We start from the raw sequence: 227,855 nt of genomic DNA on the forward strand, positions 1-227,855 counted from the left end.
TTTCCTGGCGCCGCGCCCGCGCGCCCGCGAGGCTGAAAAAGGCATCGTTGCGATCTTCGACGCCGGCCCGCTGCAGCTTGGTGCGCCGCGCCTCGGGCAACTCGCACTCTGGATCCTGCTGGCGCGCCGCGCCGCGCAGACCGGCGGTGCGCTCCAGTGGGGCCTGCTGCAGGTACCCGGCAAGCTGCACGATGCGCACGAGGTTCGCCAGCTCAAGCTCCTGATGAAGAGCCGCAGCTATGTGGTTGGTGACCTAGAGCACGCCGGTGCATGGCAAGCGGCCCTTGCCGAATTGCCGCACCCGCCCGGCGAAAGCTGGCTGATCAGCGCCGCACCGGCGCAGCAGCCCCTGGCCGAGCGCTGGACTAGCCATCGCATCCGCCTGTGCCGAGCCGTGCAGGGCGATGTGCTCGAAGTGGCTCTGAGCGGGCGCGCCGGACTGCGTCATGCCGCGCTGCCGCTGCCGTCGGTGAAGACGGCGGTGCCGCTGCTCAAGGGTGAGTTCACCTCGGTGGCGCCGGCCGCAGTGCACCAACGTCACCGTGGCCGCATTTCGTTGCAGCGGCCGCCCTTGATTTCCCCGCACGGTTCACACGTCGCGGTGCAGTTGCTCGACGAGCCGGGCGTAGTGGTATTTCCCGTCGCCAGCCTTGCGCAACGCAAACCCGGCAAGCCCAGGTACCAGCGGTGGGGCGACCGGCTGGAGCCCCTGACGGCCATGTTCGCAGGCAAGCGTTTGGGTGCTTTGCTGGGCTTCGAGCGCTCGATGTATTTCTGGCAGGTCCAGGGGTTGGGCAGCTTCGTCGCGCCCGAGGTGGATGTGTTCCGCGCACCGCCCGGGCTTGGCGTGTGGCTGGCCTCGGCCTGGCTGCACAACGCGCAGAAGCAGTGCGTATGCGTGCTCGACAGGGACAAACGGCTCGTGGCCTGGGAGGCGTCGAGAATCGACGCGCCGTCCCTGGAGCCCAAGCCGCCAAAGCTGATCGACAGGCAAGTGATGGGCATGCTCCAGTGGTCTGACACCGCGCTGGTCTATGCAGTGATCCGCTCGAACCTCCTGGTGCTGTGCCGGTTGGGCCTGGAAGTCTCGCCTTCGACCGTGCTCACGGTATGCGCGCGGGCGGAGGATACCGTCGTGTTCTTTGGCGGAGGTACGCAGTGGAAGCGCGGGATCGGCGGCTGCGCGGTTCGCATCGCCACCGTTACCAGCGGGAACGAAACCTGGCGCATCTACGAGCCGATGCCACAGGCTGCCAGTGCCGGCATGCGGCACATCGAGCCCTCGAAGGTGTGGACGACTTTCGAACTCAGCATTCACCGGGGCATCGCCCTGGTTCATGACGCGAAGAACACCCGCTTTGCGATGCTGAGCCTGTCGCCCGACCGGACCGCGCTGGTGCTGCACGCGAAGGACGAGCGACCCGAAGTGGTCTATACCGCGCCCGAGCGCATCGAGAAGATCAGCGTCTCCCCGAACAGCGGGTTGGCCGTGATGCTTACCGTCCACAAGAAAGTCATCTTCTATATGGTGCCCGAGCGTGCATTGCGCGCCGTGCTGCATGGCGAAGGAGCGGACGATGCAATTGCCTGAACGCAAACGCATGCGCATGCCCGCGGCCGAGGTTCGCCACCCGGTGCTGAAGGGGCGGCAGCTCGTGGCCGGGCTGTGGTTTTCTTCCGAATGGCTGGCCGAGCCTCATCGCGCGCGGCGCATCGTCGAAGCCTGGCGCGCGGGCGCGCGGCTGTTCCGATTCGCCCAGGGTGACCTGCTGCGGTTCACTGCGCCGGTCTCGCTCGATTGCGACCGGCTTGCCGGCTGGCCGCTTCGGCGCGAAGGGGGCGCGCTGTGCTCGGCCGAGCTTGCGCTGTCCGAGCGCGGCGCACTGCCGATGGCCGACGTGTGGCTGGTGCAGGGCGGCGAGGTTCTCTCGCTGCAGCTCTCGCAGGCCGAACCCTTTGACGTTTCGATGTGGCTTGACACCGGTCCAGCCCTGCTTGACACCTTCGATTGCCGCGAGACCCTGCCCGAACCGGTGGTGCTCGACACGGATGGGCGCTCGGTGCGCGACGTTCTGGGCGACGCAATTGCGCCGGCCAGCGACGAGCAGTTGGAATTCCTCAAGGCCGTGGCCGAGCGCGCACGCACCATGGAGGCCCGCCGCAGCATCATGGCACCCAAGGCGCCGGGGGGGCGTCGAGGCGGGAGTCCGGGCAGCGGCTACAAGTGGTGGGGCTGGGCGCTGGGCGCGCTAGTTCTGCTGTGGCTCGTTCTTTCCGGCGAAAACCGGGCGCCGTCCCCGCTGGACCCGGCGAAGCCGAGCGCCCCGGGTCACGAACCTCCCACGCAACTCGACGCATCGTCGATCCGCATCGCGATCATCACGCTGCTGATCGTGGCCTTGGTGATCTGGGCAATGACCCGCGTGCAAGCGCACCGAGCGCGTCAAGGAACGGGCCGCCGCCCTGTGCGTGCGGCCAAGCCTGCGCCGGCGCGTACCGATCCAACGCCATCGCCGCCGGCGTCTTCGCTGAAGCCGCGCGGCAATGCAAGGCCGCTGCGTTCGCGCTGGCGCGATTGGCTCGCGCGCATGGCCATCGCGTCACAAGTCTCGAAGCTACTGGGCCGCCAGCAGGCCGCTTACATGCGGCGCATGCTCAAGATGTTCGACGACGGTGATCTCATGGAGGCCTTGCGCCACGCGATTCCTCTGGGCGGCGATGCCCACGATGCAGGCCAGGCCTTCGGTACGCCCGGCCGACGCGAGAGCCTGTCGCTCAACGGATCGACTGGGTCGCGTTCGAGCATCTACCTCGACGACAACTTCCAGGACCATCTGCGACAGCTCTACCGCAAGAGCTTCGAGAAGCTGGACCGGGATGGCCGCATCGACGAGGCGGTGTTTGTGCTGGCTGAGTTGCTTCAGTCGCATCAGGAGGCGCTTGACTACCTGGAGAAGCACCAGCGCTTCGCGCAGGCCGCCGAACTCGCGCTCGGCTGGGACCGCCCCCCCGAAGTCATCGTGCGCCTCCTGTGCCTAGCCGGCGACTGGCGGCGCGCCATCGCAGTCGCGCGCCGCGACAACGCCTTTGCCAGCACGGTGATGCAACTGCAAGCCAAGTGGCCCGAGATGGCGAACCGCATGCGCGAGGAATGGGGCCAGTCGCTGGCACAGCGCGGCGAGTGGCTGCAGGCGGTGGATGCCGTCTGGCCCGTGGCCGCGGCGCGTGAACAGGCGATGACGTGGCTCCTGGCGGCCGAGGCCGCTGATGGCCGGCTTGCGGCGCGCGCGCTGGTGCAGCGCGCACTGTTGCTGCCTGACACGCTGGATGCCTGCGCAGAGCGCCTGCGGGACCTTCGCGATGCCCCGCTCCTGCACCGCGAACGCGCCGCGCTCGCCAGCGAACTGCTGGCCGTGGCCGACCACAACGCTACCTCGCGCGGTTTGGTGGCCGTGCTGGCGCCCGCGCTGATTTCCGATCACGCAGGCGGCCACGGGCGCATGGACAAGCGCTCTTTCCAGTCGCTGTTGCGCATCCATGGCGACCAGATGCTGCGCGCCGACATGCCCGGCGGCGAGATGCCCGGTTTCGAGCCCCGATTGCTCACCGCGCGTTCCAACGTGTTGTCACTGGACGCGCCTTCAGCCGGCGCGCATGTCGTGCACGACGCGGCGTTGCTCGACGACGACCGCTATCTGCTGGCACTCGGCGAGGCCGGTGCGGTCATGACCGACGGCACAGGCCGTGTGCTGGCCCGCTTCGCGGTGCCGGCATATCGGCTGGTACCAGCCCATAGCGGACAGGTCGCACTGGCGCTGGCACAACGCGACGGCCTTTGGCGCGTGAGCCGGCTCGACCTGGTGCAGCGCCAGGTCCATGACCTGGGTCTGTCCGCCATCGCGCATTTCGCGAGCGAATTCGACGGGATCGGCTGGACCGTGGCGCGCGGCAATCGAATTCAGGTGCTGGACACGGGCCGCTCGCTGCGGGATGTACTCTGGCAGGTGGCCGACCTGCCGGGGGAGGTGGTCGAACTCACGGCCACGCGTCAACTGGAGCAGTTTGTGGTGCATGACCATGTGCTGGGCCCTAGCCTCTGGCGCTATCAGCGTCAGCCACGCCGTCTGCAGAGCCGCGAGGCGATGGACTTCTCTGCAGTTCCGATTTCCAGGCACATGCTTCACCCGCAGTTGGGCGCGTTCCGCCTCCTAGGCGAGCTCAGTGGCGACGGCGCCCTTTGTTTTAGATGGCGGGTGATGCACGGCACGGAAGGTGAAATTCGTCTGGCCGACTACCAGGACGCGCCGAAGGGCGCGGCGCTGGTCTTCTGGTGCGATCGCGACTGGCTGGTGATGGTGCGCGTCTTGTCCGGGAACACCACCGTGCAATGGTTCAACATGCGTGGAGGCCGCATGGCCGCATCGATGACATGGCCCGCCGGTACCGAGCCAAGCATGCGCGCCGTTGGCGACGGCTGGCTGCTGTTCGACGCCCAGGGGCGGGTGCTGCACCTGAATACTGAGCGCAGCGTGACGACCGGTTTTTCTATCCGCTGAGTAGCAGTTACTCCCAAGGCGTAGGCGGCGGAATTTCGCAAACCGGCTCGACGTCGACGCTCTTGAAGTCCGCCGGCGAGACGATCTCCAGGTATTCCATGTCGGGCGAGTAGTCGAACAGAAAGTGCCGGATGCCGGGCCGCTGGTGCACCACGTCGCCGGCTTCGACAAGGGTTTCCTTGTCCTCGTACATGAAGCGGGCCCAGCCCTTCACCATGATCACGATCTGGAAGTCCGCCTCGTGGCGGTGCCAGCCGGTGCCCGCTTCCGGTGCCATGTTGGCCTTGACGAGGTGCGCGATGACCTTGCCGTTGGTGGCCTCCGCAATGCCCAGGTCGCGGTAAAGAAAGAAATCGCGCAGGCCGCCCGAGACAAACTCCGTATCGCCGGGCTTGACGTGGGAGAACTGGGTAGCGGTTCGGTCCAGCATGGGGCGCTCCTTTGCAGGTAATGCAGTGGTGGTTGTGCCGTCTGCAGCACGCATAAAGCGTTCCAAAAGGCATCTGCCGCGAGGGGCTGATATGGCCTTGGGTTGACGGGGCGCGAGTGCAACCCGATACTCAACCATATGGTTCACTCAGATCCCGTTTCGCTGGACGCCGTCTTTGCTGCTCTTTCCGACCCGACGCGCCGCGCCGTGCTCGAAACCCTGGGCGAGCGCAGCCTCAGCGTGACCGAGCTTGCAGAGCCGCACGGCATGTCTCTTACCGGCTTCATGAAGCACCTGCGGGTGCTCGAGGACGCCGGCCTTATCTCGCGCACGAAGGAGGGCCGGGTCGTGCAGTGCGAACTCTCGCCGCGGCCCATGCAGGAGGCTGCCGTGTGGCTATCCCGTTATGAGAAATTCTGGACCGGGCGCCTCGATGCACTGGCGCGCTATCTCTACCATCAAGAGGAGACCGAATGGCAAAACCTGCCGCACCCGCCAAAGAGCGACCCTCGCTCACCCTCCGCAGGCACTACCCCGTTGCCGCCGAAAAAGTCTGGCGCGCGTGGACCGACCCGCAAGCGCTGAAAGCCTGGTTTGGCCCTGAAGAAATCGTTTCCGTTCCGCTGGCCGAAGTCGACCTGCGCGTGGGCGGCCGATTTCGCGTGACCATGCTTGCCGCCGACGGAGAGACGCACGACGTGAGCGGTGTCTACCAGGAGCTAGTGCCCAACCGCAAGCTGGTTTTCAGCTGGGCCTGGCGCAGCACGCCGGAGCGCGAATCGCGCGTCACGGTGCGCATAGAGCCCGACGGCAACGGGTGTGAGCTGGTGCTGATGCATGAGCAGTTCTTCGACGAGGCGGCGCGCGACGGACACAGCCACGGCTGGACCGGCGCCATGGTCAAGCTCGAGCAATGGCTGGTGCAGCCGGCCGCATGAGAGGCTTTCACGCATTGCCTGGCCGTTGGCGAAGACCCATACTGGGGCTTCCACGACCGGACGATGAACGGAGCCTTCCATGAGCAACGAACTTCGCAAGAAGCTGCATGACCTGGCAGAACTGGCCGACAACACCACCGATCCACAAACCAGGGCCATCGTCGAGGCCATACGGCTGCAGACGGCTGTGCTGAACGAGCGGCTCTTTTCCATCGAGCTGCAGCTGGGCACGCTCACCAAGCGCATGGAAAACACGACGGACTGAGTGGCCGCCGCTTTGTGGGGATAATCCCGTCATGAGCGGCAACACCTTCGGAACTCTCTTCGCGGTCACCAATTTCGGCGAGTCGCACGGCCCGGCCATCGGCTGCGTGATCGACGGCTGCCCGCCGGGCATGGAACTGAGCGAAGCCGACATCCAGGGCGACCTCGACCGCCGGCGCCCCGGCACCAGCCGTCACGTTACTCAGCGCAATGAGCCCGATGCGGTGCAGATTCTTTCGGGCGTGTACGAGGGCAAGACCACCGGCACCCCCATTGCATTGCTGATCCAGAACACCGACCAGCGCAGCAAGGACTACGGCCAGATTGCCCGGCAGTTCCGCCCGGGCCATGCCGACTTCACCTACTGGAAGAAATACGGCATCCGCGATCCGCGAGGCGGTGGGCGTTCTTCGGCACGGCTCACGGCACCCATGGTGGCTGCCGGCGCGGTTGCCAAGAAGTGGCTGGCCGAAAAGCACGGCATGGTGTTTCGCGGCTGCATGACGCAAATCGGCGAGATTGCCATTCCTTTCGAAAACTGGGACCACGTGCCCAACAACCCGTTCTTCGCGCCGATTGCCGACGTGAGCGGGCTCGAAGCGTATATGGACCGCCTGCGCAAGGCCGGCGATTCGTGCGGGGCGCGCATTCGGGTTACGGCCACCAACGTGCCCGTTGGCCTGGGCGAGCCGCTCTTCGACAAGCTGGACGCTGAAATTGCCTACGCAATGATGGGCATCAATGCGGTGAAGGCGGTTGAAATTGGCGCCGGTTTCGACAGCATCACGCAGCGCGGCACCACGCATGGCGACTCGATTACGCCCACGGGCTTCGTTACCAACAATGCGGGCGGCATTCTCGGCGGCATCAGCTCCGGGCAAGACCTGGAAGTGAGTATCGCGATCAAGCCCACCAGCTCGATCATCAGCCCGCGCCAGTCCATCGACATCAACAACAACCCGGTCGAGGTGGTCACCAAGGGCCGCCATGACCCCTGCGTTGGCATTCGTGCAACGCCCATTGCCGAAGCCATGCTCGCGCTGGTGGTCATGGAGCACGTGCTGCGCAACCGTGCCCAGTGCGGCGACGTGCAGCACGAGCAAAAAGTGCAGGCCGACAAGACCGAAGCTGCCTCGCCGCAGGCGTCTTTTCTCTAGTGTCCGCCCCGCCACCAGTGGCCGCCGGACGCGGCCACCTGTTGGCATTTGCTGGTCTGTCGGCCAGCTATTTTGCGCACATCGGCTTCTTCAACCCCTACCTGCCGCTGTGGCTCAAGGACCTGGGGCTGCCGATCTTCACGATCAGCCTGCTGGCCTCCGTGCAGTCGATCACCCGGGTGTTCGCCCCTTATGCCTGGGGCGCGCTCAGCGACCACACAGGCCACCGCGTGATGCTGCTGCGCTTCAGCGCCGCGGTGGCGTTGGCCAGCTCGTTCGGGCTGTGGTGGCATGGCGGTGCGTGGTGGCTGGCGCTGGTGCTGCTTGTAATGTTCACCCACACCAGCTCGATGATGTCGCTCACCGAGGCCGCCATGGCGCAGCTTGTGGCCGGCGACTGGGGGCGCTACGGGCGCATTCGCCTTTGCGGCTCTGCCGGCTTTCTTGTGACGGTGTTCTTCGCGGGCGAGTGGTTCGAGCGCTTCGGCATGAAGCACTTTCCGGCCTGGGCCGCCGGCACGCTGGCCGTTGTGCTGATTGCGACCATGAAGCTTCCCGACATTCGCGAGCCCGTCGCCGCGCATGACGCGGTAAAGGAGCCCATTGGCCCCGTGCTGCGCATTCCGGCCGTGCGGTGGTTTTTTGCGGCGCTGTTCTTCCAGGTGATGTCGCACTTCTCGGTCTATGCCTTCTTCTCGCTGTACCTCGATTCGCTGGGCTACGGCAAGAGCGTTATCGGCCTGCTGTGGGCGCTGTCCGTGGTGGCCGAAATCGTGTGGTTCTTTCTGCAAGGGCGGCTCATCGGCCTCTTGCCCATGCCGCGCTGGATGCTGGTGTGCGGCATCGCGGCCGTGGCGCGGCTGGGCCTGACCGCCGGGCTGGGCGGCTCCATTGCGGCGCTTGTCATCGCGCAGTGGCTGCACGCATTGAGTTTTGCGGCGCATCACACCACCTGCATCGCCGTGGTGTCGCGCCGCTTTCCGGGGCGGCTGCGCGGGCGGGGGCAAGCGCTGTTCACCGTGATCGGCTACGGCTTTGGCGGTGTGCTGGGCGTGTTGCTCGGCGGGGCCGCGGCGCAGGAGTTCGGGTACCGCACCATGTTCGCGCTTGCGGCCCTCCTGGCCGTGGCAGGCAGCCTCTGCGCCTGGCAGGTGGCAAGGCTCGAACGGCCGGCGCAGGCGCGCGCGGCCTGAGACGCAGCCCCCGTTCTTCTTCTGCTTCTTCGTCTTGTCGGCGGGCCTTCCGCCGATTTGCTGCGCGAATTGATTTGCCCAATTGCGCGGCAGCCCCGCGCCTGTGAACTTTATGTTGAACCGCTAAACCGTGAAATTTGGCATTGGCTTTTACGATAAATCAACATTTAAAATAATTGTGAAAACATGCAATGGGGAGGTGAGCATGAAGCTCGTTTTGAAAACAATATTGTTATTGGATGAATTGCGGTTAAGTGATTTGTCTTATAAGCGGTTCGCGGTGCAGCAATGAACCGTCGTGTCACTATTCAGACGCCGCTCGGCGAAGCGTTGCAATTTCGCCAGCTGGTGGGCCGCGAGGCGCTGAGCCAGCTCTACACCTTCGACATCGACCTCTTGGGCAGCAGCAATGCCATTGAGTCGAAGGCCTTACTGGGCAAGGCGTCGACCGTGGCGGTCGAAACCGAGAGCGGTGGCGTGCGCTACCTGGGTGGAATTGCGACGCGCTTTGGCCTGCAACAGGAAGACGCGCGCCATTCGTTCTACCGCCTGCAATTGCGCCCGTGGCTGTGGCTTGCTACGCGCCGCAGCGATTTCCGCATTTTTCAGGGCAAGAGCGTGCCCGACATATTGACGGAGGTATTGGGCAGCTACGGCTACCCGATCGAAAAGAAGCTCAGCCGCGGCGACTATCGCCGCTGGGACTACTGCGTGCAGTACCACGAGAGCGACTTCAACTTCGTATCGCGGCTGTGCGAGCTCGAAGGCATCTACTACTACTTCCGGCACGAGGCCTCGCAGCACGTGCTGGTGTTTGCGGACGACATTGCCAGCTCGCACGCTCCGCTGCCCGGCGGAGAGTCGGTGCGCTTTCATCCGCTCGAAAAATCCGGCATGGGCCAGCGCGAGCGCATCTATGCCTGGGAAACCGCGGAAGAGGTGCGCGCGGGCCACCACTACAACAACGACTACGACTTCGAGAAGCCCAAGGCCGACCTCTCGCACCTGCGGCAAATGCCGCCTGGGCATGACCACGACAGCTACGAAAACTACGAGTGGCCCGGCGGCTTTGTGCAGCACGCAGACGGCGAGACCTACGCGCGCATCCGCAATGAAGAGCAACTGAGCCAGCGCAACCGTGCAACGGGGCGCTCCAACCTGCGCGAGTTGGCAACCGGCCACACGCTTCGGCTCACCGGCCATCCGCGGGCCGACCAGAACCGCCAATACCTGCTGCTGAGCGTGAGCTACCACCTGCAGGAAAACCTGCAGGCGAGCGAGGGCGCCGAGGCTACAGAAGGCTCGGTGCAGCGCTTTGCATTCGATGCCCAGCCCACCAGCCTCGCATGGCGCCCCTTGCGCACCACGCCCAAGCCGCGCACCCGCGGTCCGCAAACGGCCATGGTGGTGGGGCCGACCGGCGAAGAAATCTGGACCGACCAATACGGCCGCATCAAGGTGCAGTTTCACTGGGACCGCCTTGGCAAGGACGACGAAAACTCCAGCTGCTGGGTCCGTGTGTCCACCGCATGGGCGGGTGCCACATTCGGCGCAGTGTCGGTGCCGCGCATCGGCATGGAGGTGATCGTCGACTTTCTCAACGGCGACCCTGACTACCCGATCGTGACGGGCTGCGTCTACAACGCCGACACCATGGCCGCCTGGCAGTTGCCGGAGCAAAAGCACTTGTCGGGCATTCGCAGCCGCGAACTCGGCGGCGGGCGCGGCAACCATCTGGTGCTGGACGACACCCACGGAAAAATCCAGGCGCAGCTGCGCAGCGACCATCAGGCGAGCCAGCTGAGCGTGGGGCACATCGGCCGCATCGAAGACACCGCAGGGCGCAAGGAGCCGCGCGGGCAGGGCTTTGAACTGCGCACCGACGGGCATGGTGTGGCACGCGCGGCCAAGGGGCTGCTGGTGACCACGGAGCCGCGCCCCAACGCGCAGGCGCATACCACCGACATGGGTGAAACCGTCGGCCGGCTCACGCAGGCGCGCGACCTGCACGAGGGCCTGAGCGAAGCAGCGCAGGCCGCGCAGGCGCACGATGCCGGAGACCAGGACGAAGTTGCCACCGGCCTCAAGGAGCAGAACGACGCCATCAAGGGCCAAGGTGGCAACCGCGAGCAAGGCGAATTCCCCGAGTTCCAGGAGCCGCACCTCACGCTTGCCAGCGCCAAGGGCCTGCAAACCGTGGCGCAGGGCTCCACGCATGTGGTGAGCAACGAGCACACCGCGCTCACCAGCGGCGGCCACACCAGCGTGAGCGCGGGCAAAAGCTTTCTTGTGAGCGTGCAAAGCGCCATCCGCATGTTCGCCTCAAAGGCCGGCATGCGGCTGGTGGCGGCCAGTGCGGACATCGACATCAAGGCGCTGAAGGACAGCGTCAACGTGCTCGCCAAGCTCAACATCACGCAAACCGCCAACAAGATCACCATCCACGCGAAGGAAGAGGTGGTGATCAACGGCGGCTCCAGCTACAGCCGCTGGAGCTCGGGCGGCATCGAGCACGGCACTTCGGGCACCTGGCGCGAGCATGCGGCGGTGCACAGCCTCGTGGGGCCAGCCAGCCAGGGCAAGCCCGCGCTGCCCAACCCGCCGCAATTGCCCAAGGGCCAGCTCGACCTGTATCACCAATACATCAAGCCCACCGGCGAAAAGCACCAGGGCGTTGCGCAGGGCGACTTCACCGTGGTCGATTCGGAAGGCGGCACGCACGCCGGCACCTTCGACCGCAACGGCTTTGCAAGCGTCTCGGGCTTGCCGATCGGCACTGCCAAAGTCACCTTCGGCAAGGACCCGCGCGACCCGTGGGACGAGGGCAGCTACTTCGGCACGCCCAAGGACTGGAAGGTGAAAGAGCCTGCCGGTGGTGCCGCCGGCGCCAGTGCCGGGGGCAGCACGTCGTCGGGCCTTTCGGGTGTTCTGGGTGGTGCCGGCAATCTTGCCGGCCTGGCCGGATCGGCTGGCGGCGCCGCGGGCGCGCTTGCAGGTGTCGCGGGCATGAACAGCAAGGCCGCAGGCATGCTGGGCCAGGTCACCCAGGCGGCAGGCATGGCGCAACAGGCCGTGGGTGCCGCTCAGGCGATCCAGCAAGGGGGCGCCAAGGCGCTGCTGGGCCAGGCGAGCCAGGCCGCAACAGGCATGGCAATGCAGGCCGCCGGTGCGCGGCTCGGACCGATGGGCGCGCCCGTCGCCGGCATTGCCAATGTGGCAAGCAGCGCGATGAGCGGCGGCATGTCGGCCGGCATCAAGACGGGCATGGCCACGGCTGGCACCAATCCCGCGCTTGCGGGTCGCACGCCCGGCTTCATGGGCTGAAGCGGCACCGCGTGTATTTCAAATAACAAGACGACTCAGGCAACAGGGAAAACAGGGCAATGGCGGAAGGATCGCAACAACAACCATCTCAAAGAGAACCCCAGACCGCGGTCGCTCCTTTGAACACCATCGCCCGCGAAGACGTTGCCGCCGCCAGCAAGGCGGTGGACGATTGGCTGCGCTCGTTCAGCGGCGGCTACGTCACGCTGGAGCGGCTCACGATGGTGCTGGGCAGCATTCCGATCGTCGGCAACATCATGGCGCTGGTGGATGTGTTCCTGGACATCATCAACATCGTCGAGAAAAAAGCCAAGGATGGCGTCGAGGCGTTTCTGACGTGGGTGAGCCTGGGCATCAACCTGATCGGGCTGATTCCATTGCCGCCCACCATGGCGGCTGCGCGCATGAGCCTGCGGCCCACGCTGCACCTGGTGAGGCAGCAACTCAAGACGGCGGCGTCCAACCTGGGCGAGACGATCGTCGTGGTGCTGGTCGGACATTTGAACGCCACGATCATGGGCGAGCTCGACAAGTTCATCGATGGCGCTATCTCGCTGCTCGAAGACATGCTGAAGCGCTGCGCGAACCTGGCCGACCAGATCGTGGACAACCTCGTGGACATTCTTCGGCGCGTCGTGGGCCAGAAGGACCTGTTCACGGTGGCCAAGCCTGTAGCTTCCGAAACCAGGGTGCACGACCCGAAAACGCAGAGCACCTGGAGCCGCATGTGGGGCACTGCCGTGCGCTACACCAAGGAGTCGGCCAACTACGTGGCCAAGGCGGCGGCAAGCCAGCTGCCCGCAGGCGTGGCGAGCCGGATCAACGGCGTCATCACGCAGATGCTCGACTTCAAGCGACTGCTGCGCGGGCAGTTGTCGAAGCTGGCCGACCGCGAGGCGCAGGCCAGCATCATGTGGTTGCTGCACAAGCTCAAGGCTGCGCTGCTGCGCAAGCGGGGACAGCGCGCGGCAATCGTGCCGCCGGCAAAAGGTGCGCAGGCAGACAAGGACAAACCCGGCGCCGCGCTCGGCCACATCAGCAAGCAGGCCCCCGCTCGCAACGACCCGGGCTGCCGCAACCGGCCGGCGCGCGCGGCGGTCGGTGGCTCCATCAGCCTTGCGACCGGCAGCGAGAGCTTCGTACATACCGATTTCGTCTTGAGCGCGCCACTATCGATCTCGTGGTCGCGCGTCTATCGCAGCCAGATGGATGCCTATGACCGCGGCATGTTGGGTGCGCGGTGGATTACGCCGTACACGACACGCATCGACATTGCGCCGAACGGCGGGCTGGTCTACCACGGCGTCGACGGACGCAGCCACTCGTACCCGATGCTGGAAGTGGGACAGGTGCATCGCGATGCCGTCGAAGACCTGACGCTGAGCAAGCTCAGCGACACGCTGTTGACGCTGGATTTCGGCAAGCGCGGCGACTGGCAAGAGATATACGAACGCGTAGAAGGCCAACCCCGCTACCGTCTCGTGGCGCAACAGGCCAAAGACGGCATGTCCATCGGCCTGCGCTACGACCACGTGATTGCTTCCACGGGCGAGCAGGTGCTCAGCGACATCATCAGCAAGCAGGGCGATGCGGTCATGGCCCATGTGGGCACCCAGCCCGATGCGAAGACCGGCCTCATCCAGTCGCTGTGGGAGCTGAAGGACGGCCAGGTCGTGCGCCAGCTGGCCGCCTACACGCACGACGCCGAACATGACCTGGTTGCCGCGCAGGACGAGAACGGTGCCAGCTGGAGCTACACCTACAGCCATCACCTGGTCACCCGCTACACCGACCGCACCGGCCGCGGCATGAACCTCGAGTACGACGGCACCGGCGCCGACGCCAAGGCCGTGCGCGAATGGTCCGACGACGGCAGCTTTGCGCTGCAGCTGGAGTGGGACGCCAACATCCGCCTGACCTACGTCACCGATGCATTGGGCGGCGAGACCTGGCACTACTACGACATCGAGGGCTACACCTACCGCGTCATCCACCCCGACAAGCTGGAGGAATGGTTCTTTCGCGACGACGCAAAGAACGTCACGCGCCATGTGCATACCGATGGCACCACCGACGACTACACCTACGACGAAGACGGCAACCTGCAAAGGCATACCCGGGCCGACGGCAGCCAGGTGCACTTCGAGTACGACAACCAGCACCGCCTCACCGGCATTCGCGACGCCGAGGGCGGCGTGTGGAAGCGCGACTACGACGCACAGGGCCACCTGACGGAAGAGATCGACCCGCTGGGCCACAAGACCGAGTACGCCTACGACAAGGCCGGGCGGCCCGTGCGCGTGACCGATGCAAAGGGCGGGACGAAGCTGCTGAGCTATACGCCCCGAGGCCTCCTCGCGAGCTTCACCGATTGTTCGGGCAAGACCCGGCGCTGGGAGTACGACAGCCGCGGCCGGACGATCAAGACCATCGACGCTGCGGGCCAGACCACCCGCTACCGCTACAGCCCGTCGGGTGAAGGCTTCGTGCAACGTGGCGAAGGCAACTCTCCTGGTCAGCTCGAAGAAATTACCGCGCCCGACGCCACGCGGGAGCACTTCGTGCACGATCCTGAAGGCCGGTTGCTCGCGCACATCGACCCGCTCGGACGCAGAAGGCGCTACAGCTACACGCGCTCGGGCCTCGTGTCCGGCCGCATCGATGCCGCAGGCCACTCACTCAGCTACCAGTGGGATCTGCTCGGCCGGCTCACCGAACTGCAGAACGAGAACGGCAGCCGTTACAGCTTCAGCTACGACCCCGTGGGCCGGCTGCTCCAGGAAACCGGCTTCGACCGCAAGACCACCCGCTACCTTCACGACGAAAGCACGGGCCGGCTTGTGGCGGTGGAAGAGGGCGCACGCGTGATGCAGCTGCAATCCGATGCGATGGGGCGCCTGGTCGAACGCACTGCCGGCGAGGACACCGAGCGCTTTGCATTCGACGGCAATGGCCGAATGATCGAAGCCGCCAACCGCAATGCGCGGCTGCAGTGGTTCTACGACCCGGCCGGCAATCTCACGCGTGAGCATCACCACTACATCGCCAACGCGCGCACGGCCATCTGGCAGCACCGCTACGACGAACTCAACCAGCGGGTCGCAACGATTCGCCCCGACGGCCACACCACCCAGTGGCTGACCTACGGCTCCGGGCATGTGCACGGCCTCCTGCTCGACGGCGAAGACATTCTCGGATTCGAGCGCGACGATCTTCACCGCGAAGTCCTGCGCGAGCAGCACAACGGCCTCAGCCAACGGCTGCGCTACGACAATGTCGGCCGGTTGCTGCAGCAGGACATTGCGCAAACACGGCCGGGCGCAATCGAGGCGCTGCAACTGCGCCGTAGCTACAGCTACGACAAGGTTGGCCACCTGATCGCCATCAGCGACAGCCGACACGGCAACTTCAGCTACCGCTACGACCCCGTCGATCGTCTCGTGGAGGCCAGCAGCCGCCTCGGCCGCGAGGTTTTTGCCTTCGACCCGGCCGGCAACATTGCAAGTCCGGCGAGCACCGGGCCCCTGGCCGAGCAGGCCACGGCGCACAAGCTGCTCGACAACCTGCTGAAGGAATATGCCGGCACCCGTTATCGCTACGACGAGCAGGGCAACCTCGTGGAGCGCACGCGCAATGGCCGCAAGACCGCCTTTGCGTGGGACGGCTTCGGCCGCATGACCACCGCCACCAGCGAAGACGGCACCGCAACCACCTTCAGCTACGACCCGATGGGCCGCCGCATATCCAAGCATGCCCACGATGCCGTGACGCTGTTCGGTTGGGACGGCGACACACTGGCTTTCGAAAGCACCCAGACCATCGCGGGTGCGCAAGAGCAGCAAGGCCGGGGCTGGAGCGTGCACTACATCCATGAGCGAAACTCCTTCGTGCCGCTGGTGCAGGTGCGCCAGGCGCAAGCCATCGCCCTGAGCAAGACGCCCGACGTGAAGGCGTTGATGGCTGCCAACGGCGGTGCCTACGACATCGAGCAAGACCCGCTCTGGAACGGCGAAGAGCAACCCGCGCCCGAAGGCTTCATCCGAAGCGAGATCGCCTTCTACCAATGCGACCATCTCGGCACACCGCACGAACTCACCGACAGCGAGGGACGCGTGGCATGGTCCGCGCAGTACAAGGCCTGGGGTGAGGCGCGCGAGGCCATCAGCGAGGCCGGGCGGCGTGCGGGCTTTGCGAATCCCATTCGTTTCCAGGGCCAGTACTTCGACGCGGAAACCGGGCTGCACTACAACCGCCACCGCTACTACGACCCGGCGAGCGGTCGCTATGTCTCGCGCGATCCGCTGGGGCTGGCGGGCGGACGCAACCTGCATGTGTACGTGGGCAATAACCCGGTGCGCGGCATCGATCCGCTGGGGCTGGTGGATATCAATATGTTCCCGCATGACGAGGCGATCCGAGCGTCGGGAGACAACATTCCGAATCCGCCGGGCACCTTCACGGTCGGCGGCCACGGGAACAAGTCGATTATGCAGAACGCGTCGCGCCAGGAAGTGAAGCCTGTCGAGCTTGCCGAGCAGATCCGGTCGCATCCCTCGTACACAAAGGGGCAGCACGTGGTGCTGATGTCGTGCGAAACCGGCAAGGGTGAGGCACCCTTTGCGCAGCAGCTTGCGACGGAGCTCAACGCACCGGTGAGCGCACCCGACAAATTCCTCTGGATCTGGCCTAACGGAAAAACCCAGCCAGCCGGTATGACGGCGGATGGAAAGATGGACACCTCCGACCTCGGTAAATGGCGCACATTCAGGCCACCACCATGAAGCAGGCCCGCAACCCGTCATTGCATGCGGTGCCGGCCGTGCTTGCACTGGCCATTTCTCTTTCGCATCTCACGGAGTGCCTTGGCATGGACAACAGCAACACCCCCGCGGCCCCGATTTCCGGCGCATCGAGCTACTTCCTCACGCCCGAACAACAGGCCGCGCTGGCCCCGAACGCCGAAGCTGGTGATGCCGAGGCCGCGTTCCGCCTTTCGAACTACCACGGCTTCGTGCGCCGCGACCAGGAGCAGCAAATGCGATGGCTGCAACTGGCGGCCAAGAGCGGCCATGCAGTGGCGCAATACAACCTTGCCTCCGACCTGAGCACGCGCGGCAAGAACCTTGCGGAGGCGGCGCACTGGGCCGACGAGGCGCGCAAGAACGGCAATGCGGATGCGCAGCGCCTTCTGGCCGCGATCAGGGCGGCACAGTCCGCAATGCTCACCCCCGAAGAGCAGGCCGCGGCGGCGGCGAAGGCAGAGGCCGGCGATGCAGGGGCGGCCTTCCGGCTTTCGAGGTACTACAACTTCGTGAATCAAGACCGCGTGCAGACGCGGAAATGGCGCAAGCTGGCGGCGGAGGGCGGCCATGCGTCGGCCCAATACGATCTCGCGGTTGCGCTGTATATGGACGGCGAGCAGCTCGCTCAAGCTACGCATTGGGCCGCCGAGGCACGCAAGAACGGCGATATGGATGCGGGGCGGCTCCTGCACGAAATCGAGGCACTCCAGTCAGCCGCGCTTGGCGCGCAAGAACAGGCTGTGCTGGTCGCAAAGGCCGAATCTGGCGATTCCGAGGCCGCATTTCGCCTTTCGAAGTACCACCACTTCGTGCACCAGGACGGCAGGGGCCAGGGACGACGCTGGCTCAGGCGGGCGGCAGAGGGAGGCCATCCGGTGGCGCAATACAACCTCGCCGTCGTTCTGCAGATGGACGGTGCCTTCCTTGCGGAAGCCGCGCGCTGGGCCCGAGAGGCACTCAAGAACGGCGATGCGGATGCGGGCAGGCTCCTGCAGAAAATTCCCGGCCAATGATGAATTGCGCAAAACATGGATGGCAGGGTGCCGAACTCGCGACCGCCGCGGTGAAGGAGCAGGCCGCCACGCCGCTCGCCATTGCCCTGGGCCACGCCTATGAGCGTTTTGCGCAGACAGGGCAAGACCTGAAGAACTTCGACATCCAAATCAGCGAGCGCACGCGTGAAAACGGCGAGGACGAGAACGGTGAAAACACCATCGGAATCGCCTTTGTCGCAAAGCTCGAACCGGGCAAGAAGGGCCTCGGCAATGCAAACCGCCTCGGCCGTTCGGTGCTGTACATCGCCTCTAGAACATCGGGCGAAATCTTGCGCGAAGCGGGGAGCCGCTAAGTGCCTAACGCAACGGAGAACAGCTCATGGAAAACGATGCTTCCGCTTCGGCCTCTTCCCTCTCTCCCATTTCTGGCGCGCAGAGCTATGCGCTCACTGATGAGCAACGCCTTGCACTAGCGGCAAAGGCGGAAGCCGGCAATGCCGACTCCGCCTTTCGGCTCTCGCTGTACTACACCTTCACGTTCTCCGATCCCGATCAATCGATGCACTGGCTTTCGATGGCAGCCAAGGGCGGCCACAGCATTGCGCAGCACAACCTTGCCTACGACCTGTACATGAGCGGCACCGACCTTGCAAAAGCTGCCTATTGGGCGGCGGAGTCGCAGAAGAACGGCAACGCTGAAGCCGGCTGGCTGTTGAGCGAAATCGAAACCGAAAAGGTTGTTTCGGGCTGGAGCCCGCTCACGTGAGCTCGCAGCTGATCATCCTGGCCCACGACATGTGGCGCAAGGGCGCGGGCGGGGCGCCGGCGGGCCTTGTGGGGCAAGCCGACAGCTTTGCCTACGCGGCGCTCGACCTGGGGCTGGCGCAGTTTGCGGGTTCGACTTTCGCGGGCACCAGCTTCACCGCCACCAGCTTCAAGCAAGCGGGCTGGAGTGCCTGCCAGTTCACCGGCTGCAACTTCACCCAATGCGACTTCAGCGGCATAGCGATCAACGGCTGCACCTTCGTCAACTGCAGCTTCACGCGCGCCAACTTCGATGGCGGCAGCATCGGCACCAGCACCTTCACGCAATGCCACTGGGACGACATCAGCTTTGCGGGCGGCCGCTGGAATGACGTGGGCGTGCTGAACTGCGGCGGCACCGTGGTGCATGCGCAAGGCCTGCAGGGCCGCAGCGTGGACTTCACGGGCAGCACGTTCGAGCAATTGGAGTTCCAGGGCGCGAACATCAACTGAGAGGAAGAATAAAAAGATGGCAGGGACGGAAGGAACCAAGGCGCCAACGCAGCGCGAACCCCAGACGGCCGTTGCGCCGCTGAACACCATCACCCGCGAAGACGTTGCCGCCGCCAGCAAGGCGGTGGACGATTGGCTGCGCTCGTTCAGCGGCGGCTACGTCACGCTGGAGCGGCTCACGATGGTGCTGGGCAGCATTCCGATCGTCGGCAACATCATGGCGCTGGTGGATGTGTTCCTGGACATCATCAACATCGTCGAGAAGAAAGCCAAGGACGGGGTCGAAGCGTTTCTGACGTGGGTGAGCCTAGGCATCAACCTCATTGGCTTGATTCCGCTACCGCCCACCATGGCGGCTGCACGCATGAGCCTGCGGCCCACGCTGCACCTGGTGAAGCAGCAGCTGAAGAGCGCTGCGTCGAACCTGGGCGCTGCCATCGTCACCACGCTGGTGGGGCACCTCAACGCCACGATCGTGGGCGAGCTCGACAAGTTCATCGACGGCGCCATAGACAAGCTCGACGGCATCCTGAAGAGCTGCGCGGACCTGGCCGACAAGATCATCGACAACCTCGTGGACATTCTTCGGCGTGTGCTGGGCCAGAAAGACCTGTTCACCGTCGCCAGGCCCGGCGCGGCGGAAACCAGGGTGCACGACCCGAAAACGCAGAGCACCTGGAGCCGCATGTGGGGCACTGCGGTGCGCTACACCAAGGAGTCGGCCAACTACGTGGCCAAGGCGGCGGCAAGCCAGCTGCCGGCAGGCGTGGCCAGCCGGGTGAACGGCGTCATCACGCAGATGCTCGACTTCAAGCGGCTGCTGCGCGGGCAGTTGTCCAAGCTCGCCGACCGCGAGGCGCAGGCCAGCATCATGTGGCTGCTGCACAAGCTGCGTGATGCATTGCTGCGCAAGAAGGGCAAGCGTTCGGCCATCGTGTCGCCGCAGAACGGGACCAAGGCCGAGAGGGCCAAGCCGGGTACGGCGCTGGGGCACATCAGCAAGCAGGCGGGTGCACGAGGACCGAGTGCGGGTTGTAAAAACTGCCCCGCGAAGGCGCGCGTAGGTGCTTCGATCAGCCTCGCGATCGGCAATGAGAGCTTTACGCACGCCGACTTCGTGCTTGGCGCACCGCTGCCCATCGAATGGGCGCGCACCTACGCCAGCGACCTCGATGCCTTCGACCGAGGCAGCCTGGGTGCACGATGGATCACGCCGTACAGCATGCGCGTGGACATCGCGACGCCCGCGCGCGGCGTCCGCAAGGGGCGCGCGAGCCTGGTCTATCACGCGGCCGATGGGCGCAGCCACTCGTATCCGGTGCTGGCGGTTGGCCAGTCTTATCGCGATGCCATCGAAGAAATAACCGTCTCGCGCCTCAGCGAAACCTTGCTGGCACTCGACTTCGGCAAGCCGCTGCCGGCGGGAGCCCAAGGCGATTGGCGCGAACTCTACGAACTGGTCGACAGCAAGCAGCCGTACTTTCGCCTGGTGGCGCAACAGGCAAAAGACGGCATGTCCATCGGTCTGCGCTACGACCACGTGATTGCTTCCACCGGCGAGCAGGTGCTCAGCGACATCATCAGCAAGCAGGGCGATGCGGTCATGGCCCATGTGGGCACCCAGCCCGATGCGAAGACCGGCCTCATCCAGTCGCTGTGGGAGCTGAAGGACGGCCAGGTCGTGCGCCAGCTGGCCGCCTACACGCACGATGCCGAGCGCGACCTGGTTGCCGCGCAGGACGAGAACGGTGCCAGCTGGAGCTACACCTACAGCCATCACCTGGTCACCCGCTACACCGACCGCACCGGCCGCGGCATGAACCTCGAGTACGACGGCACCGGCGCCGACGCCAAGGCCGTGCGCGAATGGTCCGACGACGGCAGCTTTGCGCTGCAGCTGGAGTGGGACGCCAACATCCGCCTGACCTACGTCACCGATGCATTGGGCGGAGAGACCTGGAACTACTACGACATCGAGGGCTACACCTACCGCGTCATCCACCCCGACAAGCTGGAGGAATGGTTCTTTCGCGACGACGCAAAGAACGTCACGCGCCATGTGCATACCGATGGCACCACCGACGACTACATCTACGACGAAGACGGCAACCTGCAAAGGCACACCCGGGCCGACGGCAGCCAGGTGCACTTCGAGTACGACAACCAGCACCGCCTCACCGGTATCCGCGACGCTGAGGGAGGCGTGTGGAAGCGCGACTACGACGCACAGGGCCACCTGACGGAAGAGATCGACCCGCTGGGCCACAAGACCGAGTACGCCTACGACAAGGCCGGGCGCCCTGTGCGCATTACCGATGCAAAGGGCGGCGTGAAGGCGCTCGTTTATTCCCCGTCGGGGCAACTGCTCAGCTACACCGATTGCTCCGCCAAGACCAGCCAGTGGGAGTACGACCAACGCGGCCGCGTGACCAAGGCCGTGGATGCAGCAGGCAACACCACCAGCTATCGCTACGCCGCAGGCCAGCTCGAAGAAATTGTGCTGCCCGACGAAACCAGCGAGCACTTCACGCACGATGCCGAAGGGCGCCTGCTCGCGCACGCCGACGCGCTCGGCCGCCGCACCCGCTACAGCTACACGCGTGCAGGCCTCATCGCAAGCCGTACCGACGCTGCAGGCCGCTCGCTCAAATACCACTGGGACTTGCTGGGCCGGCTGACCGAGCTGCAGAACGAAAACGGCAGCCACTACAACTTTCGCTATGACCCGGTGGGCCGCCTGCTGGAAGAAACCGGCTTCGACCGCAAGACCACGCACTACCGCCACGAGGCAACCACCGGTACGCTCGCCGAAGTGGTCGAGGCCGGCCACGCGACCCAACTGCAGTTCGATGCGCTCGGCCGCCTTGTGGAGCGGAATGCGGGCGAAGGCCAGCTTGAGCACTTCGCGTACGACCTCAATGGCCGCCTGGTGGAGGCCGCCAACCGCGATGCGCGCCTGCAGTGGTTCTATGACCCGGCCGGCAACCTGACGCGCGAGCATCACCACTATCTTGCAAATGCGCGCACGGCGGTGTGGCAACACCGCTACGACGAGCTCAACGAGCGCATTGCCACCACTCGCCCTGACGGCCACGTGACCCAATGGCTCACCTATGGTTCTGGCCACGTGCACGGACTTCTTGTCGATGGGCAAGACATTCTCGGCTTCGAACGCGATGATCTGCACCGCGAGGTGGCCAGGGAGCAAGGCAACGGCTTGAGCCAGCGCCAGAAGTACGACCCCGCCGGCCGGCTGCTGGAGCAGCGCATTTCACAAACCGGCCGCGGCCCCGCCGATGCGCTGGAACTCAGCCGCCGCTACACCTACGACAAGGCCGGCCAGCTCGCCTCGATCGGCGACAGCCGCCGTGGTCGGCTGGACTACCGCTACGACCCCGTCGGCCGCCTGCTCGAAGCCAACAGCCGGCTCGGCCGCGAGGTGTTCGCCTTCGATCCCGCGGGCAACATCGTCGACCCTGCCCAGGCTGAAGGTCCGGTACAGCGCACGGCCAACAAGCTGCTCGACAACCTCCTGAAGGAATACGCAGGCACCAGCTACCGCTATGACGCGCGCGGCAATCTCATCGAGCGGGTGAAGAACGGGCGCAAGACCGTCTTTGCCTGGGACGGCTTCAACCGCATGGCAGCGGCTACCGACCACGACGGCATTACCACCACCTTCAGCTACGACCCCTTGGGGCGCCGCATCGCCAAGCGATCAGGCGACGCGACCACCTCGTTCGGTTGGGACGGCGACGTGCTCGCGTTCGAAAGCACCCAAAGCACCGCTGCGCTGAATGAACAGCAAGGGCAGGGCTGGAGCGTGCACTACATCCACGAGCGCGATTCCTTCGTGCCGCTGATGCAGATCAGGCAGCCGCGCGCCATGGCGCTGAGCGAAACGCCGGACGTGAAGGCGCTGATGGAGGCGAACGGCGGCGCGTACGACATCGAGCAGGATCCCCTGTGGAATGGCGAACAGCGCAGCGTGCCGAGCGCGTTCGACAGGAAGGAGATGGCGTTTTATCAATGCGACCACCTGGGCACTCCGCAGGAACTGACCGACCATGAAGGAAGCATTGCGTGGTCGGCGCAGCACAAGGCCTGGGGCGAGGCGCGCGAGACGATCAGCGAGGCGGGGAGAAGGGCGGGGTTCAGGAATCCGATCCGGTTCCAGGGGCAGTATTTCGATGAGGAAACGGGGCTGCATTACAACCGGTATCGGTACTTTGACCCTCATTCAGGCAGATTCCTCTCGACGGACCCCATCCGATTAAAGGGAGGCGTCAATCTTCAACTTTTTGCCCCAAATCCAATAGAGTGGGTGGACCCGCTTGGGTTGGTGAGGCAGTCCAAAGCCAATAGATATCACGGTCCAAAACCCAAATATGACGACCCAGGTCATCACGATTCAAGGTCGCCTAATTTCAGAGGCGGAGGCTCCGGGAAAACATCCTTGATTCCATGCAATGCATCCGAATTGTTCAGGGGAGCCATACCGGACAGAGAGGGTAAGCATTGGTACGCGCTGGATGAACAAGGTGTGGTCCATCGGTTTGGAAACAGCAATGATGGGAAGGCTCATTGGAATGGTGATAGCTCGCAAGGTCGAGGAATCGTCATGCCTCCAGAGGTTCAAAAACGAATCGATTCAATGCAAAAGGACGGGGTTCATAGCCTAAGGAGGTGTGAAATTGGAAAATAGAGTTCAACCATTTAGAATAGAGATTAAAAAAACTATCCTGTCGGATGGTCGAAGGTTTGCTCAGTGCTGTTTTTTTGTATCTGATGCAATTATTGGGGATTTCGATCAATACATGGCGCTCGGTAGCTTGGAGTTGGCGATTGGGGATTTGATTGGGCGCATGAAAAAACTCCCGGAATGCGATTTCGGATTCGCGGGAGGCATCGAAGCTGTGTTTGAAGGATTGAGTAAGGCCTTTTTGCATGGGGATTTCTGGTTTTTCCAAGCGATCGAGGAATGTGCGCAATTAAGCGATGCTGACTTCAATAGATTTTCCGCAATTCCTTTGGCTGTTGAGGCTTTTGATGGAGAAGAGGCTTACCTGATAAAGTTTGATGGGCGATGGCGATTTGTTTGGAGGCAGTGGGACACAAAGATGATAAATTCCGCTCTATTGGATCGGCAATTTTTTGTTGACGAATTGAATTCGTCATTGAATAAGATTGGTAATCTGTCAGATTCATGATGGCGCAAATATTTCCCCGCTACATTCATAAGATGCATTGCTACCTATTCGCATGAGCGATGACGAGCTTGATGGGTTTCACATCAACGAAGAGCCTTGTCGCGCCAAGCTGTTCCATGCAATGAAGGTGGACTTCGATACTTCGGTCCGGTGAGCAAGCAAAGAGTTCTGAAAGCCTTGGAGTACATCTGGTCGTCTGGTCAGGTCGAGAAGCTCTGGGGTTGAGTAGTGCCGCAAGCAGTGGACCTCGACGAAGTTGAAGACAAGCCTGCCTACTTGTGCGCCCTGTACAAAAAGCTTTCTAGCCACGAGCCACCGCATAGAGACTTCGGCGCGGATGTGGAGGTGGTAAAGAGTGCAGGACCGCAAGGCGTTGACGTGCGCGAATAGTTCTTCAGTTTCTGCCCCAGAAAAAAGCCGCCTGTCATTCAACGTGAAGGCGCTGATGGAGGCGAACGGCGGCGCGTACGACATCGAGCAGGATCCCCTGTGGAATGGCGAACAGCGCAGCCGTGCCGAGCGCCTTCGACAGGAAGGAGATGGCGTTTTATCAATGCGACCACCTGGGCACTCCGCAGGAACTGACCGACCATGAAGGAAGCACTGCGTGGTCGGCGCAGCACAAGGCCTGGGGCGAGGCGCGCGAGACGATCAGCGAGGCGGGGAGAAGGGCGGGGTTCAGGAATCCGATCCGGTTCCAGGGGCAGTATTTTGATGAGGAAACGGGGCTGCATTACAACCGGTATCGGTACTACGATCCGGTGGCGGGTCGGTTCATCAGCGAAGATCCGATGGGCCTTAAGGGAGGCCTCAACTTACACAGCTACGTTTCTAATCCAACAGTTTGGATTGACCCGCTCGGACTGGCTTCGACGGGACATAAAACTTCCGGTGCGGGACGCAAACCGAAGACGGGTAAACCGAATATTGATAACCGCGGAACGAAAGATTGTCCCTGTCGAAAATGGGGCATCAATCGATTCGACCGAATTTGTGAAGGACATGTCCCGGGTGTAGGTGTTGCTAAATTCTATAGAGATCCGAAGGATGGAAGCTGGTATTCGGTTGATCAAACCGGACATGGTGGAAGTGCCTTCAAACACTTCGACCAAAAAGGTGATACGACGCTGGTTCACGCATTTGATCTCGACGAGTACGGTGATCGCATGGGTAAACACAAAGGTGAAGCAGGAAAAACAGTGGACCTCAAAGGTCTCAAATGCAGGAATGCGAAGTCATGATTGAATCCGCAGAGCGTTTTAGGGCTTTATGTTCCAGTCAAGATCAGATGGATGTAGACAGATCTCTATCTGATCCGGCTTCTCTTGATGTCTGGGTAGAAATTATTAATACCGATGCTGCGAGACATCTGGATGTGGCGCAAAACCGTACCATTCCTGACGAAATCAAAAGACTGCTTGTCGAAAAGGGAAATCCCACTGTGCGCTCAATGATTGCCGAGAAGCGAAAATTGCCGCCCGATCTGTTTTTTGTTCTATCTAGGGATTCGGACTCTCTTGTTCGGCGGAAAATTGCAGCTAACGCAAAGACCCCGCCGGAGATACTTCGGCATCTGCTTAAGGATGTTGACGAGAATGTTGCACGTGTTGCGCGATATAGCGTTGAGAACAGATAGCAAGTATGGGATCAGCAGATGTCCCGAACACACCTCATGTGCATTTGAATCAAATAGAAGCAGCCTTGGTTCCGATGTTCGATCGTCACCCCCCACACTTCGCGCCGTGGGGGTTCACGCTACCCGCAGCCTGTTACCACTCCTCACCGTTACCCCGGGTTTCCGATAACTAAATCCACTTGATTTAGTCGCTTCGCTGTTCGATAGTCTCCCTGCGCCCGGACGCTCACGCCTTCTACGGCCAGCATCCGGATCCCAAGACCGCAGGCGCATCGCCGCCTGATCACGGAGACACACACATGCTCAGTTCCCGCTCCATCCTGGCCCTGGCGGCCATGTCCCTGGCTGCTTCGTCCGCCGCCTTTGCCGCCGACCAGCCGGTCATCGGCCTGGTCACCAAGACAGAAACCAACCCCTTCTTCGTCAAGATGAAAGAGGGCGCGCAGGAAGAGGCCAAGAAGCTCGGCGCCAAGCTGCTTTCAGGGGCGGGCAAGGCCGACGGCGACAACGCGGGGCAGATCACGGCCATGGAAAACATGATTGCCGCGGGCGCCAAGACCATCCTCATCACGCCGAGCGACGCCAAGGCCATCGTGCCGGCGATCAAGAAGGCGCGCGACAAGGGCGTGATGGTGATTGCGCTCGACAGCCCGGCCGATCCGCCGGACGCCACCGACGCGCTCTTTGCCACCAACAACTACACGGCCGGCGTGCTGATCGGCGAATACGCCAAGGCCGCCATGGCGGGCAAGCCGGCGAAGATCGTCGCGCTCGACCTGCTGCCGGGCCACCCGGTGGGCGCGCAGCGGCACAACGGTTTCATGAAGGGCTTCGGCCTGCAGGCGAACGACGCCAAGTCGAACGAGCTCTCGAAGGCGCCTGAAATCGTGTGCATGGCCGACAGCTTCGGCGATCAGGCGAAGGCACAGACGGCGATGGAAAACTGCCTGCAGCGTGCGCCCGACGTGAACCTGGTCTACACCATCAACGAGCCCGCCGCGGCCGGTGCCTACAACGCGCTGAAGCGCGCGGGCAAAGAGAAGGGCGTGATGATCGTCTCGGTGGACGGCGGCTGCCAGGGCATCAAGGACACCAACGCCGGTGTCATCGCGGCCACCTCGCAGCAGTACCCGCTCAAGATGGCGGCCATGGGCGTGGCGGCGGGCGTGGAGTTTGCCAAGACGGGCAAGAAGGCCTCGGGCTACGTAGACACGGGCGTGACCCTCATTGCCGGCAAGAGCGTGCCGGGCGTCGACAGCAAGGACACCAAGACCGGCGCCGAGCTGTGCTGGGGCAAGAAGTAACCAAGGCCCGGAGCACCTGATGGCGAAATCTCCGACGCACCACATTCCGTGGGGCGCCCTGGGGCCGTGGCTGGCCCTGCTTGGCGCATGCATCTTCTTTGCGACGCAGTCCGACCGCTTCCTGACGGGCGGAAATCTCTCGCTGATCATGCAGCAGGTGATGGTGGTCGGCGTGATCGCCATCGGCCAGACGCTGATCATTCTCACGGCGGGTATCGACCTGTCGTGCGGCATGGTGATGGCGCTGGGCAGCATCATCATGAGCAAGTTCGCCACCGAGCTCGGCTTGCCGGTGCCGGTGGCCATCTTGTGCGGCATTGGCGTGACCACGCTGTTCGGCCTGCTGAACGGCCTGCTGGTCACTCGCATCAAGCTGCCGCCTTTCATCGTGACGCTGGGCACGCTGAACATCGCGTTTGCCATCACGCAGCTGTATTCGTCGTCGCAAACCATCACCGATTTGCCCTCCGGCCTCACCGGGCTGGGCACCACCTTCACCATCGGCAGTGCCGAGGTGGCGTGGGGCGCGGTGCTGATGCTGGTGCTGTATGCGCTTGCTTGGTTTGTGCTGCGCGAAACGGCCGCAGGCCGGCACATCTATGCGGTGGGCAACAACGCCGAGGCCACGCGCCTGGTGGGCATTCCCACGCAACGCGTGCTGCTGGGCGTGTATGTGGCCGCGGGCGTGCTCTATGGCGTTGCCTCGCTGCTGTCGGTGGCGCGCACCGGCGTGGGCGACCCGAATGCGGGGCAAACCGAAAACCTCGACGCCATCACGGCCGTGGTGCTCGGCGGCACCAGCCTGTTCGGCGGGCGCGGCATTGTGCTGGGTTCGCTCATCGGCGTGCTGATCGTGGGCGTGTTTCGCAACGGGCTCACGCTCATGGGTGTGTCGTCGATCTACCAGGTGCTGGTAACGGGCGTGCTGGTAATTCTTGCGGTGGCGGCCGATCAACTCTCGCGCCGGGGAGCACGCTGATGAACGCCGTTGCCAACCTCAAATCCCCCAAGATCGTGATGCAGGCCAAGGGCCTGGTAAAGCGCTACGGCCAGGTAACGGCGCTCGACGGTGTCGACTTCGAGCTGCGCGAAGGAGAAATTCTCGCGGTGATCGGCGACAACGGCGCCGGCAAGTCGTCGCTCATCAAGGCGCTTTCGGGTGCGGTGGTGCCCGACGAAGGCGAGATCCTGCTCGACGGCGCGCCGGTGCATTTTCGGAACCCGCTCGATGCGCGCCGAGCGGGCATCGAAACGGTCTACCAAGACCTGGCCGTGGCCCCCGCCATGACCATCTACGAGAACCTCTTTCTCGGCCGCGAGCTGCGGCGCCCGGGCTTCATGGGCAACGTGCTGCGCATGCTCGACAAAAAGAAGATGCTGCAGGAAAGCGCCGCGCGCATGGCAGACCTGAAGGTCGGCATCCAGTCGATGACGCAGGCGGTCGAAACGCTTTCCGGCGGGCAGCGGCAATGCGTGGCCGTTGCGCGCAGCGCGGCCTTTGCGCGGCATGTGGTCATCATGGACGAGCCGACCGCAGCGCTCGGCGTGAAAGAGGGCAACATGGTGCTCGAGCTGATTCGCCGCGTGCGCGATCGCGGGCTGCCGGTGGTGCTCATCAGCCACAACATGCCGCACGTGTTCGAAGTGGCCGACCGCATTCACGTGGCGCGGCTCGGCAAGCGCGCGGCGGTGCTCAATCCGAAGAACATCAGCATGAGCGACACGGTGGCCGTGATGACCGGCGCCATGACAGCAGACCAACTGCCGGCGGAGGCGCATGCCTGATGCACAAGCTTCCGCTGGTTTGCGCCCGCCCGACCTGTTGCGACCGCGCGGCTCCAACCAGGTGGGAATGCGCCAGTTCAATGAACGCGTGGTGCTGCAGGCCCTGCGCGTTCACACCAGCCTGCCAAAGGCCGATCTTGCGCGGCTCACGGGGCTGAGCGCGCAGACCATCGGGCTTATTACCGCACGGCTCGAGGAAGACCAGCTCATCGTCAAGCAGGGCCGCGTGCGCGGCCGCATCGGGCAGCCTTCGGTGCCGCTGGCGCTGAACCCCGACGGTGCCTTTGCCATAGGCATCAAGGTGGGGCGGCGCGGCGCCGAATGGTTGCTGATCGACTTTGCAGCGCAGGTGCGCGAGCGCCACGCCATGAGCTACGACTTTCCGGATGCGCAGGCATTGCTGCCCGCCATTGCCGAGCATATTCATCGCCTGCGCGACGGGCTCGGGCCGCTGGCCGCGCGCAACGTGGGCGTGGGCCTGGCCGCACCATTCCTGCTTGGCGGCTGGCACCGCACGCTGGGCTTGTCGAAGGCGCAGTCGGACGAGTGGAACCAGATGGACTTGCTGGCCGAGGTGAGGGCGCGCACCGACGTGCCTGTGAGCTTTGCGCGCGACACGGTGGCCGCCTGCGTGGCGGAGCTGGTCGGTGGGCGCGGGCACGACCTGAAGAGCTTTCTGTACATCTTCGTCGACACCTTCGTGGGCGGCGGGCTGGTCATCGATTCGCACCTGCACACGGGTGCGCACGGCAACGCGGGCGCACTGGCTTCGTTGCCAATGCAGTCGGTGCGGGCCGGCGGGGCACTGCCGCCGCAGGTGATGGCCGAGGCTTCGCTGTGGGAGCTGGAGCAGCGGCTGCAGGCCCAAGGGCTCGACACCACCGCGGCCTACGACGACCGCGCGCTGCAGGCGCCGTATGCTCCTGTGACGCAAGCCTGGCTCGGCTCGGCATCGCTGGCCCTGGCGCATGCGATCGTCAGCAGCACGGCTGTGCTCGACCTGGCCGACGTGGTGATGGATGGTTCGATGTCGCGCTCGCTATTGCAGGCGCTGCTCGAGCAAACGCGCGCGGCGCTGGCGCAGTGCAATTGGGAAGGGCTCTGGCCGCCTCAATTGCACGGTGGAAGGCTGGGCGCGCAGGCTTGCGCGCTAGGCGGGGCCATGTTGCCGCTGCATGCCAATTTCGCGCCCGACCACGATGTGTTCCTGAAGGCGGCCTGAGCGGACTTCCGCTCTCGAAGCTCGAAGATCACGCACTCACAATTCAGAGGCTTGCCGACGCATGCAGGTTGCGGGGCAGCCGCAAGGTGCTCGCAAGCGCGCCTTCGGGGCAAGGCCCATCGGAATAGCTCGCTTCGCCCTCGGGCATTACGCACTTGTGCACTTCGACGACGGCCGGCGCGGCCTTGGCTTTCGGCTCTTCGGGAGCGGCGTCCATGCGCCCGAAGTTTGCGCTGGCCAATGGCGCGTAAGCGGGCGCATAAGGCGACATGGGCATGACAGGTTCGGGGGACGAGCGGGCCACTTCGTCCGTCGACGCGCGCTTGCCGCTGCCAGGTATGGCGGGCTCGACGTGCGCCGGCATGACCGCGGGAGCCAGGGCCGGTGCGCGTGCCGCGCTTTCTTGAACCAGGTCTTTCAGCGTCACATAGAAAAGCGATACCGCCACGAGCGCAACACCCAGGCAAGGTGCCCAGTACCGGGTGGACCCTTGCGCAATATCCGCTTGTTCGGTCTTGCCGATTGTGTGTTCGAGGCCCATGGCTGAAGCTCCTTGTTGGTGTTCAGCCGTTCTACTTACCGGACCCGGCGGCACTTGTAGGCCTGCGCCATGCTCCATGACGGAATACGCCTCGAAAACGCCGCGGAGAAGTTCGCTTGGGCCGTGCGGCAACTTCGCGAAGACAAGAAGTTCGAAAGGGCGCACGCGCGGGAGTTTCGATAATGCAGTCCGTCTTGTAGAAAACCGCAAAGAATGAGTGCCGCAGATTTCCTTTTCGCCCCCGAAGTACAAAAGATACTGATGGTTGCCTACGCGGCCCCCGAGCAGCCGCTGTCTTCCAGCGAGCTGGCCAAGCGCTCGAAGCTCGAGCCGGACGATGCGGCACGCACGCTGGAGCATCTTGTCAAAAGCGGAATCCTGAAGCGAAGCAAGCCGAAGTCAGACGAGCCCGAAACCATTTCGGTCGATCGCGCGTTCATCTTTCACAACGAGTTGCGAAGCATCGCGCTCAAGTCCTTTGCCGCAGCCGAGCCGGTCCGCTCCATGCTGCGCTCCAAGTTCAAGGACTCGGTCATGCGCGCCCTCATCCTGGAAGAAGACAAGGACGGCACCCTGGAGCTGCTCGTCGTGCACGGCCAGCTGATGCCGGACGAATCCGCCATGAAGGCCGCTTGCCAGAAGCTTTCGAAAAACATTCACCGCCACCTGAAGGTGCATGTGATTTCGAACACCAGGATCAACAACCTTCCGCCGCGCGACCCGCTCGCATTGAAGCTGGCGGCATCCGGTGTCGTCGAGGTCATTGCGCTTGGGGACACGAAGGCTCAACCCCCAGTCGAGAAGGTCGGCCTCTTGCAAAGCGCGAAGAAAAAGCTGGCAACGCTGGCGCGCCCCTTAGCGTGAGCGCGCATCGGAAGGCGGCTGCGCCGAGCGCACGACTTGCTGCCCCGCAGGTTGAAGCGCGGTGCGCGATCAGGGCTTCCAGCGGCGCAGGCCGAGCTCGTCCGCCAGTTGCCTGTAGGCGCCGATGCGGGCTTGCACATACTCGCTGAGCGCAGCGCCGGTAAGTGCAAACGGATAGAGCCCGTGCTGTTCGCGCAGCGCGGCGTAGCCCGGTGCGGCTACGGCCTCGGTGAATGCAGCGGTCCACGCGCGCACGGCCGCATCGGGCACGTTGGCGCTCAGGTAGAGGCCGCGCACGGTGGGCCAGACGATATCCACGCCTTGCTCGCGAGCGGTCGGCACGCCGGTCAGTGCGCCGCCGAGCCGCATTTCCGATAGCACTGCCAACAGGCGCACCGCCGCGCCGCCGCCAATGGCTTGCAACGCCTCGGCCGCATCGCCGGGAAACGCATCGACGTGCTTGCCTTGCAGTGCACGCAGGGCGTCGCCGCCGCCCTCGAACGAGACAAAGCGCATGGCCTTGTGGTCGCGGGCCGCAGCGCGCACCAGCAGTGCGGCTTTCACCCAGTCTTGGCTGCCTACCGTGCCGCCGGCGCCGAAGGCCACGCGCGAGGGGTCTTGCCTGAGTGCGGCCACCAGGTCTTGAAGGCGCTTGTAGGGTGAGTCGCGGTGCACGGCGATCACGCCGTAGTCGGTGCCGAGCGTTGCGATCCAGCGCACGGCCGAGGGCGCATGCGGGCCGAAGCGGCCTTGTGCAAGGTTGAGCAGCGATCCGCTGGAGAACGCGACCAGTGTGCCCGTGCCGCCGAGTTGTCCGGTGGCGATGCGGTCGAATGCGACCGCCCCGATACCGCCCGGCAGGTAGCGCTGGGCGAGCAGCGGGCGTGTGGGGCGCACGGCCTGCAGCGCGTCGCGCGCAAGCGCGCAGGTGAGATCGAAGCCGCCGCCGGCCTTGGCGGGAATCACGCAGTCGGCCGCGGCAAGGGAGGGATCGCCCGGCTGCTGCGCACCGGCCATGCGAACGGCGCCGGGCGCGAGCAGCGCGGACAACGCGCGCAGCGCATGGCGGCGGGTGGGGAAGTGCGGCTGCATGTGAATCTGCCCGCTGCTAGGTGGCCGCAGGCCGGGGCCACCAGATGATCGCATGCAGCCCCGTGCCGGCCTCGCGTGCCTCGAGCCGCAGCTCGCCGCGATGACGCTGCGCGATGGATCGCGCAATCGCCAGCCCAAGGCCGAAGCCGCCCTTGCCCGCCCGCGCGCCGCGTCGAAAGCGCTGGCCCAGGGCGGCGCGCTCTTCATCGCCGAGGCCAGGGCCATTGTCTTCGACGTTGAGGCTCCAGCCCGCTGCGTCGCCGGCCGCGAAGAGAGTGATTGTTCCCTCGGCGGGCGTGTAGGCAATGGCGTTTGCGACGAGGTTGCTCAGCGCCTCGCGCAGCAATCCGCGGTCGGCCACCGCAAGAAACTCCGGTGCAGGCGAATGAATGCCCAGGTCGATGCGCTTGGCGCGCGCAAGCGGCAGGAGGTCGACAGCCACTTCGCGCAGCAGCGCCGCAAGGTCGCACTCGGCCGGCTCCACTGCCACCGTGTCGCTGCGGCCCAGCGCAAGCAGCTGCTGTGCGCTGCGCGTTGCGCGGCCTATTTCGGTGCCGAGCGCGTCCAGTGCCACCCGCACCTGCGCCGGGTCCTGCTCGCGCCGTGCATAGTCGGCTTGCATCTGCAGTGTGGTGAGGTGGGTGCGCAGCTGGTGCGACGCATCGTCCAGAAACTGGCGCTGCTGTGCCACCAGGTCTTGCGTGCGCGTCATCTGCTGGTTGACTGCCACCACCAGCGGACGCACTTCCGCGGGCAGATCGGCTTCGGCGATGCGGGTCAGGTCGTCAGGCCTGCGGGCCTGCACCTCGCGCGCGAGGCGCGACATAGGGCGCAGCGCCGCCGCCAGCGCAATGGCGGTGCCCAGGATAAGCATTGTCAGCACCAGCCCGTCGCGCAATGCCGCGCTGCGCACGAAGCGGGCGGTGAACTCCTGTCGCGAGCGCGTGCTCTCGCCCACCTGAATGAGCACGCTGCGGCCGGTGCTGCCCGCCGGTGCACGGTCAAGGTCGCGCCGGTAGGCCGCAAGCCGCACGGCTTCATCGAAATAAACGGCGTCGTAGAAAGCCGGAACGCCCATGGCGAGTTCGGCGGGCGGCGCGGGCAGGTCGGCGCTGCCCAGTTCCACGAGGCCGTCGGAGCTTGCCACCCGAAAGAACACCTGGCCGCTGGCAGTGAGCTCGAAAAATTCGAACATCGTGTACGGCAGCTCGACAGAAAGCCCGCCCGACGCGGTCGAGATGTTCGCATCGATCGATTTCAGCGCACCCAGCAGAGAGCGGTCATAGGCGGCGTTGGCGGCGGCCAGCGCGTCGTGCCGCGTCATCCATAGCTCGATGCCCGTCACGGCGAGCAGGGCAGGAAACAGCAGCAGCGCAAGCCGCTGCCACAGGCTTGCGCGCCGCAGCCGGGCTGCCAGGCCTGCAAGAAGCCGCGGCGTGCTCACTCAGTCCGCTTCCAGCGCATAGCCCAGGCCGCGGAGCGTGGCAATGCGAACGCCGCTGCCGTCGAGCCGCTTGCGCAGCCGATAGACCAGCACTTCAACCGCTTCGGGGTGCACTTCTTCTTCATCGGAAAACACACGCTCCAGAATCTGCTGCTTCGACAGCGGTTCGCCGCTGCGCTGCACCAGTACGCGCAGCACGGCCAATTCGCGTGGCGAAAGCGTCAGGATATCGCCCGCCAGCACAAACTGCCGGCGCGCGCTGTCGTACACCAGCGGCCCGCAGGCCAGGCGCGGATGCTCCACCCCGCGCGCGCGGCGCACCAGCGCATGAAGGCGCGCCTCGAGCTCGGCCAGTGCAAAGGGCTTGGCCAAAAAATCGTCTGCACCGGCGTTCAGCGATGCGACCCGCTCGCCCAGCGAATCGCGCGCCGTGAGTATCAGTGCCGGCAGCCGCTGGTCGCGTTCGCGCAGGCGCTGGAGCACCGTGTGGCCGTCCATGCCCGGCAGGCCCAGGTCGAGCACCAGCGCATCGTGGTCGCGCTGCTGCAGGGCGCGGTCGGCCAGCCGGCCGTCATCTACCCACTCGACCTGGATGCCCGCATGCTCCAGCGCCTTGCACAGCCAGGTGCCCAGGGTGTGTTCGTCTTCCGCCAGCAGGATGCGCATGGCGCGATGCTAGGCCCTGGAGGGCTCAGTCCGGCTTGATGTTTGCCCTTGCGATCACTTTTTGCCAGCGAGCTTGCTCGGCCGCAATGAACTGCGCGAACTGCTCGGGCGTGCCGCCGACCGCCTCGGCCGCGTCGGCGGTCAACCGCTGCATGGAGTCGGGCGACTTCACTGCCTTCATCGTCTCGGCCGAGAGCTTGGCCAGCTGTGCGGGCTCGATGCTGGCCGGCGCAAGCATGCCGTACCACTGCGTCATTTCGAAACCCGGAAAGCCCTGCTCCGCTACCGTGGCCACGTCCGGCAGTTGCGGCAAGCGCTTGGCCGAACCGGTGGCAATGCAACGCACCTTGCCGGCCTTGATGAAGGGAATGATTGCCGCCGCGCCGATGGCCGAGGCATCGAGCCGGCCCGAGAGCAGGTCGGTCACCATGGGGCCGGTGCCGCGGTAGGGCACATGCAGCATGAAGACGTTTGCCGTCATCTTCAGGTACTCGAAGGCGAGATGGCCAGCGCTGCCGTTGCCCGCGGAGCCGTAGCTCAGCTTGCCCGGCTTCGACTTGGCATAGGCAATGAACTCCTTCAGGTTCTGGGCCGGTACATCGGGGTGCACCACGTAGAGGCTGGGCACCTTGGCCAGAAGGCTCACGGGCTTGAAGTCCTTGTTCGCGTCGTAGGGCAGCTTGGCAAAGATGTACGGGTTGACCGCCAGCGTGCCGATGTGCCCGAGGATCAAGGTGTGCTGATCGGTGGAGCGCGCAACCTCGCTCATGGCAATGTTGCCGGCCGCGCCGGGCTTGTTGTCGACAAACACGCTTTGCCCGAGCGTGCGCGAAAGCTCGGCGGCCGTGGAGCGCGCCACGATCTCCGAACTGCCGCCCGGCGCAAAAGGCACGACGAAGCGGATCGACTTGCTCGGCCAGGCGGCCTGGGCAGAGGCCAGCGAAGGCAGCAGCCCGCCAAGGGCCAGTGCGCCGCCGCCTTGCAGCCATTGCCGCCGTGTGGACTGTTGATCGTTCAGGAAAGGGTGGTCGGGCATGAATTTGTCTCCATCGCTTGGGTGTGAGCATGCATCCTGCCCGACGGATGCTGTCGGAATGCTGTCAGTCAGATCAGGTTGCGCATGGCTTGCGCCGTTTCGCGCAGCACCGGCAGCACGCGCGCCACTGCATCCTCGGAGCTTTCGTGGCCCATGGGCATGGTGATGTTGAGCGCACCCAGCAGCATGCCGTGCCGGTCGCGCAGCGGCACCGCAATGCCGCGCGAGTTCAGGTCGAGCTGCTGCTCCGACAAGGCCCAGCCCTGTGCCCGGATGCGCGCCAGCTCCAGCTTCATGCGCTCCTTGCTTGCGATGGTGTGCGATGTGAACACCTGCAGCTGGCGCGTGGCAAGCCACTCTGCCAGCTCGGCGTCGCCACGCAGCGCCAGCATGAGCATGCCCGCGGCGGTAACCTGCGCCGGCACGCGCGCACCGAGCACATAGCCGGTGCTCATGCTGCGGTTGGGGCCGTTGCGCGCAATGTAGACGACCTCGTCGCCATCCATCACGCTCAGGTAGGCGATCTCGTTGGTGCCCGCCGCCACGCGCTGCAGAAACGGCTGCACGATGCGCGGCAGCCGTGCCGAGTCGAGGTAAGACTGGCCCAGCCGCAGCACGCGCGGCGTCAGCCAGAAGAGCTTGCCGTCGCTTGCCACGTAGCCCATGTGCTGCAGCGTCAGCAGATAGCGGCGAGCGGCCGTGCGCGTCATGCCCGTGCGCTCGCCGGCCTGGCTGGCGGTCAGGCGCGGGTGCGCGTCGTCGAAGGCCTCGATGATGCTCACGCCGCGCTCCAGGCCGGCGATCCAGTCGCGCTTGTCCAGGCCCGGTGGGGCGGGGGAGGGATCGGTCGGATCGGTGCTCATGGGGCGGGAGTTTGCCGTGCGGGCGGCGCTACTGCGTTCGGCGTTTATAAGGACTAACCCTGTTTTTGTGCGATCAGCGAACGCATGAAGACGATAGTCGTGCATTTTGGGTGCATGTGAGGGTGAGGCCGATGGCCAAGGTAGATAAAGTCCGCCCTGGCGATGGCTTTGGAGCGATTGCCGCACAAAGAGGCAAGACATGACCACCTCCATCAACGGCAGCACCCTCGCGTACCTGATTCCCGGCGACCCCGTGCGCAACGTGCGCCTGCCGCGCATGTTCAACGCCGTGTTCGAGCGCTTCGGCATCGACGCGGTGCTGGTGCCCATGCAGGTGCCACTGCGCGACTTTGCGGTGTTCCTCAAGTCGGCCTTCCTGGCCCGCAACGTGCGCGGCATGGTCATTGCGCCGCCGCACAAGCCGCTGGCGGTCGACCTGCTCGACGGCTGTGGCCTGTTCGGCCGCGTGGCCGGGTCGGTCAACGTGGTGCGTCGCATCGATAACAACGAACTCGAAGGCGACCTCTTCGACGGCGAGGGCCTCCTGGGCGCGCTGGACCACTTCAACATTCCGTTCCGCGGCAAGCGGGTGCTCATTCTTGGCGCCGGCGTGAGCGCGGCGGCCATCGGCGTGGCGCTGGCCGAAGGCGGCACGGTCGATGGTGCGGAGCACATCGCGTTGTACGACACCTCGGCCGGCAAGGCGGCCGGCGTGGCTGCCAAGCTCGACGCGTTCTTCGATGCCAACGTGGTGGCTGTCGACAGCAATGCACCCGAGGGCTACGACCTGGTCATCAATGCCACCTCGCAGGGGCTCGAAGAGTCCGACGCGCTGCCGGTCGACGTTGCGCGCATGGAGCCTCATGCCGCGCTGTTCGATATTTTGCTGCGCAACCAGCCGACGCCGCTGGTGCGCGCCGCGCGTGCCCGCGGCCTCAACGCGCAGGCCGGCTTCGAAATGCTGATTCAGCAGATGCCGCACTACTTTGCGTACTTCGGCCATGCCGAGGCCGCGCAGGGCCTGCGCAAGGACGCGGATTTTCTGCGCGAGATCATCTATCCGCCCGCGATGCAGGCGGAAATTCGCAAGCCTTTGCGCTACCAGTCGCCGAGCGTGGCCTAAGCGGCGGCCGGTGCCGGGCAAGTTGCCGGGCGTGTCCGACCCATATGAGAACTTGTTCAGGAGGAGAGGCAATGGAAAAGATATTCGACGGCTACTGCAAGGTGCTCGACGCGCTGATCGCGTTGGCGCTTGCGGTCATGGTGGTGCTGGTGTTCGGCAACGTGGTGCTTCGCTATGCTTTCAATTCGGGCATCACCGTGTCCGAGGAAGTGTCGCGCTGGCTCTTTGTGTGGGTCACATTTCTAGGCGCGGTGGTGGCGGTGCGCGAACGCGCGCACCTGGGCACCGACTTTCTTGTGGCCCGCCTGCCGGTAATGGGCAAGAAGATCTGCCTTGTGGCTGGCCATGTGCTCATGCTGTATGCAACGTGGCTGCTGTTCAGCGGCAGTCTTGCGCAGGCAAAAATCAACTGGGACGTGCAGGCGCCGGTAACCGGCGCATCCACCGCGATCTTCTATGCATCGGGCGTTGTGTTCGCAGTTTCGGCCGCGCTGTTTCTGCTGAGCGACCTGGTGCGCGCGCTGACCGGCAAGCTGGGCGAAGACGAACTCGTGATGGTGCAGGAGTCGGAAGACCTTGCGCAGCTCGGGCGCGACGACGCAACTGAAAACAACACCCGCGACAAGCGCTGAGAGCCGAGCTGCCCATGACCGTATTCATCTTTCTCGGCTCGTTGCTCGCAGCAATGGCGCTGGGTATTCCGATTGCCTACTCGCTGCTGCTTTCGGGCGTGGCGCTGATGTATCACCTCGATCTGTTCGACGCGCAGATCCTTGCGCAGAACGTGGTGAACGGCGCCGACAGCTTTCCGCTGCTTGCGGTGCCGTTCTTCATGCTCGCCGGCGAGATCATGAACGTGGGCGGTCTCTCCAAGCGCATCGTCAACCTGGCGCTGACGCTCGTCGGGCACCGCCGCGGCGGCCTTGGCTTTGTGGCTATCGTGGCGGCCTGCCTGCTGGCCGCCTTGTCGGGTTCGGCTGTTGCCGACACCGCGGCACTGGCTGCCCTGCTGCTGCCGATGATGGTGCGCGCGGGGCACGACAAGGCGCGCGCGGCAGGCCTTATTGCCTCGGCCGGCATCATCGCGCCGGTGATTCCGCCTTCGATCGGTTTCGTGATCTTCGGCGTTGCAGCCAACGTGTCGATCAGCAAGCTCTTTCTTGCGGGTATCGTGCCCGGCGCCATGATGGGCGTGGGCATTGCCGTTGCATGGTGGTGGGTTGCCAAGCGCGAAAACGTCCAGCCACCGCCCAAGGCCACCGGCGCCCAGCGCGCGAAGGCTTTCAGGGAATCGCTTTGGGCGCTGTTCCTTCCGGTGATCGTCCTGGTCGGTCTCAAGATGGGCGTGTTCACTCCGACTGAAGCGGCAGTGGTTGCGGCGGTGTATGCGCTGTTCGTCGCAATGGTGGTCTACCGCGAGATGAACTTCGCGCAGCTCTACCAGGTTTTCGTGAGTGCGGCCAAGACCACGGCCGTGATCATGTTCCTTGTGGCGGCGGCCATGGTGTCCGCATGGCTCATTACGGTGGCCGATCTGCCGAGCAAGCTCATCGCGTTGCTGGAACCCTTCATGGGCAACCAGACCTTGCTGCTGATTGCAATCATGCTGCTGGTGATGGCCGTCGGCACGGCCATGGACATGACGCCAACCATTCTGATTCTCACGCCGGTGCTGATGCCGGTGGTCAAGGCTGCGGGCATCGATCCGGTTTACTTCGGTGTGCTGTTCATCATCAACAACGCCATCGGGCTCATCACGCCGCCGGTGGGCACCGTGCTCAACGTTGTGGCGGGCGTCGGCAAGATGAAGATGGACGAAGTCACGCGTGGCGTGCTGCCCTTCATGACGGCGCAATTCATCGTGATGTTCCTGCTCGTGTTTTTCCCGTCGCTCGTGCTGGTGCCCATGCGCTGGTTCACAGGCTGAGCCGACCTCGTTTTTCCCGCTTTTTTAATTCGAACCTCAAGGAGACATTGCATGAAGAAGACCTTTACCCGTGCCCTTTGCCTCGGCTTTGCGCTGCTGCTTCCCGTGGCTGCGGCCGTTGCGCAAGACATCAAGGAGCGCTCGATCAAGTTCGCGTTTCAGAACCAGGGCGATCATCCGCAAGCCCTGGGCGCAAAGAAGTTCGGCGAGCTCGTTGCGCAGAAGTCCGGCAACAAGATGCAGGTCAAGCTGTTTCCGGGCGGCACGCTCGGCGGTGACGTGCAGACCGTTTCTGCCATTCAGGGCGGAACCATTGAAATGACGGTGCTCAACGCCGGCATTCTCTCCAACCAGATCAAGGCATTCGCGGTCTTCGACTTTCCTTTTCTGTTTGCCAATCCCCAGGAAGCCGATGCCGTGACCGACGGACCCTTCGGCAAGAAGCTGTTTGCGGAACTCCCGGCCAAGAACCTGGTTGGTCTTGGCTACTGGGACCTGGGCTTTCGCAACGTGACCAACAGCAAGCGCCCGATCAACAAGGTCGAAGACCTGGCCGGCCTGAAGATCCGCGTGATCCAGTCGCCGATCTATATCGACCTGTTTACCGCGCTGGGCGCCAATGCCACCCCCATGCCTTTCCCCGAGCTCTACCCGGCGCTCGAGCAGAAGGCGGTCGACGGCCAGGAGAATCCCAACACGGTGATCCGCACCTCCAAGTTCGCCGAAGTGCAAAAGCACCTGGCGCTCACGCAGCACGTCTACAACCCGCAGGCGCTGATCGTCGGCAAGAAGCTCTGGGATTCGCTCAGCGATGCTGAAAAGAAAATCATGACCGAAGCAGCCGACGAAGCCACCAAATACGAGCGTGAAGTCTCGCGCGGACAGGCCCAGGCCGCGCTGGCGGACCTCAAGAAGGCCGGCATGCAGGTAACCGAATTCAGCCCCGCCGAAATGCAGCGCCTTCGCGACAAGGTCAAGCCTGTGGTCGAGAAGCACAGTGCACTGGTGGGCGAAGCCGTGGTGAAAGACCTGTACGCCGAAATCGCAAAGGTCCGCAAGTAAGTTCAACGACAGGCCAACGAAGGACAGCATGATCACCGGCAAGACCACCATCGTCGCGCACCTGGGCTTTCCCACCGAGAGCTTCAAGGCGCCGATGATCTACAACCCCTGGTTCGAAAAGCAGGGCATCGACGCGGTCGTGGTGCCGATGGGGGTAAAACCCGACGACTACCCCGCAGCGTTTGCCGCGCTGTTCCGGCTTACCAACATCAGGGGTGCGCTGGTGACCATGCCGCACAAGATAACGACCATGGGCCTGGTCGACGAGGTCACGCCTACCGCGCGAATAGCCGGTGCCTGCAACGCGGTGCTCAAGCGCGCCGACGGCACGCTGGTGGGCGACCAGTTCGACGGCGCGGGTTTTGTGCGCGGCGTCTTGCGCAAGGGCCGTGCGCTCGAGGGTGCCCGCGTGCTGGTTTCCGGCAGCGGCGGTGTCGGCTCTGCCATAGCGGCCTCCCTGGCGGCGGCGGGGGTTGCGCAGATTGCGCTCTTCGACGCCTATGCACCGTCTGCCGATGCGCTTGCCGGGCGGCTGCGCACGCACTATCCCGCCTTGGCCGTTTCCACGGGCTCGAACGATCCGGCGGGCTTCGACGTGGTCGTCAATGCCACGCCGCTGGGCATGAAAGAGGGCGATGCGCTGCCTTTCGACGTGGACCGCATCGCGCCTTCGACCTTCGTCGGCGAGGTGGTCATGAAGTCCGAATACACGCCGCTGCTGCGTGCCGCACTCGACAAAGGCTGTGCGGTGCAGGTAGGCACCGACATGCTGTTTGAAATGATTCCCGCGTATCTCGAATTCTTCGGCTTTGGCACCGCCACGGCCGACGAATTGCGCGCCGAGGCGAAGATCAGCTACTGAGTTGCCACGGACGCAAACGCCTACGTCCCGCGGGCGTGTTGCGAACGCGGTGTAATGCCGTTTCGCCGCCCGATTTTTTTGATGCAAGAGGCGTTCACCATGAGTATTTTTGAAGGCTTTCTTTCCACCTCCGAAACGCTTTCAGCCTTCAGCGACCGCAACTTCGTCGACGCCATGCTGCGCTTCGAGGCGGCGCTCACGCGGGCCCAGGCGGCGGTCGGGCTGGTGCCTGAATCGGCAGCGCATTCGATTGTCGGCAGCTGCAAGGTCGAACTGTTCGACGTGGCGAAGATCGTGCGCGACAGCGGCCGGGCGGGCAGCGTTGCAATTCCGCTGGTCAAGGCGCTGAAGGAGGCCGTGGGCCTGTTCAATGCGGAGGCCGTGCCCTTCGTGCACTTCGGCAGCACCAGCCAGGACGTGATCGACACGGCCATGGCACTGGTCACGCGCGAGGGAATGGCGCTCATCGAGACAGACCTCGATCGTGCGATCGACGCGCTTCTGCAGCATGCCGCGCAACACGCTGCCACGCCTATTCTTGCGCGCACGCTGATGCAGCCGGCCTCCGTTACCAGCTTCGGCCTCAAGTGCGCGGGCTGGGCCGCGCCGCTGGTGCGCAGCCGCGTGCGCTTGCGCACGGCCTCGCGCCATGCCCTCAACGTGCAGCTCGGCGGTGCAGTCGGAACGCTGTCGCAAATGAAGGGCCAGGGCCCTGCAGTGGTGCAGCGCGTGGCGGACGAACTTGGCCTTGGCAACGCCGGTGCCACGTGGCACACGCAGCGCGACGAATGGGTAGCGCTTGGCTGCGAGCTGGGGCTGCTCGCCGGCAGCCTGGGCAAGATCGCGCGCGACATTTCGCTCATGGGCCAGTACGAAGTCGGCGAGGTGGCCGAACCCACCGAGCCGGGCCGTGGCGGTTCTTCGGCCATGCCGCACAAGCGCAACCCCGTCGCCTCGATGGTGGCGCTGGCCGCGGCGCAGCGTGCGCCGCAGCGCGTGGCCGCGTTGCTGGCCGCCATGCCGCAGGAACACGAGCGCGCACTGGGCGGCTGGCAAGCCGAGTTGGCCGAATGGCCTCAACTGCTGATGTCCGCGCACGGCAGCGCGCGTGCGCTGGCCGGTGCACTGCCGGGCCTGCAGATCGACGCGGCGCGCATGCGCGCCAATATCGACACACTGCGCGCCGAGCTGCCGCGCGAGGCAGCTGACGAATGGTTCAACCCGGCCCTGGCAGAGCCCGCTGGCGACACCGCACTGCACCAGGTGGCAGCCCTGCGCGAACAACTGACTGCGAAAGACACTTCCTGATGACCGATCAAACAAACACACCTGCCGCTGGCGACTACGAAGCGGGCCTCGTCAACCGCCGTCGCGTGCTCGGCGATGCCTGGGTCGACAAGTCGCTCGCCAACCGCAACGGGTTCAACGCCGAATTCCAGGAACTCATTACCCGCCATGCGTGGAATGACATCTGGGGCCGGCCCGCGCTGGGCGACAAGACGCGCCGCTACATGGTGCTGTCGATGATGCTGGGCATTCATGCGTACGAAGAATTCGCCATGCATGTGCGCGCGGCGCTCGACGGCCCGCCCGAGTCGCGCCTGACGCCCGACGACATCAAGGAAGTGATCATGATGGCCGCCATCTATTGCGGCGTGCCGGTGGCCAACCACGCCTTCGGCATTGCAACCGGCATCTTGCGGGAGAAGGGCCTGCTGGCAGCAGCCCCGCAGTGACCGGACCAACGGATATTCGCAAGGGCCGCTTCGACGTCGGTTTTACCTTGTTGCTGCCGCTGCTCCTGGCAGCCCAGCCGGTTGCCACCGACAGCTACCTGCCAGCGCTCCCCGCCATTGCAAAGGAGCTGGGTTCCGCCAGCACCAGCCTCACGCTGTTTGTGCTGGCCTTCGGTTTTGCGCAATTGCTGTGCGGGCCGCTGGCCGATCGCTTCGGGCGCCGGCCGGTGCTGCTGGCGGGGCTCGGCTGCTATGTGATTGCGGCGCTTGGCGGTGCCCTTGCGGGCAGCGTGTCGGTGCTTGCGGGCTGGCGAACGCTGCAGGGTTTTTCGATGGCGGCCATTCTGGTTTGCGCGCGTGCCGCCGTGCGCGACCTGTACCCCGCGCACGAAGGGCCGCACGTCATGGCGCGCGGCCTCACCGGGCTGGGCGTGGTGGGGCTGCTTGCGCCGCTGCTCGGCGCCTGGCTGGTGCAGAGGGCCGGCTGGCGCTGGGTCATGGGGTCGATGGCGCTGTATGCGCTGGTGCTCTTTGCGCTCTGCTGGCGTTCGTTCGGCGAAACGCGGCGGCCGTTGGCGGGCGATGTTTCGGCGCCGCGCGGCAGTGCGCGCGCCGTGTTTGCCAGCCGCAGCTTTCGCGCCTGGGCTTCGGTGGCCGCAACCACCTACGGCGGCCTGTTCTGCTTTTTGCTGCTGTCGCCGATGGTCTACATCGGCTACCTGGGCTGGTCGCCCGCCATGTACGGCTGGATTCCGGCCGGCGGTTCGCTGGTCTACATTTTCAGCACCACGATGTGCCGGCGCCTGCTGCGCAAATACGGGCCCGTGCACACAGTTCAGCTTGGCGCTACGCTGAGCATTGCCGGCGCAATCATCCAGGCGCTGGGCTGCTGGCTGGCGCCGCACAGCGCGGTGCCGCTGCTGGCGGGCCACGCGGTCTATTGCCTTGGGCACGGCATACACCAGCCTTGCGGCCAGGCCGGCGCGGTGGGCGACTTGCCGCACCTGGCGGGGCGCGCCGTGTCGTGGTCGGGCTTCGGCATGATGATGGTCGCATTCAGCGTCGGGCAAATTGCGGCACAGTTTGTCGACGCCGGTTATTCGAACGGCGCCTGGCCGATGGTCGTGCCCATGCTGCTCGCGGGCTGCGTGCTGCTGGCCATTGCGTTCTACTGGCTGCCGCGTCTTCAACATCCGATAAGGAAGGAATCAACATGACCCGCTTGAACGTTGTCCGCGAAGGCAGCGGCCCCTTCGTCGTACTGAGCCATGCGCTGGGTTGCGACCTGCACATGTGGGACGGCGTGGCCGAGCAGCTGGCGCGCGGCCACACCGTGATCCGCTACGACCACCGCAACCATGGCGCCTCCGACGTAGTGCCGGGCGCGCTGCGCATCGAGACACTGGCGCAAGACGTGGCCGAACTCATCCAGCGTGAGACGGGCGGAGAGCCGGTGCACTTTGTCGGCCTTTCAATGGGCGGCATGACCGCGCAGGCGCTGGCGGTGCGGCACCCCGAGCTGCTGCGCAGCGTGGTCATCGCGAATTCGTCGGCCCACTATCCCGACCAGTCGCCCTGGCGGGCGCGCGTCGAAACGGTGGCTGCCAAGGGTGTGTCGGCCATTGCATCGGGTGCCGTCTCGCGCTGGCTCACGCTCGGCTATGTCACCACGCAAGAGGGCAAGGCGGCATCGCAGGCACTGAACGAGGTGCTGGTGCGCACCGACCCGCAGGGCTATATCGAGAGCTGCAACGCGGTGGCCGCCATCGATTTTCGGGAGAGCAACCGCCGCATCGCGGCGCCCACGCTGGTCATTGCGGGCCTGCAGGACGAAGCCACGCCCCTGGCCATGTCCGAAGCCATGGTGGCCGCCATTCCCGGCGCCCGGCTGGCGACCATCGACGCGGCGCACCTGAGCGCGGTAGAGCGGCCGGTTGAGTTTGCCCAGTTGCTGATCGATTACTGGCGCAGTTTCTGAAACTGCGACCCGCGCAGGGCAGGGGTTAGCCTAGGTCTAACCCCTATTTCGTGCGAAGAGTGCACGTGAGCGTTCGATTATCGAACTGCAGGTGAGCGTGGAGCATTGTGGGCAGGGCGCCGTGTTTCTACAGTCGGCTCCCATGCATCGCTCCATTGCCACCGTTTCTCTCAGCGGCACGCTTCGCCAGAAGCTCGAAGCCGTATCGGCCGCAGGCTTCAACGGCATCGAGCTGTTCGAGAGCGACTTCGTCAACTTCAAGGGCAGCGCTGCTGAACTCGGCCGCATCGCGGCGGACCTTGGCCTTTCGATCGACCTGTACCAGCCGTTCCGCGATTTCGAGGGCATGCCCGAGGCGCAGTTCCGGCGCAGCCTGGAGCGCGCCGAGCGCAAGTTCGACCTGATGGAGGCGATGGGCGCGCCGATGATGCTGTGCTGCTCGAACACATCGCCGCTTGCCATCGACGACCCGGCACTGGCCGCAGCCCAGATGCACGAGCTGGCCGAGCGCGCCGCACGACGCAACCTGCGCGTGGGTTTCGAGGCGCTGGCCTGGGGCCGATTCACGTCGCTCTACGGCGAGGCATGGAACATCGTGCGCGAGGCCGATCATCCGAACCTCGGGTTGATCCTGGACAGCTTTCACACGCTGTCGCTCAAGGACGATCCCGCGGGCATTGCCCGCATTCCGGGCGACAAGATCTTCTTTCTGCAGATGGCCGATGCGCCGCTGCTTTCGATGGACGTGCTGCAGTGGGCCCGCCATCACCGGTCGTTTCCGGGACAGGGCGATCTTGGCGTGATCGGGTTCTTCGAGCAGGTGCTGCGCGCGGGCTACACGGGGCCGCTTTCACTCGAAATCTTCAACGACATCTTTCGCGAGACGCCCAACCGGCGCACTGCGGTGGATGCGATGCGCTCGCTGCTGTACCTTGAAAGCGAAGCACAGCGGCGCCTTGCAGCGGCTGCCGGCACCGCGGATGCGCCCCTGCAGCCGCTGCGCGTGGAGCTCTTCAATCCGCCGCCCGTGCCGGCACTGTCGGGCGTGTCGTTCATCGAGTTCGCAGCCGACGAAAGCTCGGCCGGCACGCTCGGCACGCTGCTCGGGCAACTCGGCTTCCGACGCGTGGGCCGGCATCGCTCCAAGGCTGTGGTGCTGTACCGGCAGGGCGAGATCAACATGATCGTCAATGCGCAGCCGGATTCGTTTGCGCGCAGCCGCTTCGAAGCACACGGCACCTCGGTGTGCGCCCTGGGCGTGCGCTGCGCCGACCCTCTGGCAGCGGTTGAACGTGCTACCGCCATGCGCTCGCTGCGGCACGACAGCCCTGTCGGCCCCAACGAGCTGCGCGTGCCGGCCATCGTGGCGCCAGGCGGCAACCTCATTCACTTCGTGTCGGAGGCACTGGGGGCCAACGGCCTGTACGAGGCCGATTTCATCCTTGAAGAAGATGCAGCCGCGGCCGAAGGCGCAGGCCTGACGCAGATCGACCACGTGGCGCTTGGCCTGGCGGTGGACCAGCTCGACACCTGGGTGCTGTTCACACGCGCCGTGCTGGGGCTGGAGCCGGGCGAAAGCCTGGAGCTGGCCGATCCGTTCGGGCTGATCCGCAGCCGGGGCGTGGCCGATGCGGCGCGCAGCGTGCGGCTGGTGCTCAACGTGTCCCTGAGCCAGCGCACCCGCACCGCGCGCACGCTGAGCGTAACGGGCGGCGGCGCGGTGCATCACATTGCCTTGCGCTGCGACGACATCTTCGAGAGCGTGGAGCGGCTGCGCGCCAACGGCACGCGCTTCGTGCCCATTTCGGGCAACTACTACGACGACCTGGCGACCCGCATCGACCTCGACCCGGCACTGCTGGCGCGCATGCGGGCAGCGGGCGTGCTGTTCGACCGCTCGCCGGCAGGCGACTACCTGCACATCTACACCGAGAGCATCGAAGGCGGGCTCTTCTTCGAACTGGCACAGCGCGCCGGCGGCTACGACGCCTACGGCGCACTCAATGCACCCGCGCGCATGGCATCGCAGGCGCAGGAATAGATTTTTTCGTCAACCTGGAGACAAACCATGGCAACCATCACGGCCCACGAGCCGAAGGGCAAGCACCAGTCGAAGAAGGCCACAGCCAGCGGCTGGATCGGCTCGGCGCTGGAGTACTACGACTTCTTCATCTATGCCACAGCCGCTGCGCTGATCTTTCCGCAGATCTTCTTTCCGAAGGGCGACCCGCAGATCGCAATCATCGCGTCGCTCGCAACGTACGGCGTGGGCTACGTTGCACGACCGATCGGCGCGTTGCTGCTGGGCCATTGGGGCGATACGCACGGCCGCAAGACCGTGCTGATTCTCTGCATGTTCCTGATGGGCTTCTCGACCATTGCCGTCGGCCTGTTGCCCACGTACGACCAGGTCGGCCTGTGGGCGCCCGCCATGCTGGTGGTGCTACGCCTGATCCAGGGCTTTGCGGTAGCCGGCGAAATCTCGGGTGCGAGCTCGATGATTCTGGAGCACGCGCCGTTCGGACGCCGCGGCTTCTTTGCGAGCTTCACGCTGCAGGGCGTGCAGGCCGGCCAGATCATGGCGGCAGCCGTGTTCCTGCCGCTCGCGCACTACATGGACAAGGACGCCTTCAACTCCTGGGGCTGGCGCATTCCGTTCCTGCTGAGCTTCGTCGTTATCGTTGCCGGCTACATCATCCGCAAGGAAGTGGAAGAGACACCCGCCTTTGCCGAGGTCGAGAAGAGCGCAACAGTGCCGAAGGCGCCGGTGATCCAGGCTGTGACCGAGAGCTGGGGCAACATGCTGCGCGTGCTGCTGTGCTCGCTGATGAACGTGATTCCGGTGGTTGCCACCATCTTCGGTGCTGCCTATGCGGTGCAGCCGGGCTATGGCATCAACTTCGAGAAAGACATCTACCTGTGGATTCCGGTCATGGGCAACATCCTGGCCGTGATCGTGATTCCGTTCGTGGGCAACCTGTCGGACAAGGTCGGCCGCCGCCTGCCGATCGTCGTGGGTGCACTCGGCTCCGGCCTGCTGTCGTTCGGCTACCTGTACGCCATCAGCATCCACAACGTGCCGTTGGCCATCGTGATGTCGCTCCTGATGTGGGGCGTGGTCTACCAGGGCTACAACGCCGTGTTTCCGAGCTTCTATCCGGAGATGTTTCCCACGCGCACCCGTGTCTCGGGCATGGCCATTTCGCAGAACATCGGCACCGCGATCACCGCGCTGCTGCCGGCGTTGTTCGTGGCCGTTGCGCCCCCCGGTGCTGCCAACATTCCACTGACCGTGGGCGCGATCACGCTTGCAATCTGTGCCATTGCCGCTGTATCGGCCTGGTCCGCGCGTGAAACCTACCGCGTGCACATGAACGACCTGGGCAAGCCCGACGCGGTGCCGGTAGACAAGCCCGAATACGACAGGCTGCGCGAAGAGACGCTGGTGAACGCACGCCTGGCCAAGGCCGCCGCTTGAACTGCCAACCCGCCTGAAGACCTTGCGCGCACCAAGGGAGTCGGCGGCCATGAAGAATGGCGGCCATGACCTCCCACCTGAAAATCGATTTTGTCTCCGACGTTTCTTGCCCCTGGTGCGCCGTCGGCCTCGGTTCGCTCGAGGCGGCGCTCCGGCGCGTGGCGCCGGACGTCACGGCGGAGCTGCACTTTCAGCCGTTCGAGCTGAATCCGCAAATGCCGCCCGAAGGACAGGACACCTTCGAGCACCTGAACCAGAAGTACGGCTCCACCCTTGAGCAGCAGGCGCAGGCGCGCGAGATGATTCGCCGGCGCGGGGCCGAAGTGGGCTTCGAGTTCAGCCCTGAAGGGCGCCCTCGTGTCTACAACACCTTCAATGCCCACAGGCTGCTGCACTGGGCCGAGCTCGAGAGCCCGGCAAAGCAGGCTGCGCTCAAGAAGGCGCTGCTGAAGGCCTACTTCACCGACAGGCAAAACCCGTCGGACACCGAGGTGCTGGTGCAGGCGGCTGCGGAGGCGGGGCTCGATGCGGCGCGTGCACGCCAAATCCTGGCAAGCGACGAGTATGCAAACGAGACCCGCGAACGCGAGCGCATGTACACCGACGCCGGCATTCACTCGGTGCCCGCGATCATCATCAACGACCAGCACCTGATCTCGGGTGGGCAGCCGGTCGAGGTGTTCGAACGGGCGCTGCGGCAGATTGCAGGCGCGCAGCCTGGCAGCGTCGTTACGGCGTGAGCTGGCCCCGGGTGGCGACGGGCGCATGTTGCGCCATCAGCTCGGCCACCCAGTCGATGAACACGCGCAGCTTGGCGCTCACGTGCCGGTTCGGCGGAAACGCTACATACAGCGGCATCGAGTCGAGCTGCCAGCCATCGAAGAGCCGCACCAGTCTGCCGCGGGCCAGGTGCGGCTTGGCCATGTAGTCCGGCAGCCAGAGAATTCCCAATCCGGCAAGCCCGGCCGCGAGATAGGCATTGCCATCGTCCACCGATAGCGCGTAGCGGCCTTGCACTTCGATGCGCTCGTCGCCCAGGCGCATGACGTACCGAAAGATCTTGCCAGTGCGCGCCCACAGAAAGCCCACGGTGCGGTGGTGCGTGTCGTCGAGTTCGCGCGGGTGCGTGGGCGTGCCGGCCAGTTCCAGGTAGGGCGGGGCGGCGTATACGCCCAGCTGCAGGTCGCCCACCCGCCGAGCCATGAGGGAGCGGTCGGTGATTTCGCCGCCGCGCACCACGCAGTCCACGTTGTCGCCAATCACGTCAACCATGCGGTCGCTCACGCCCATGTGCAGCTGGATGTCGGGGTAGCGCGCATAAAACGCCGGCAAGGCCGGCACCAGGATCATGCGCGCCAGCGGGCTCGGAACATCCACCCGCAGGTGGCCGCGCGGCAACGCCGACGCACTCGAAAGGCTGGTCTCGGCGTCGTCCATGTCGGCCAGCAGGCGCACTACGCGCTCGTAGTAGGCCGCCCCATCTGCCGTGACGCTGAGCTTGCGCGTGGTGCGGTTCAGCAGCTTGACGCGCAGCCTCGCCTCCAGCTGCTGCACCAGCTGCGTCACACTGGTCTTGCTCATGTGCAGCGTCTCGGCGGCCCGGGTAAAGCTGCCAGCTTCCACCACGCGAGCGAACGCCTGCATTGCGTCGAAACGGTCCATGTGTGTTCCTGCGGGTTCGAAGATTGTTTGGGTTTGCCAAACAATGATTGTTGTCTTTGCCTGTTTATCCGATGGGCGCCGGTCCCTAAAGTCCCTTCATCGTGATGACGGGCCGGCGACGGCTCATTCGAGAAAAAAGGAAGCAATCCATGGCTCAACGTGACGTCGTTTTTCCGCCCGGGCGCCAGGCGCTGTACGAAAAGAACCGCTATTCCCCGGCCATCCGCTCCAACGGTTTCCTGTTCGTATCGGGCCAGGTCGGAAGCCGCCCGGACGGCTCGCCCGAACCCGACCTGGAGGCGCAGGTAAGGCTCGCATTCGAAAACCTCAACGCGGTCCTCGCGGCTGCGGGTTGCACGTTCGACGATGTGGTCGATGTGACCGTCTTCATCGTCGACCCTGAAACGACCTTCGAAAAAATCTGGAAGATCGTGCCGGAGTATTGGGGCAACGCGCCGCACCCGACGCTCACCGGCATTGGCGTGACGTGGCTCTATGGCTTCAAGTTCGAGATCAAGGTGATTGCGAAGCTGCCGGAAACCAGCCAGGCACGCGGGTAGGATCGCCCGTCTTTCTGAACCACGACTGGAGCAGCCATGCCGCTGAAGCCTCTCTTGCAATGTGCCGATCTCGAAGCGACAAAAGCCCACTACCGCGACGTACTCGGATTTGCGATGGTCGACTCCGATCGCGACACCCTGACCGTCGTGAAGGACGACTGCAGCCTGATCTTCACGCAGCAGGACTTGTGGAAGGTGCCCATGGCTTGCAGCGGCACCTTCTACTTTGCAATAGCCGATGTGGATGGCTACTACGAAGCCGTGAAGGAAAAGGCTTCGATCGCGTGGCCGCTGCAAGACATGCCGTATGGCTCGCGCGAGTTTGGCCTGCGCGATTGCAACGGCTACTACCTGGCTTTCAGGTCAAGCGGTAACGACTGAGAAAAGCGCGCGGCCCAGATCGCGTGCAGCATCCAGCTGAGCCGCGCGATCCTGCTGGCCCGATTCCAGCAGAAACTCGGACGTCACCACGCGCGCACCGCAGTAGTCGAAGATTCCGTGGTCGATCTGCGTTTTCATCACATCGAAGTAGCCATGCCGGTCGTAGGTTTCAGCGGTGGCACCGCCAATTGCGACCAGGTGCACCGGCAAATGGCCGAGGCGTTTGGTGAGCTTGCCCTCGGCGCTCTCCTCATACGCCCATCCGTTTGCAAATACGCGGTCGATCCATCCCTTGAGCAACCCCGGGAAGGACCACCAGTACACCGGGTACACCAGCACAAGTGCATCGGAGCGGTCGATCCGTTGCTGTTCACGCTTCACGTCGGCACCAGGTAGTGCCTGCTTGTTGTGGGCGGCATGATCGACAGCGGAAAAGCGCGGGTCGAAACCTTCCGCCGCAAGATCGGCCACCTCCGCCGTGTGATCGCCTTCGGCAAGGGTGACCCCTTCTGCGAGCTTGTGGGCAACGCGGTGGGTGAACGATTGCGCGTCGGGGTGCGCGACAACGATGAGTGCATGCATGCTTGATGCTCCTTTCATGTGTACTGAGTAGAAGAGGGCTGCTAAAGTAGAAACCTACAATTAGTATATTGATTAACCTACCTTTGGTACATAACCATGCCCAAGCACGGGGTTAAACACGGCGTCGAAGAGATGCACGGCAGCGCGGATGCCGGTGGGCCCAAGCGCCGGCGCCTCTCGCGGCAAGACCGCTATCGCCAGCTCATCGAAGTGGCGTGGCGAATCGTGCGCGAATCGGGAACCGACGCCTTGACGCTCGGCTCGCTTGCCGAGCAGGCCGGCATTGCCAAGCCGGTGGTCTATGACCATTTCGCAACGCGCAACGGATTGCTTGCCGCGCTCTACGGTGAGTTCGACATGCAGGAGAACGCATTGATTGACGCCGCAATCGAGAACAGCGAGCCCACGCTGAACGGCCGTGCGTCCGTGATTGCCGGCTCATACGTCGATTGCGTTCTTGCGCTTGGACGCGAGTTGCCTGGCGTGAGCGCGGCGCTGGCCGGTTCGCCCGAACTCGAAAGCCTCAAACGTGAATCCGAAGCGGTGTTTCTGCAGAAGTGCCGCGCGCTGCTGGCGCCGTTTGCTCCGGGCAAGGATGTGGGTGTTGCCGGGCTCCGTGCCATGCTGGGCGCGGCCGAAGCCTTGTCCTACGCGGCAGCCATGGACGAGATCTCCGCGCTTCAGGCAAAGCAGGAGCTGCTCGAGACGATCATTGCAATGGTGTCGCGGCAGAAGCGAGCGACATCCCGGCGCTCCGCGGCTGCTTGAGAACGCGCGCGTTCTGCGCCAGCCACTCCTCGCCAATCTTCGCTCAAATGGAAAACATCACCATCACCGCTGCCACCCCCGAAGAACTCCGCTCCGGGGAACTCGGTCGCAAGCTGCGCCACTTCAACTACGGTTTCGTCGGGGAGTATCCGGAGCAGCAGTACATCCGGTTCAACGCCAGGGACGAAAACGCCCGCTTGCTTGGTGGCCTGCGGGGCTCTGTATTTTTGTACTGGCTCAACATCGATGTGCTGTTTGTCGAAGCCGACATGCGCGGCTTGGGCCTGGGCAGCCGCCTCCTGGTGGAGGCCGAGCGGCAAGCCATCGAGTTGGGCGCGACGAATGCCAAGCTCGAGACCTTCGAATGGCAGGCGGCGCCGTTCTACCAGAAGCATGGCTATGAGGAGTACGCCCGCATCGAAGACTATGCGAGCGGCTTCTACCTGGTGTCCATGAAAAAGTCGCTGGCGCGCTGAGTAGCATTGCAGCGTTGCTCGGCGGCAGGCCTGAACCGAACACCCGGAACAGATACCAAAATCATGTACTTCAGAAAACTTGCGATCACTGCGCTTCTCTTTGGCGCGATAGGCATAGGAGGGTGCGTAGCGACCAGCGAGACTGGCGTGTGGCCCGACAAGATCGTGTCGTCCGATCAGCTTCGACTGGCCGAGCCACTGAAACTGAGAATTCCCCGGCAAAGCGCGAATGACCCGATGCCCAATGGAACCGCCGTGTTGCGTGTGCACGTAGACGAGCGCGGCACTGTCCGCAAAACGTCATTGGTCAGCGGGAGCGGCAGCGCCGCGCTCGATAGCGCGGCAGCACGGGCGCTGGTCAGTGCCAAGTTCATTCCCTATCGCGAGGCAGGAGCGGCAATGCCGGTTACCACGTTGATGCCGATCAATGTGAAGGCTTCCGCGCAGTGCCGCGGCTTGAGTCCCTTGGACTGTTGACAAGGCGGCGCTGCGGTTTGGAGGGCAGGGCGGATCAATTCCTGGAAACGCATGTGAACCAACTCGACGAACAAAGAGTTGATCCCGGCGGTCGGTCCAACCGGTTTCAGCCGACCATATACGGCGTTTCAGGCACCTGCATGTGGAAGCTTGCATTGAGCATGTTCCACGAGCGGATCGCGCAGACCGCAAACGAAAGGTCTGCAATCTGCGCGTCGCTGAAGTGCCGCCTCATGGCCTCGAAGTCTGCGTCGCTGGGTGTGCGATGGGGCACGGCGTTGACGGCCTCCGCCCAGTTGAATGCGGCGCGTTCGGCTTCGTTGAAGAAGCGCCCGGCCTCTCGCCAGCCGGCCACGGCGTTGACGTGGCGGGGGTCCATGCCCTGCTTTAGCAGGTCGGCCCAGTGCATGTCGATGCAGAAAGCACAGCCGTTGATCTGGCTGATGCGCAGGTTCACCAGTTCTCGCAGGCGCTTGTCCAGCGTGCTGCCGGCGGCGTGCGAAAACTGCGCGCCGGCGCGTGCTGCCGCGGGGGCGAGGGCGTGATAGTCGAGACGGGCTGAAGACATCGGAAGCTCCTTGTAGGTTGAGGGTTGGGGAAAACACCTCTTAGACGTCCCGGCACATTGTTTTGTGACAGGCGAGCCGGACGGAATTTCGCAAGCTCCGTTTGCCGGGCCCCTGGCGGGGCATTCAGACCGCCGCCCGGCGCGTCTTGCCAGGAACCTCCAGCACCATGGCCCAGATCCACCACAGGATGAAAAGCTGCAAGGGTGCCCGCACGAGGAGGTAAACGGGGCCCCAGGAGTGACCGCCCATGGGTACCTGCTGGAAGGCCGCATAGACGTTCGCCGGAAAGAAGGCGATCAGGACTGCCGCGGCGGCCCACGCTCCCGCCACACGTGAACGCCGAAAGAAGAGAGACACGGCAATCGCGATCTCGAGCACGCCGGTCAGGTACACCAGCGCCGTCCTTTCCGGAACCCAGGACGGCAGCATTTGCGCCATGGGCTCGGTCTGCAGGAAATGACCGCTCGCGGTAAAAAGAAAGACCAGGCCCAGGCCAGCCGCCGCCGCGGTACGCAGGTCTTGCGACGGCCCGCGCCGCCACACAAGGCGATAGGCAAGGTAAGGCAGGACCGTGATCAAGATCATCAGCACGGGTGTCAGCATGTTCGTCGCTCCTTTCTGTTGGTGCGCGAATTCTGCGAATGCCTGCGGCCCGCGGCGAGCTCTATGCGACGAAGCGACGGAAATGCGGCGTGAAATGCATAGGGGCCGGCCGAAGCACCTTGCCTGGCCAACCCTCGTGCGAACTAAGCTGGCGCGCCTTGCCGCGCCAGCACGGCCAAGAGGTTCTTCGCGGCCGCCACGCCCATGTTCACGTAGGCATCGCTGGTGACGCCGCCGATGTGCGGGCTGAGCAGCAGGTTCTTTTCTCCCTGAAAGGGATGACCGGGTGTCATGGGCTCCACCGCGAAGCTGTCGAGACCGGCCTTGGCGACGTGGCCGGACCGGATTGCAGCCAATAGCGCAGCCTCGTCGATCAGCCCGCCGCGCGCGGTGTTCACCACGATGACGCCTGGCTTGCACTGCGCCAGCGTGTCGGCGTTGAGCAGGGCGCGGTTCTCTTCTGTCAGCGGACAGTGGAGCGAAATGACATCGGACTCGCTCCAGATCTGCGGCAACTCCACGCGGTCGACGTAGTCCGGCAGGGTCTTGGCAAAGGGATCGAAGCCGATCACCTTCATGCCCATGGAGTCGGCCATGCGCGCAAATCGCAGGCCGATGGCGCCGAGCCCGATCAGTCCGATGGTTCGACCGCCCAGTTCAAGGCTCTTGTGCGTTGCCTTGTCCCAGTGGCCATCGTGCATGCGCGCATTCAACTGCACAACCGACTTGGCACAGGCCAGCAGCAGCGCCAGCGCCTGTTCGGCGACCGCCGCGGCGTTGGCACCCGCCGCTGCGACCACTTCGATGCCGCGTGCCTTGGCCGCGGCCTTGTCGATGGTGTCGGTGCCGCTGCCGTGCTTGGAGATGACCTTGAGCGAGGGCGCCGCGTCCATCACCGCAACGCCGACCTTGCCGTAGCGAACGATGATGGCCACCGGGTCGTGCGTACGGCACAGGGCCACCAGGTCCGCTTCGGTGGGCGCCTTGCCCGCGTACACCACGTCGTAGCCTTCGAGCAGGCCCAGCGCCTCCGGCGCCAGGTCGGCACCGGTGACGAGGACTGCGCTCACAGCGTCTCTCCTTCTTTCAGCACACCGGCGGCGCGCAAGGCGGCGTCGAGCCACGTGGCGGTCGTCTCGCCTTGCCTGATGGCTGCAATGCGGGCCGCTTCGTCCTTGATCTTCCTGGCCGCGAGGGGAAGCAGCGCCTCGATCTTCTCGCGCTCGACGACCACCACGCCATCGCCATCGCCAATGATGAAGTCGCCTGGGCGAACGGTCACGTCGCCGACCGACACAGGGTGCCCGATGCGGCCGCCGATGTTCTTGGTGGGGCCGTTCGGATTGGTGCCGACCGAGAACACCGGATAGTCCATTTCGTCGATCTCGAGGCTGTCGCGGCAGGCGCCGTCCATGACCACGCCCGCAATGCCGAGCTTCTGGCACGCGGTCATCATGATGGTGCCCATGAGTGCGGCGTTCTGGTCGGCCTTGCCGTCGATGACCAGCACATCGCCGGGCTTGGCCATGGCGATTGCGGCGTGAATCATCAGGTTGTCGCCGGGACGCACCTCGACCGTGAATGCGGTGCCGGCCAGCTTCATGCGTGGGCGCAGCGCCTTGATGCGGCCGTTCATGGCACCGCGGCGGCCCGCCACGTCGGCCAGGATGGCGGGCTGGAGTTGTGCGGCCTGCGCAACGATGGCGGCGGGCACGCGTGGAAAGTCGCGAATGATTTCGGGAAGCTGGTCGCTCATGATGGTCTTCGGGTAGATGGATGAGAGAAGGTGGCGCAGGGCGACGGCGGGTCAGTCGACCTTGGCGCCCGATTCCCTGACGGCCTTGCCCCAGCGGCCGATGTCGTCCAGGATGAGCTTGCCGAACTGCTCGGGCGTGCCGCCGAGCACGTCGACGCCCTGGCCTTCGAGCTTCTTCTTGACCTCGGGGTCTTGCAGTGCCTTGTTGAAGGCTCCGTTGAGCTTGGCGACCGCATCCTTGGGCATGGCCGCAGGGCCGGCCAGGCCGAACCATGTCACGGCCTCGAACCCCTTGTAGCCGGACTCACCTACCGTGGGCACGCTGGGCAAGTCGTTGACGCGCTTGTCCGAGGTGACCGCGAGCGCGCGCATCTTGCCGTTGCGGATATGGCCGATCAGCGTCGGGATGGAGGACATGTAGAGCTGGATCTGCCCGCCGATCAAGTCGGTGGCACCCTGCGCAGCGCCCTTGTACGGTACGTGGGTGAGCTTGATGCCGGCCAGCTTCTGGAACTGCTCCACCGCAAGATGGGCGACGGTTCCGCTGCCCGAACTCGCGTAGTTGATGGCGTCCGGCTTGGCCTTGGCCGCCGCGATCAGGTCGGCCAGCGTCTTGTAGGGCGAATCGCTTGCCACCACCAGCGCCAGGGGCGAGCTTGCGATGAGGCCGATCGGCGCGAGGTCCTTGACGGGGTTGTACGGCAGCTTCGAGTAGAGCGTCGGATTGATCGCCAGGTTGCTCGTCTGGCCGAGCACGATGGTGTAGCCGTCGGGCGCTGCCTTGGCCGCCGCATCGACGCCAAGGTTGCCGCCCGAGCCTGGCCTGTTGTCGATGATCACCGTCCAGCCTTGCTGCGTGGCCACCTTGTTGGCCACCTCGCGTGCCACCGCGTCTGTACCGCCGCCTGCCGGGAACGGCACGATCAGCTTGATCGGACGAGAGGGGTAGCCTTGCGCGAGGGCGGTGCAAGAGGCGAACGCCATGGCCGCCAGCAGGGCGGCGCGGCGAGAGGAGCCTAGTTTCGAAATCTTCACGGTTGTCTCCGGTTCGTAATTGACAGTCGAGGCCCTTTGCGGGCTTGGCCGAACTGTAGGTTTGCGTTCCGGTACGTACAATGGGGGTCCACTGTGTGAACCACGAACCATGGCGCGAACCAAGGCAAGCAACAAGCCGGCGGCCCCCGCCGCGGCAGAACCCGAAGCTTCCGGCCCCGATCCATCGGGCGGCGTCATTGCCGTCACAAGGGCGCTCCAGCTCCTTGAATCGTTCGGCATGCAAGACCAGCGGCTGACGCTGGCAGAGCTCACGCGCCGCAGCGGCATGCACAAGACCACCGCGTTGCGCCTGCTGCGCACCCTTGCCCAGAGCGGCTATGTGGTGCAACGCGAAGATGGCGAATGGCGCCTGGGGCCGGCGGCAGGCTGGCTCGGCGCGCGCTACCAGGCTGCGTTCGACGTCAACAACGTCGTCGAGCCGATGCTGCTCGAACTGACGCAGGCCACCGGCGAAAGCGCAGCCTTCTATGTGCGCGAAGGAAACATCCGGACCTGCATCGCGCGTGTCGAAGGCCCGCAGCCAATTCGGCATCACGCGCGAATGGGCTCGGCGCTGCCGTTGGACAAGGGCTCGCCGGGCCGCGTGATCCTGGCCTTCTCGGGCGAGCCGGGCGCCATCTACGAGGAAATTCGGCAGCACGGCTACCACTTCTCGATCGGCGAACGCGAGACGGGCGTGGCCACGGTCTCGGCGCCTGTGTTCGGCCTCAACTGGCGGCTGCTCGGATCGGTCTGCATCTCGGGGCCGGCGGAACGCCTGCCGAAGAACAAGCTCATTCGCTACGCCAAGACGATCATGAAGGCCGCAAACGAGCTGTCGTATGCACTTGCCGGCAGTTCGACCCCGCAGACGCCGAGGGTGGTGTCTTCGTGGCACCCGCATTGACGGGGGCGCTGCGTAGTGCGGACCTGCCCCGCTTCCACAGTTGTTAATGCGCATCGGAAGATGTAAACAAACTGTTCGTCACCCCCCTTGAGGATTACATTCTTGTGACTCTCGAGGATGCGACATGAAAGTAGAAAGCCGGAAGGCGCAGCGCTCGGCGATTTACCTGTCGGTTTCAGCTAAATTCCTGATCGCATTGATCGGCGCCTGCGCGTGGATGGGCTTTTCGATATGGGCTGCCGGCCCTTGGCTGGCCGAACTCAAAAGCCATGTAGGAATAGTTTTCGCTGTCTTCCTGGTGTATGGCATTGCCATAGTTCCAGGATTCATGAACGCGTTCATGGCAATCAGCCTTGTTCTGGACAAGCGGCCGCCGCACCGGCCCTTGGCTGTTTATCCGCCGCTCTCCATCCTGATTGCGGCATATAACGAAGCAGCCTCGATCGAAGAGACGCTGGTCAGCATCGATCAGCAAAAATATCCGGGTGAATTGCAGGTCATCGTCATCAATGACGGATCTGCGGACAGCACTGCGCAGGTGGTTCAACGCGCCCTGGAGCGGTACAAATGGCTCACCTTTGTCGACCTGAAGAAGAATGGCGGCAAGGCTCGCGCGCTGAATATCGGGTTCAAGGAAGTTCTGCACGACCTGGTGGTGACCGTCGATGCCGATTCGTATTTGTACCGTGGGGCGCTCACCAGCATTGTCGAGCGCTATGAAGCCGACCCGCCCAATACGCGGGCTGTTGCCGGAAAAATCCTGGTTCGAAACTCACGGCAAAACTGGATTACCCGCTGCCAGGAGTGGGATTACTTTCACGGCATTTCCGCAATCAAGCGGGTTCAGTCGCTGTTCCAGGGCACCCTTGTTGCGCAAGGTGCATTTTCTGTTTATGACCGGGATGCGCTGGCCGAGGTTGGCGGATGGCCGGAGTGCGTGGGTGAAGACATCGTGCTCACATGGGCGCTGCTGAAGGCCGGCTATCGGGTAGGGCATTGCGAAGACGCATGCCTGTTCACGAATGTGCCGGCCACCCTGAAGCAGTTGGTCAAGCAGCGCCAGCGGTGGGCGCGCGGCATGACCGAGGCTTTTGTCAAACACCCGGGCATTCTGCTGAAGATGCGGCTCTCGACTTTCTTTATTCACTGGAATCTGTTGTTCCCGTGGCTCGATCTGGCGTTCACCATTGGCTTCATACCCGGGATAATCTTTGCCTTGTTCGGCTATTACTGGATTGTTGGGCCAATGACTCTTGCGCTGATACCGGCTGCATTTGCGCTGAGTTTCCTGATGTTTTCAATTGAGCGCCGCATGTTCAGGAACACCGGCCTGGTGGTGCGCAAGAATGTCCAGGGGTTTTTTGTCTACGTGCTGCTGTACAGCCTTCTTTTGCAGCCGGCCAGCGTGCTCGGCTATCTGGACGAACTGTTCAGAAAGCCCAAGGCATGGGGAACCAAATGACCAGGACGCCGGCATACGTGGCAGCCGCCATTTCAGGCCTGATGGCATTGAGTGCCTCTTGCCACGCGCAGGACGAAGCAGCCGACAAGAAAACAGCCGGCATGGCTTTCGGGGCGGAAACCCTTCTGACCAGCGACAGCGACAACTTCGAATCCCGCCGGGTGTCGGTCGAATTTTTTCCCGCTTTCGAAAACGCCGACCGCTACCTGGGTTTCCGGCTTGGCGACTACAAATACCAGCAAGACAGCTGGCGAAGGGCGGGAAAGAAGGTTTCGTTTCTCGCGCGGTCAATAGAAACCCGAACTGCCAATGGCGGACAGATGGAAGCCGGCGTGTTCGAGCAGGGCGGCCATACGCTGCTCACGCTCGACGGCAGCTACCGCATCGCGCCGACAAAAAGCACGGCGGTGGAGTTTCTCGTTACGCGCGACTGGGTCGAAACGCCCAAGTCGCTCGACCGCGGAATCGATTTTTCTTTTCTCGGCGTTGCGGTCGACCAGGGCCTGGGAAGCCATTTCACTCTGGTGGGGCTGCTGGCGCAGCAGTACTTCTCGGACGGCAACCGGCGGGACCATGGCCGCATTCGGCTCATTTACCAACCCTCGCTCGACCTGGGCCTGACCTTGCAAGCGCGGTACCGAACGTACCGCAGCACCCATGAGGATGTGGACAGGGCCTATTTCAACCCGAAGAGCTACAGCGAATCGATGCTGGCGGTTGCCTGGCGGCAGCGCTTCCAGGGCTGGACCGCTGCCATTACCGCGGGGCTCGGCAACGAGGATATCAATCACGAGCTGAGCCAGCCCACGAGGCTGCTGGACGTGAGCCTGCAGAGCCCTGTAAGGGGATCGCAGGTGTTTCGCTTGAATGCGGGCTACAGCCGCAGCACGACTTTTTCGGGCCCCAGCTACCAGTACCGCTATATCCGCGGCGAGTGGATCATCCTTTTCTAGGGTAACTGCGAGCGGCTTCTTCGGCGCGCCTACTCGCGCCGGCGATCGATCATGCTTTCGCGGTAGTAGCGGGCTTTCTCCTCGTACATGGCGCGGTCCGCACGCTGCAGGGCCGCGTCGAGCTGGTCGCCGGCCTCGCAGGTTGCCACGCCCATTGCAAGGTTGAGCATCCGACCGCTCTGTCCGGCATAGAACTGGTTGTTCAGGTCGACCATGGAGGCAATGCGGTCGCGCATTGCTTCCGCGCCGCGTTCATCCGTCTTGGGCAGCACGACGGCAAACTCGTCGCCGCCGATTCGCGCAGGCCACCCGGGTTCGTCGACGGCCTTGCTCAACACCTCGCCCACGCGCCTGAGGAGTGCGTCGCCGGCGGCGTGGCCTTCCTCGTCGTTGACGGGTTTCAGGCCATTCATGTCGATGACCAGCACCGACACCGGCCACGGGCCCTTGCGCGTCAGCCGGTTGACCTCTTCCGAGAAGAAGGCGCGGTTGCGCAATTGCGTGAGCACGTCGTGCTTGCCAAGGTACTCCAGGTAGGCTTCTGCCTTCTTGCGGGCGGTGATGTCGATCAGCGAGACCAGCACCAGGTCCCAGGTGGCGAGCCGGTCTTCGAGCACGGCAAACTGCATGTGGATGTTCAGCAGGTCGCCTGTCAGCCCGTAGTTGATTACCTCGCGCTGCTGCAGCATCTTGCCGTTCCAAAGGTCCAGCAGCTGCTCGGCGAAGGAGTCCTGCATCTCGTCGCGAAAGATTTCCGAGAGGTTGTCCAGGAGCTCGCCCTTGTCGGTAGCGCCGAACATGCGCAAGGTTTCCCGGTTCACGTCGATCACGCGAATCTCGCGCATGCAGCGCGTAACGAATTCCGGGTGCACCTTGATGAAGGTCGTGAAGTCGCTGATGCCCCGCTTGCGTATGTCGTCCAGCAGGACCTTGACCGCGCTGAAGTCTTCCACCCACAACGAAACCGGCGAGCGTTCGAAGAGTTCGCGCGCATAGCGTTCGCTTTCCAGGCGCAGCTGTTCAGCCCGCACGCGCGCCGTAATGTCGTCCAGGGACACCAGCACGCGCTCCCACGACGCCTCGTAACCGGGCAGCACCCGCACGCGCACGTGCACATCCAGCCTTCGGCCGTCCAGCGCATAGTTGACCGTCTGGTTGTCGAAGCACAGCTTGCCTTGCCACAGCTGGTCGAGCTCGTAGATGACCGGCGCCGTCATGTCGTCGCGAAAGACGTTGCCGAGTTGCGAAAGAAGCTCTGCCTGGCTTTGTGCGCCGAAGAGGTTGAGCGTGCTCTGGTTGACGCTCACCACCCTCAATTGCGCCATGCATTCGCGCACCCGGCCGGGTTCGGCATTGAGGTGGGCCACCAGGTCCACCACGCCTGCGCTGCGCCACGATTCGAACAGCTGGCGCAGCCCGCTGTAGTCCTCGATCCACAGAGACATGGGTGCAAATTCGAACATCGACTCGTAGTCGGTGGAAGACGGCATGTACGGCTCCTGGGCGCGTGGAATCTTGCCCGCATGATGCACCATCCGGCAGCCGGAGTTTTCCAGTCGTTGGACAATGCTGGCGTACCACTCACGAGGAATTCCGCATGACCGCGCTGCAGCAACTTCTAGGTATTGAACTTCCGCTGATTCAGGCCCCTATGGCGGGCATCCAGGGCAGCGCAATGGCTGTGGCCGTCAGCAACTCGGGCGGGCTCGGATCGCTGCCGTGCGCCATGCTGGGCAACGACGCCATTCGCAGCGAAATCGCCGCGATTCGTGCGGGCACCGACAAGCCGTACAACGTCAATTTCTTCTGCCACGTTTCGCCGCAGCCAAGCGGCGAACGCGAGGAAACATGGCGCAACGCGCTGGCGCCGTACTACCGCGAGTACGGCATCGATGCCGCGTCCATTCCCACCGGCCCGGGCCGCAATCCGTTCAGCGAAGCGGTGGCCGAGGTGCTGGCAGAGTTTCGTCCGCCGGTCGTGAGTTTTCATTTTGGGCTGCCGCCCGAGCCGCTGCTGGCGCAGGTGCGCGGGTGGGGTTCGAAGATCCTGGCCTCGGCCACCACGGTCGACGAGGCGCTGTGGCTCGAGGCGCAGGGCGTCGACGCAGTCATTGCCCAGGGCCTGGAGGCCGGCGGCCATCGCGGGCACTTTCTCTCTTTCGACCTGACGGCGCAGCTCGGCACCTTTGCGTTGCTGCCGCAGGTGGCGCGCGCAGTGCGGCTGCCTGTCATTGCGGCGGGCGGTATCGCCGATGCAAAGGGCGTGGCCGCGGCCATGGCGCTGGGCGCCGCCGGAGTGCAGCTGGGCACTGCCTACATGCTGGCACCCGAAGCGACCACCAGCGCCCTGCATCGCGCGGCGCTCAAGAGCGATGCAGCGCGCCACACCGCATTGACCAATCTTTTCACCGGCCGGCCGGCGCGCGGCATCATGAACCGGTTGATGCGCGACCTGGGGCCCATTGCCGCCGTGGCACCGGAGTTTCCGCTCGCTACGTCGGGCATTGCACCGCTGCGCGCCAAGGCCGAAGCGCAGGGCCGGGGAGATTTTTCTCCCTTGTGGTCGGGGCAGAACGCGACAGGTTGCAGCGAACTGCCGGCCGCCGAGATCACCCGCGCGCTGGCGCAGGGCTTTCATCTCACCGCTTGAACCTGCCTGAACCCGCTTCAATCCATCACACACATGCCCCAACTCCACCTGCCCTTCAAGTTTCTCGAGCAGCCTTGCAACGCCAACGTGCGCGAGCCGTGGCTTCTGGTGCTGATGCACGGCGTCGGCAGCAACGAGCAAGACCTGTTCGGCCTTGCGCCGCTCATGCCGCCGCAGTTCCATGTGCTGAGCTTGCGCGCGCCGTATGTGCTGTCGCCCGATGCGTACGCGTGGTTCGAGTTTCAGGTGCTGCCCGGCGGTGAGAGGCACATCGATGAACAGCAGGAGCGAGAGAGCCGCTTCCTCGTCGGCGAGATGATCGCCTCGGCATCGCAGCAGCTCGGCGTGCCGCCGGAGCGCGTGGTGGTCGGCGGCTTCAGCCAGGGCGGCATCATGGCGCTTTCGCTGTTGCTGACGCAGCCTGCGAAGGTGCGCGCCGCCATGGTGTGGCACAGCCGGCTGCTGCCGCAGGTGGTGCCGCACATTGCCGCGCCGGAAGCCTTTGAAGGCAAGGCACTCTGGGTGAGCCATGGCAGTGCCGACAACGTGATTGCGCCAGGCGCTGCACAGGCCACCCGCGAACTGGCGCGGGGCTTGCCGCTGGCGTTGTCGGGTGCGGACTTTCCGGGCGGGCACGAGATTCGCCCCGCCGAGCTGCAGGGCACGCTGGCGTGGCTCCAGGCGCTCAGTGCGGCGCCGGCGGCGCCCCAGGCGCGGCAATAGCCCTTTTTGGGCGGAGGGCGCGTCGCAAGGCGTCACGTTGCGTTACGGGATGACGAGGGATGACACCGCAGAGGGCCGCTGAACTGGTGCACCATAGCCGTTCGCCTCCCACTGCAATCCTCGCAAAAGGAATATCGCCGACATGTCCGACAGCGACACCTCCGAATTCAGGCCGCGCCGCGAAAGCTCGGCCGGCACCTTCATCGTCATCGGCCTGCTAGCGCTCGCGGCCGCCTTTCTGGGCTGGCGCTGGTATCAGCAGCAGCAACCCCAGGCAGTCGAACCCTCGCCCATGGCCAGGGCGCCAAACGACGGCCCCGCGCCCGCACCGCCGCCCGCACCCCAGCCCGAATCGCTGGAGCCGAAGAACCCCATCGATGCCATTGCGCTGCCCGATTCCGGCCTGCCCACGGTCGCGGATTCCGACACGCGCGTGATGTCGGCGCTGGTCGACTTGCTCGGCAGCAAGAACGTGGCGGAGTTTGTGCAGTTCGACGGCGTGGTGCGCCGCTTCGTGGCCACCGTCGACAACCTGGCGCGCGAGCAGGCGCCCGCGAGCTCATGGCCCGTGCAGCCTACCAAGCAGCGCTTCGTTACCGAAGGAAAGGGCGACGCGCAGACCATCGCGGCCAACAATGCCGCGCGATACAACCCCATCGTGCTGCTTGCGGAGTCGGTCGATCCGGCAAAGGCCGCCAAGGTGTATGCACGGCTGTACCCGCTTTTTCAGAAATCGTATGAAGAGCTCGGCTACCCGGGCCGCTATTTCAACGACCGGCTCATTGCCGTCATCGACCATCTGCTGCAGGCACCCGAACCAGCCGGTCCGTTGCAGGTGCGCCTCGTCGAGGTGAAAGGCAATGTGTCCTCGCAGCGGCCGTGGGTGCGCTACGAATACGCCGATCCGCAGCTCGAATCGCTTTCATCCGGCCAGAAGATCATGGTGCGGGTGGGGCTGGAGAACGAGCGCAAGCTCAAGGCCAGCCTGCGAGGCTTTCGCGAGCAGATTGCCACCGGCGACATGGCAAAGAAGAAGCAGCGCTGAACCATCGGCGCCGTGTAGGCGCGTGCCGATTGCGCGCCTTGTAGATGCCGTGGATGATTTGTCCTCAAGATTTTCGAGGACAACCGTATGAACCTGATGAGCGTCGACCTCTACCAGAGTGCTACCGATCCCGAGAAGTTTCTCGCGCTCCCTACCGGCACCGACCCCGCCGACCTCATGGGTCCGATGACTTTCGACCGGGACTACGCGCACATCAAGCGTTACCAGGAGGCCTTCGAATTCGACCCCTCCGTCGCCTACGCGGGCGTGAACGCCGCAAAGATTGCGGCGGACATCCTCACCGTGAAGTGGGCGATGTACCGGCGCGAAGGCCAGTAGAAAGGGCCTTGATCAGGCCTCTTCGGTTTCCTGGTATTCGCCCACGGGCACGCAGCTGCAGAACAGGTTGCGGTCACCGTACACGTTGTCGACCCGCCCGATGGGCGGCCAGTACTTGGCCTGCTTGAGTTCGGCCAGCGGAAACGCGCCGAGCTCGCGCGAGTAGGGGTGCGCCCATTCCGTGCCCAGCAGGCTGGCGGCGGTGTGCGGGGCGTGCTTCAGCGGGTTGTCGTCCTTCGGCCAGACGCCTTCTTCCACCCGGCGGATCTCTCCGCGAATTGCGATCATCGCGTCGATGAAGCGTTCGAGTTCGGCCAGCGGCTCGCTCTCGGTCGGCTCGACCATCAACGTGCCCGGCACCGGAAAGCTCAGTGTTGGCGCATGAAAGCCGTAGTCGATCAGGCGCTTGGCCACGTCTTCCGCGGTGACGCCGCTGGTGTCCTTGAGCGGACGCAGGTCCAGGATGCATTCGTGCGCCACGTGCCCGTTGGGGCTGGCGTACAACGTGGGATAGTGGTCCTTCAGGCGCGCGCTGATGTAGTTGGCGCTCAGGATGGCGGTTTCGGTTGCGGCCTGGAGGCCCTTGGCGCCCATCATGCGGCAATACATCCAGCTGATCGGCAGCACGGCCGCATTGCCCAGCGGTGCAGCGGAAACGGCGCCGACGCCGTTCGAGGCAATGCCTGCCGTTGCGTGGCCGGGCAGATACGGCACGAGGTCTTCGACCACGCACACCGGGCCCACGCCCGGCCCGCCGCCGCCGTGCGGAATGCAGAAGGTCTTGTGCAGGTTCAGGTGGCTCACGTCGCCGCCAAATTCGCCCGGCGCCGCCACGCCGACCAGCGCGTTCATGTTGGCCCCATCGACATACACGCGGCCGCCGTGCTCATGCACCAGTTCGCAGAGCTCCTTCACGCGGGTTTCGAACACGCCGTGCGTGCTGGGGTAGGTGATCATCACAGCGGCGAGCTTGTCGCTGTGCTTTTCGCAGGCGCGTTTCAGGTCGTCCATGTCGACGTTGCCCTGTGCATCGCACGCTGTCACAACCACCTGCAGGCCGACCATTTGCGCGCTCGCCGGGTTGGTGCCATGCGCCGACGAGGGAATCAGGCAGATGTTGCGGTGGCCCTGGCCCTTGGCTTCATGAAAAGACTTGATGGCCAGCAGCCCTGCGTACTCGCCCTGCGAGCCGGCATTGGGCTGCAGGCTGATGCCCGCGTAGCCGGTGGCTTCGCAGAGCCATGCGCGCAGTTGCGCGTCGAGCTGTGCATAGCCTTGCTGCTGCTCGGCGGGTGCGAAGGGGTGGATGTTCGCAAACTCGGGCCAGGTGATGGGGATCATCTCGCTGGTTGCGTTGAGCTTCATCGTGCAGCTGCCAAGCGGAATCATGCTGCGGTCGAGCGCCAGGTCTTTGTCGGACAGGCTGCGGATGTAGCGCAGCATGGCCGTTTCGCTCTTGTGCGTGTTGAACACCGGGTGCGTGAGAAAGGCGCTGGTGCGGCGCAGGTCTTCGGGCAGGCGGGGCGCGGTGTTGGCCAGGTCGTCGAAGCGCGGCATGGGCGTGCCGGTGGGAACGAACAGGGCCCAGAGCGTTTCGATGTCTGCACGCGTCGTGGTTTCGTCGAGCGAAATGCCCAGGTGCTGCTGCAGCCGCTGGCGCAGGTTGACACCGGCCGCGTTGGCGCGCTCGATGATCTTCGGCGTGTCGTCGCCGGTGCGGATGGTCAGCGAATCGAAAGCCGTGGTGTTGACCGGCTCGCGCCCCATTTGCGCGAGGCCCTGCGCAAGAATGGCGGTGAGCGCCGCCACGCGCTGGGCAATGCGCGTCAGGCCATCGGGCCCGTGGTACACGGCGTACATGCTGGCCACAACGGCCGGCAGTACCTGCGCGGTGCAGATGTTGGACGTGGCCTTCTCGCGGCGGATGTGCTGCTCGCGCGTTTGCAACGCAAGGCGGTAGGCGGGCTGGCCGTGCGTGTCGACGCTCACGCCGACCAGCCGGCCCGGCAGCGAGCGCTTGAACTCGTCGCGGCAGGCCAGGTAGGCGGCGTGCGGGCCGCCGTTGCACAGCGGCATGCCAAAGCGCTGGGTGGTGCCGCAGACGATGTCGGCGTCCCATTCGCCCGGAGGCGCGAGCAGGGTAAGCGCAAGCAGGTCTGCGGCCACGCAGAAAGCGGCGTCGCACTGGTGCGCATGGCCTGCGAGCGGGCGCAGGTCGTGCACATGGCCGGTGGTGGCGGGGTACTGCGCGAGCACGCCGAAGAACTCGCAACTCGCCATCAGCTGCGGCAGCGTCTCGGAAACGGTGCTCACCTTGACCTCGATGCCCAGCGGCGCGGCGCGCGTCTTGATGACCTCGATGGTCTGCGGATGGCAGTCTCCGGACACCAGGAATACGTTGCTCTTGCTTTTCACACTGCGCTTGGCGAGCGTCATGGCCTCGGCAGCGGCCGTGGCTTCGTCGAGCATCGATGCGTTGGCAATGGCCATGCCCGTCAGGTCGCACACCATCGTCTGGAAGTTGAGCAGGGCTTCCATGCGGCCCTGCGAAATTTCGGCCTGGTAAGGGGTGTAGGCGGTGTACCAGGCGGGGTTCTCGAGCACATTGCGCAAGATCACGCCCGGCGTGTGCGTGCCGTAGTAGCCCTGGCCGATGAAGCTCTTGAACACCTTGTTCTTCGCCGCTATCGCCTTCATCTCGGCCAATGCGTCCGCCTCTGTAACGGGCGCTGGCAGCCGCATCGGCTTGGCCCGGCGGATGGCCGCGGGCACGATGCCGTCGATGAGCTCTGCCCGCGTTTCCGAGCCGATCACCGGCAGCATGCGCGCCTCGTCCGCTGCATCGATGCCGATGTGGCGCGCGAGAAATTCTTCGGCGTTCTCTAGTTGTTGCAGTGAAGGCTGGGCGGGAATCGACATGGCGGTAAAGGCTCGGAGATGGGGAAAGGCGGCTGAAGAACCCGGCAGATCAGGATTCGGCGGCGAACTTGTCGTAGGTGGCGGCGTCGAGCAGCGCGTCGAGTTGCGCCGGCTCGCTGAGCTTGACCTTGAAGAACCAGCCGGTGGCCAGCGGGTCGGAGTTGGCAAGCGAGGGGTCGGCGCGCAGGGCTTCGTTCACTTCGGTGATTTCGCCCGACACGGGCATGAACACGTCGGCCGCGGCCTTGACCGACTCGACCACGCCGGCCACTTCACCTTGCGCAAAGGTCTTGCCCACTTCAGGCAAATCGACAAAGACCACGTCGCCCAGCGCGTCCTGCGCGTGAACGGTAATGCCGACAGTGGCTGCGTCGCCTTCGGCCGAAACCCATTCATGGTCCTTGGTGTACTTGATGCTCATGGTGAAAACTCCTCGTGGATAAAAATGTTGATCGGTTACGCAGCCAGGCGGCGTCAGCCCCGGTGTCAGCCCCGGTAATAGCGGGCCGGCACAAAGGGCAGCGTCGAGACTTCCATCGGCACCGGCTTGCCGCGCACGACGGCCTGCACGCGCGTGCCGGGTTCTGAAAACGCGGTGGCCACGTAGCCCATCGCAATGGGTCGGTCGGCCGTCGGGCCGAGCAGGCCGCTGGTCACAATGCCGATGTCCTGGCCTTCGAAAGATTGCAGCACCGTGCCGTCGCGCACCGGAATGCGCTCCAGCGCCACAAGCCCGACGCGTTTGCGCTTCAGGGTGTCGTGGTCGGTGTGGCCCGCGGCACCGGCCGTGGCGGCGGCCAGTTGCGCCAGCACCTTGGTCGCACCCGGAAAACCGCCTTCGCGCGCGCCGCCCGTGCGGCGCACCTTCTGGATCGCCCAGTTGAGCGAGGCCTCGACGGGCGTGGTGGTGGTGTCGATGTCGTTGCCGTAAAGGCAGAGGCCGGCTTCAAGCCGCAGTGAATTGCGCGCGCCCAGGCCAATGGGCTTGACCTCTGGCTGGGCCAGCAGCAGGCGGGCGAGGGCGTCTGCATCCTTGCCGGCCACCGAAATCTCGAAGCCGTCTTCGCCCGTGTAGCCGCTGCGCGTGACAAAGGCCGGAATGCCGCCGATCTGCACGGCGCCGCCTGTCATGAACACAAAGCGCTCGACGCCGGGCGACAGGCGTGCCAGGGCCGTGGCGGCCTGCGGGCCCTGCAGCGCGAGCAGCGCGTGGTCGGGCATGGGCTGCACGTCGCAGCGCGCACCGATTTTCTGCTGGATGTGGGCAAGGTCGGCCACCTTGCAGGCGCCGTTCACGATCACGAAGATCGAGCCGTGCCCTTCGTTGAAGAACATCAGGTCGTCAAGGATGCCGCCTTCATCGTTCAGCAGCAGGCCGTAGCGCTGCTTGCCGGGTGCGAGGTCGATCACGTCGACGGGCATCAGGGTTTCGAATGCGGCTGCAGCGTCCGGGCCCACGAGGCGCAACTGGCCCATATGGGAAATATCGAACAGGCCGGCCGCGTCGCGCGTGTGCTTGTGCTCGGCCATGAGGCCGGCGGGGTACTGCACGGGCATGGAGTAGCCGGCAAAAGGCACCATGCGGGCGCCCAGTTCCACATGCAGGTCGTGCAGCGGCGTCTTGAGCAATGAGGCGTCGGATGATGATGAAGCGGAAGCGGCCACGGGGCACTCCAAAGGGGCAGTCGAATTCCATGGCGCAAACCATGGGCCACCCCTGCTGTCCGCTTTACCTGAGAGATTCGCCCCACGATCGGGGTTTGCTCCTTCGGTGGGCCGCCGCATCGGCAAGATGCAAGGGCCTCTCTCCAGCAAGGAAACGCCGGCATGCGCCAGCGCCTTGTCAGTCCTTTTGCCTGAGCGTTCGGGAACCCCCTGCGCCTTCGGCGGCCTCGCGTGGCGAAGCTCTCTCCTGACCCCGCCGAGTGTAGTGGATCGCGCAAAGCCTCAGTGCACGGTTTCCGAAGCGGGGGGTAGCAACCTTTCGATACGCTCGCGCAGCGATTCGGCCCGTTCGGCGCCCGCGGCTTTTTCGACTTCCGTCAGCATCAGCGCGGCAATCGTCAGCATGGCGTCGCGGTCGCGGGCTTCGCGCAGCGCATCGCGCATCTGCTGTGCAAACTTGGGGTCGCGGCGCACGAACATGCGCTCGCAGATGTCGAAAAGGAACATGCGCGTGGTGGCCAGAGAGCGCTTGCCGTCGAAGTTGTCGCTCGATGTCGCCGCCACGCGAATGGGCTCCGGCGCGCCTGGTGTCGCGGGTATGGGCTCGGCGGCCCCGGCGTCGTGCAGGTAGCCGCGGTTCATCAGCGCCCGCAGCGTCTGTTCAGCTTCGTCGCGGCTCGCGAACAGCGGGCTGAAGTCGGTCAGCGAACGCCGGCCATCGGCCATCAGCAGCAATGCGCGTTCGCGCTGGCTCAGCGTGCGTTGCCCGCCTTGCAGCTCGTCGCGTGCCTTGTCGGTCTTGGTGGGAAGCATGGCGCCACAGCTTTCGAAATCGAAGGCTGCAGCATCGTTGCGGCTGGTGACATCTTTATGAACGTTTGCCTTACAGGGGCATTTGCCGCACAAAAAAAAGGCGGCCCGAGAAGGCCGCCCTTTTTGTCTTTGATCGCCGCGCCCGGCCTACTTGGCGTACACCAGGTCGCGCAGTGCCAGCGATATCCACGGCACGTAGGTAATCACCATCAGGCAGGCCAGGATCACCAGCACGAAGGGAATCAGGTACTTCACGATCCGGTCCAGCGATATGCGCGCCACGGTACACGCGGCAAACAGGTTCACGCCGAAGGGCGGCGTGATCATGCCGAGCGCAAGGTTCACCACCATGATCAGTCCGAAGTGAACCGGATCGACACCGAAGTGCACTGCCACAGGCGCCAGAATGGGCGCGAGCACGATGATGGCCGCGCTGGTCTCGATGAACATGCCAATGATGAACAGCGCAGCGTTCACGCCCAAGAGGAACATGGTGGGCGACTTCAGCACCTCCTGCAGCCAATGGCCGATGGCGTCGGGCACGCCCGCGCGCGTGATCAGGAACGCGAACAGGCCCGCATTGGCAATGATGAACATGATCACCGCCGACGACAGCACCGACTTGCGCAGGATGACGTAAAGATCCTGGGGCTTGATTTCGCGGTAGATCACCACGCCGACCACCAGCGCATAGAACACCGCCACCGCCGAGGCCTCCGTCGGCGTGAAGATGCCGCCGTAGATGCCGCCGAGGATGATCACCGGCATCAGCAGTGCCCAGCCGGCCTGCCACGTTGCCTTGCCAAAAGGCATGCGGCCGTCGCCGTCGTTCTTGCCCCAGCCCTTCCATTTGCAAAACGCCCAGACGAACAGCATCAGCGCCAAGCTGATGAGAATGCCGGGGCCGAAGCCCGCAATGAACAGCTCGCCGATGGACACCTCGGCGCTCACGCCGTAGAGAATCATCGGGATCGAAGGCGGAATGATCACGCCAAGCTCGGCGCTGGTGGCCTGCAACGCCGCCGCATAGGCGGTGGGGTAGCCGTGCTTGATGAGTGCCGGAATCAGGATGGCGCCAATGGCAAAGGTGGTTGCCACCGACGAACCCGACACCGCCGCGAAAATCATGCAGGTGAGCACGCAGGTCATGGGCAGGCCGCCCTGCACGCCGCCCACGATGCTCTTGGCAAATTCGACCAGCCGGCGCGAGATGCCGCCGGTTTCCATCAGGTTGCCCGCCAGGATGAAGAACGGAATGGCCGCCAGCGGAAACTTGTTGATCGAATTGAACATCTCCTTCACGGAGATGAGCATGTTCACGTTGGCCACCTGGATGCCCAGAATCGACGCGAGCCCGATGGACACCGCCACAGAAACCGACAGTGCAAAGCACAGCACCATCGTTGCAACCATCACGGGGGTCATTGCGCGGTCTCCAGTTCGAGCCGCTTGGGATCGAGAAAATTACCAACGATGCCGAACAGGCAAAAAACGGAACCGACCGGCAGCGCCAGGTACGACCACATCATCGACACGCTCTCGAGCCCGGCCATCGATTGCACGCGGCCACGCATGGCGTAGTCCCAGCCCCACCACAGAATGACCAGCATCAGCGCCAGTGCCGCAAGGCTCACCACCGCGTCGAGCACGCGCTTGACGCGCGGCGGGCTCCAGCGATAGAGCACGTCCACGCTCACCATCGCCCCTTGCCGGAAAGCCATCGGAATGCCGAGGAACACCATCCAGATCAGGCTCATGCGGATCAGGATTTCGCTCCATTCGGCAGGTTGCTCGAGCACGAAGCGCGTGATGATCTGGAACACGCCCAAGCCGGAGGCGATGACCAGCATCACGCAGGCGGCAATCATCGAGAAGCCGGTCGTCCAGCGCTCGATGCCAAGAAATCGTTCTTTCATCTGCAGTCGTGATGTTGAAAACAAAAAAGCCCGCCAGATCGAACTGAGCGGGCACCGATGCTATCGAAGAGATAGCATCACCGGGTTCACTTGAACTCGCGGATCTTGTCGAGGTTGGCCTTGCCGAAGTCCTTTTCGAACTGGGCATTCACCGGCCCCAGGGCGGTGACGAACTTGGTCTTGTCGATGTTGTCGATCACCGTCATGCCCTTGGCGCGCAGGTCGGCGACGCCCTTGGCATCGTCTTCGTCCACGCGTGCGCGGTTGGCCTTGGTGCCTTCCTTCGCGGCCTCCAGGAAGGCCTGCTTGTCGGCCGCGCTGAGCTTGTCGAACGCTGCCTTGTTCATCAGGAAGATGCACGGCGAGTAGACGTGGCCGGTGAGCGAAAGGTGCTTTTGCACCTGGTCGAACTTGGCCGAGATGATGACCGACAGCGGGTTTTCCTGCCCATCGACAGTGCCTTGCTGCAGGGCGGTAAACACTTCGGGGAAGGCCATGGGCGTGGTGACGATGCCGAAGGTCTTGTAGGCCGCAATGTGCACCGGGTTTTCCATGGTGCGCATCTTCAGGCCCTTGAGGTCTTCAGGCGCCTTCACGTCGCGCTTGCTGTTGGTCATGTGGCGGAAGCCGTTTTCGGCCCAGGCCAGCGCCTTGAAACCCTTGGCGTCGAACTTGGTCAGCAGATCCTGGCCGATCGGGCCGTCGAGCACGGCGCGCGCATGGGCCTTGTCGCGGAACAGGAACGGCACGTCGAGGATTTTTGTTTCCGGCACAAAGTTGGGCACCGGACCGGTCGAGGAGAAGGCCAGCTCCTGGGTGCCGAGCTGCACCGCTTCGATCGACTCGCGCTCTCCGCCCAACGAGCCGTTGTAGAAGGTCTGGACCTTGTAGCGGCCACCGGTGCGCTTTTCGACTTCCTTGGCAAAGACGTCGATCGCAACGCCCTGGTGCGAGTTTTGCGCGGTCGAAATGCTGATCTTCATGGTGGTTTGCGCGAAGGCGGCGCACGCCATGCCCATGCCCAGAACCAGGCCGGCGGCCAGTCGGGTCAATTTCATTGTGTTGTCTCCAGAGAAAAGAAGGCGCGAAGAAAAAAAGCGAAAAAAGCAAACTCCGCGGGCAGCCGCCGACTATGCCGCAACGGGGAGCTTCACCGCGTCGGGATTTTCACGGACGTAATCACGAATAACTACTTCGAAGTCTGCATCAGCCGAAAGCCCCAGCCGTTTGGCGCGAGCGGTTTCGATGCGCCCGGGCCAGGTTTTCACGATGCGCTGGATGGCCGGGTCGGGTGTGCGGTCGAGCAGGGCGGTGGCGGCCTTGCCGGCCACGCGTTCAAGCGCGGCGGCCATTTCGCCCACGGTGGTGGAAAGCGACGGCAGGTTCAGCGCCGTGCGCGGACCCCAATCGGAATCGCTCGCCTCGGCAGCGCGGATGATGCCTTCGACCGTGCGGGCGGGCGATGCGATGGCCACGGGCGTTTCGTCAGGCACCGGGCAGGCTGCGCGAATGCCTGCGAGCGGCTCGCGGATCATGCCGCTGAAAAACCCGGATGCCGCGCCGTTCGGTTTGCCAGGGCGCACGCTCACGGTCATCAGGCGCACGCTGCGCCCTCGAATGAAGCCCTTGCGCGTGTAGTCGGCGACCAACTGCTCCCCGATGAACTTCTGGATGCCGTAGCTGGTCTGCGGCGTCGGCAGCGTGTGGTCTTCGATCACCGGCGGCAGCGGATGCTCTGGCGAGTCGCCGAACACCGCGAGCGAACTGGCAAACACCACCAGGGGGCGAGTGCCCACGGCGCGCGCCTTCTCGAGCAGCGCGTGCGTGGCGGCAAAGTTGCTGCGCATGCCCAGGTCGAAATCGGCCTCGCATTCGCCGCTGACTGCGGCGGCCAGGTGAAAGATGGCATCGGCTTCGCGCCAGAGCGCCGTGTCGGGCGAAGCCAGTTGCTCGTTCAGGTCACCCAGGGCGGCCGCGATGCGGGCATCGGCCGAAAGATCGGCCGGCGGCGCAACGCGGTCGACCAGGGTGATGCGCGAAATGTCGCGCGCCGGCGCACCGGCAAGCGAAAGCTGCCCCTGCTTCAGCAGCGTACGGGCAAGGCGTGCGCCAACGAAACCGGCACCGCCGGTAATGACGATCTGCATGGTTGTCTTGTCTCCTTCGCAACGAGCATAGCGCAGCGGAACGGTCCGCTCAGGCGACACTCGCGGCTCGCGCAATCAAGGAACCGGGCGACCGGAAAACGATGAACCTGCGATTCGTTGAAGCCTTTCACTGGGCCGTGGCGCTCAAGAGCGTCACCCGTGCGGCCGAGAAGCTGCACCTCACCCAATCGGCGCTCTCCAGCCGCATTGCCGCGCTCGAGCGCGAACTGGGTGTGCTGCTGCTCGACCGGCGCGACAAGCAGTTTCGCCTCACGGTTGCCGGGCAACGCTTTCATGCCTTTGCGCAGAAGCTCCTCGAGATGCAGATGCACATCAAGGCCGAGATGGGATCGGGCGCCGTGCGCGAGGCCGTGCTGCGCGTGGGTGCCATCGAATCGGTGGTGCACAGCTGGCTTACCGGCTGGCTCAAGCACATGCAGGCGACGCATCCGGATTTCGAACTGGAACTCACCGTTGAAACCACGCCGGTGCTGGTCGACCAGCTGCAGCGCGGCAAGCAGGATCTGGTGTTTGCCGCCTTGCCCGCCGCTGGCGACGGCGTGCGCACCCGCGCCGTGCCGCCCATGCCGATGTGCTTCGTCGGCCACCGCGAGCTGCACCTGAAGCGGCGCTACCGCTTGCCAGACCTGCTCTCGCTCGACCTCTTGACCTTTCAGCGCGGCTCGCAGCCGCATGTGGCGCTGCTAGAGCTGTTTCGCGATGCCGGCAGCCCGCCGCCACGGGTGCACGCCATCTCGTCGATCTCGGCGATGGCGCAGTTGGTGGAGGCCGGCTTCGGCGTGGCCACGCTGCCCCGCGCGGTGGTGGAGCCGCTCGCCCGGCGCCTGCCGCTGCGCGTGCTGCCCTGCGACGACACGCTGGAGCCGCTGCCCATCTACGCAAGCTACCGGGACGACCCGTCTTCCCCGTTGCCCGAGGCTGCGCTCGGCTCCGCCGTGGTGCATGCTTCGCACCGCATGGGGTCATCGAAAAAATCGATGAGCTGAGCGAGAAACTTTGCGTTGGCGTTCGTGAGCGCGGATTCCCACAATCCGTCGAATCACACCACAGCGATGCATCGGGCATCGAAAACGCCAAATGTCGAACCGCCAATCCTTCGTAGAACAACCCGGCGCAGCGAGCAGCGCGCTGGGTGTGCGCCAGGCCTGCCGCAGCGGCGCACTGGCCGCCCACACCAGCGGCCTGGCCAGTGCCCATGTGCAGGGCAACCTCGTGATCCTGCCGAAAGCGCATGCCGCCGACTTCCTGCGCTTTTGCCAGGCCAACCCCAAGCCGTGCCCGCTGCTCGGCGTGTCGGAAGCGGGTGAACCGGCGCTGCCGGCGCTCGGGGAGGACATTGACATTCGCACCGACCTGCCGCGCTACCGCGTGTGGCGCAATGGTGTGCTGGTCGATGAGCCTACCGACGTGCGCGACCTGTGGAGCGACGACATGGTGAGCTTCGTCATCGGCTGCTCCTTCACCTTCGAGCATGCGCTGATGGCCGAGGGCATTGTGCTGCGCCACGTGGAGCAAGGCCGCAATGTGGCGATGTTCCGCACTTCGGTCGCCACTGCGCCAGCGGGCCCTTTCCATGGACCGATGGTGGTGTCGATGCGTCCGCTGCGGGCGGCCGATGCGATTCGCGCGGTGCAGATCACCTCGCGCTTTCCGGCGGTGCACGGCGCACCGGTGCACATAGGCGATCCGGCATTGATTGGCATCCGCTCTATTGCCGATCCCGACTACGGCGACGCGGTCGAGGTCATGCCCGACGAACTGCCCGTGTTCTGGGCTTGCGGCGTGACGCCCCAGGCCGCATTGGCCGCCGCCAAGCTGCCGTTTGCCATTACTCACGCGCCGGGCTCGATGCTGGTGACCGACCTGCTGCACCGCCGCCTGGCCGCGTTCTAGGCAGCTGTTCTTCTTTCCCAAATTTCATACCTGGAGACAAACCATGAAGACCACCCTCGACGCCACGCAGGCGGGCGACGGCGCACAGGCCGAAGGCAGCTGGCTGCGCACGCTCAACCCGAACGAGAAACGCACGCTCACCGCATCGTTCAGCGGCTATGCGGTCGATGCGTTCGACTACTACACGCTGCCGCTGGTCACGCCCATCCTGCTGTCGCTGTGGGGCATGAGCAAGACCGAGGTGGGACTGATCGGCACGGCCACGCTGGTGGCCTCGGCCATCGGTGGCTGGGGAGCCGGCATTCTGGCCGACAGGTACGGCCGCGTGCGCATCCTGCAGCTCACCATCCTGGTGTTCGCGATCTTCACATTTGCCTGCGGCCTGGCGCAAACACCGGAGCAGCTGCTGATTGCGCGCACGCTGCAGGGCCTCGGCTTTGGCGGCGAATGGGCCGTGGGCTCGGTGCTCATTGCCGAGATGATCCGGCCGGCCTACCGGGGCAAGGCGGTGGGGCTGGTGCAGAGCAGTTGGGCCGTGGGGTGGGGCGCGGCGGTGCTGGTGTCGATGGCGCTGTTCTCGTTTTTGCCGCCGGAGTATTCGTGGCGCGCGATGTTCATGCTGGGCCTGCTGCCGGCCGTGCTGATCGTTTTCATCCGCCGTTCGATCCGCGACCCTGAAATCTATGTGCAAAGCCGCGCAGCCGTCGAACGCGGCGAGCGCAGCGGCAACTTTCTCGCCATCTTCAAGCCCGGCATGCTGCGTACCACGGTGCTCGCGAGCCTGCTGTTCACCGGCATGCAGGGGGGCTACTACGCGATCGGCGTGTGGCTGCCCACGTTTTTGAAGAACGAGCGGCATCTCACGGTGCTGGGTTCGGGCGGCTACCAGTTCATGTTCATCGTCGGTGCGTTCGTCGGCTACCTGTGCGGCGCGTACCTCTCAGACCGGCTCGGGCGCCGCCGCGCGTTCATCCTGTTTGCCATTGGCGCGGGGTCGCTGGTGTATGCCTACACGCTGCTGCCGATTACCGATGGCCTGATGCTGCTGCTCGGCTTTCCGCTCGGCTTTTTCATGTCGGGCATTTTCAGTGGCGCGGGGGCTTTTCTGTCGGAGCTTTTTCCCAATGAATTGCGTGGTTCCGGGCAGGGTTTTTGCTACAACTTCGGGCGCGGCATCGGCGCCACTTTTCCGGCCCTGGTCGGCGTGTTGAGCGACCGCATGCATCTTCCGCTGGGCACGGCCATCGGCGTGTGCGCCGCGGTGGCCTACGCCATGGTTGTCGTGGTGGCGCTGTGCCTGCCGGAGACGCGCGGACGCGACCTGCGCCAGAACTGATCCGAACTTCTTTTTCCCCGTGAAGACTCTCACTTTCTTCTCATGACTACGCATTCCCTTCTCCCGTCCCGCTGGCAGTTCTGGATCGACCGCGGAGGCACATTCACCGACCTGGTCGGCCGCGACCCCGAGGGCGGCCTGCACACGCTCAAGCTGCTGTCCGAGAACCCCGAGCAGTACAAGGACGCCGCTGTCGAAGGCATTCGCCGCCTGCTGAAGCTGAAGCCCGGCGAACCCGTGACGCCCGAGCGCGTCGAGTGCGTGAAGATGGGCACCACGGTGGCCACCAACGCACTGCTGGAGCGCAAGGGCGAGCCCACGGTGCTGGTTGCCACGGCAGGCTTTCGCGACGCGCTGCGCATTGCCACGCAGGCGCGGCCCCGCCTGTTCGACCGCCGCATCGTGCTGCCCGAGCTGCTGTACGAGCGAGTGATCGAGGCGGATGAGCGAATGGATGCGCAAGGCGGCGTCGTGCAGCCGCTCGACGAAGGCGCGCTACGCTCGGCGCTGCAAGATGCTTTCGATGCCGGGCTGCGCGCCTGCGCCATCGTCTTCATGCACGGCTGGCGCTACACCGCGCATGAGCTTGCGGCCGAACACATCGCAAGGGCTATCGGCTATGCGCAGGTATCCGTCTCGCACAAGACCAGTCCGCTCATGAAGCTGGTGCCGCGCGGCGACACCACCGTGGTCGACGCCTACCTTAGCCCCATCTTGCGGCGCTATGTGGAGCAGGTGTCCCGGCAGATGCCGGGCGTGCCGTTGTTCTTCATGCAGAGTTCGGGCGGGCTCACGCAGGCCGATCGCTTCCAGGGCAAGGACGCGATCCTTTCGGGCCCGGCAGGCGGCATCGTCGGCATGGTGCGCACCGCGCTCGATGCGGGCCATGCGAGGGTCATCGGCTTCGACATGGGCGGCACCTCCACCGACGTGTCGCACTATGCCGGCGAGTTCGAGCGCTCGTTCGAAACCCAGGTGGCCGGCGTGCGCATGCGCGCGCCGATGATGAGCATTCACACGGTGGCGGCGGGCGGAGGTTCGGTCATTGCCTTCGACGGCGCGCGGCTGCGCGTGGGCCCCGAATCAGCCGGCGCCAACCCCGGGCCGGCGAGCTACCGGCGCGGTGGGCCGCTCACCACCACCGACGCGAACGTGCTGCTCGGCAAGATCCAGCCCGATCACTTTCCGCGTGTGTTCGGCCCCAACGCCGACGAACCGCTCGACCTGGCCGCGGCGCGGAGGGGCTTCGACGCCATGGCGCGCCGCATGTCGGAGGCGACCAGCCGCGCCGTGAGCGCCGAAGAGGTTGCAAGCGGCGCGCTGCGCATCGCCGTGGCCAGCATGGCCAACGCCATCAAGCGCATTTCGGTGGCTCGCGGCTACGACGTCACGCAGTACACGCTGCAGTGCTTCGGCGGAGCCGGCGGGCAGCACGCCTGCCTGGTGGCCGACGCGCTGGGCATGCGCAGCGTCTACCTGCATCCGCTGGCGGGCGTGCTCTCGGCTTTCGGCATGGGGCTGGCCGACCAGCTGGCAATGCGCGAGCTGGCGCTGGAGCGCCGTCTCGATGAGCAGGGCCTGGTAGCGGCACGCGATGCGGCCGGCGCCCTTGCCCAGCAGGCGAAAGGAGAGCTGCGCGCGCAAGGCGTGGCAGATGCCGCCATTGCCGCGGTGCACCGCGTGCAGCTTCGCTATGAAGGCACCGACACCGCCCTGGCCTGCGCCTTGCCCATGGCCGGTTCGCCGGACAAAGCCATTGCCGCGATGCGCGCGGAGTTCGAGGCCGGCTATCGCAGGCGCTTCGCCTTTCTGATGGCGGAACGCGCACTCGTGATCGAGGCGGTGACGGTCGAAGCAGTCGGCGCCGGCGAGCGCGGCGCACCACCGCGGGCCCAGGCAGATGCTGCTTCATACGCCCCCCAGCCGCTGGCCGCAGTGCGCATGTATTGCGAGGCCGACGAGCAGGCCGCCGGCTGGCGCGATGCCGCGCTGTTCGACGAGGCTGCGCTTCGGCCCGGCGCATCCATCGAAGGCCCCGCCATTCTTGCGGGCCGCAACGCCACCACGGTGATCGAGCCCGGCTGGCAGGCACGTGCCACCACCGCCGGTATCGAGCTGCATCGCGTGCGGCCACGCGTGGCCACCCAGGCCATGGGCACCAGTGCCGACCCGGTGATGCTCGAGGTATTCAACAACCTCTTCATGAACATTGCCGAGCAGATGGGCCTGCGGCTGCAGAACACGGCCTACTCGGTCAACATCAAGGAGCGGCTCGACTTTTCCTGCGCGCTGTTCGACGTGCAAGGCAACCTGATCGCCAATGCGCCGCACATGCCCGTGCACCTGGGCTCGATGAGCGAATCGATCAAGACCGTGATCGACGGCAACCCCGGCATGAAGCCCGGCGACGTCTTCGTGCTGAACGACCCGTATCACGGTGGCACGCATCTGCCCGACATCACGGTGGTCACGCCCGTGTACCTGCAGGCGGGCGACGAGCGGCCTTCGTTCTACGTCGCTTCGCGCGGCCACCACGCCGACGTGGGCGGCATCACGCCCGGCTCGATGCCGCCGTTCTCGGCCACCATCGGCGACGAGGGCGTGCTGATCGACAACTTCAAGCTGGTGGAGGGCGGCCGCCTGCGCGAGGCCGAGCTGCGCGCACTGCTTGGCGGCGGTGCGCATCCGTCGCGCAACATCGAGCAGAACCTGGCCGACCTGCGGGCGCAGATTGCCGCCAACGAAAAGGGCGTGCAAGAGTTGCAGGCCATGGTGGCGCAGTTCGGCCGCGAAACCGTGGCCGCCTACATGGGCCATGTGCAGGACAACGCCGAAGAGTCGGTGCGCCGCGTGATCACCGCGCTGAAGAATGGCGAGTTCACGCTGCCGCTGGACAATGGTGCGCAGATTTGCGTTCGCGTCACGGTAGATGCGGTCAAGCGATCGGCCATCGTCGATTTCACCGGCACCAGCGCGCAGTTGCCGAACAACTTCAACGCGCCGCGCGCGATCACCATGGCGGCGGTGCTGTACGTGTTTCGAACCCTGGTGGACGACGACATTCCGCTCAATGCCGGTTGCCTCAAGCCTATCGAAGTGATCGTGCCGAACGGCTGCATGCTCAACCCGCTGCCACCGGCCGGGTGGTGGCGGGCAATGTCGAAACGTCGAGCTGCGTAACCAACGCGCTCTACGGTGCGCTTGGCGTGATGGCCGCCAGCCAGTGCACCATGAACAACTTCACCTTCGGCGACGGCGAGCACCAGTACTACGAAACCATATCGGGCGGCTCTGGCGCTGGCCCCGGTTTCGACGGCACGAGCGTGGTGCAGACCCACATGACCAACTCGCGCTTGACGGACCCCGAGGTGCTGGAGTTTCGCTACCCGGTGCGGCTCGACAGCTACCGCCTGCGCGCCGGCTCAGGCGGGGCAGGGCGCTGGCGGGGCGGCGACGGTGGCGTGCGGCGCGTGCGCTTCCTGGCGCCGATGACGGCATCGATCCTCAGCAATGGCCGGCTCTATGGAGCTTTCGGCGGAGCGGGAGGCGAAGCCGGCGCGGTGGGTATCAACCGGGTTGAGCGGACCAATGGCACGGTCGAGAAGCTGGAGCACATCGGGCAGGTGCAGATGGCACCTGGGGACGTGTTCGTGATCGAGACGCCTGGCGGGGGCGGGTGGGGCGAAAGGCTGGGTTGAACCTTGGGCTCTTTTCAGGGCGCGCTCCCGCCGACGGGGAGGAACCGAAGGCGGGGGACATTCGCGGAGGGGAGTATCCGGTGGCCTTTGCACTCGCCCTGAACAAGAGCGCCTGAAACAACAACCCGGAGGAGTTACATCCCCACGTAGTTAGGCCCGCCGCCCCCCTCAGGCGTAACCCACACGATGTTCTGCGTCGGGTCCTTGATGTCGCAAGTCTTGCAGTGCACGCAGTTCTGCGCGTTGATCTGCAGGCGCTGCTTGCCGTCATCCGTGCCCACGAACTCGTAGACACCAGCCGGGCAATAGCGCCCTTCAGGACCCGCGAACTTCGAGAGGTTGATGTTCACGGGAACCGACGCGTCCTTCAGCGTCAGGTGGGCCGGCTGCTGCTCTTCGTGGTTGGTGTTGCTGATGAACACGCTCGACAGCCGGTCGAACGTGAGCTTGCCGTCCGGCTTGGGATAGACGATGGGCTTGCATTCCGCCGCCGGCTTGAGATACAGGTGGTCGGGCTTGTTGCGGTGCAGGGTCCAGGGAATGTTGCCTTTCAGCAGCCATTGTTCGATGCCGTTCATGAACGTGGCGATGCCCAGTCCCTTCTTGAACCACGCCTTGAAGTTGCGCGCCTTCTTCAGCTCCGTGTAGAGCCAGCTCTTTTCGAACGCCGCCGGGTACGCCGTGAGCTCGTCGTGCTGCCGGCCGGCCTGCACCGCATCGAACGCGGCTTCGGCGGCCAGCATGCCCGTCTTGATTGCGGCGTGGCTGCCCTTGATGCGGCTCACGTTCAGGTAGCCCGCCTCGCAGCCGACCAGCGCGCCACCCGGGAACACCGTCTTTGGCAGCGACAGCAGGCCACCGGCCGTGATGGCGCGCGCGCCATAGCCGATGCGCTTGGCCGGCTTGATGCCCTTGGCCTCGTCGCCTTCGAGGTACCAGCGGATGTTGGGGTGCAGCTTCCAGCGCTGCATTTCCTCGAACGGGCTCAGGTACGGGTTGCTGTAGTCCAGGCCCGTGATGAAGCCCATGGAGATCTTGTTGTCCTCCATGTGATAGAGGAACGCGCCGCCGTAGGTGTCGCTCTTCATGGGCCAGCCGGCGGTGTGCAGCACAAAGCCCGGCTGGTGGCGCTTGGGGTCGATCTCCCACACTTCCTTCACGCCCAGGCCGTAGGTCTGCGGGTCGCGGCCTTCGTCGAGCTTGAACCTGGCGATGAGCTGGCGCCCGAGGTGGCCGCGCGCACCTTCGGCAAACACCGTGTACTTGCCCAGCAGTTCCATGCCCAGCTGGAAGTTTTCGGTCGGCTCGCCGTCCTTGCCCACGCCCATGTTGCCGGTGGCCACGCCGCGCACCGAGCCGTTCTCGTTGTAGAGCACCTCGGCCGCCGGAAAGCCCGGGAAGATCTCGACACCCAGGTTTTCGGCCTGCTGCGCCAGCCACTTGGTGAAGGCACCCAGGCTGATGATGTAGTTGCCGTGGTTCTGGAAGCACGCCGGCAGAAAGGCATTGGGGGTGCGCAGGCCCGATTTTTCGCCCAGGAACACCATCGCGTCGTCGGTGACGGGCTGGTTCAGCGGGGCGCCTTGCTCCTTCCAGTCGGGCAGCAGCTCGTTCAGCGCGCGGGGGTCCATGATGGCGCCCGAGAGAATGTGCGCGCCTGGCTCGGAGCCCTTCTCGAGCACAACGACCGAAATCTCTTTTTCGTGCTGGGCGGCCAACTGCTTGAGCCGGATGGCGGTCGATAGGCCGGCCGGGCCGCCACCGACGACCACCACGTCATATTCCATGGATTCGCGGGGGCCGAACTGGGCGAGGATTTCGTCGTGGGTCATGTGGGTCTCGTCGATAATGATTTGAGGCTCGGACGCTTCGAGGGCGCGAAACATTTTATGTGGAGTGCAGGGCGTCACCTCGGCGACTCGGCAACGACTCAACAGGACCGCTTTTCATGGCTTACAGCATCGATCTTTCGGGCCGCGTGGCTTTCGTTACCGGCGCTTCCAGCGGGTTGGGCGCGCAGTTTGCAAAAACGCTGGCGCGCGCCGGGGCCGCGGTGGTGCTTGCGAGCCGCAGGATCGAAAAGCTCAAGGAACTGCGCGCCCGCATCGAGGGCGAGGGCGGCGACGCGCACGTGGTCGAGCTCGACGTGACCGACATCGGCAGCATCAAGGCCGCCGTGGCGCGCGCCGAAACCGAAGTGGGGCCCATCGACGTGCTGGTCAACAACTCGGGCGTGAGCACCACCCAGCGCCTCTCCGACGTCACGCCCGACGACTACGACTACATCTTCGACACCAATGTGAAGGGTTCCTTCTTCGTTGCGCAAGAGGTGGGCAAGCGCATGCTGGCGCGCGCCAAGGGCTCGGCGCCGGGCACCTACATCGGCGGGCGCATCATCAACATTGCCTCGGTGGCGGCGCTCAAGGTCATGCCCCAGATCGGCACCTACTGCATGAGCAAGGCGGCAGTGGTGCAGATGACCAAGGCCATGGCGCTCGAGTGGGGCCGCTTCGGCATCAACGTGAACGCGCTGTGCCCCGGCTACATCACGACAGAGCTCAACGAAGACCATTGGGCCTCCGAAGGCGGCGCCAAGCTCGTGAGCATGCTGCCGCGCAAGCGCGTGGGCAAGCCCGAAGACCTGGACGGCCTCATCGTGCTGCTGGCCAGCGGGCAGAGCCATTTCGTGAACGGCGCGGTCATTGCCGCCGACGACGGGTTCGCGCTCTGACTCCGCGCGCCTGGGTCGGCATTGCCGCCGGGCTGGGCGCGGGTGCGCTCTGGGGCCTGGTGTTCGTGGCGCCGCGCATGGTCGGCCACTTCGGCATGGTCGACATCACGGCCGCGCGCTTTGCGGTTTTCGGCGCCATCTCCGCGCTTGCGGTGTTCACGCGGCCTGCGTCGCTGCGCTGGCCTAACAGGCAGCAGGCCCTCGCGGCGCTGGGCCTCAGCGTGCTGGGGTTCAGCGGCTACTACCTGCTGCTGGCCTTTGGCATCGAGGCTGCGGGCACCGAGGTGCCCAGCCTCGTCATCGGCACCATTCCGGTCTGGATGATGCTGCTCGGCCGGCCCGCTGGGCTGCGCATGAGGGCGCTGCTGCCGGGCCTGGTGCTCACTGGCGCGGGCATTGCGCTGATGGTCTACGGCGCCTGGTCGGCGCGGCACGGCATTGCGGGAGACGGCACCCGCTTTGGCTGGGGCATTGCGCTGGCGCTCTGTGCCATGGCAAGCTGGACGGTGTATGGCCTTCTCAATGCCGCATGGCTGCAGCGCCATGCCGAACTCAATGCCACCGACTGGGCCAACTGGCTCGGCATTGCGACCGGCGTGGGCGCACTGCTGCTGTGGCTGGCAGCCGGCAGCGACGTGGCCACGCTGCGGGCGCAGCCCCAGGGCATTCTCTTCGTCTGGATTGCACTGGCAGGCGGCTTCGGTTCTTCGTGGCTCGCTACCATTCTCTGGAACATTGCGAGCCAGCGCCTGTCGGCCAGCCTCTGCGGCCAGCTCATCGTGAGCGAGACGCTGTTCGCCTTGCTCTATTCCTTTCTTTGGGACGGCCGCTGGCCGCAGGCCACCGAGCTGGTGGCTGCGCTCCTGTTCGTTCTTGGCATCCTCGCATCCATCAAGGCTCACCGATGAGAATCGAAATTCCCGAAAAGAAAAAGTTCGTGTTCGAAATGTCGATCCCGATCCGCTGGGGCGACATGGACGCCATGGGGCACCTGAACAACGGCACCTACTTTCGCTATCTCGAAACCGCGCGAATCGACTGGATACGCTCGCTCGGCATCGAGCCCACCCCCGGCGGCGAAGGCATGGTGATCGTCAATGCCTTCTGCAATTTCTACCGCCAGATCGAGTACCCCGGCGACGTGCTCATCAAGATGTACGTGAACGACCCGGCGCGCACCACGTTCGAGAGCTGGGCCACCATGGCGCGGGCCGAAGCGCCCGAAGTGATCTGCGCCGCGGGCGGGGCAACGACGATATGGGTCGACTTTCCGAAGCAGAAGGCGTTGCCCTTGCCCGACTGGTTGCGCGCGGTCGTGAGCGAGTAGGGCGCCACCGGCGCTCAGGCCTGCGGCAGAACGATGCGCGCTTCGAAGCCGCTGGTGGCACCCGCCGGTGGCGATGCCAGCTCGAGCTTCCCGTTGTGCTTTTCGACGATGGTGCCCACTATCGACAGCCCAAGCCCGTAGCCGGCCCGGTCGGAACTGTGGCGCACATGGCGCTGCTGCAGCGTGGCAAGCTGCACCGGGCTCACGCCGGGCCCAAAGTCGCGCACTGCGAGCGTGCAGGGCGCCATTACCTCCACCACCACGCGGCCGCCGCCGCTGTAGCGCAGGGCGTTCTCCACCAGGTTGCGCAGTGCAATTGCGAGCGCGTCGACATCGCCCACCGCAACGGGGGCGGGGCTGTCTGGCAGCTTGAGCGCCAGGCGCTCGTTCAGTTGCGGATCGTTCCAGAACTCTTGCACCACCGCACCGGCAAGCTGGACCAGGTCGACCCGCGAACGCGCAAGCGACGCGCCCGATTCGGCCCGCGACAGTTGCAGCAGCTTTTCGGTGCGATGGCTGAGCATTTGCAACGCATCGAGCGCAGCCTGTACATCGTTGCGCTGCAGATCGTGTTCGAGCGCGGTCTGCAGGCGCAGCCGCGCCGCGGCCAACGGCGTTCGCAGCTCGTGCGCCGCGTTGGCGGCCAAGGCGCGCTCAACGTCGAGCGAATGCGACAGCCGCTCCAGCAGGCTGTTGACGTGGTCGCCCACGGAGCGCAGTTCGCGCGGCAGGCCGGGCAGGGCAATGGGCCGCAGGTCGGCGCCGCTGCGCTTTTCAATTTCGCCCGCAAGCTGCTGCAGCACGCGCAATTCGGTGCGTGCCACGTTGCGCAGCACCAGCGCCAGCAGCGGCAGCACGGCGCCAAGCGGAATGATCAGGCCGAAGAGCGTGCGGTTCAGTGCCGAGCGCCGCTCGTCGAGCGGATCGGCCACCTGAAAGTAGAGCCCGCGCGTGGGATGCCGCACGGTGTAGATGCGCCACGTCTGGTTGTTGGCAAAGCCCGCGGCAAGCGGAACGTCGAAGGCGTTGGTGGGCGCTTCGGCCGACCGCAGCAGCACGTGTTCGTGGATGTCGACGACCTGGTACTTCACCGCGTCTTCCGAAAACAGCTGCTTCGGCGCGATCATCGGCGTTTCGGCGGGGGTGCCCGCCTGCTGCAGCTTGTCGAGCTCTTGCACCGCCATGTCCAGCATGCGGTGCGACACCTCGACCAGTTCGTTGTCGAAGTTGTGGTTGATCTCGCGGTCCACATACCAGACCACCGCCAGCACGCAGAGCATCCACACGCCGCCCACCCAGACAATCAGGGTGCGAGTCAGTCGGCCGGCCAGCGTGTCGCGGCCGTTGCTTGAAGGTGCGGTGCTCATTCGTCGTCGTCTGCCGATGTCGACAGGCGATAGCCGAGGCCGCGCAGCGTCTGGATGTGGCTCTTGCCCAGCTTGCGCCGCAGCCGGCTGATGAACACTTCGAGCGTGTTGCTGTCTGCCTCGTCGCCAAAGCCGTAGAGCGCATCGGCAAGGTTCTCGCGGGTGTGGATGCGCTCGGGGCGCGTGGCCATTACCCGCAGCAGCGCCCATTCCTTCTGGGTCAGCACCACCGGATTGCCGTCCTTGCGGACCCGGTCTTGCGCCAGGTCGATCTCCAGCGTACCCAGGTGCAGCACCGGCGAACTGCTGGCGCTGCGCCTTCGTTCCACTGCGCGCAACCGCGCCAGAAGCTCTGCCGGGTCGTAGGGCTTTATGAGGTAGTCGTCGGCACCGGCATCGAGCCCGCGGATGCGGTCGGTTACCTGGTCGCGCGCGGTCAGCACGATGACGATGGGCGGCTCGCGCAGCGCACGCACCTGCGGCAGCAGCGAAAGGCCGTCGCCGTCGCCCAGGTGCAGGTCGAGCAGCACGGCGGCGTATTGCACCGAAAGCAGGGCGCCGCGCGCTTCGGCAAGGCCGGGCGCAACGTCGACCACGAAGGCCTTTGCGACGAGGTAGCTGCACACGGCGTCTGCCAACGCACTGTCATCTTCGACGAGCAATATGCGCACGCGAGGTCATCTTTCAAAAGAACGAAGTCTAGCGCCGACAGCGGCGCGGCCGGGGCGGTGTCAGTTCCCGTTCAGGCCGCTTCAGGATCGGTTCAGGCCACGAACGTAGGCTGGAAGGGTTTTCAGGCTTGCTGGTTTCTCTGCTCATGACGCGTGTTCCGAATCTTCCGAATCCCTCGAATCTTTCCTCGAATGTTCGCGTGGGAGGGGTGACCCTCCTCCTGCTGGGCCTGCTGCTCGCGTGGGACGCGACCCAGGGCGATCTTGCGCTGGCACGGCTCGCGGGCACGCCCATGGGGTTTCCGTGGCGCGACAACGCTTTTCTTGTACGCGTGATGCATGAAAGCGCCAAGAACCTGAGCTGGGTGTTCGTCATTGCGCTGTTCGCAGGCATCCGCTGGCCGCTGGGCATTCTGCGGCGGCTGCCGGTTCGCGCGCGGGCACAGCTGGCTTTTACGGTGCTGCTCTCGGTGGTTTCAATCAGCCTGCTCAAGCATGCAAGCCACACAAGCTGCCCGTGGGACCTGAAGGAGTTTGGCGGCACGGCAAGCCACGTGTCGCACTGGGCCTGGAAGGTTTATGACGGTGGCCCGGGCGGTTGCTTTCCGGCCGGCCATGCTTCGGCTGCATTCGCCTACCTGGGGGGCTATTTCGTGCTGCGCCGGGTGTCGCCGCGTTCCGCAATCATCTGGCTGGGCGCCTCGCTGGTGGCCGGGCTCGTGCTGGGCATGTCGCAGCAGCTGCGCGGCGCGCACTACATGAGCCACACGCTATGGACCGCCTGGATCTGCTGGGTGGTCGGATTCGCGATCGAGCTGATTGCCGCGCCTCGCATCTCCCGGCCCTCGGCCGTTGAACCGGCCGTGCTGAATGCAGGCTCTTGATGTCGCGCTGTTCGAACTGATGAACGCCGGCGCCGCGGCGCCGGCGTGGAGCATTCATTTCGCGCGCTTTGCCTCCGATGTGCTGCCCACCCTGCTGGCTCTGGCCATCATCGGCGGCGCGGCACTGGACCGGCGCCTGCGATATGCCTTCTTCACCGCAGTGGTCAGCGTGCTGGCGGTGTGGCTTTTCGTGAACGTGTTCCGCTCGGTCATGCCTTTTCAGCGGCCCGCGTTCTACGGGCTTGGAATCCAGTGGGCGCCGCAGGGCGCCAGGCCCGGCTTTCCAAGCCTGCATGCCGCCGGCACCTTTGCCGCGGCGTTTTCCCTGTGGTGCCTGCCGTGGCGTGCGCCCATGGCCGCAGCGCTGCTGGTGGCCGCCGTGGTCGGGTGGAGCCGCGTGTTCTTGGGGCTGCACTTTCCGCTCGACGTGCTCGTTGGCGCCATGCTTGCAGCGCTGGTATCGATCCTGGTGGAGCGCCGCGTGAGCCGGCCGCTCAACCTGGCGCTCAGGGCGTACATGCGGCCCAGGTTGAGGGCGAGGCGAGCCAGGGCCTGAGCCCGATTCTGAACACCGGCTGAACGCGCAATTCAGACTTCCTTCAGTTGCGCTTCCTACAGTCGGTGCATGTCTTTCACGCGAATCGAACCCGCACCAGCGCCCGTGCGGGGCATGGAGTTGCCCACAGCCAACGCGTCGTACCTGGCGTTTGCACGAACGCTGTGGGCGCGCGTCGATGCCCGGCTTGCACAGCCGCGCACCGCGCAGCGTGTGGTGCTCTGGCTTGCCATCTACCTTGCCGCCGCTGCCAACTGGCCGCTGTGGGACGAGCTCGCCCGCATCGGCGGCGCGCCCAGCACCTACCTGCCCACCAGCGCGGCCATGGCCGTGCTCATGGTGTGCGCAACAGTCGCGCTGCTGTCTTTCACCGCATGGTCTCGCTGGATGAAGCCGCTGTGGTTTGCGGTAGTGCTTCTGGCCGCGTTCGTGCAGCACTACATGCTCGAGTACCGCGTGGTCATGGACCCGACCATGATCGCCAACGTGCTCCAGACCGACCCGAACGAAGCGCGCGACCTCATGAGCTGGCGCATGGCCTTTCATGTGCTGCTGGTGGTGCTGCTGCCGGCGCTGGCGCTCTGGCGCGCACGTATCGTGCCGATGCGCTTTGTTTCCAAGCTCTGGCGCAACGCCGCGCTGCTGGTGCTGGCGCTGGCGCTGGCTTTGGTGGCGGCCGTGTCGATGAACCGTCAACTCGCCCCGCTGATGCGCAACAACGTTCACCTGCGCTACATGATGAACCCCGTGGCAAGCCTCTACTCGGCCGGCTCGGTGCTCATCAAGCCGATGTTCAAGCGCAGCCGAAAGCTGGTTCCCATCACTGCCGGCACGGCCCTGGGTGCGAGCTATGCGGGCCAGGCTCGGCCGCCGATGTTCGTGCTGGTGGTGGGCGAAACAGCCCGCGCCGACCACTTCGGCCTGAACGGCTATGCACGCGACACCACGCCCGAGTTGGCCGCGCGTGGCGTGCTGAGCTACCGCGACGTGCATTCGTGCGGCACCAACACCCTGGCTTCGGTGCCTTGCATGTTCTCGCCCCTTGGCAAGCAAGGCTACGAATCGCGCAAGGACGACTACGAAAACCTGGTCGACGTGCTGCAGGCCGCGGGCCTGGCCGTGCTGTGGCTCGACAACCAGGCCGGCTGCAAGGATGTCTGCACGCGCATTCCGAATGCCTCGGCGTTCGACAGCCTCACACCCGCCCAGAAGAACGCGCTGTGCGACGGCGAGGAGTGCCTGGACGACGTCTTGCTCAAGGGCCTCGACGCCCGCATTGCCGCGTTGCCGGCCGAGCGCCGCGCCAAGGGCGTAGTGCTGGTCATGCACCAGATGGGAAGCCACGGGCCCGCCTACTACAAGCGCTCTGCGCCAGAGGTAAAACGCTTTCTGCCCGAATGCAAGACCAACGCGCTGGCCGAGTGCGGCCATGCGGAGCTGCAGAACGTGTACGACAACTCGATTGCCCAGACCGACCACTTCCTGGGCCAGACCATCGACTGGCTCAAGGCGCAATCGGGGCAATACGATCCGTCGCTGCTCTACGTGAGCGACCACGGCGAATCGCTGGGGGAATACGGCCTCTTTTTGCATGGCGTGCCGTACAGCTTTGCGCCCGAGGCGCAGAAGCACGTGCCCATGGTCACCTGGTTCAGCCAGGGCATGACCGAGCGCCGCAAGCTGTCTCGGCCGTGCATGGAAGCCGGCCTCGACACGCCGCTCACGCACGACAACCTCTATCACACGGTGCTCGGGCTGATGGACGTGGCCAACTCCACCTACAAGCCCGCCCTCGACGCACTCGCTTCGTGCAGAAACAGGGCCTGAGGGCCCTTCCTGCCTTACTTCTTTTCGCGGGGCAGGCGCCCCATCAGGAAGAACTCGGGGTTGGGCTGCATGCCGCTGAAGCTGGCAAGGCGGTTGCTCAGGCCGAAGAAGGCGGTAATCGAAGCGATGTCCCAGATGTCTTCATCGTCGAAGCCGTGGGCATGCAAGGCGCTGAAGTCCGCCTCGTCGACTTGGTGCGAGCGTTCGCACACCTTCATTGCAAAGTCGAGCATCGCACGCTGGCGCGGCGTGATGTCGGCCTTGCGGTAGTTCACCGCCACCTGGTCGGCCACCAGCGGCTTCTTTTCGTAGATGCGCAGCAGCGCACCATGCGCCACCACGCAGTAGAGGCACTGGTTGGCCGCACTGGTGGTGGTGACGATCATCTCGCGGTCGCCCTTGGTGAGCGAACCCTCTTCCTTCAGCATCAACGCGTCGTGGTACGCGAAGAAGGCGCGCCACTCGGCAGGGCGGCGCGCCAGTGCAAGGAAGACGTTGGGCACAAAGCCGGCTTTTTCTTGCACCGCGAGGATGGCGGTGCGAATGTCTTCAGGCAGGTCTTTCAGCTCGGCAAGGGGATAGCGGTCGGCCATTTTTTGTCTCCTGGGGCAATGCCAGGATCATAGGCAACTCCCTCATGGGCAGCTACCGCCCGCCGCGTCCACGCGCTTATTTCAGCGCCTTGCCCTGCGTGGCGCCGAGCGGTGTGTGCAACTGCGAAGGCACCCACCGGCCCGTGTTGTCGTCGCGGCCCTGCAGCAGGTAGCGCGTGTCGGGCTTGCCGTAGTTCTGCACGGCCATGGCCGAGAACTTGCCGATGTCGGTCTTAGGGTCGCGCAGGCGGTTCACGATCAGCACCTTCTTCGTGTCGGCAAAGTCGGCCATCATGTTCTGGTCGCCCTCGCTGTCGCCCGCGATGAAGCAGGGGCCATAGCCGTATTTGCTGACCAGAAAGCGCTGGATGTTCCTGGTCTTGCCTGGGCCCTGCGTCTGGTCGTACCCACGGCGAAACTCCGGCTGAATAACGCCGTTGGCATCGCGCTCCAGCTCCATGGCCAGCACGCGTTCGGGCGGGTTGTTGTAGCCGAAGGCGGGGTTGGACGAGATCTCCTTGATCACGTCGACGAAGGACGCGGAGCACACCCATACATCGAAGCCCGCATTGCGGAAGGCGGCATACAGCTCCTGCATTTCGGGTTGCAGCCGCAGCCCGTTTTTCCAGCTGACTGAAACCACGCCCGCCTGGCCGGGCAGGGCCGTGGGCGATGTCCACTTCACCTTGGCGACCGGCTCCTTCAGCTGCCACGCCACCGTTTCCGCCGTGAGCTTGCGCACCTGTGCCTCTGTCATGCCCACGAAGAGGTAGGTCACCCACGGGTAGGCCGTGTCGTGGTCGAAGGTGTCGCCAATGGCTTCGTAGAGGTAGCGGACCTTGGTGGTGAACGCAATGTAGTGCGGGCTCAGCTTGACTGCCGCCAGCGGCTGGCTGCCCTTGAATCCACTGTAGTTCTGGTAGAGCCAGGTGTAGCTCGCCACGATGTCGGGCACCAGCAGGTCGATGTTGACCGGCTTGCCCGCTGCGTTGTTGTGCGCCGGAAGAAAATCTTTCTTCGGAATGTTCTTGCGCAGCGCCACTTCGAGTTGCGCGGGTGTGGCGCCGAACACAAGGTTTTCGAGCTGGTAGATCAGCGAGGCTTCCTCGATGTCGAGAAACACGCTGGTGTTGTCCCAGTCGAAAACCACATAGGGCGGCCTGGCTGCGGTGTAGCCCGGGCTTCCCTTGCCGAGGCTGGCGATCAGGCCTTCGATCTGTGCGCGGTTGAAGGCGTCCCAATGGCCGGGTGAAAGACCCTGGGCAGTCGAAAGACTGGCGCAGCCGGCGGCAACCAGCGCAGTGGCAAGCGGGGTAAGGAGGACGAGGCGGCGTTGCATGCGGTTCCTGTTGTTGTACGTTTGTCGATGAGAAGCGCCGAGCGTATGCAACGCTCGTGACACTTCCGCATCGACCTACGCATCAGCCGTGCCAGCTACGCGTGGATGCGTGCGTGCTGCTGCTCGATGAAACCCGCCACCCGGCGCACGAGCGCACGGTTTGCGCCTGCTGCCTCGACGCTCGCAGCGGCATGCAAGGCCACGGTTTCTTCGGTCGTGCGAATGACGGCGTCGGCCTGGGCTGCCGACAGCCCGAAATGCGAAGCTGCGGCGCGGGCCAGTTCGATGCTGGAGGCGTGCTGCCCCGGAAGAATGGCCAGTTCCTGATAGCCCGTATGGCCGCCCAGCTGCATGACGAGATCGAATGCCGGCGCGAGGCGCCAGAAGCCGTCTTCGCTTCGCAACGCGCCGTGATTCTTGACGTGGTCGTCGCTGTTGCCCACTGCAAGGTTGAACACCAGCCGGCGAAAGAGCTCGGCCAGGTCTGCCTGCGGACGAGCCGAAATGCGCCGCAGCAGTTGCGCCAGCTCGACGTAGCTGCCCCTGCTCGATTCGTAAGGAACATCGAGCAGCGCGGAGGCCGAGAGGTAGTGAAAACGCCGCTCTTCGCCCACCGGACCCACCCGGTCGAAACGCTCGACCAGCAGGGCATGCCCCGCTGCGAGCGGCTGCAGCACAAAGGGCGGAACTTCGATGCCGCATGCATCCGCCAGCCAGAGCGTTGCCGCCTCGATCACTTCCACATCATGGTCGTCGCCGCGCGATGCGAACTTGGCGATGCAACGCCTGCCCTGGTGCACGAAGGCCGCCTTTGGCCGGGCGCCGCCCAAGCTGCCCCCGCGCAGGAGCCGGTGCATGTCGGGGCCGATCTCGATGCCGGCTTCGATGCGGCGGGACGCCTCGGCGAGTTGCTCCAGCGAAAGCAGCGTCGATGGCGGTTCTTCACTCTCGATAGGCAGCGATTCGGCGAACACCATCGCACCGATGCGGTCCTCGTTGGTCAGCAGCAATGCATCGATGTCCGACAGCGGCTTGCCCTGGCGTGTTTCGAGCACCTTGCGCCCCCAGCTGTCGGGCAAGGCGTCGCGCAGCGTGAGCGGCATGGCGCCGCCTTCGCGGATGCGGCGCTCGGGCAGCACAAAGGCCGCGTCGCGCAGCGGTAGATGCTCTGGGTTCAGCGGTGCAGCCCCGGGGGCTTCAAGATAGCGCCGCCCGTAGGCAAACTCGCCGGACTCGACCACGCCCCTGCGTACCACCTTCATCAGCCCGGCCGGTTGCACCCGTTCACCCGCGCGGCGCGCAAGCCCGACGTAGATGCTTCGCTCGTCGACGGCGCTTTCAGAAGTCACGTTCGTCTTCCGCGATCTTGCCTGCCTGGCCTTGCGCGGCCGACCTGCGTACGCGGCGTTTTGCGGCCAGCGCCGCAGGAGCGGGGGCCACGTCTTCCATCGAATCGATTTCGCCGAAGAGCCACAACGCGTGGGCGAGCAGGCCGATGCTGGTGCCCGGTTTGCCGGACTCGAGTGCGCGCAAGGTGTTTGGCGAGCACATCAGCCGCTCGGCCATTTCGGCAATCGTCCATTCGCGGTGAACCCTGTGCGCGCGCAGGCGCAGACCGAGCCTCTCAAGGGGTTCGATGGTTTGCGAGGGCAGGGCAGACAGGCTGTGGCTGCTTTTTGACATCAATAAAATGACTATTAAACGGCTTAAAAGTCATTTTAATGCGTTTTCCTACGGTTTGAAAATGCTTGCTATCCGGGCAGTTCGGGCCTGTGCGCGTCTTGCTGAAGCACGGCCAGGTCGCTCTCGTCTTTCAGGCCGACACCGGTCAACCCGCGTCGCAGCGACTCCCGCATCAGCCATGCCAGCTTGAATGCGGCCGCTTCGCAAGGCAGGCCTTCGGGGCGCACGTTCGAGATGCAGTTGCGCTCGGCGTCGTGCCGTCCGCGCTTGGGTGAATGGGTCAGGTAGATGCCCAGGCTGTCTGGCGAGCTGAGCCCCGGGCGTTCACCGATCAGCATGACCGACAGCGCAGCGCCGAACAGCTCGCCCACCTCGTCGGCCAGGGCCACGCGCGCCTGCGTGGCGATGACCACCGGCGAGAAGCGTGTTTCGGCCGGCAAATGCGAGCGCAGTGCAGCCAGCAGCGGCGCCGCGTGGCGCGCCACGGCGAGCGAGGAGAGTCCGTCGCCGATGACCAGGCAGATGTCGCATCCAGGTTTTGCCGCGGCACGCACCCGTTCTGCATCGGCGGGGTCGAGTTGCCGGCCCAAGTCGGGCCGGCGCAGGTAGGTGGTGCGGTCTTCCGCGCGGCTGCGGGCGCGCAGCGTTTGCCAGCTCTGCTGGTGCAGCGTGGCTTCGAGTGCATCGACATCGAGTGCCGCATGAATGGCGTCGCGTGCCATGGCATGCGCCCATCCGAAGCGCAGCGTCTCGTCGGTGGGCATGCCGGCGCCGGCACGGCCCAGCGCCAGGCGTGCCGGCGTGGCCGAGCGCCATTGGGCCCAGGGGTTTGGAGTAACGGGTTCGCCGCTCATGGCGCCAGTGCGGCCAGCCCGCTCATGTCGGCCAGCAAGCGGTTGGCCGAGGGTGGCGCGAGCTGCCCCGCGGCATCGGTGATCTGCATTCGTTGCAGCCAGGCCTCGAATTCGGGCGCACGCTTCAGGCCCAGCGTCTGCCGCAGAAACAGCGCGTCGTGGAACGAGGTGCTCTGGTAGTTGAGCATCACGTCGTCGGCGCCCGGAATGCCCATGATGAAGTTGATGCCCGCAGTGCCGAGCAGCACCAGCAGGTTGTCCATGTCGTCCTGGTCGGCCTCGGCATGGTTGGTGTAGCAGATGTCGCAGCCGATGGGCAGGCCCAGCAGTTTGCCGCAGCAATGGTCTTCGAGCCCGGCGCGGATGATCTGCTTGCCGTCGTACAGGTATTCGGGCCCGATGAAGCCGACCACCGTGTTGATGAGAAGCGGCTTGTAGCGACGCGCCAGTGCATAGGCCCGCACTTCGCAGGTCTGCTGGTCGACACCGAAGTTGGCGTTGGCCGAAAGCGCGCTGCCCTGGCCGGTTTCGAAGTACATCACGTTGTTGCCTACCGTGCCCCTGTTGAGCGCCAGCGCGGCGGCGTAGGCTTCGTCGAGCAGCTCGGGCGTGATGCCGAAAGAGAGGTTCGCCTTTTCGGTGCCGGCAATCGACTGGAACACCAGGTCCACCGGTGCACCGGCTTCTGCCAGCTTGAGCGTGTTGGTCACGTGCGTGAGCACACAGCTTTGCGTAGGGATCTCGAAGCGCTGGATCACTTCGTCCAGCATGTGCAGCAAGCGCCCCAGCACCTGCATGCTGTCGGACACCGGGTTGAGCCCGATCACTGCGTCTCCCGCGCCATACAGCAGGCCGTCGAGCGTGGAGGCCGCCACGCCGCGCAGGTCGTCGGTCGGGTGGTTGGGTTGCAGGCGCACGGCCAGGTGGCCGGGCAGGCCGATGGTGTCTCGAAACCGCGTGACCACACTGCACTTCCTGGCGACAGAAACCAGGTCCTGGTTGCGCATGAGCTTGGACACGGCGGCCACCATTTCGGGCGTGAGGCCGGGTGCCAGCGCAGCCAGTGCTTCGGTGGTGGCCTGTTCCGAAAGCAGCCAGTTGCGGAAGTCGCCCACCGTGAGATGCGACACCGGTGCAAAAGCCTGCGCGTCGTGGCTGTCGACGATGAGGCGCGTGATGTTGTCGCTTTCGTAGGGAATCAGCGCTTCGTTCAAGAACTGCTTGAGCGGTGTTTCGGCCAGCACGTGTCGCGCCGCCATGCGCTGCTGCGCGGTGGCCGCGCCGATGCCCGCAAGATAGTCGCCCGAGCGCGCCGGGCTTGCAGCGGCCATGACCTGCTTGAGGTCGTCGAAAGCGAAGACCTGGCCGGCGATGGTGGTGCGGTAGCGCATTTTTCCGTCAAAGGATGGGCGGCGCGGCAAGCATCTCGTCGGGCGCCGCCGCCTTGCGCTGCGCCGAGGTCAGGAGAAAGTAGCCGTAGGCCGCGGCCATCAGCACCAGGAACAGCAGCGTGAGCATGGCGTTGAACCACACCATGGCGCCGAGGCACACCACGCCGAGCCCGAGCGCGATGGCCGGAAACACGGGGTAGAAAGGCGCGCGGTAGGTGCGCAGCAGGTCGGGCTCGCTCTTGCGCAGCTTGAAGAGCGCGGCCATCGAGATCAGGTACATCACGATGGCCCCGAGCACTGCCATGGTCACGATGTTGGCGGTGAGCGTCTGCCCGCCGAACTGCACCCATTCGTCGCTGAAGATGGCCACCACCCCGATCACGCCGCCGGCCAGCAAGGCGCGGTGCGGCGTGTCGAAACGGGGGCTCAGTCCGGCAAAGTAGCGCGGCAGGTAGCCCGCGCGCGCCAGCGCGAAGATCTGGCGCGAATAGCCCATGATGATTCCGTGGAACGAGGCAATCAGCCCGAAGAGGCCGATCCACACAAGCATGTGCAGCCAGCCGCTGTTGTCGCCCACCACGGCCTTCATGGCCTGCGGCAGCGGGTCGTTGATATTGGCAAGCTTGCGCCAGTCGCCCACGCCGCCCGCAAAGATCATCACGCCGAAGGCCAGCACCACCAGCGTGACGATGCCCGTGGTGTAGGCGATGGGAATGGTGCGGTGCGGGTCGCGCGCTTCTTCGGCCGCCATGGCCGCGCCTTCGATCGCAAGGAAGAACCAGATTGCGAACGGTATCGACGCAAAGATGCCCGAGATGGCTGCGCCGTTGAGCACGTTGCCGCCGGCCCAGCCGTTGGCAACAAAATTGGCCATCGACCAGCCGGGCGTCACCACGCCCATGAACACCAGCAGCTCGAAAATTGCAAGCACGGTCACGAAGAGCTCGAAGGCCGCCGCAATGCCGACGCCGATCCAGTTCAGCGCGATGAAGATCACATAGGCACCCAGCGCAAACCACTTCGGGTTGACGCCCGGAAACTGCACGTTGAGGTAGGCGCCGATGGCCAAAGCGATGGCCGGCGGCGCAAAGACGAATTCGACGAGTGTGGCAAACCCCGCCACAAAGCCGCCGGTCGGCCCGAAGGCCCGCCGCGCATAGGCAAAGGGGCCGCCCGCATGCGGAATGGCCGTCGAGAGCTCGGTAAAGCTGAAGATGAAGGTGGTGTACATCGTGGCCACCAGCACCGTGGCAACCAGAAAGCCGAGCGTGCCGGCCGTGTTCCAGCCGTAGCTCCAACCAAAGTATTCACCCGAGATAACGAGGCCCACCGCAATGCCCCAGAGCTGGATGGGGCCGAGCACCTTCTTCAGGTGGCCGGTGCCGGCCGGAACAGCAACGGCGGCCGGAGTGGCTTCGATGGACTGCATGGAGCTTTCCTCTCTTTTTGCGGATGTTGACAGTGCACATGCAGCAAAGCAAGGGCCGTTCCACCGCTCGCCATAATCATGCTTTTCCATCCTTCCGAGGTATTCCGTGAAGTCCTTTTCTTCTTCGTCGCTCGTCTGTGCTGCAGTTCTTTCCGTATGTGCCGTGTCCGGTGCCTGGGCGCAGTCGGCCCCCGTCACCACGCCGAGCGGGCTGGTCTATCAATCGCTGAAGGAAGGCACTGGCGCTTCGCCGGCCGCAACCGACGTGGTCAAGGTGCACTACCGCGGCACCTTTCCCGATACCGGCAAGGAGTTCGACAGCTCCTACAGCCGCGGCGAGCCCACCGAGTTTCCGCTCAACGGCGTGATCCCTTGCTGGACCGAAGGCGTGCAAAAGATGAAGCCCGGCGGCAAGGCCAAGCTGACCTGCCCGCCGGCCATTGCCTACGGCTCGCGCGGTGCAGGCGGCGTGATTCCGCCGAACGCCACGCTCAACTTCGAAGTCGAGCTGGTGTCGGTGAAGAAGCGCTGACCAAGCCTAGATCTGCGCCATGCCGCCGTCGACGAAGAGCTCGGCGCCGTGCACGAAGCTGCTGTCGTCCGAGGCCAGGAACACCACGGCCTTGGCGATCTCGTCGGGCGCGCCCACCCGGCCAAGCGGAATGTTCTGTGCCTGTGAGTCGATGAAGCCCTTCACCTGCTCCGGCGTGAGGCCCAGCAGTTCATAGGCCGGGGTAGGCACCACGCCGGGACTCACGGCGTTGACGCGGATGCCGGCATCCTTCAGGTCCACCGCCCAGCTGCGCGCAAAGCTGCGCACTGCCGCCTTCGTGGCGCTGTAGACGCTGAAGGCGGGCGTGCCCTTGATGCTGGTGATCGATGCATTGAGGACGATCGATGCGCCCTTCGGCATCAGCGGCAGCGCCTTCTGCACGGTGAAGAGCAGCCCGCGCACATTGGTGCCGAAGATCTTGTCGAAGTGCTCCTCGGTGATCTGGCCCAGCGGCAGCAGGCTGCCGCCGCCTGCGTTCGCGAAGAGCACATCGAGCCGGCCCTTTTGTTCCTTGATGGCCGCATAGAGACGGTCGAGATCGGCGAGATTCGACACGTCGCCGAGCACGCCGGTCACGTTGCGGCCAATGGTTTTTACGGCCGCATCGAGTTCGGCCTGGCGGCGGCCCGTGATGAATACGTAGGCGCCTTCGGCCGCGAAGCGTTGGGCGGTGGCCAGGCCGATGCCGCTGGTACCGCCGGTGACGAGAGCGATCTTGTCGTTGAGCTTGAGTTGGGACATGGGAATTCTTCCTTTGGATTGCCGCGAGGCGGCGTTGAACAGAGAAAGGAAGTTTGGGCGCCATCCCCCTGCGGACCAAGACGCTGCGCCGGATTTGTTTATTCATGAATCACTAATAATCCGGCAATGGACCAGATTGCCGCCATGCGTGTCTTCGCCCGGGTGGTCGAGGCAGGCACCTTCACCCGCGCAGCCGATTCGCTGCAGATGCCCAAGCCGTCGGTGACCAAGCTGGTGCAGCAGCTCGAGACGCATCTGCGCGTGAAGCTGCTGCAGCGTACGACGCGGCGTGTGACGGTCACGCCGGAGGGGGCCGCTTACTACGAGCGAACGGCACGCGTGCTGGCCGAGCTGGAAGAGATCGAATCGGATCTCAGCAACGCGCAGGCGAATCCGCGCGGTCGGCTGAGGGTGGATGTCGGCTCGTCGTTTGCCAACATGATCCTGATTCCGCAACTGCCGGCATTTCACGCGCGGTACCCGGAGATCGAACTGGAGATCGGCGTGGGCGACCGGCCGGTGAACCTGATCGGCGATGCGGTCGACTGCGTGATCCGCGCCGGCGAACTGAGCGACCAGTCGCTGGTGGCGCGACGCATCGCGACCTTGCCCTTCGTGACCTGCGCCACGCCGGGCTACCTCGAGCGCCATGGCATGCCCAAGACACCGGCGGACCTCGGCGGCGGCGCGCATCAGGTGGTGGGCTACTTCTCATCTCTGAGCAACCGCGCGATTCCGCTGCGCTATGCGCGTGGTGAAGAGCGCATCGAGATTCACGGCCGCACCGTGGTGGGCGTGAACGAAAGCACCGCGCAGATCACTGCCGTGCTTACCGGCATGGGCGTGTCGCAGGTCTTTTACCCGATGGCCGCGCCGTACCTCGCAAGCGGCGCGCTGGTAGAGGTGCTGCAAGAGTGGGCACCGCCGCCATACCCGCTCCACGTGGTGTACCCCGCCAACCGGCACCTGAGCGCCAAGCTGCGCGTGTTCGTCGACTGGGCCGTGGAACTCTTCGCACCCTACAACCCACGCGCAGGGCGCTGATGGCGATCAACTCGGCTGGAATTGATACAGCCAGGTTTCCGTGAGCGTCTTGTCACCGGTCTTCAGGTAGAGCCGCATGTCGACGGGCTCGTTGCCTTCAGGCGTGAAGTCGAACTGCGCGCGCCAGTGGCCAGGCACGCCGTTGGGTACGGCCTCGGCAAACACGTAAGAGAACTTGCCGCGCGGCGCGGTCAGCACCAGTTCGGGTTTCACGCCGAAGGGCACAGTGGTGAGCGGCTCGCCGACAAACTCGACCATGAACTTGCGCACGCCCGGGGGCCGCGGCTGGCCCGGTTGTCCGCCGCGGCCGATGCGCGTTGCCACGCAGCGCGCGAGCGGGGAGGGAAAGGGCTCCTGGTCGGTCCAGTGCAGCCGGTACTGCAGGCTGTAGCTTGCGCCTGCCTTGGCGTCGGCCTTGGGCACCCAGAAGGCGACGATGTTGTCGTGGATCTCGTCGTCGGTGGGAATCTCGATGAGTTGCACCGAACCCTCGCCCCAATCACCCTGCGGCTCGATCCACAGGCTCGGGCGCTTTTCGTAGTTGACGCCGTCCTGGTAGTTGTCGAACACGCGGTCGCGCTGCAGCAGGCCGAAGCCGCGCGGCTTTGTGTCGGCAAAGGCCGAGGCGCGGGTTTGCGTCGGGTTGTTGAGCGGGCGCCAGATGCGCTCGCCCGCGCCGTTCCAGATGGCAAGGCCGTCGGAGTCGTGCACCTCGGGGCGCCAGTCGATGGCGGTGGGCTTGATGGTCTCCGAGTACCAATACATCGAGGTGAGCGGCACCAGCCCGAGGCGCGAGATGTCGCGGCGCAGGAAGAGGCGCGAATCGATGTCCATGATCACGGCCTTGCCGCGCTGCATGACGAACTTGAACACCCCGGTGACGCTCGGCCCCTCGAGCAGCGCGTAGACCGTCATCGAGGTGGTGTTGTTGGCCGCAGGGGTTTCGAAGTAGTAGCGCGTGAAGGTCGGAAACTCTTCAGGCTTGTCGGGCACGGCCACGTCGAGTGCGAGGCCGCGTGCCGACAGGCCGTATTGGTACAGCTCGCCGATGGCGCGGAAGTAGGAGGCGCCCAGAAACGCGACCCAGTCGTTCTTCTGCCAGTCGAGCTTGCCCTGGTCGCCCAGGCGGCTTTCCTGCAGGCGGAAGCCTGCAAAGCCCGCCCCGGCCGGCAGCGCGCGCGCCGGGCTGTCGGAAGGCATCGAGAAGTAGGTGGGGCTGTAGAGCACCTCGCGCGCAAACACATCGCCGCCGGCGTTTTCGAGCACATGCATGCGCACCGGCGTCTGGAAGAAGCGGCCCAGGTGAAAGAAGGTGACCGGAAAGGCGCCGGGCCCGTCGCGGAAGAGGGCGTTGGCGGGATCGAACTTGATCTTGCCGTGCGCGTCGTAGTCGATCTTCTCGAGCACATCGGGTGCGAGCGGAGTGGCTGCTGCGTAAGGTTGTGCTGCAAGGCGCTTGGCTTGCGCGACAAGGCGATCGAACGAAAAAGGGGCGGGCTGGCTCAGTTTGAGGCCGTTGGCGGCCATTGCCTCTTCGGGCAGTCCAAGGGCGGCGAGTGCGGCGGCGGCACCACCAGCGGCAAGGAAGGATCGGCGATCAAGCATGTGTTTCTTGAGGGTTGCGAGTCTTGGAGGTACGGAAACGATTCACTGGAGCGAGAGACGCGGCCATCGAATGTGACGGCCGGGCTGCGGAAGAAACCATCCTAATGCAGCACGCGCCAGGATTTTCTCCGCGACAGGAGGAACGGCGAGCATGCCTTGGCCGGGCCGCTCCGTGCGTCAGCCAAGCCGCGCAAACGAGGCCAGACAAGGCCGGAGATTGCAGAAAATTGTGCGTTTATGTATCGGCGCCGTCTGCCGCGGTCAACGCATACACGGCATAGAGCGGCACACCAAGCATCATCAGGACCAGCGGCGCAAACAAGGTGTACATGAGGCCGAAGCCTTCCAGCGCGCGGTAGACGGAATCGAGCCGCAAGCGCGGATGGGCTTCAGCCGGTTCGGAGGTGCGGCGCAGCCCCCACCGAAACTCCGCTCCGGTGGCGCGCACCGAGGGGTGCTGCGCGGCGCGCCCAACGCCAAGCCAGCACATGGCGTCGAACGCCAGCACCGAGCCTGCGGGCGCGCGCTCGCCGAAGGTCGCGAACACGGCCTGCACCTGTTGCGGCTCGAGGTACATCAGCACGCCTTCGGTGAAGAGAAACACGGGCCGTTCGTTGCGGGTGCGCGGCAATGCCAGCTGATCCCACCAGCCCTTCGATGTCAGGTCGAGCGGGCACACGTCGTGGCGCGGGTTGGTCTCGGGAATCAACTCCCGGCGCAGTTCGAGCACCTCGGGCAGGTCGGCGTCGGTCAGGCGGCACTCGCCGTCGTCCAGCCACTGGAAGTAATGGCTCAGCCCGCAGCCCATGTTGACCACGCGGCCGCCCGGGTGCTGCTTGAGAAAATCTTGCGCAAGGCTGCGAAAGCGGCGCGTGCGGTTCAGGATGCCGTAGATGGTGGCCCTGTCTTCCGGCAGGGCATGCCAGTCGTCGCGTATCTGCTCCAGCACCGATGCGGCGTAGGCGTCCCGCACGCCCAGCTGCGGAAACATCGCATCGCCCGAGGCCCGTGCCGCAAGCGAGATGCGCAGGGTGGAGGGCACGGCCGACAGGCTGCGCGCGGCTTTGTCTGTTGTCATGGGCGCCGGACCAGGGGTCATGCCCAAAGTCTGGCTGCTACCGCACAGCGGGGCAAGTCAGCCTTTGGTTAGCCCCGGCCATGCGTCGCCGCGCGGGCGGCTATTACTTATTGCTTCGAATCAATTCACTAACCCGGCTCGCCTGGCTCACTTTGCAGTGGGCATCACGAACTCGGCGCCCTTGCCGATGCTCTCCGGCCAGCGCTGCATGATCGACTTCTGCTTGGTATAGAACCGAACGCCTTCTTCGCCGTAAGCGTGCATGTCGCCGAAGAGCGAGCGCTTCCAGCCGCCGAAGCCGTGCCACGCCATCGGCACCGGAATCGGCACGTTGATGCCGACCATGCCCACCTGGATGCGGCGGCTGAACTCGCGCGCCACATTGCCGTCGCGCGTGAAGCAGCTCACGCCGTTGCCAAACTCGTGGTCGTTGACCAGGTCGACCGCGTCCTTGAAGTTGGCAACCCGCACGCACGAGAGCACGGGGCCGAAGATCTCTTCCTTGTAGATGCGCATCTCGGGCGTGACGTGGTCGAACAGCGTGCCGCCCATCCAGAAGCCGTCGCCGCAGTTTTCGCCAGCCTTGCTGCCGTCGAACTGGCGGCCATCGACCAGCAGCTTTGCGCCTTCTTTTTCGCCCTGGGCAATGTAGCCGGTGATGCGTTCGTGCGCCGCGCGGGTGACGATCGGGCCCATTTCGGCCGCGAGGTTCTCGCCGTCGAGCACCTTGAGCGTCTTCGTGCGTTCGACCAGCTTGGGAATGATCTTGTCCGCCACGTCGCCCACCAGCACCGCCACGCTGATGGCCATGCAGCGTTCGCCGGCCGAGCCGTAGCCGGCGCCGATGAGTGCATCTACCGTCTGGTCGATGTCCGCGTCGGGCATTACCACCATGTGGTTCTTTGCACCGCCCAGCGCCTGCACGCGCTTGCCGTTGCGTGCACCGGTTTCGTAGATGTAGTTGGCAATGGGGGTAGAGCCCACAAAGCTCACGGCCTTGACGTCGGGGTGTTCGAGCAGCGCATCGACTGCGGCCTTGTCGCCCTGCACCACATTGAACACGCCGTCGGGCAGGCCGGCTTCCTTCAGCAGCTCGGCCATGCGCAGCGAAGGCGTCGGGTCGGTCGGGCTGGGCTTCAGAATGAAGGTGTTGCCCGCGGCAATGGCCACCGGGAACATCCACATCGGCACCATCACCGGAAAGTTGAAGGGCGTAATGCCCGCCACCACGCCCAGGGGCTGGCGCAGCGTCCAGTTGTCGATGCCGGTGCTCACCTGGTCGGTGAAGTCGCCCTTGAGCAGCTGCGGAATGCCGCAGGCGAATTCGACGATGTCGATGCCGCGCGAAACCTCGCCCTGCGCGTCGGTGAACACCTTGCCATGCTCGGCGGTGATCATGTGCGCGAGCTCGTCCTTGTGCAGGTTGAGCAGCTCCAGAAACTTGAACATCACGCGGGCACGGCGAATGGGCGGCGTGTCGGCCCACTTGGGAAAGGCGGCCTGGGCGGCTGCCACGGCCGCGTCGACGTCGGCCGCAGCCGCAAGAACCACCTTGCCAGTGACCTTGCCGGAGGCCGGATTGGTGACGTCCTGCGTGCGGTTGGAGCCGCCGGCCGTGTGCTGGCCGCCGATGAAATGCGCGATCTGTGTGGTCATGGAGAGTCCCAGGGTCAAGTGATTGCGCCAGTCTAGAAAAGGGAAGGGCTGCTGCCTAGGCGCTAAAGTTGAACTGTTTGTTCGCCATGGTGAACAATGCAGCCATGGATACGCAAAAAGCCGAATCTTTGTGGACGCACCTGCACTGGCTGATAGTGCTGGGCCAGCAGGGCAGCTACACCGCCGCTGCGGCGCGCCTGGGCGTGAGCAAGGCCGCCATGAGCCAACGCATCGCCGAGCTGGAGCGTGCTGCGGGCGTTCCGCTGGTGCGGCGTACCACGCGCAGCATGCGGCTCACCGAGGCCGGCCAGCAGCTTGTGGACCAGACCCGGGAGCCCTTCGAGCAGATTGCCCACAGTTTTCTGAAGGCGCAGGACCATGCCGGCGAACCGCGCGGGCTGGTGCGCGTTACTGCGCCAGTTGCGCTGGGGCGGCAGCAGCTTTTGCCAAGGCTGGCCGACTTTCTGCTCGCGCATCCGTCGATCCGCATCGAGATGGAGCTTTCAGACCGGCTCAGCTCGCTTGCGACGGAGGGCTTCGACCTGGCGGTGCGGCATGCCGCTTCGCCGCCCGATACGCACGTGGCCTGGCGGCTGTGCGACACCCGGTCGGTGCTGGTGGCCAGCCGGGCCTACTTGCGCCGCAAGGGAACGCCGCTGGCACCGGCCATGCTCGCCGAGCACGATTGCCTGCACTATCCGCGCGGGCAGGAGACCAATGTGTGGTCGTTCGAGCGGCGGAATGCCCGGGCACGCCAGGCCGAGCGCATGACCGTGCCCATTGCCGGACCGCTCGCGGCCAACAACAGCGAAGCACTGCGCGATGCCGCACAGGCGGGGCTGGGCATTGCACTGCTGCCCGACTTCAGCGCGCAGTCGGCCCTGCAAGCAGGCAAGCTGGTCGAGGTGCTCCCCGACTGGCAGCCCACCGGCGCGTTCGCGGACCATATCTACGCCATACGGCCTTACTCGCTGCATATACCGCGCGCGGTCAACCTGTTTGTGAGCCACCTCAGGGAGACATTGAAGGCCGGGTTCCAGGTGCCGCAAGCCTGAGGGCGCGGCGGCGAGTCCTGTCCGTCCTCAAGTGGAGGAGGCAAGCAGCTGCCCAACCAGCAGCTGCGCAGCCGGCGACAGGGTCTCTCCAGTCTTCGTCGCCATCAGCAGCCGGCGAACGGCCCAGGTGTCTTTCAGCCGCACCACCTTGAGATCGAGTGCGCTCACCTGCGCCTTGCAGGCCGCGAGCGGCACCACGCCGATGCCCAGGTTGGCGGCAATCATGTGGCACATCGCGTCGAAGCTGCGCACCTGCACGCGCAAGCGCATCGGAATGCCGGCTTGCTCGGCGGCGCGCGACGTCAACTCGAGCAGCGAGCTGCTGCGGTTGAGCCCGACGAACTCATGCGCGAGGCAGGTCTTGAAGTCGGTTCTTCGCGTGCGCGCAAGCGGATGCTGCCTGGCGCAGAGCACCACCAGTTCGTCGGTCTGGAACTGCGCCACGTCGAGCCCGTAGGCGGGCGTGTTCTCCGCGAACACGCCCACGTCGGCCAGGCCGTCGACCAGGGCGCGAACGATGTCGCCGCTCAGTTGTTCTTCCACCTCGACGCGAATGTCCGGATGCTGGCCGAGAAACGCCGCCAGCGTGGCCGGCAGGAACTCTGTAAGCGCCGACATGTTGGCCCATAACCGCACGTGCCCGCGCACGCCGCTGGAGTAGTCGCCAAGCTCGTTGCTGAATTGCTCGAAGCCCTGGAAGAGCCTCATCGCGTGCTGCATGGCCACATGGCCCGCGGGGGTGAGCGCGATGCCTTGCGAGCTGCGCTCCAGCAGCTTCGACCCGGTGGCGGCCTCGAAATCCGAAAGCCGCCGGCTGGCCGCCGAGAGGGCAAGGTGGCAGGCCTCAGCGCCCTTGGTGATGCTGCCCGACTGCGCCACTGCGCAGAAAAGGCGCAGCGTCACGAAATCGACACGCGCGGGATTGATGAGGCTGGCCATCGCTGGATTCTAGGGACGGCACCGACGAGAGACATTCGCGGAAGGGGGTAACCGGTGGCCTTTGCACAAGCCCTGAACAACAGCCCCTGAATAGACGCGACACTATGGAGATCCACTGACATGTCCGCACTTGCCGAACTACTGGCCTAGTCTGGAGGCCATCTTGAGCAACCACCCATGCGGCCTGGAGTTGCTGCTGGCCGACACCCGCATGTAGCCCGACCACCCGCGGCGGCCAAAAGAAAGTAAGACTCGAAGCGCCTTCGCATTTTGCGAAGGCGTGCTGCCGTCACAGCAATTCCGGCGGCTGCGATCTGTTCTTAGAGTTGGGGCATTCCCAAAGGAGACAGACGCAGATGAACGCACTCGAAGGCCTCAAGGTGCTGGAGCTCGGCCAGCTCATCGCCGGGCCGTTCGCCGGCAAGACGCTGGCCGAATTCGGTGCCGACGTGATCAAGGTCGAGCCCGCGGGCGTCGGCGATCCGCTGCGCAAGTGGCGCATGCTGCGCGAAGGCACTTCGGTGTGGTGGGAGGTGCAGTCGCGCAACAAGCGCTCTGTGTGCCTCGACCTTCGCAGCGCCGAAGGCCAGGAGGCGGTGCGCGCACTGGCGCTAGAGGCCGACGTGCTCATCGAGAACTTCAAGCCGGGCACGCTCGAGGGCTGGGGCCTGGGCTGGGAACAGCTGCATGCGCTCAACCCCCGGCTCATCATGCTGCGCATCTCTGGTTACGGCCAGACGGGCCCCTACCGCGACAAGCCGGGCTTTGGCGTGCTCGGCGAATCGATGGGCGGGCTGCGCTACCTGAGCGGCGAACCGGGACGGGTGCCTGTGCGCGTGGGCGTTTCGCTCGGCGACACGCTGGCTGCGCTGCACGGCGTGATCGGCGTGCTCACCGCGCTGCACCACCGCACAGCCCATGGCGGCAACGGACAATTCATCGACGTGGCGCTCTATGAGTCGGTCTTCAACGTCATGGAAAGCCTGCTGCCCGAATACGACGCGTTCGGCGCGGTGCGCGAGCGCTCTGGCAGCGCCTTGCCGGGCATTGCGCCGACCAACGCCTACAAGTGCAGCGACGGCCGCTATGTACTGGTGGCGGGCAATGGCGACAGCATCTTTCGCCGGCTGATGCGTGCAATCGGACGCGCAGACCTGGAGAACGACCCCCAACTGGTGCACAACGACGGCCGTGTGCAGCGCGTGGAAGAAATCGATGTCGCTATCGAGGCGTGGACGCTCCAGCGTGGCCGCGACGAAGTTCTGGCGGTGCTCGATGCGGCTGGCGTGCCTGTAGGGCGCATCTACTCGGTGGCCGACATTGCCGCCGATCCGCAATACAAGGCGCGGCAGATGATCGTGGAGGCGACCACGTCCGATGGCGGCACGCTCAAGGTGCCCGGCGTGGTGCCCAAGCTCAGCGCCACGCCGGGGCGCATTGCGCACCCGGCACCGCGGCTCGGCGAACACACCGGCGACCTGCGCGGCTCGGGCTGGCCCGCGCGCCGCACCGAGAAAAGCGAGGCGGTATGAAAGGGGGCAACGGCAAGCGGCTCTTCGTCAACGAAGTGGCCACCCGCGACGGATTCCAGATGGAAAGCCGCTTCATTCCGACCGACGACAAGATCGCGCTGATCGACCGCCTGAGCGCGCTCGGCTACGCCAAGATCGAGGTCACCTCGTTCACTTCCGCCAAGGCGATACCGGCACTGCGCGACGGCGAAGAGGTCATGCAGCGCATCGCGCGCCGCCCCGGCGTGGTCTACACCGCGCTGGTGCCAAACCTGCGCGGGGCCGAGCGAGCACTGGAAAGCCGCATCGACGAGTTCAACATCGTCATGTCGGTGAGCGAGACGCACAACCTCAGCAACCTGCGCATGACGCGCGAGCAGTCTTTTGCCGAACTTGCCCAGGTTATCGCGCTGGCAAGGCAGGTCGGCGTGCCTGTGAACGTTTCGCTCTCATGCGTGTTCGGCTGCCCGATGGAAGGCGAAGTGCCGCTGGCCGCGGTGCTCGAATGGATCGACCGCTTCGCGGCATTGCAGGTGCAGGGCGTCACGCTGTGCGACACCGCGGGCATGGCATTTCCCACGCAGGTGGAGGCTATCTGCAAGGCGGTGCTGGCCAGGCGCCCTGCAACGCAATGGACGGCCCACTTTCACAACACGCGCGGGATGGGGCTTGCAAACACAGTGGCCGCGGTCGAAGCGGGGGTCGAACGGCTCGACATGTCGCTGGGCGGCATCGGCGGTTGCCCCTACGCCCCCGGCGCTACCGGCAATGTGGCCACGGAAGACGTGGTGCACATGCTGCAATGCATGGGCTACGACACGGGCATGAATCTCGAGGGCCTTCTCGAAGCGGCTTCGGTGCTCGAGAACCTGGTGCAGCACGATTTGCCGAGCCAGGTTTTCCGCGCTGGCCACCGGCTCACGCGTCATGCGCCGCCGCCCGGTTTCAACGACATAGCGGCGCGCGCGCATGCGCGCCGCGGCAAGGAGCTGCACCCATGATCGACCATCTGGACCACCTGGTGCTCACCACCGCCAATGAGGAGGCCTGCACCCGCTTCTACATCGACGTAATGGGCATGACGCTGGAAACCTTCGGCCCGGGCCGCAAGGCCTTTTGCTTCGGCGACCAGAAGATCAACCTGCACGTGAAGGGCCACGAATTCGAGCCCAAGGCGCAGGCGCCGACGCCAGGAGCGCTGGACCTGTGCTTCATCGCAAGCGTGCCGCTGGACGAAGTGATTGCAAGGCTGCAGGACAAGGGCGTGCCGATCATCGAAGGCCCCGTGATGCGGACGGGCGCCACGTCGCGCATCCGCTCGGTCTATGTGCGCGACCCCGACATGAACCTCATCGAAATCTCGGAGCTGGCGCCCTGACGAAGGACCCTGCTTCAGACGCAAATTCAAAAATATCCGGAGACAAACCATGAAACCCCCATTTCGCTCTGTCGCGGCCGGCCTTGGCCTCGGCCTCGGCCTTGCGCTTGCAACCGCAGCCGCCAGCGCCGACACCTGGCCTTCGAAGCCGATCACCTTCATCGTGCCTACCGCGCCCGCGGGGTCCACGGACATCATGGCGCGCATGGTCGGCGATCCGCTGCAACGCGCATTGGGCCAGCCTGTCGTCGTCGACAACCGGCCCGGCGCCAGCGGCAACATCGGCGCCGAGGCCGTGGCGCGTGCCGCGCCCGACGGCTACACGCTGCTGATGCAGTACTCGGGCTATCACGTGGGCAACCCCTCGCTCTACCCGCAGCTCAAGTGGAGCCCCACCAAAGACTTCGTGCCCGTGGCCATGGTGATGCGTGCGCCGCACGTGGTGGCCGTCAGCGGCAAGCTGCCGGTCAACTCGATGAAGGAACTCATCGAGCACGGCAAGAAGAAAGAAGGCGGCTTGTTCTACGCCTCGTCGGGTAACGGGTCGATCCAGCACATTGCGGGAGAGCTGCTGTCGCGCCAGGCCAAACAGCCGATGACGCATGTGCCCTACAAAGGCTCGGGCCCGGCCATCAACGACCTGATTGCGGGCAACGTGGACATGTTCATCACCACGCCGCCCTCGGTCATCGGGCACATTGCGAGCGGGCGGATGAAGGCGCTGGCCTATACCGGCAGCAAGCGGCATCCGTCGATGCCCACCGTGCCGACGTCGGCCGAGGCAGGCTTGCCGGGCTACGAAGTGGAGTCGTGGTTTGCGGTGTTCGCGCCGGCCAGGACGCCGCCCGAGGTGGTGGCAAAGCTCAGCGCCGAGATCAAGAAGATCGTCGAGAGCGAATCGTTCCGCAAGAAGGTGGACGAGCAGGGCGCCTTTGCCACCTACATGGATTCCGCGGCGCTGGGCAAGTTTGTCGACCAGGAACTTGTGGCCTGGTCGAAGGTGATCAAGGCGGCGGACATCAAGCCCGAGTGACCGGGCCGGCGCCGTAGCCCACTACGGCACTACGGCTTGACGCCGAGCACCGAGAGAATGATGGCTGCCAGGGTCAGCGTCACGGGCAGCCGGTGCGCGGCCAGGGCTTGCGCCCGCGCAACCGACAGCTTCGACGAGAGAAGCAGGTTCTTTTCAGAATGAAGAGGCGTGGTCATATCGGTACTCCTGTGTGGCTGTGGGCGACTTGCCCGCATGCCTCAAAGATAGTCATCGCAAGGCACCGTGGCACGGGCCTTTGCGCGACACCGCGTTTCCGTTTTTGCAACGATCGGCGCGGAACCGGGTCAGGGTAGCTGCGAAGAATTAGCCGGCAATGAGCTTCTGCACCAGCTCCGCCGTGGTGGCCGCCGCGTACTTGCGCATGAGCCGCGCTCGGTGCAGTTCGACCGTGCGGTGGCTGATGCCCAGCGCCTTGCCGATCTCCTTGGACGTGAGCCCGCGCATCACCTGCGCCGCCACCTCGCGCTCGCGTGGCGTGAGCTCGGCCTTCACTGCGCGGCGAGAGCCCAGGTCTTCGAAGGTCCAGATGCCGGCTTCGTGCGGCGCGGCGCGGTTCATGGCGTGGCCGGTGACATGGCACCAGAAGGTTTCGCCCGCCATGGCGCCGTGCAGGCCGCCCAGGCGCTTCATCATGCGGTTGTCTGCATAGCGGCCGCTGGCGTTCAAAAACGGCTCCATGCGCTTGCCGATGCGCTCGAACTCGGCCACGCTCGGGTACAGAATGCTGAATGAATGCCCGACCAGCGCAGAGGGCGTTGCACCAAAAATCTCGCAAACCCGCTCGTTGCAGGCCACGATGGTGCGGTTGCGCGAAACCACCATGCCCACGGGGGCATGCTCGAAGGCCAGGCGGTAGTCGATCTCCTGCATCGGGGGTCACCATTACGAAATACTACGTATGCGACTACGTAGTATCGTTCAAGGCTCTTCAAAAGCTTTCGCCAACTCTCCACCCATCCATCAAGGAGCCCGAGTGAACAAGATTTATCCCTCCGCAGACGCGGCACTCAAGGGGGTCGTGGCCGACGGGCAGATGCTCGCGGTCGGCGGCTTCGGCCTGTGCGGCATTCCCGAGGCGCTGATCGATGCGCTCAAGGACACCGGCGTGCAGAACCTCACCGTCATTTCGAACAACGCGGGCGTCGACGGCTTCGGCCTTGGCAAGCTGCTCGAAACGCGCCAGATCAAGAAAATGATTGCGTCGTACGTGGGCGAGAACAAGGAGTTCGAGCGCCAATACCTGGCCGGCGAGCTCGCGCTGGAGTTCACGCCCCAGGGCACGCTGGCCGAAAAGCTGCGCGCGGGCGGCGCGGGCATTCCGGCCTTCTTCACCAAGACCGGCGTGGGCACGCAAGTGGCCGAGGGCAAGGAGCTGCGCGAGTTCGACGGCGAAACCTACGTGATGGAACGCTCGCTGGTGCCCGACGTGGCGCTGGTCAAGGCAGACGTGGCCGACAAGTCGGGCAACCTGCGCTTTCGCCTCACGGCACGCAACTTCAACCCCGCCGCAGCCATGGCCGGCAAGATCTGCATCGTCGAGGTCGAGAAGATCGTCGAAGTGGGTGAGCTCGCGCCAGACGACATTCACCTGCCGGGCATCTACGTGCACCGCATCGTGCTGAATGCCAACCCCGAGAAGCGCATTGAAAAGCGCACGGTGACGGCAGCCGCTCCGGCAGATGCCGCGGCCGCCAAGGTCGAGGCCCAGGCCGCCATTGCCCAGGCCGCCGCCGGCAGCGAAGTGCCCGCCCCCGTCAAGAACAACAAAGGAGCCTGAGATGCCCTGGACCCAAGACCAAATGGCCGCGCGCGCGGCGCAAGAACTCGAAGACGGCTTCTACGTCAACCTGGGCATCGGCATTCCCACGCTGGTGGCCAACTTTGTCGGCGACAAGGAAGTTTGGCTTCAAAGCGAGAACGGCATGCTCGGCATTGGCCCGTTCCCGACCGAAGAGCAGGTGGATGCCGACCTGATCAACGCCGGCAAGCAGACCGTTACCACGCTGCCGGGTTCGGCCATCTTCGGCAGCCACGACAGCTTCGCGATGATCCGCGGCGGCAAGATCAACCTGTCGATCCTCGGCGCCATGCAGGTGAGCGTGAAGGGCGACCTTGCCAACTGGATGATCCCCGGCAAGATGGTGAAAGGCATGGGCGGCGCCATGGACCTGGTGGCTGGCGTGAAGCGCGTCATTGTGCTGATGGAGCACGTTGCCAGGAAGAAGGACGGCACCGAGGACTTCAAGATTCTCGAGCAGTGCACCTTGCCGCTGACCGGCGTGGGTGTGGTCGACCGCATCATTACCGACCTGGCCGTGATGGATGTGCTGCCCGAGGGCCTCAAGGTGGTCGAGCTCGCACCGGGCGTGAGCTTCGATTCTCTGCAGGCCAGGACCGGGGCCAAGCTGATCCAGTAGGCAGTAGCGCAGCATCGACAAGGGCCGCATTTGCGGCCCTTCGTCATGGAGGAATGAGAAACTGTACGCATGGCCTATCTCGACCTCGACAACCTCCAGACCATTTTTCTAGACGACGAGGCGCTGCGCGCACGGCGATTGCAGCGGCAGCCCTGCGGGGTGCTCAACATCACAAGCGGCCGCATCGTGGCGTGCGATCCGCTGGTGCAGCCCGAGCGCGAGCCTTTCGTTCGCGGGGTGAGCGGGCGCGGCACATTCCCGGCAGAGGTACTGCAGCACAGACGTCGCAATGCGCTGGCGGTGCTCTGGCTGCGCGACCGAGGCGGTTTGCAGCTTACCGATCTGCACTGGGAACCGGCGTTGCTCGAAGGGCAATCGCAGGACGAACTCGGCGACGACGAGTTCTACGGCTACCCCGTCGATGCCGGCGTCGGCTGCTTCATGGATGCCGACGGCGCCGCGGCCATTGCCGAGCGCGAGGCGCGCGAATCTTCGGCCAACCCCGACTACGTCAGCTACTACGACGACGTGCTCGACACCGAGTTGGGCGGCAGTGACATGGCCGACCACTATCCGCTGGGCGAGGGCAGCGCGAACAACGTGCTGATCTTCAGCTCAGGCTGGGGCGACGGCAACTATCCAAGCTTCTGGGCGATCGATGCGTCCGGCGAACCCGTGGCGCTTGTCACCGACTTCATGACGATGGAAGGTGGCGATGCGCGCAGCGAGGACGAGAAACGCGACGACGCCTACCTGGCCAGTCTTTCCCCAGAGAGGCTGGCGGCGCTCGAAGCGCTGGGAGCCGCCGCGGTCAACGGCAACGCGGCCGCCGTCCGGCCTTTGCTCGATGGCGGGCTTGCAGGTGTCAACGACATCGTTCCGTCGCTCGGCGAAACCGCACTCATGAGCGCGATCCGCATGAACCAGTCCGAAGTCCTGGGTGCGCTGCTGGGCGCCGCACCTTGTCCCACCATGCCGGAGCATCTGCGTATCGAGGGCGAGGCGGAGACCTACCTGGCCTATGCGCGTTGGCTCGAAAGCGTGCCGGCGATTATCGAGTTGCTTGAGGCGGCCGACACTGCCGCCGCTGCACCAGTGCCTGCCAAAGGCTCGGGCCTCTGAAAGCGCCTGTTCTCCTGAGCTTTGAGTCGAAGCGCGCCGGTGTGCCGCAGTTCAGCCCGGCATCAGCATGTGCTTCTGCGAATGGGCGATGGTGAGCAAAAACTCCCACACCGCGCGCATCCGCACAAGGTGCTTGGTTTCCGCCGGCATCGACATCCAGAAGGTGCGAGTGAAGTTGGCCTGGTCGCCGAGCACGGGGCGCAATGCGGCGTCCTGCTCGGCAATGAAGGCCGGCAGCACTGCAATGCCGGCTCCGGCGGCCACCGCCCGGTGCTGGGCCAGCACGCTGGTGCTGCGCAGCGCAAAGGCATCGGGCCGATGCAGTTCGTCCAGGTACTGCAGCTCCTTGCTGAAGAGCAGGTCGTCCACGTAGCTGATGAAGGTGTGGCCGCGCAGGTCTTCGCGCGTTTTTATCGGCTTGTGCGCGGCCAGGTACTGCTTCGACGCGTAGAGCCGCAGCGTGTAGTCGGTGAGCTTGGTCACGACCACGGGCCCGCGCGCCGGCCGCTCGAGCGAAATCACGATGTCCGCCTCGCGCCGCGAAAGGTGCACCAGGCGCGGCATTGCCAGCAGGTCGATGGTGAGCTTGGGATGCTGCTGCGCAAAAAGCGCGAGCTGCGGCGCCAGCACCACGGTGCCAAAGCCTTCGGTAGCGCCGATGCGCACCAGGCCCGACAGGCCTTCTTGCGATGCCGGCGCGGTGCTTTCCACCGCCTGGAAGGCGCTCTCCATGGCTTCGACTTGCGGCTGCAGCTTGCGGCCCGCCTCTGTCAGCCTGTGCCCGCCCGCTTCGCGCGAGAAAAGCGGCGCACCCACTTCCTTTTCAAGCGCCTGGATGCGCCGGGCCACTGTGGTGTGGTCCACCTCGAGGCGCCGCGCCGCGCTCATCAGCGTGCCCGAGCGGGCCAGTTCCAGAAAGTAGCGAAGGTTGTCCCAGTCCATGTGCTCGCATGCCTCGTGTCGGGCTTTGCATTTTTGCAAAGCGATGGCGCATATTTGTCTATTGTCATGGCAAATCTGCAAAGCTAGGATGCGGCTTGAACCTGCCACGCAGGCCCCGTATTCACAGGAGACAAAACCCCATGGACGCCACCACCACCCCGAAGACCCAGGTCGCCACCGTCAAGCTGCTGATCGGCGGCAAGTTCGTCGAGTCGAAGACCAGCGAATGGCGCGACATCGTCAACCCGGCCACGCAAGAGGTGCTGGCCCGCGTGCCCTTTGCCACGCAGGCCGAGCTCGATGCCGCAGTGGCCTCCGCCAAGGACGCCTTCAAGACCTGGCGCAAGACGCCTATTGGCGCCCGCGCCCGCATCTTCCTGAAGTACCAGCAGCTCATTCGCGAGAACATGAGCGAGCTGGCCGCGATTCTCACGGCCGAGCAAGGCAAGACGCTGCCCGACGCAGAGGGCGACGTGTTCCGCGGCCTTGAAGTGGTGGAGCACGCGTCGAACATCGGCAACCTGCAGTTGGGTGAGCTGGCCAACAACGTGGCCAATGGCGTCGACACCTACACGCTGCTGCAGCCGCTGGGCGTGTGCGCCGGCATCACGCCGTTCAACTTTCCGGCCATGATTCCGCTGTGGATGTTCCCGATGGCCATCGTTACCGGCAACACCTTTGTGCTGAAGCCCTCGGAGCAAGACCCGATGGTGACCATGCGCTTGTGCGAACTGGCGCTCGAAGCCGGCATTCCGCCCGGCGTGCTGAACGTGATTCACGGCGGCGAGGCGGTGGTCAACGGCATCTGCGACCACAAGGACATCAAGGCGATCAGCTTCGTCGGCTCGACCAAGGTGGGCACGCACGTCTACAACCGCGCCACGCTGGCCGGCAAGCGCGTGCAATGCATGATGGGCGCGAAGAACCACGCCATCGTGATGCCCGACGCCAACAAGGAGCAAACGCTCAACGCGCTGGCAGGTGCGAGCTTTGGCGCCGCGGGCCAGCGCTGCATGGCGGTGTCGGTGGCGGTGCTGGTGGGCGAGGCGCGCAACTGGGTGCCCGAGCTCATTGCAAAGGCCAAGACGCTGAAGATCGGTGCCGGCACCGAGAAGGGCGTGGACGTGGGGCCGCTGGTTTCTTGCGCAGCCTACGACCGCGTCAGCAACCTCATCGAACGCGGCCTGGCCGACGGCGCCAAGCTGGAGCTCGATGGCCGCAAGCCCACTGTGCCCGGCTACGAGAAGGGCAACTTCGTCGGCCCGACGATCTTCTCGGGCGTGAAGCCCGGCATGACCATCTATGACCAGGAAATCTTCGGCCCGGTGCTGTGCGTGGCAGACGCCGAGAACATCGACGAAGCCATCGAGCTGATCAACAGCAACCCCAACGGCAACGGCACCGCCATCTTCACGCAGTCGGGCGCCGCGGCGCGCCGCTTCCAGGAAGACATCGACGTGGGACAGGTCGGCATCAACGTGCCGATTCCGGTGCCTGTGCCGATGTTCTCTTTTACCGGTTCGCGCGCATCCAAGCTCGGCGACCTGGGCCCCTACGGCAAGCAGGTCATCATGTTCTACACGCAGACCAAGACGGTGACGGCGCGCTGGTTCGACGACAGTACCGTGAGCCACGGCGTCAACACCACGATCAGCCTCAAATGAGGCGCAGGCTTCGCGTCGTGGCCTGTGGCGCGATGGCGGCGCTGGCTTTGCTGGCGGGCGGGGTGCAGGCGGCCGCGGACGCCGGTCCGGACGACTGCAATCCCGACGGCAACCAGCAGCAGCTGAACGCCTGCGCCGCGCGCGATTTTCGTGCGGCCGATGCCGCACTCAACATCCGCTACGGCGAGGTGATGAAGACCCTCTCGCCGCAGATGCGCGTCGCGTTGCGCACCGAGCAGCGCGCCTGGCTCAAGGGCCGCGACCCCGCATGCAAGCGCGCCTCGAAAGCGAACGAAGGCGGCTCCATCTGGCCGCTGGTGTTCAACTCATGTCTGGAGAAATCGACCCTGAAACGGACCGCCGAACTGGATCGCTGGAAGGGCCGCGAACAATGAACTTCGAATTGTCCGAAGAGCAGAACGCCTTTGCGCAGAGTGCGCGCGACTTTGCGCGGGCCGAGTTCGCGCCTTTTGCGGCGCAGTGGGACGCCGAGGCCATCTTTCCGAAAGAAGCCATCGCCAAGGCGGGCGAACTGGGCTTCTGCGGGCTGTATGCGCCCGAGCGCATCGGCGGCCTCGGCCTGCCGCGGCTCGACTCTGCGCTGGTGTTCGAGGAAATGGCCGCGGTCGATCCGTCGACCACGGCCTTCATCACCATTCACAACATGGCGACGTGGATGCTCGGCACCTGGGCGACCGATGCCGTGGCAGAACGGTGGGGCGAAGACCTGACGAGCGGGCGCAAGCTGGCTTCGTATTGCCTTACCGAGCCTGGCGCCGGCTCCGATGCCGGGTCTTTGAAGACCCGCGCAGAACTGCAAGGGGCGGAATACGTCATCAACGGCGGCAAGGCCTTCATCTCCGGCGCGGGCTCGACCGACGTGCTGGTGCTCATGGCGCGCACCGGCGGCGGCGGCGCGGGCGGCATCTCCGCCTTTGCGGTGCCGGCCGATGCGCCCGGCGTGAGCTACGGCAAGAAGGAACACAAGATGGGCTGGAACAGCCAGCCCACACGCACCATCAGCTTCGACAACGTGCGGGTGCCAGCCGAAAACCTGCTGGGCAAAGAGGGCGAGGGCTTTCGCATTGCCATGAAGGGGCTCGACGGCGGGCGCATCAACATCGCGACCTGTTCGGTAGGTGCGGCGCAGGGCGCGCTGGATGCGGCGCGCCGCTACCTGCACGAGCGACAGCAGTTCGGCAAGCCTATATCGAGTTTTCAGGCGCTGCAGTTCAAGCTGGCCGACATGGCCACGGAGCTTGTCGCGGCGCGGCAGATGGTGCGGCTTGCCGCAAGCAAGCTCGATGCGGGTCATGCCGATGCCAGCACCTATTGCGCCATGGCCAAGCGCTTTGCGACCGATGCGGGCTTCAACGTCTGCAACAACGCGCTGCAACTGCACGGCGGCTACGGCTATTTGAGCGAGTTTCCGCTCGAACGGCTGGTGCGCGATACCCGCGTGCACCAGATCCTCGAAGGCACCAACGAAATCATGCGCGTGATCGTTGCGCGAAAATTGCTGGAAGGGGACAGCGATATCCGCTGACGCCCCGCATCCGGAACCCTCTCAAGACAATGACCGACTCCGTAGTTCTTTTTGAAGAAATCAAGACCGCCGGCGGCCAGCGCTTCGGCGTTGCAACGCTCAACGCACCGGCCTCTCTCAACGCGCTTTCCGTGGACATGGTGCGCCTGCTCACGCCCAAGCTGCGCGAATGGGCAAAGGACGAGGGCATCGTCGGCGTGCTGATGCAGGCGGCCGGCGAAAAAGCCTTTTGCGCCGGCGGCGACCTGCGCCAGCTGTATCAAACGCTGCTCGAATGCGGCCCCGAGCGCAATACCTACGCCGAAGACTTCTTCCGCGAAGAGTACGAACTCGACTACCTCATTCATACCTTTCCAAAGCCGTTTCTCTGCTGGGGCCACGGCATCGTGATGGGTGGCGGCGTGGGCTTGATGTCGGGCTGCTCGCACCGCGTGGTTACCCCGCAGAGCCGCATTGCCATGCCCGAGATCAGCATCGGCCTCTACCCCGATGTGGGCGGCAGCTGGTTCCTGCGCCGCACGCCGGGCCGCACGGGCCTGTTCCTGGCGCTTACCGCCGCCAACCTGAATGCGGCCGACGCCATCTTCTGCGGGCTGGCCGACGTGCTGGTGCCGCAGGAACACAAGGGCCAGGTGCTCGAGGCAATTGCCGCAACGCGCTGGCACGGCGAGCAGAAGGCCGACCGTGCAGAGCTTTCGCGCATCCTCGCGCGGGCAGGTGAGGGCGCGCAGATGCCGCCATCCAAGGTGCGCGAGCACTACGACACCATCAACGCCCTGATGGCCGGCGACGACCTGCTCGACATTGCGAAGCGCCTGCGCAACCTGCAAAGCGAAGATGCGTGGCTGCAGTCTGCGTCCAAGACCTTCATGAAGGGCGCGCCGAGTTCGGCCGCGCTGAGCTTCGAGCTGTGGCAGCGCGTGCACCGCATGTCGTTGGCGGAGGTGTTCAGGCTCGAATACTGGGCTTCGCTCGGCTTCTGTGCGCACAAGGATTTTGCCGAGGGCATCCGCGCGGTGCTGATCGACAAGGACCGCAACCCGCGCTGGAACCCGGCCACCATCGAAGAGATCATGCCCGCATTCATCGAAGACCACCTGCGTCCGCGCGGCGAAATGCCGGCCGAGCTGGCTGCGCTGGCCTGACTCTCTTCCACAAATACAACGGAGACAAAAAATGAAGATCACATTCATCGGCCTCGGCAACATGGGCGGCCCGATGGCCATGAACCTGAAGAAGGCCGGCCACGAGGTCAGGGCCTTCGACCTGTCGGCCGAGGCCTGCAAGAAATACGCGGCCGAAGGCTTGGGCATTGCCGCTTCGGCGGCAGATTCGGTTGCCGGCGCAGAGGTGGTGATCAGCATGCTGCCGGCCAGTGCGCATGTGGAAGGCCTGTTTCTCGGGGGCGCCGGCAAGCCCGGCCTGCTCGAGAGCATTGCGGCCGGTACGCTCGTCATCGACAGCAGCACCATCGCTGCTGCAACGTCGCGCAAGGTGGCCGAAGCGGCCGCTGCCAAGGGCATTGCCATGATCGATGCGCCGGTTTCCGGCGGCACCGGCGGCGCCATTGCCGGCACGCTCACCTTCATGGTCGGCGGCGAATCGAAAGACCTGGAGCGCGCGCGTCCGGTGCTCGAGAAGATGGGCGCCAACATCTTCCACGCTGGCGCGGCAGGCGCGGGCCAGACCGCGAAGATCTGCAACAACATGCTGCTCGGCATCTTGATGATCGGCACCTCCGAGGCGCTGGCGCTGGGCGTTGCCAACGGGCTCGACCCGAAGGTGCTGTCCGAAATCATGCGGCGCAGCTCCGGCGGTAATTGGGCGCTCGAAAAATACAACCCCATGCCGGGCGTGATGGATGCAGCCCCCGCATCGAAGAACTACGCAGGCGGCTTCGGCACCGACCTGATGCTGAAGGACCTGGGCCTGGCGCAAGAAAACGCCACCGCCGTTCGCGCTGCCACGCCGCTCGGCGGGCTGGCGCGCAGCCTGTATGCGGCGCACAGCCTCGCGGGCCATGGTGCGCTCGATTTTTCGAGCGTGCTGAAGCTGGTGCAGAAGGCGTCGTAGCCTTTCCTTCAAACAGCGTGCGCGGCCGCAGCAACGCGGCTCATGCCCGTGCTCAAAGCAGCTCGATTCCGGGCAGGCTCTTGAAGCAGCTTTCGCGTGTAATGCGCACAAAGTCAGCCAGCCATGGCTGGCCGGAAGTGCCCTGCGTGCATGCCATGTACAGCCGCCCGGTGAGGCCCCTGGCACCGACGCGGCGCGCTGTGACATAGCCGCGGTCGAGATAGTTCTGCACCGCCCATAGCGGCAAAGTTGCAATGCCACGGCCGCTTGCCACCAGCTGCAGCATCGCCACCGTGAGTTCGGTGGTGCGCCGGTGCGCGGGTTCCACGCCGGCCGGGGCCAGCACCTGCCGCACGATGTCGAGCATTTCGTCCGGCACGGGATATGTGATGAGCGTCTGGTCGGCAAAGTGGCGCGCGGTGAGATGCGGCTTGGCCGTGAGCGCGTGGTCGTTAGCCAGCAGCGCAACGATCTCGAAGCGGAACAGCGCGTGGTAGTCCACGGTTTCGTCCGGGTCCTGCTCGGAGACGATTGCCACTTCGGCGCGGTTCTGCATGACCAGGGCAATCGGGTCAGGGTGAAAGCCCGAGACGATGTCGAGCTCGATCTCGGGCCAGCGCTGGCGAAATGCGTCCATCGCGGGCATCAGCCAGTCGAAGCAGGTGTGGCACTCGACCACGATGCGCAGCTGCCCGCTGCGCCCCAGCGCAAGCCGCGCCACATCGCGCTCCGCTTCTTCGACAAGCGGCAGCGCGGTGTCGGCCAGCTGCAGCAGCCGCAGCCCGGTGGTGCTGAACTGCGGCGGCACCGACTTGCGCTCGAACAGCTGCGCGCCGTAGCGGTCTTCGAGCAGCTTGATCTGGTGCGACAGCGCCGACTGCGTGAGATTGAGCAACTGCGCCGCGCGCACCAGGCTGCCGGTGTCGCGCAGCGCAACCAGCGTGCGCAGGTGCCGTATCTCGAGGATGGACTGCAACATGAATGAATTTCAAGTGAAAGGGCAAAAGGTTTCGTTTGAATCATATGCCCCAAACCCCGACCATTGCGGATTCTCAAGATCCAGCGACCGGAAGACCTGCAAATGACCACCCGTACCCACACCCTCGGCTTTCCGCGCATGGGCGCCAACCGGGAACTGAAGTTCGCACTCGAAAAGCACTGGCGCGGCGAAATCGACCGCGCCTCGCTCGAAGCAGTCGGCGAACAGCTGCGTGCACGCCATTGGCAGGCCCAGGCCGACGCGGGGCTCGACTACGTGACCGTCGGCGACTTTGCCTATTACGACCACGTGGCCAACCACATCCAGTTGCTCGGCTGCGAGCCGGCGCGCTTCGGCTTCAAGGGCGACGAGCCCGAACTCTCACGGTATTTCAAGATGGCCCGCGGCGTCGAAGACGAGGCCGGCCATGTGCACGATGCAGCTTGCGGCCACGGCTGCGAAGGCACCGCGGGCACCTTCGCCCTGGAGATGACCAAGTGGTTCGACACCAACTACCACTACCTCGTGCCCGAGTTCACCGCGGCCACGCAGTTCAGGCTGGCCTCGGCCCGGCTGTTCGACGAAGTGGCGCAGGCGCAGCAGGCCGGGCATGCGGTCAAGGCCGTGCTGCTCGGTCCGCTGAGCTTTCTGTACCTCGGCAAGGAGAAGGAGTCGGGCTTCGACCGCTTCTCGCTGCTCGATGCATTGCTGCCTGTTTACGAGCAGGTGCTCAATCGCCTGAAGCAGCAGGGCGTGGAGTGGGTGCAGATCGACGAGCCCATCCTGGGCCTGGACCTGCCCGATGCCTGGCGCAACGCCTTCGAGCGTGCCTACTGGCAACTGGCCCGCAGTGCACCCAAGCTGCTGCTGGCCACCTACTTCTCACCGCTTTCGGACAACCTGCGCCTGGCCTGCCAGCTGCCGGTGGCCGGCCTGCACGTGGATGCCGTGCGTTCGCCGCAAGAGTTGACGGGCGTGGCCGATTGGCTTCCGGCGCACAAGGTGCTGTCGGTGGGCATCGTCGACGGCCGCAACATCTGGCGCACCGACCCCGATGCCGCGCTTGCCACGCTGCGCCCGGCGGTCGACAAGAGCCGGGGCGAACTGTGGATTGCGCCTTCGTGCTCTCTGCTGCATGTGCCGTTCAGCCTGGCTGCCGAAGGCAAGCTCGATGCAGAGCTCAAGTCGTGGCTCGCGTTCGCGGTCGAAAAGCTCGATGAACTGCGGGTGCTGCGCACCGTGCTCGAAGCTGGCGAAGACTCCGTGGCTGAAGAACTGAACGCCGCGCGTACCGCCGTGGCCGCACGGCGCAGCAGCCCCCGCGTGCACCGTGTAGATGTGGCGCTGCGGCTTGCGCGCAGCGTGGCGGGCGACGACCAGCGCGCGTCCGCCTTCACCCAGCGCCAATCGGTGCAGCGCGCGCGCTTCGCGTTGCCCGCGTTGCCGACGACCACCATCGGCTCGTTCCCTCAAACCTCGGAGATTCGGGCGGCGCGCGCTGCCTTCAAGCGTGGCGAGCTCGATGCGGCGGGCTACCGCGAAAAGATGCGCGCCGAAATCGCGCTGGCCGTGCGCAAGCAGGAGGCATTGGGCATCGACGTGCTGGTGCATGGCGAAGCCGAGCGCAACGACATGGTCGAGTACTTCGGCGAACAGCTCGACGGCTTTGCGTTTACGGCCAACGGATGGGTGCAGTCTTACGGCTCGCGCTGCGTGAAGCCGCCGGTCATCTTCGGCGACGTGGCGCGTCCGGCGCCCATGACGGTCGAGTGGACCGCCTATGCACAGAGCCTCACCGAGTTGCCGATGAAGGGCATGCTGACCGGCCCCGTCACCATCCTGCAATGGTCGTTCGTGCGCGACGACCAGCCGCGCGCCACCACTTGCGAGCAGATTGCCTGGGCGATCCGCGACGAGGTGGTCGATCTTGAAGGCGCCGGCATCGGCATCATCCAGATCGACGAGCCCGCAATCCGCGAAGGCTTGCCGCTGCGCCGTGCGGGCTGGCCGGCTTACCTGAAGTCGGCCACGCGCGCGTTCCGCATCAGCGCTTCGGGTGTGCGCGACGAGACGCAGATCCACACCCACATGTGCTATTCGGAGTTCAACGACATCCTGCCGGAAATCGCCGCAATGGATGCCGATGTGATCACCATCGAGACCAGCCGTTCCGACATGGAGCTGCTGCGGGGGTTCGGTGGCGAGAACAGTGCGGGCGGCTTCCGCTACCCGAACGAGATCGGCCCTGGCGTGTACGACATCCATTCGCCACGTGTGCCTTCGGTGGACGAAATCGTGCGCCTCATGCGCAAGGCCGCGGGCGTGGTGCCGCTGGAGAACCTCTGGATCAACCCCGACTGCGGCCTGAAGACCCGCGGCTGGCCCGAGACGGAGGCCGCGCTGTCGAACATGGTGACGGCTGCGAAGCTGCTGCGTGAGGAACTGGCCATCGCCTGAAGCGGAGTGCGGTCGTGGCAAGCGCCAATAATGGCGCCATGACCGCTTTCCCAATCGTTGCCAGACGTTCCCTCTTCGCGCCCTTTCTTCTGCTCCTGCCGTTGCTGCTGGCCCCGGCAATGGCCCGTGCGCAAGACCGCGCCCAAGCGCTGCTGCAGTTCGAAGGCGTGCAGGCGCGCTACCAGGCCGCCTATGCGCCGGGCGCGGTGGCGCGCGATGCACGCGAGTTGCTGGAGCCTGCCGACCAGGCCATTGCCGACAACGCACTCAAGGCGCTGGATGGGGCCGCTGCCCGGTCTTTCGATGTAGCGGCATCCGTTGCCGCCATCCGGCAGGAAGTAGCCGCGGCAGGCAAGGGTGCAACCGCGCCGGGCCCGCAGGTGTTGGCGGCGGTGGCCCGCTTCGCGCAACTGCGTGCCGACTACGCCGCGAAAGACCAGGCGGCAAAGTTTGAGTTCTTCAACCGCGAACGCGCGAAGCCGGCCGATCCTGCACGCACCGAGCTTCTCGAGCGCATGGCCGTGGCCGACCTGCGGGAAGTCGACTTCTCAAGCCAGCTGCTGCTGAGCTCCGTCGTCAAGCAATTGGCCCGAGGCAATGCCGGCCAGTTCACATCGTTGCCTGACAGAACGCTCGACATGGCGGTTGACACACTGTGGTCGCGCGGCGTTACGTCGCCGCGTCCGCGCAACCTGTTGACCGTGGCGCGCGAACTCGAAAAGCAGGTGACGCAGGCATTGCTCGCGGCACTGCCCGATGCAGACGTGGCTGCCTTGCTTGCCTGGCGCAACGACTCGCATGCCGCGGCCGAGCGCGAAGCGTTGGTGGGCGCCTACCGGGCAGAGGTCAAGGCAAGCGGCGCCGTGGCAATCCGGACGCTGGTGCGCGGCTGGCCCCGCTCTTGAGCGCGGAGCGCGCCGTGCCGTATTTATCGGGCGCTGCGGCATATGGCATGAAGCGGCTCTGGTTTTCGTCCACCTCGAGCGGACGGCCGACGAACGGAAAGGCGCGTTGCGGGCAGGCTTCGCGCTCGCACACCTTGCAGCCGGCTCCAATGGGGGTCGGCACATCGGGGTCGCGCAGGTCCAGGCCCTTGGAGTAGACGAGCCGCGTTGCGTGGCTGATGTCGCAGCCCAGGCCGATGGAAAAGGTCTTGTTGGGCGAGCCGTAGCCGCGGAACCCGTGCGACACCGTGCGCGCAATCCAGAGATAGGCACGGCCGTCGGGCATGCGCGCGAGTTGGGTGAGCACGCGGCCGGGCTGCGCAAAGGCTTCGTACACGTTCCATAGCGGACAGGTGCCGCCGGTCTTCGAAAAGTGAAAGTGCGTGGCCGATTGCCGCTTCGATATATTGCCCGCCCGGTCGACGCGAATCAGGAAGAAAGGCACGCCGCGCGCTTCGGGCCGCTGCAGCGAGCTGAGCCGGTGGCAGATGGTCTCGAAGCCCACGCCAAAGCGCCTCGCCAGCTGGTCGATGTCGTAGCGCAGCTGCTCGGCTGCTTCGAGAAATATCCCGTAGGGCAAGAGCAGGGCGGCGGCAAAGTAGTTGGCCAGGCCTATGCGCGCGAGGGAGCGAGCGGTATCGCTCGAGAGCGGCGCCTCGGCCACGAGCTGGTCGATGAGGCCGCCCACTTCAAGGAACGCGAGCTGCGTTGCAAGCTGAAAAGCGTGCTGGCCCGGCTCCAGGTAGCGGGAAAGCCGCAGCACACGTGTGGCCGGGTCGTAGCGGCGTTGCGCACCGCCTTCGTCGTCTTCGGCAGGAACCACCTGCACGCCGTGGGCCTCCAGCAGCCGCTGCGCGAGCCGGTCGCCGGGGCTGCTTTCGCGCAGCCGCCATTGCGCGGAGAAGGCCTCGGCCGCGGCATCGAGCGGCGCAATGTGGTTCTGGTGTGCAAAGAAAAAGTCGCGCACCTCTTCGAAGGGCATGGGCCGAGCCTGCGGCATGCGTGCAAGGTCGCCGCGGCCGTCGCCCAGTTCGGCAGCCAGTGCTTCGAGCCGTTCGGTCGCGTCGCGGTGCCGCTGGTGCAGCGCCACCAGTGCGCGGCCCACGGCCGGCATTTGCGTGGCCACCTCGCGCAGTTCGGCAAGCGCGACCGCGTCGCCGCCTGGGTTGTCCGCAAGCGCTTCGCGCAGGCTTGCAACAAGGCGCGCCTCTTCGTCTTCAGAGAACGCCTGGATGTCGACACCCAACGTGGCATGGAGCCGCAGCAGCACCGGCACGGTGAGCGGACGCTGGTTCTGCTCGATCTGGTTCAGGTAGCTCGGCGACAGGCCCAGCTGCTGCGCCAGCGCGAACTGGCTCAGGCCGCGCTCTTCGCGCAGGCTTCTGAGGCGCACGCCCATGAAGGTCTTCTTCATCTTCAATCCGTTCTTCGCAAGATTCGCAAAATCGCGGGTGCGGTCTTCGCAATCATTCGCCAATTCAGTCCTTCATTATGGGCACGATCTTGCGTAAATTGCGAATATGCAAAACGCACGCGGCACAGTCCGATCGATCGAGGTGGTGTTCCCTGAACACACCAATCACTACGGCACCCTGTTCGGTGGGCAGGCGCTGCAGCTGCTGTCCAAGGTGGCGTTTCTCTCCGGCCGCAGCTTTGCGCGCGGCGACGTGGTGATGGCGCGCTGCGGCGAGGTGCTGTTCCATGCGCCGGTGCGGCTGGGCAGCACCCTGGTGCTCGATACGCATGTTTCGCGTGTGGGCCGCAGTTCGCTCACGGTGCGCGTTGCCGGCAGCGTGCAAGACGTGGTCACCGATGCGCTAACGCGTGTGCTCGACGGCGAATTCGAAATGGTGGCGGTCGACGCCGTCGGGCGTCCGGTGCGGCTGGCAAACCCGCCGCACCTTCATGAACAGACACTCGAGGAGACGGTATGACACTGATCGCAGAGAACGCGCCCGCAACCGGCTTCAAGCCGAAGAAATCCGTGGCGCTTTCGGGCGTGACCGCAGGCAACACCGCGCTGTGCACCGTGGGGCGCACCGGCAATGACTTGCACTACCGAGGCTACGACATCCTCGACATTGCCGACGTCTGCGAGTTCGAGGAAATTGCGCACCTGCTGGTGCACGGCAAGCTGCCTACAGCTTCGGAGTTGCGTGCCTACAAGGCCCGCCTGAAGGCAATGCGCGGCCTGCCCGCGAGCGTGAAGGAATCGCTGGAGCGCCTGCCCGCCAGTGCGCATCCGATGGACGTGATGCGCACCGGGGTCTCGGCGCTCGGCTGCGTGTTGCCCGAGAAAGACGACCACTCGCTGCCCGGTGCACGCGACATTGCCGACCGGCTGATGGCATCGCTGGGCTCGATGCTGCTCTATTGGTATCACTGGTCCACGCAGGGCAGACGCATCGATGTGGAGACGGACGACGATTCGATCGGCGCGCACTTCCTGCACCTGCTGCACGGCCGCGCGCCTTCCGCAAACTGGGAGCGCGCCATGCACACCTCGCTCAACCTGTATGCCGAGCACGAGTTCAACGCATCGACCTTTACCGCGCGCGTGGTGGCCGGCACGGGCTCCGATGTGTATTCGGCCATTACCGGCGCCATTGGTGCACTGCGCGGGCCCAGGCACGGCGGTGCCAACGAAGTGGCCTTCGAGATACAGAAGCGCTACGACACGCCCGACGAGGCCGAGGCGGACATTCGCCGCCGGGTGGAAGCCAGGGAGGTCGTCATCGGCTTCGGGCACCCGGTCTACACCGTGTCGGACCCGCGCAATGCGGTGATCAAACGGGTGGCCAGGCAGCTATCGGACGAGGCCGGCTCCACGCGCATGTTCGACATTGCGGAGCGCATCGAAAGCGTGATGTGGAACGCCAAGAAGATGTTCCCCAACCTCGACTGGTTCAGCGCCGTTAGCTATCACATGCTCGGCGTGCCCACTGCCATGTTCACGCCGCTCTTCGTGATTGCGCGCACCAGCGGTTGGGCTGCCCACATCATCGAGCAGCGGCAGGACAACAAGATCATCAGGCCGAGCGCCAACTACACCGGGCCTGAAGACCTGGCCTTCGTGCCGATCTCAGACCGCCGCTGAACGCGCGCACGCAAGCCAGCACCGTTACCGCAACAGAGAAGAACCATGTCCGCTCACATCAGCAACGTCCGCCCCGAACCCGACCAGGTGCTGGTCGACATCGTCGACTACGTGCTCGACCACCAGCAGATCACCAGCGCGCTGGCGTACGAAACAGCGCGCCACTGCCTGATCGACACGCTCGGCTGCGGGCTTGAAGCGCTCGAGTACCCGGCCTGCACCAAGCTGCTCGGCCCGGTCGTGCCCGGCACCGTGGTGCCGCATGGTGCGAAGGTGCCAGGCACGCCGTACCAGCTCGACCCCGTTCAGGCGGCCTTCAACATTGGCACGATGATTCGATGGCTCGACTTCAACGACACCTGGCTTGCAGCGGAGTGGGGCCATCCGAGCGACAACCTGGGCGGCATTCTTGCCACTGCCGATTGGCTCAGCCGCAATGCCGTGGCCGCAGGGCGCAAGCCGCTGGTAATGCGCGACGTGCTCACCGCCATGATCCAGGCGCATGAGATCCAGGGCTGCCTTGCGCTGGAGAATTCGTTCAACAAGGTGGGGCTCGATCACGTGGTGCTGGTGAAGGTGGCTTCGACCGCGGTGGTGGCGCGCCTGATGGGCCTGTCGCGCGACGAGATCGTCAACGCCGTGTCGCTGGCCTGGGTGGACGGGCAAAGCCTGCGCACCTATCGCCATGCACCCAACACCGGCAGCCGCAAGAGCTGGGCCGCGGGCGACGCCACCAGCCGCGCGGTGCGTCTTGCGCTCATCGCCAAGACCGGAGAGATGGGCTACCCCAGCGTGCTCACGGCCAAGACCTGGGGCTTCTACGATGTGCTGTTCAAGGGCCAGCCCTTCAAGTTCCAGCGGCCGTATGCAAGCTATGTGATGGAGAACGTGTTGTTCAAGATCAGCTTTCCGGCGGAGTTTCATAGCCAGACGGCGGTGGAGGCGGCCATGGCGCTGCATGCGCAGCTCAAGCAGGCCGGCAAGACCGTGGAAGATATCGAGCGCGTGACCATCCGCACGCATGAGGCGTGCATTCGCATCATCGACAAGAAAGGGCCGCTCGCCAATCCGGCGGACCGCGACCATTGCATCCAGTACATGGTGGCGGTGCCGATGATCTTCGGCCGCCTCACGGCCCCCGACTATGAAGACAGCGTGGCGAGCGACCCGCGCATCGATGCGTTGCGCGACAAGATCGTGTGCGTGGAAGACCCGCGCTTCACGGCCGACTATCACGACCCCGAGAAGCGCAGCATTGCCAATGCGCTGACCGTGGCGTTCAAGGACGGCACCGGCTTTTCAGAAGCGGTCGTCGAATATCCCATCGGCCACAGGCGCCGCCGCATAGATGGCATTCCGCTGCTCGAAGCCAAGTTCCGCACCAACCTGGCACGCCGCTTTGCGCACAGGCAGCAGCAGGCCATCCTCGATGTGTCGCTCGATGCAAAGAAGCTCGAGGCCATGCCGGTGCATGAGTATGTCGATCTGTACGCCGCCTGAGCCGATGCAAGCGAACACCGAACCCACCAAGAAAGTGCTGCGCCGCCTGGCCGAGGCGCGCCGCGGCGTGCTGGTGCCTGGCGCGTTCAATGCACTGTCGGCCCGGGTGATCGAAGACCTCGGGTTCGAGGCGATCTACGTCACGGGTGCCGGCGTTACCAACATGCACTTCGGGTTGCCCGACCAGGCCTTCATGGGCTTGCATGAGATAGCCGAGCACACTGCGCGAATTCGCGATGCCGTGAACCTGCCGCTGCTGGTCGATGCCGACACCGGGTTTGGCAACGCGCTCAACGTGCGGCACGCGGTGCGTGTGCTGGAGCGGGCAGGGGCCGACTGCATCCAGCTGGAAGACCAGGTCAGCCCCAAGCGCTGCGGCCACTTTGCGGGCAAGGCGGTCATCGACACGGCCGAGATGCTCGGCAAGATCAAGGCCGCGGCCGATGCCCGCACCGATGCCGACCTGCTCATCATGGCCCGCACCGATGCAGCGGCGGTGCACGGCTTCGAGGCCGCCATCGAGCGCGCGCAGCAGTTCAGCGAGGCGGGTGCCGACATTCTCTTTGTCGAGGCGGTCACCAAAGCCGAAGAAGTGCTCGTCTTGCCGCGGCGGCTGGCCAAGCCCCAACTCATGAACATGGTGATCGGCGGCAAGACACCGACTTTTGGCGCCGAAGAGCTCGGCGCCCTCGGCTACGGGCTGGTCCTGTATGCCAACGCGGCATTGCAGGGCGCGGTCGCTGGCATGCAACGTGCGTTGACCGTTTTGCGTGATACTCGCCGCCTCGATGAAGACCCGGCTCTCGTGGCTTCATTTGCCGAACGGCAGCGGCTGGTCGGCAAGCACGAACTCGACGAGCTAGAGAAAAAGTACGCCGGCTGAACCAAATTTCTTAAACGAGATGTGCACTTTCGCCCTCTCATCGGAAAGTTCCGCGTCATTGTTTCAGTTTCATGAACACTGCGATTCGATTGGCTAGGGTTTTCCCTTGTAATCGTGGTGCAAACTTCAGGGCATCCAAAGCCCAATCAAGAAGGAAATTGAAATGAAGACCTCGAACATCCTCGCCGCCGCTGCTCTCTCCCTGCTCGCCGCCGCTGGCGCCCACGCAGAAACGTACGAAGGCGTGCAGCCCCTGACTTCCGGCTATAGCCGCGCCGACGTGGCGCCCCAAGCCGCCGCCGCAGCCCGCGAAGGCAACGTGTACAGCGATGCCGCTTCGGCTACCGTGGCGCCCGTGCTGGCTGCTTCGACCGACCGCGCCGCAGTGCGTAGCGAAGCCGTTGCCGCGGCACATGCCCCCGGACAGAACCTGCGCCGCGAAGCCTTCGCAGGCAGCGTGGTTCCGTCGCAAGCGCGCAGCTTCACGCGTCAAGCCGGCCTGTAAAAAGGGCCAGGCACGGGAACAGCGGCACCGGGCCGCCTGTTCCCGGCAGCACAAAAAGCCGGACGATGCCATTGGCGCCGTCCGGCTTTTTGCATTTGTCGTCAAGGGCCCGGCAAGCCGCGAGGTGGGCCTGGAGCGGGAGCATTTTCGGGCGCGGCGACCATTGGTTACCGGCCATCGCGTTACCGGAAGTTTCACTGGGCGGGGAGGGTTGGTCGGGGGCGTCCGGGCGGGAGCGCCGGTGTAGACTGCCAGGTTTTTCGTTCAGGGGTATGGCGCACGTTTCACAGCGCACAGTTTTCAACGGTTCGGCGCTTGTTCGCTTGCTTTCGCGACTGGCCGATACGGACCTGCGCGAACCCCGACAAGCCACCGCGGACCGATTGAGCCAATGGTTCGGCTGGACCGATGCCATTTCGCTGTCCGCGGCGCTGGACGGCGTTCCGGCGGCTGCCTCTTCGCGTCTGCGTCCTGGCGCCAACGCCGAGGAGCGGGAGTGCGCCGGTGCGCGCACTGCGCTGGCCAAGGCCATTGCCGAAGATACCGCCGTGGCGGCAGCGACCGAGTTCGCGCCGTTTCGCCGTCGCTACCTTGCCCTTCAGCAGGCCATGGAAGCGGGCATCGGCCCCTTGCGCGGGCGCCTTCGGGCTGCGCTGGCGGCCAGGTCGACGGCCATGGCCCGGCTGGCCGCCGTCGACGTGGTCATGGAACAAGTGCTGGCTGCGCGCGAGCACAGCCTTTTGGCCGGTGTGCCCGCCCTGCTCGAAAAACATTTCACCCGCTTGAGCGAGGACGGCCTGTCGATGGCAGCCGAGCCCGCCAGCGAGGCCCAGGCCGGCGAGTGGCTGCGTGTGTTCCGCAAGGACATGAAGAACGTGCTGCTCGCCGAACTGGACTTCCGATTTCAACCTGTGGAAGGGCTTCTTGAAGCCTTTCGCGAGGCAACCAGAGTGCCATGACCAGATTTCTTCAATACGCTGTTTTTGCCGCCGGCCTTGCCGCCGTGTGCTGGGTTGGCGCGGGCTACGTCGGCTCCAGCCATCCGCTGGCGCTTTCGATCACGGTGCTGGTGGGGGCGTTCTATCTCATGGGCGTGGTGGAGCTGCATCGCTTCAGGCAGGCCACCTCCACCCTGGCACGTGCCGTGGGGGCGCTGACCGAAGCGCCGGCCAACCTGGGCTCGTGGCTCGAGCAGCTGCATCCGTCGCTGCGCAATGCGGTGCGCTTGCGCATCGAGGGCGAGCGCGTCGGCTTGCCCGGCCCCTCGCTCACACCCTACCTTGCCGGACTGCTGGTGCTGCTGGGCATGCTGGGCACTTTTCTGGGCATGGTGGTTACGCTGAACGGCACCGGCATGGCGCTGGAAAGCGCCACCGACCTGCAGGCCATCCGCGCCTCGCTCTCCGCGCCTGTGAAGGGCCTGGGGCTGGCGTTCGGCACGTCGGTGGCGGGCGTGGCCGCCTCTGCAATGCTGGGCCTGGCTTCGGCGCTGTGCCGGCGCGAGCGGCTGCAGGCCGGGCAGATGCTCGACACCAGGATTGCGACCACCTTGCGCGTGTACTCGCTGGTGCATCAGCGCGAGGCGTCGTTCCAGCTGCTCGAACGGCAGGCCGAGGCCATGCCTGTGCTGGTCGACCAGCTGCAAGCCATGCTGACTGCCATGGAGCGCCAGAGCCAGGCGCTGAACGAGCGCCTGATCACCAGCCAGGAGCACTTTCACAGCAAGGCCGAGGCGGTGTATGCGGGCCTGGCCTCGTCGGTCGACCAATCGCTGAAGCAAAGCCTGACCGAAAGCGCCCGCATTGCCGGCGCAACGATCCAGCCCGTCGTCGAAGCCACCATGGCCGGCATCGCGCGCGAGACGGCCTCGTTGCACGGCACGGTGGCAAACACTGTGCAGCAGCAGCTCGAAGGCCTTTCAGGCCGCTTCGAGGCGACCACGGCCACCGTGGCAGACACATGGAAGGCTGCGCTGGCTGAACACCAGCGCAGCAATGAGGCGCTGGCCGAAGACCTGCGTGTCTCGCAAGCGCGCTTTGCCGAAACCTTCGAGCAACGCTCGGCCTCGCTGGTGGAAAGCGTGTCCGCGCGGCTCGAAAGCACGGTCGGCAGCGTGTCCGACACATGGGGCAGCGCGCTCGCAGAGCACCAGCGCGCCAGCGAAAAACTGTCGGGCGACACGCAGCAGTCGCTCGCGGCTGCCGCAGCCACCTTCGAGCAGCACTCCGCATCGCTGCTGCGGACGGTAGGCGAGGCGCATGCCGGCCTGCAAACCGACATGGCATCGCGCGACGAGCAGCGGCTGTCGGCGTGGACCGCGGCGCTGTCGTCAATGGCTGCATCGCTGCAGCAAGAATGGCAGAAGGCGGGCGCGAACACGGCCGGCCAGCAGCAACAGCTCTTCGAAACCCTGGCGCAAACTGCGCGCGATATGTCGGCACAGGCGCAAGCGCATGCGAAGAGCACGGTTGAAGAAATCGCGCAACTGCTGCAAGCCGCTTCCGACGCACCGCGCGTCGCGGCCGAGGTGGTGGCCGAACTCCGGCAGAAGCTCTCAGACAGCATGGCGCGCGACAACGCAATGCTGGAAGAGCGCAGCCGCATCATGGAAACGCTCGGCACCTTGCTCGACGCCGTGAACCACGCCTCCACCGAGCAGCGCTCGGCAGTCGATGCGCTGGTCGGCGCGTCGGCCGATGTGCTCGAACGCGTAGGCAGCCGATTCACCGAAAAGGTCGAGTCCGAAACCGGAAAGCTCGAGAGCGTTGCCGCGCAGATCACCGGCAGCGCCGTCGAGGTGGCAAGCCTTGGCGAAGCCTTCGGGTTTGCGGTGCAGCAATTCAGCGAATCGAACGACAAGCTGGTGGCGCATCTGCAGCGCGTTGAAGGCGCGCTGGGCAAATCCATTGCGCGCAGCGACGAGCAACTGGCCTACTACGTTGCGCAGGCGCGAGAGGTCATCGACCTCAGCATCATGTCGCAGAAGCAGATCGTCGAAGACCTGCAGCAGATTGCCAGCCGGCAAGCCGCGGTGGGCAGCGAAGCATGATGGGTGAAGAAGCCGACGGCGGACTGGAACCGAGCGTTCCGGTTTGGGCGGTTTTCGGCGACCTGATGGCGGGCCTGGTCGGCGCCTTTGTGCTCATTCTGGTGGGCGCGCTCGGCATGCAGCTGGACCTTGCGGCCAAGCTCGAAGCCGAAGTGCAGCAGCGGCAGGCTGAAACCCAGCGCCGCGAAGCGCTCGAACAAGCCCTGGCCGGGCCGCTTGCGGCGGGCCGGGTTACGCTGAACAACGGGCGGATCGGCATCAGCGGCAGCGTGCTGTTTGCCTTCAACTCCGCCGACCTGCAACCCGAAGGCCGCCAATTGCTCAAGAGCCTGGCCGCGCCGGTGGCGGCCTACCTTCGCGCCCGCGACGAAGTGCTGATGGTGAGCGGCTTCACCGACGACCGCCAGATGCGGCAGTCGAAAGACGGCAACCGCCCGTTCGCCGACAACTGGGAGCTTTCGGCCCAACGGGCGCTCACGGTCACGCGGGCGCTCATCGAAGAGGGCATTCCCTCGTCGTCGGTGTTTGCCGCGGCGTTCGGATCGGAGCAGGCGGTGGCGTCCAACGCCGATGCCGAAGGCCGGTCGAAGAACCGGCGCGTCGAAATGGCGCCCACGCCAAGGCAATCGAACGCCACCACCAAGCGCCCGTGAGCGAGCACACCGACCCCGTTGCAATGATCGGCGCCTGGCGCGCGCGGGGGCAGCACCGCGCCGACCCGGTGCGCTTTCATTTCATGGAGGCGCTGGCCAGGCGCGCGGCTGCGCACCAGGGCGAAGCGCGGCGCATCCTCGATGAAAAGCTCGCCGGCCTGGCCGCGGCCTATGGCGAGAAGCTTGAGAAAGCCCGGCAGGGCAGCGAGAGCGCGCCGGCGTCGCCTGCTGCGAGGCAAGTGCCGGCAGGCCCGCCCGGGCGCGGCGCGCTTGCGGAACTGGTCGACCACATCGGGCGGCATGCACCGGCCATCGTCGGTGCTGCCGGGGCAACATCAATCGCAACGGCAGACGAAACCCTGCACGGCCTCGCACCGGCCCCTGCCGAACTGAAGACCCTCAGCTATTTCAAGAGCACCTGGTCGCGGCTCAGCGCCGAGCGGCGGCTGACGCAGTCGCTCGCCAAGGTGCCCGACAACGCGGGCCCGCTCAACTCGCACCACCTGGTGCACCGGTCGCTGCTGTTGATGCGAGATTTGTCGCCGGAGTACCTCAACCGCTTCATGAGCTACGTCGACACCTTGCTGTGGGTCGACCAGCTGAACGGTGCCGGTGCGGCCGCGCCCGTGAATGCACCGCGCGCCGAAACCCCGAAGAAGTCCGGGCGCGGCAAATCCGCCTGACGCGGGATTGGAGCTAAACACGCTGCCTGCTAGCGCAGGCCATGCGCGCGCATCGCGGCCTTGAGTCGCCGCACTTCGTGCTGCAGATCAAGAATGAGCGCGGCGGCGTCGAGGCCCACGCCAAAGTCGCGCTCCAGCCGGCGTGCTTCCAGTGCGCATTGCAGGTCGCTGCTCGAAAACTGCCAGCGCTCGGGCGGGGCATCGGCTGTAGAAATTTGCACGATGCCCACTTCGACGAGCTGCACCACCCATTCGGTGTCGGCGCCGCAGGCATGGGCCAGTTCGCTTGCGGCGAGCGGCTGCGATGCGCTGATGGCTGTTGTGACGGAAACGGTCGCCATGCTCACACTCCCAGATGCTGGCGTGGGTTGAACGAAGCCGATGCCTGGGCCAGTTGCTCGTAGGCCTTGCGGGCCGAGTCGCTGTCGGCCGGGGGCAGGGCAATATCGAGCAGCAGGTACAGGTCGCCGGGCTGCTTGCCGCCCAGGCCGCGGCCCTTGAGCCTGAGCTTGAGGCCGCTGCGCGCGTTGCGCGGCACGGTCACCTCGACCGCACCGCCCGTGGGCACAGGCACTTTCACCTGCGCTCCCAGCGCGGCTTCGGTCGGCGTAACTGGCAGCGTCATGTACAGGTCGCGCTCTTCAACGCGGTAGAGCTTGTGCGGCGCAATGCGCACTTCCAGGTACAGGTCTCCGGCCGGCTCGCCGCCATGGCCAGGCATGCCCTGTCCGGCAAGCCGGATGAATTGCCCCGGATGCATGCCGGGCGGAATCTTGACGCTGAGGGTGCGCGTCTTCAGCGCGGGGCGGCCCTGCGCGTCGGTTTCCTGCGCGCGCAGCGTGATCTCGCGCTCGGCGCCGTTGAGCGCGTCTTCGAGGGAGATCTCGATGGCCGCATGGTGGTCCTCGCCGCGCGCGCGGTAGTTGCGCCTTGCGGCGCCACGCCGCTCGGCCTCGCCGAAGAGCGAGGAAAAGAAGTCGCTGAACTCCGCGTGGTCGGCAGGCCCTTGCCCCGGGCCTCGGTGAAACTCGAAACCCGTGTCCCACCCCGGCGGCGGCTGAAAGTCGCCCTCGGGGTGTCCGCCGCGGGCCACGCGGTCGGCCAGCGCGTCGTAGGCGGCGCGCTTTTCCTTGTCGCGCAACACGTCGTTGGCTTCGTTGATGTCGCGCATGCGCTTCTCGGCGTCGGCTTCCTTGCTGACGTCGGGGTGGTACTTGCGTGCAAGCTTGCGGTAGGCCTTGCGCACCTCGTCCTCGGACGCGGTGCGATCGATGCCGAGCGTGCTGTAGTAGTCCTTGAATTCCATGGCTGTCCGTTTGAGTGAACGCCGAACAGTGCGCGCCCGCGTTGCCTACGCCAGGGCCGAATCGCCGTCGGCATGCCGCAGCAGCGGCGTTACAGCCCATTTAGGGCCATTGCGCGAAAAACGCAATGGCTGCGCGTTGCCGAGCAGACCCAGGTCGATAGGCACGCCGATCAGCGCGGCCAGCGCGTAGAGCGTGCCGCCATGCGCCACCACCAGAACCGGTGCGGGCTGCGCCAGCGCGTCGCCGAGCGCCTGCCTTTTGCGCGCGACGAACTGCGCAAGGGTTTCGCCGCCGTCGGGCTCGCAAGCCCAGTCGATGTTGACCGAAGAGGTACCGATGAGGGCGCCGAAATTGCGTTCGCGCAGTGCCGCTTGCGGCGTGGGCTCGACGCGGAGCACGGCCGCCACGGTGTGCGCGGTGTCGTGGGCCCGCCGCGCATCGCTGCAGACGATGGTGCGGATCGGCTCGCCCGCGAGCAGTTGGGCCGCGCGGGCCGCCTGCTGGAGCCCGAGCTCGCTCAGCGGCTCGTCCACGGCCTGGAAAATGCGCTGCGCATTGCGGCCGGTCTGGCCGTGGCGCAGAAAGTAGAAGTGATCGCAGGCGGGCGCCAGCGGCTGCGTGGAGGCAATGCGCACCAGCTCGTCGAGGCCGGCGGTTGCGCCATGGGGAAAAGGTGCTTGCGACATGCGGTGTGGTCAGCCTCAGCCGAACTTCATGCCCTTGGGCCGGGCCTGGAGCCGGTTGATGTAGGCATCGATCTTCGGCCGGTTGGAGCGCCCGCCGAACGCACGGTGCCAGATGAACATCGAGCCGATCATCACGTCGGCCGCGGTGAAGCGCGCACCGAAGAGATACGGCCCCTCGCCCAGCTCGCGCTCCACTGCATCCTTGGCCTGCTCGAAGTTGGTCCAGCCGCGCGCGCTGTTGTTGCTGCGCACCCCGAGCAGGCTGTCACCCATTGCGGGCTCCAGCTGCGCCGTCGAATAGACCATGAGCGACAGGTAGCGGCCGCGCTCGGGCGAATCCGCGGGCGGTGCCAACCGGGCCTGCGGAAACTTGTCGGCCACGTACATGCAGATGGCCGCGTTCTCGAACACGCGTGTGCGGCCGTCGACCAGTGCCGGCAGCTTGCCCGCGGGGTTGATCTTCAGGTACTCGGGCCTCTTGTGCGCCTTCTCGCGGATGAGGGTGGTCACGATCTCGTATTCCACACCTGCTTCGTCGAGCATCCACTTCGCAACCTGCGAGCGGCTCTGGGGGTCGAAGTACAGCTTCAGCATCGAACGGTCTCCTTTCGGTGGATGGACGGTCAGAACTTGGGAATGCGCAGCGTCTTGCTGATCATCAGCGTGCCCGACAGCGCAAAGAGCAGGCTGAGTGGATGCAGCTGCCATGGGCCGAGCGTCCACGCGCCGCCCCACACCGCATCGCCGATGCGGCCTTGCCAGGCCGCCCAGGCCAGCACGCCCACAAGCACCACGCTGGTGGGGATAGGCGTACCTTCGAAGTACTTGACCTTGTCTGCGCCCGCGGAAAGCGCTTCGGCCGTGACGTTGTAGCGCGCGAGCCGGCTTACGCCGCAGCCGACGAAATAGATCAGCAATACGCAGTCCCAGCCGCCGTCCAGCCCGGCCGCAAAGGCCAGCGCGGCGGGCGCCACGCCGAAAGAAATCACGTCGGCCAGCGAATCGAGCTCGCGCCCGAGCGCGGAGTGCGTTTGGCGCCAGCGCGCAATGCGCCCATCGAACACGTCGAACACAAAAGCCGCAGGCGCCAGCGCTGCAGCCCAGAGAAACTGCGCAAGCGACTGGCTTGCCATGAAAGCCATCGCAAGGAACACCGCGCCCACGCCGCATGCGGCGTTGCCGAGCGTGAACACATCGGCCAGGTGAAAGCCGCGGATCATCGAAAAATGCTTGCGGGCCGGTGCGGAAGAGGGGGTGGTCATGGGGGTGCTTCGGAGTCTGCGAATGCACCGCACCTTAACGCAAGCGGGGCCCCTTGCCTGTAGTCGGCATCCGACTCCGGAGGGCTGGCCGGGGTTCGATCCTGCGTTACACCCGATACAGGCGAGACGCGGTTGCATCGCCTGGCGCTGGAACCTGCGCAATCGCGCTCCTACGATTGCCTTCGTTCCATTCACTCAGCTCGAAGACAAATGAAATCCTTTGCCAATCGCCGCATCTTTCTGCTTGCCGCATCTGCGCTGCCGCTGGCCAGTGCCTGTACCGCCTGGTCCGCAAAGGCGCAGCACGCCGCATCGGCAGAAGCACAGCTTGCGGCGCTCGAAAGCTCCGTGGGCGGGCGGCTCGGCGTGGCCGCGCTCGACACCGGCAGCGGCGCGCGCGTGCAGCACCGCGCCACCGAGCGCTTTCCCCTGTGCAGCACCTTCAAGACCATGCTGGCTGCAGCCGTTCTTGCGCGCAGCACGCGCGACGGCAGCCTGCTCGAGCGCCGCGTGCGCTACGGCAAGAGCGACTTGTTGCCCAATTCGCCCATCACCGGCAAGCACCTTGAAGAGGGCATGACGGTTTCCGCAATGTGCGCCGCCACCATCCAGTACAGCGACAACGCGGCGGCCAACCTGTTGATGAAGATTCTCGGCGGGCCCGCCGCGGTGACCGCGTACGCGCGCTCCATCGGCGACCAGGCCTTCAGGCTCGACCGCTGGGAGACCGAACTCAACAGTGCCATTCCGGGAGACCTGCGCGACACGACCACCCCCGAGGCCATGGCCGCCAGCCTGCAGCGGCTGGTGCTGGGCAATGCGCTCGGTGCGGCGCAACGCAGCCAGCTCGAGACCTGGCTCTTGGGCAACACCACCGGCGCCGCCCGCATTCGCGCCGGTGTGCCGGCCGACTGGAAGGTGGGCGACAAGACCGGCCTGGGCTCCTACGGAAGCAACAACGACGCCGGCGTGCTGTGGCCGCCGTCGGGGGCTCCGCTGGTGCTGGCGGTTTACCTTACCTTTCCCAAGGAGGATGCGCCGGCCCACAACGACGTCATCGCGTCGGCGGCGCGCATCGTGGTGAACGCACTGCGGGGCTGAGCCCGAGGCTTATTCTTCGCTCGTCCACTCGACCTGCACGCCCAGGCTGCGCAGGTTTTCGACGAAGCGCGGGTGGGCGCGCCGAATGGGCGCCGCATTGCGGATTTCGGACCGGCCCTCGATGCTGGCCGCAACCATGAAGAGCGCAATGGCCACGCGAATGATGTAGGGGCTCTCGACCACGGCCGGCGTCAGCGGGCTGCCGCCAAAGCTGATGAGCCGGTGCGGGTCCGACGAGAACACGTGGGCGCCGAACTTGGACAGCTCGCTGGTCCAGCCCAGGGCGCCGTCGTACACCTTGTTCCAGAACATCGCATTGCCCTGGGCACGCACGCCCAGCGCAATGAAGATGGGCAGCAGGTCGACCGGAAAGTAGGGCCACGGCGCGGCCTCCACCTTGGTGAGCACGTTGCTCGTGAAGGGCGTTTGCACCTTCAGCGGGCCGGTGCTGGTGGCGCGCGACCAGCCGTCTTCGTGCGTGACCGTGACGCCGAACTTGGCGAAGGTGCGGTCGATGAGCGGAAAGTTTTCAGGCGCGCTGTTGCGCACGACCACATCGCCACCCGTGATTGCGCCCAGCGCCAGGAAGGTGGTGATCTCGTGAAAATCTTCGTCGAAGCGGAACTCTCCGCCGCCCAGGGCATTGCCGCCGTGCACCGTAAGCCGCGAAGTGCCTATGCCCTCGATGCGCACGCCCAGCATCGTCATGAAGCGGCAGAACTCCTGCACATGCGGCTCTGAAGCGGCATTGGTGAGCGTCGACGTGCCCCGGGCCGCCGCCGCGCACAGCACGAAGTTTTCGGTTGTGGTGACCGATGCGTAGTCGAGCCAGTGCTCGGTGGGCGCAAGCGGCCCTTCGCAACGCACGAGCAGCGAACCGCTGGCGCGCTCTACCTTGCCGCCAAAACGGCGGAACACGTCCACATGCGGATCGATTTCGCGCACGCCCAGCGTGCAGCCCTTGACGTTGTCTTCGAGCCGCGCAATGCCGAAGCGCGCCAGGAGCGGAGGCACCAGCATGATCGACGAGCGCATTTCCTCGGGCAGCCGGTCGCGTGCGGCGTCGAACGCGGTGTCGCGGTGGTGCAGCTCCAGCGTGCCGGTGGCGTGGTCCATGCGCGCTTCGCTGCCCAGGCTGCGGAAGATGTCGAGGATCTTGCGCACGTCGGTGATGTCGGGCACCCCCTGCAGCCGCAGCGGCTCACGCGTGAGGAGCGTGGCGCACAGCACCGGCAGCACGGCATTCTTGTTGGCGGAAGGGGTAATGCGGCCGCGAAGCGGCGTACCGCCGTGCACGATGAGATTGGACATGGGGATACGAAAGGCGGAAACGGGGCGGAAAAAACGGAGCGGTAACGAACCGGCGGATGAGTGCCGGAACTTTACCCGCCGGGCGCCCCAAAGCGTGGAGCGCGCAAGTGAACTATTCCGCGTTCAGCTGTTCTGCCACTTCGCGCCGGCCCAGGCCCCGAACCGATGCGAGGCCCTCCAGCTGTGCCTTGCGCGGGCGCGCCTTGCCTTGCTCCCACTTGTAAATGGTCTGGCCGGTAACGCCCACCAGCTTTCCGTAAGCCGCCGCCGAGAGGCCGAGCTTTTCGCGGTGCGTGGCAAGGCGCGTGGCGCTGAATCGGCGGGACGGGCCCGATTCGGAACCATCGTCCGAGTCACCCGCGGGGGAGCCGCTCGAGGACGTTTTCAGCGCGCGCCGCAACTCCTTCTCCAGTTTTTCGACCTGACGGCGCAGCGCGGCAATGGAGGCACGGTGATGCGTGGAGGCTTTTTTCAGCGTTTCGATCTCTGTGCGAACTTCCTTGCGGGCAACACGGGAAATCTCGGCTTTGAGGATGGAGGCAATATTTGGCATGGGGGCATTTTGCACACCTTGCGCGAAGCCGGATCGGCAAGTAATAAAAAAGTGCCAGTTTTCTGCTGCGGCGCAATAGGTGGCCAAGCGGCAGGCGGCGGGCGTCAAAGCACGAACCACCCCACCGATACGAAATGGCTCGCCGTGCCTGCAAGCACGAACAGGTGCCAGGTGCCGTGCGCATGCCGAAACCCCCGGCGGTTTCGGTAGAACACCGTGCCCACCGTGTAGAGCACGCCGCCGGCCAGCAGCCATGCCAGGCCGCCGCCGTCGAGCCGGGCAGCCAACGGCGCAGCGGCCAGCACGCCGAGCCAGCCCATGCCGATGTACAGCGCCAGCGGGGGTTTGGAGGCCGCGTTGTCCCCCTGCAGCAGCTCGCGCCCGATGCCGAAGAATGCGGCGCCCCACACCGCAGCCATCAGCACCCAGCCCCAGGCGCCCTGCAGAGTAACGAGCGCGAAAGGCGTGTAGGTGCCGGCAATCAGCAGGTAGATGGCGCAATGGTCGGCCCGCTCCCAAAAGCGCTTCAGCCGCCCGCGCGTGCTGTGGAACAGCGTGGATGCGGCATACAGCGCCACGGCCGAGAGCGAGAACACCAGCGCGCCGGCAATGCGCGCGGCGTCGCCGGTGGGCAAGGTCTTGGCAAGAAAAAGGACGGTGGCCAGCAGGGCAAGCACCAGGCCCAGCAGATGGCTGTACCCATTGAGACGTTCGCCGGGGTACATCGCGTGGAGTGCAGCAGTCTTGGTCGGGAAGAGAAGGCAGAGGCCAGTGGATGCTAGGCCGCCCTCATGACCGCACAGTGACTCCGCTCGTCGTTCACCCGGCCGTGCCGAAGCGCTCCGCATAAAGCTGCGCGATCCAGTCGATGAACACCCGCACCCGCGGCGACAGCTGGCGGTGGTGCGGATAAAGCACCGAATAGACCATCGGCGGGCAGGGCGCGTGCGGCAGTATCTCGACCAGCGAGCCATCGCGCAGCTGCTTCTCCACGCTGAAGCGCGGCACCTGGATGATCCCGCAGCCCTGTTCGGCGCAGGTCTTGTAGAGGTCGGCGTTGTTCACGCTGATCCAGTCTTTGAGCATGTATGTCTCGAGCTTGCCGCCCACGAGGAACTCGTAGGGAAACACCTCGGGCCGCGACGCCGAGAAGAAGTTGACGCCCAGGTGCTGCGCAAGATCGGAAGGCTGCGTGGGCGTGCCGTATTCGGCGAGGTAACCGGGGCTTGCGCAGGTCACTTGCGGCAGCAGTGCCAGGCGGCGCGTGACGAGCGATGAATCCTTCGGCTCGCCCGCGCGCACCACGCAGTCGACGCCCTCGCGCAGCAGGTCCACCAGCCTGTCGCCGCTGCCCATGACAAGCTCTATGTGCGGATACCGCTCGTGAAACTCGCGAATGCGGGGCAGCACGATGGCCTGCGCGGGCGCGCCGTGAATGTCGATGCGCAGGCGCCCCCGCGGGTTGACGGCCAGCTCCGACAGCGAAGACTCCGCGTCCTCGAGTTCGCGCAGCAGATGGCGGCAGCGTTCGTAGAAGGCCTGGCCGTCGACCGTGGTGCGCACCTGCCGCGTGGTGCGCTCCAGCAGGCGCACATGCAGCCTTGCCTCCAGTTCCTTGATGGCGTGCGTGGCGGTGGCACGCGGAATGTCCAGCGCGGCCGCAGCTTGGGTAAAGCTGCCCAGATCGACGATGCGGGTGAACAGCTGCATGGCGTCGAAGCGGTCCATCGGTTCCCTCGATTGTTGAGTCTCGTTGAATTGTATTGGCGGAATTTGCGTATTTATTCGCCCCGGCAGAACAGCGAGACTTTCAGTCCACCCTTCCGGAAGGCCAAAAAGGAAAGCTCCGATGAACCAACCTCTGCAACACGCGACAGGCCCGGTGCCTGCTTTCAGTGGCTTCAACTTCAACCGCCGCACATTCATGATGACCACGGCGGTGGGCGCGGGTGCCGCTGCTTCGGCCGGTGCAAGCGCAGCCCCGGAAACCGGCGGCACAACATCCGCCGCCGCAACGGGCGCGCAGGAGACCCGCGTCATCATCAACGGCAAGCACCACCAGCTGAAGCTGGAGGCGCGCGCCTCGCTGCTCGACGTGCTGCGCGAGCAGCTCGGCCTTACGGGCGCCAAGAAGGGCTGCGACCATGGCCAGTGCGGTGCCTGCACGGTGCACGTGGACGGCCGCCGCGTGGCCTCGTGCCTCACGCTTGCCGTAAAGACCGACGGGTGCGCCGTCACCACCATCGAAGGCATCGAGTTGCCCGACGGCACGCTGCACCCCATGCAACAGGCCTTTCTTGACCACGATGCGCTGCAATGCGGCTACTGCACGCCCGGCCAGGTCATGGCTGCCATTGCCTGCGTGCGCGAGGGGCACGCCACCAGCGAGGCGCAGATCCGCGAATACATGAGCGGCAACATCTGCCGGTGCGGCGCCTACGCGGGCATCGTCGAAGCAATTCGCGAAGCGGCGCCGCAAGTGCTGCGCATGGAAGGCCGCCTGGAGGGCAACCGCCATGCATGACTTTGCCTATCTCCGCCCCCGCAGCACCGGCGAAGCCGTGCACCTGCTGGCCCAACACCAGCCCGGCGCGCGCTACTTCGCAGGCGGCACCACGCTGTTCGACCTGATGAAGCTTGGTGTTGAAGCGCCGGCCACGGTGATCGACATCACCCGCATCGAAGGCCTGCGCCAAGTAGACACCGCAAGCCGCGCCGAACTGCGCATCGGTGCGCTCGCCGCCATGAGCGACGTGGCCGAAAACGCCGTGGTTCAGCGCGAATTCCCGGCCCTGTCGGAATCGCTCTGGAAGGCTGCCTCGCAGCAATTGCGCAACATGGCGACCGTGGGCGGCAACCTGCTGCAGCGCACCCGCTGCGCCTACTTTCGCGGCGGGCCCGAATTCGCGTGCAACAAGCGCGTGCCCGGCAGCGGCTGCGCGGCAATGGGCGGCCAGAACCGCGGCCATGCGGTGCTTGGCGGCAGCGAAGCCTGCGTGGCCGTTTATCCCGGCGACTGGGCGGTTGCGCTGGTGGCATTCGATGCGCTGGTCGACACTGCAAGCCCGCGCGGCGAGCGCACGGTGCCCGTGCGCGAACTGCACCGCACGCCGGGCACCACGCCGCACCTGGAAACCGTGCTTGCGGCCGACGAGCTGATCGTGCGCATTCGCATACCGCGCGGCCGCATAGGCCGGGGCTCGACGTACCACAAGATCCGCGACCGCGAGTCCTACGCCTTTGCGCTTGCCTCGGCGGCCGTTGCACTGGAGATCGAGAGCAACCGGGTGGTCGATGCGCGCATTGCGCTGGGCGGCGTGGCCACGCACCCGTGGCGTGCAGAGCAGGCAGAGCGCAGTCTCGTCGGCCAGCCGTTCACGCGAGCGGCCGCGCGGCGTGCCGCCGAACTTGCCTTCGAGGGCGCAAAGCCGCTTGAGCACAACGCATTCAAGGTGGCGCTAGGCATCGAAACAGTGACCGATGCGCTGATGCTGGCCAGGGAAAGGAACTGAAGATGGCAACCAACTTCAAGACAGCCAAAAAGAGCACGCCCCGCGCGGGTGCCGAGCGTGTGGACGCGCGCGACAAGGTGCGCGGCGCCACGCGTTATGCGGCAGACGATGCGCGCGCCGGGCTGCTGCACGCTGCGCTGGTGCCTTCGCGCATCGCACGTGGCACCGTCACCGGCATCGACACCGCCGCTGCGCAGCGCGTGCGCGGTGTTCGGCAGGTGTTCACGCATGAGAACGTCGGCGCGTTCGACACGGGCGGCTTCCTGATGGGCGGCGGCTTCGGCTTTCAGAGCTTCTATCCGCTGCGTTCGCCGCAAGTCGCCTACCGCGGGCAGACCGTTGCCATGGTGGTCGCAGACACGCTGGAGGCTGCTCGCGAGGCCGCGGCACTGGTGGTCGTGACCTATGAGGCCGCTCCTTTCGTTGCCACCATCGATGCGCCCGATGCCCGGCCTCAGGCGCAATCGGCACTGCTGCCGCAACCCATGTTTGCCGACCGGCGCGCAGGCGATGCGGAGGCCGCGCTCCAGGGGGCGGCATTCACGGTGGACGCGTCGTATGAATTGCCGACCCAGCACCAGAACCCGATGGAAATCATCGCGACCGTGGCCGAGTGGAGCGCCGACGGCGTGCTGACCCTCCGCGAGCCCACCCAGAACGCCGAAGGCGTGCGCCACGGCCTCGCCAAACAGCTTGGCATCGAGCCCGCCAAGGTGCGCGTGCTGTCGCCCACCGTGGGCGGCGGCTTCGGCCAGAAGAACTCGCTGCAGTCGCACACCGCGCTGGTCGCAATTGCAGCGCGCACGCTGGGCCAGCCGGTCAAGCTCGTGCTCTCGCGCAGCCAGCTCTTCCACAACGCGAGCTTCAGGCCCGCGAGCCGCCACCACGTGCGGCTGGGTGCCGACAGCAATGGCAAGCTGACCGCGGCCATCCACGAGATCGACCAGCAGACCTCGCAGCATGACCTTTTTCCGTCGAGCGGCACCGAGATCACATCGCGGCTCTACGGCATCGGCAACTTCCTGGGCCGCGAGCGGCTCGTGCGCACCGATGTGCAAACGCCCGGCTACATGCGGGCACCGTTCGAGCATCCGGCCGCCTTTGCATTCGAAAGCGCGGTCGACGAGATGGCCTACGCGCTCGGCCGAGATCCGGTCGCGTTCCGCCTGGCAAACGATGCGGCTGTCGACCCGATCAGCGGCAAGCCTTTTTCATCGCGCCATTTGGCCGAGTGCCTCGCCATGGGAAGCAGCAAATTCGGCTGGGCACGCCGCACGATGGCGCCGCGCTCGATGCGCGCGCCCGATGGCAGCCTCATCGGTTGGGGCGTGGCGGCGGGTGCCTACAAGGCGGCCATTGCGCCGGCCGTTGCCAAGGTGCGGCTCGGCGCTGACGGCACCGTGAGGGTGGCAGTGGGCGGGCACGAAATGGGGCAGGGCATTCGCACCGCCATTGCATTGACGGTGGCGCGCACGCTCGGCGCGCCGGTGGCCGCGGTGGAGATCGTTCTGGGCGACACCACCGCCGCGCCGCAGCACCTGACCGCCGGCTCCTGGGGCACGGCCACCGCACTCCCGCCGGTGCAGGAGGCCGCCCAGCGGCTCATGGAAGACCTGCGGCAGAACGCAGGCGCGGCCACAGCCGCAGGTGATGCGAATGGCGCCACCGCGGGGGCGTTGCTGCGCGCCTCGGGCCGCCCCTTTGCCGAGGCCGAAAGCCGCATGCGCGCGCCGGGCCAGCCCGAGCAGGTGTTCGGCCGGCTTACCGGTGGGCTGCCCGCAGCGGCCGGGCCGGTGTATCCGGATTTCGTCGCCTTCAGTTTCATTGCGCACTTTGTCGAGGTGCGCATCGAGCCGACCACGCGCCGCATTCGGGTGCCGCGCGTGCTCAGCGTGGCCGACTGCGGTACGGTAGCGAGCCCGCGCACCGCGCGCAGCCAGGTCGAAGGCGGCGTGGTGTGGGGCATTGGTGCCGCATTGCGCGAGGCGAGCGAGGTCGATGCGCGCTACGGCGGCTTCATCAACGCCGACCTTGCGGAATACGTGCTGCCTGTTGCCGCGGACATCGGCCGCATCGATGTCGACTTTGTCGGCAAGCCCGACCCACGGCTCAACGCGCTGGGTGTGAAAGGCCTGGGCGAAGTGGCCATGGTGGGCGTGGCGCCCGCCATCGTGAATGCGGTGTTTCATGCCACGGGCAAGCGGCTGCGCCGGCTGCCGTTGCGGCTGGAGGACTTGCTGGAGGGCTGAACCTTCGGGCTACTTGCCCGTCGTGCCGAACGAGTTGACATGCACCTCGACGATGTCCACGAACTCCGGCAGCTCCAGCAGGAACTCGGGGTCGCGTGCCAGCGGCGCCACGCGCAGCGGATCGCCACGCTGCGCATGCATCGCGTGCATGTGCTCGATCGATCGCCAGTAAGACACCGTCCTGAATTCGGCCGTGTCGCCGTTCAGCTTGCGAAAGTACTGCACGCCCAGGCACTCGGGTTTCTTCGCGATTTCCTGGATGCCGTGCTCGAAGCTGTAGCGCAGGTATTCGTCGGCCCGCGCAATGGGCGTGCGGCCTTGCCACACGCGTCCGATCAAAGGGGTGGCGAGCAGTTTGCAGTCGACGGACATGGGTGCTCCTTTTTCTGGATGACGACAAGACAAACGGCACCCCGCGTGCCGTTGTTGTCCATCGAAAAGACTGGAACTCGCGCCTGAACGGGCGCGTAGGAATCCTTCGCCACCGCCTGCAAGCGAAGGCAGGGCGCTCAGCTTTCGAAGGCGCCCTGTAGCGTGCGCGCCAGCTCGGCCGCGAGTGCCTCGCGCTGCGGAGCGGGGCGCCAGAAGCTGCGCGTTGCCACGCCGGTCGATTGCCACTCCGGGTGGCTGCGCGCCGGCCTGGCAGCGCGAACAGCGGCCGCCGTTGCGCGCGTGGGTGCTTCTTGCGTTGCGCTGGTTTCGGCGGCAATGCGCCCGGTGGCTGCATGCCCGCGCTGCTCCAGCGCGCGCGTGAGCTTCAGCTGCCATGCCACCAGGGCGAACAGCACGCCGTCTTCGACAGTGAGCTCATGCACGTCGCGCAGCTTGTTCACCAGCTTGCGCCCCAAGGGGCCCCAGCCTTGCGACACCGCACCGCCGATGGCGCCGCCCACAGCGGCGCCCGCGCCAAGCGAAATGCCGGCGACGGCAAGGTCTGCCACCACGCCCACCGCGGCGCCGATGACGGCACCCTTGCCAAGCCGCAGGCCCGCGTCCTTCATGGCTTCGGGGCTGAAGAAGTCCAGCGTCCAACGGCCTTCGACCAGCGGCAGGGGCGCTTCGCCGGCATCGTCCTGGCGAAATCCGTAGAGCGCGAGCAGGTCGTCGGTGCAGCGCTGCGCCTTGTCGAACACGTCTTTCTGCAGCGCGGCGATGAGTGTTTTGCGGCGGGCGCTGTCTGCAAATTCTTCTGCCGCCACCGTGCGGCGCAGTGCGGCGGCATCGACCAGCAACCCGGCGATGCGCACGCAGGCGGCACGGCGGCGTTCGGCGGCTTCGGCGGCCAGTGAATCCGCCACGCCTTGCAGCAGCTGGCGCCTGTCGCGCAGCAGCGTTGAAAGATCGCCGTACAGCTCGCGCTCGGCGCCGGTGAACGGGGCTGCCGCATCGAAGCGCACCTGCACGTGCAGGCCGTAGGCCGAGAGCAGCTCTTTCCATGCGGCTTCGCGGCTTGCCGCATCGCGCACAAAGTTGAGCACCGGCAGCACGGGCCGCGCGCAGGAGTTGAGCAATTCGATTTCGTCGCGAAACTTCGGCAACACCGGCTCGCGCACGTCGATGACCAGGAAAGCCGCATCGATGTCCAGCATGGTGCGCAGCACCTTGGCCTCTTGCTCGAACACGCCATGCGCCTCGGGGCCTTGCAAGAACAGGCGGATGCGCTCGGGGGGCGTTGCTTGCGGGTCGAGGCCGGCCAGGTGTTCGCGCAACGCCACCGCGTCTTCGAGCCCGGGCGTGTCGAAGAAACGAACGGCAACCTGGCCGTTCACTTCGAGGTCGGCCGATTCCACATGGCGCGTGGTGCCCGGGCGCTGCGACACCTCGCCGAAGTTCGCGCGGCGCGTGAGCGTGCGCAGCAGCGAGGTCTTGCCCGCGTTGGTGTGGCCGACAACGGCAATGCGGATGGCTTGCTGCTGCGTCATGGCGCCGCGCCGAGTTGCTGCAGCGCATCTTCGAGCCGATGTGTGGCCGCGATGCGCTGCAGGCCGGTAGCCTGCAGCCAGTCGATCCAGCGCTGTGCGGCGCCGACGGCGGAATCGTTCTGCACGCTCTTCACGTCTTGAGCCGGCCACAGGCGGCACTCACCGCAATGGGCCAGCACGTCGCGCAGAAAGCGCTCGGTGCCGCGGTCGGGGCTCGATGCCGCGTGGCACACCAGCAGCACCGCACGCGGGCGTGCCAGCGCCAACTGGTCGAGCAGGCTGCGGCGCGCGGGGGCGCTGCCGTCGATGCGCTGCACCTGTGCGGCGGGCAAGCCCGCGGGCGGCCAGGCAATGTCCGAAGGCAGCTCGAACCCGATGACGAACAGCGTGTCCTGCAGTTCCGAAGGTGCAAGCCCGGCAGGTGCAATGCCTGGTGCGCGGCCGGGGTCGGCATCGACGATGGCCGGCGGCGCGAGGGCGGCGAACCTGGCCGCCAGCTTGTGGTAGTAGGCGTCGCTCCAATCCGGATGCAGCGCTGCGCGGCGCCTGTGCCACACGATGGCACTCAGCAGCACCAGCGCAACGCGCGGCAGCAAGCCGTACACCACGATGCAGCCGGTGAGCCACAGCGCCCATGTGCGCTGGCCCGCTGCGCTGGGCGTGGCCGAGAGCACCGTTGCCGCATCGGGAACCGGAAAGCCCAGCTGTGCCGGCGCCCAGCCCAGCGCCTGTACCGCGCGCACAAAAAATGCGGGATCGAGAATCGTCGTTTCCCAGCTCAGCGTGTAGCTGCGAAACGCAAGCGCGAAGAGCAGCGCGGCCAGCACCACCAGAAAAGAGAGCGACCAGATGCCATGGCTCACGAGCCCGAAGGCCCAGGGCAGCAGCCTGGCACGGGTCAACAGCCCGGTGGCTGCGCGCACCAGCACCGGTGCCTGGCCCCGCTTGCCGCCGGCCACCCGTGCGGTGAGCGAGAGCCATATCCACCCGAGCGAGCTCGTATTGAACGAGCCGAGGGGGAGCCACAGGCCGGCCAGCCAGAGCAGCAGCGTGACGAGGTGAATGCCAAGCACGCTCACAAGCGCGACGATCACGTTGATGTGCCGCTCGCCGCCGCCGACCACATTGCCGGCGAGGCCCAGGCCCGCAACCACGACCAACGCTACCAGGCCGAGCAGAACCCATGGCCCCCACTGCCGGGCGCGTGCCAGTTCGGGTTGAAGGCCGATGCGCTCGCCGAGCTGCAGCGCACGCACGGTGATGCGTGCATGTGAGTCAGCTGTAAGGGAAGAGGCGGTGCGCATGGCTTGCGCATCGTCGAGTGGACCTTTCTCTTCGGTCCATCGGATCGCCTCGGTAATGACCGCGTCCGGAAAAGCAGATTCGCGCAACGCGGTGTTGGTCAACAGGGTCCCTTCGCAAGTGGCGCTCCGCGATGGCGGAAGGCGCGCAAATTATGCCCGGCGCGCTGCGAAGGAACTGATGAGAAAAAGGATCGCAATCGATCCTTTTTGTGGAATGTTATGGAACACCGCGGAACCGGCTCTGCCGGGCCGCAGGTGTTGCCCCCGGCGAAGGGGGCGGAGAGGCGGCACCAAGTGCGCGAAGCCTAGGGGATTGCCTGTCTTTAGCGAAGGCCGAAGAACGAAAGCACGGCCACGACAACCACGACCAGACCGACGATATAAATGATGGAATTCACGCGAGGACTCCTCGTTGTTGACGACAGCTTCAGCATCGGGCCTGAGGAGGCTGGTGACTGTCGGCGAGGGGCGGCCTGTGCTGTAGGACTCGCGAAGACCTGGCCGAGCGCATGCGCCCCGCCGGAACGCCGTCAGCCCGCGGACTTGCGGCGCGGTTCGGGGGCCAGTGCCTGCTCCAGCAGCCAGCGCATTGCCGAATGGATTTCGTGGGCGTTGGCCCCGGCATCTATCTCGAGTGCGGCCCGGTCGAACGCCGCCGAGAGCAGCCGCGCGAGCGCGTCGAGCGAAACCTCTCCCCTGCCCAGCCTGGCGTTCTCCAGCCCCTCGCGCAGCGAGTTGGCCGACGTGGCTGCGTCGATGGCCATGCTTTCTTCCAGGCCCAGCACGGCCGGCCCTTCGATGAGCAGCAGCCGCGTGCGGCCGGGGGCGGCCATAGCGTCCAGGTAGGCCTTGCTGCCCTGCAGCAGTGCCTCGCGCGGAGTCAGCTGCCGCGGCGTGGCCGCTTCGATGTCGGCCGCAACGGTTTCGGCTTCGCGCACCAGCACCTGCCTGAAGAGGTCGCGCTTGTCGGCGAAGTGGTGATACAGCGCGCCACGGGTGATACCGGCTGCAACAGCAATCTCGGGCGTCGAGGTTTCGCCGTAGCCCTTGCTGACGAACAGCGCGCGTGCGGCATCGATGAGCGCGAGGCGCGTGGCTTCGGTGCGCTCGCGGTTGGTTCTGGGCTGAGGGGAGGCGATCGGTTTTGGCATTTACATACAGACTGTTTGTAATTAATATCCAACTTACATTCAGTCTGTATGTTAATTGAAAGGTCCCTTGCGATGAAAGTGACGAGCTACTACCCGGTGATCATGACCAACGACGTGGCCGGAACGGCCAGCTTCTACCAGGCACATTTCGGCTTCGCGCCGCTGTTCACGAGCGATTGGTACGTGCACCTGCAACTGGCAGAACGGGCAGGGCAGCCATCGGTGAACCTTGCCGTGCTCGACGGCCGGCACGAGACCATTCCCGCACCGGCGCGCGGCCAGGTGGCGGGCGGCCTGCTGCTGAACTTCGAGGTGGACGACCCCGATGCGGTTCACGACCGGCTCGCCGCAGCCGGCTTGCCGATTCTTCTGCCGCTGCGCGACGAAGACTTCGGCCAGCGCCACTTCATTACCAGCGACCCGAACGGCGTGCTGATCGACATCGTCAAGCCGATTGCGCCGAGCGCGGAGTTCGCAGCGTTGTACGAGGCCGGCGCTTTGCCCACCTGAGCTTGGCTACGCCCGCAGCGCTTCGCCTTCGCCTTCGTCTTCCTCGAGCGAATCGCCCAGAAAACCGCCGCTCTGGTGCGCCCAAAGCCGAGCGTAAAGCCCGCCTTGCGCCATGAGCGAGCGGTGGTCGCCTTCTTCCACCACACGGCCTTCGTCCAGCACGATGAGCCGGTCCATCGCCGCAATGGTCGAGAGGCGGTGTGCAATGGCAATCACGGTCTTGCCTTCCATCAGCCTGTACAGGCTTTGCTGGATGGCGGTTTCCACCTCGGAGTCGAGCGCACTGGTGGCCTCGTCGAGCAGCAGGATGGGTGCGTCCTTCAGCATCACGCGCGCAATGGCCACGCGCTGGCGCTGGCCGCCTGAAAGCTTTACGCCGCGCTCGCCCACGTGCGCTTCGTAGCCGCGCCGGCCGGTGGCGTCGCCCAGCGTCTGGATGAAGTCGTGCGCCTCGGCGCGCTTGGCGGCGGCCTCGATCTGCTCTTGCGTCGCGTCGGGGCGGCCATAGGCAATGTTGTCTGCCACCGAGCGGTGCATGAGCGAGGTGTCCTGCGTGACCATGCCGATGTGGCTGCGCAGCGAATCCTGCGTCACATGGGCAATGTCTTGCCCGTCGATCAGGATGCGGCCGCTCTCCAGGTCATGAAAGCGCAGCAGCAGGTTGACCAGCGTCGACTTGCCCGCCCCCGAGCGGCCGACGAGGCCGATCTTTTCGCCGGGCCGCACCACCAGGTTCAGGTCGTCGATGACGCGGCGGCCCGCATCCGCATAGCGAAAGCTCGCATGCTCGAAGCGCACCTCGCCGCGCGGCACTTGCAGCACGCCGGCGTTGGGGGCGTCCAGCACGATGCGGGGGCGCGACAGCGTCTTCATGCCGTCCTGCACGGTGCCGATGTTCTCGAACAGGCTGGTCATTTCCCACATGATCCAGTGCGACATGCCCTGCAGGCGCAGTGCCATTGCAGTGGCGGCGGCCACCGCGCCCACGCCCACGGTGCCGTTCGACCAGAGCCACAGCGCAGTGCCGGCCATGCCGGCCGTCAGCCCCATGCTCAGCGCATGGTTGACGATTTCGAATGCGCTCACCAGCCGCATCTGCCCGTAGCCGGTGTACATGAACTCGCGCATCGCCTCGCGCGCAAAGCCGGCCTCGCGCTGCGTGTGCGAGAACAGCTTGACGGTGGCAATGTTGGTGTAGGCGTCGGTCACGCGGCCGGTCATCAGCGCGCGCGCATCGGCCTGCGCCTTGCCCACCTTGCCGAGCCGCGGCACAAAGTACATGAGCGAGGCGGCATACAGCACAAGCCAGACGATGAACGGCAGTACCAGCTGCACGTCGAGCACGCTCACCAGCACGATGATGGTCACCACGTACACGCCCATGGCTACTACCACGTCGGCCAGCACAAAAAGGGTGTCGCGCACCGCGAGCGCGGTCTGCATGACCTTGGCCGTGATGCGGCCCGCAAATTCGTCCTGGTAGAAGGCCATGCTCTGGCCCAGCATCAGCCGGTGAAAGTTCCAGCGCAGGCGCATCGGCAGGTTGACCGCCAGCGTCTGGTGCTTGACGATGGTTTGCAGCGCAACTACGCCAATGCTGATCACCAGCAGCGCGGCCAGCCACATCAGCGTGTTGCCGCGGTCCGCCCAAAGCTGCGACGGAACTTGCCCGCCAAGCCAGTCGACCACGCGTCCGAGCACGGCGAACAGCAGCGCCTCGAACCCCGAGATGGCCGCGGTGAGCGCCGCCATGACGGCCATCTTGAGGCGCAGGCCCCGCGTGCAGGCCCATAGAAAGGCGAAGAAGCCGGTTGGGGGAAGCGCCGGTTCGGCGGCGGGATAGGGGTGGAGCAGTTTTTCGAAGAAACGGAACAAGGCGTGCAGTCTCCAGGGAGAAGCTGCGACTTTATCCCGGGCCGGTATCTCCTTGCCCCGAAAGGGTGCGTTCCGTCGCCGCCGGTGGCTGGCCGCCCAGCCGTTCGCCCAGAAAATCGATAAAGCTGCGCAGCTTGGGCGCCATGTACCTGCGGCTGGTGTACACGGCAAAAAGCGTGACCGGATGCGGCGCATGGTCGGGCAGCAGCTGCACCAGCCGACCGGTGGCCAGGTCGTCGTCGACCAGCCATTCGGGCAAGAAGGCAATGCCCATGTCCGCGCGCACGGCATGCAGCGTGAGCGTGGTGTCGTCCGACCGCATGGCCGGCGTGAGCCGCAGCGCAAACATCCGTCCACCCGGCCCCTTGAGCGAAAGGTTGTCCAGGTTCACGTAGCTCGGCACGATGGCGCCGAGCCGCGCAAGGTCGGCCGGCAGCGTGGGGTTGCCGCCCATGCGGCGCAGGTAGGCCGGCGTGCCCGCCAGATAGAAAGGAACGCGGCAAAGCGGCCGCGCAATGAGCGCGGGAGAGGGCTCTTGCGTGGCGCGCAGCGCAACGTCGTAGCCGTCGGCCGCAAGGTCGACCTTGCGGTTTTCCAGGTGTATGTCGACCAGCACTTCAGGAAAGCGCTCGCGGTAGTCGGCCAGCACGCGCGCAAAGCGCGGCGTGGCACACCACACGGGCGCGCTCACCTTGAGCTGGCCTCGCGGCGCCTCGCTCTTCTGGCCGATGGCGGCTTGCGCGGCGTCGAGCAGGTCGAGCGCGCGCCCGCTCTGCTCGTACCAGGCGGTGCCGGCCTCGGTCAGGCTCAGGTGGCGGCTGGAGCGGTGCAAAAGCCGCGCACCCAAGGATTTTTCGAGCTGCGCCACATGCTTGCTGGCCATTGGCGGCGACATCGAAAGCCGCTCGGCCGCGGCCACGAAGCTGCCCGACTCGACGACCTCTCGAAACACGCGCAGGCTGGTCAGGCGGTCCATGCAAGGTTTCCTGTGAAGAAATGAACCGATGCATCGTAGCCTGTCGATTTCTTGGTGGGAAATGTCTACAGTCGATTCAACGCTTTCAAAGGAGCATCGGCTTGACCCACGACAACAGCACTTCGCGCCTGCCCACGTATTTCATTTCGCACGGCGGCGGCCCCTGGCCCTGGATGAAGAAGGAAATGGGCCCCACGTACGACCAGCTGGCCGCAGCGCTGGCCGACATGCCGCGCCAGATCGGGCGCAAGCCCGCCGCCATCCTCATGGTGTCGGCCCACTGGGAGGCGCCGGTCTTCACCGTGCAGGGCAACCCGCACCCGCCCATGATCTACGACTACGGCGGCTTTCCTGCCCACACGTATGAGGTGCGCTACGAGGCGCCGGGCTCGCCCCAGCTTGCGCAGCGCGTGCAGTCGCTCCTGGCCGAGGCCGGGCTGCCTGCGGCCATCGATCCCGAGCGCGGCTTCGACCACGGCATGTTCTCGCCCATGGCCGCCATGTACCCCGACGCCAGCGTGCCGGTGGTGCAGCTGTCGCTCAAGCGCGGGCTCGACCCGGCGGAGCACCTGGCGCTAGGCCGCGCGCTCGCGCCTTTGCGGGGCGAGAACGTGCTCATCATCGGCAGCGGCTTGAGCTATCACAACCTGCGCAACTTCGGCCCGCAGGCGCATGGCGTTTCGAAGGCGTTCGGCGACTGGCTCGACGACACCTCCGTGCACGCATCGCCGCAAGAGCGCGTGCAGCGGCTGCAGGACTGGGCTTCGGCCCCTTCGGCGCGCATGGCGCATCCGCGCGAGGAACACCTCATTCCGCTGATGGTCGCGGTTGGCGCGGCCGAGCAGGAAGCCGGTGAACGCATCTATCACGAGGACGCGTTCATGGGCGGGCTGGTGGTGTCGAGCTACCGCTTTGGCGCGGCCGCCAGCTAGAAGAACGGCCAATTGGCAGAATCGGGCGATGCCTTCCATCCCCGATTCAAATTCCACTCCAGAGCCAGACGCACAAGCCCGCCTGCTCATCGAGCGCATCGCCGCCACCGGCACGCGCCACGACGTGGTGCACGGCGGCGTGCGAGTGTGCTGGCGCCGTTTTGGCGCCGAAGAAGAAAGCACCGATCCGCCGCTGGTGCTGCTGCATGGCGGCCACGGCAGCTGGATGCATTGGCTGCGCAACGTCGATGCGCTTTCGGCCGGCCGCACGCTGTGGCTGCCCGACATGCCCGGCTTCAACGATTCCGATGCGCCGCCTCGCGCAGCGCCCGGTGAAGATCCGCTCGGCCCCTTGCTCGATGCGCTGGGTGGCTCGCTCGACCAGCTGATCGGCGCCGGCACACCCATCGACCTGGGCGGCTTTTCTTTTGGCGGGCTTACCGCAGCGCGCTTTGCGGTGCGCCGCGGCAACATCCGGCGCCTGGCGCTGGTGGGGAGCGGCGGCCACGGCACCATGCGGCGCATGGCAGTGCAGATGATCAACTGGCGCGCCGCACCCGATCGCGAAGAAGAACGTGCCGCGCTCCTGCACAACCTGGGCGCGCTCATGCTGCACGACAAGGCCGCCATCGACGCGCTGGCCTTCGAGATTCACGACATCTCTTGCCACGGCACGCGCTTTCGCAGCAAGGAGGTGTCGCAGGCGGGCGGGCTGCAAGCTGCGCTCGACACCATCGGCGGGCCGCAACTGCTGCTGTGGGGCGAGTACGACGTGACCGCCGATCCGCGTCCGCTGGTGGCGCAACTCACGGCCGGGCAGCCGCAGCGCGGAGGCGTGGTGATCGACGGGGCAGGGCACTGGGCGCAGTACGAGCGTGCCGATGACTTCAACCGGCTGCTGCTGCGCTTTCTGGCGTGACCCTTGGCCGACACCCCGCTATTGCTTCACCAGCCCGAGCTTGCGGATCATCTCGCCCCACTGGTCGTAGGTTGAACGGGTGAGTTCGGCCAACTGGGCGGGGCTCGATGACTCGGCTTCATAAGCGCCCTGGCGAAAGAAGTCGCGCGTGGCGGGCATCGCCAGCACCTGCGCGAGCGCCGCGTTGAGCTTGGCAACCACGGGCGCCGGCATGCGCGCTGGCCCATAGAAGCCCAGCCAGCTTGGCATGTCGACGCCGGCAACGCCCTGCTCGGTCATGGTGGGTACGTCGGGCAGCATTGGGCTGCGTTTTGGCGCGGCCACGGCCAGCATGCGAACCTTGCCGGTGGCGGTGTTCTGGATGGCGTTGGGCGCCGCATCGAAGTAGTACTGCACGCGGCCCGCGAGAAAGTCCTTTGCAGCATCGGCGCCGCCTTTGTAGGGCACGTGCACCACGTCCAGCCCCGCCTTCTGCGCGAACGCCTCGCCGTAGATATGCGACGAGGTGCCGGTGCCGAAAGACGCATAGCTCATCTTGCCGGGGTTGGCCTTGATGTAGGCCACCAGCTCTTGCACCGTGCGCGCCGGCACGCTCGCATGCACGGTCAGCACCAGCGGCCCGCGTGCGCCGAGCGAAATGGGTGTCAGGTCCTTGAAGGGGTCGTAGCGCACCTGCGCGAGCGTCTGCGGGTTTTGCGCCACCACGGAAGAGGGCGCGTACATCATCGTGTAGCCGTCGGGCGCGGCGCGAATGACTTCTTCGGTTGCCAGAATGAAGCTGGCGCCGGGCCGGTTTTCGACGATGACCGGTGTCTGCAGCACCTCGCCCAGCTTGTTGGCCACGAAGCGCGCCTGCGCGTCGGAGGCGCCGCCTGCCGCCAGGCCAAGCACGATGCGGATGCTGCGGCCTTTTTCGGGAAAGGCCGCAGGCTCGGCCGCGAACGCGCCGTACGGCACCGCGGTTGCGCCCAGTGCGATGCCAAGGCCCATCCACGCGGCAATGCGGCGGCGGCTGAACAAGACAGAGTGGTTCATTGCCTGGCCAACCCTACCTGCTGGACCATCGCGCCCCAGCGCTCGTAGCTCGAGCGCGTGACGCTTGCAAACTCTTCCGGCGTGGAGGCGCCGGCTTCGTAGCCGCCCGAGCGATAGAACTCGCGCACCTGCGGCATTGCCAGTACCTGCGCCAGCGCCGTGTTGAGCCTGGCGACCACCGGTGCGGGCATGTGCGCGGGGCCGTAGAAGCCGAGCCAGCTGGGCAGGTCGAGCCCCGTGACGCCTTGCTCGGCGAAGGTGGGCACGTCGGGCAGCGCGGCAATGCGCGCGTTGGCGGCAATCGCCAGGATTTTTACCTTGCCGGTGGCCGAGGTGATGAGCGCCGAGGATGCCGAATCGAACATGTACTGCACGCGGCCGCCGATCAGGTCCTTGGCCGCGTCCGAACCGCCCTTGTAGGGAATGTGCACCGCGTCGATGCCGGCTTTCTTCACGAAGGCCTCGCCGTAGATGTGCGACGAGGTGCCCGCGCCAAAGGAGGCGTAGCTCACCCTGCCGGGGTTGGCCTTCACATAGGCAATGAGCTCCTTCACGTTGCCGGCCGGCACTGTGGTGCTTGCCGACAGCACCAGCGGCCCGCGCCCGCCCATCGAAATGGCGGTGAAGTCCTTGAACGGGTCATAGGGCACCTGCGAGAAGGTGTGCGGGTTCTGCGCCATGGTCGAAGAGGGCGCGTAGAGCAGCGTGTAGCCGTCGGGCAGCGCGCGCGCCACCTCGCTCGCGGCGAGCATGGTGCTGGCGCCGGGCTTGTTGTCGACGATGACGCTGGTGCCCAGCACTTCGCCGAGCTTCTGCGCCACGATGCGCGCCTGCGCATCGGTGCCGCCGCCGGCGGTAAAGCCCACCACGATGCGTATCGGCTTGCCGCCGCGCACCGGAAAGTCTTGCGCCAATGCCATGGGCGCCAGGCCCAGGAGGGCCGCAGCGCCGAGCGCTGCGCCAAACGCACGGCGAGTGCCGCGAGGTTCCTTCATCGATGTCTCCGTTTATGAATGTTCTTCTTATATTGATTTAGAAATCCATAAAAATCCACATGATCTAGGGAATACCCCGAAATAGAGCGTTTTCATAGCTTTTGTATTTGACAAAATGAACATTGAAATCAAAATACGACGAAACAGCCCATCCAAGCCAATCATCCATGAAAACTGTCGTCCGCACCGACGAGCGCATCCTCAGCTCCGACATCTTCGACCGCGACAGCCGCGTCAAGCGTCCTGACCACGGCACCTGGGCAGAGCCCGGCAAGAACATTCCCGTCTATCACCGCTGCGGCGTGCTGGTGGTGGGCGGCGGGCCTTCGGGCACTGCGGCCGCCGCTGCTGCCGCGCGTGCCGGCGCCGACGTGGCGCTGCTCGAGCGCTACAACCATCTGGGTGGCCTTTCCACCGGCGGCCTCGTGATCTGGATCGACCGCATGACCGATTGGGAGGGCAAGCTGGTGATCCGCGGCTTTGCCGAAGAACTGTTCGACCGCCTGCCGGCCGACGCCATTGCCGGCCCCGCGCGCGAAGACTGGGGTTCGCAAGACGCGGCCAAGGCTGCCCACTGGTCGCAGCGCACGGCCGCTTATCACGGCGTGGTCACGTGGTCGCCCACCATCGACCCCGAGCGGCTCAAGCTCCTGTCGCAAGAAATCGTGCTGGAGCGCAAGGTCAAGCTCATCTATCACTCCTGGGCGGCCATTCCCATCGTGCAGGACGGCGCGGTGAAGGGCGTGGTCTTCGAGAGCAAGGAAGGCCGCATGGCCATCATGGCCGACGTGGTGGTTGACGCCACCGGCGACGGCGACCTGTTTGCGCGTGCCGGCGCCGCCTACGTGAACGACATCGAAGAAGCCGACGTGCACCACTGCATGAACACCTCGTGGCTCTTCGGCGGTGTGGACATGAACCGCTGGATCGAATTCAAGGCCGGCCAGCCCGAGGCGTTCACCGCATTCATGGCGCGCGGGCGCGAAGTGTGCGGCCTGTTCGAGCGGCCCTTCGTCTCGTGGCGCAACGACGTGGCGCTTTTCATGGGGCCGCGCCAGTCGGGCTATTCGGCGCTGGACGTGGACGACCTCACGGCGGTCGAAGTGCGCTCGCACCGTGCCATGGCCGCGCACCTGGACTACTTCAAGGCGCACGCGCCGGGCTTTGAAGATGCCTACCTCATGCTCAGCGCGCCGCAGATCGGCGTGCGCCATGCGCGGCGCCTTTCCGGCGTGGGCGCAGTGCTGCGCAGCCAATGGCCCGATGGCGTGGCGCTGGCCGACGAAGTGGGCGTGACGCCCGCGGTGTCGCCCAAGTTTCCGAACATCTCCATTCCCTATGGCGCGCTGGTGCCGCAGCAGCTCGACGGACTGCTGGCCTGCGGGCGCCACATCTCCTGCGACCGCAACTCGCACGGCTTCATGCGCGAGATTCCGCAATGCTGGATCACCGGGCAGGCCGCGGGCGTGGCGGCGGCGCTGGCCTCGCAGGGCGGCATCGAGCCGCGCCTTGTGGACGTGGGCGCGCTGCAGTCGGCACTGCTCGCGCAGGGCGTGTACCTGCGGGCCGGTGCCAGTGCCGCGCAGGGTGCAAATGCGCCGGTGGCAGCGGCCGAAGCCGGCGCCTGAATGAATGCCTCGCCATGAGCCCGTCCGACCTTGTCCGCGAGCCTCTACATTGCAGAGTCTTGAGTCTCGCAACGGGTTCTTCCATGTCCACTGAAAAAAACGACACCTCTTTTTCCGCATCGGAAGCCGCCGATGCACGCGCCGACCGCTCCGACACCGTGAGCGCGCTGGAGCGCGGCATCTCGGTGCTGCGCTGCTTCAGCGAAGAGCGCCCCGTGCTGGGCCATGCCGACATCGCGCGCATGACCGGCATTCCGCGCCCCACGGTCAACCGGCTGGTCGCCACGCTGCTTTCCATGGGCATGCTCAAGGCTGCGCAGGTGGCCGACCGCTTCATGCTCGGGCCTGGGGTGGTGTCGCTGTCGCGCGTGTTCCTGGGCAGCCTCGACGTGCGTGCCGCGGCGCGGCCCAGCATGCAGGCCATGGCAGAGGAGGTGGGCGCTTCGGTCTACCTGGCCATACGCGACGGCATGGAGATGGTGCTGATCGAGGCCTGCCGGCCGCGCTCGTCGATGCTTTCGGCGCGGCTCGACGTGGGCTCGCGTGCGCCGCTGGCCAATTCGGCTTTGGGGCGCGCGTACCTTTCGGCGCTGCCCGAAGCGCAGCGCAACCAGCTCATCGATTCGATGCGCCTGCTGCGCGGCCCCGAGTGGGACAGCATTGCGCCCGGCATGACGCGCGCCATCGGCGAAGCCCGGCGGCTTGGCTACTGCCTCTCGCTCGGCGAGTTTCACCGAGAGATCAATTCGGTGTCGGTGCCGCTCATCGGGCCCGACGGCGAAGTGATGTCGCTCAACGGCGGCGGCGCGGCCTTCGTGTTTACCGAAGAGCGGCTGCGCAATGAGCTGGCACCGCGCCTGCACGACATTGCGCTGACCATTGCACGCGACATCGGCGGGCATGTGCCCACGCCTACGCCTTCACCGGGTTAGCAGGCCCGGCGCGGGCCGGCCCCACGACTGCAAACACAAGAACGGAGACACAGGTCATGCACCTGAGCGATGAAGAAAAAGCCATGATGGACGGCCGGGACGGGCCGGCCGTGCAGAAGGCGATGGATCTTTTGATGCGCTACGGCGAGGCGCTGGGCGCCGAGCGGCTGGTCGAGACGCGCAACGTCTGCGCCACCATTACCTCGACCACTCCGTTCCAGCGCGACTTTGCGCTTGCCAAGGGCGGCGGCATGGATGCGGTGTTCTCCGAGTTCAGCCTCGACAGCCAGGAGACCGTCGAGATTCCGAAGTTCAAGGTGTTCACGAGCCACCTGCAGCTGGGCTTCGACCCCGGTCAGCCCGAACGCATGGGCGTGAGCGAAGAGATCGTCCAGTTCTACAACAAGAGCGAGCGCCATGCGGCGGGCCTTGGCGCGCAGATCATGAACACCTGCACGCCCTACCAGGTCGGCAACATTCCCACGCGCGGCGAGCATTGCGCGTGGATGGAATCGTCGGCCGTGGTGTATTGCAACTCGGTGCTCGGTGCGCGCACCAATACCGAAGGGCGCGAGAGCACCGGTGCCGCCATGCTCACCGGCCGCATTCCCTACTGGGGCTATCACCTCGACGAGAACCGCCGCGCCACGCATGTGGTCGAGCTCGACGTCGAAGTCGAATCGGTGCAGGACTGGGGCTTGCTCGGCTACTACATCGGCGAGCATGTGCAAGAGCGCGTACCCGTGGTTCACAGCAAGCGCGGCATCGCCCGCGTGCCCAACCTGCCGCGGCTCAAGCACTTTGGCGCGGCGGCCTCGTCTTCAGGCGGCGTCGAGATGTACCACATTGCCGGCGTCACGCCCGAGGCGCTCACGCTGGAACAGGCGCTCGGCGGCCGTGCGCCGCTGGAGGTGCTGCGCTATGGAGAGGCCGAGCGACGCGCCACCTACGAGAAGATCAACTCGACCGGCAAGGAGGCCGAGGTGCAGTACGTGATGCTCGGCTGCCCGCACTACACCATCGAGCAGATCTGGGAGGCCGCGCAACTCATCGAAGGGCGCAAGGTGCACCCGGATTGCGAGCTGTGGATCTTTACGCCGCGCGCCATCAAGTCGCTGGCCGACCGCAACGGCTACACGAAGATCATCGAGGACGCGGGCGGAATCATCATGTCAGACAGCTGCTCCGCCATGAGCCGCGCCGTGCCCAAGGGCACGAAGACCGTGGCGCTCGACTCGGCCAAGCAGGCGCACTACCTGCCCGCCATTCTTGGCGTGCAGGCGTGGTTCGGCAGCACGGCGGAATGCATCGATGCGGCGTGCACGGGGCGGTGGAATGGAGGTATGCAATGAGGCTCCGGAGTTTCTCCCTCCCCCTCCGGGGGAGGGCAGGGGTGGGGGCATGCAGCGCATCCATCGAGCGCTCTGGCTGCCCCCATCCCAACCTTCCCCCAGCGGGGGAAGGAGCAAAACCATGAATGCACGCGACAACCCATCCACTCTGGTCATCCGCGGCCGCAAGGTGGTCGGCGGCGTGGCCGAAGGCGAGGCGCTGGTCACGCGCGACCGCATTTCGGGCTGGGGCGGTATCGATCCGGCACCGGCACCGTCATCGAAACGCGGCACGAGCTGCGCGGCCAGAGCTTTGCGGGCAAGGTGCTGGTGTTTCCGGGGGCCAAGGGCTCGTCGGGCTGGTCGGCCATGTTCCACATGACGCGGCTCATGAACTCCGCGCCCGCAGCATTCCTGTTCAACGAGATGACCACCAAGATGGCGCTGGGCGCCGTGGTGACGCACTCGCCTTCGATGACCGACTTCGAGCGCGACCCGCTCGAGTGCATCGAGACCGGCGACTGGGTGCGCGTGGACGCCGACCGCGGCGTGATCGAGATCACCAGGAAGAACAAATCCGGAGACCGCCCATGACCACCCGTCCCCTGCGCAGCAACTTTCCGCGCGGCTCTTATCTCTGGTCGGTGCGCAATGCGCACTGGCGCGCGCTCGGCATACCCGAAGAAGACTGCGAAAAGCCCAAGATCGCCATCGTCAACAGCTCGTCGGAGCTGGCCGCGTGCTTCAGCCACCTCGACAAGGTGGCGGCGGAAATCAAGACCGCGATCCGCGCCGCGGGCGGCGTGCCTTTCGAGATCCGCACGGCGGCGCCCAGCGACTTCATTACCGGTGCTGGCGCGCGCGGCGCCTACATGCTCGGCGCGCGCGACCTGGTCACCAACGACATCGAAGTGGCCGTGGAGGGCGCGCAACTCGACGGCATGGTGTGCCTCACCTCGTGCGACAAGACCGTGCCGGGCCAGCTCATGGCGGCGGCGCGGCTCAACATTCCGGCATTGCTCGTGCCCTGCGGCTACCAGCCCAGCGGCGAGTACCGCGGCAAGCACATGGACATCGAGGAAGTGTTCATCGGCGCGATGCATGCCGTCACCGGCCACCTGCCGGTCGAAGAACTCGTGGGCATGAGCCGCGAGGCCATTCGCGGGCCGGGCGTGTGCTCGGGCCTGGGCACGGCCAACTCGATGCACATCGTCTGCGAAGCCCTCGGCCTGGCGTTGCCCGGCAGCGCACCCGTGGCCGCGCTGAGCCCGAAGATGATGGCCGACGTGCGCGCGGCGGGCGAGCGCATCGTGCAGATGGTGTGGGACGACCTGAAGCCGCGCGACATTCTCAAGCCTGGCGCCTTTGCCAATGCGGTGCGCGCGGTGCTGGCCATCGGCGGCTCGCTCAACACCGCCAAGCACCTGCAGGCGGTGTCGACCGAAGGCGAATGCGGTGTCGATGTGTATGGCCTTTTCGAAAGCCTCGGCCCCACCACGCCGGTGCTGGCCGGCGTGCGGCCGATCGGCGATCACAGCATCGAAGCCTTCGAGGCGGCGGGCGGCTGCCGTGCGCTCATGAAGCAGCTTGCGCCCCTGCTGGACACGAGCGCACTCACAGTAACCGGCGGCACCGTGGCCGATAACCTGCAGGGCACCGAAGTTGCCGACCCGGAGGTGATTCGCCCCATCGACCGCCCGGTTGCGCCGCTGCCGGCCATCGTGCTCTTGCGCGGCAACCTCGCGCCCGAATCGGGCCTCATCAAGACCGGCATCGCGCCGCGCAAGGTGCGCAGCTTCACCGGTCCGGCGGTGTGCTTCTGGACTTCGGATGCCGCCATTGCCGCAATGAAAAAAGGCGAGATCGTGCCGGGCCAGGTGGTCGTGATGCGCGGCGCAGGCGCCTGTGGCGGCCCTGCGATGGGTGGCGGCGCCTCGCGCGTGGTGTTTGCCATCGACGGCGCGGGCCTGGGCGACCAGGTCGCGATCTTGACGGACGGTCACCTTTCAGGCCTTGTCTGCAAGGGGCTGGTGGTGGCCGAGGTGTCGCCCGAAGCCGCGCTCGGCGGGCCGCTGGGGCTGGTGCGCGATGGCGATGTGATCACCATCGACCTCGATGCGCGCCGCCTCGACATTGCATTGACTGACGCGCAGCTGCAGGCACGCCGCGCCGACTGGCAAGCGCCACCGCCCGCCTTCGACACCGGCTGGCTGCAGCAGTACCGGCGCAACGTGAGCCCGCTGTCCAAGGGCGCCGTGCTCGTGCGCACCGAACGTCCCGAACCCTCGGGCTAGCAACACCTTTGACCCGGCCTTCGCCAACCGGTGCGCACCCCCGTGTGCATCCGGTGGCGCAGCCCTGCGCGCGTTCCGAGTTTTTCAACCAAAGAGAAGAAGCAGGAGACAAGAAAACCATGAAGAAGATCTTGATGTGGTCAGCGCTAGGACTGGCGAGCAGCGGCGCGGCGCATGCGCAATCGAGCGTGACCGTGTTCGGCGTGATGGACCTCGGCGTCCAGTACACCAACGGCGATGGCGGCGGTTCGGTCAAGGCGCTGTCGAACGGCGGGCTTTCAACGAGCCGGCTCGGATTTCGCGGCACCGAAGACCTGGGCGGCGGCCTGCGCGCAGGCTTCTGGATGGAAGGCAGCCTGAACCCCGACACCGGCACCGGCCGTGCGAGCAACAGCAACAACCAGGCGAGCGGCGCGGGAACGGCGGGGCCGATCACCTTCGACCGCATGTCTTTTGTGAGCCTTTCGCACCAGAACGTGGGTGAACTGCGCCTGGGCCGCGACTTCATTCCCACGCACTACAACAGCATCTACTTCGATCCCTTCAACGCCAACGGTGTGGCGCGCGCGGGCAACCTCACGTTCGCGGGTTCGGGCACAGGGCCGCTCCCATCGGCCATCACGGGCAGCAACACGGTGAGCTACTGGCTGCCAGCCGGGCTCGGCGGCTTCTATGGCATGGCGATGATCGGCACCGGCGAAAACGATTCGACCGCACCCAACCGCGACGACGGCAACTTTGCCGGCGCGCGCTTCGGCTTTGCTTCGGGTGCGTTCGACATTGCCGCCGCAGTGACGCGCACCCACTACGACGCCACGGCCAACATCGGCAACTACACGCACGCCAACATCGGCGGTACGTGGGACGCGGGCTTTGCAAAGTTCTTTGCGCTCTACAACAAGGTCACGGTGAAGCTTGCCGCCGGCACGGTGCGCAAGAACACCACCGAGATCGGCGCGCACATTCCGGCCTTCGAGGTAGGCCGCATCCGTGTGAGCTACGCCTACCTTGACGATCGCAGCGACGAGAGCCTGCGCAACGCGAACGGCATGCCGCGCAACCGCGACGACGCGCGCCAGTTCGGTATCGGCTATGTGCACAACCTCTCCAAACGCACCGCGCTCTACGGCACCTATGCGCGGCTCATGAACAGCGGCCAGGCCCGCTATGTCGTCAGTGGCGGCGTGGCACCGGCCGGTGGCCGCCGCTCGTCGGGCTGGGAGCTCGGCGTGCGGCATCTCTTCTGAACAAGGAGCAAGAAATGCGACGCAGAAACCTGACCATGGCGGGCTTTTCGGCTCTCGCAGCCGGAGGCACGCTGGCCATGCTGCCCGGTGCGGCAGCATGGAGCGCCGAGACGTATCCAGACAAGCCGGTGCGCCTGATCGTCGGCTTTGCACCCGGCGGCGGCGCCGACGCGCTCACGCGGATCATTGCGGAGGGGCTGTCGAAGCAGCTCGGACAGCAGGTGATCGTCGAAAACCGGCCCGGCGCCGATGGCGTGCTCGCGGCGCAAGCCACGTCATCGGCCAAGCCCGACGGCTACACGCTGCTGATGGGCACCAACACCGCCATGGTGGCAGCGCCCACGTTGCGCCCCACACCGCCCTACGACCCGTTCAAGGCCTTTACGCCGATCAGCTCGGCCGGACAGTTCTCGATGTTCCTCGTGGTGCCATCGAGCTTGCCCGCAAAGAGCGTGAACGAACTGCTGGCGCTGGTCGCGGCAAAGCCCGGCGCCTACAACTCGGCATCGAGCAACAGCGCTTCGGAGCTGGCCATGCTGCAATTGCTGGGTGATCGCAAGGTGGTGAACGCGCGCTACAAGGGCGACATGCAAGCCATGACCGACCTGCTCGGCGGCCAGATCCACATGATGTTCACCACCGGTACGCTGGCCCCGGGTTTCGTGAAGGAAGGGCGCATTCGCGCGCTGGTCACGTTGCTGCCGCAGCGCAGTGCGTTGCTGCCCGACGTGCCCACGGGCGGCGCGTTGGGGCTGGGCAAGCTCACCATCACGCCCTGGGCCGGTTTCTTCGGACCGCCGGGGCTGCCGCAGGCCATTACGGCCAAGCTGTCGCAGGAGCTGCAGAACACGCTGAAGCGGCCGGAGGTGCATGCACAACTGGTGCAGCAGGGCTTCGAGGGGTACGGCATGAGCCCCGCAAAGTTCACCGAGTTCTTTCGCGCGCAGTACGACGCCTTTGGTGCCACCGTGCGGCAGCACAACGTGAAGTTCGAATAGCCGCCGCGATTGCGGCTCAGACGCCGATCGAGCGCGCGTTGCTGCGCCAGAACGCCGCATCTGGAAAGCTGCCGGTGCCAGCCGCTGCGTTGTCGGCCATGTGCTCGGCGCGGCTGGTGCCGGGAATGGTGCAGGTCACGGCGGGGTGGCTCAGCACAAACTTGAGCAGCACCTGCGCCCAGCTTGTGCAGCCGATTTCTGCGGCCCATGCGGGCAGCGGCTTGTCCCGCAGCCGGCGCAGGAGCCCGCCGCCGCCAAAGGGCATGTTGACGATCACGGCCACGCCGCGTTCGACCGCGAGGGGCAGCAGGCGTTGCTCGGCTTCGCGTGCGTCGATCGAATAGTTGATCTGCACAAAATCGAGTTTCTCGGCGCGCAGCACCGCTTCGACTTCGTCGTAGGCCGAGGCGGTGTAGTGCGTAATGCCGATGTAGCGCACGCGGCCCTTGTCCTTCCAGCCGCGCAGCGTGGCGAGATGGGTTTTCCAGTCGACCAGGTTGTGCACCTGCATCAGGTCGATGCTTTGGGTGCGCAGCCGGGCGAATGACTGCTCCATCTGCGCAATGCCGGCCTCGCGGCCCGATGTCCACACCTTCGTCGCAAGAAAAGCCTTGTTCTCGCGCTGCTTCAATGCAGCCAGCAGGTCGCCGGTGGTTTCCTCTGAGCGGCCGTACATCGGCGAACTGTCGATCACCTTGCCGCCGGCTGCGAAGAGGGCGTCGAGCACGCCAGGCAGGCGCTTGTATTCGTCGGTGCCCGGACGCTGGTCGAAGCCTATCCAGGTGCCGCAGCCGACAACCGGCAGGGCCTCCTGGGTGGAAGGAATGGGGCGGGTGTTCATGGTCATCGCAGGCCTGCCTTGTTGCTGTGCGAAGGAGGGGAGCGCGGCACCGGCGCAGAGTGCGGCGCCTAGCCTGAGCAGCCGGGCGCGGGTGATGGCAAGGTGGGGTTGGTTCGTGAGCGGTGTCACGAATCAAATTCTGCGCCAGGGCTGTGACTGAGTGCTCGTTGGGGGCGTTGTTCAGGGCGGCGCACCCGCCGACGGGGTACCTTTCTCCGCGAATGTCCCCCGGCCTGCGGCCTCCTCTTTTATTTCGCTGCGCAAGGCACCCCATCGACGGGAGCGTTGCACAGAGCGGTGGTTGATCAGCGATACACCACGAGCGCGCTCCAGTGCACAGGGCATCGGGTGCTCCCCGCAGCGAAATAAAGGAGGAGGGGCGCAGCCCCGGGGGACATTCGCGGAGGGGAGTACCCGGTGGCCTGTGCACTCGCCCTGAAAAAGAACTTACCCCGCCACGCAGAAAGCACTCAACGCAAATACCGTCCGTCAGCCTTCAGCATCGACAGCTCAGAGAAGGTCAACCCCCGGTGCTCGCCTGGCCGGTAAGACACCGCAATTCCGCCGATGTCCAGCGTCTTGAACGACTCAAGACCCTTCTGCAGCGAATCCGGCGTAGGGCTGGTGCCCGCCCGCTTCAGGCCTTCGACCATGACCTTGGCCGCCACATAGCCTTCGAGGCTCGCGTAGCTGAACTCCGTGGCGCCGATCTTCTTCATGGCCGCCTGGTACTCGGCAATCACCGGCATGGCGCTGTTCCATGGGTAGGGCACGACCTGCGAAATGACCACGCCGGCTGCGTCCTTCTTGATGTCCTGGAACAGCTTCTGGCCGTTCAGGAAAGAGAACGAGTAGAAAGCCGTTTCGCCGCCCGCCGCGCGGTAGGCGGTGATGAACTTGGCTGCCACGTCGTTCGTGGCCGACAGCACCACGGCCTTGGGCTTGAGCTTGGCCAGTTCCGCCGCGCGATCGGCCGCGTCGGAGCCGTCGTTCTTGATGGCCACGCTGCCGACCATTTTTTCGCCGCGTTCGGCAATGAACTTTTGCGTGCTCTCCATCGCCGAGCGCGCGCCCGGGTTGTCGTTGTGCGCAAAGGCGATGCGCGACAGGCCGATGGTGAACAGGTGGTTCACGATGCGGCTGTATTCCTCGTCGAAGCTGATGCGCACCGGAAAACCGTATTCGGACGGTTTAACCACCGGCGCAGCGCCCGTGTACGAGCCTACGACCGGAATCTTGAGCTCGTTGGCTGCCTTCAAGGCGCCGACCGCCGACGACGTGCCGATGGGCATCAGGATGCCCACGGCGCCGTCTTTCACGAAAGTCTTGACGTTCTCGGCGCCCTTGGCGGGGTCGTAGGCGTCGTCGAGCTGACGCAGTTCAATGGGCCGGCCATTCACGCCGCCTGCTGCATTCACCGCGGTGAACAGCGCGCGAATGCCGACCAGCGGCTCGGTCGACAGCGTTGCCAGCGGGCCGGTCTGCACATAGGTCTGGCCGACCAGGAGCGGCTTGGTTTGCGCCTGCGCTGCAGGCTGTACCGCAAGGAGGAGGGCGGCAAAGGCCGAAGCCAGCAAATGAATCTTTTTGTATTGCATGGTCACAAATTGTTTGTTCGACCATCTTAAAAGGCAAGGCGCTTTGGGTAAACCGCTATTTGCCACTTCCCGGTTGCAGCCCATGGAATACTGTATAAAAATACAGTTAACGATTGCATCATGGGCCTCCCTTTCCTCAACTCCTTCTCCGCCGCCGCAGGCCGTGGCGTCTGGCATGCCGACGAACTCGGCCTGGCCGACGCGCAGGTCGTCGCCACTGGCCACGCCGCGCTCGATGCCGAACTGCCGGGGGGCGGGTGGCCGGTGGGCGCGATGACGGAGTTGCTGCAAACCGCGCCCGAAGCCCATGTCTGGCGGCTGCTGCTGCCCGCCTTGGCGCAGGCAGTGCAGGCGCGTGGCGGGCCTGTGGTGCTGATTGGCGCGCCCTACGAACCCTGCGGGCCTTCGCTCGCGGCGCAGGGCTTGCCGGTAGAGGCGCTGATGTGGGTCAGAAGCGACGCGCCGGCTTCGCGGCTGTGGGCCTGCGAGCAGGCGCTGCGCTGTGCGGATGTGTCCGCGGTGCTCGCATGGCTGCCGCAAGCCCGGGTGGGCGAGTTGCGCCGGCTGCAGCTGGCTGCCGCCCAGCATGACGTGCTGCTTTTCGTGTGCCGGCCCGAATCTGCCGCGCAGGGTGCTTCGCCGGCGCGGCTTCGGCTTCAGGTGGAAAGCTGCGAGTCCGATGGCTCGCAGATCGAACTGCGCATTCTCAAGCGCCGCGGGCCGCCCTTGGCCGCGCCGGTGATGCTGCCCGCGCGCAATGAACGCATGGCCGCATTGCTGGCGGCCGCCCGGGTGCGCCGCAAGCTGCGGCTGCAGCAGCATGGCACGGCGGCGGCGGGTGAAGCCACAACATCGACCGCGACAACAGCCACGGTGGTGCGCATCGACGCATGGAAGGGAGGCCCCAGTGCACTGGATCGCATTGCGGTGGTCGCTTGAATCCGATTCGCCTGATGAAGCGCAGCCCCTGCCCACGCCCGAGGCGCTGGGATGGTGGGCGCTGCAATACACACCGCACGTTGCCTGGCAAGACGAGGCGCTGATGCTCGAGGTTTCGGCCTGCGAGCGCCTGTGGGGCGGGCGCTCGTCGCTGATGCGCCAGCTGGCCCACGAGAACCCCGCGCCCGACGCGGTGATGCGCGGCGCGCAGGGCGCCACCAGCCTCATCGCATTGGCCCGGCTGCGCATGTTCGAGCGCGGCGAGAGCCGGCCCAAGGACATTCCCGCCGGCTTGCCGCTGTACACGCTGAGCGCCGCGCGAGAACACATCGACCTGCTTGAGCGCCTGGGCTGCCGCACCTGGGGCGACGTGGCGGCCTTGCCGCGCGGCGGCCTGACGCGGCGCTTTGGCGCGGCATTGCGCGAGGCGCTCGACGTGGCATGGGGCCTGCGTCCCGAAGGCCACAGCTGGCTCACGCTTCCCGACGTGTTCGAACAGAAGCTGGAGCTGCCCGCGCTGGCCGAGACTGCGCCCGAGCTGATGTGGTCGGCCAACCGCCTGCTCACGGCACTGCAGTTCTGGCTGCGTGCCCGCCAGCGCGGTGCGCGCGCACTCGAGCTGCAATGGACGCTCGACCTCAAGCGCTTCAACGGCGTGAACCTGCCGCCGCACCAGCAAGTCACCGTGCGCACGGCCGAGCCCACGCAGGACATGGCGCACCTGCGCCGCCTGCTTTCAGAAAAACTCGCGCTCACCACGCTTGCAGCGCCCGCGAGCTGGCTGCGCCTGCGCACGCTCGAAACCGATCCATGGGCCGGCGCCAGCACCAGCTTTCTGCCTGAAGACAACCGCAAGGGCGACAAGCTGCACGAAATGGTCGAGCGGCTCAGCGTGCGGCTCGGTCCCCAGCAAGTGGTGGTGCCCGTGGCCCAGGCCGACCACCGGCCCGAGCGCAAGCAGGCGTGGCGGCCCGCGCTGCAGAAAGACAATGCGTCGCAAGACAAGAGCCGCAAGGAAGCAAAGGAAACCGCAAAGGCAAAGGCCGCGGCTTCGCAGCCCGATGCGCTCTACCCGCCATGGCTCTTGCCCGAGCCGCTGCTGCTCGAGATGGACGGCGAGCGCCCGTGCTACCGCGGCCCCCTCAGCAAGCTGATCGGACCGCAGCGCGTCGAAGCCGGCTGGTGGGGCGGCAAGGAAGACGGCGGCCAGCCCGCAATGCGCGACTACTACGTGGCCGAAAGCCCCGAAGCCGGGCTGGTGTGGATCTTTCGCGAGCGGCCCTCCGCACGCTTTTCGCCGGGCGAAGTGCGCTGGTACCTGCAGGGGTTCTATGCCTGACCTGAGCGAAAAGCAACTGCGCGGACGCAACTCCGCCAAGGTGCATGCGCTGCCGATGCCTTTGCGCAAGAAGCCGCCGCCTACGCTGCCCGACTATGCCGAGCTGCACTGCCTGACCAACTTCAGTTTCCAGCGCGGCGCCTCGACGCCCGAGGAGATGGTCGAGCGCGCCTACCAGCTCGGCTACACGGCGCTGGCCATTACCGACGAATGCTCGGTGGCCGGCATCGTGCGCGCGCTCATTTGCCTGCGCGATCTGCCGGCCAAACTGGAAGAACACGAGCGCGACCATCCTGATGAGCCGCCGATTCCGCGCAACCCCGGCTTCCGGCTGCTGTTCGGCAGCGAGTTCCGCTTCGAGCGCTTCAGGCTCGTGGTAATTGCGAACGACACCGAGGGCTGGGGCAACCTGTGCGAGTTCATCACCGCCGCACGCAACACCGAGCTGCCCAAGGGCGAGTACCGCGTGAGCTGGGACGAGAGCGACGTGGCTTCGCTGCAGCACTGCCAGGTTCTCTTTGTGCCGCACAGGGCGCCGGGCGGTGCCATGGACGTCGCCTCGCTGCATGAAGACCTGCTGGCCGCCAAGGCGGTCTATGGAGAGAACCTGTGGCTGGCGATGGAAATGCTCAACGAGCTCGACGACGACCTGTGGTTTGTCACGCTGATGCAGGCGGGCGAGCACACGGGCGTGCCGCTCGTGGCGGCCGGCGACGTGCACATGCATGCGCGCTCGGCCAAGCCGCTGCACGACGTGCTCACGGCCGTGCGCGAAGGCAAGACCGTGGCCGAATGCGGCTTTGCGCTGCAGTCGAATGCCGAGCGGCATCTGCGGCAGCGGGTGCGGCTGGCCGAACTGTATCTGCCTGAGATGCTGGCGAACACGCTGGTGGTGGCCGGGCGATGCCGCTTCGATCCCAATGTGATCCGCGAGACCTACAAATACCCGCTCGAAACCGTGGGAAACCACGAGACGCCCGTGCAGACGCTGGTGCGCAAGACCTGGGAGGGCGCGGCGGTCCGCTTTCCGGAGGGCATTCCCGACAAGGTGCGCGAGCAGGTCGAGAAAGAACTCGCGCTCATCGTCGAGCTGAAGTACGAGATGTTCTTTCTTACGGTGGAAGACATCGTGCGCTTTGCGCGCTCGAAGAAAATCCTTTGCCAGGGTCGCGGTTCTTCGGCCAACTCGGTCGTCTGCTATTGCCTCGGCATTACCGCGGTCAGCCCTGAAAAAGGCCACCTGCTGTTCGAGCGCTTCCTGAGCCGGCACCGCAACGAGCCGCCCGACATCGACGTCGACTTCGAGCACCAGCGGCGTGAAGAGGTCATCCAGTACATCTACGAAAAGTATGGCCGCGAGCGCGCCGCCATTGCAGCCGTGGTCATCTGCTACCGCTCCCGCAGCGCCTTGCGCGACGTGGGCAAGGCCATCGGCATCGACGAGCGCCTGATCGACGAATTCGCAAAAGACCACTACTGGTTCGACGACACCGTGCTGGGCGAACAATTGTTCAAGGCGGCCGCGCGCGTGGGCGTGGAAGAAGACGAACTCAAGCTGGTCCAATGGATCGAGATGACGCAGCGCCTCAAGGGCTTTCCGCGCCACCTGAGCCAGCACGTGGGCGGCTTTGTGCTTACGCACACCAAGCTCACACGCCTGGTGCCGGTCGAAAAAGCGTCGATGAAAGACCGCTCCGTCATCCAGTGGGAGAAGGACGACCTCGAGGCCATGGGCATGCTCAAGGTCGACGTGCTCGCACTCGGCATGCTCAGTGCAATACGCCGCGGGCTCGACCACATGAACCGCTGGCGCGGCTCGATGATGGAGATGCACCACATTCCGAACAACGACGACAAGGTGTTCGACATGATCTGCGATGCCGACACCATTGGCGTGTTCCAGATTGAAAGCCGCGCGCAAATGTCGATGCTGCCGCGCCTGAAGCCGCGCTGCTATGAAGACCTGGTAATCGAGGTTGCCATCGTGCGGCCCGGGCCCATCCAGGGCGGCATGGTGCATCCGTATCTCAAGCAGCGCGAGCGAGTGGCCAAGCACTTGCCGATCCATTACGAGAAGGAAGAGCTGAAAGAAGCACTCGGGCGCACGCTGGGCGTGCCGATCTTCCAGGAGCAGGTGATGCAGATCGCCATGATCGCGGCCAAGTTCACTGCCGATGAGGCCGATCAATTGAGGCGCGCCATGGCCGCATGGAAGCGCAAGGGCGGCCTCGAAAAGTTCCACGAGAAGCTCGTCAAAGGCATGGTCGACAACGGCTACAAGGAGTCCTTCGCCGAGGCCATCTTCAAGCAGATCCTGGGCTTTGGCGACTACGGCTTTCCCGAAAGCCATGCCGCCAGCTTTGCGCTGCTGGTCACCGTGAGCAGCTGGCTCAAGAACTACGAGCCTGCCTGCTTTCTTGCGGCTTTGCTCGACTCGCAGCCCATGGGCTTCTACAGCCCCTCGCAACTCGTGCAGGACGCGCGTCGGCATGGCGTCGAAGTGCGGCCGGTCGATGTCACGTGCAGCGACATCGAGACCACGCTCGAAGCCCGCAGCGCCAGTGCGCCGCGCATGCCGCCGGGCACCGATGCGCGCTATGCCGATCGCCTTGGCAACGAGAACCAGCCCGCCGTGCGGCTCGGCCTGAACCGTGTGTCGAGCCTCAGCAAAGAGGGCGCCAAGCGCCTGCTCGCAGCGCGCGAACAAGCACCCTTTACCAGCACCGAAGACCTCGCCCTGCGCGCCGAGCTCGACGGCAAGGACATGGCCGCACTGGCCGCCGCCGATGCGCTGATGTCGCTTTCGGGCCATAGGCGCCAGCAGGTGTGGGACGCCACCGCACAGCGGCGTTCACCGGCCTTGCTCAAGGGCGTGCCCATCAATGAACAGGTCCTGCAATTGCCCGCGGCCCCCGAGGGCGAAGAGATCGTCGGAGACTATGCCGCCCTCGGCCTCACGCTGCGGCGCCATCCGCTCGCGCTGCTGCGCCCGCGCCTTGCGCGCATGAAGCTCATGAGCGCTGAAGAACTGCGCAGCCTGCCCAGCGGCCAGACTGCACGCGCCTGCGGCATCGTCAAGGGCCGGCAGCGGCCGGGCACTGCCAATGGCACGATCTTCGTCACGCTCGAGGACGAGACCGGCAATGTCAACGTCATCGTCTGGAGCCACGTCATCGAAGCCTGGCGCGAGCCGCTGCTCAAGTCGCACCTGCTTGCGGTGCAGGGCACCTGGCAGCGCGACGACGACAGCGGCGGCAAGGTGCAGCACCTGGTTGCCACCGGCTTCAAGGACCTGACGCCGCTCATGGGCCGGTTGGCGCAGAGCAACACCAGCCGCGATTTTCATTGACGGCGCGGATGCAACCGATCGTTGCATGTCTCGCGCAGCCCGCCACTTTTCGCTAACCTGCTTCTCCCATGTCCGCACTTGCACTTGACCCCGTCGTCGCCCTGCCGATCGGTCCGCCTCCGCCGGCGCCCGATGTGCCCATACCCATGCCGCCGCCACCGCAGCCCGGTCCGCCGCCTGAAGGAGACCCGCCGCCCGTGGAGCCGCCGTTCACCGATCCGGGCTTTCCGCCTCCGGTGGTAGACCCGCCGCCCATGCAGACCGCGGGCGCGGTGCCTTTCGGAAAGCAGCACGCGCGGCGGCTGCGCGAAATCTATCGCTCGGCCGGCTGGCCTTGCTGCGACACCATCGAGGTCGAGCTGCTGGCGGGCGGGTTTCTCGAGCGCGTGCGCACGCCGCACGGCCACGAGACATTGCGCGTTACCGACGCCGGCATTGCGCGCATTGCCACCACGCTCACCATCAACCGCGCGGCGCTTTCGCCGCATGAGGCATTGGTCGAACGCGTCGCGCGCGAAATGACGCGCGGCGGCCGCATTGCATGGCGCGGCCTGGGCCTGCGTGCGCGCCTGCCGCCGCTCGAAGAGGGCGGCAAGCCGCGTTGGTGCATTGCCAAGCCCGATGTGTTTTCCATTCGCAATACCAGCGTGGAGGCCTATGCGCACCCCATCGTGCACGAGGTAAAGGTGAGCCGCGCCGACTTGCTGGGCGACCTGCGCAAGCCCGACAAGCGCGCCGCCTATCTCGACCTGGGCGGCGAGTGCTGGTACGTGCTGGGCAACGACGCGCGCGGCCGGCCGATTGCGTCTGCCGAAGAAATTCCGCAGGAATGCGGTGTGCTGGTGCTCGAAGGCGAACGGCTGGTGGTGGCGCGTGCGGCCGTGCATCGCGCCTTCGAGCGCATTCCGTTTGGCGTGTGGCTGGCGCTTGCAAAGGCGCAACCCATTGCGGGCTTCGATGACGATGCGCAAGACATGCTGGGCGACGATGCGCGTTGAGTGACGGCGGCCTGCACGGCCGCCGCGTTGCAACTCACTCGGCCTCAGGCCACCACTGCTCGGCCGTTGTGCGAATGATGCGCGCCGCTTGCAGGCGAATGTCCTTGCCGTCGCCGCGCTCCCTCTCGGAAACCACGCGAAACGGCCAGGTCGAAATGCGGCCCGCATGCGGGCGAAGCAGTGGGCGCCTTGGCGGCGAGAAAAACAGGATCCGCGCAGAAGGCGCTGGCGGGCTGGCGGTGGTCATGGTGTCGCCTCGAATGTTGCTCTGGGAGACGAGTAATTCTAGAGGAAACACTGTATGAACGTACAGTATATTTGCGGCGTCCTCAAATGCTCAGAAGCGGGTGCGAGGCCCTTGGCATGTCGGGCCCGCTGCGCAGGTTTCGCTCGATGAACTCGCGGGCGATGGCGTCCAGGTTGGCCGGCGCCGGCGTGACGAAGGACATGCGGTATTTGAGCAGCCGTCCGTTGCGGCCCGTGAGATAGGTGAACGAGTCGTAGGTCTTCCGGCTCTGGGCATGCAGCACGCGAAAGCTCACGCGCCGGAATGCCTGCCCGTCGATCAACTCGTCGCTCACCGGGCCAACATCCACCTTGGCATAGACGCCTCTGGTGCCCGCAAGCCGGACCTCTTCCACGGCGGACTGGAAATGCTCTCCGAACTCCGGGTCGGCAACGCCGGCCGCCCAGTCGCTGCGCTTCATGCCGTACACGTACACATCGACCCAGCCCAGCTCGCTTTGGTACCGGTGGCTGACGCCCAGCCCTGGCTGCGCGGCCTCGTAAGAAGTCGAACGCACGTATTGCCACTGCACCGTGCCGGCGGCCGGAGCCGGAGCGGCGCCGGGAGATGCCGCAGGCGGCGCGGCGCAGCCTGCGAGCAAGGCGGCCACCAGCAACATCAAGGCAGGCCAGCGCTTCGTCATGAAGGGTCTGCCTGCGAACGGGTTGGTGTGCCTCGGCCGTCAGTCCGGCCGGACTTCGAAATACGCTTCGTCGGCTTCGCCCAGTGCGCGAAAGCCTGCGGTCTTGGCTGCCTCGTAGGCCTTGGCCCAGCTTGCGGCCAGCGCAATCTCGTCCTTCGTGAGTTCGTCGGCACTCGACTCGCTGGCGTTTTCGAAGGCCTTCAGCGCCTGCATTGCGCCGTCGCCAAGCAGTTTGTCGAGTTCGCGGCGAAAGCGCGACTCCGCCGCGGAAATGACGTCGGCGGGTGCGCCAGGAAAGTCAATCAGGTTCACTGTGTAGCTCATGGGGCCGGATGCTACGTGATGGCAAGAGCCCTGTCCCCGTGTGGCGCAGTTGCCGCGCATGCCGCGCCTATGCCGCCACCTTTGCGACCGCATCGGTCGCCGCGTCGGCAACTGCCCCCGGTTGCGTCTTGCCTGGCACGCAGCGGCCGTAGGTGTCGTCGAAACGGACGATATCGTCCTCGCCCAGATAGCTGCCGGTCTGCACTTCGATCACTTCCAGCACGGTCTTGCCGGGGTTCTCGAGGCGGTGGATAGCGCCCGAAGGCAGGTAGATGGATTCGTTCTCCCGCACCAGGCTGACCTGTCCGTCGCACGTGGCCCTTGCCGTACCGCTCACCACGATCCAGTGTTCGGCGCGGTGGTGGTGCATTTGCAGCGACAGCTTCGCGCCCGGGTTCACGGTAAGGCGCTTCACCTGGAAGCGCTCGCCAAAGTCGAGCCTGTCGTAGGCGCCCCAGGGCCGCACCACGCGCCGGTGTTCGGTTGCTTCGGCCTGGCCCTGCTGCGCGAGCATGCGCACCACTTCGCCTACCTGCTCGGCGCAATCGGCCTTTGCCACCAGCACGGCGTCGGGCGTGTCCACGATGATCAGGTCGTCGGTGCCCAGCGCCACGACCGGCCGGTGCGGCGCATGAATGAAGGTATTGCGTGAACGCAGCGCGCTGGCCCTGCCGCTCAGGCGGTTGCCGGAGTCGTCTCCGGGGTGCAGCGTGGCCACTGCGTTCCAGCTTCCAACGTCGCTCCAGGCACCTTCGAACTTCACCACCGCGATGTTCTGCTGCTTTTCGAGTACCGCGTAGTCGATGCTGTCGCTGCGGCAGGCCGCAAAGGCCTTGGGGTCCAGGCGGTCGAAGCTGCCTTCGCTCGAAACGGCGGCAGTGGCGCGCTGGCATGCCAGGAGAATGTCCGGCGCACGCGCGTTCAGTGCCGCAAGCAGCGTGCCGGCCCGCACCAGGAAGATGCCCGCGTTCCAGCAGTAGCCGCCATGCAAGATGAGTGATTCGGCCACCGCCGCGGTCGGCTTTTCTACAAAGCGCACCACCGCCCGGCTGCACCCGTCGGCCGACACGGCGCCCGCCTCGATATAGCCATAGGCGGTGGCGGCGTAGGAGGGCGACACCCCAAAGGTCACGATGCGGCCGGCCAGCGCCGCATCGATGCCGCGCCGCACCGTGGCTGCAAAAAGCGGCGTATCGGGAATGTGATGGTCGGAAGGTGCAAACAGCAGCAGGTCGTCCTTGCCGGCCAGCAGCGCCGCAGACGCCATGGCGGCCGCGGTGTTGCGCGCCACCGGCTCGAGTATCTGCCGGCCCGTTGCGCCGGCCTTCTCGACCGCTTCGCGCACCAGGAAGCGGTGGTCTTCCGATGCAATGCAGGTGATGTTGCTGTTGAGGCTGCACAGGCGCTCCAGCGTCATCTGCAGCAGGCTCTTGTCGCCGATGAGCGGCGCAAACTGCTTGGGCAGCGTCTTGCGCGAGAGCGGCCACAGCCGCGTGCCGCTGCCTCCGCAAAGCACGACGGGATGGATGGTGGGGGTGTTCATGGCCATGTCCTTTGCTCAGAGCTGCCCGGTGTTGGTGGCAAAGCTCACCGCCTGCGCACGCGAGTGCACCTGCAGCTTCTTGTAGATGTTCTTGATGTGGGCGTTGACCGTTTGCCCCGAGATGCCCAGCCTCATGCTGATCTCTTTCGACACGCAGCCGCGCGCCACGCAGCGAAGCACCTCGCGCTCGCGCGTTGTCAGCGTTACCTCGCGCTGCGGTGTCTCTACTGGAGGCGGCTCGGCGGGGTGCTGGTTCATGCGCGTCAGCAGCCGGCGCGCCAGCTTGGGCGTAATGGCCGCGCCGCCGTTCACCACCTGCAGCACGGCCTGCGCAAAACTCTGCAGCCAGGCATGCTTGAGCAGGTAGCCCGTGGCGCCAAGCTCGAAGGCGTGCATCACATGGGCGTCGTCTTCCATGGCCGAGATCACGATGATTTCGCAATAGCGATGCAGCTTGCGCGCTTCGCGGATCAGCTCGAACCCCGATCCGTCGCCGAGCCGCAGGTCGACCATCAGCACGTCGAATTCGTGCGTCGTCAGCAGGCGGCGGCCATCGCGCACGCTGCCGGCCTGGGCCTCCAGCTGTATTCGCATGTCCGACAGCAGCTCCTGCGCGATTACGCGGCGCATGAACTCGTCGTCGTCGACGAGCAGCACGCGAACCGGGGCATCTTCCTGCCCGGTAAGGAAATGCGGCCAAAGCGGTTCAGCCGGAGGGCACACGCCGGACGGATAAACCGTGCGGCGCTCGGACGCCCGAGCGGAATCAGGGGAGTCGGAAGAGTGAGGCGCGGTGTCGGACATGAAGATTCCTAATGAGTTTTCAGGGTTGGACGAGGTTTCACGTTCTCGAAAAATTCATGGCCTGGATCCGGTGGGGGAGGGCACCGCGAGCGGCTCGGCCACGCAGCGCAGCAGCTCGCGATCCAGGCGCTGCAGGATGGCGTTGCGGTCCAGTTCGGTCTCGGCGAATAAACGCGCCGCCGCGCCCATGGCCTCGCGTTGCGGGCGCGACACGGCAAGCTGCGCAATGGCGTCGGCCAGCGCATCGGCGTCGCCGGGCGCCACCACCATGCCGCGGCCGGAGACCACATTGCTGAGCTCGGTGCCGGCATGGGCCGTCACAATCACCGCCTTGCCGCTTGCAAGCATGCCGGCCAGCTTCGAAGGCATTACCAGGTCGGCGGCATCGGCGCGCTGCGGCAGCACGTGAATGTCTGCCATGCCGAGCAGTTCGTTGAGTCTTTCAGCGGGCTGCAGGTCCATGAAGTGCACGCGGGGCAGGCTTGCGCAGGCGGACATCAGCGGCTCGCGGCTCGGGCCGTTGCCGCAAAAAACGAAGTGGATGTGCGCGGCCGCAACCAGGCGCTGCGCCGCATCGGCCAGCAGCTCGATGCCTTGCTTGGCACCCAGGCTGCCCGCATACAGCACCACCACATCGTCCGCCGGAATGCCAAGCGTGCTGCGATAGCCGCTCGCGGGCTCGCCCACCGCCGCCGCAGCTGCGGGTTGCGGAAAGATCGCACGCGCGTCCACCCAGTTGGGCAGCAGCACGAGCCGGCTCTCGTCGATGCCCTTGTCCCTTGCCTTGTCGAGCATCGCGGCCGATATGGTCGACACGCGGCTGAACTGGCTCAGCAGCCAGCGCTCCACAGAGAGGGCAAAGCGCCGCGTGCGCGCACCGCGCACCAGGCCCATGCCAAAGGCGGCGTCCACCTCGTAGTCCTGGATGTGAAGCCACGACTTGATGCCCAGCATCCGCGAGAAGAAGAGCACGGCAGGCGCGCAGAAAAGCGGCGGCTCCACCACAAAGACCAGGTCCGGCTTCCAGCGGATCTGCGCAAGGAGCAGGGGCATGCTCGACGCCATGAACGAGAAGAGGTGCGCAATGCGCGCCAGTGCACGCGGCCGTGCAGGCACCCAGGTGGGCGCGCGCCACACGGTGATGCCGTTCCAGTCCGTCTTGCGGTAGGCCCAGGCCGAATACCCTTCGAACGGCGCCCAGTGCGGAAAGAAAGGCGGCGATGCAATCACGCGCACGTCATGGCCTTGCTCATGCAGCCACTGCGCCATCTCGCCCGAGTATTTGCCGATGCCGACCAGCTCGGGCGTGAAGTTCATCGAATAGAGAAGAATTTTCACGATGCCCTTTCCAAGGAGCCGCGGACCAGCCGCACGATCGGATAGAAGCCGAACAGCGCGCGCATCCGAACTTCATAAAGAACAAAGTCGGAAACGAAAGCGATGAAGAAAACGTAGTGCGGCTTGCCCGGAAAAACCGCCACCACCACGCCGTAGGACACGAGCCGCAGCGCCACCTCGAGCAGCGCCCAGCCGCCCAGCGCGGGCACCGGGCTCTTGAGCGCCAGCAGCATCTCGTGATGGATCGTGTAGGTGCGCAGCAGGAAATACGGCGCAATGCAAAGAAAGATCTCGAGCGCCTCATGCCCGACCTTCAGAAGCGGCGCGGCAACCGTGATCAGCGCGCCGAGGCAGGCAAAGAGCACGCAGCCCAGCAGGAACGATTGCCTGGCCAGCTGCAGCGTCGAGGCATCGAGCTTGCCGGCCTCGGCACCCAGCATCGCGCGCGTCTTTGTGTAGAGAAACGCCTGCACGAACTGCGACGGTGCCTCCGCCAGCAGGAACGCGACCTTGAAAGCGCCCACGTATCCGAGCGGCATGAAGAAGGCGACCACCAGCAGGTCGGACTTGCGAAGCAGGAACATCAGCAGCGAATAGGCCGTGGCTGCACCTTGCGACTGCAGGCGCAGCGCCGGCCGGCCGCCGGGCGGCCCCGCCGCCCAGCCTGTGCGCAGGCTCGCGGCACCCACGAGCAGGAATGCCGTCAGGTTGATGAGCAGCAGGTGCCATGCGTCCAGGTCGAAGCCCACCACCGCAAGGGCTGCAATGCCCAGCACCAGGATGGTCGAGCGAACGCCCGTTTCCAGGTTGAGCAGCCCGACATAGCCCAGTCCGCGGCTGTACGAAAGACGCAGGCTGATGAAAGAGAAGACTGCCAGCGTGGTCACGATCAGCGCAAAGGGCACGCTGGCCACTGGAAGGTGCTGAACCTTCAGGATGACGGCAGCCAGCAGCGCGGCCAGCGGAATGCCGATGGCCAGCGTGCGCAGCACGTCGCCCCGCCGCACGCCCGGCGGCACGCTGGCCGCTTCGCGCGAGAACAGGAGCGGGCTGCCCAGCGTTCCAACGACCAGCGCCGCCTCCAGCACCGACTGGTAGATCGAGTATTCGCCGAACTCCGCGGGCGAGACATACGCCGCCATCAGAAACACGGCGAGGAAACCCGACAGGTACGCATAGAGCCGCGAAGCCAGCGCGCCCAGCCCGCGAATCTGCACGGCGCGAAGGCCGGGCAGCGTGAAGGAGCGGTCGAGGAGGTTCATGGCGCGTGCCCGATGCGTGCCGGGTTTCATTTCGGGGCGGATGCGCCCGCAAACCGGCCTACGCCCATCGCTCGCTGCGCGAGCAGGCCGCGCCCGAAGGCCCAGTTCTTGGCGCGGCGTGCGGCCCGCAGTGCAAACGTCACTGCGGCGGCGGTGCGCACACGGCCATGCAGCACGTGCGCCATGGCTGTCTTTGCGCCGCCCTGGAAGTGCAGCGCCATCACGCCCACCAGCTCACCGGCCGGCGTTACCAGGCTGGGCTGCCCGTCCACATACACGATGCGCTTGGCGCCACCGCGCTCCTGGAATTCGTTCACCAGCAGGTTGTGGCCGCCGTTGATGTTGTGGTCGATCACCCGCCCGCCGAACACGCGGTTGATGGGGTCTGCATTGCCGCTCGCATGGGCCCAGAGGTGGAGCAGGGTCATGTCCGATACGCCGCCGCGCACACCCTTGGCCGCGAAACGCGCCGCAATGGCGCGCAGCTTTCTGCGCCCCGCGGGCGTGGCGTAGGTGTTGAGCACAAAGGCAATGAAGCGCTGCAGGCCCATTGCGGTCCAGTAGCTCACGTGGGGAGATATCTGGCACGGCTCCCAGCCGTCGCGCGGGCGCACGTAGGAGCCTGAAAAATCCGCCTTGCCGGCCACGCGGCGGATGTGCGCGCCGACGCCCCGGAACAGCAGTACGTCGCTGTCGATCAGCACGAACTCGCGGCACTCCGGATGCGCCTTGAGATATTCGGCCAGCAGGAAGTAGCGCCGGAAGCAGATCTTCTCGAACTCCGCCGGGTTGCTCGACAGGTGCACATAGTGGCTGCACAGGCGTTCGTAGTCGCGCCCGGCCTCGGTGCCGGCCAGCACGACGAGGTGCTCCTCGGCCCGTGCCGCGGACTCGCGGCAAAGCAGCAGGGTCTTGTTCTGGCGGTCTTCCACCACGATGAATGCGAGAGCGTTGGTCATGGGTTGTGGACGAGTGGCGTGGGTAATGGGTGCGTGGCAATCGGGCGGTCAGGGGCGCGGCGCGGTGGCGCTGCGCACAAGCGCGACGTGGGAGGGCAGAAAGCGAAAGTCCGCGTCCAGCGGAAGATCGAGCGTGAACAGCCCGCCTCGCGCTTTCGCGTCGGCAATCCAGTCGCGCACCTGCTCGGCCGTGAAGCGCGGCGGCGTCGTCTGGGCCCACGAGGCACCAAGCGGCGTGAGCACATGAAAGGCCAGGCCCGCACCCGATGCCGCCGAGGCGGCCGAAGGTGCCGGAGGCTGCAGGAGCTCGCCGGCCATGAGGTTCTGGCAGGGCGCGCTCTTCACGCCGAAGCGCTGCGGACCCTCGCCCGCATTGAAGGCGAGCCACCGCTTGGGAGCGCCGGTGCGCGCGGCGGCGCACAGGCCGTTCCAGTCGTCGGCCGACATGCCCTGGGTGTTGTAGACACCGTCGAACCACCAGCCCTTGGCAAGCGGACCGTAGTGCTCCGACCATTCGCGGATCACCGCGGTCCATCCGGCAATGAAGCGCGCAGGCGGCGGCTTCTGCTCCGAAACGTCACCCAGGCAGTCCATCAGGTAGGCGTCGTCCTGCGGCGCGCGGAAGGGCAGGTACAGCACCAGTGCAATGCCGCGGCGTTGCAGTGCACGGCCAATTTCCATCGGCAGGTCGCGCGGGGGCCGGTTCTCCAGGCTGCCGGGGCATAGCAGCTCCAGTGCAGCATTGGGTGCAATGAACTGGCCGTTGTTCTGCCCCAGCGTCAGGATGAGATACGAAGCCCGCATGCGGGCGAGCGATGCTGCAAGCGCCTCGGCGTCGAAGCGGCCCACATCGGCAATCGATTGCTTGTCGGGCAGGTAATGCACCATCACGCCGAAGCCGGTTGGCTCGGCCGCGCCGGTTGCAGCCGATGCCCCGCAAGCCGCGCACAGAAGCCATGCAGGGATAAGACCCCGAAGGGCGGCTGCGAGCCGTGTCATTGCATGGCCCCCGCGAGCGAAACGGCTTCGTGCTTCAGCGTGAGGTAGCGCCTGGCCACGGCGCCCGGCGCACAGGCTTCGGCAAGCGGCCAGGCCGGCTGCTTGGACCGGTGCTCGGCCAGGTAGCGCGACAGCCCGGCAAGATCGCAAGAGCCGTTGCCGACGAAGAAGGCGTAATCGCCGAACAGTTCGCGGTGCACCGGAATGTCCGACAGGAGAAGCGGCACGCCCAGCGTGGCAGCCTCGGCGGCCGAGAGGTTGAAGCCCTCGAAGGCAGACAGCGAGATGAACGCCGCCGCGCCGCAATACAGCTGCGTCAGCTCCTTGCGCGGCACCAGTCCCCGGTGGCGCACGCAGCTGCGAATGGCGGGGTCCATGCGGGCCACCATTCTTTTCACGTCGGCCGCGCCGTTGCCGGTAACGTCCAGCCAGTCGACCAGGCCCTCGCGCTTCATGCGTTCGAACAGCTTCAGCGTGCCGTCGAAGTTCTTGTGCGGGTAGTAGTGGTAAGAGGCAATCAGATAGCGCTCGCCGATTGCCGCCGAGCGCGCCGCCTTGACCGGGCCCGGAGGGGCGGGCGAGCGCGTGGCATCCACCGGATTGAAGATCACGTTCGGGTGCTCGCAGCGCCCGAAGTAGCGCTCGAAGTCTTGCTGGCTGCTTCTGCTGATGAACACCACGTCGGCTGCGCTGCGGGCCACGCGACGCAGGCACCAGTCGAGCCACATGCGCTTGGTGCGGCTGAAGTACTGCGGGTAGGCCTTGTACTGCAGGTCATGGACCACCACGATCGAATCGCGGTGGCGCCCGAAGAGCGTGAACGGCAGAAAGTAGTTGGGGAACAGCGAGAACACCGTCTCGCCGGACGCCAGCGCCCGCAGCCGGTGATAGTTGTAGAGCAGTATCTCCAGCAGAAAGCGGCTGATCTTCAGGCGCTGGGCCGCGGCATACAGGCGCGGATGCAGTTCGCTGACCGGCTGGATGTGATCGCCCTTGCACATGCGCATACGGCGCAGCAAAAGGTCGGACACGTTCAGCACGCCCCCCGCTCCCGTGTTGAGGCTGATCGTGTCGTAGAAGAGGTATTTGTACATGGTGAAACCTCACGTCGTGCCGTGCGCGTACGTAGCCGCCCTTGTGCGCGGCTGGCGAAAGCGCGAACTCAGCAGCCCGGCAAAAACCGCCGCAATCAGCCCCGAGGCCGCGAACGGGCCCCATCCGAGAATCGGCCCGCGCATGAAAGGCACGTAAGCGGCCAGCAGTACCAGCGCGCAGAGGTAGGTGCTCGAGAGCGCGGCATGCGGCTGTGCCACCTTGTCGAGCACGCGAAACAGGGCCGAGATCGCCACGCCGAGCAGCACCGGGCCTGCCAGGCCGAAGTCGAAGTACGCCGTGGTAAAGGGCGGCAGCGAGAGATTGCTTTGCGAGAAATTGCCCAGGACCGCCGGCCATCCGAGCGGGTCGAACTCCGGAAACATCTTCAGGTCGCGCGGCAGCATGAAAGAGAAGGCCGACAACAGGTAGCGGCCCAGGCCAAGATCGGGTTCCGGTGCGCGCTCCAGGAGCCCGGCCACGATGTACATGGCGTCGAAGTCCTGGCTGTACGGAAAGGTGGTGAGCGTCTCGCCCCAGAAGCTTCCGCGCGACACCAGGTTGAGCACCGGGCCAAGGCCTGCAATGGCGCCGAAGATCAGCATCGACAGCAGCCAGCGGCGCTTTACGCCGAGCGCGTAGATGAAGAGCGGCAGCAGGCCGATCAGCAAAATTTGCCGGGGCGTGTTGACCGGGTAGGCCGCAATGCCGGCCAGCACCAGCGCAAAGCCCGCGGCACACCACGACCAGACGGTCCGGCGGCGATACGCATGGATTGCCAGTGCCACGAAGCACATCAGCACAACGAGCTTCGGCAGCGTCGAATACACGATGAAATCGACCGGCAGGTTTTGCCCACCCTCGTCCGGCAAGCCGCGCGCAATGAAGTTCAGGTCGGGGCGGATGAACAGCGATGCAAATGCCGCAACCGTGCCGCTCAACAGCAGCAGTACGGGGTGCGCAACGCCTGCAATCTGCGTTTCGGGCACTCCGCGCCCACGCGCAAAGTCCGGCGCCGGCGCTTCATGCATGCCGAACCGCGCGGCTTCCACGCCCGCCATGTACAGCAGCAGCAGCGTGATGGCTTGCCTGTGCGCTTCGCTGCCGATCACGCCCGTGTCCCAGAACGAGACATCGGCCGCGATCTGCATGGCCGGCGCCACCGAGAAGTAGGTGAGCACGGCCGTGTAGTGAATGAGCAGGAAGATGCTCTTTCCCGGGGCGCCGAGCATCGCCAGCTGCACCAGCGCAAGCACGCACACCGCCGCGTAGCCCCACACCGGGTCTACCTGGGCGCATGCGAACGCAGCCGCAATGCCGAACCAGAAGCAGAGTGTTCTCATGACGGGGCCTTGTGAGGTCGGGTGTGTGGGGTGTTCGGCTCAGGCGTGGGCGATCTCTTGGACTGGACGGATCGCCTCCTGGTACGCCGCATAGGTGCGGCGCAGGCCTTCTTCGAGCGGCACCGTGGCCTGCCACCCGATGGCGGCGGCGCATGACACGTCGAGCAGCTTTCGGGGGGCGCCGTCCGGCTGCGAGGTGTCGAAGCTGATCCGCCCGCGGTAGCCGACGACGTCGCCGACCAACGCCGCCAGCTCGCCGATCGACAGGTCGACGCCCGTGCCGAGATTGATGTGCGCGCACATGGGCGTGGTGTGCTGCTCGTAGCTTTCGCGCGTCATGTCCATTACGGCGATGCAGCCGTCGGCCATGTCGTCCACGTAGAGAAACTCGCGCCGTGCGCGGCCGGTGCCCCAGATCACCACCTCGGGTGCGTTCTCGGTCTTGGCAAGGTGAAAGCGCCTGATGAGGGCCGGCACCACGTGGCTGTTCTGTGCGTGGTAGTTGTCGCCGGGCCCATACAGGTTGGTGGGCATCACGCTGCGGTAGTCGATGCCGTGGGAGGCGCCGTACTGCCGGTTGTAGCTTTCGCACAGCTTGATGCCAGCAATCTTTGCGATTGCATACGGTTCGTTCGTCGGCTCGAGCTTGCCGCTGAGCAGCGCATCTTCGTGGATGGGCTGCTCGGCAAGCCGCGGGTAGATGCAGCTCGAGCCGAGGAACAGGAGACGCCTGACGTTCGCAAGGAACGCCTGGTGCGTGATATTGGCGGCGATCAGGAGGTTCTGGTAGATGAACTCCGCCGGGTAAGTCATGTTGGCGTGGATGCCGCCGACCCTTGCCGCCGCAACATACACCTGGTCGATGTGCTCCGAGGCGAAGAACCGGCGGACTGCTTCCTGGTCGAGAAGATCCATCTCCTCCCGGCCGCGCGTGACGACCTCGTGCCCGAGGCCCCGCAGCCGCTTCATGAGCGACTGGCCCACCATGCCGCGATGACCAGCAACGTATATACGCATATGTTCTTTCGGTTGAAGGTTGAGGGTTTAGATAGCGGGAGGAAGGCGTGCCCGGCCTAGCCGGAACCCTTTGCGCCCGCGACCACGAGAAAGGTCTTCAGCAAGATGGCGACGTCCTGGCGCAGTGACAGCGTGGCGACGTAGTCCGCGTCCATGGCCGCCCGGCGCCGGTAGCTCACTTCGCTGCGCCCGCTCACCTGCCACAGGCCGGTAATGCCGGGCCGCACCGCGCAGTAGTGGCCCCAGTAGGGCCCGTACAGGTCTTTCTGCGAAAACATGCAGGGGCGCGGACCGACCATGCTCATGTCGCCCTTGAGCACGTTCCAGAACTGCGGCAGTTCGTCGAGGCTGTACTTGCGCAGGAATGCACCGAAGGGCGTGATGCGCGGGTCCTTGTCCAGCTTCTGGTACTTGGCCCATTGCTGGCGCGCTTCTTCGTTCTCGCGCAGGTGGCGCGCCAGCACCGCATCGGCGTCGGACACCATCGAGCGGAACTTGTAGAAGCTGAACACGCGACCGTCGCGGCCATAGCGCGGCTGCTTGTAGATCGCCGGGCTGCCGGAGGTCAGCAGCACGCCGAGCCAGACGAGCGCATACACCCACCCCAGGAACAGGAAGAAGCAGCTCGCCATCACGATGTCTGCGCCCCGTTTGGTGGCCATCAGCAATCGCGAATTGCCCGCCCAATGGATGGGCGCATTCGACGGCAGTGTGTTCACGCTGTCGCTCCCTCCGCCGCGGCTGCGGCTGCCACCGGCGTTGCGGGGCGGGGCAGTTCGGGCGGTGCGGTCGGGTAGTCGTGCGCGCGCAGGCGGTAGGCGCCATAGCGGTAGGAAAGGCTGCCGTAGTAGCGGTGGCGCGGGTCCACCGCATTGAGCACCACGCCCTGGAAGCGCGCACCGGCGTGCCTCAGCTGCTTCATGCTTTCGGTCAGGTCGCCTACCTCGTTGTCGCCGGCGCGCGCAACCATGAGCAGGGTGCCCATGCAGGGCGCCATCTCGGCCGTCTCGGAAGCGAGCAGCGTGGGCGGCGTGTCGACAATCACCGCGTCGTAGCGCGTCGAGACTTTTTCGAGCAAGCGGGCGAATGCGTCGCTCGTAAGAAGCCCCGTCGGGTCGGCTGGCAAGGCGCCTGTGGTCATCACGTCGAGATGCGGCAGCACGCCCTTGTGGATGGCGCCGTCGAGCTCGACCGTGCCCTGGATCAGCTCCGAGAGCCCGCCGGTGCGCTTCAGCCCGAAGCGGGGCGCCACGCTGCTGCGCCGCAAGTCCGCATCGATCAGCAGCACGCAGCGGCCGCTGGAGGCAAGCACGGCGGCGAGGTTGGAAGACACGAAGGTCTTGCCCGCGCCCGGCGTGGCGCTCGAAATCATGATGCGGTTGTTGAGCGCGCGCGGCATCGCAAACTTGAGCGCGGTGCGCAGCCGCCGCAATCCTTCCAGCGACGGGTCGTCCGGATGGGCCGCAGCCAGCAGATGCACGCCCGGCTTGCCCTGCAGCACGGCACGGTCGAGGTGGCGCTGCTGGTCGCTCAGCGTGACGGTGCTATACACGTCCAGGCCGGTGTGGGTTTCGATCTCTGCCGGGCCGGCGATGGTGTTGCGCCACGACCTGCGCATGAAGGTCGACGCCGCACCCAGGAACAGGCCCGCCAGCAGCGCAAGCGCCAGGGTGATCGAGGCCTTGGGCCGGATCTGCTTTTCAGGCGTCAGCGCCTGGTCGAGCACGCGCACGTTGCCGATGCGGCCTTCCTTCGCGAGCCGCATCTGCAGCGAGCTGTTGAGCAGCGAAACGTACAGGTCGGTGTTGACCTTGATGTCCCTCTGCATGCGCAGCGAGTCCTGCTGCATCATCGGCATGCGGCGAATGCGCTGGTCGACGCCGCCGAGAGCCTTCTTCAGCGAAGCAATCTGTGCGTCGATGGTCATGACGCTAGGGTCTTTGGCGGTGAAGCGCTCGGTGAGCTCCAGCCGCTTCTGGGTTGCGTCGAAGAGCTTTGTCTGCAGGTCGATGTTCTGCGACAGCGCATTGCGCGCCTCGTCGTCGAGGCTGATCGTCCCGTTGCGATTGCGGTACTGGTTGTAGGCTTCTTCGGAGTCCTCCAGCTGCTGCTTGAGCTTGGGCAGCTCGCTGCCCAGAAAGTTGAGCGCGCGCTGCGCCTGCGCGGTCTTCTGGTCGATGTTCACGCGCACATAAAGCCGCGCGACTTCATTGAGCAGGTTGGCCAGCTGCGTGCGGTTGTCGGTTTGCCAGCTCACGTCCATCACCGACGACTGCTTGCCTTTCTCGATCACTCGCAGGTCTTTCTGCAGCTCGAGCAGGGTGAGCTGCTTCGATTGCCGCACGAGCGAGAAGGCAGCGCCCGGCCGGCCCACGACGGAGCCCACCAGCAGGTGCACCGGGCCGAGCGGGGTCTCGGCGTCGAGCGGCGTGCCCACGGTGCCTTCAAGCGGCGTATCCAGCTTGGGGTGGGTCAGCGTGTAGGCGCCGTTCTCGCCCGCGGTCAGCTGGAAGCGCGTGCCCTCCAGATCGGTGGGCACATCCATCTGCGCAACCACGATCTGCTCGGTGCCGCTCACGTAGCCCGAAAGGCCCGCAAAGCCGGGGTCAGAAAGCGTCTTCGCGCGGCGTGCCAGCCAATGGCCCACGATGGGCACATAGAGCGGCTCGGCCTCGATGTAGAGCTTGGTGTTCTCGATGGCCTGCCCGAGCACCAGGCGCGACTTCAGGATTTCAGCCTCGCCCGCAGTGGGCGTCTTGGCGTTCAGCGCGCTGCTCGCGGAGTCGCCGACCAGCGTCCCGCCGGAGCGCTCGGGGTCTTCGACCTGGATCAGCACGTTGGCCTCGTACACGCGAGGTCCGAACATCGCATAGGCCCCGCCGATCAACAGCGCCACGGCCGTGATCTTCACGATCTTCCATCGGTTGTCGATCAGCAGGTCGATGTGCTCCCGCAGCCTCGAAGGAGGCTGCTCGGAGGCCGTTGCCGCGTCGGTGGGGGCGGTAACCACGGGTTGCCAGTGCGCGTTCATGAGATCACCTTTTTGGGTTGCCTGGACGGGGATGGAGGGTTCAGCGGCGGCTGGCCGTGCCGCCGAGGTTCACGACTTGCGCGGCGGGAAGAATCAGGCTGATGACCCGGTTCCAACGCACCAGCGGCACGGGATCGATGTAGACCACGTCGCGCGGCCGCAGCTCGAAGCGGTCGGCAAGGGCCAGTGCCACGGGGTTCTTCGCGTCCAGGTGGTACACCTCGGGCACGTCGCCGCGCGAGTTGCGCACCACGTAGATCTGGCCTGGCGAAGAGGTCAGCAGGTCGGGGCCGCCCGCGTCGCCCAGCGCCTCGTTCAGGCTCAGGCGGCCGTTGCGCATGAGGAGGGCCGACGGGTTGCGGATCTCGCCCATCACGTACACACGGCTGTCCTCGCGGGTGCCCACGTTCACGATGTCGCCGTTCTGCAGCGGAATGCGGCTCGCATCGAAGCCGTAGCGCTGCAGCAGCGGCAGGTCGATGGTCATGGTGCGTTCGCCGCGCGTGAGGTTCACGCGCGAGCGGTCGGCGGCGGTGGTAACGCTGCCGGCGCGGTTGATCGCCTCGGCCAGCGTCATCGGCACGTCGGTGAAGATCTGCAGCCCGGGGGTGCGAACCTCGCCTTCCACGTACACGCGGCGGCTGCGGAACGACTGGATGCGCACGCTCACCAGCGGGTCTTTCACGAAGGGAGAAATCTTCCGCGTGATGAAGTCGGACGCGGCGCTCTCCGTCATGCCCTCGATCTTTGTGCGCCCGATATACGGGAACGTGATCTCGCCCGCGCCATCGACGATGAAGCCCGGTGCCACGCTCACGCCCGTCGGGTCCGACTGCTGGGAGATGACCGCGCCCGCATTCGGCATGAGCTCCGGATGCCGGTACACCACGATGCCGATCACGTCGCCCGGAGCGATGGTGTAGGCGGGTGCCTTGCCGAAGAGCTGCCGCACGTCGGCCGGCACGCCTTGCGGCTCTTGCGCGGCGCGTGTGCGGATCAGCTCGGGCGTGATCGGCACGATCTTCGGTTCGCCCTCTGCGCGCGACGCGCTCCAGCCGCCGCTGTCGGGGTTGCTGAAGCCAGGAATCCCGCAGCCGCCCAGGCACAGCGGCAGCACGAGCGCGGCCACCGTGCCCATGCGGCGTCGGATGCGCGCGCTGGCAGACGCTTGGACAAACGCGCATGCAGCGGTCGCAATGCGCGGGGAACTGGCTGAGTCGGGGTGTGCCATGGGATGGTCCTTTGCTCGTGGGGGATCCTGGAAGTCCTGAAACCGGGTTACTGCGGCACGTAGGCGCCGCGCAGTGGGAGCTCTGCAACGAGCGGGGCGGGGCTGGTGGTGCGGCGCTCCGTGCCGGCACCGAAGGCGCAAGCGGTCACCCAGTCGCCGACCGACTGCAGAAACAGCTGCTGCCCTTTTGCGGTGCAGAAGGTGTGGTCGAGTTCGCGCATGAACTCGTACTGAAGGGCCTGGGCGAACGGCTCGCGGCGGAACGGGCCGAGCTGGTCGCGGTCGCGGTCCGAAACATGCAGCGAGCCCGAATACAGCAGCTGCACCGCCACCTTGCGTTCGACCAGGCGCTTCATGGCCGCGCCGAACCACACGGCATTCACTTCTGCCGGCTTTCTCTCGGTGAAGAAGCCTGGCAGCGCCTTTGTCGAATGGCTGCGCAGAAAATGCCGCTGGAGCCAGCGCTTGGCCTTGCCCGCGAACGCCGGGTGCGCAGGCGCCGCAATGGCACGCCGCACGGTGCGCTCCCAGCGGGAGCGCCGCTCCGGAAAAGCGAATCCGTCGAAGAGCGAAACGGCCACCACGCGCGGGTCGGCCTCGGCCACCGACATGGCGTGTTCCACGCCCGAGCACATGGCCACGATCACGAACTGCCGGATGCCCTGCGTCTTTTCGAGCAGGTCCATGCCCGCCTGCAGGTCGTGCAGCGCGCGGGTGTGCAGGTCGCTCGAGAAGTCGGACGCGTCGCTGTCGCCCACGCCGCCAAGGTCGAAGCGCAGGCTGCTCACGCCGCGCTCGGCCAGCACATGCGCCAGCTTGACGTTGATGCGGCGCGGCCCCACGCGGTGGTTGGCGCCCATGTTGAACATCAGGCATGCGGCGGTGGCCGGCACCTGGTGCGCGGGGTTGGTGACCGTGCCGACCAGCGAGTTTCCGGGGCCGAACCGGACCGGGGTTTGTGTCATGTCATTCATGAAGGGCACCCTGCAGGCGGTGAAGCGCATCGGCCGGAACCATGGCGCTGTTGGGGTAGGGGTCCGACGTCCAGTCGAGGCGGTGCTGAAAGTAGGCAAGGCGCACCGGCATGTAGCGCGACTGCTGCTCGGCAGCCCATTGCGCCGTCTGCTCGTCGTCGGGGCCCGTGAGCACCAGCGTCTCGTGCAGCGCGGTGAGCGCGAGCGACTCGGGCGTGAGCGCGGCCAGCTGCGTGCGCAGCGTTGGCGAAAGCGATGTGCCCAGCGCTTCCTCGGGCATTGCGCCGGGCTCCCGCGAAAGTTCGCGGCGCCAGGCCAGGTCGGGAATGCAAAAGGTGGTGTCGATTGCAGCCACGTGCTGTTCGCGCAGCAGGCGGGCGTAGCGGCGGCCGTCGATTACCGGCTCCCACAAGACCAGGCGCGCCGGATCGCAGCGCCCGTTGCGTGCGGCCAGCACGGCCAGCGTGCCGCCGAGCCGCGCGCCCACCCATACGATGCGGCTTGCGGGTGCGCGCCGGCGCAGTTCTTCATGCGCCGTGCACAGGTCGCGCCGCCAGCCGTCGAGCTCGCCGTCGTCCTCGTCGCCCGGCGAATCGCCGGTGCCATAGAAGTCGAAGCGCAAGGTCGCAACACCCGCACGCGCCAGGCGCTCGGACAGCACCTTGAAGAAGCGATGCGTGCGCATGCCCTCCTGCCCGAAAGGCGGGCAGATCAGTACGGCGGTGTTGCCGGGCTGCGCGTCTTCGGCGGCATGGAACAGGCCGAAGATCTGGCGCGACGCGGGCCCGAACAGGAATGGATAGGGGGTCGTCATGCAAAGCTCTCCGTTGCGCCGCGCGGCGCGCTGACGCGGGTGTGGGTCTGCCGCCACTCGGCAATCGATCCCACGCTGTCCATGCGCGAAGGCGCGGACTGCAGCACAAGCCACAAGATCCGGCCGGCCACGGGCACCTCGACGCTGCGGCAGTCGGCCGTCAAGCCCACTTCAAAGCGTTCCGGCGGCACGATCAGCCCCAGGCCGATGGCCTTGAGGCAGGCCTCCTTGCGCGTCCAGCAGGTAAGAAAGGCGTGGTCGCGCTCATGAGCGGGCAGGGCGCGCAGTGCTTCGTTCTCGAGCCGGGTGAAATGCGTTGCGGCAAGCGCCAGTGCGTCGGGCACCGCGCGCAGCTGCTCCACGTCCGCGCCCAGCGGGCCGCGCTCGCCAATGGCAATCAGGCCCAGCCCCTGGCTGTGGCTCAAAGAAAAATGAACCCGCGGCCAGCCCAGCAACGAAGGCTTGCCGAATGCGCTGTGGGTAAAGCGCAGTGCGTCGGCGCGCTCGCCGGTCTGCTCGGCCAATGCGTAGCGCAGCGCCGCATGCGCGGCCACGAAGCGCTGCCGATCGACCGCAAAGCGAAACTGCCCGGCGCGCGCGCGTTCATCCTTCGACAGGATCAGCGCCGCCCCGGGACCGGCGCAATCGTCCAGGTCGAGATACCGGCAAACCGGCGCATCGACGGAAGAAAGGTTGAAGGCCGCGTGTCCCATGATCGTTCACTCCTTGCGCAGCCAGCCGCCGAAGGTGCGGCTCAAGAGGCCCTCGCTGCGCGCACCGGCCTTGAGGTTGCCCATGGCAAGCGGCGCCAGCTCCGTGAGGTCCGCGGTGTCGTGCGCTTCGCGGGCGGACGCGGCGATCTGGCCGAGGTTCTCGAACAGGTAGCGGCGCGACTGCACGCGGTAGCCCAGCGTCTGCTCGGTCTGCTGCAGCGCCCGCAGCACGAGCAGCGAATCGCCGCCAAGGTCGAAGAAGTTGTCGGTCGGGCGGATGTCGTTGACGTCGATCCCGATCACCGAAGCCCAGATCTGCGCAAGCTGCGCGTGCTCGGGGTTCAGCAGGGTGTCGTCCGCCTTCGGGACCGCGGCGGCGCCATTGGCCGGTGCCGCAGTCTTGTGCGGATCGGCCGCTGCAAGCTTGCGCAGGTACACCGCGCTTGCCGAGCCTTCTTCGCTGGAGAGTTCGGCCAGCGTGGCGTCGGGGTAGTCGGCCGCCCTTTGCAGCAGCTCCAGGTAGCGGTCGCGCAGGTGGGCACCGGTTTCGCGCAGGTAGATATCGGCGTTGTAGATGAGCGCGCCTTCCAGGCCGTGCGGCTTGTCCATCAGCCACACGCCGATGTCGTCGGTTGCGCCGTGCTGCATCAGGTGCAGCTGGCGGGTCTGCAGGCTGCCCAGGCGCCGCGCACGATCGCGTGCGTCCTGAAAGGAAAACATCGCCTGGTAGGGGCCGACTGCCCGAATGCGGGCACCGAGCGCGGGCTCGGCCATCAGGCGCTCGAAGGGCACCTGCTGGTAGTTCATGATCGACAGCAGTTCGCGCTTCACGTAGCGCATGAACTCCGAAAGCGGCTGCTCGAGGCCAACCTGCAGCGACACCGGCAGCACGTTGTTGAAGAAGCCCATCACGTCTTCTGTCTCGGGCTGCTGGCGGCCGCGCACCGGATTGGCAATGACGATCGATTCCGAGCCGATGACGCGGCTCATGGTGAGCGCGTAGATGCCGAAGGTCAGCATGCTGAGCGTCACGTCCATGTCGCGGGCGGCCTTGCGCAGCTGCTGCGTGGTCGACAGGTCGACACGGATCCACTGCGCGCCGCCCTGGCCGCTCTTGCCCGAGCGCCGCGGCATGTCGGTGTTGGGCTGGCGCGGCATCGGCGCATCGGCAAAGCGCTTCAGCCAGAAGTCGAGCTGCTCCTGGAAGCCCGCCTCGTTCATCCAGCCCGCCTGCCACTCGGCATAGTCGCCATGGGTGGTCGTGAGCGCGGGCAGGCCGTGCGGGCGCCCGCGTTCCGCCGCGTCGTAGATGGCGGAGAGTTCGCGCTGGAGCAGGTCGAAGGACCAGCCGTCCCAGATGAGGTGGTGCGGCACGAACACGAACACGTGCTCATGCTCGTCGAGCTGGAACACCGCCGCATGCATCATGGGCGCCCGATGAATGTCGATGGGCCGGTCGGCAAGCTCTTGCATGCGCTCGGCCAGTTCGGCTTCGCGCTGGTCGGCCGGCAGGTTGCGCAGGTCGATGAAGGGCAACTCGAAATCGACCGCTTCCGACATCGCCTGCACCGGCTGCCCGGTGTGCGGGTCGGTGGCCATGCGGGTGCGCAGCGCGGGCTGGCGGCGAATGATTTCCCGGAACGCGGCCTCGAAGCGCTGCGCATCGAAGCTGCCGGTCAGGCGCTGGGCGGCCGGCGCGTTGTAGACCGAGCGGCCCGGATGCAGCTCTTCCATGAACCGGATGCGCTCTTGCGACGGCGTGAGGGGCGCCGTCTTGCGGCTGAAGCGGCAAGGCAGCGGCGCCTGGGCACGGGAGCCCGTGCTTTGCAGGCCTTCGACAACGGCGGCCAGCTTTTCCGCCGTGGGCGCCTCGAACAGAGAGCGCAGCGGCAGCGTGATCTTGAACTCGCGGCTCAGCAGCGTCGTCAGGCGCGAAGCCAGCAGCGAATGGCCGCCCATGGCGAAGAAGTCGTCCCGCATGTCGAGGCCGGGCAGGCTCAGCACCTTTTCCATGGTTTCGAGCACCTTGCGTTCGCAATCGGTGCGCGGTGCGGCGCCGCGCCGTGCCTCGTCGCGCGAAACCTGTTGCGGCGGCGGCAGCGACACGCGGTCGACCTTGCCGTTGGGCAGCGTGGGCAGTGCCTTCAGCGCCACCACGTGCTGGGGCAGCATGAAGGCGGGCAGGTGCTCGCGCAGGTGGGCCATCAGCACGTCCTGGTCAAGCTCGACACCTGGCGTGAGCGCGAGGTAGGCCACCAGGCGAACGTCGCCCGGGCTGTCTTCGCGCGCGACCACCACGCAGCGCGAAACGCCGGCCACCTCGCAGCAGCGAGCCTCGATCTCGCCCGGCTCGATGCGGTAACCGCGCACCTTCAGCTGAAAGTCGAGCCGGCCCAGGTGCTGGATCAGGCCGTCGTTGCGCCAGCGGCCGCGGTCGCCCGTGCGGTACAGGCGCTTGGCGGTGCCGAAGAGGCGAACGGTGACAAAGCGCTCTGCGGTGAGTTCGGGCCGATCGATGTAGCCTTCGGAAAGGCCGTCGCCTGCAATGCAGATTTCCCCCGGCACGCCGATCGGGCAGGGCTGCATGTCGGCGTCGAGAATCCAGATCTCGGTGTTGTCGACGGGGTGGCCGATCGAAACGCCGCGCGATGCAACCGCCTTCGGGTCGACGAGCCAGGCGGTGGAATACACCGTGGTTTCCGTCGGGCCGTAGCCGTTCCAGAGCTCCGAGAGGCGCTCGCACAGCGCAAGCGCAAAGCTCGGCCGCAGCGGCTCGCCGCCAATCCAGCCCCTGAAGCCCGGTGCACCCGGCCACTGGGCGTCCAGCAGCAGCTGCCACATGCCGGGCGTGGCCTGCAGGAAGTTGATGCGCTCTTCCTGGAGCAGCTTGCTCAGGCGCACGCCGTCCATGGCGAGGTCGCGCTGCACCATCACGATCTCGGCGCCCACGGCCAGCGGCAGCAGCAGGTCGGGAACCGCCATGTCGAACGACAGCGTGGTCACCGCGGCAATGCGGTCGTCGGCATGCATGCCCGATTTGCGGAGCATCCACTGCAGCAGGTTGGCCACCGACAGGTGCCGTGCCGAAACGCCTTTCGGCAGGCCCGTGGAGCCCGAGGTGTAGATCACATAGGCGGGATCGTCGGGGCCAGCGTCGTCTTCGCTCGCGGGCAGCGGCTCGCCGGAGCCGTGTTGCCAGGTGTCCTCGCGGTCGATCTCGAACACGCGTTCGCCCGCATCGGAACGCCAGCTGCGTGGTGCCGCGGCAATGTCGGACGAGGTCAGGAGCAGGGCGAGGCTGGCGTCCTTGGCGTAGTGGTCGAGCCGCGCCTGCGGAAACGCGGGGTCGAGCGGCACGTAGGCGGCGCCCGCCTTCAGTACGGCAACCATCGAGACGACCATCTCCAGGCTGCGCTCCAGGCACAGGCCCACATGCTGGCCGCGGCGCACGCCGCGCTCGCGCAGCGCACGCGCCAGCCGGTTGGACTGCGCATCGAGCTCGGCATAGCTGCAAACGCGCGCGCCGTCGCGCACTGCGGGGCGGTCAGGTTGAAGCGGCGCGCGCTCCAGGAAGCGTGCGAGCGCATGCGGCGCGCCTTCGAGCTCGTTGGGCGGGGGCTGCAGGGCCATGAGTTCCTGCGTTCCCTCCGGCGAGAGCACTTCGAGCCGCCCGACTGCCTCGCCCGGGTTGCGCGCGGCCGAGCGGAGCACGCATTCGAACATGTCGAGCCAGCGCTGGACGGTGACTTCGTCGAACAGGTCGGTGTTGTATTGCGCCTCGATCTGCAAGCCGCCGTCGAGCGGGCGCAGGTTCAGGAAAAGTTCGAAGTTCTCGTACTTGCGGGCAATGGTGTCCTGCGTGACGTCCAGGCCGATGAAAGCCTGCGTGCTGCTGGCAACGTCGGGGTCCACGTTGAACACCACGCTCACCAGCGGCAGGCGGCTCGGGTCGCGCTGCAGCGCCAGCTTGCCCAGCAGTGCGCCATAGGTGAGCGCCTGGTGGTCGAACGCGTCGAGCACGGCGGTGCTGCATTCGCCCAGCAAGGCGTCGAAGCGCATCTGGCCGTGCGCCGAAAGGCGCAGCGGCAGCAGGTTGACGCAGTGGCCCACCAGGTCGGGCATGTCGCGCGCAATCTGGCCCGATGCCGGAATGCCGACCACGATGTCGTCCTGCCCGGTAAGGCGGTGCAGCGTGGCGACCAGGCCGGTGAGCAGGCCCGCAAACAGGCTGGCGCCGGTCTTTGCGCTCATCGAGCGCAGCGCGGTCACAAGGCGCCGGTCGAGCAGCCGCTCTGCGCGCCGCGAGCTGAAGGTGCGCGCCGCAGGGCGCAGGTGGTCGAGCGGGAGCTCGGTCACTGGCAAGGTTCCGCCGGGGTAGTGCTCCAGCCAGAAGTCCACATGCACCTGCATGTCGGGGTGGGCGGCCTCGGCGGCTTCCTCCGCGGCAAAGCTCGCGTAGCTTGGCGCCGGCTTCAGGCGCAGGCCGTTGCCGGTTTGCTCGGCATACAGATGCCCGAGCTGCTCGGTAATGACCACCCAGGACCAGCCGTCGCAAACCACGTGGTGCGCCGACATGACGAGTTCGTGCTCGGCGTCGCCGAGGCGGTACAGCACGGCCCGGAACAGCGGGCCTTGCTCCAGCGAGAAGGGCGTGCTCACCGCGGCGTCGTGTGCCGCCTTGAGCGCCTCTGCCTGTGCTTGCGCAGAAAGGCCGCGCAGGTCTTTCTGCACCATCGGGTCTTCGGGCGGCTGGCCGACGAGCATGCAGGTGCCGTCAGGCGAAATGGTTGAACGCAGCGACTGGTGGCGCTCGACGAGCCGGGCCACGGCACGCGCCATGGCGTCCTGGTCGAGCGAGCCGCGCAGGCGCAGCAGCACCGATTCGTTGTACGAGAGCGAGGCTTCGGTGCTCATCGTTGCGCCGAGCCAGACTTCGCGCTGCGATTCCGTCGTCGGAATAACGCATTCGATAAGGCCCGCGGCTGCGGGGGGGCGAAGAACGGCGTTCATGCTGTGGCCTTTCCATTGATCAGATGGCTGGGGGAAGAGGTGGTGTCCGGCACGTACCAGAACGGCTGGCCGTCGATGTCCCGGGCGAGAACGGAGCCGTCTTCTTCCTGCGCCTTGCGGTAGTCGAAGCCGGTGATGACGGTGGCGCGGCGCGGCAGGAATCCGGATTCCTGCATCTCGGCGACCGACTCCTTGAATGCGCGCTGGATGGTCGCGATGTCTTCCGCGCTGTGTGCGCTCGTCAGGAAGCACGGGAAGTTGTCCAGGATGTGCACGCCGCGGCTGCGCATCATTGCGAACAGCAGGTCTTGCAGCGGATGGTCTTCGAGCCAGCTCACGCGCCACAGCGATGCAAAGTGCTTGACCGCAATGGGCGCGCCCACTTCGGCGCACCACGCCGTGAGCTCCTCGGCCATGGCGCCTGTGCTGGCGTTGAGCCCCGCCTGCAGCGCAGGGCCCGCCTCTTTCAGATGGGTGAGCGACGCCTTGGCCGCGGCCAGCGCGAGCGGGTGGCGCACGAAGGTGCCGGCAAAGTAGGTCACGCCCACGCCGGGAATCGAGTCGTCGCCGTATTGCCAGGCGCCGCCGTCGAGTGCGTCCATGAACTCGCGCTTTCCGGCGATCACGCCCACCGGAAAGCCGCCGCCGATGACCTTGCCGTAGGTGGCAAGGTCGGCGCGCACGCCGAACAGTTCTTGCGCGCCGCCCAGCCCCACGCGAAAGCCGGTGATGACCTCGTCGAAGATCAGGCAGCTGCCGCTTTGCGAGGTAATGGCGCGCACTTCTTCCAGGAACTCGCGCGGCTGGAAGTCGGGCCGGCGGCTTTGCACTGGTTCGGCCAGCACGGCGGCAAGGTCTTCGGCGTTCTCGCGAATGAAGGCCAGTGCCTCGGGAGTGCCGTAGTCCAGCACGCGGATGTCGCCGAACATGCCGCTCATCACGCCAGGGGCAGCCGAGAGGCCCTTGCCGCCCTTGCCGGCGCGAACCAGCACTTCGTCGAACGTGCCGTGGTACGAACCGGTAAACACCACCACGGTGCTGCGGCCGGTAACGGTGCGCGCAATGCGCAGGGCCGCCATCACGGCCTCCGAGCCGGTGTTGCAAAGCGCCGCGCGGTCGCTGCCGGTGAGTTCGCAGATGAGCGCCGTCACGTCGGCGGCCAGCGGATGCTGCGGGCCAATTTCATAGCCCTCTTCGAGCTGGCGGCGCACGGCTTCCTGCACGAAGTCGGGCTGCCAGCCGAACATGTTCATTCCGAAGCCGTTCAGCGCATCGACGTATTCATTGCCGTCCAGGTCCCAGAGCTTCGAACCCTTGGAGCGCTCGATGACGATCTGGTAGGTGATCTCTTTCGTGATCGGGCGAAAGCCGTTGACCACGCGCGGGTCGGCCATGTGCGGGCGGTTGGCTTCGGTGAACTGCTTGCTCTTTTGCGTGCGCTCCACATAGCGTCGCATGAAGGTTGCGAGCCGCGCCTTCTGGCGGCCGCTCGGCTCGGCGGTGCGCTGCGTATGGATGCGCGCAATGGCGCCGAAGGCCTTCGACACGTCGTAGCGCATCGGCTCCCTGGATGCTGCGGGCTCTTCCGTGTTGGCAGCCGGTGCTGCAGAGGCCGGCACCACCTGGGCGATCTGGGTCACCTGCACCGCCTCTGCCTGCGTAGCGGGCTGGGCCTGTTGAATGGCCTGCGATGCCGCGGCAGCGGACACGTCTGCCCCTGCGCCCGATAGCAGCGCGAGCTGCTGGCGCATGAGTTCCATTTGTTGCGTAACAAGTTGTACAAGCGGCGCGGCGCCGAATCCGCCGCCTTGCAACGGAGTGAACGCGGGTTGCATGTGCACGGCGATTGGCGCGACGGCCGCCATTTGCACAGGCGCGGAAATGGCCTCGGGAACGGCAGCGGCTGCAACGGGTGCGGCAACGGAAACGGACGTGGCAACGAGCTCGGGCGGCAGGCTCTCCCGCAGGAACGCGCAGAGGGCGTCAAGGCTGCGGTAGTTCTCCATCAGCTGGCGAAAGCTCAGGTTCACCTTGAAGCGCTTCTTGATCTGCGTGGCAACCTGGGTGAGCGTGAGCGAGTCGAGCCCGAGTTCGCTGAAGGCGGCGTGCCCCTCCGCCTGGGCCATGTCGATGCCGGAAATGTCCTCGAACAGGGACCGCAACCGCGCGTCCAGCGAGGCGTCTGACGAAGCAGGTGTGGAAGAAACAGGTAGCGGGGGCGCTGCAGCAACTGTCACGGTCGTCTCCAAAACGGGGGGTGGTACGAAAAGGGCGGGCGCGGGCGGCGCGGCTTCCGGCAAGGTGGCCGGCTTTGCCGCGGGGGCCGCGATGTCGACCCAGAAACGCTTGCGCTCGAACGGATAGGTGGGCAGGCGGACCCGCTGCGCGCCGGTGCGCACGGCAAGCCGCGACAACTCGATGTCGGCGCCGCATGTCCAGAGGCGCGCGAGTGCGAGCCGCAGGGTGCGGGCCTCGTCGGCCGGCTCGCCGTGCAGCAGCGGCATTACCTCGGCGGCGCCGTGCTGGCGCACCAGCGTGGCAAGCGCATTGCGGGGGCCGACCTCCACAAAGAGCGGCCGCCCCGTTTGCGCCATGGCGCTGCGCACGGCGGGCGAAAAGTGCACGGTGCCGCGCAGATGGCGGGCCCAGTAGCCGGCGCTGGTGGCTTCGGCGTCTTCGAGCAGGCGGCCGGTGAGCGTCGAATAGATCGGGATCGTCGGCGGGTGCAGTGCCACTTCACTCACCAGCGCTTCGAAGGGCGCCACGGCGCCGTCCATCATTGCGCTGTGGAATGCGTGCGAGGTCTGCAGAGGGCGGCTCGGAATGTCTTCTTCCTGCAGCGAGGCCTGCAGTGCGGCAATCGCCTCGAAGGGCCCGGCAACCACGCAAGCGGTGGGGCCGTTGTCCGCGGCAAGCGACAGCGAAGTACCGAGCCTGGCCGTGAGCTGGTCCGCGCCAAGGCGCACGGACAGCATTGCCCCTGCGGGCTGGGCCTGCATGAGCGCGCCGCGGCGGGCGACGAGCCGAGCAGCGTCTTCGAGGCGCATGACGCCCGCAAGCACCGCGGCAACGAACTCGCCCACACTGTGGCCGATGAGCGCATGCGGCCGCGCGCCCAGCGAAAGAAGCCTGCGTGCGAGCGCATATTCCAGCGCAAACATGGCGGGCTGCGTCACGGCCGTGGGCGACAGCGCATCGGCCTCGCCTTCGAACATGCGTTCGCGCAGATCGAAATCCAGAGCGTTGCCGAATGCCTTCACGCATGCATCGAATGCGGCCGCAAAAACGGGATCGTTCGCATGCAGGTTCTTGCCCATGCCGGCGTACTGCGCGCCCTGGCCGGGAAACATCAGCACCAGTTGCGGCGCGCGCGAATCGATGTGGCCGCTGACGCGCCATGCGCTGTCGTTGCCGCGCAGTGCAGCAATGGCTTCGGCCGCGTCGCCGGCTACCACCGCGCGGCGGAAGGCATGTGCCTTGCGGCCGACGCCGAGCGTGTAGGCGACGTCGGCGAGCGGCAGCCCCGGTGTCGCATCGAGATGCGCGGCCAGCTGTTCGGCAGCCACCGCGAGCGCAGCCTCCGAGCGGGCAGAGAGCGGCAGCACCTGCGGGCCGATTGCAACGGGTGAAGCGGGGCGAGGCGGTGCCTCTTCGACGATGACGTGCGCGTTGGTGCCGCCCACGCCAAAGGCGCTGACGCCCGCGCGGCGCGGATCGCCGGCGCGCGGCCACGGCTGCAGGCTTGGCGTCACGTAGAAGGGCGTGCGCGAAAAATCGATGGAAGGATTCGGCGCAGTGAAGTGCGCCGTCGGCGGAATCACTTCGTGGTGCAGCGAAAGCGCCGCCTTGATGATTCCGGCGGCGCCGGCGGCCGTGACCATGTGGCCCACGTTGCTCTTGAGCGAGCCCAGCGCGCAGAAGCCCAGTGCGTCGGTGTGCTCGCCATAGGCACAGGTCAGCGCCTCTACCTCGATCGGGTCGCCCATGGGCGTGGCCGTGCCGTGCGCCTCCACATACGAAATGCTGCGCGCCTCCACGTTGGCTGCAGCCAGCGCGGCGCGAATCACCGCGGCCTGGCCGTCGACACTGGGTGCGGTAAAGCTCGCCTTGGCGCCACCGTCGTTGTTGACGGCGGCGCTGCGCAGCACCGCATAGATGGTGTCTCCGTCGGCCTGCGCATCTGCCAGGCGCTTCAGCAGCACAACCGCGGCGCCGTCGCTGAACACGGTGCCCTGGGCCTGCGCATCGAAGCTGCGCGTGCGGCCGTCGGGCGAGAGCATCGAGCCCTCCTGGTAGAGGTAGCCGCTGCGCGTGGGGCAGGTGACGGACGCGCCGCCCGCCAGCGCCATGTAGCACTGGCCCGTGCGCAGCGCATGAAAGGCATGCGCCACGGCCACCAGCGACGTCGAGCAGGCGGTGTGCACGCTTACCGCGGGGCCCGTGAGGTTGAGCCGGTTGGCCACCCGGGTGGTGATGTAGTCCTTCTCGTTGGCCAGCATCACCTGGAACTCCCCCACCGCTTCGATGAGGTCGGGCCGGGTGCTGACGTGGCGCTGGAAGTAGCTGGCGTTGTACATGCCGGCATACACGCCCACGGGGCCGGGGGCCGCGTCGGGCACATAGCCGGCGCGCTCCAGGCACTCCCAGCAAATCTCCAGGAACACTCGCTGCTGCGGGTCCATCAGCGCCGCTTCTTTCGGGCCGATGCCGAAGAAGGCCGCGTCGAAGTTCTCTATGCCTTCGATCACGCCGCGGGCGCGCACGTAGGCGGGGTCGGAGCGCAGGGCTTCGGAAACTCCGGCGTCGAGCGTCTCGTCGTCGAAAAAGCTGATGGTGTCGCGGCCGGCAACCAGGTTGTCCCAGAACTGCTCGACATCGGCAGCGCCCGGAAAGCGGCCCGCGGTGGCAATGAGCGCTACGGCGTCCTGCAGGTCTGGCGCGTTGGCCAGTGTTTGCGGCGAGCGGAGCCGGGCGGTTGCCGCGGGCGTTGCGTCGCCGGCTGGCTGCAACTGGGCCGCCATTGCGCCGGGTGTCGGATGCCGGAAGAAGAGGTTGGTCGAAAGCGGCTGCGCGCTGCCTTGCTGCAGATCGGCCAGCACCTGCAGCACCCGCATCGAGTCGCCGCCAAGGTCGAAGAAGTTGTCGTTGCGCCCTACCTTTGCGATGCGCAGCGCGCGCGCAAAGGCTTCGCACACGCGCTGCTCGATGGCGTTGCGCGCTTCTTCGAAAGGCTGGGAGAGGTCGGGCCGCTCGCCGGCGGGTTCAGGCAGGGCCTTGCGGTCCAGCTTGCCGTTGGCCGTGACAGGCAATTGCTCGAGCCAGACTTGTGCGGACGGCAGCAGGGCTGCCGGCAGGCGCGCTGCGAGGTGCGCGCGCACCGCCTCCCACGAAAGCTTTTCTTGCGAACGCGCGACAAGGTAGGCGACAAGGCTCAACTGCCCATCGGCATCGGGCCGCGCGACAACGGCGCAGCTCTTGACGGCCGGATGGGAGAGGATGGCGGCCTCTACCTCGCCGGTTTCGATGCGGTGCCCGTGGATCTTGACCTGCCCATCGCGACGGCCGATGAACTCGATGGTGCCGTCGGGCAGCCAGCGCGCAAGGTCGCCCGTGCGGTACAGGCGCTCGCCCGGCGCGCCGAACGGGTCGGGCACAAAACGCTCTTCGGTGAGCGCCGGTTGCCCGAGGTAGCCGCGCGCCAGCCCGTGTCCGCCGATGCACAGCTCGCCGACCAGGCCGCGAGGCATCAAAGCCATCGCCGGGCTCAGCACACGCAGCACCGTGTCCTTGATCGGCCGGCCGAGCGGTACTGAACGAACATCGGCGGGCAACGCGGCCGGAATGCGGTACGTGGCCGCGAAGGTCGTGCATTCGGTAGGCCCGTAGCCATTGCTCAACGCGAGTTGCGGAAGCGCGGCCAGCGCGCGCCGCACATGCGGCACCGAAAGCGCTTCGCCGCCCGTAAGCAGGTGCCGCAGGCCAGAAAGATGCGCGGGGTTGTCGTCGATTACCGCGTTGAACAGGGCCGCGGTGAGCCAGGCCGTGTGCACGTTGTGGCGTGCAATGGTGCGGGCAAGACCGCCGCCCGTGGGCACGCGCTCGTCATGAATGACGCAGCAGCCGCCGTTGAGGAGAGGCCCCCACACTTCGAGCGTGGAAGCATCGAAGCCCAGCGGCGCGGCATGCAGCATGGCGTGGCCGGGAGCCAGCTCGACATAGCCCGCATCGACCACGAGGCGAAGAATTGCGCGGTGGCATATCTCGATGCCCTTGGGCGTGCCGGTCGAGCCCGAGGTGTACATCACGTACGCCACCGTTTCGCCGTCGATGGACGGGGCCTCCCATGAAGCTTGCGCGTCGCCTTCCGCGTCGTCCGGCGCCAGCACGGCCATCGATTCCGGCACGAGGTGGCGGTGTGCGGGCGCGGCGATTGTCAGCCGCGCGTTCGCTTCGCGGAGCATGTAGGCAACGCGCTCTGCCGGAAAGTCCGTCGGCACCGGCACATAGGCTGCTCCCGCCTTCAGAACGCCCAGTTGCGCAACCACGGCTTCCATCGACCGGTCGAGCAGCAGCCCGACGGCGCCGCCCGCGCGCACGCCCTGCTGCTGCAGGCGCCGGGCGAGCCGGTCGGAGCTGCGCTCCAGTTCGCTGTAGCTCATCTGCGCTTCGCCCTCGGCAAGCGCTGTAGCGTCTGGCGTGATGGCGGCCTGGCGGCTGAATGTGTCCACCACGTTGAACTGGAGGTTCAGAGGCGCGGGGGGCGTGTTCCAGGCAACCAGCTGCTGCTCGCGGTCGGCAGCGGGCAGGGTGCGAATCTCGGCCAGCGGTGTGTCGGGGCGGCAGAGCAGGTCGGCGGCCGTGTCGGCGATTGCGGTCAGCAATTGCTCGAGCGAGGCAGTGTCCAGAAGGCCTGCTGCTGCGTCGGCGTGGAGGCGCGGAGAGTCGCTGGATGTGTCGAGCCAGAAGCGGAGGGGGGCCTGGGTAGCGGGTGCGATGTGTTCGCCGCGCAGCCAGAGAAAGCCTGGCAATAACCCGGGTTCCGTGGCTTCGTGTGCTTCTGTTGCTTCCGTTACGTGCCGACGCTGCTGTTCGAGCGTGGACAGCCACGCGCTAGCTGGTTGCGCGGGATCGAACGGCAGGGCAAGCGTTGATTGCGTTGCGGGTGCCTGCGGGCCGGCTGCCAGGGCCTCGGGCAGAACCGGTTGCTGCGCGTTGAGCCAGCGTGCCTGCAGCAGCAGCCAGGCTGCTGCAAATGGGGTGTCGGGGAATTGATCGGCAGCTCCGGCCCATTGGCTCCAGTGCCGCATATTTTCCGGTGCGAATGCCGCCGAACAACCAATTCGATCTGCCGTTGCCGAACCGGGCAGTGAAACGAACAGGTCGTCCAGTGAAAACCGGGGGGCTTCTAATTGCTCCGAAAAAACCGAATGACGTTTCATGGAATGGCTCGAATAGGTAATACTTGACGGCAGATTGAATACGGAAAAATTGCATTAAGTAAAAGTAAAAAGAGGTAGTACGTTTGGTCATATTTCGAGGGCAATCCTAGGGTGTTTGACGCAAACGGTGGGGGCAAATGTTGGTCAAGTTACACTCCGGAATCAGTTGTTACATAGACGTACTACCTGATATCGCCCAAACGGGGTAGCTAATCACCCGAATCGAGTAGGTAACTCGCTATCGAGGACGGACAGGCTTACCGCGTCTGCGTGAAAACAGTCGCCGTGATGCGATCACGGGGGAACCAATGTAAAAATTCCCACGCGCAGACGCATGAGCGATGCGTCCCCTTTCAGGGGAGACAAGCGCCCCGTTTCCCTCGGACGCAACCATGACAAAGCGCCTGCTTGGCGCTGCAGTGCGTAATCAAAATGGAAAACTGGTAAGCCCGGCATTGCACCAGGACTGTGCGTGCTGCGGTTCGGCCTGAATCAGCGGTTTCAGGGCTGAACGGGAACCTGCAAGTGGCGCGAACGCGACGCCATAAATCAGAGAACTAAGGATGTACGGATAAACAGGGTAAATGGCTCCTGTTAATAATCATCCGACCTTGTAACCAAATTAAAAAATTCCATCCTGGCTGCACAAGTCATGTAATTCTTGCGCAATAAATTGTCTCAAGATTGTCGCAACTTTTGAAGGATTACAAATGTTCCGGGACATCTTATTGCCAAATGCGAAATTGAAGCAATCCGGGGTCTACTATGAGTCCGGACTGCACCGAAAAAGTGCTGCCATTACTGCCAATGCCACTTATTTTGGCAATCCGGAGTGGGCTCAGGAATACCTGGATTTTTGCCACCGCGACGCCCATTTCAGAAGCCGGTGGCTTGCGGCCGCCGGCGACTGGACGGACAAGGTGGTCATCGACCTGGGCTGCGGCCCCGGGAACATCTTTGCAACCGTGGGGGGAAAGCCGCGGCTCCTGGTGGGCGTGGACGTTGCCCCGGGCTCGCTGGAATTGGCTGCAAAGCTCGGCTATACGGCGGTGCTGGCCGATGCGGCCTACACCCCGTTTCGCTCGCATGTGGCCGACATCGTTGCTATCAATGCATCGCTGCACCACTGCGACGACATGGCCGCCGTGCTGCGAGAAGGCGCCCGGCTCGTAAAGCCGCACGGCCTCTTGGTGACCGACCACGACCCGCAGCTCACCGCGTGGGACTACAAGGGCATTGCCAAGCTCATGTGGGACGCACGGTTATGGGTCTACCGTGCGATTCGGCATGGCTTTCACAAAACCGGCACGCAGCAATCGTGGGGCCTGGCAACCGAGATTCATCACCAGCCGGGCGACGGAGTCACCAAGGAGTTCTTCAAGGCCACGCTGGAGCCGCTTGGTTTTGATGTTCACGTGTATCCGCACAACCACCAGATAGGCGCAGAGGCGCTGAACGGCGTGGTGGGGCCGGCGCAATGGAAGTACCGGCTGGGCAATGTGCTGTCCGGCCGCCGGCCGTCTGCGCCTGGCAGTGCGTTGTCATTGATGTGCGTGGCCAAGCGACGTGGCGACGCGCCCACGATGGCGGCGGAGTAAAGCCGCCCTGCAACAACAACAATGAGGAGACCAAACCATGCTTTCAACCCTGATGCCGCTGACCCCCAGCGCATACGAACAGAAATTTCTGGACAACCAGGACGAGAACCTTTTCATGGGCTCGTTCGAGAGTTTTGCCGCCGCAGAAGCGGGCGCGCCACCTTCAAAGGCGGTGGGCTACGACAACGCCGAAGCAGCCTGGGAAATCTACAGCCACCAGATTTATTTCTATGACTACCCGGGCCTTTACTGGCTCTCCAGATCCATCGACGCGGGCATGTCGAACGTGTTCGACCTGGGCGGGCACGTGGGCATCAAGTACTACGCGTTCAAGCGTGTGCTGCCGTATCCCGACAACTTGCGCTGGACTGTGTGCGATGTGCCGGGCGTGGTGCAGACAGGGCGCGAACTGGCCGTGCGGCGCGAGGCAACCGCGCAATTGAGCTTTACCACCCGCTACGAAGATGCGAGCGGTTGCGACGTGCTGTATGCATCGGGCAGCCTGCAGTACTTGCCCGTCCAGATCTCCAGGATCATTGCATCGCTAGCCGTAAAGCCCAGGCGCATCGTGCTGAACACGACCGCGGTTCACCCCGAGCGAACCATCTACACGCTCAACAGCATCGGTTTTGCGGTGTGCCCGTATCGCATTCAGCACGACGAAGAGTTGTGGGCCGAATTGAGAGGCGCCGGATACAAGCGGCGCGACGCGTGGCGCAACGAGGGCAAGCCGATCGAAGTGCCCTTTGTCGAGGGCGGCGACAAGCCTTACTACGCGGGGTGCTGCTTCGACCTTGCCGGCTAGGGGCGGCAGGAGGAGAAGACCTCTCGCGAGGCCTTTTTTCATCAGCGTGCGTAGCGTGCGAGCTCGTGCTTGGCAATTGCGTTGCGATGCACTTCGTCGGGGCCGTCTGCCATGCGCAGGTGGCGCGCATAGGCCCAGAAGTTAACCAGCAGCGTGTCTTGGCTCAGGCCCATGGCGCCAAAGGCTTGCATTGCATCGTCGATTACCTGAATGCAGTTGTTGGGCGCAATCACCTTGATCATCGCGATCTCTTGCGCGGCCACCTTGTTGCCCACCGTGTCCATGCGCCAGGCTGCGTGCAGCACCATCCATCGGGTCTGGTCGATCAGCATTCGGCTCTTTGCAATGCGTTCGCGCCACACGCCCTGTTCGGCCAGCGGCTTGCCGAAGGCCACGCGCGACACCACGCGTTCGCACATCATTTCAAGCGCCGACTCCGCCATGCCGATCATGCGCATGCAGTGGTGAATGCGCCCCGGCCCAAGGCGGCCTTGCGCAATTTCGAAACCGCGGCCTTCGCCCAGCAGAATGTTTTCGACAGGCACGCGCACGTTCTCGAACAGCACCTCAGGATGACCGAAGGGCGCATCGAAGTGATTGACCAACGCCATGTCCCGCAACACCGTAATGCCGGGCGTGTCGGCAGGCACGATGATCATCGACTGCTGTTGGTGGCGATTGGCATTGTCGGGGTCCGTCTTGCCCATGAGGATGAACAGCTTGCAGCGCTCGTTCATGGCGCCCGTGATGTACCACTTGCGCCCGTTGATCACATATTCATTGCCTTCGCGCCGAATGCTGCATGCAATGTTGGTGGCGTCGGAAGATGCCACCGCGGGTTCGGTCATTGCAAAGGCGGAGCGGATCTGCCCGTCGAGCAGCGGCTGCAGCCAACGTGCCTTCTGCTCGGCCGAACCGTAGCGCTCGATCACCTCTGTGTTGCCCGTGTCCGGTGCGCTGCAGTTGAATGCCTCGGCGCTCCAGTAGCGCCGCCCCATGATCTCGCACAGCGGTGCGTATTCGAGATTGGTCAGGCCTGCGCCGTGCGCCGTCTCGGGCAGGAACAGGTTCCACAAGCCCGCTGCACGAGCCTTTTCCTTCAGCTCTTCCAGGAGCGGAAGGCCCGTGTAGAAGCCCCCGTTCTTCTGCGCGTTGAGATACGACTGATGCGCCTCTTCAGCCTGCCGCTTCTCGTTCGGATAGATGTGTGCATCCATGAAGGCGAGCAGGCGTGTGCGCAAGTCCTGGACCTTGGGCGTGTAGGCGAATTCCATGAGGGCGTCTTTCGGAGAGAGGCGTTGGGGAGTGCCTCGATGGTGCCCGGCCGCGGGGCGGGAGGCTGTCTCCTGCATGACGGTCCCGCACGCGTCGAAGCAACGGCGGATGCGTTGCCGTCTTTCAACCGGCGGCTGATCGCGCGGGCGCGGGGCTAAGCCGATTCTTGCGAGGTGGGGTGGATCGAAGACCGCAAGGGTCTTGCAAGGCACTGCTTTGCACCAGCGTGCTGTAGATGCGGCTGATGAAGCGCTGGAGCGGGCGAAGGGAATCGAACCCTCGTATGAAGCTTGGGAAGCTGCCGTTCTACCATTGAACTACACCCGCATTTTGCAACTCGTTGATTTCTAACGAGTGCTCGACTTGAGTGGGTGATTCTACAGAGGGAAGTTGAAGATTCAACTTCGACCGTGTTCCCGATGCCGCCCCGCCTCACCCTGTCAACTTGCCAATGTTGGGTAAGTTCAGTCCACCGGCAGTGACCGGGATCGGCCGCTCGTACCCGTGAAGCGGCTCCCATCGCAGACGTCCTCGGAGCGTGCATGGCTGAAGTTCAAGGGCTTGCAGCAGCTGACGCCCACGGCCTTCAGTGTGGATCTTTGTCGTTTAGCATCCGGCTATGCAAGATACCTGTCGCCTATGCGGGTCGAAGTCCCGGTTCATGTTCACGCACGAGGTCTTGGGCCGTCACCAGGTCGACTATTTCGAATGTGAGAGCTGCGCGAGCCTGCAAACCGAAAACCCCCATTGGCTGGACGAGGCCTACGCGATCCCTGGAGTGCACGTCGATGTTGGACAGGCTGCGCGAGTTGTGCAGACCTGGGTGCGGCTTTGCTTTCTTCTGGAGACCATCGGTTTCGACAAACAGCGCGAATGCATCGACTACGGGGGATCAGCTGGCCTGCTGACTCGCTTGATGCGGGATAGCGGGTTTAAGTACTTGGCTTACGACGCCTATGACGATTCCAAATACGCGAACTACTTCAAGGTCAACCGCCTGGACGACATTTCTCCGAGCCTGGTGACCGCTTTTGAGGTTTTTGAACACTTTCCACAACCGGCCGAATCCATCGGCGAGTTGTTCGCGATAAAGCCTGACTTGATCGTGTTTTCAACAGTTTTCTACGAGGGTCAGGGCCCCGAGTGGGAATACCTTGTGCCCTACTGTGGTCAACACATATTCTTCTATCGGGAGCAGGCGCTTCGAGCGTTCGGGGAGCGGCACGGATATGCGCTTCGTCGAAGTCAGGATTTCTGGCTGATGATTCGCGAGACAAGTCCCTATCTCGCGGCGTTTGACGCCAAACACAATGCGGTGATGGATGCCGCTTTTGTTGGCGAGTTATTTCTGCGCGTTGGGCATGGCACCGAGCAGACGCTTCAGGACTATTCCTATGCAAAGGACCGGTTCATAAGTGAACTCGGCACCGCTCGGAGTGCAACCGCGAAGCCCAAGAATTGGTTGCGTCGACTGTTGGGCCTTGCGTAGGAATCCCCTCCCTCCTGGCTAGGCTTTTCTGTTGTTGAATCTCAGCTTCGATCAGGCCGGTGGCTAGAAGCACCGACATTGCCAAGGATGCGAAGGCTCGTGAAACGGAAGGGTTACGCCCCCGCCCGAAATCCGACTTTTTTGCCCAACTAATCTGGACACCGCCACATTCCCTCAAAACAATCCGGCACCCTCAGGTTCAACAAAAAGCATTCGTTGAGGGGATCAAGAAAATGCACCTGCTCTTCTTGCTGCGGCTGCAGCATGTCGAGTTACCTATGGAGATCGTGGAGCCGGAAGAAATCAGGCACGTGTCCGTTCTGAAGGCCACGGGGTTGGTAGAGGCGGATATTGCACCTGCCATCGATCCATCGGGCAAGTTCAACATGGCCCGCACCGCGGTGGTAACTGCAATCACGCCCGAGGGAATTGCCGAAATTACCCAGCTGCGCACGGAGCGGATGCGCCCCGCAACCACATGGCGCGCGGCCAGGCGCCACCGCCGCAGCGAACGTGCCGCGGCAACCGACCCCCACCGAAAGCAATGCAGCCGATGCGGTGCGCCCTATCAGCCGAACGCTCAGGCTTGCACTTGCTTCGCCGCACCCGAATCAGAACCCAGCGCACCGACCTGAGCGGGCGGGCCGCCCAGGGCACTGCGGCCACAAACACAAACCGCGCTCGTCCGACACGGCGCGGCTCGCCAATGGCCGACCATGCGGCCATGTCGACGCTTCAAAGCATTGCTGTCACGGTCATCGAGGTGGAAGAGGGCGCCTACCGCTGGCGCCTGGTCGAGCTTGGCGATGAGGAAGAGGGGCAAGGCTGGAGCGTCTTGCGCCAGCAGCCAAGGTCGATGAAGACCTATAAGGCCGCGATGGCCGCCGGCCTGCTGGAGCTGCAGAAGATGATCAACGATCTCGACCTTGGGCCGCGAGACGATGAAGAGGCCGGGCCGGCAAAGCCCGCCAAGAAGAGCGGACCGGTGTTCGGGTTCGGCTTTGGCCTGCCGAAAATGGGCTGACGAAGACGATCGAAAAAGGGCTGAAGAGAAGAAAGGGCGCCGGGCCGTTTCAAACCGGCCCGTACAGCGCCCTGATGTGCCGGCCCGCGTTGGCGGAGGCCGAGTCGCCATAACCGTCGCCTACCGCGGCGCACAGTTCCGCAATGCCGTGGGCGAATTCGATATGCATCTGGTCGAGCCGTTCGCCCGGCTTGATGATGCCTACCTCGGCCGCCAGCGAGGTGAAGTTGGTTTCGGGGTCGCGCACCAGTTGCTCGGGCTCGGGGGTGTTTTCGAAGTGCTGCCGCGCCACGTCGGCGGGTTCGCGGTCGCCCACCACCCGCACCAGGCTGAGGCCCTGGTCGATCAGGAATTCATGATCGGCACGCCCGCCAGCCAGCCGCGTCCATTCGGCGGCGAACAGCGAAGCCCATTCGAGGCGGGCATTTCTTGGGGCAAATTCAGGCATTTCGCAGGACCGGGAAAAGTACTCCGAAAGTATACATCTGAGTTTCTGGCCGTTGTGCACCAATTCGGCCTTGCCTGCGATTGCCGCCGCCCGAGTCACCGCAGGAAAACATGCTCCATGAACTGCCTGATGGGGTACTGGATCATGGTTTGCACGCCCGCCGGCAACTCCAGCGGGCGCATCAGCATCTTGAGGGTGGCGCCGGCGCTCAGGTTGGTGCGCACGGTGCTGTTGATGCGTGCACTCAGTTGCTGCACAAAAACCGTGTCATCGGCGCGCTCGGGCGAGCGGGAGCGCACCACGTGCCGAATGGCGCAATCGGCGTCTTCGCTCTTCAGCTCCAGCGTGCGCCGGCCTATGGTGCCGAGCACGCGAAAGCGGCTGAGGCGCTCCTGGTCGCGGTAGCGGCGAAAGAACCGGTAGAAATGCTTGTAGTGGCTCACCTCGTCGGCCGCAATGCGGCTGGCCAGGTCGCGCAGCACGGGCTCGGAGGTGGCGCGCGCCATGGCTCGGTAGTAGGTGGCGGTGCCGGTTTCGACCACGCACCGTGCGGCCATTTCGAGCCCGCGCGTGGGGGCGAGCAGCTCGACCCTGCAATAGGTGGCGTATTCCTCCAGAAATCCGCGGTAGGCGGTTTCCCAGTCGAACTCGGGCCACACATGCGCGACGTAGGCGCGCAGCGCCTTGCCGTGCTGCAGTTCTTCGGCCTCCCAGTGCTGCGCGAGCCAGGCGGTAACCTCGTCGTCGCCGCGGAAAAAATCGACCAGGTTATGGGTGTACAGGTCGGAGCCGCTCTCGATGAGGGAGGCGGAAGCGACAAGATAGAAAAGATTTTCGTCCTGCCGGACTTTGTCGCGTGCAATGCGCGAAAACTCCAGATCCTCGATTTTCCAGTGTGGCGCCTCATGACCTGCCATGCGTGCTCCTTGATTCGCATCGGGATGAAAACAGCAGTTAGGACGAGGCCGAACGCGTTTGGTTCTCTCCCGCGACAGCCCATGGTAGCGGCGCAGCCCACCCCAAGCTGACGGGCGCTGGCAGGCAAGGCGCGGGGCGGTAGCCAAACCTATAATCGTTTGTTCAAGTAAATCAAGCAGTTAGGTCGGTTCGACGCAGTGGGTTCGACGAGAGGGTCGCCATCGCCAGGCCGTCCCCGACAGAAGACGAAATCCAAAGATGAGCCAGCCCACATTCACGGTCGCGGACATCCGCAAGACCTTTCTCGATTTCTTCGCCTCCAAGGGCCACACGGTGGTGGCCTCGAGTTCGCTGGTGCCGGGCAACGACCCGACGCTGATGTTCACGAACTCGGGCATGGTTCAGTTCAAGGACGTGTTCCTGGGCGAGGACAAGCGTCCCTACGTGCGCGCTGCATCGGTACAGGCGTGCCTGCGGGCCGGCGGCAAGCACAACGACCTGGAGAACGTGGGCTACACCGCGCGCCACCACACCTTCTTCGAGATGCTGGGCAACTGGAGCTTCGGCGATTACTTCAAGCGCGAATCGCTCAAGTGGGCCTTCGAGCTGCTGACCGAGGTCTACAAGCTGCCGGCCGAAAAACTCTGGGCCACGGTCTACATCGAGGACGACGAGGCCTACGACATCTGGACGAAAGAAATCGGCCTGCCGCCGGAGCGCGTGGTGCGCATCGGCGACAACAAGGGCGGTCGCTACATGTCCGACAACTTCTGGATGATGGCCGACACCGGCCCCTGCGGCCCGTGCTCCGAGATCTTCTACGACCACGGCCCCGAGATCCCCGGCGGCCCGCCCGGCAGCCCCGATGAAGACGGCGACCGCTACATCGAGATCTGGAACAACGTGTTCATGCAGTTCGACATGCAGCCGGACGGCTCGGTCAAGAAGCTGCCCGCGCCTTGCGTGGACACCGGCATGGGCCTGGAGCGCCTTGCGGCCATCCTGCAGCACGTGCACAGCAACTACGAAATCGACATCTTCGACGCGCTCATCAAGGCCGCCGCTCGCGAAACAGGTGAGAAAGACCTGGGCAACAACTCGCTGCGCGTGATTGCCGACCACATTCGCGCCACCTCGTTCCTGGTGGCCGACGGCGTCATACCGTCGAACGAAGGCCGCGGCTACGTGCAGCGCCGCATCGTGCGCCGGGCCATTCGCCACGGCTACAAGCTGGGCCAGAAGAAGCCGTTCTTCCACAAGCTGGTGCCTGACCTGGTCAAGCTGATGGGCGACGCATACCCCAAGCTGGTGGCCGATGAAAAGCGCATTACCGAAACGCTGAAGGCCGAGGAAGAACGCTTCTTCGAAACGCTCGCCAACGGCATGGAAATTCTCGACTCGGCGCTCGCCAACGGCGCGAAGACGCTGCCGGGCGACGTGGCATTCAAGCTGCACGACACCTACGGCTTTCCGCTCGATCTTTCGGCCGACGTGTGCCGCGAGCGCGGCGTGAGTGTCGACGAAGCCGGCTTCAACGCCGCCATGGAAAAGCAGAAGGCTGCGGGCCGCGCGGCCGGCAAGTTCAAGATGGACCGCAACGTCGAATACGGCGGCGCGGGCAATGTCTTCACCGGCTACGAACACCTCGAAGAAAACGCCAAGGTGGTGGCGCTGTACTTCGAAGGTGCGGCCGTGCAAGAGCTGAAAGAAGGCCAGCCCGGCATCGTGGTTCTCGACACCACGCCCTTCTATTCGGAAAGCGGCGGCCAGGTGGGCGACCAGGGCGTGCTGGTCGCCGAAGGCGTTCAGTTCGGCGTTGAAGACACGCAGAAGATCAAGGCCGACGTGTTCGGCCACCACGGCACGCAGACGCAAGGCACGCTGAAAGTGGGCGACACCGTCAGGGCGGCCGTCGACACCGCACGCCGCGCCGCCACCATGCGCAACCACTCGGTCACCCACCTGATGCACAAGGCCCTGCGCGAAGTGCTGGGCACGCACGTGCAGCAGAAGGGCTCGCTGGTAGATGCCGACAAGACGCGCTTCGACTTTGCGCACAACGCAGCGGTCACGCACGACCAGATCCTCGAGATCGAAAAGCGCGTCAACGCCGAGATTCTTGCCAACACCGAGACGCACGCGCGGGTGATGGACATGGAATCGGCCCAGAAGACGGGCGCCATGATGCTGTTCGGCGAGAAGTACGGCGAGAGCGTTCGTGTGCTCGACATCGGCACCAGCCGCGAACTTTGCGGCGGCACGCACGTGGGCCGCACCGGTGACATCGGCATGTTCAAGATCGTGAGCGAAGGCGGCGTGGCCGCCGGCGTGCGACGTATCGAAGCCGTTACCGGCGCCAATGCGCTCAGCTACCTGCAAGACCTCGAATCGACCGTGCAGAGCGTGGCCGCCACGCTCAAGTCGCCCACTGCAGAGTTGCAGGGCCGGCTCACCCAGGTGCTGGAGCAGGTGAGGGCGCTGGAGCGCGAAGTGGGCTCGCTCAAGGGCAAGCTCGCATCGTCCAAGGGCGACGAACTCGTTTCGCAGGCCATCGACGTCAACGGCATCAAGGTGCTGGCCGCCAAGCTCGACGGTGCCGATGCCAAGACGCTGCGCGACACCATGGACAAGCTCAAGGACAAGCTCAAGACCGCGGTGATCGTGCTGGCTGCGGCCGACGGCGCCAAGGTGCAGGTGGCCGCAGGCGTTACCAGCGACACGGTGGGCAAGGTCAAGGCTGGGGAGCTGGTCAACTTTGTGGCGCAGCAAGTGGGCGGCAAGGGCGGCGGCAAGGCCGACATGGCCATGGCCGGCGGCACCGATGCCGCGGGCCTGCCCGCAGCACTCCAGTCAGTGCAGGCCTGGGTGGCGGAACGCACCTGATGGCTTCCACCGAGGTGCTCGGCTCCCCTCCCGGCGAAGTGCTGGTGATGGGAGCGGGCACCATCGGTTGCTTCATCGGCGGCAGCCTTGCCGCGGCGGGTGTCCCCGTTACCTTTGTCGGCCGCCCGCGGATGCTGCAAAGCCTTGCGGCGCACGGCCTGGCACTCACCGATCTCGAAGGCGGTTCGCGTCGCTTGCCCGCTGCCAGCCTGCGGTTGAGTGACCAGGTGCCGGTCGGCGCAACGCCGGCACTGGTTCTGCTGTGCGTAAAGAGCGGCGCCACGGCAGAGGCGGCCGCCGAGCTGGCCTTTGCGCTGCCGGCGGGCACCACGGTCGTTTCGCTGCAGAACGGCATTTCCAATTGCGCCGCGGCATCGAGGGCCGGCCCCACTCTCGGTGTACTGCCCGGCATGGTGCCGTACAACGTGGCTGAAACCGCGCCGGGCGCCTTTCACCGGGGCACGGCAGGGCGGCTGGCCGCAAAGGACGACGCAGCGCTGCGGCCCTGGGTGCCGGTGTTCGAGCGTGCCGGCATACCTCTCGACCTGTACGCCGACCTGCTGCCCGTGCAATGGGGCAAGCTGCTGCTCAACCTGAACAATCCGGTCAATGCGCTTTCGGGCTTGCCGCTGCGCGAGGAGTTGCTGCAGCGCGGCTACCGCTGCTGCTTTGCCGCGCTGATCGACGAGGCGCTTGGCGTGCTCGGCAGCGCCGGCATTGCACCGGCACAGGTGGCCGCGGTGCCGGCGCGCCGGCTGTCGACAGTGCTGCGCCTGCCCGACTGGCTGTTTCGCATCGTCGCGGCGCGCATGCTGCGCATCGATGCCAAGGCCCGCTCCAGCATGGCCGATGACCTGGCGCTCGGCCGGCGTACAGAGATCGATGCGCTCAGCGGAGAGGTCGTGCGGCTTGCGCACCACCAGGACATGGAAGCGCCGCGCAATGCGAGGATGTCGGCTTTGCTCGAAGAGTGGCCGCAGCAGCCCAGGCGCTGGACTGCGCAGCAATTGCAAGACGCACTCTGGCTTTAACGCTGCAGTAAATGCATGCAATCTGTGGCTGTGCGGTCACAAGGCGCGCGCCTGTTTTCTTGAGCAGCCAAGCGATTGCAGCAAGAAGAAGGAACCATCTTCGTAGTGCATTGCGCGCACGCATTCAATGACTCCCTTTGTCGTATGGCGCGCGAACATTTTGAGAGGGAAAAGTTCCGCGATCCGTTGAGTGGGCGCACGCGATCAGCTAAAAATGTTCGCACTTCCAAGGAGGGAGCGCGCACGTGAAGCTATCCATAACAGCCCACAAGAACTTGCCGTCGCAACCCCGGTTCCATGCCGGCAATGATGAGTTGGCGCGCGTGCGCTAAGCCCACTCTCCAGGCATTCAACCCGGCCCGGCACAGCCATTCCATAGCCCTCGCGCATCGACGGGAATGGAACCCCTCGCCCCCCGCATCCTCGGACCACCCGCCTGAAGGCGGTGGGTTCGGTGCGGCACGCGCGTGCCGTGCCGGCTCAAGAAAAACAGGCATGTAGCTCGCGTTGTCCTGCGAACGTTTCGTTCGCCGGGAGGGTGCGGTGCCGCCCCGCCTGTTCGACGTGCTTTTCATTCCATCCGTTCATTCCTTTTTTGCGCGCTCGCGCCACACCGGCTATCCGCCGGTACATGCGGGGCGGTGCCTGTCTTTACCAAGAGGCGATCATCATGAAGAAACTTGTCAAGCCAGTCGTCAACAACCTTGCCATTACCGCCGTGACCCTTGCCACCCTGGTGGCCTGCGGCGGCGGAGGGGGCGGCGGTGAATCTTCTTTCGGGGGCACTGCGCTGAATGCGCCAGAACCGCTGGCGGAAAGTGCGGCCTCGCCCAAGGCGCCCGACGACGGACCGGCGCTCGCACCGGCGGCAGCCGGGCCGCAGGTCGACCGGTCCGTCAAGCCGATGGAGCTGCCCGATACCGTCTGGCCCATCAACTACAAGCTCTGGTTCAGGCCCGACGCGGCACTGAAGACTTTTGTGGGCCGCGGCGACGTGGAGATCGAAGTGCTCAAGCCGGTGGATGCCATCGTGGTGGCCGCGCATAACCTCAAGTTTGCCAATGGCCGCACCACCTTGCGCAAGCTCTCGAACCCTGCCGAGGCGATTCCGCTTGTTCCTACCCCGCAGACGCTGGGCGACTTTGTTCAGCTGCGGCGAAACGATGGGCAGATTGCCAAGGGAAAGTATCTGCTGCACATGGAGTGGGACGGCAAGATCCAGTTCTCCGATGCGGAATATTGCCCGCCCGACGAAATGGCTCGCAACCCGTTCTGCTCGGCGGCCACCGGCATTTTCAAGGTGGGCCTTTCCACGCCAGAGGGCGTGAGCAGCGACGCGATCGTGACGCAAGGCGAAACCAACTACGCACGCCAATGGTTCCCGGGCTGGGACGAGCCGGCCTTCCGCCACACATTCGAGATTTCGGCCGAGGTGCCGGGCGATTGGCAAACCGTGTCGAACGCCGCGCAAAAATCGGCCGTCAAGCTGCCCGACGGCTACCAGCAGGTGTCGTTCGAAAAGACACCCTCCATGCCGATGTACCTCACCTTCTTCGGCGGCGGCAAGTTCGACATTCTTTCGGACACCTTCAAGAGCCCTCTGGACGGCAGCGAAATGCCGCTGCGCTGGTTCACGCCGCCGGGCCGCTCCACCTGGGCCACCTTTGCAATGGAGTGGACCAAGGTGGCCATGGACTACTACTACAACTACACCGGCATTCCGCTGCCGTTCAAGAAGTTCGACACCGTGGCCGCCAACGACAGCTACAACAACAAGCCGAACACCGGCTTTGGGGGTATGGAAAACTGGGGCTCGATCTTCGAGTTTGCCGATCGCGTGCTCACCAAGCCCGGCGACACGCCCACGCTGTATTCGGTCACGGTGGTCACGCATGAAATTGCGCACCAGTGGTTCGGCGACCTGGTCACGCTCGACTGGTGGGACAACGTGTGGCTCAACGAGTCGTTCGCGCGCTGGTTCGACCGCCGCACCACGATCAAGTTTCACCCGAACTACTACAGCTTTTCGGACTACGTGCTCGACAAGCACAGCGTGATCGTGGCCGACCTGAAGGACACCGCGGTGCCGGTGCAGCGCAACCTGAACGATGCGGGCTCTTTCGGTTTCATCAGCCCGTCGATCTTTGTCTACAACAAGGGTAGCCATGTGCTGGAAATGGTGCAGAACTACATTGGCGAAGAAGCAATGCAGAAGGGCCTGCAGCTCTACCTGAAAGACTATGCGTTCGGCAATGCCACGCCGTCGCGGCTGTGGAACTCCATTGAAAAGGCGAGCGGCGGAAAGAAGGTGGCCGACATCGGCGACAGCTTCATCCGGCAGACCGGCGTGCCGCTGCTCACCGTGGATGCGCAATGCGCGGGCGACCGCACCTTCGTGTCCATGGCCCAGGAGCCGTTCCCCAACCAGAACGCCTATCCGGCGTCGTCATGGACCATTCCCGTCACGCTGGCCTACGGCGATGCAATGCAAGAGCGCAAGACCTTCGTCATGGCCACCAGCACCACGCAGCTCGAGCTTCCGGGCTGCACCGCGGTGCTTGCCGGGCCCACCGGGCAGGACTACTACGTGAGCAACTACAGCACGCAGTCGTGGAGCGATCTGCTGGCCAAGGCGCAGAACTTTGCCGACAACAAGCCGCTGCTGCTCAACATCGAGAGGGATGCATTCCGTCTCCTTTCGATCGGCCGCATCACCCAGGCGCAGTACGACCAGATCAAGGGTGTTCTCAACCTGCCGTCGACCCTGCTCGCCAAGACAGAGGCCAGCCAGCAGAAGATGATGGTTCAGGAAGCCGGCGGCAAGGAAGACTACCCGCACGCATTGCGCTACCAGGGCAGCCTGAAGCTGCGCGAGAACGACAAGCGCTGAGGAGCACCGCCATGAAAAAAGCATTGAGCTACCTTGCGGCCGGCGCGTCCGCCCTCCTGTTGCTGTCGGGCTGCGGCCCGGGCGGCGGACCCGAGGCCGAACTGGTCGGCGTGTACGCCGTCAAGAGCAACGGCGCTCTGAAAGAGCTGGTGAAGATCGAACGCCAGGGCGGCCGCTACATCATGCGGGACAAGGTTCGCACGCCCGAATGGAGCGAACCCAAGATGCAGATGCAGCCCGTGACGCGCGAGGCCTGGCAAAGGATTACCACCGACACCGGCAACACGGCTTTCGTGGGCGTTGCGAGTGAGCAGCTCGGCGTGTTCAAGGTGCCGCCCGGCTGGAAGAAGAACGACTTCAGCACTGCAACCGGGTACTTCCTGTTCTATTCGCGGGGACCGGTCGAAGCCCACAAGCTGTGAGCCGAAAACCCTGACCTGTGCAACGCGAAGGCCGGCCGGCTAAGCCGCAGGCGCTGCAGGTGCAACAGCGGCGCCCTCGATGCGATGGCGCGCCAGCGCATCGGCGACAAAGCCGCCGGCCTTCATCTCCTCGACAAACGCCGCCAGCAGCGCCCGCGCGTCTGCGCCGCGGCTGGCAGGCGTGCCCATTGCCTGCTGGATCACCATGAAGCGGCCGGGCAGCACGCGCACCCCTGGCTCGCGCTGCGCCTCTGCCTCGAGCAGTTGCTTGATGCCGGCGGCCACCTCGACCTGCCCTGACCGCAATGCCGCGAGTGCCGCCGGGGCGCCTTGCAGCCGAACGATTTCTGCGTTCTTGATCTCGCGCGTCAGGAACAGGTCGTAGGCACTGCCTGCACCGACTGAAATCCGCACGCCCGCGCGATCGACTTGCGCGTTGTCGGCAAGCTCCGATGCGCTGCGCACCAGGTAGCTGCCTTCGATGAGAACATAGGGCGCTGTAAAGAGCAGCCCTTCGCTGCGGGCGGGGTCGATGGCGAAGAAGCCGATGTCGGCCTTCTCGTTCCTGACGGCATCGACCGACGCCGCTGCCTTTTCGAAAACCACCAGCTCGATGCCCACGCCAAGCCGCCGTGCGAACTCCCGCGCGAGGTCGATCGACACTCCCACCGGCTCGCCCGTGGCCGCGTCCTTGCTGGCGAGGATCGGATTGCCGAGGTTGATGGAAGCGCGCAGCGTGCCGCCGGGCGCAAAAGCGGACACAAGGGCAGGGGAGGGCTTCGGCTGCGTCATGGCGTGGTTTCGTCCAGAAAAGTTCAGATGGCAGGGCGGACATGCCGGCGGGAAGCCATCAGTTTACGGGTGGGCCGGCCGGATTTCCTACTGCCAAAAGCGAAGCAGGCCCACCGGCGGGGCACGGTGTTTAGGTAGGCTCGGCATACCCCGGATAGAGCCTTCGTGCCGTTCCCTTCGACTTGCAGATTTCCCTGTTTCATGACGAGCAACCCGCCCGACATTGCCCATGTTCTACGTCCTTTGCGCGCCGCCACGCACGAGCTGCACGAGGCGCTGGACAGCCGGCTGCCGATTGCCCGCGACGACGCATCTCTGGCCGACTATGCAAACCACCTGCGCGCGTTGCGTCCGTGGCTGCAGGCGGTGCGAGACGCGCTGGCCGCCTCTGGCGTGCCCGGGCTCGAACGCAGCGCCCGCCGCGCCGACCGCCGCCTTGCAGCGCTCGCGCTCGATCTTGACGATCTCGGCGCACCGGCCGGCAGCGAGCAACACAACGCTTCGCATGGCATAGGTCCGGGGCTGGCCGAAGAAGCCGCGCGCGAACCCGCCTTTGCCTGGGGCCTCGCCTACGTGCTCGAAGGCTCGCAGCTTGGGGGCATGGTCATGCACAAGCGGCTTGGCCCGCGCCTCGCGCCGCATCCGATGCGTTACTTCCAGCCAGTCGATGCGCCCGGAGGGCTCGCGGCGCAATGGAAGGATTTTGTGGCACAACTCGGGGCTGCGCTGGCCGATCCGGCCGCCATCGACGCAGCGCGCCGAGGCGCAGTTGCGGGCTTTCGCAGCCTCATGCCCCGCTTTGGACTGCAGGGCTTGTAGGAACGCGCTGACGAGGTTCCGCAATAGGCACAGGCATGATCCCCGCCACTCGTTTTTGCGCGCCGCCGGCCGCGTCGATTGAATGACCCAGCCTCACGCGACCCACCCCATTTCCCACGCTTCCCACACCTTGCAGCCGCCTGAGGTCGACCTGTCGTCCTGCGACCTCGAGCCGATTCGCGTGCCTGGCTCGATCCAGCCGCACGGCCGCATGCTGGTGTTCGAGCCTGGCTCGCTGGAGCTCGTCGCATGGAGCGACAACTGGCCCGGCGGCCAGCTGCAAGCCGCGCAGCAGGCCGTTCGCGGCATGGCGCTTCCGGCGCTCGAACCAGGTGCCAGGCCGGTTTCGCTGGGGACGCTGCGCGTGGCCGACGAAACCTTCGACGTGGCCGCGCACCGCAGCGACCGCCACCTGTTCGCCGAGTTCGAGGCCGCGCTGCCCACTGCCGGCAACGAGGCGCCGATCTATTCGCTCGGGCGCGTCTTCCTGCCGAAGCTGCAGGAGGCGTCCACGCTCGAACAGCTCACGCAACTGGCCGCCGCCGAGATGAAGCGCCTGACCGGCTTCGGCCGCTGCCTGATCTACCGCTTCGATGCGGCCGGGCACGGCGAGGTGCTGGCCGAAGAAGCCGACCCAGGCTACGACAGCTACACCGGCCACCGCTTCCCGGCTTCGGACATTCCGCAGCAGGCGCGCGCGCTCTACCTGGTCAACCAGTTCCGGCTCATCGCCGACGCTGCCTACACCCCGGTACCGCTGCGCGCCGACGACCCGGCGCTCACCGCGGCCGATCTCGACCTTTCGCAGGCGCAGCTGCGCAGCGTCTCGCCGATACACCTCGAGTACATGCGCAACATGGGCACGCTCGCGTCCATGTCGGTTTCGATCGTGATCGACGGCAAGCTGTGGGGCCTTATCTCTTGCCACGACCACCGGCCGCGTTTTCTGGACACCGGCACACGGCTCGCCTGCGAGCACCTGGGCCAACTGCTGTCCTTGCAGATCCATTCGAAAGAAAGCAACGTTGCCGTGGCCGAGCGGCTGGAGCTGCGTCAGCTCACGCTGCAGATCGTCTCGCACCTGTCGGACAGCGACTCCACGCTGCAGCGCCTGGTGGCGGAGCCCTCGCTCATGCTGCGCCTTGCACGCGCTACCGGTGCGGCCGTGGTGCGCGACGACGAGGTCTGGAGCGTGGGCGACGTGCCGACGCGCGCGCAGGTGCTCGAGCTTGCCGGCTGGATTGCCGGCATCGGCACGGAAGTCTACGAAAGCAGCGAACTGCCCGCACACTTCGCGCCCGCGGGCGAGTTTCGGAGTGTGGCGGCGGGCGTGCTCGCAATCTCGATCTCGCAGGTACACCGGCACCTCATCCTGTGGTTTCGGCCGGAGATCGTGCAGACGATCCAGTGGGCCGGCAATCCGCAAAAGCCAAGGGCGGCCGAGAGCGGCCGCATTCATCCGCGGTTGAGCTTCGCAAGCTGGGCCGAAGAGGTGCGCGGACGCTCGGCGGCCTGGACCTCGGCCGAGGTGGGCGCCGCAGTCGAGCTGCGCCAGGCCCTCATTGGCGTGGTGCTGCGCCGCGCCGAAGAACTGGCGGCCGTGGCCACCGAGCTTGGCCGCGTCAACAAGGAGCTGGAAGCCTTCTCGTACACCGTCTCGCACGACCTGCGCGCGCCCATGCGGCACATCGCTGGCTATGTCGACCTGGTTGCCCAAACGGAGGGCCGCCAGCTCAGCGAACGCGCACACCGGTACCTGGGACACGTCAAGGATGCAGCCGCCTTCGCGGGGCAAATGGTCGATGCGCTGCTCGACTTTTCTCGCATGGGCCGCGCCGCGCTGAAGCAGCGCCTGGTCGACACCAAGCCGCTCGTCGATGGGCTGGTGCGCGAGCTTGCGCGGCTGGAGCCCTCGCGCCGCATCGAATGGCAGGTCGATGCCGCATTGCCTGCGCTCTACGCCGATCCGCTGCTGCTGCAGGTTGCCGTTCGCAACCTGCTGGCCAATGCGGTCAAGTACTCGCGCACGCGCGATCCGCAGCGCATCACGGTGCGCGCGATTCGCGGCGAGCTGGGCAACGGCCTGGAGGTTCAGGACAACGGCGTGGGCTTCCAGATGAAGTACGTCGACAAGCTGTTCGGCGTGTTCCAGCGGCTGCATCGGGCTGAGGAATTCGAAGGCACGGGCATCGGCCTGGCCAACGTGAAGCGGATCGTCGAGCGCCACGGCGGTACGGTGTGGGCAAAGGGGGTGATGGACGAAGGCGCGACCTTCGGCTTTGTCCTGCCCAACCGGGAACAGGGCAACGACCATGCGGTGGGCACGCCGCCAGACAACGGAGAACAACATGCTTAAGCCGATCCTGCTCGTCGAAGACGACAAGCGAGACCTGGAGCTCACCCTCATTGCGCTGGAGCGCAGCCAGCTTGCAAACGATGTCATCGTGCTGCGCGACGGAGCCATGGCGCTCGATTACCTGCGGCGCGAGGGCGAATATGCCGACCGCGCCGAAGGCAACCCGGCCGTCATCCTGCTGGACCTCAAGCTGCCCAAGGTCACCGGCCTGGAAGTGCTGCAGGCGGTGCGCGCCGATTCGGGGCTGCGCAGCATTCCGGTGGTCATGCTCACGTCTTCGCAAGAAGAGTCGGACGTGCTGCGCAGCTACGAGTTCGGCGTGAACGCCTATGTGGTGAAGCCTGTGGCGTTCGACCAGTTTGTCTCGGCCATTGCCGAGCTCGGAATTTTCTGGGCGGTGCTCAACGAGCCGCCGCCAGGTTCGCTGAAGGCGGCGCGCCGAAATGAATAGCCGCAGCGTCGCAAGCGGGCCGAACGAGGCCGTCATGCCCGCCACCATCGACGTGCTGATCCTCGAGGACTCGCGCTTCGACGCGGAGCTTTTGGGCGAGGCCCTTCTGGCCGCGCTGCCGCAGGCGCAAACGAGGGCCGTGCGCGACGAGCGCGACTTTGTCGCGGCACTTGCCGAGCGCAGCCCTTCGCTCATCCTGTCCGACTACGAACTGCCGGGCTTCTCGGGCGCCGAGGCGCTCGAGATCGCGCAGCGCATGGCGCCCGAGACGCCTTTCGTCTTCGTCTCGGGGGTGATCGGCGAGGACAACGCGGTCGAACTGCTCAAGCGCGGCGCAACCGACTATGTGAGCAAGGGGCGGCTCACGCGCCTGCCGGTGGTGCTCGACCGCGCCCTCAAGGAGGCCGCCGACCGCCACGCCAAGCGCGTGGCGGAATCCCAGTTGCAGGCAGCGAACGAGGCCTTCCGCGAGGCCGAGTTGCGCAGGCTTGCGCTGATGGAGCTGGGCGACCGCATCCGCGACATCGACTCCCCCGCCGAGATTGCCTACGTCGCATCGGCCATGCTGGGCGAGCGCCTTCGCGTGGACCGTGCGGGCTACGGGCTGGTGGACAAGGCCGCCGAGACGATATCGATCGACCGCGATTGGACCGCGCCCGGTGTTGCCAGCCTTGCGGGCCTGCTGCATTTTCGCGACTACGGTTCCTATATTGAAGACCTGCAGCGCGGCGCAACCGTGGCCTTTGCCGATGCGCGGCTCGACCCGCGCACCCGCGACAACGCCGACGCGCTTGTGGCCCTTACCGCCCGCGCGGTCGTCAACATGCCGCTTACCGAGCGCGGCGGGCTGGTCGGGC

At 65.4% G+C, this 227,855-nt stretch carries 198 protein-coding genes, 1 tRNA gene, 2 pseudogenes and 2 riboswitches (2 of these 203 only partly in view); of the genes and pseudogenes, 113 read left to right on the forward strand and 88 right to left on the reverse strand.

The window, feature by feature from the left end:
* Together J2X67_RS07985 and J2X67_RS07990 are read left to right on the forward strand one after the other, a co-directional pair.
* A protein-coding gene (locus tag J2X67_RS07985) for a hypothetical protein (protein ID WP_309952025.1) crosses the window boundary here: on the forward strand, window positions 1-1,591 show its 3' portion. It extends 284 nt beyond the left edge of the window; the window shows 1,591 of its 1,875 coding nt (coding positions 285-1,875); its start codon lies off the left edge, out of view; it ends in the stop codon at window positions 1,589-1,591.
* Window positions 1,578-4,556: a bpX6 domain-containing protein gene (locus J2X67_RS07990; protein ID WP_309952027.1), complete on the forward strand. Its 2,979-nt coding sequence runs from the start codon at window positions 1,578-1,580 to the stop codon at window positions 4,554-4,556. Before J2X67_RS07985 ends, J2X67_RS07990 begins: the two co-directional genes overlap by 14 nt.
* A 7-nt stretch (window positions 4,557-4,563) precedes the next feature.
* Here J2X67_RS07990 and J2X67_RS07995 read toward each other — a convergent pair whose 3' ends face one another.
* Window positions 4,564-4,986, reverse strand: coding sequence for a cupin domain-containing protein (locus tag J2X67_RS07995; protein ID WP_309952029.1), 423 nt, complete (start codon window positions 4,984-4,986; stop codon window positions 4,564-4,566).
* A gap of 138 nt (window positions 4,987-5,124) precedes the next feature.
* Between J2X67_RS07995 and J2X67_RS08000 the strand changes: the two genes are divergently transcribed.
* The 13 genes from J2X67_RS08000 (at window position 5,125) to J2X67_RS08060 (ending at window position 24,126) form a co-directional block, all read left to right on the forward strand.
* On the forward strand, window positions 5,125-5,571 hold the full coding sequence (locus J2X67_RS08000) for a metalloregulator ArsR/SmtB family transcription factor (protein ID WP_309952031.1): 447 nt from the start codon (window positions 5,125-5,127) through the stop codon (window positions 5,569-5,571).
* Window positions 5,460-5,924 carry an SRPBCC domain-containing protein gene (locus J2X67_RS08005; RefSeq protein WP_309952033.1) on the forward strand — a complete coding sequence of 155 codons (465 nt, stop codon included), beginning with the start codon at window positions 5,460-5,462 and terminating at the stop codon, window positions 5,922-5,924. Before J2X67_RS08000 ends, J2X67_RS08005 begins: the two co-directional genes overlap by 112 nt.
* Window positions 5,925-6,003: 79 nt before the next feature.
* Window positions 6,004-6,189 (forward strand): hypothetical protein, encoded by a 186-nt coding sequence (locus tag J2X67_RS08010; protein WP_309952035.1) that lies wholly within the window; start codon window positions 6,004-6,006, stop codon window positions 6,187-6,189.
* 31 nt (window positions 6,190-6,220) lie between these two features.
* Window positions 6,221-7,345: a chorismate synthase gene (gene aroC / locus J2X67_RS08015; protein WP_309952037.1), complete on the forward strand. Its 1,125-nt coding sequence runs from the start codon at window positions 6,221-6,223 to the stop codon at window positions 7,343-7,345.
* Window positions 7,345-8,538 carry an MFS transporter gene (locus tag J2X67_RS08020; RefSeq protein ID WP_309952038.1) on the forward strand — a complete coding sequence of 398 codons (1,194 nt, stop codon included), beginning with the start codon at window positions 7,345-7,347 and terminating at the stop codon, window positions 8,536-8,538. Before aroC ends, J2X67_RS08020 begins: the two co-directional genes overlap by 1 nt.
* 288 nt (window positions 8,539-8,826) lie before the next feature.
* Window positions 8,827-11,862 carry a type VI secretion system tip protein TssI/VgrG gene (locus tag J2X67_RS08025; protein ID WP_309952039.1) on the forward strand — a complete coding sequence of 1,012 codons (3,036 nt, stop codon included), beginning with the start codon at window positions 8,827-8,829 and terminating at the stop codon, window positions 11,860-11,862.
* Between the two features lie 119 nt (window positions 11,863-11,981).
* Window positions 11,982-16,643 (forward strand): RHS repeat-associated core domain-containing protein, encoded by a 4,662-nt coding sequence (locus J2X67_RS08030; protein WP_309952041.1) that lies wholly within the window; start codon window positions 11,982-11,984, stop codon window positions 16,641-16,643.
* On the forward strand, window positions 16,616-17,677 hold the full coding sequence (locus J2X67_RS08035; protein ID WP_309952043.1) for a hypothetical protein: 1,062 nt from the start codon (window positions 16,616-16,618) through the stop codon (window positions 17,675-17,677). The genes J2X67_RS08030 and J2X67_RS08035 overlap by 28 nt, the downstream gene beginning before the upstream one ends.
* Window positions 17,674-18,012 (forward strand): hypothetical protein, encoded by a 339-nt coding sequence (locus J2X67_RS08040; RefSeq protein ID WP_309952044.1) that lies wholly within the window; start codon window positions 17,674-17,676, stop codon window positions 18,010-18,012. The genes J2X67_RS08035 and J2X67_RS08040 overlap by 4 nt, the downstream gene beginning before the upstream one ends.
* Before the next feature lie 26 nt (window positions 18,013-18,038).
* Window positions 18,039-18,425 carry a hypothetical protein gene (locus tag J2X67_RS08045; protein ID WP_258507670.1) on the forward strand — a complete coding sequence of 129 codons (387 nt, stop codon included), beginning with the start codon at window positions 18,039-18,041 and terminating at the stop codon, window positions 18,423-18,425.
* A complete protein-coding gene (locus tag J2X67_RS08050) occupies window positions 18,422-18,916 on the forward strand; it encodes a pentapeptide repeat-containing protein (protein ID WP_309952046.1) in 495 nt (164 codons plus the stop codon). Before J2X67_RS08045 ends, J2X67_RS08050 begins: the two co-directional genes overlap by 4 nt.
* 16 nt (window positions 18,917-18,932) lie before the next feature.
* Window positions 18,933-23,621 carry an RHS repeat-associated core domain-containing protein gene (locus J2X67_RS08055; protein ID WP_309952048.1) on the forward strand — a complete coding sequence of 1,563 codons (4,689 nt, stop codon included), beginning with the start codon at window positions 18,933-18,935 and terminating at the stop codon, window positions 23,619-23,621.
* Complete coding sequence (locus J2X67_RS08060) at window positions 23,605-24,126, forward strand: hypothetical protein (protein WP_309952050.1); 522 nt, start codon at window positions 23,605-23,607, stop codon at window positions 24,124-24,126. Before J2X67_RS08055 ends, J2X67_RS08060 begins: the two co-directional genes overlap by 17 nt.
* Window positions 24,127-24,204: 78 nt before the next feature.
* Here the strand turns inward: J2X67_RS08060 and J2X67_RS08065 are convergent, their stop codons facing one another.
* On the reverse strand, window positions 24,205-24,600 hold the full coding sequence (locus J2X67_RS08065; protein WP_309952052.1) for a hypothetical protein: 396 nt from the start codon (window positions 24,598-24,600) through the stop codon (window positions 24,205-24,207).
* Window positions 24,601-24,620: 20 nt separating this feature from the next.
* Here J2X67_RS08065 and J2X67_RS08070 point away from each other — a divergent pair, with 20 nt between their 5' ends.
* From J2X67_RS08070 to J2X67_RS08095, 6 genes are all read left to right on the forward strand, one after another.
* On the forward strand, window positions 24,621-25,367 hold the full coding sequence (locus J2X67_RS08070; protein ID WP_309952054.1) for an RHS repeat-associated core domain-containing protein: 747 nt from the start codon (window positions 24,621-24,623) through the stop codon (window positions 25,365-25,367).
* Window positions 25,364-25,762: a hypothetical protein gene (locus J2X67_RS08075; RefSeq protein WP_309952055.1), complete on the forward strand. Its 399-nt coding sequence runs from the start codon at window positions 25,364-25,366 to the stop codon at window positions 25,760-25,762. The genes J2X67_RS08070 and J2X67_RS08075 overlap by 4 nt, the downstream gene beginning before the upstream one ends.
* A gap of 299 nt (window positions 25,763-26,061) precedes the next feature.
* Window positions 26,062-27,066: a sugar ABC transporter substrate-binding protein gene (locus J2X67_RS08080; protein WP_281148625.1), complete on the forward strand. Its 1,005-nt coding sequence runs from the start codon at window positions 26,062-26,064 to the stop codon at window positions 27,064-27,066.
* 19 nt (window positions 27,067-27,085) lie between these two features.
* Window positions 27,086-28,045: an ABC transporter permease gene (locus tag J2X67_RS08085; RefSeq protein ID WP_309952059.1), complete on the forward strand. Its 960-nt coding sequence runs from the start codon at window positions 27,086-27,088 to the stop codon at window positions 28,043-28,045.
* Window positions 28,045-28,851, forward strand: coding sequence for an ATP-binding cassette domain-containing protein (locus J2X67_RS08090; protein ID WP_309952060.1), 807 nt, complete (start codon window positions 28,045-28,047; stop codon window positions 28,849-28,851). Before J2X67_RS08085 ends, J2X67_RS08090 begins: the two co-directional genes overlap by 1 nt.
* Window positions 28,844-30,073 (forward strand): ROK family transcriptional regulator, encoded by a 1,230-nt coding sequence (locus tag J2X67_RS08095; protein ID WP_309952061.1) that lies wholly within the window; start codon window positions 28,844-28,846, stop codon window positions 30,071-30,073. Before J2X67_RS08090 ends, J2X67_RS08095 begins: the two co-directional genes overlap by 8 nt.
* A gap of 43 nt (window positions 30,074-30,116) precedes the next feature.
* Here the strand turns inward: J2X67_RS08095 and J2X67_RS08100 are convergent, their stop codons facing one another.
* On the reverse strand, window positions 30,117-30,614 hold the full coding sequence (locus J2X67_RS08100) for a hypothetical protein (protein ID WP_309952063.1): 498 nt from the start codon (window positions 30,612-30,614) through the stop codon (window positions 30,117-30,119).
* A 261-nt stretch (window positions 30,615-30,875) separates the two neighbouring features.
* Here J2X67_RS08100 and J2X67_RS08105 point away from each other — a divergent pair, with 261 nt between their 5' ends.
* Complete coding sequence (locus J2X67_RS08105) at window positions 30,876-31,478, forward strand: hypothetical protein (protein ID WP_309952064.1); 603 nt, start codon at window positions 30,876-30,878, stop codon at window positions 31,476-31,478.
* A gap of 69 nt (window positions 31,479-31,547) precedes the next feature.
* Here J2X67_RS08105 and J2X67_RS08110 read toward each other — a convergent pair whose 3' ends face one another.
* From J2X67_RS08110 to J2X67_RS08130, 5 genes are all read right to left on the reverse strand, one after another.
* Complete coding sequence (locus tag J2X67_RS08110) at window positions 31,548-32,570, reverse strand: tripartite tricarboxylate transporter substrate-binding protein (protein WP_309952065.1); 1,023 nt, start codon at window positions 32,568-32,570, stop codon at window positions 31,548-31,550.
* Between the two features lie 16 nt (window positions 32,571-32,586).
* Window positions 32,587-34,014, reverse strand: a complete 1,428-nt coding sequence (locus tag J2X67_RS08115; RefSeq protein WP_309952066.1) for a sensor histidine kinase N-terminal domain-containing protein — start codon at window positions 34,012-34,014, stop codon at window positions 32,587-32,589.
* A complete protein-coding gene (locus J2X67_RS08120; protein WP_309952067.1) occupies window positions 34,015-34,680 on the reverse strand; it encodes a response regulator in 666 nt (221 codons plus the stop codon). It abuts the gene before it with no gap.
* A gap of 25 nt (window positions 34,681-34,705) precedes the next feature.
* Window positions 34,706-35,716, reverse strand: coding sequence for a tripartite tricarboxylate transporter substrate binding protein (locus J2X67_RS08125; RefSeq protein WP_309952068.1), 1,011 nt, complete (start codon window positions 35,714-35,716; stop codon window positions 34,706-34,708).
* Window positions 35,717-35,784: 68 nt separating this feature from the next.
* The gene (locus J2X67_RS08130; RefSeq protein ID WP_309952070.1) at window positions 35,785-36,579 is read right to left on the reverse strand and encodes an IclR family transcriptional regulator C-terminal domain-containing protein; all 795 of its coding nucleotides are present in this window, start codon (window positions 36,577-36,579) and stop codon (window positions 35,785-35,787) included.
* A 199-nt stretch (window positions 36,580-36,778) separates the two neighbouring features.
* Between J2X67_RS08130 and J2X67_RS08135 the strand changes: the two genes are divergently transcribed.
* The 12 genes from J2X67_RS08135 to J2X67_RS08190 all read left to right on the forward strand — a co-directional run bounded on the left by J2X67_RS08135 (window position 36,779) and on the right by J2X67_RS08190 (window position 49,485).
* The gene (locus tag J2X67_RS08135) at window positions 36,779-37,702 is read left to right on the forward strand and encodes a shikimate dehydrogenase (RefSeq protein ID WP_309952072.1); all 924 of its coding nucleotides are present in this window, start codon (window positions 36,779-36,781) and stop codon (window positions 37,700-37,702) included.
* Between the two features lie 71 nt (window positions 37,703-37,773).
* Window positions 37,774-38,334 carry a TRAP transporter small permease gene (locus tag J2X67_RS08140; protein WP_309952074.1) on the forward strand — a complete coding sequence of 187 codons (561 nt, stop codon included), beginning with the start codon at window positions 37,774-37,776 and terminating at the stop codon, window positions 38,332-38,334.
* A 14-nt stretch (window positions 38,335-38,348) separates the two neighbouring features.
* A complete protein-coding gene (locus tag J2X67_RS08145) occupies window positions 38,349-39,629 on the forward strand; it encodes a TRAP transporter large permease subunit (RefSeq protein ID WP_309952076.1) in 1,281 nt (426 codons plus the stop codon).
* A 51-nt stretch (window positions 39,630-39,680) separates the two neighbouring features.
* The gene (locus J2X67_RS08150; protein ID WP_281148617.1) at window positions 39,681-40,691 is read left to right on the forward strand and encodes a TRAP transporter substrate-binding protein; all 1,011 of its coding nucleotides are present in this window, start codon (window positions 39,681-39,683) and stop codon (window positions 40,689-40,691) included.
* A gap of 28 nt (window positions 40,692-40,719) precedes the next feature.
* Window positions 40,720-41,553, forward strand: a complete 834-nt coding sequence (locus J2X67_RS08155) for a shikimate dehydrogenase (RefSeq protein WP_309952077.1) — start codon at window positions 40,720-40,722, stop codon at window positions 41,551-41,553.
* A gap of 99 nt (window positions 41,554-41,652) precedes the next feature.
* Window positions 41,653-42,861 (forward strand): 3-carboxy-cis,cis-muconate cycloisomerase, encoded by a 1,209-nt coding sequence (pcaB, locus tag J2X67_RS08160; protein WP_309952079.1) that lies wholly within the window; start codon window positions 41,653-41,655, stop codon window positions 42,859-42,861.
* Window positions 42,861-43,289, forward strand: coding sequence for a carboxymuconolactone decarboxylase family protein (locus J2X67_RS08165; protein WP_309952080.1), 429 nt, complete (start codon window positions 42,861-42,863; stop codon window positions 43,287-43,289). Before pcaB ends, J2X67_RS08165 begins: the two co-directional genes overlap by 1 nt.
* Window positions 43,286-44,506: a multidrug effflux MFS transporter gene (locus J2X67_RS08170; RefSeq protein WP_309952082.1), complete on the forward strand. Its 1,221-nt coding sequence runs from the start codon at window positions 43,286-43,288 to the stop codon at window positions 44,504-44,506. Before J2X67_RS08165 ends, J2X67_RS08170 begins: the two co-directional genes overlap by 4 nt.
* Entirely contained in the window at window positions 44,503-45,267 is a 765-nt protein-coding gene (locus tag J2X67_RS08175; RefSeq protein WP_309952084.1) for an alpha/beta fold hydrolase, read from the forward strand. Before J2X67_RS08170 ends, J2X67_RS08175 begins: the two co-directional genes overlap by 4 nt.
* A gap of 142 nt (window positions 45,268-45,409) precedes the next feature.
* Window positions 45,410-47,308, forward strand: a complete 1,899-nt coding sequence (locus J2X67_RS08180) for a TIM barrel protein (RefSeq protein WP_309952086.1) — start codon at window positions 45,410-45,412, stop codon at window positions 47,306-47,308.
* A gap of 27 nt (window positions 47,309-47,335) precedes the next feature.
* A complete protein-coding gene (locus J2X67_RS08185; RefSeq protein WP_309952087.1) occupies window positions 47,336-48,745 on the forward strand; it encodes an MFS transporter in 1,410 nt (469 codons plus the stop codon).
* A 56-nt stretch (window positions 48,746-48,801) separates the two neighbouring features.
* Entirely contained in the window at window positions 48,802-49,485 is a 684-nt protein-coding gene (locus J2X67_RS08190; protein WP_309952088.1) for a DsbA family oxidoreductase, read from the forward strand.
* Here J2X67_RS08190 and J2X67_RS08195 read toward each other — a convergent pair.
* Complete coding sequence (locus J2X67_RS08195; RefSeq protein ID WP_309952089.1) at window positions 49,475-50,407, reverse strand: LysR substrate-binding domain-containing protein; 933 nt, start codon at window positions 50,405-50,407, stop codon at window positions 49,475-49,477. The two genes, J2X67_RS08190 and J2X67_RS08195, sit on opposite strands and share 11 nt — an antisense overlap.
* Window positions 50,408-50,556: 149 nt before the next feature.
* Between J2X67_RS08195 and J2X67_RS08200 the strand changes: the two genes are divergently transcribed.
* Both J2X67_RS08200 and J2X67_RS08205 read left to right on the forward strand, forming a co-directional pair.
* Complete coding sequence (locus J2X67_RS08200; protein ID WP_309952091.1) at window positions 50,557-50,967, forward strand: RidA family protein; 411 nt, start codon at window positions 50,557-50,559, stop codon at window positions 50,965-50,967.
* 36 nt (window positions 50,968-51,003) lie between these two features.
* Window positions 51,004-51,348, forward strand: coding sequence for a VOC family protein (locus tag J2X67_RS08205; protein ID WP_309952092.1), 345 nt, complete (start codon window positions 51,004-51,006; stop codon window positions 51,346-51,348).
* Here J2X67_RS08205 and J2X67_RS08210 read toward each other — a convergent pair.
* Entirely contained in the window at window positions 51,331-51,930 is a 600-nt protein-coding gene (locus J2X67_RS08210; RefSeq protein ID WP_309952093.1) for an NAD(P)H-dependent oxidoreductase, read from the reverse strand. The genes J2X67_RS08205 and J2X67_RS08210 overlap by 18 nt on opposite strands.
* A gap of 96 nt (window positions 51,931-52,026) precedes the next feature.
* On the opposite strand from J2X67_RS08210, the gene J2X67_RS08215 reads away from it, so the two are divergent.
* From J2X67_RS08215 to J2X67_RS08225, 3 genes are all read left to right on the forward strand, one after another.
* A complete protein-coding gene (locus J2X67_RS08215; protein WP_309952094.1) occupies window positions 52,027-52,698 on the forward strand; it encodes a TetR/AcrR family transcriptional regulator in 672 nt (223 codons plus the stop codon).
* 47 nt (window positions 52,699-52,745) lie between these two features.
* Window positions 52,746-53,174, forward strand: a complete 429-nt coding sequence (locus tag J2X67_RS08220) for a GNAT family N-acetyltransferase (RefSeq protein ID WP_309952096.1) — start codon at window positions 52,746-52,748, stop codon at window positions 53,172-53,174.
* 63 nt (window positions 53,175-53,237) lie between these two features.
* Entirely contained in the window at window positions 53,238-53,651 is a 414-nt protein-coding gene (locus tag J2X67_RS08225) for a TonB family protein (RefSeq protein ID WP_309952098.1), read from the forward strand.
* Window positions 53,652-53,757: 106 nt separating this feature from the next.
* Here the strand turns inward: J2X67_RS08225 and J2X67_RS08230 are convergent, their stop codons facing one another.
* The 5 genes from J2X67_RS08230 to J2X67_RS08250 form a co-directional block, all read right to left on the reverse strand.
* The gene (locus J2X67_RS08230) at window positions 53,758-54,219 is read right to left on the reverse strand and encodes a carboxymuconolactone decarboxylase family protein (RefSeq protein WP_309952099.1); all 462 of its coding nucleotides are present in this window, start codon (window positions 54,217-54,219) and stop codon (window positions 53,758-53,760) included.
* A 124-nt stretch (window positions 54,220-54,343) separates the two neighbouring features.
* A complete protein-coding gene (locus J2X67_RS08235; RefSeq protein WP_309952100.1) occupies window positions 54,344-54,823 on the reverse strand; it encodes a hypothetical protein in 480 nt (159 codons plus the stop codon).
* A gap of 143 nt (window positions 54,824-54,966) precedes the next feature.
* Entirely contained in the window at window positions 54,967-55,893 is a 927-nt protein-coding gene (locus J2X67_RS08240) for an NAD(P)-dependent oxidoreductase (protein ID WP_309952102.1), read from the reverse strand.
* Window positions 55,890-56,579: an RraA family protein gene (locus J2X67_RS08245; RefSeq protein WP_309952103.1), complete on the reverse strand. Its 690-nt coding sequence runs from the start codon at window positions 56,577-56,579 to the stop codon at window positions 55,890-55,892. The genes J2X67_RS08240 and J2X67_RS08245 overlap by 4 nt, the downstream gene beginning before the upstream one ends.
* Window positions 56,580-56,630: 51 nt before the next feature.
* Window positions 56,631-57,563 carry a tripartite tricarboxylate transporter substrate binding protein gene (locus tag J2X67_RS08250; RefSeq protein WP_309952513.1) on the reverse strand — a complete coding sequence of 311 codons (933 nt, stop codon included), beginning with the start codon at window positions 57,561-57,563 and terminating at the stop codon, window positions 56,631-56,633.
* Between the two features lie 160 nt (window positions 57,564-57,723).
* Between J2X67_RS08250 and J2X67_RS08255 the strand changes: the two genes are divergently transcribed.
* The 3 genes from J2X67_RS08255 to J2X67_RS08265 all read left to right on the forward strand — a co-directional run bounded on the left by J2X67_RS08255 (window position 57,724) and on the right by J2X67_RS08265 (window position 60,936).
* On the forward strand, window positions 57,724-58,521 hold the full coding sequence (locus tag J2X67_RS08255; protein ID WP_309952105.1) for an IclR family transcriptional regulator: 798 nt from the start codon (window positions 57,724-57,726) through the stop codon (window positions 58,519-58,521).
* Window positions 58,522-58,645: 124 nt separating this feature from the next.
* Entirely contained in the window at window positions 58,646-59,983 is a 1,338-nt protein-coding gene (locus tag J2X67_RS08260) for a glycosyltransferase family 2 protein (RefSeq protein WP_309952107.1), read from the forward strand.
* Entirely contained in the window at window positions 59,980-60,936 is a 957-nt protein-coding gene (locus tag J2X67_RS08265; protein ID WP_309952108.1) for a hypothetical protein, read from the forward strand. The genes J2X67_RS08260 and J2X67_RS08265 overlap by 4 nt, the downstream gene beginning before the upstream one ends.
* Before the next feature lie 29 nt (window positions 60,937-60,965).
* Here the strand turns inward: J2X67_RS08265 and J2X67_RS08270 are convergent, their stop codons facing one another.
* Window positions 60,966-62,426 carry a GGDEF domain-containing protein gene (locus tag J2X67_RS08270; RefSeq protein ID WP_309952109.1) on the reverse strand — a complete coding sequence of 487 codons (1,461 nt, stop codon included), beginning with the start codon at window positions 62,424-62,426 and terminating at the stop codon, window positions 60,966-60,968.
* 107 nt (window positions 62,427-62,533) lie between these two features.
* Between J2X67_RS08270 and J2X67_RS08275 the strand changes: the two genes are divergently transcribed.
* From J2X67_RS08275 to J2X67_RS08290, 4 genes are all read left to right on the forward strand, one after another.
* Window positions 62,534-63,586, forward strand: a complete 1,053-nt coding sequence (locus J2X67_RS08275; RefSeq protein WP_309952110.1) for a nitronate monooxygenase — start codon at window positions 62,534-62,536, stop codon at window positions 63,584-63,586.
* Window positions 63,587-63,619: 33 nt separating this feature from the next.
* Window positions 63,620-64,309 carry a phospholipase gene (locus J2X67_RS08280; protein ID WP_309952111.1) on the forward strand — a complete coding sequence of 230 codons (690 nt, stop codon included), beginning with the start codon at window positions 63,620-63,622 and terminating at the stop codon, window positions 64,307-64,309.
* A gap of 142 nt (window positions 64,310-64,451) precedes the next feature.
* Window positions 64,452-65,354: a DUF3014 domain-containing protein gene (locus tag J2X67_RS08285; RefSeq protein WP_309952112.1), complete on the forward strand. Its 903-nt coding sequence runs from the start codon at window positions 64,452-64,454 to the stop codon at window positions 65,352-65,354.
* A gap of 87 nt (window positions 65,355-65,441) precedes the next feature.
* Window positions 65,442-65,693 (forward strand): hypothetical protein, encoded by a 252-nt coding sequence (locus tag J2X67_RS08290; RefSeq protein ID WP_309952114.1) that lies wholly within the window; start codon window positions 65,442-65,444, stop codon window positions 65,691-65,693.
* A gap of 12 nt (window positions 65,694-65,705) precedes the next feature.
* Here J2X67_RS08290 and gcvP read toward each other — a convergent pair whose 3' ends face one another.
* The 8 genes from gcvP to denD all read right to left on the reverse strand — a co-directional run bounded on the left by gcvP (window position 65,706) and on the right by denD (window position 75,153).
* On the reverse strand, window positions 65,706-68,612 hold the full coding sequence (gene gcvP, locus J2X67_RS08295) for an aminomethyl-transferring glycine dehydrogenase (protein ID WP_309952116.1): 2,907 nt from the start codon (window positions 68,610-68,612) through the stop codon (window positions 65,706-65,708).
* Between the two features lie 49 nt (window positions 68,613-68,661).
* Entirely contained in the window at window positions 68,662-69,033 is a 372-nt protein-coding gene (gcvH, locus tag J2X67_RS08300; RefSeq protein ID WP_309952118.1) for a glycine cleavage system protein GcvH, read from the reverse strand.
* 65 nt (window positions 69,034-69,098) lie between these two features.
* A complete protein-coding gene (gene gcvT / locus J2X67_RS08305) occupies window positions 69,099-70,277 on the reverse strand; it encodes a glycine cleavage system aminomethyltransferase GcvT (RefSeq protein ID WP_309952120.1) in 1,179 nt (392 codons plus the stop codon).
* A gap of 45 nt (window positions 70,278-70,322) precedes the next feature.
* Window positions 70,323-70,434: riboswitch (glycine riboswitch) on the reverse strand.
* Between the two features lie 12 nt (window positions 70,435-70,446).
* Window positions 70,447-70,537, reverse strand: a riboswitch (glycine riboswitch).
* Window positions 70,538-70,559: 22 nt separating this feature from the next.
* Complete coding sequence (locus J2X67_RS08310; RefSeq protein WP_309952121.1) at window positions 70,560-71,090, reverse strand: hypothetical protein; 531 nt, start codon at window positions 71,088-71,090, stop codon at window positions 70,560-70,562.
* A 147-nt stretch (window positions 71,091-71,237) separates the two neighbouring features.
* On the reverse strand, window positions 71,238-72,515 hold the full coding sequence (locus tag J2X67_RS08315; protein WP_309952122.1) for a TRAP transporter large permease: 1,278 nt from the start codon (window positions 72,513-72,515) through the stop codon (window positions 71,238-71,240).
* Complete coding sequence (locus tag J2X67_RS08320) at window positions 72,512-73,006, reverse strand: TRAP transporter small permease (protein ID WP_157614568.1); 495 nt, start codon at window positions 73,004-73,006, stop codon at window positions 72,512-72,514. The genes J2X67_RS08315 and J2X67_RS08320 overlap by 4 nt, the downstream gene beginning before the upstream one ends.
* An 86-nt stretch (window positions 73,007-73,092) precedes the next feature.
* Complete coding sequence (locus J2X67_RS08325) at window positions 73,093-74,064, reverse strand: TRAP transporter substrate-binding protein (protein ID WP_281148585.1); 972 nt, start codon at window positions 74,062-74,064, stop codon at window positions 73,093-73,095.
* 72 nt (window positions 74,065-74,136) lie between these two features.
* Window positions 74,137-75,153: a D-erythronate dehydrogenase gene (gene denD / locus J2X67_RS08330; protein ID WP_309952125.1), complete on the reverse strand. Its 1,017-nt coding sequence runs from the start codon at window positions 75,151-75,153 to the stop codon at window positions 74,137-74,139.
* 101 nt (window positions 75,154-75,254) lie between these two features.
* Between denD and J2X67_RS08335 the strand changes: the two genes are divergently transcribed.
* The 4 genes and pseudogenes from J2X67_RS08335 (at window position 75,255) to J2X67_RS08350 (ending at window position 82,101) form a co-directional block, all read left to right on the forward strand.
* The gene (locus tag J2X67_RS08335; protein WP_309952126.1) at window positions 75,255-76,160 is read left to right on the forward strand and encodes a LysR family transcriptional regulator; all 906 of its coding nucleotides are present in this window, start codon (window positions 75,255-75,257) and stop codon (window positions 76,158-76,160) included.
* 91 nt (window positions 76,161-76,251) lie between these two features.
* Window positions 76,252-77,067 carry a putative hydro-lyase gene (locus tag J2X67_RS08340; protein WP_309952129.1) on the forward strand — a complete coding sequence of 272 codons (816 nt, stop codon included), beginning with the start codon at window positions 76,252-76,254 and terminating at the stop codon, window positions 77,065-77,067.
* Between the two features lie 43 nt (window positions 77,068-77,110).
* On the forward strand, window positions 77,111-78,403 hold the full coding sequence (locus J2X67_RS08345; RefSeq protein WP_309952131.1) for an MFS transporter: 1,293 nt from the start codon (window positions 77,111-77,113) through the stop codon (window positions 78,401-78,403).
* Between the two features lie 42 nt (window positions 78,404-78,445).
* A pseudogene (locus J2X67_RS08350) lies at window positions 78,446-82,101 on the forward strand (hydantoinase B/oxoprolinase family protein).
* A 134-nt stretch (window positions 82,102-82,235) separates the two neighbouring features.
* On the opposite strand, the gene J2X67_RS08355 reads toward J2X67_RS08350, so the two are convergent.
* The gene (locus tag J2X67_RS08355) at window positions 82,236-83,933 is read right to left on the reverse strand and encodes an electron transfer flavoprotein-ubiquinone oxidoreductase (RefSeq protein WP_309952132.1); all 1,698 of its coding nucleotides are present in this window, start codon (window positions 83,931-83,933) and stop codon (window positions 82,236-82,238) included.
* A 116-nt stretch (window positions 83,934-84,049) separates the two neighbouring features.
* Between J2X67_RS08355 and J2X67_RS08360 the strand changes: the two genes are divergently transcribed.
* The 3 genes from J2X67_RS08360 to J2X67_RS08370 are packed head-to-tail and all read left to right on the forward strand — an operon-like array spanning window position 84,050 to window position 86,159.
* Complete coding sequence (locus J2X67_RS08360; RefSeq protein ID WP_309952133.1) at window positions 84,050-84,832, forward strand: SDR family oxidoreductase; 783 nt, start codon at window positions 84,050-84,052, stop codon at window positions 84,830-84,832.
* Between the two features lie 20 nt (window positions 84,833-84,852).
* A complete protein-coding gene (locus tag J2X67_RS08365; protein ID WP_309952514.1) occupies window positions 84,853-85,740 on the forward strand; it encodes a DMT family transporter in 888 nt (295 codons plus the stop codon).
* Window positions 85,737-86,159 (forward strand): thioesterase family protein, encoded by a 423-nt coding sequence (locus J2X67_RS08370; protein WP_309952134.1) that lies wholly within the window; start codon window positions 85,737-85,739, stop codon window positions 86,157-86,159. Before J2X67_RS08365 ends, J2X67_RS08370 begins: the two co-directional genes overlap by 4 nt.
* 14 nt (window positions 86,160-86,173) lie before the next feature.
* Here J2X67_RS08370 and J2X67_RS08375 read toward each other — a convergent pair whose 3' ends face one another.
* Together J2X67_RS08375 and J2X67_RS08380 are read right to left on the reverse strand one after the other, a co-directional pair.
* On the reverse strand, window positions 86,174-87,526 hold the full coding sequence (locus J2X67_RS08375) for an ATP-binding protein (protein WP_309952136.1): 1,353 nt from the start codon (window positions 87,524-87,526) through the stop codon (window positions 86,174-86,176).
* Window positions 87,523-88,197: a response regulator transcription factor gene (locus tag J2X67_RS08380; RefSeq protein WP_309952137.1), complete on the reverse strand. Its 675-nt coding sequence runs from the start codon at window positions 88,195-88,197 to the stop codon at window positions 87,523-87,525. Before J2X67_RS08380 ends, J2X67_RS08375 begins: the two co-directional genes overlap by 4 nt.
* A 146-nt stretch (window positions 88,198-88,343) precedes the next feature.
* Here J2X67_RS08380 and J2X67_RS08385 point away from each other — a divergent pair, with 146 nt between their 5' ends.
* From J2X67_RS08385 to J2X67_RS08395, 3 genes are all read left to right on the forward strand, one after another.
* Window positions 88,344-89,081 carry a phosphatase PAP2 family protein gene (locus J2X67_RS08385; RefSeq protein ID WP_309952516.1) on the forward strand — a complete coding sequence of 246 codons (738 nt, stop codon included), beginning with the start codon at window positions 88,344-88,346 and terminating at the stop codon, window positions 89,079-89,081.
* Window positions 89,068-89,637 carry a phosphatase PAP2 family protein gene (locus J2X67_RS08390; protein WP_309952138.1) on the forward strand — a complete coding sequence of 190 codons (570 nt, stop codon included), beginning with the start codon at window positions 89,068-89,070 and terminating at the stop codon, window positions 89,635-89,637. Before J2X67_RS08385 ends, J2X67_RS08390 begins: the two co-directional genes overlap by 14 nt.
* 69 nt (window positions 89,638-89,706) lie before the next feature.
* The gene (locus tag J2X67_RS08395; protein ID WP_309952141.1) at window positions 89,707-91,464 is read left to right on the forward strand and encodes a phosphoethanolamine--lipid A transferase; all 1,758 of its coding nucleotides are present in this window, start codon (window positions 89,707-89,709) and stop codon (window positions 91,462-91,464) included.
* 14 nt (window positions 91,465-91,478) lie between these two features.
* Here the strand turns inward: J2X67_RS08395 and J2X67_RS08400 are convergent, their stop codons facing one another.
* The 7 genes from J2X67_RS08400 to eat all read right to left on the reverse strand — a co-directional run bounded on the left by J2X67_RS08400 (window position 91,479) and on the right by eat (window position 98,753).
* Window positions 91,479-92,057 carry a peroxidase-related enzyme gene (locus J2X67_RS08400; protein WP_309952143.1) on the reverse strand — a complete coding sequence of 193 codons (579 nt, stop codon included), beginning with the start codon at window positions 92,055-92,057 and terminating at the stop codon, window positions 91,479-91,481.
* Between the two features lie 76 nt (window positions 92,058-92,133).
* The gene (locus J2X67_RS08405) at window positions 92,134-93,396 is read right to left on the reverse strand and encodes an HAD family hydrolase (protein WP_309952145.1); all 1,263 of its coding nucleotides are present in this window, start codon (window positions 93,394-93,396) and stop codon (window positions 92,134-92,136) included.
* A 95-nt stretch (window positions 93,397-93,491) separates the two neighbouring features.
* Window positions 93,492-94,745 carry a HipA domain-containing protein gene (locus tag J2X67_RS08410; protein WP_309952147.1) on the reverse strand — a complete coding sequence of 418 codons (1,254 nt, stop codon included), beginning with the start codon at window positions 94,743-94,745 and terminating at the stop codon, window positions 93,492-93,494.
* Window positions 94,735-95,079: a helix-turn-helix transcriptional regulator gene (locus J2X67_RS08415; RefSeq protein ID WP_309952148.1), complete on the reverse strand. Its 345-nt coding sequence runs from the start codon at window positions 95,077-95,079 to the stop codon at window positions 94,735-94,737. The genes J2X67_RS08410 and J2X67_RS08415 overlap by 11 nt, the downstream gene beginning before the upstream one ends.
* 68 nt (window positions 95,080-95,147) lie before the next feature.
* Window positions 95,148-95,933, reverse strand: coding sequence for an ethanolamine ammonia-lyase subunit EutC (gene eutC / locus J2X67_RS08420; protein WP_309952150.1), 786 nt, complete (start codon window positions 95,931-95,933; stop codon window positions 95,148-95,150).
* Window positions 95,930-97,324 (reverse strand): ethanolamine ammonia-lyase subunit EutB, encoded by a 1,395-nt coding sequence (locus J2X67_RS08425; RefSeq protein WP_309952151.1) that lies wholly within the window; start codon window positions 97,322-97,324, stop codon window positions 95,930-95,932. Before J2X67_RS08425 ends, eutC begins: the two co-directional genes overlap by 4 nt.
* A gap of 7 nt (window positions 97,325-97,331) precedes the next feature.
* The gene (eat, locus tag J2X67_RS08430) at window positions 97,332-98,753 is read right to left on the reverse strand and encodes an ethanolamine permease (RefSeq protein ID WP_309952153.1); all 1,422 of its coding nucleotides are present in this window, start codon (window positions 98,751-98,753) and stop codon (window positions 97,332-97,334) included.
* Window positions 98,754-98,916: 163 nt separating this feature from the next.
* Between eat and J2X67_RS08435 the strand changes: the two genes are divergently transcribed.
* Window positions 98,917-99,285, forward strand: coding sequence for an FKBP-type peptidyl-prolyl cis-trans isomerase (locus J2X67_RS08435; RefSeq protein ID WP_409050476.1), 369 nt, complete (start codon window positions 98,917-98,919; stop codon window positions 99,283-99,285).
* 6 nt (window positions 99,286-99,291) lie between these two features.
* Here J2X67_RS08435 and J2X67_RS08440 read toward each other — a convergent pair whose 3' ends face one another.
* On the reverse strand, window positions 99,292-100,047 hold the full coding sequence (locus tag J2X67_RS08440) for a glucose 1-dehydrogenase (protein ID WP_309952157.1): 756 nt from the start codon (window positions 100,045-100,047) through the stop codon (window positions 99,292-99,294).
* Between the two features lie 126 nt (window positions 100,048-100,173).
* Here J2X67_RS08440 and J2X67_RS08445 point away from each other — a divergent pair, with 126 nt between their 5' ends.
* Complete coding sequence (locus J2X67_RS08445) at window positions 100,174-101,091, forward strand: LysR substrate-binding domain-containing protein (protein WP_309952159.1); 918 nt, start codon at window positions 100,174-100,176, stop codon at window positions 101,089-101,091.
* Between the two features lie 6 nt (window positions 101,092-101,097).
* Here the strand turns inward: J2X67_RS08445 and J2X67_RS08450 are convergent, their stop codons facing one another.
* The 3 genes from J2X67_RS08450 to J2X67_RS08460 all read right to left on the reverse strand — a co-directional run bounded on the left by J2X67_RS08450 (window position 101,098) and on the right by J2X67_RS08460 (window position 105,430).
* On the reverse strand, window positions 101,098-102,696 hold the full coding sequence (locus tag J2X67_RS08450) for a glucan biosynthesis protein D (protein WP_309952160.1): 1,599 nt from the start codon (window positions 102,694-102,696) through the stop codon (window positions 101,098-101,100).
* 235 nt (window positions 102,697-102,931) lie between these two features.
* Complete coding sequence (locus tag J2X67_RS08455) at window positions 102,932-103,774, reverse strand: class I SAM-dependent methyltransferase (RefSeq protein WP_309952161.1); 843 nt, start codon at window positions 103,772-103,774, stop codon at window positions 102,932-102,934.
* Window positions 103,775-103,921: 147 nt separating this feature from the next.
* Window positions 103,922-105,430, reverse strand: coding sequence for a CoA-acylating methylmalonate-semialdehyde dehydrogenase (locus J2X67_RS08460; RefSeq protein ID WP_309952163.1), 1,509 nt, complete (start codon window positions 105,428-105,430; stop codon window positions 103,922-103,924).
* A gap of 104 nt (window positions 105,431-105,534) precedes the next feature.
* On the opposite strand from J2X67_RS08460, the gene J2X67_RS08465 reads away from it, so the two are divergent.
* On the forward strand, window positions 105,535-106,485 hold the full coding sequence (locus tag J2X67_RS08465) for a LysR family transcriptional regulator (RefSeq protein ID WP_309952164.1): 951 nt from the start codon (window positions 105,535-105,537) through the stop codon (window positions 106,483-106,485).
* Window positions 106,486-106,512: 27 nt separating this feature from the next.
* Here the strand turns inward: J2X67_RS08465 and J2X67_RS08470 are convergent, their stop codons facing one another.
* The gene (locus tag J2X67_RS08470) at window positions 106,513-107,424 is read right to left on the reverse strand and encodes a LysR family transcriptional regulator (protein WP_309952165.1); all 912 of its coding nucleotides are present in this window, start codon (window positions 107,422-107,424) and stop codon (window positions 106,513-106,515) included.
* Between the two features lie 356 nt (window positions 107,425-107,780).
* Here J2X67_RS08470 and J2X67_RS08475 point away from each other — a divergent pair, with 356 nt between their 5' ends.
* Genes J2X67_RS08475 through J2X67_RS08490 form a run of 4 tightly spaced genes read left to right on the forward strand, consistent with a single transcriptional unit; the run spans window position 107,781 to window position 111,346 of the window.
* A complete protein-coding gene (locus J2X67_RS08475) occupies window positions 107,781-108,956 on the forward strand; it encodes a CoA transferase (protein WP_309952166.1) in 1,176 nt (391 codons plus the stop codon).
* Window positions 108,953-109,936 carry a hydroxymethylglutaryl-CoA lyase gene (locus J2X67_RS08480; protein ID WP_309952167.1) on the forward strand — a complete coding sequence of 328 codons (984 nt, stop codon included), beginning with the start codon at window positions 108,953-108,955 and terminating at the stop codon, window positions 109,934-109,936. Before J2X67_RS08475 ends, J2X67_RS08480 begins: the two co-directional genes overlap by 4 nt.
* Window positions 109,933-110,313 (forward strand): VOC family protein, encoded by a 381-nt coding sequence (locus tag J2X67_RS08485; protein ID WP_309952168.1) that lies wholly within the window; start codon window positions 109,933-109,935, stop codon window positions 110,311-110,313. Before J2X67_RS08480 ends, J2X67_RS08485 begins: the two co-directional genes overlap by 4 nt.
* A gap of 49 nt (window positions 110,314-110,362) precedes the next feature.
* Window positions 110,363-111,346: a tripartite tricarboxylate transporter substrate binding protein gene (locus J2X67_RS08490; RefSeq protein ID WP_309952169.1), complete on the forward strand. Its 984-nt coding sequence runs from the start codon at window positions 110,363-110,365 to the stop codon at window positions 111,344-111,346.
* Between the two features lie 29 nt (window positions 111,347-111,375).
* Here J2X67_RS08490 and J2X67_RS08495 read toward each other — a convergent pair whose 3' ends face one another.
* Window positions 111,376-111,522 carry a hypothetical protein gene (locus J2X67_RS08495; protein WP_309952170.1) on the reverse strand — a complete coding sequence of 49 codons (147 nt, stop codon included), beginning with the start codon at window positions 111,520-111,522 and terminating at the stop codon, window positions 111,376-111,378.
* Window positions 111,523-111,670: 148 nt separating this feature from the next.
* On the reverse strand, window positions 111,671-112,237 hold the full coding sequence (locus tag J2X67_RS08500) for a LuxR C-terminal-related transcriptional regulator (RefSeq protein WP_258507463.1): 567 nt from the start codon (window positions 112,235-112,237) through the stop codon (window positions 111,671-111,673).
* Window positions 112,238-112,340: 103 nt separating this feature from the next.
* Here J2X67_RS08500 and J2X67_RS08505 point away from each other — a divergent pair, with 103 nt between their 5' ends.
* The 3 genes from J2X67_RS08505 to J2X67_RS08515 all read left to right on the forward strand — a co-directional run bounded on the left by J2X67_RS08505 (window position 112,341) and on the right by J2X67_RS08515 (window position 114,906).
* Window positions 112,341-113,144, forward strand: coding sequence for a CoA transferase subunit A (locus J2X67_RS08505; RefSeq protein ID WP_309952171.1), 804 nt, complete (start codon window positions 112,341-112,343; stop codon window positions 113,142-113,144).
* 1 nt (window position 113,145) lies between these two features.
* Window positions 113,146-113,784: a 3-oxoacid CoA-transferase subunit B gene (locus J2X67_RS08510; RefSeq protein WP_309952173.1), complete on the forward strand. Its 639-nt coding sequence runs from the start codon at window positions 113,146-113,148 to the stop codon at window positions 113,782-113,784.
* A gap of 69 nt (window positions 113,785-113,853) precedes the next feature.
* Window positions 113,854-114,906, forward strand: coding sequence for a DUF4241 domain-containing protein (locus J2X67_RS08515; protein WP_309952174.1), 1,053 nt, complete (start codon window positions 113,854-113,856; stop codon window positions 114,904-114,906).
* A 51-nt stretch (window positions 114,907-114,957) separates the two neighbouring features.
* Here J2X67_RS08515 and J2X67_RS08520 read toward each other — a convergent pair whose 3' ends face one another.
* Window positions 114,958-115,848, reverse strand: coding sequence for a LysR family transcriptional regulator (locus J2X67_RS08520; RefSeq protein ID WP_309952176.1), 891 nt, complete (start codon window positions 115,846-115,848; stop codon window positions 114,958-114,960).
* A gap of 140 nt (window positions 115,849-115,988) precedes the next feature.
* Here J2X67_RS08520 and J2X67_RS08525 point away from each other — a divergent pair, with 140 nt between their 5' ends.
* Genes J2X67_RS08525 through mmsB form a run of 5 tightly spaced genes read left to right on the forward strand, consistent with a single transcriptional unit; the run spans window position 115,989 to window position 121,131 of the window.
* On the forward strand, window positions 115,989-117,512 hold the full coding sequence (locus J2X67_RS08525; RefSeq protein ID WP_309952177.1) for a CoA-acylating methylmalonate-semialdehyde dehydrogenase: 1,524 nt from the start codon (window positions 115,989-115,991) through the stop codon (window positions 117,510-117,512).
* Window positions 117,509-117,907, forward strand: a complete 399-nt coding sequence (locus J2X67_RS08530) for a lysozyme inhibitor LprI family protein (protein ID WP_309952178.1) — start codon at window positions 117,509-117,511, stop codon at window positions 117,905-117,907. Before J2X67_RS08525 ends, J2X67_RS08530 begins: the two co-directional genes overlap by 4 nt.
* Window positions 117,904-119,058 carry an acyl-CoA dehydrogenase family protein gene (locus J2X67_RS08535; RefSeq protein ID WP_309952180.1) on the forward strand — a complete coding sequence of 385 codons (1,155 nt, stop codon included), beginning with the start codon at window positions 117,904-117,906 and terminating at the stop codon, window positions 119,056-119,058. Before J2X67_RS08530 ends, J2X67_RS08535 begins: the two co-directional genes overlap by 4 nt.
* 29 nt (window positions 119,059-119,087) lie before the next feature.
* The gene (locus tag J2X67_RS08540; RefSeq protein WP_309952181.1) at window positions 119,088-120,203 is read left to right on the forward strand and encodes an enoyl-CoA hydratase/isomerase family protein; all 1,116 of its coding nucleotides are present in this window, start codon (window positions 119,088-119,090) and stop codon (window positions 120,201-120,203) included.
* 31 nt (window positions 120,204-120,234) lie between these two features.
* Entirely contained in the window at window positions 120,235-121,131 is an 897-nt protein-coding gene (gene mmsB / locus J2X67_RS08545) for a 3-hydroxyisobutyrate dehydrogenase (RefSeq protein WP_309952185.1), read from the forward strand.
* 52 nt (window positions 121,132-121,183) lie between these two features.
* Here mmsB and J2X67_RS08550 read toward each other — a convergent pair whose 3' ends face one another.
* Complete coding sequence (locus tag J2X67_RS08550) at window positions 121,184-122,110, reverse strand: LysR family transcriptional regulator (protein WP_309952187.1); 927 nt, start codon at window positions 122,108-122,110, stop codon at window positions 121,184-121,186.
* 102 nt (window positions 122,111-122,212) lie between these two features.
* Between J2X67_RS08550 and metE the strand changes: the two genes are divergently transcribed.
* The gene (gene metE / locus J2X67_RS08555) at window positions 122,213-124,567 is read left to right on the forward strand and encodes a 5-methyltetrahydropteroyltriglutamate--homocysteine S-methyltransferase (RefSeq protein WP_309952188.1); all 2,355 of its coding nucleotides are present in this window, start codon (window positions 122,213-122,215) and stop codon (window positions 124,565-124,567) included.
* Between the two features lie 38 nt (window positions 124,568-124,605).
* Window positions 124,606-125,472, forward strand: coding sequence for a hypothetical protein (locus tag J2X67_RS08560; RefSeq protein ID WP_309952190.1), 867 nt, complete (start codon window positions 124,606-124,608; stop codon window positions 125,470-125,472).
* On the opposite strand, the gene J2X67_RS08565 is transcribed toward J2X67_RS08560, so the two are convergent.
* Window positions 125,414-126,925, reverse strand: a complete 1,512-nt coding sequence (locus J2X67_RS08565) for a short-chain fatty acyl-CoA regulator family protein (RefSeq protein ID WP_309952191.1) — start codon at window positions 126,923-126,925, stop codon at window positions 125,414-125,416. The genes J2X67_RS08560 and J2X67_RS08565 overlap by 59 nt on opposite strands.
* Before the next feature lie 106 nt (window positions 126,926-127,031).
* Between J2X67_RS08565 and J2X67_RS08570 the strand changes: the two genes are divergently transcribed.
* The 9 genes from J2X67_RS08570 (at window position 127,032) to J2X67_RS08610 (ending at window position 135,881) form a co-directional block, all read left to right on the forward strand.
* Entirely contained in the window at window positions 127,032-127,445 is a 414-nt protein-coding gene (locus J2X67_RS08570) for a hotdog domain-containing protein (RefSeq protein WP_309952194.1), read from the forward strand.
* On the forward strand, window positions 127,442-128,608 hold the full coding sequence (gene prpC / locus J2X67_RS08575; protein WP_309952196.1) for a 2-methylcitrate synthase: 1,167 nt from the start codon (window positions 127,442-127,444) through the stop codon (window positions 128,606-128,608). The genes J2X67_RS08570 and prpC overlap by 4 nt, the downstream gene beginning before the upstream one ends.
* Window positions 128,609-128,653: 45 nt before the next feature.
* Window positions 128,654-130,108, forward strand: a complete 1,455-nt coding sequence (locus J2X67_RS08580) for a bifunctional 2-methylcitrate dehydratase/aconitate hydratase (protein ID WP_309952197.1) — start codon at window positions 128,654-128,656, stop codon at window positions 130,106-130,108.
* Window positions 130,109-130,112: 4 nt separating this feature from the next.
* The gene (locus tag J2X67_RS08585; protein WP_309952199.1) at window positions 130,113-130,991 is read left to right on the forward strand and encodes an isocitrate lyase/PEP mutase family protein; all 879 of its coding nucleotides are present in this window, start codon (window positions 130,113-130,115) and stop codon (window positions 130,989-130,991) included.
* A gap of 163 nt (window positions 130,992-131,154) precedes the next feature.
* Window positions 131,155-131,496, forward strand: a complete 342-nt coding sequence (locus J2X67_RS08590; protein ID WP_157614522.1) for an alpha/beta hydrolase — start codon at window positions 131,155-131,157, stop codon at window positions 131,494-131,496.
* A gap of 272 nt (window positions 131,497-131,768) precedes the next feature.
* Complete coding sequence (locus tag J2X67_RS08595; RefSeq protein ID WP_309952200.1) at window positions 131,769-132,455, forward strand: DUF3348 domain-containing protein; 687 nt, start codon at window positions 131,769-131,771, stop codon at window positions 132,453-132,455.
* Window positions 132,452-134,545 (forward strand): DUF802 domain-containing protein, encoded by a 2,094-nt coding sequence (locus J2X67_RS08600; protein ID WP_309952203.1) that lies wholly within the window; start codon window positions 132,452-132,454, stop codon window positions 134,543-134,545. The genes J2X67_RS08595 and J2X67_RS08600 overlap by 4 nt, the downstream gene beginning before the upstream one ends.
* On the forward strand, window positions 134,545-135,198 hold the full coding sequence (locus J2X67_RS08605) for an OmpA family protein (protein ID WP_309952518.1): 654 nt from the start codon (window positions 134,545-134,547) through the stop codon (window positions 135,196-135,198). The genes J2X67_RS08600 and J2X67_RS08605 overlap by 1 nt, the downstream gene beginning before the upstream one ends.
* A gap of 23 nt (window positions 135,199-135,221) precedes the next feature.
* Window positions 135,222-135,881 (forward strand): DUF2894 domain-containing protein, encoded by a 660-nt coding sequence (locus J2X67_RS08610; protein WP_309952519.1) that lies wholly within the window; start codon window positions 135,222-135,224, stop codon window positions 135,879-135,881.
* A gap of 29 nt (window positions 135,882-135,910) precedes the next feature.
* Here J2X67_RS08610 and J2X67_RS08615 read toward each other — a convergent pair whose 3' ends face one another.
* Genes J2X67_RS08615 through J2X67_RS08635 form a run of 5 tightly spaced genes read right to left on the reverse strand, consistent with a single transcriptional unit; the run spans window position 135,911 to window position 139,136 of the window.
* Window positions 135,911-136,222 carry a chaperone modulator CbpM gene (locus J2X67_RS08615; RefSeq protein WP_309952204.1) on the reverse strand — a complete coding sequence of 104 codons (312 nt, stop codon included), beginning with the start codon at window positions 136,220-136,222 and terminating at the stop codon, window positions 135,911-135,913.
* A gap of 2 nt (window positions 136,223-136,224) precedes the next feature.
* Window positions 136,225-137,187: a DnaJ C-terminal domain-containing protein gene (locus J2X67_RS08620; RefSeq protein WP_309952205.1), complete on the reverse strand. Its 963-nt coding sequence runs from the start codon at window positions 137,185-137,187 to the stop codon at window positions 136,225-136,227.
* A 45-nt stretch (window positions 137,188-137,232) separates the two neighbouring features.
* Window positions 137,233-137,874: a histidine phosphatase family protein gene (locus tag J2X67_RS08625; protein ID WP_309952206.1), complete on the reverse strand. Its 642-nt coding sequence runs from the start codon at window positions 137,872-137,874 to the stop codon at window positions 137,233-137,235.
* Between the two features lie 15 nt (window positions 137,875-137,889).
* Entirely contained in the window at window positions 137,890-138,468 is a 579-nt protein-coding gene (locus J2X67_RS08630) for a glutathione S-transferase family protein (protein WP_309952207.1), read from the reverse strand.
* Window positions 138,469-138,497: 29 nt separating this feature from the next.
* A complete protein-coding gene (locus J2X67_RS08635; RefSeq protein WP_309952209.1) occupies window positions 138,498-139,136 on the reverse strand; it encodes a CDP-alcohol phosphatidyltransferase family protein in 639 nt (212 codons plus the stop codon).
* A gap of 210 nt (window positions 139,137-139,346) precedes the next feature.
* Here J2X67_RS08635 and bla point away from each other — a divergent pair, with 210 nt between their 5' ends.
* Entirely contained in the window at window positions 139,347-140,237 is an 891-nt protein-coding gene (gene bla / locus J2X67_RS08640) for a class A beta-lactamase (protein WP_309952211.1), read from the forward strand.
* A 9-nt stretch (window positions 140,238-140,246) separates the two neighbouring features.
* Here bla and J2X67_RS08645 read toward each other — a convergent pair whose 3' ends face one another.
* The 4 genes from J2X67_RS08645 to J2X67_RS08660 form a co-directional block, all read right to left on the reverse strand.
* Window positions 140,247-141,548: a UDP-N-acetylglucosamine 1-carboxyvinyltransferase gene (locus tag J2X67_RS08645; RefSeq protein WP_309952212.1), complete on the reverse strand. Its 1,302-nt coding sequence runs from the start codon at window positions 141,546-141,548 to the stop codon at window positions 140,247-140,249.
* Window positions 141,549-141,660: 112 nt separating this feature from the next.
* On the reverse strand, window positions 141,661-142,101 hold the full coding sequence (locus J2X67_RS08650; RefSeq protein WP_309952521.1) for a helix-turn-helix domain-containing protein: 441 nt from the start codon (window positions 142,099-142,101) through the stop codon (window positions 141,661-141,663).
* A gap of 104 nt (window positions 142,102-142,205) precedes the next feature.
* Window positions 142,206-142,826 carry a PAQR family membrane homeostasis protein TrhA gene (trhA, locus tag J2X67_RS08655; protein WP_309952213.1) on the reverse strand — a complete coding sequence of 207 codons (621 nt, stop codon included), beginning with the start codon at window positions 142,824-142,826 and terminating at the stop codon, window positions 142,206-142,208.
* A gap of 94 nt (window positions 142,827-142,920) precedes the next feature.
* A complete protein-coding gene (locus J2X67_RS08660) occupies window positions 142,921-143,829 on the reverse strand; it encodes a LysR family transcriptional regulator (RefSeq protein WP_309952216.1) in 909 nt (302 codons plus the stop codon).
* A 121-nt stretch (window positions 143,830-143,950) separates the two neighbouring features.
* On the opposite strand from J2X67_RS08660, the gene J2X67_RS08665 reads away from it, so the two are divergent.
* Genes J2X67_RS08665 through J2X67_RS08675 form a run of 3 tightly spaced genes read left to right on the forward strand, consistent with a single transcriptional unit; the run spans window position 143,951 to window position 147,862 of the window.
* Window positions 143,951-144,625 carry a 2Fe-2S iron-sulfur cluster-binding protein gene (locus tag J2X67_RS08665; protein ID WP_309952219.1) on the forward strand — a complete coding sequence of 225 codons (675 nt, stop codon included), beginning with the start codon at window positions 143,951-143,953 and terminating at the stop codon, window positions 144,623-144,625.
* Window positions 144,618-145,613: a xanthine dehydrogenase family protein subunit M gene (locus tag J2X67_RS08670; protein ID WP_309952220.1), complete on the forward strand. Its 996-nt coding sequence runs from the start codon at window positions 144,618-144,620 to the stop codon at window positions 145,611-145,613. Before J2X67_RS08665 ends, J2X67_RS08670 begins: the two co-directional genes overlap by 8 nt.
* A gap of 2 nt (window positions 145,614-145,615) precedes the next feature.
* Window positions 145,616-147,862, forward strand: a complete 2,247-nt coding sequence (locus tag J2X67_RS08675; RefSeq protein WP_309952221.1) for a xanthine dehydrogenase family protein molybdopterin-binding subunit — start codon at window positions 145,616-145,618, stop codon at window positions 147,860-147,862.
* Between the two features lie 9 nt (window positions 147,863-147,871).
* Here J2X67_RS08675 and J2X67_RS08680 read toward each other — a convergent pair whose 3' ends face one another.
* From J2X67_RS08680 to J2X67_RS08695, 4 genes are all read right to left on the reverse strand, one after another.
* Window positions 147,872-148,234, reverse strand: a complete 363-nt coding sequence (locus J2X67_RS08680) for a hypothetical protein (protein WP_309952222.1) — start codon at window positions 148,232-148,234, stop codon at window positions 147,872-147,874.
* A 137-nt stretch (window positions 148,235-148,371) separates the two neighbouring features.
* Complete coding sequence (locus J2X67_RS08685; protein ID WP_309952224.1) at window positions 148,372-149,784, reverse strand: GTPase/DUF3482 domain-containing protein; 1,413 nt, start codon at window positions 149,782-149,784, stop codon at window positions 148,372-148,374.
* Entirely contained in the window at window positions 149,781-151,190 is a 1,410-nt protein-coding gene (locus tag J2X67_RS08690) for a DUF2868 domain-containing protein (protein WP_309952225.1), read from the reverse strand. Before J2X67_RS08690 ends, J2X67_RS08685 begins: the two co-directional genes overlap by 4 nt.
* A gap of 428 nt (window positions 151,191-151,618) precedes the next feature.
* On the reverse strand, window positions 151,619-152,239 hold the full coding sequence (locus J2X67_RS08695; RefSeq protein WP_309952227.1) for a helix-turn-helix domain-containing protein: 621 nt from the start codon (window positions 152,237-152,239) through the stop codon (window positions 151,619-151,621).
* A 72-nt stretch (window positions 152,240-152,311) separates the two neighbouring features.
* Between J2X67_RS08695 and J2X67_RS08700 the strand changes: the two genes are divergently transcribed.
* A complete protein-coding gene (locus J2X67_RS08700; protein ID WP_309952228.1) occupies window positions 152,312-152,749 on the forward strand; it encodes a VOC family protein in 438 nt (145 codons plus the stop codon).
* A 6-nt stretch (window positions 152,750-152,755) separates the two neighbouring features.
* Here J2X67_RS08700 and J2X67_RS08705 read toward each other — a convergent pair whose 3' ends face one another.
* Window positions 152,756-154,624, reverse strand: a complete 1,869-nt coding sequence (locus J2X67_RS08705; protein ID WP_309952230.1) for an ABC transporter ATP-binding protein — start codon at window positions 154,622-154,624, stop codon at window positions 152,756-152,758.
* Between the two features lie 31 nt (window positions 154,625-154,655).
* Window positions 154,656-155,600 (reverse strand): LysR family transcriptional regulator, encoded by a 945-nt coding sequence (locus J2X67_RS08710; protein WP_309952231.1) that lies wholly within the window; start codon window positions 155,598-155,600, stop codon window positions 154,656-154,658.
* A gap of 101 nt (window positions 155,601-155,701) precedes the next feature.
* Here J2X67_RS08710 and J2X67_RS08715 point away from each other — a divergent pair, with 101 nt between their 5' ends.
* Both J2X67_RS08715 and J2X67_RS08720 read left to right on the forward strand, forming a co-directional pair.
* On the forward strand, window positions 155,702-156,532 hold the full coding sequence (locus tag J2X67_RS08715; protein WP_309952233.1) for a class III extradiol ring-cleavage dioxygenase: 831 nt from the start codon (window positions 155,702-155,704) through the stop codon (window positions 156,530-156,532).
* Window positions 156,533-156,560: 28 nt separating this feature from the next.
* A complete protein-coding gene (locus tag J2X67_RS08720) occupies window positions 156,561-157,451 on the forward strand; it encodes an alpha/beta fold hydrolase (RefSeq protein ID WP_309952234.1) in 891 nt (296 codons plus the stop codon).
* An 18-nt stretch (window positions 157,452-157,469) separates the two neighbouring features.
* On the opposite strand, the gene J2X67_RS08725 is transcribed toward J2X67_RS08720, so the two are convergent.
* Both J2X67_RS08725 and J2X67_RS08730 read right to left on the reverse strand, forming a co-directional pair.
* Entirely contained in the window at window positions 157,470-158,486 is a 1,017-nt protein-coding gene (locus J2X67_RS08725; protein WP_309952235.1) for a tripartite tricarboxylate transporter substrate binding protein, read from the reverse strand.
* Window positions 158,483-159,481 (reverse strand): tripartite tricarboxylate transporter substrate binding protein, encoded by a 999-nt coding sequence (locus J2X67_RS08730; protein WP_309952238.1) that lies wholly within the window; start codon window positions 159,479-159,481, stop codon window positions 158,483-158,485. Before J2X67_RS08730 ends, J2X67_RS08725 begins: the two co-directional genes overlap by 4 nt.
* Window positions 159,482-159,648: 167 nt before the next feature.
* On the opposite strand from J2X67_RS08730, the gene J2X67_RS08735 reads away from it, so the two are divergent.
* The 7 genes and pseudogenes from J2X67_RS08735 (at window position 159,649) to J2X67_RS08765 (ending at window position 167,911) form a co-directional block, all read left to right on the forward strand.
* Entirely contained in the window at window positions 159,649-161,109 is a 1,461-nt protein-coding gene (locus tag J2X67_RS08735; RefSeq protein WP_309952240.1) for an FAD-dependent oxidoreductase, read from the forward strand.
* An 83-nt stretch (window positions 161,110-161,192) separates the two neighbouring features.
* A complete protein-coding gene (locus tag J2X67_RS08740) occupies window positions 161,193-162,041 on the forward strand; it encodes an IclR family transcriptional regulator (RefSeq protein WP_309952242.1) in 849 nt (282 codons plus the stop codon).
* A gap of 56 nt (window positions 162,042-162,097) precedes the next feature.
* Complete coding sequence (locus tag J2X67_RS08745) at window positions 162,098-163,393, forward strand: aconitase X catalytic domain-containing protein (protein WP_309952245.1); 1,296 nt, start codon at window positions 162,098-162,100, stop codon at window positions 163,391-163,393.
* 121 nt (window positions 163,394-163,514) lie between these two features.
* Window positions 163,515-163,966 (forward strand): annotated as a pseudogene (locus tag J2X67_RS08750) (aconitase X swivel domain-containing protein).
* Window positions 163,963-165,666 carry a dihydroxy-acid dehydratase gene (locus J2X67_RS08755; RefSeq protein WP_309952247.1) on the forward strand — a complete coding sequence of 568 codons (1,704 nt, stop codon included), beginning with the start codon at window positions 163,963-163,965 and terminating at the stop codon, window positions 165,664-165,666. Before J2X67_RS08750 ends, J2X67_RS08755 begins: the two are co-directional and overlap by 4 nt.
* 119 nt (window positions 165,667-165,785) lie before the next feature.
* The gene (locus J2X67_RS08760) at window positions 165,786-166,913 is read left to right on the forward strand and encodes a porin (protein ID WP_309952250.1); all 1,128 of its coding nucleotides are present in this window, start codon (window positions 165,786-165,788) and stop codon (window positions 166,911-166,913) included.
* Between the two features lie 14 nt (window positions 166,914-166,927).
* Window positions 166,928-167,911, forward strand: coding sequence for a tripartite tricarboxylate transporter substrate binding protein (locus J2X67_RS08765; RefSeq protein ID WP_309952252.1), 984 nt, complete (start codon window positions 166,928-166,930; stop codon window positions 167,909-167,911).
* A gap of 16 nt (window positions 167,912-167,927) precedes the next feature.
* Here the strand turns inward: J2X67_RS08765 and J2X67_RS08770 are convergent, their stop codons facing one another.
* Both J2X67_RS08770 and J2X67_RS08775 read right to left on the reverse strand, forming a co-directional pair.
* The gene (locus tag J2X67_RS08770) at window positions 167,928-168,848 is read right to left on the reverse strand and encodes an aldo/keto reductase (protein ID WP_409050477.1); all 921 of its coding nucleotides are present in this window, start codon (window positions 168,846-168,848) and stop codon (window positions 167,928-167,930) included.
* Window positions 168,849-169,222: 374 nt separating this feature from the next.
* Window positions 169,223-170,350 (reverse strand): ABC transporter substrate-binding protein, encoded by a 1,128-nt coding sequence (locus J2X67_RS08775; RefSeq protein ID WP_309952257.1) that lies wholly within the window; start codon window positions 170,348-170,350, stop codon window positions 169,223-169,225.
* A gap of 120 nt (window positions 170,351-170,470) precedes the next feature.
* Here J2X67_RS08775 and imuA point away from each other — a divergent pair, with 120 nt between their 5' ends.
* The 4 genes from imuA to J2X67_RS08795 all read left to right on the forward strand — a co-directional run bounded on the left by imuA (window position 170,471) and on the right by J2X67_RS08795 (window position 176,975).
* Window positions 170,471-171,289, forward strand: coding sequence for a translesion DNA synthesis-associated protein ImuA (gene imuA, locus J2X67_RS08780; RefSeq protein ID WP_309952258.1), 819 nt, complete (start codon window positions 170,471-170,473; stop codon window positions 171,287-171,289).
* Window positions 171,258-172,628, forward strand: coding sequence for a DNA polymerase Y family protein (locus J2X67_RS08785; RefSeq protein WP_309952259.1), 1,371 nt, complete (start codon window positions 171,258-171,260; stop codon window positions 172,626-172,628). The genes imuA and J2X67_RS08785 overlap by 32 nt, the downstream gene beginning before the upstream one ends.
* Window positions 172,621-175,977, forward strand: coding sequence for an error-prone DNA polymerase (locus J2X67_RS08790; protein WP_309952261.1), 3,357 nt, complete (start codon window positions 172,621-172,623; stop codon window positions 175,975-175,977). Before J2X67_RS08785 ends, J2X67_RS08790 begins: the two co-directional genes overlap by 8 nt.
* A 68-nt stretch (window positions 175,978-176,045) precedes the next feature.
* Complete coding sequence (locus tag J2X67_RS08795) at window positions 176,046-176,975, forward strand: hypothetical protein (RefSeq protein ID WP_309952263.1); 930 nt, start codon at window positions 176,046-176,048, stop codon at window positions 176,973-176,975.
* A 34-nt stretch (window positions 176,976-177,009) separates the two neighbouring features.
* Here J2X67_RS08795 and J2X67_RS08800 read toward each other — a convergent pair whose 3' ends face one another.
* The 20 genes from J2X67_RS08800 to J2X67_RS08895 all read right to left on the reverse strand — a co-directional run bounded on the left by J2X67_RS08800 (window position 177,010) and on the right by J2X67_RS08895 (window position 207,665).
* Window positions 177,010-177,222, reverse strand: a complete 213-nt coding sequence (locus tag J2X67_RS08800) for a hypothetical protein (protein WP_309952264.1) — start codon at window positions 177,220-177,222, stop codon at window positions 177,010-177,012.
* Between the two features lie 82 nt (window positions 177,223-177,304).
* Entirely contained in the window at window positions 177,305-177,904 is a 600-nt protein-coding gene (locus tag J2X67_RS08805) for a hypothetical protein (RefSeq protein ID WP_309952265.1), read from the reverse strand.
* Between the two features lie 39 nt (window positions 177,905-177,943).
* Window positions 177,944-178,228: a hypothetical protein gene (locus J2X67_RS08810; protein WP_309952266.1), complete on the reverse strand. Its 285-nt coding sequence runs from the start codon at window positions 178,226-178,228 to the stop codon at window positions 177,944-177,946.
* Window positions 178,229-178,295: 67 nt separating this feature from the next.
* Window positions 178,296-179,771: a mannose-1-phosphate guanylyltransferase/mannose-6-phosphate isomerase gene (locus tag J2X67_RS08815; protein ID WP_309952267.1), complete on the reverse strand. Its 1,476-nt coding sequence runs from the start codon at window positions 179,769-179,771 to the stop codon at window positions 178,296-178,298.
* Between the two features lie 15 nt (window positions 179,772-179,786).
* The gene (locus tag J2X67_RS08820) at window positions 179,787-180,575 is read right to left on the reverse strand and encodes a response regulator transcription factor (RefSeq protein WP_309952269.1); all 789 of its coding nucleotides are present in this window, start codon (window positions 180,573-180,575) and stop codon (window positions 179,787-179,789) included.
* A 54-nt stretch (window positions 180,576-180,629) separates the two neighbouring features.
* Complete coding sequence (locus J2X67_RS08825) at window positions 180,630-181,913, reverse strand: glycosyltransferase WbuB (protein ID WP_309952272.1); 1,284 nt, start codon at window positions 181,911-181,913, stop codon at window positions 180,630-180,632.
* Window positions 181,910-183,175: a polysaccharide biosynthesis protein gene (locus tag J2X67_RS08830; protein ID WP_309952273.1), complete on the reverse strand. Its 1,266-nt coding sequence runs from the start codon at window positions 183,173-183,175 to the stop codon at window positions 181,910-181,912. Before J2X67_RS08830 ends, J2X67_RS08825 begins: the two co-directional genes overlap by 4 nt.
* A gap of 26 nt (window positions 183,176-183,201) precedes the next feature.
* Entirely contained in the window at window positions 183,202-184,134 is a 933-nt protein-coding gene (locus J2X67_RS08835; protein WP_309952274.1) for a hypothetical protein, read from the reverse strand.
* Between the two features lie 48 nt (window positions 184,135-184,182).
* A complete protein-coding gene (locus J2X67_RS08840; protein WP_309952275.1) occupies window positions 184,183-185,133 on the reverse strand; it encodes a hypothetical protein in 951 nt (316 codons plus the stop codon).
* The gene (locus tag J2X67_RS08845) at window positions 185,130-186,227 is read right to left on the reverse strand and encodes a glycosyltransferase (protein WP_309952277.1); all 1,098 of its coding nucleotides are present in this window, start codon (window positions 186,225-186,227) and stop codon (window positions 185,130-185,132) included. The genes J2X67_RS08840 and J2X67_RS08845 overlap by 4 nt, the downstream gene beginning before the upstream one ends.
* A gap of 9 nt (window positions 186,228-186,236) precedes the next feature.
* A complete protein-coding gene (locus J2X67_RS08850; RefSeq protein ID WP_309952279.1) occupies window positions 186,237-187,568 on the reverse strand; it encodes a hypothetical protein in 1,332 nt (443 codons plus the stop codon).
* A gap of 39 nt (window positions 187,569-187,607) precedes the next feature.
* Entirely contained in the window at window positions 187,608-188,585 is a 978-nt protein-coding gene (locus tag J2X67_RS08855; protein WP_309952280.1) for a GDP-L-fucose synthase, read from the reverse strand.
* Between the two features lie 56 nt (window positions 188,586-188,641).
* The gene (locus J2X67_RS08860; protein ID WP_309952281.1) at window positions 188,642-189,304 is read right to left on the reverse strand and encodes a sugar transferase; all 663 of its coding nucleotides are present in this window, start codon (window positions 189,302-189,304) and stop codon (window positions 188,642-188,644) included.
* On the reverse strand, window positions 189,301-191,616 hold the full coding sequence (locus tag J2X67_RS08865) for a polysaccharide biosynthesis tyrosine autokinase (protein ID WP_309952283.1): 2,316 nt from the start codon (window positions 191,614-191,616) through the stop codon (window positions 189,301-189,303). Before J2X67_RS08865 ends, J2X67_RS08860 begins: the two co-directional genes overlap by 4 nt.
* A 40-nt stretch (window positions 191,617-191,656) precedes the next feature.
* A complete protein-coding gene (locus tag J2X67_RS08870; protein WP_309952284.1) occupies window positions 191,657-192,847 on the reverse strand; it encodes a polysaccharide biosynthesis/export family protein in 1,191 nt (396 codons plus the stop codon).
* A gap of 47 nt (window positions 192,848-192,894) precedes the next feature.
* Window positions 192,895-193,821: a hypothetical protein gene (locus J2X67_RS08875; protein ID WP_309952286.1), complete on the reverse strand. Its 927-nt coding sequence runs from the start codon at window positions 193,819-193,821 to the stop codon at window positions 192,895-192,897.
* Complete coding sequence (locus J2X67_RS08880) at window positions 193,814-194,635, reverse strand: alpha/beta fold hydrolase (protein WP_309952287.1); 822 nt, start codon at window positions 194,633-194,635, stop codon at window positions 193,814-193,816. Before J2X67_RS08880 ends, J2X67_RS08875 begins: the two co-directional genes overlap by 8 nt.
* Window positions 194,632-195,348: a 4'-phosphopantetheinyl transferase superfamily protein gene (locus tag J2X67_RS08885; RefSeq protein ID WP_309952288.1), complete on the reverse strand. Its 717-nt coding sequence runs from the start codon at window positions 195,346-195,348 to the stop codon at window positions 194,632-194,634. The genes J2X67_RS08880 and J2X67_RS08885 overlap by 4 nt, the downstream gene beginning before the upstream one ends.
* A 6-nt stretch (window positions 195,349-195,354) precedes the next feature.
* Window positions 195,355-200,358 (reverse strand): non-ribosomal peptide synthetase, encoded by a 5,004-nt coding sequence (locus J2X67_RS08890; RefSeq protein ID WP_309952291.1) that lies wholly within the window; start codon window positions 200,356-200,358, stop codon window positions 195,355-195,357.
* Window positions 200,355-207,665: a polyketide synthase gene (locus J2X67_RS08895; protein WP_309952292.1), complete on the reverse strand. Its 7,311-nt coding sequence runs from the start codon at window positions 207,663-207,665 to the stop codon at window positions 200,355-200,357. The genes J2X67_RS08890 and J2X67_RS08895 overlap by 4 nt, the downstream gene beginning before the upstream one ends.
* A gap of 875 nt (window positions 207,666-208,540) precedes the next feature.
* Here J2X67_RS08895 and J2X67_RS08900 point away from each other — a divergent pair.
* The gene (locus J2X67_RS08900) at window positions 208,541-209,395 is read left to right on the forward strand and encodes a class I SAM-dependent methyltransferase (protein ID WP_309952294.1); all 855 of its coding nucleotides are present in this window, start codon (window positions 208,541-208,543) and stop codon (window positions 209,393-209,395) included.
* Window positions 209,396-209,432: 37 nt separating this feature from the next.
* On the forward strand, window positions 209,433-210,200 hold the full coding sequence (locus J2X67_RS08905; RefSeq protein ID WP_309952296.1) for a TIGR04325 family methyltransferase: 768 nt from the start codon (window positions 209,433-209,435) through the stop codon (window positions 210,198-210,200).
* Window positions 210,201-210,241: 41 nt separating this feature from the next.
* Here the strand turns inward: J2X67_RS08905 and J2X67_RS08910 are convergent, their stop codons facing one another.
* Together J2X67_RS08910 and J2X67_RS08915 are read right to left on the reverse strand one after the other, a co-directional pair.
* On the reverse strand, window positions 210,242-211,474 hold the full coding sequence (locus J2X67_RS08910) for an acyl-CoA dehydrogenase family protein (RefSeq protein WP_309952298.1): 1,233 nt from the start codon (window positions 211,472-211,474) through the stop codon (window positions 210,242-210,244).
* A 254-nt stretch (window positions 211,475-211,728) separates the two neighbouring features.
* Window positions 211,729-211,802 (reverse strand) — tRNA-Gly (locus tag J2X67_RS08915).
* 334 nt (window positions 211,803-212,136) lie between these two features.
* On the opposite strand from J2X67_RS08915, the gene J2X67_RS08920 reads away from it, so the two are divergent.
* The 3 genes from J2X67_RS08920 to J2X67_RS08930 all read left to right on the forward strand — a co-directional run bounded on the left by J2X67_RS08920 (window position 212,137) and on the right by J2X67_RS08930 (window position 213,988).
* Window positions 212,137-212,964, forward strand: a complete 828-nt coding sequence (locus J2X67_RS08920) for a class I SAM-dependent methyltransferase (RefSeq protein ID WP_309952300.1) — start codon at window positions 212,137-212,139, stop codon at window positions 212,962-212,964.
* Between the two features lie 59 nt (window positions 212,965-213,023).
* Complete coding sequence (locus tag J2X67_RS08925) at window positions 213,024-213,599, forward strand: hypothetical protein (RefSeq protein ID WP_309952302.1); 576 nt, start codon at window positions 213,024-213,026, stop codon at window positions 213,597-213,599.
* An 89-nt stretch (window positions 213,600-213,688) separates the two neighbouring features.
* Complete coding sequence (locus J2X67_RS08930) at window positions 213,689-213,988, forward strand: hypothetical protein (RefSeq protein WP_309952304.1); 300 nt, start codon at window positions 213,689-213,691, stop codon at window positions 213,986-213,988.
* Window positions 213,989-214,037: 49 nt separating this feature from the next.
* Here J2X67_RS08930 and J2X67_RS08935 read toward each other — a convergent pair whose 3' ends face one another.
* Complete coding sequence (locus J2X67_RS08935) at window positions 214,038-214,436, reverse strand: hypothetical protein (protein WP_281148463.1); 399 nt, start codon at window positions 214,434-214,436, stop codon at window positions 214,038-214,040.
* Between the two features lie 95 nt (window positions 214,437-214,531).
* On the reverse strand, window positions 214,532-215,353 hold the full coding sequence (locus J2X67_RS08940) for a ferritin-like domain-containing protein (RefSeq protein ID WP_309952306.1): 822 nt from the start codon (window positions 215,351-215,353) through the stop codon (window positions 214,532-214,534).
* A gap of 259 nt (window positions 215,354-215,612) precedes the next feature.
* Between J2X67_RS08940 and alaS the strand changes: the two genes are divergently transcribed.
* The 4 genes from alaS to J2X67_RS08960 all read left to right on the forward strand — a co-directional run bounded on the left by alaS (window position 215,613) and on the right by J2X67_RS08960 (window position 222,580).
* Window positions 215,613-218,237, forward strand: a complete 2,625-nt coding sequence (gene alaS, locus J2X67_RS08945) for an alanine--tRNA ligase (protein WP_309952307.1) — start codon at window positions 215,613-215,615, stop codon at window positions 218,235-218,237.
* A complete protein-coding gene (locus J2X67_RS08950; protein WP_309952309.1) occupies window positions 218,237-219,268 on the forward strand; it encodes a 2-dehydropantoate 2-reductase in 1,032 nt (343 codons plus the stop codon). The genes alaS and J2X67_RS08950 overlap by 1 nt, the downstream gene beginning before the upstream one ends.
* Before the next feature lie 670 nt (window positions 219,269-219,938).
* On the forward strand, window positions 219,939-222,158 hold the full coding sequence (locus J2X67_RS08955; protein WP_309952310.1) for a M1 family metallopeptidase: 2,220 nt from the start codon (window positions 219,939-219,941) through the stop codon (window positions 222,156-222,158).
* An 11-nt stretch (window positions 222,159-222,169) separates the two neighbouring features.
* On the forward strand, window positions 222,170-222,580 hold the full coding sequence (locus tag J2X67_RS08960) for a hypothetical protein (RefSeq protein WP_309952313.1): 411 nt from the start codon (window positions 222,170-222,172) through the stop codon (window positions 222,578-222,580).
* A gap of 39 nt (window positions 222,581-222,619) precedes the next feature.
* On the opposite strand, the gene J2X67_RS08965 is transcribed toward J2X67_RS08960, so the two are convergent.
* Window positions 222,620-223,372: an ABC transporter substrate-binding protein gene (locus tag J2X67_RS08965; protein ID WP_309952315.1), complete on the reverse strand. Its 753-nt coding sequence runs from the start codon at window positions 223,370-223,372 to the stop codon at window positions 222,620-222,622.
* A gap of 201 nt (window positions 223,373-223,573) precedes the next feature.
* Between J2X67_RS08965 and J2X67_RS08970 the strand changes: the two genes are divergently transcribed.
* From J2X67_RS08970 to J2X67_RS08985, 4 genes are all read left to right on the forward strand, one after another.
* Entirely contained in the window at window positions 223,574-224,191 is a 618-nt protein-coding gene (locus tag J2X67_RS08970; RefSeq protein ID WP_309952318.1) for a biliverdin-producing heme oxygenase, read from the forward strand.
* A 130-nt stretch (window positions 224,192-224,321) separates the two neighbouring features.
* Entirely contained in the window at window positions 224,322-226,547 is a 2,226-nt protein-coding gene (locus J2X67_RS08975; protein ID WP_309952320.1) for an ATP-binding protein, read from the forward strand.
* Window positions 226,540-226,998 carry a response regulator gene (locus J2X67_RS08980; RefSeq protein WP_309952321.1) on the forward strand — a complete coding sequence of 153 codons (459 nt, stop codon included), beginning with the start codon at window positions 226,540-226,542 and terminating at the stop codon, window positions 226,996-226,998. The genes J2X67_RS08975 and J2X67_RS08980 overlap by 8 nt, the downstream gene beginning before the upstream one ends.
* Window positions 226,991-227,855: the start of a response regulator gene (locus tag J2X67_RS08985; protein WP_309952322.1), read on the forward strand. Its footprint extends 1,343 nt past the window's final position; the window shows 865 of its 2,208 coding nt (coding positions 1-865); it begins with the start codon at window positions 226,991-226,993; its stop codon lies off the right edge, out of view. The genes J2X67_RS08980 and J2X67_RS08985 overlap by 8 nt, the downstream gene beginning before the upstream one ends.

Origin of the sequence: Variovorax sp. 3319 (assembly GCF_031456585.1) — a bacterium.
GTDB lineage: Bacteria > Pseudomonadota > Gammaproteobacteria > Burkholderiales > Burkholderiaceae_C > Variovorax > Variovorax paradoxus_P.

Bases quoted from the DNA above. Each gene is read 5' to 3' on its own strand.
- J2X67_RS08930 (WP_309952304.1), top strand. From the start codon at position 213,689: ATGTCGACGCTTCAAAGCATTGCTGTCACGGTCATCGAGGTGGAAGAG.
- J2X67_RS08875 (WP_309952286.1), bottom strand. From the start codon at position 193,821: ATGAATGACATGACACAAACCCCGGTCCGGTTCGGCCCCGGAAACTCG.
- J2X67_RS08740 (WP_309952242.1), top strand. From the start codon at position 161,193: ATGTCCACTGAAAAAAACGACACCTCTTTTTCCGCATCGGAAGCCGCC.
- trhA (WP_309952213.1), bottom strand. From the start codon at position 142,826: ATGTACCCCGGCGAACGTCTCAATGGGTACAGCCATCTGCTGGGCCTG.
- J2X67_RS08765 (WP_309952252.1), top strand. From the start codon at position 166,928: ATGCGACGCAGAAACCTGACCATGGCGGGCTTTTCGGCTCTCGCAGCC.
- J2X67_RS08980 (WP_309952321.1), top strand. From the start codon at position 226,540: ATGCTTAAGCCGATCCTGCTCGTCGAAGACGACAAGCGAGACCTGGAG.
- J2X67_RS08855 (WP_309952280.1), bottom strand. From the start codon at position 188,585: ATGCGTATATACGTTGCTGGTCATCGCGGCATGGTGGGCCAGTCGCTC.
- J2X67_RS08475 (WP_309952166.1), top strand. From the start codon at position 107,781: ATGAACGCACTCGAAGGCCTCAAGGTGCTGGAGCTCGGCCAGCTCATC.
- J2X67_RS08800 (WP_309952264.1), bottom strand. From the start codon at position 177,222: ATGACCACCGCCAGCCCGCCAGCGCCTTCTGCGCGGATCCTGTTTTTC.
- J2X67_RS08520 (WP_309952176.1), bottom strand. From the start codon at position 115,848: ATGGACTGGGACAACCTTCGCTACTTTCTGGAACTGGCCCGCTCGGGC.
- J2X67_RS08340 (WP_309952129.1), top strand. From the start codon at position 76,252: ATGTCGAACCGCCAATCCTTCGTAGAACAACCCGGCGCAGCGAGCAGC.
- J2X67_RS08850 (WP_309952279.1), bottom strand. From the start codon at position 187,568: ATGAGAACACTCTGCTTCTGGTTCGGCATTGCGGCTGCGTTCGCATGC.
- J2X67_RS08135 (WP_309952072.1), top strand. From the start codon at position 36,779: ATGACCACCTCCATCAACGGCAGCACCCTCGCGTACCTGATTCCCGGC.
- J2X67_RS08260 (WP_309952107.1), top strand. From the start codon at position 58,646: ATGAAAGTAGAAAGCCGGAAGGCGCAGCGCTCGGCGATTTACCTGTCG.
- J2X67_RS08075 (WP_309952055.1), top strand. From the start codon at position 25,364: ATGATTGAATCCGCAGAGCGTTTTAGGGCTTTATGTTCCAGTCAAGAT.
- J2X67_RS08190 (WP_309952088.1), top strand. From the start codon at position 48,802: ATGGCGGCCATGACCTCCCACCTGAAAATCGATTTTGTCTCCGACGTT.
- J2X67_RS08155 (WP_309952077.1), top strand. From the start codon at position 40,720: ATGATCACCGGCAAGACCACCATCGTCGCGCACCTGGGCTTTCCCACC.
- J2X67_RS08745 (WP_309952245.1), top strand. From the start codon at position 162,098: ATGCACCTGAGCGATGAAGAAAAAGCCATGATGGACGGCCGGGACGGG.
- J2X67_RS08890 (WP_309952291.1), bottom strand. From the start codon at position 200,358: ATGAACGCCGTTCTTCGCCCCCCCGCAGCCGCGGGCCTTATCGAATGC.
- J2X67_RS08010 (WP_309952035.1), top strand. From the start codon at position 6,004: ATGAGCAACGAACTTCGCAAGAAGCTGCATGACCTGGCAGAACTGGCC.
- J2X67_RS08670 (WP_309952220.1), top strand. From the start codon at position 144,618: ATGCATGACTTTGCCTATCTCCGCCCCCGCAGCACCGGCGAAGCCGTG.
- J2X67_RS08865 (WP_309952283.1), bottom strand. From the start codon at position 191,616: ATGAACGCGCACTGGCAACCCGTGGTTACCGCCCCCACCGACGCGGCA.
- J2X67_RS08000 (WP_309952031.1), top strand. From the start codon at position 5,125: ATGGTTCACTCAGATCCCGTTTCGCTGGACGCCGTCTTTGCTGCTCTT.
- gcvP (WP_309952116.1), bottom strand. From the start codon at position 68,612: ATGTCGATTCCCGCCCAGCCTTCACTGCAACAACTAGAGAACGCCGAA.
- J2X67_RS08905 (WP_309952296.1), top strand. From the start codon at position 209,433: ATGCTTTCAACCCTGATGCCGCTGACCCCCAGCGCATACGAACAGAAA.
- J2X67_RS08345 (WP_309952131.1), top strand. From the start codon at position 77,111: ATGAAGACCACCCTCGACGCCACGCAGGCGGGCGACGGCGCACAGGCC.
- J2X67_RS08100 (WP_309952063.1), bottom strand. From the start codon at position 30,614: ATGGGCCTCGAACACACAATCGGCAAGACCGAACAAGCGGATATTGCG.
- J2X67_RS08495 (WP_309952170.1), bottom strand. From the start codon at position 111,522: ATGACCACGCCTCTTCATTCTGAAAAGAACCTGCTTCTCTCGTCGAAG.
- J2X67_RS08265 (WP_309952108.1), top strand. From the start codon at position 59,980: ATGACCAGGACGCCGGCATACGTGGCAGCCGCCATTTCAGGCCTGATG.
- J2X67_RS08445 (WP_309952159.1), top strand. From the start codon at position 100,174: ATGGACCAGATTGCCGCCATGCGTGTCTTCGCCCGGGTGGTCGAGGCA.
- J2X67_RS08485 (WP_309952168.1), top strand. From the start codon at position 109,933: ATGATCGACCATCTGGACCACCTGGTGCTCACCACCGCCAATGAGGAG.
- J2X67_RS08500 (WP_258507463.1), bottom strand. From the start codon at position 112,237: ATGCAGGAGATCGACTACCGCCTGGCCTTCGAGCATGCCCCCGTGGGC.
- J2X67_RS08645 (WP_309952212.1), bottom strand. From the start codon at position 141,548: ATGTCCAATCTCATCGTGCACGGCGGTACGCCGCTTCGCGGCCGCATT.
- J2X67_RS08280 (WP_309952111.1), top strand. From the start codon at position 63,620: ATGCCCCAACTCCACCTGCCCTTCAAGTTTCTCGAGCAGCCTTGCAAC.
- J2X67_RS08565 (WP_309952191.1), bottom strand. From the start codon at position 126,925: ATGAAGAAGACCTTCATGGGCGTGCGCCTCAGAAGCCTGCGCGAAGAG.
- J2X67_RS08035 (WP_309952043.1), top strand. From the start codon at position 16,616: ATGGCGCACATTCAGGCCACCACCATGAAGCAGGCCCGCAACCCGTCA.
- aroC (WP_309952037.1), top strand. From the start codon at position 6,221: ATGAGCGGCAACACCTTCGGAACTCTCTTCGCGGTCACCAATTTCGGC.
- J2X67_RS08250 (WP_309952513.1), bottom strand. From the start codon at position 57,563: ATGGCGTTCGCCTCTTGCACCGCCCTCGCGCAAGGCTACCCCTCTCGT.
- J2X67_RS08580 (WP_309952197.1), top strand. From the start codon at position 128,654: ATGTCCGCTCACATCAGCAACGTCCGCCCCGAACCCGACCAGGTGCTG.
- J2X67_RS08095 (WP_309952061.1), top strand. From the start codon at position 28,844: ATGCCTGATGCACAAGCTTCCGCTGGTTTGCGCCCGCCCGACCTGTTG.
- J2X67_RS08415 (WP_309952148.1), bottom strand. From the start codon at position 95,079: ATGTCAAAAAGCAGCCACAGCCTGTCTGCCCTGCCCTCGCAAACCATC.
- J2X67_RS08650 (WP_309952521.1), bottom strand. From the start codon at position 142,101: ATGCCAAATATTGCCTCCATCCTCAAAGCCGAGATTTCCCGTGTTGCC.
- J2X67_RS08200 (WP_309952091.1), top strand. From the start codon at position 50,557: ATGGCTCAACGTGACGTCGTTTTTCCGCCCGGGCGCCAGGCGCTGTAC.
- J2X67_RS08710 (WP_309952231.1), bottom strand. From the start codon at position 155,600: ATGGACCGCCTGACCAGCCTGCGCGTGTTTCGAGAGGTCGTCGAGTCG.
- J2X67_RS08220 (WP_309952096.1), top strand. From the start codon at position 52,746: ATGGAAAACATCACCATCACCGCTGCCACCCCCGAAGAACTCCGCTCC.
- J2X67_RS08515 (WP_309952174.1), top strand. From the start codon at position 113,854: ATGGCCTATCTCGACCTCGACAACCTCCAGACCATTTTTCTAGACGAC.
- eutC (WP_309952150.1), bottom strand. From the start codon at position 95,933: ATGAGCGGCGAACCCGTTACTCCAAACCCCTGGGCCCAATGGCGCTCG.
- J2X67_RS08550 (WP_309952187.1), bottom strand. From the start codon at position 122,110: ATGTTGCAGTCCATCCTCGAGATACGGCACCTGCGCACGCTGGTTGCG.
- alaS (WP_309952307.1), top strand. From the start codon at position 215,613: ATGAGCCAGCCCACATTCACGGTCGCGGACATCCGCAAGACCTTTCTC.
- J2X67_RS08130 (WP_309952070.1), bottom strand. From the start codon at position 36,579: ATGAGCACCGATCCGACCGATCCCTCCCCCGCCCCACCGGGCCTGGAC.
- J2X67_RS08635 (WP_309952209.1), bottom strand. From the start codon at position 139,136: ATGACCACCCCCTCTTCCGCACCGGCCCGCAAGCATTTTTCGATGATC.
- J2X67_RS08735 (WP_309952240.1), top strand. From the start codon at position 159,649: ATGAAAACTGTCGTCCGCACCGACGAGCGCATCCTCAGCTCCGACATC.
- J2X67_RS08145 (WP_309952076.1), top strand. From the start codon at position 38,349: ATGACCGTATTCATCTTTCTCGGCTCGTTGCTCGCAGCAATGGCGCTG.
- J2X67_RS08080 (WP_281148625.1), top strand. From the start codon at position 26,062: ATGCTCAGTTCCCGCTCCATCCTGGCCCTGGCGGCCATGTCCCTGGCT.
- J2X67_RS08390 (WP_309952138.1), top strand. From the start codon at position 89,068: ATGCAGGCTCTTGATGTCGCGCTGTTCGAACTGATGAACGCCGGCGCC.
- J2X67_RS08110 (WP_309952065.1), bottom strand. From the start codon at position 32,570: ATGCAGCCGCACTTCCCCACCCGCCGCCATGCGCTGCGCGCGTTGTCC.
- J2X67_RS08525 (WP_309952177.1), top strand. From the start codon at position 115,989: ATGGACGCCACCACCACCCCGAAGACCCAGGTCGCCACCGTCAAGCTG.
- J2X67_RS08040 (WP_309952044.1), top strand. From the start codon at position 17,674: ATGATGAATTGCGCAAAACATGGATGGCAGGGTGCCGAACTCGCGACC.
- J2X67_RS08235 (WP_309952100.1), bottom strand. From the start codon at position 54,823: ATGCTGACACCCGTGCTGATGATCTTGATCACGGTCCTGCCTTACCTT.
- J2X67_RS08680 (WP_309952222.1), bottom strand. From the start codon at position 148,234: ATGTCCGTCGACTGCAAACTGCTCGCCACCCCTTTGATCGGACGCGTG.
- J2X67_RS08775 (WP_309952257.1), bottom strand. From the start codon at position 170,350: ATGCAATACAAAAAGATTCATTTGCTGGCTTCGGCCTTTGCCGCCCTC.
- J2X67_RS08325 (WP_281148585.1), bottom strand. From the start codon at position 74,064: ATGAAATTGACCCGACTGGCCGCCGGCCTGGTTCTGGGCATGGGCATG.
- J2X67_RS08355 (WP_309952132.1), bottom strand. From the start codon at position 83,933: ATGACCCACGACGAAATCCTCGCCCAGTTCGGCCCCCGCGAATCCATG.
- mmsB (WP_309952185.1), top strand. From the start codon at position 120,235: ATGAAGATCACATTCATCGGCCTCGGCAACATGGGCGGCCCGATGGCC.
- J2X67_RS08935 (WP_281148463.1), bottom strand. From the start codon at position 214,436: ATGCCTGAATTTGCCCCAAGAAATGCCCGCCTCGAATGGGCTTCGCTG.
- J2X67_RS08285 (WP_309952112.1), top strand. From the start codon at position 64,452: ATGTCCGACAGCGACACCTCCGAATTCAGGCCGCGCCGCGAAAGCTCG.
- J2X67_RS08405 (WP_309952145.1), bottom strand. From the start codon at position 93,396: ATGCAACGCCGCCTCGTCCTCCTTACCCCGCTTGCCACTGCGCTGGTT.
- J2X67_RS08845 (WP_309952277.1), bottom strand. From the start codon at position 186,227: ATGTACAAATACCTCTTCTACGACACGATCAGCCTCAACACGGGAGCG.
- J2X67_RS08205 (WP_309952092.1), top strand. From the start codon at position 51,004: ATGCCGCTGAAGCCTCTCTTGCAATGTGCCGATCTCGAAGCGACAAAA.
- J2X67_RS08895 (WP_309952292.1), bottom strand. From the start codon at position 207,665: ATGCGGCACTGGAGCCAATGGGCCGGAGCTGCCGATCAATTCCCCGAC.
- J2X67_RS08620 (WP_309952205.1), bottom strand. From the start codon at position 137,187: ATGGAATTCAAGGACTACTACAGCACGCTCGGCATCGATCGCACCGCG.
- J2X67_RS08725 (WP_309952235.1), bottom strand. From the start codon at position 158,486: ATGAACCACTCTGTCTTGTTCAGCCGCCGCCGCATTGCCGCGTGGATG.
- J2X67_RS08140 (WP_309952074.1), top strand. From the start codon at position 37,774: ATGGAAAAGATATTCGACGGCTACTGCAAGGTGCTCGACGCGCTGATC.
- J2X67_RS08320 (WP_157614568.1), bottom strand. From the start codon at position 73,006: ATGAAAGAACGATTTCTTGGCATCGAGCGCTGGACGACCGGCTTCTCG.
- J2X67_RS08270 (WP_309952109.1), bottom strand. From the start codon at position 62,426: ATGCCGTCTTCCACCGACTACGAGTCGATGTTCGAATTTGCACCCATG.
- J2X67_RS08920 (WP_309952300.1), top strand. From the start codon at position 212,137: ATGTTCACGCACGAGGTCTTGGGCCGTCACCAGGTCGACTATTTCGAA.
- pcaB (WP_309952079.1), top strand. From the start codon at position 41,653: ATGAGTATTTTTGAAGGCTTTCTTTCCACCTCCGAAACGCTTTCAGCC.
- J2X67_RS08570 (WP_309952194.1), top strand. From the start codon at position 127,032: ATGCAAAACGCACGCGGCACAGTCCGATCGATCGAGGTGGTGTTCCCT.
- J2X67_RS08685 (WP_309952224.1), bottom strand. From the start codon at position 149,784: ATGACGCAGCAGCAAGCCATCCGCATTGCCGTTGTCGGCCACACCAAC.
- J2X67_RS08490 (WP_309952169.1), top strand. From the start codon at position 110,363: ATGAAACCCCCATTTCGCTCTGTCGCGGCCGGCCTTGGCCTCGGCCTC.
- gcvH (WP_309952118.1), bottom strand. From the start codon at position 69,033: ATGAGCATCAAGTACACCAAGGACCATGAATGGGTTTCGGCCGAAGGC.
- J2X67_RS08315 (WP_309952122.1), bottom strand. From the start codon at position 72,515: ATGACCCCCGTGATGGTTGCAACGATGGTGCTGTGCTTTGCACTGTCG.
- J2X67_RS08595 (WP_309952200.1), top strand. From the start codon at position 131,769: ATGGCGCACGTTTCACAGCGCACAGTTTTCAACGGTTCGGCGCTTGTT.
- J2X67_RS08180 (WP_309952086.1), top strand. From the start codon at position 45,410: ATGCATCGCTCCATTGCCACCGTTTCTCTCAGCGGCACGCTTCGCCAG.
- J2X67_RS08695 (WP_309952227.1), bottom strand. From the start codon at position 152,239: ATGCCAAAACCGATCGCCTCCCCTCAGCCCAGAACCAACCGCGAGCGC.
- J2X67_RS08175 (WP_309952084.1), top strand. From the start codon at position 44,503: ATGACCCGCTTGAACGTTGTCCGCGAAGGCAGCGGCCCCTTCGTCGTA.
- J2X67_RS08675 (WP_309952221.1), top strand. From the start codon at position 145,616: ATGGCAACCAACTTCAAGACAGCCAAAAAGAGCACGCCCCGCGCGGGT.
- J2X67_RS08530 (WP_309952178.1), top strand. From the start codon at position 117,509: ATGAGGCGCAGGCTTCGCGTCGTGGCCTGTGGCGCGATGGCGGCGCTG.
- J2X67_RS08615 (WP_309952204.1), bottom strand. From the start codon at position 136,222: ATGGCGACCGTTTCCGTCACAACAGCCATCAGCGCATCGCAGCCGCTC.
- J2X67_RS08120 (WP_309952067.1), bottom strand. From the start codon at position 34,680: ATGCGCATCCTGCTGGCGGAAGACGAACACACCCTGGGCACCTGGCTG.
- J2X67_RS08375 (WP_309952136.1), bottom strand. From the start codon at position 87,526: ATGAGCACCGCACCTTCAAGCAACGGCCGCGACACGCTGGCCGGCCGA.
- J2X67_RS08910 (WP_309952298.1), bottom strand. From the start codon at position 211,474: ATGGAATTCGCCTACACGCCCAAGGTCCAGGACTTGCGCACACGCCTG.
- J2X67_RS08660 (WP_309952216.1), bottom strand. From the start codon at position 143,829: ATGGACCGCTTCGACGCCATGCAGCTGTTCACCCGCATCGTCGATCTG.
- J2X67_RS08610 (WP_309952519.1), top strand. From the start codon at position 135,222: ATGATCGGCGCCTGGCGCGCGCGGGGGCAGCACCGCGCCGACCCGGTG.
- J2X67_RS08540 (WP_309952181.1), top strand. From the start codon at position 119,088: ATGACCGACTCCGTAGTTCTTTTTGAAGAAATCAAGACCGCCGGCGGC.
- J2X67_RS08605 (WP_309952518.1), top strand. From the start codon at position 134,545: ATGGGTGAAGAAGCCGACGGCGGACTGGAACCGAGCGTTCCGGTTTGG.
- J2X67_RS08045 (WP_258507670.1), top strand. From the start codon at position 18,039: ATGGAAAACGATGCTTCCGCTTCGGCCTCTTCCCTCTCTCCCATTTCT.
- J2X67_RS08470 (WP_309952165.1), bottom strand. From the start codon at position 107,424: ATGGCCAGCCTCATCAATCCCGCGCGTGTCGATTTCGTGACGCTGCGC.
- J2X67_RS08450 (WP_309952160.1), bottom strand. From the start codon at position 102,696: ATGCTTGATCGCCGATCCTTCCTTGCCGCTGGTGGTGCCGCCGCCGCA.
- J2X67_RS08065 (WP_309952052.1), bottom strand. From the start codon at position 24,600: ATGTCGTACGCGCCGCCGTTCGCCTCCATCAGCGCCTTCACGTTGAAT.
- J2X67_RS08955 (WP_309952310.1), top strand. From the start codon at position 219,939: ATGAAGAAACTTGTCAAGCCAGTCGTCAACAACCTTGCCATTACCGCC.
- J2X67_RS08755 (WP_309952247.1), top strand. From the start codon at position 163,963: ATGACCACCCGTCCCCTGCGCAGCAACTTTCCGCGCGGCTCTTATCTC.
- J2X67_RS08965 (WP_309952315.1), bottom strand. From the start codon at position 223,372: ATGACGCAGCCGAAGCCCTCCCCTGCCCTTGTGTCCGCTTTTGCGCCC.
- J2X67_RS08585 (WP_309952199.1), top strand. From the start codon at position 130,113: ATGCAAGCGAACACCGAACCCACCAAGAAAGTGCTGCGCCGCCTGGCC.
- J2X67_RS08960 (WP_309952313.1), top strand. From the start codon at position 222,170: ATGAAAAAAGCATTGAGCTACCTTGCGGCCGGCGCGTCCGCCCTCCTG.
- J2X67_RS08210 (WP_309952093.1), bottom strand. From the start codon at position 51,930: ATGCATGCACTCATCGTTGTCGCGCACCCCGACGCGCAATCGTTCACC.
- J2X67_RS08335 (WP_309952126.1), top strand. From the start codon at position 75,255: ATGAACCTGCGATTCGTTGAAGCCTTTCACTGGGCCGTGGCGCTCAAG.
- J2X67_RS08185 (WP_309952087.1), top strand. From the start codon at position 47,336: ATGGCAACCATCACGGCCCACGAGCCGAAGGGCAAGCACCAGTCGAAG.
- denD (WP_309952125.1), bottom strand. From the start codon at position 75,153: ATGCAGATCGTCATTACCGGCGGTGCCGGTTTCGTTGGCGCACGCCTT.
- J2X67_RS08805 (WP_309952265.1), bottom strand. From the start codon at position 177,904: ATGACGAAGCGCTGGCCTGCCTTGATGTTGCTGGTGGCCGCCTTGCTC.
- prpC (WP_309952196.1), top strand. From the start codon at position 127,442: ATGACACTGATCGCAGAGAACGCGCCCGCAACCGGCTTCAAGCCGAAG.
- metE (WP_309952188.1), top strand. From the start codon at position 122,213: ATGACCACCCGTACCCACACCCTCGGCTTTCCGCGCATGGGCGCCAAC.
- J2X67_RS08795 (WP_309952263.1), top strand. From the start codon at position 176,046: ATGTCCGCACTTGCACTTGACCCCGTCGTCGCCCTGCCGATCGGTCCG.
- J2X67_RS08385 (WP_309952516.1), top strand. From the start codon at position 88,344: ATGACGCGTGTTCCGAATCTTCCGAATCCCTCGAATCTTTCCTCGAAT.
- J2X67_RS08840 (WP_309952275.1), bottom strand. From the start codon at position 185,133: ATGACACGGCTCGCAGCCGCCCTTCGGGGTCTTATCCCTGCATGGCTT.
- J2X67_RS08310 (WP_309952121.1), bottom strand. From the start codon at position 71,090: ATGCTTCCCACCAAGACCGACAAGGCACGCGACGAGCTGCAAGGCGGG.
- J2X67_RS08070 (WP_309952054.1), top strand. From the start codon at position 24,621: ATGGCGAACAGCGCAGCCGTGCCGAGCGCCTTCGACAGGAAGGAGATG.
- J2X67_RS08255 (WP_309952105.1), top strand. From the start codon at position 57,724: ATGGCGCGAACCAAGGCAAGCAACAAGCCGGCGGCCCCCGCCGCGGCA.
- J2X67_RS08730 (WP_309952238.1), bottom strand. From the start codon at position 159,481: ATGAAGGAACCTCGCGGCACTCGCCGTGCGTTTGGCGCAGCGCTCGGC.
- J2X67_RS08940 (WP_309952306.1), bottom strand. From the start codon at position 215,353: ATGGCAGGTCATGAGGCGCCACACTGGAAAATCGAGGATCTGGAGTTT.
- J2X67_RS08630 (WP_309952207.1), bottom strand. From the start codon at position 138,468: ATGCTGAAGCTGTACTTCGACCCCCAGAGCCGCTCGCAGGTTGCGAAG.
- J2X67_RS08085 (WP_309952059.1), top strand. From the start codon at position 27,086: ATGGCGAAATCTCCGACGCACCACATTCCGTGGGGCGCCCTGGGGCCG.
- J2X67_RS08290 (WP_309952114.1), top strand. From the start codon at position 65,442: ATGAACCTGATGAGCGTCGACCTCTACCAGAGTGCTACCGATCCCGAG.
- J2X67_RS08625 (WP_309952206.1), bottom strand. From the start codon at position 137,874: ATGTCGCAAGCACCTTTTCCCCATGGCGCAACCGCCGGCCTCGACGAG.
- J2X67_RS08700 (WP_309952228.1), top strand. From the start codon at position 152,312: ATGAAAGTGACGAGCTACTACCCGGTGATCATGACCAACGACGTGGCC.
- J2X67_RS08465 (WP_309952164.1), top strand. From the start codon at position 105,535: ATGGATACGCAAAAAGCCGAATCTTTGTGGACGCACCTGCACTGGCTG.
- J2X67_RS08055 (WP_309952048.1), top strand. From the start codon at position 18,933: ATGGCAGGGACGGAAGGAACCAAGGCGCCAACGCAGCGCGAACCCCAG.
- J2X67_RS08230 (WP_309952099.1), bottom strand. From the start codon at position 54,219: ATGTCTTCAGCCCGTCTCGACTATCACGCCCTCGCCCCCGCGGCAGCA.
- J2X67_RS08455 (WP_309952161.1), bottom strand. From the start codon at position 103,774: ATGACAACAGACAAAGCCGCGCGCAGCCTGTCGGCCGTGCCCTCCACC.
- J2X67_RS08790 (WP_309952261.1), top strand. From the start codon at position 172,621: ATGCCTGACCTGAGCGAAAAGCAACTGCGCGGACGCAACTCCGCCAAG.
- J2X67_RS08360 (WP_309952133.1), top strand. From the start codon at position 84,050: ATGGCTTACAGCATCGATCTTTCGGGCCGCGTGGCTTTCGTTACCGGC.
- J2X67_RS08835 (WP_309952274.1), bottom strand. From the start codon at position 184,134: ATGACCAACGCTCTCGCATTCATCGTGGTGGAAGACCGCCAGAACAAG.
- J2X67_RS08460 (WP_309952163.1), bottom strand. From the start codon at position 105,430: ATGACCACACAGATCGCGCATTTCATCGGCGGCCAGCACACGGCCGGC.
- bla (WP_309952211.1), top strand. From the start codon at position 139,347: ATGAAATCCTTTGCCAATCGCCGCATCTTTCTGCTTGCCGCATCTGCG.
- J2X67_RS08560 (WP_309952190.1), top strand. From the start codon at position 124,606: ATGACCGCTTTCCCAATCGTTGCCAGACGTTCCCTCTTCGCGCCCTTT.
- J2X67_RS07995 (WP_309952029.1), bottom strand. From the start codon at position 4,986: ATGCTGGACCGAACCGCTACCCAGTTCTCCCACGTCAAGCCCGGCGAT.
- imuA (WP_309952258.1), top strand. From the start codon at position 170,471: ATGGGCCTCCCTTTCCTCAACTCCTTCTCCGCCGCCGCAGGCCGTGGC.
- eat (WP_309952153.1), bottom strand. From the start codon at position 98,753: ATGCAGTCCATCGAAGCCACTCCGGCCGCCGTTGCTGTTCCGGCCGGC.
- J2X67_RS08820 (WP_309952269.1), bottom strand. From the start codon at position 180,575: ATGTCCGACACCGCGCCTCACTCTTCCGACTCCCCTGATTCCGCTCGG.
- J2X67_RS08480 (WP_309952167.1), top strand. From the start codon at position 108,953: ATGAAAGGGGGCAACGGCAAGCGGCTCTTCGTCAACGAAGTGGCCACC.
- J2X67_RS08590 (WP_157614522.1), top strand. From the start codon at position 131,155: ATGAAGACCTCGAACATCCTCGCCGCCGCTGCTCTCTCCCTGCTCGCC.
- J2X67_RS08950 (WP_309952309.1), top strand. From the start codon at position 218,237: ATGGCTTCCACCGAGGTGCTCGGCTCCCCTCCCGGCGAAGTGCTGGTG.
- J2X67_RS08720 (WP_309952234.1), top strand. From the start codon at position 156,561: ATGCCTTCCATCCCCGATTCAAATTCCACTCCAGAGCCAGACGCACAA.
- J2X67_RS08025 (WP_309952039.1), top strand. From the start codon at position 8,827: ATGAACCGTCGTGTCACTATTCAGACGCCGCTCGGCGAAGCGTTGCAA.
- J2X67_RS08760 (WP_309952250.1), top strand. From the start codon at position 165,786: ATGAAGAAGATCTTGATGTGGTCAGCGCTAGGACTGGCGAGCAGCGGC.
- J2X67_RS08005 (WP_309952033.1), top strand. From the start codon at position 5,460: ATGGCAAAACCTGCCGCACCCGCCAAAGAGCGACCCTCGCTCACCCTC.
- J2X67_RS08370 (WP_309952134.1), top strand. From the start codon at position 85,737: ATGAGAATCGAAATTCCCGAAAAGAAAAAGTTCGTGTTCGAAATGTCG.
- J2X67_RS08225 (WP_309952098.1), top strand. From the start codon at position 53,238: ATGTACTTCAGAAAACTTGCGATCACTGCGCTTCTCTTTGGCGCGATA.
- J2X67_RS08810 (WP_309952266.1), bottom strand. From the start codon at position 178,228: ATGAGCTACACAGTGAACCTGATTGACTTTCCTGGCGCACCCGCCGAC.
- J2X67_RS08400 (WP_309952143.1), bottom strand. From the start codon at position 92,057: ATGGCCGACCGCTATCCCCTTGCCGAGCTGAAAGACCTGCCTGAAGAC.
- J2X67_RS08150 (WP_281148617.1), top strand. From the start codon at position 39,681: ATGAAGAAGACCTTTACCCGTGCCCTTTGCCTCGGCTTTGCGCTGCTG.
- J2X67_RS08665 (WP_309952219.1), top strand. From the start codon at position 143,951: ATGAACCAACCTCTGCAACACGCGACAGGCCCGGTGCCTGCTTTCAGT.
- J2X67_RS08885 (WP_309952288.1), bottom strand. From the start codon at position 195,348: ATGGGACACGCGGCCTTCAACCTTTCTTCCGTCGATGCGCCGGTTTGC.
- J2X67_RS08395 (WP_309952141.1), top strand. From the start codon at position 89,707: ATGTCTTTCACGCGAATCGAACCCGCACCAGCGCCCGTGCGGGGCATG.
- J2X67_RS08245 (WP_309952103.1), bottom strand. From the start codon at position 56,579: ATGAGCGACCAGCTTCCCGAAATCATTCGCGACTTTCCACGCGTGCCC.
- J2X67_RS08870 (WP_309952284.1), bottom strand. From the start codon at position 192,847: ATGGCACACCCCGACTCAGCCAGTTCCCCGCGCATTGCGACCGCTGCA.
- J2X67_RS08165 (WP_309952080.1), top strand. From the start codon at position 42,861: ATGACCGATCAAACAAACACACCTGCCGCTGGCGACTACGAAGCGGGC.
- J2X67_RS08880 (WP_309952287.1), bottom strand. From the start codon at position 194,635: ATGACGACCCCCTATCCATTCCTGTTCGGGCCCGCGTCGCGCCAGATC.
- J2X67_RS08815 (WP_309952267.1), bottom strand. From the start codon at position 179,771: ATGAACACCCCCACCATCCATCCCGTCGTGCTTTGCGGAGGCAGCGGC.
- J2X67_RS08970 (WP_309952318.1), top strand. From the start codon at position 223,574: ATGACGAGCAACCCGCCCGACATTGCCCATGTTCTACGTCCTTTGCGC.
- J2X67_RS08195 (WP_309952089.1), bottom strand. From the start codon at position 50,407: ATGGACCGTTTCGACGCAATGCAGGCGTTCGCTCGCGTGGTGGAAGCT.
- J2X67_RS08425 (WP_309952151.1), bottom strand. From the start codon at position 97,324: ATGCGCTACCGCACCACCATCGCCGGCCAGGTCTTCGCTTTCGACGAC.
- J2X67_RS08275 (WP_309952110.1), top strand. From the start codon at position 62,534: ATGACCGCGCTGCAGCAACTTCTAGGTATTGAACTTCCGCTGATTCAG.
- J2X67_RS08510 (WP_309952173.1), top strand. From the start codon at position 113,146: ATGCCCTGGACCCAAGACCAAATGGCCGCGCGCGCGGCGCAAGAACTC.
- J2X67_RS08125 (WP_309952068.1), bottom strand. From the start codon at position 35,716: ATGCCCGACCACCCTTTCCTGAACGATCAACAGTCCACACGGCGGCAA.
- J2X67_RS08105 (WP_309952064.1), top strand. From the start codon at position 30,876: ATGGTTGCCTACGCGGCCCCCGAGCAGCCGCTGTCTTCCAGCGAGCTG.
- J2X67_RS08440 (WP_309952157.1), bottom strand. From the start codon at position 100,047: ATGTCCCAACTCAAGCTCAACGACAAGATCGCTCTCGTCACCGGCGGT.
- J2X67_RS07990 (WP_309952027.1), top strand. From the start codon at position 1,578: ATGCAATTGCCTGAACGCAAACGCATGCGCATGCCCGCGGCCGAGGTT.
- J2X67_RS08535 (WP_309952180.1), top strand. From the start codon at position 117,904: ATGAACTTCGAATTGTCCGAAGAGCAGAACGCCTTTGCGCAGAGTGCG.
- J2X67_RS08215 (WP_309952094.1), top strand. From the start codon at position 52,027: ATGCCCAAGCACGGGGTTAAACACGGCGTCGAAGAGATGCACGGCAGC.
- J2X67_RS08830 (WP_309952273.1), bottom strand. From the start codon at position 183,175: ATGAACCTCCTCGACCGCTCCTTCACGCTGCCCGGCCTTCGCGCCGTG.
- J2X67_RS08090 (WP_309952060.1), top strand. From the start codon at position 28,045: ATGAACGCCGTTGCCAACCTCAAATCCCCCAAGATCGTGATGCAGGCC.
- J2X67_RS08600 (WP_309952203.1), top strand. From the start codon at position 132,452: ATGACCAGATTTCTTCAATACGCTGTTTTTGCCGCCGGCCTTGCCGCC.